Here is a 228649-nt window from a genome sequence, read left to right on the forward strand (position 1 = left end):
CAGCTCCGCGCCGCCGTCCGCCTTGACCTTGGCCTCGAACGCGTTCCCTCTGGTCAGCGCGAACTGGGACTGGCCGAAGCCGGAGGGGGCGCCCAGCGCGCCCGCGAGGGCGGCCTTGTCGACCCCCGCGCCGTCCAGGATCGCGCGGCGGTCGCAGCCGGGGTTGGCGGCGAGCGCCGCGAGGGCGCGGGCGTCGAGCGCCTTGGCCTGGACGTCGGGGCCGCGCAGCTCAGCGAGCCGCTGCCGGAGCCCCTTCGCCCGCGTCCGCGGGTGAGGCGTCCGGTTCGCCTCCCCCTGCTCCTCCTGCGATGTGTGACTCGCGCTGCCGTGGAATTCGCTCACCCGTCGAAGTCTGGCATCCACCACTGACAATCGAGGCACGTGTGCCCCTCGCTGCCCCGAGCGTCACGGCTGTCCGGGCCCGGAGCCGGTCGGCGCAGCGCGTCACGAACGGGGTGAGGAGCAGTCCGACGCCCATCACGGCGGCGCCCGCGACGGCGTCGAGGAAGTAGTGGTTGGCGGTGCCCATGACCACGACGGTGGTGAGCAGCGGGTAGGCGAGGGCGAGGGCCTTCGTGGCGCGGTTGCCGCCGAAGCGCCAGAGCACGATCCCGCACCACAGCGCCCAGCCGACGTGCAGGCTCGGCATCGCCGCGTACTGGTTGGTCATGCCGCCGAGGCCGCGCGGCGCGCTGGCCTCGCCGCCCCACCAGCCGTAGGAGCTGTACTGGGCCATGGTGTCGACGAAGCCGTGGCCGGCGGCGAGCAGCCGGGGCGGGCAGGTGGGCAGCAGGGTGAAGCCGATCAGACCGATGAAGGTGGACGTCATCAGCCAGGTGCGGGCGGCCCGGTAGCGCACCGCGCGGGAGCGGAAGAGCCAGATCAGGACGGCGGGCGTGACCAGGTAGTGCAGGGACGCGTACCAGAAGTCGGCCGGGACGCCGAGCCACGCCTCACGGGTGAAGAGGCGGTTGAGCGGGTGTTCGGCGTTGAGGTGCAGGGCCTTCTCGACGCGCAGGATCGCCAGGCCGTGGTCGACGGCGGTCTCCACGTTGCCGCGGGCGAGGAGCCGGCCCGCCGAGTAGCAGGCGTAGACCAGCAGGATCAGCGGCAGCTCGGTCCACCAGCGCAGTCGGGTCCGCGGCGCCTCGGTGCCCGGTATCTCGGTCGACGGCATCCGATCGCCCTCCCCCATTCGTTCTCGCGCGGCGCCCGGCGTTCGGGCTGGCCCACTTTACGGCGTCCGCGCCGGCCCCGGTGGGCGGCCCCGGCACCCCCGCCACTCAAAGACGCCGTCATCGCCCACCGGGTTGCCCTGTTCTGGCGTGCGCGATGATGGACGGGTTCCACCTGTTCTTTTCTCCCCAGGGCTCCCGGAGATTCCTCCGTGGCACCCCGAAAGGTTTCTTCATGGCACCGCGCATCCTGCTGGCCCGGCACGGACAGACCGAGTGGTCACTGTCCGGCAAGCACACCGGCAGGACCGACGTCCCTCTCCTCGAAGAGGGCCGGCGGGGCGCGAAGCTGCTCGGCGAACGCCTGCACCGCCCGCCGCTTGACGGGCTGGCCGGGGTGGAGGTGCGCACCAGTCCGCTGGTGCGCGCGCGGGAGACGTGCGAACTCGCCGGTTTCGGTGAGCGGGCCGGCACCTGGGACACCCTGATGGAGTGGGACTACGGCGCCTACGAGGGTCTGAAGCCGGCCGAGATCCAGGCGGTCAGGCCCGGCTGGCTGATCTGGCGCGACGGCGTGCCCGACGGCGAGAGCCCGGCCGAGGTGAGCGCGCGGGCCGACGAGGTGGTGGCCTGGGCGCGCGCCGAGGACCGGGACGTGCTCGTGTTCGCGCACGGGCACATCCTGCGCTCCATCGGCGCGCGCTGGCTGGGGCTGCCGCTGGACTTCGCGGCCCGGATCAGGCTGAACCCGACGTCGCTCTCCGTCCTGGGCTGGGCGTACGGCGAGCCGGCCCTGGAGAGCTGGAACGACACCGGCCACCTGCCGGGCTGACCCCGGCCGGCCTGTCCGGCAGACGGTGACCGGCCAGGTCCGTTCGGGGCCGTTCAGTCGCGGTGTCGCAGGGCCGTGTGTCTCTCCAGGAACTCCGAGACCCCGCTCGCCCTGCGGTGCGGGAGCAGCACCCGGGCGGTGCCGGCCAGCATCGTCTGGATGCGGGACGACTGCACCTGGTCCAGCAGGTCGAGGACGCGCAGCCCGGCGCCCGCGGACTCGTCCGGGCGGCCGCCTCTGGCCAGGCAGTCCGCGAGTTCCGCCGTGAAGAGGGCGAGGTTGCGGGTGAAGTGCGGGTCCTGGAGACGGGTCGCCCGGCGCGCGTGTCCCGCCCCGCGCGACCAGTCGCCCAGCGTCGACCAGCACTGCGCCTCCAGGCCCTCCAGCTCGGCCTCCCCGTAGAAGCTCATCCACTCGGGGTCGGCGTCCGAGTGGCCTCGTTCGTGGAGGGCGTGGGCGCGGGCCAGCGCCTGTTCGCAGGCGGTGCGGTCGGCGAGCCCGGCCCAGCCGCCCGCCTCGCGCAGCGCGAGCAGCGACATCAGCCGGGCGGAGCCCAGGGGGCGGGCGACGCGCTGGGCGGCCTGCGCGGCGCGTACCGCCTCACGGGGGCGGCCCGCGTCGCGGGCGAGGAACGCCGTGTTGCAGAAGGCGTGCGCCTCCAGGGCCTCGTCGCCGGTGACGCGGGCGGTCGCGAGCGCCTCCGCGTAGTGCGAGCGCGCGTCGTCGAACCGGCCCGAGTCGTGGGCCAGCCAGCCCACGGAGATGGCGAGTTCACCGGCGCCCGCGTGCAACCGGTCGGCGGTCGCCTGCCGGGTCGCGCCGGCGTCGAGCAGCGCGAACGCGGCGCGCAGCGGCTCGGCCGCGCGCCGGTAGAGGCCGTCGGCGCCGTGCCGGTCGTCCAGCAGCCGGATCCGGCGGACCGCTTCCTCCACGGCGCCCGCCTCGCCCGCGCCGGGGCGGCGGGCCCCGCGGGTGCCGGCCTCGGCCTCGTGGGCGAGCCCCAGCGGGCCCAGTGAGGCGGCGGCCACCGTGGCGCCTCCGCCGGTCATGAACGCGCGACGCAGCACGTCGCTCTCCTTGTGGTCCTGGTGACGCTCTGGGGGCGGGAACGGGTCGTGGGGGGCGGGTGGTCCTGCTGTGCGCGACGGGTCATACGGTTCATACGGATCGTTCGCCTCCTGTGTCTCATCCGTGCTGCGGGTGCGGCGCCCCCGCACCGAAGCGCGGGGCGAGAACCCCAGGTCGGTGAGGGTGCGGCCGGGAAACATGTGCAAGAACACTCGTTCGTACGCGTAGTTGGGGCAGCGGATCTCGCCCGCCTCGACCCTGCCGACGTAGCGCGCGTCGCAGCTGACCCGCTCGCCGATCTCGCGAGCGGCCCGGCGTACGGCGGCGGCGAACTCGGCCGGGGAGCGTCCGCCGCGCAGGTGCCGGAGAACGTGGTTCGGCCGCGGTGTCCTGTCGGTCTTGGACGGGGTCGTGGGCGACGACGCCATCTCCGGGTCCTCTCGTACGAACCGTCGAACCATGCCGGATTCCGGGCGACTTGACCGTTTTGCGCCGTGGCCACCCGGCACCCGGCGGGCACGAACGTACCCGCTGTAGCCGTCCCACCACGCAGTGTTTGGCCACAAACCGGATGTCTCCTCCGGGATCTGCCATGAACTGCCATCCTTTGTGGCTGACTTCGGCCGTAGCTGTTGACGCCTCCGCCGCGTTGAACGGGGTGGACCGGGAGCCACCCGACTCCCGACCCGCTCTCGTTCAAGGAGGGGTTCTGTGGTGGAGGCCGGGATGACGACCAGGACAGCCAGGACGACCAGCAGGAGCGTCGGCGCGCGTGCGCCGAGGACGGCGGCGGGACCCCCGCGGACGGCGGAGGGCGGCCCGCCCCCGGGTCCGGCGTCCGCCTGCGACCTGGTCACGGTGCCGACCCGGCAGGGGCTTGAGGCGGTGGACATCCTGCGCCGGGGCGCCGTCGCGGGCGCCGAGCGGGCGGGCGCCGCGGAGAACATGGGCCCGGTCCTGCACGACGACGGATGCGACACCCTCGGTTTCCTGGTGCCGCCCGGCACCGCCGCCGCCTGGGACGTCCCGGGCAGCGTCTGTACGGAGACGGGAGGCCGTGGCCCGAGCCCTGACCCGGCGCCCCCGGTCGCGGGCTCGGACTGGCTGCTGCCGCCCGGCGACACCGATCTCGCGACCGACCCCGCGGTGCTGCGCCGCGCCCTCGGCGAGGCGGCCCGCCTGATCGAGGCGGCCGACAACTGCCGCTGAGGCGCCCCGCGGGTGCCCCCGCCCGCGCCGACCGCCGGCCGGGGCGCCCCACCGCCCGCCGCCCCCGCCCGACGGCGCCGATAATGGCCGCATGGGAAAGTCCAGGAACGCCCGGCGCGGGCAGGCCGACGCGGCCGTCACCGAGGCCGTCGACGGCGGCATCGCCGAGCTGATACCCGACCGGGACCGCAGGCGGGCCTGGACGCTGCTGATCGACGGGGCGCCGCAGTCGCACGTCGACCTGGACGACCCCGGGCACCTGTCCTTCGAGTACCAGCGCCGCCTCGGCCATGTCATCGACCTGGTGGCGCCGCCCGGCCGCCCGATCCAGGCCGTGCACCTCGGCGGCGGCGCCCTCACCCTCGCCCGGTACGTCGCCGCGACCCGCCCCCGCTCCACCCAGCAGGTCGTCGAGCGGGACGCGGCCCTGGTGCAGCTGGTGCGGCGGGAGCTGCCGTGGGACGCGAACGCCCGGGTCCGGGTCAGGTCGACCGACGCCCGCGCCGGGCTCGCCAAGGTGCCGGACGGCTGGGCCGACCTCGTCGTCGCCGACGTCTTCAGCGGCGCCCGCACCCCCGCGCACCTCACCTCCACCGAGTTCCTCGACGACGTCCGCCGGGTGCTGCGCCCCGACGGCTTCTACACCGCGAACCTCGCCGACGGCCCGCCGCTCGCCCATCTGCGCGGCCAGATCGCCACGGCGGCGGCCCGTTTCACCGACCTCGCGCTGGTCGCCGACCCCACGGTGCTGCGCGGCAGACGGTTCGGCAACGCCGTCCTGGTGGCCTCCGACACCCCGCTCCCGGTCCCGGAGCTGACCCGCCGCGCCGCCTCGGACCCGCACCCGGGACGGGTCGAACACGGCCGCGCCCTGCGGGACTTCACCGGCGGCGCGCAGCCGGTCACGGACGCCGCCGCGGTCGCCTCCCCCGCGCCGCCCGCCTCGGCGTTCCGGTGAGCGGCCCGCGCGCCTGAGACCCGGGCCGCACCCGGAGGCGCGGGCCCGTCCCGCGCCGCGGGACGGGCGGCCCCGACCGCGACCGGGCCCTCTTGCGCGTCCGCGCGACAATGGACGGTGGCCCGCTCCGGTGCGGGTCACGCAGACGTACGAGGAGGAGACATGGCGGAGCCCACGCCGCGTCGGAACGAACCGCGGCTACGCCCCGCGCCCCTGCTCTTCGAGCCCGCGGAGGCGGCGGCCGACCCTGAGCACTTCTTCGACCTGGAGTCGATAGACGACCCGCGGGCGCTGCTGGCGCGGGCGACGGAGCTGGCGCAGGCCTTCCGCGCGGCGGCGGACCGGGCGGTGGAGTACCAGGCGACGGCGGCGGCGCAGCTTGCCGACCCGCGCCGGTTCGACCGGCTGACGCCCGCGGACATCGCCGAGCGGGCCGAGTGGACCGAGGACTACGCCCGGAAGATGGTCGAGTACGGGCGGGACCTGATGCGCGGGGGCGGCGAGGGCCGCGAGGACCGCGCGGCGGTCGACCCGCTCTGACCCGTCCGGCGCCGAACGCCCCGCGCCGGGCCGCCGTCCCGTCCTCCGGCCCCGCGGTGTCCCGGCGTCGCGGGGTCTCTCGGCCCGGCCTCTCCGCCCCGCCGGCCCCGCCGCGGCCCCTTGGAGCCCCGCGGCCCCGTCACCTGGAGGAGCGTCCCGTCTGGCATATGCCAGGCGGGCAAGATACCCGCTGGCACCCTTCCCTGTCCCGGTTTCCCGCAACCCTCGGGAACGGCACGCTCACAGCCGGTAGACGTAGACGTCATGAGCAGCACTCGGAACGACCCGCACACCGACCGCTTCGACGCCGCCGAGGTCACCTCGGACGGTGCCTTCTGGCTGGCCTCCGCAGGAACGTATCCGCGCAGCACGCTCGCCCTCTGGGAGGAGCGGCCCTGCGCCCCCGCCGTGCTCCCCTGCGGGCTCGCCTTCGACGTCGTCAGCGCGCCCGCCGTCTTCGGCCGCCGGATGGTCGACCGGCTGTGGGACGAGGGCCCCGGATCGGGCCCGGTGGCCGTCCTGCGCGGGCGGATGCTGATGTTCGCGGCCCCCGGCACCGCCCAGCGGCTGCCGTCGCTGCTGCGCTGGGAGGAGTGGGGCGTCCAGGACCGGGAGCGGCGGCGGGCCAGGACAGGGGAGATCCCGCCGCTGCTGTGCCACGGCAACGGGGACGCGGTGACCGTCCCGGCGCCGCTCGGCGCGAACCCCCCGGGTGACCAGCGGGAACCGCGCTGGCTCGTCGCCCCCGACACCCGTCACCCCTGGCTTCCCGGGCCCGAGATCCTGCTCTGGGCGGCCGTCCGGGCGGCCCGCGCGGCGGTGCGGATATCGATTTTTCCTCCCGCCGAACCGGGTGCTAAGGTCTACGACGTCAGCAGGCGCCGCTAGCTCAGTTGGTTAGAGCAGCTGACTCTTAATCAGCGGGTCCGGGGTTCGAGTCCCTGGCGGCGCACGACACACGGAGGCCGGACCGGCCCGCGGAGACGCGGGCCGGTCCGGCCTCCGTCGTGCGCGCGGCACGGGTCAGCCGTTGGTGATCTTCACGTTCCAGCCACCCGACGCCGTTCTGCTCTCGGCCGTGACGCGTACCCGGGTGTCCGGCACGGTGAAGCTCTCGCCGAGGGCGACCGGGGCGTCGGCCAGCGGCGGGTAGACGGAGTTCTCCCAGCACGCCTCGGAGTGCGGGTGGGCGTCGATCACCTGGACCGGGCCGCCGCCGGACTGCTCGTCGCCGCGCACCCGGTAGACGAGGATGCCGGAGCGGCAGGCGGCCTTGTCGTTGCCGACCTGGCCGCGCGCCTCGAAGGCGAGGGCGCTGTCGCGGCCGGTGCGCACGACGGCCAGTTTGGTGCCGCGGCCGAGCCCGAGGAGCGGGGAGCCGGCCGCGCCGACGACCGGATCGCCGGGGCCCTCGCTCAGCGGTTCGAGCGTCAGCCGGGTGGTTCCGCGCCCCGCCGCGCACACCACTTGGCGCGGTTCAAGCCATCCCAGCTTCCACTTGTGCCAGGCGAACAGATCGGGCGCGAGTCCGAACTGGCTGCCCATCAGGTCCCAGTCGCCGACATAGGTGTCCCAGTCGCCCCTGCCGTCGGCGGGACGGTGGTAGAGGTCGGGCAGATCGAAGACATGGCCGGTCTCGTGGGCCAGCACCAGCCGGTCGGGCGGGTGCCGTTCGAAGACCGTGACGACCCGTCGGACGTCGGTGCCGTCGGCGCGCAGCGGGGTGTTCAGGTTGACGACCTTGGTGGCGTCGGAGTCCACGCCGGGCGCGTCCGGGTCGGCCACGAAGTAGACGACGTCGTAGCGCGAGAAGTCGACGTCGGGATCGGCGGCGGCCAGCGCGTCCCGCAGGTAGGCGGCCCTGCGCTCGGCGTTCCAGTCCCGTCGCATGGCGTACGAGGTGGAGGGCCGCGGCATCCGGATCCAGTGGCCGAGCGGGTGCGGGCGGAGGGTGAACCTGCCGTAGGAGGCGCGTTCGAAGAAGCGGCTGGTCGCCGGGAAGTGGTCGGCGGTGATCTGCGCGGGCGTGGTGCGCGGGGCGGAGTCCGGGAACGACAGGAAGATCATCACGGCGTCGAGCGCGCGGGCCGGGCGGGGGTAGGCCGCGTTCCAGGTGTCGAGGCCCTCGGAGTGGTGGGCCTCGGTGCGGTGCAGGGCGCAGGGGGCCGCCGAGAGGGGTTCGGCGACCGAGTGACCGGTCACCAGGGAGGTCGCGGCGAGGGCGGAGAGGGTGGTGAACACGGCGGCGGTGCTGCGCAGTCGGGGCCTGGGGAACTGACGCGGCACGGAGACCTCCGGGAGCGGTTCACGGGTTACCGCACCCAGCCTCATGGAGATTGTCGTACTATGCCCTGTTTGTCTGCCCCAGATGAGTGATGGAGCCGAAAGACCGTCAGGAGCCGTTCAAGGAACGACAGGAGCGACACCCTGAATTGCTCACAGAACGTCACAAGCGATCGAGGGGTCTAAGAACCCGTCCAGGCGTGGGCAGAAACGATCTGCCGGAAGGAGGGATGCTCCTGGACACTGGACAGTGGCTGCACGGCCCTGGGGCCAGCCTCTATGATCGGCACACTTTCCTGACACATTCCTGCACGGACACAGATCGAGCGGCACTGCGGGAGCGAGCGGTGAGCGGAACGTCCGAAGGGCCGACGCCCGCGGCAGACCTCGACCGGTCCGCCGTCACAGAGAGTGACACCATCTATCGGTCCGTCTTCACGGCCGCCGCCCTCGCGATGGCGGTGGTGGACCGCGACGGCCTGGTCGTCCGGGCCAACGACGGCTTCGGCGCCCTCTTCTGCCAGGCGCCGGACGCGCTGGCCGGACGGGTCGCCGCCGACCTCGTCGACCTGGCCTCCGACCCCCGCACCTGGCAGGCGTACCACGAGGTGCTCGGCGGCCGGGAGGCCCGGCTGCGCTGCACCCGGCGGCTGAAGCGGCCCGACGGGCAGGCGGTCTGGGCGCAGATCACGGTCACCCCGCTGCCGGCCGAGTCGGGCGGCGTCCTGCTGTCGGTCACCGACGTCAGCGCCAGCCACGAACTCCAGGCCAGGCTGCGGCACTCGCAGATGCACGACCCGGTGACCCGGCTGCCCAACCGCACCCTGTTCTTCGAACGCCTGACCACCGCCCTGGACGCCGACTCCTACGGCGACGGCGGCACCGGCCGGATCGGCCTGTGCTACCTGGACCTGGACGGCTTCAAGGCGATCAACGACACGCTCGGCCACCGGGTCGGCGACCGGCTGCTTGCCGCCGTCGCCGAACGGCTGCGGCGGTGCGCCGAGGAGGCGGGGCACGCCAGGCCGGCCGCCCCGCTGGTGGCGCGGCTCGGCGGCGACGAGTTCGCGCTGCTGGTCGAGGACTCCACCGGCACCGAACAGCTGGCCGACCTCGCCGAGTCCGTGCTGAAGGCCGTCCAGGCGCCCTTCGACCTCGACGGGCGGCGGCTGTCCGTCTCGGCGTCGATCGGGGTCGTCGAACGGCTCGGGGCCGGGACCACCCCGACCGCCCTGATGCAGGCCGCCGACACCACCCTCTACTGGGCCAAGGCCGACGGCATGGCCCGCTGGACCCTCTTCGACCCCGAGCGCAACGCCCACCGGATGACCCGTCAGGCGCTCGCCTCCACCCTGCGCCCGGCCGTCGAGCGCGGTGAGTTCGTGCTCGAGTACCAGCCACTCGTGGGCATGGCGGACGGACGGGTGCGGGGCGTCGAGGCGCTGGTGCGCTGGCACCACCCGGAGTTCGGGGTACTGGCGCCGAATCGGTTCATCCAGCTCGCCGAGGAGGACGGCTCGATCGTGCAGCTGGGCCGCTGGGTGCTGCGCACCGCCTGCCGGCAGGCCAGGCTCTGGCAGCTGGAGCACCCGCGGGACCCGCTGTTCGTCAGCGTCAACGTCGCGGTCCGCCAGGTCTGGGACTCCGACCTGGTGGCGGACGTCGCCGAGACCCTCGCGGAGACCGGGCTCTCGCCCCGGCTGCTCCAGCTGGAGCTGACCGAGTCCGCGGTGATGGGCTCCGCGGGACGGCCGCTTGAGGCGTTGCAGGCCCTCAGCGACATGGGCGTGGGCATCGCCATCGACGACTTCGGCACCGGCTACTCCAACCTCGCCTACCTCAGCAGACTCCCGGTGTCCGTGCTCAAACTGGACGGCGCGTTCGTGCGCGGCTTCCAGTACGAGGGCGACAACGGCACCGCCGAGGCGGCCGCGGCGGCGGTCGCGCCGAACCCGGCCGACGAGGTCGTCGTCGAGGCCATGATCCAGCTCGCCCACCGGCTGGGTCTCACCGTCACCGCGGAGTGCGTGGAGACCTCCGCGCAGGCCGCGCGGCTGCGGCGGATCGGGTGCGACACCGGGCAGGGGTGGCTGTACTCCCGGCCGGTGCCGCCCGACCGCATCCCCGGGCTGCTGGGCCGGCGGGCCCGCGGCGGGGATCAGGTGGTCGGCAACCCGTAAGCGTCCGCGATCAGTTCGTAGGAGCGCAGCCTGATGTCACCGCCGTGCGCGTTGGCGGTGATCATCAGCTCGTCGGCGCCGGTCCGCTTGCGCAGGTCGTCGAGGCCGGTGCGGACCTCGTCGGCGGTGCCGTGGATGACGTTCGCGTTCCAGGACGTGACGAAGTCGGCCTCCGCCTGGCTGAACGCGTACGCCTCGGCCTCCGCCGGGGTGGGGACGAGACCGGGACGGCCGGTGCGCAGCCTGATCATGTTCAGCGCCGCCGCCTTCACCTGGCGGGCGGCCTCCCGCTCGTCGTCCGTGGCCAGCGCGGAGACGCCGATCAGCGCGTAGGGGGCGTCGAGGACGGCGCTCGGGCGGAACGACTCGCGGTACAGGTCGAGGGCCGGGACGGTGTTCTGCGCGGAGAAGTGGTGCGCGAACGCGAACGGCAGACCGAGCGTTCCGGCCAGCCTGGCGCTGAAGCCGGAGGAGCCGAGCAGCCAGACCGGCGGGCGGTTCGGGGACTGCACGCCACCGGGCGAGGTGGCCTGGACCGGCCCTGGCACCGCGTGGATCCTGCGGTAGGGGTGGCCGTCGGGGAAGTCGTCGTCGAGGAACCTGGTCAGCTCCATGAGCTGCTCGGGGAAGTCGTCGGCGCCCTCGTGCAGGCGGTCGGTGCGGCGCAGGGCGGCGGCGGTGGCGCCGTCGGTGCCGGGGGCGCGGCCGAGGCCCAGGTCGACGCGGCCGGGAGCCAGCGCCTCCAGGGTGCCGAACTGCTCCGCGATCACCAGGGGGGCGTGGTTGGGCAGCATGACGCCGCCCGAGCCCAGCCGGATGCGGCTGGTGTGGGCGGCGAGGTGGGCGAGGATCACGGCGGGGGACGACGAGGCGACGCCCGGCATGGAGTGGTGTTCGGCCACCCAGTAGCGGTGGAAGCCGCGGGACTCCGCGAGGCGGGAGATCGCCACGCTGGTGCGCAGGGCGTCGGTGGCGGTGCCGCCCGCCCCTACGGTGACCAGGTCCAGTACGGAGAGGGGGACGGGGGCGTCGCCCTGGGCGGTGCCTCGGATCACGGTGTGGCCTCCTGGAGTGTCGTCCTTCCCCGCGAGAACGGGAGGCACACTCCGTTTATTCCGGAGGGGCCGTACCGGTGGCGCCGGGTCCGGGTGCCGGGGCGCCGGGCGAGGTGCCGGGGGCGGTGCCCCCGGACCCCTCTCCGGCCCTGGACGGCCTTGTCCTCGAACGCCGGACGGGCCGCTCGGCCCCTTCCGGACCGGGAGACTACTGCCGTGTGAACAGCGTCCCAAGCTCCGGTGCGTTCACCCTGCGGTCGGTCAGGCGCAGGGCCTCCCTGACCGTCACCTGGTTCGCGGTGAGGACCGGCTTGCCGAGGGTCTTCTCCAGGGTCTGGAGGTGGGCCGCCGTGTGCAGGGCCGTGTCCGGGAGCAGGACCGCCTCCGCCGTCTCGTCGTCCGCCGCCGTGGCCAGCGCGAGCACCTCCTCCTCGCCCCAGGTGGCGACCTCCGCCGCGGTGATGATCCCGGCGCCCCTGGTCGACGTCACCTCGGCGCCCGAGGCGCGCAGGAAGGCCGCGAACAGCTCCGCCACGTCGTCGGGGTAGGTCGCGGCCACCGCGACCCGGCGCAGACCCAGTTCGCGGAGCGCGTTGGTGAAGGCGAAGGACGTCGAGGAGGCCGGCATGCCCGCCTCCCTGGCGAGGGCGCGGACCTGTTCGTGGGCGCCGTCCCAGCCGTACACGAAGCTGCCGCTCGTACAGGCCCAGACCACCGCCTCGGCGCCTGCCATGCGCAGCTCCCCGACGCCCGCCGCGAGGCGTTCGGGGGCGCCCATCCTCAGGAGCGCGTCGACGCGGTGGGCGTCCTCGCCGATGTCGGTGTGGATCACGTCGAGGCGGATGTCGGCGCCCAGGAGCTGTTCGATGCGCGGGTAGTCGTCCTCCGCCGAGTGACCGGGGTAGAGAAAACCGAGGGACGTCATGGTGAGCCTTCCTGCTGCTGTTCTTCGGGCGGCAGTACCGGGCCCGTCCGCGCCGCCGGATCGGTCAGCGCCTGATAGGGCCCCACCGCCCGGGTACCCAGTCGACGCAGCGCGGCCCACATCGTCACCTGGTTGGCCGAGATCACCGGTATCCGCAGCTCGGCCTCCAGCTGGGGGATGACGTCGTACGTCGGCAGGTTGGTGCAGCTGATGAAGAGGGCGTCGGCGGGGCCCCGCACGGCCCGCCTGGCCATGTCGGCGACCTCGCGGTAGGGCACCTTCCAGATGTGCCGGGTCAGCCCCATGAAGGCGCACCCGGTGACCGCGACGCCCGCTTCGGCCACGTACGCCTCGAGAGACCGGGTGACCGATTCCGTGTAGGGCGTCACCAGCGCCACCCGGCGGGCGCCGAGGAACTCCAGGGCTTCGAGGAGCGCGCCTGAGGTGGTGACCGACGGCAGCGCGCCGGCCCTGGTCATCTCCGCGCACATCGCGCGCTCCCCCGCGATCCCGCCGACGAAGCTGCCCGAGGTGCAGGCGTAGGCCACCACCTCGGGGGCGACGGCGGTCAGGGTGCGCACCGCGTCGTCGAGCGTCTCGTGCTCGCTGACCAGGCGGGCCAGATCGAGGCTGACCTCGACCGGCACGAACGGCGTCCTGGTCAGGTGCAGGGAGACGTCGTCCGGTACCCAGCGCCACAGTTCACGGTCGAGCGCGAAGTCGAAGGGGGCCACGACCCCGACACCGCGCTGCGGCCGGGGGCCACCGAGAAAGCTCACGTCCATACCAGGCACCGCCCTTGGGGAGGGAAACCCTCACGGGGAGAGAGGAGTCGGCGACGGTCCGTACCCGACGACCGTGTTGACGAAGGTAGGTTCGGGTGCGAGCGTGGTCAATCCGTCGCCGTCGACGCCTGTGTTAAGCCCGCGTTCCATCGACATCACCTGCCGCGTCCGCCCATGTCACGGCGGGTGCGCCGACCCCGCCGGCCGATCGTCATCGGAGAAAAATTTCCGTATGCGTGACCCAAGCGCCCCCGCCGCCCCGCTCCCCACGCTGCTCGTCCTCGACGCCGAACCGCTCCCCCGGCTCGGCCGGCTGACCGGGCGGGCGCGGATCGAGCACGCCGACGAGTCGTCCCTCGCGGACCGGCTCCCGCACGCCGATGTCCTGCTGGTGTGGGACTTCACCTCCCGGGCGGTGCGTTCCGCCTGGCCGGGCGAGGGCCCGAGGCCGCGCTGGGTGCACACCGCGAGCGCGGGCGTCGACCATCTGCTGTGTCCCGAACTCGCCGCGTCCGACACGGTGGTGACCAACGCGCGCGGGGTCTTCGACCAGCCCATCGCCGAGTACGTGGCGGCCCTGGTGCTCGCCATGGCGAAGGACCTGCCACGCTCCCTCGACCTCCAGCGGGAGCGGACCTGGCGGCACCGGGAGTCGCAGCGGGTGGCGGGCACCCGCGCCTGCGTCGTCGGGTCGGGGCCGATCGGGCGGGCCGTCGCCCGCACCCTGAAGGCGCTCGGCATCGCGGTGGCGGTCGTCGGCCGCACCCCGCACACCGGCATCCACGGCCCCGACGAACTGGACCGGCTGATCGCCCGCGCCGACTGGGTGATCGCGGCGGCGCCGCTGACCGAGCAGACCCGCGGCATGTTCGACGCCCGCAGGTTCGGCGTGATGCAGCCCTCCGCCCGGTTCGTGAACGTGGGACGCGGGGCGCTGGTCGTCGAGGACGCGCTCGCCGAGGCGCTCACCAAGCGGTGGATCGCGGGCGCGGCCCTGGACACCTTCGAGACCGAACCGCTGGGCGGGGACAGCCCGTTGTGGCGGCTGCCCGGACTGATCGTGTCCCCGCACATGAGCGGGGACGTGGTCGGCTGGCGGGACGAACTCGGCACGCAGTTCCTGGAGTTGTACGAACGCTGGGAGGCGGGCCGGGCGCTGGTGAACGTGGTGGACAAGGAACGCGGGTACGTACCCGGACGCTGAACCCCCGGACGCTGGAGTGCAGATGACCGACCTCACCGAGCTGACCGCGACCCGCCTTCTCGACGGCTACCGCAAGGGCGACTTCAGCCCCGAGGACGCCACCCGCGCGGCCCTCGACCGGGCGGAGCGCGTCCAGCCGGAGGTGAACGCGTTCGTGCGGCTGCTGCCCGACGAGGCGCTCGCACGGGCCAGGGACTCCGCCGAACGGTGGCGGCGCGGCGAGCCGACCGGAGTGCTCGACGGTGTGCCGGTCACCGTGAAGGACATCATCCTGCTGCGCGGCTCCCCCACCCTCAAGGGCTCGCGGACCGTCGTCCCCGGCGGCCGGCAGGACGAGGACGCGCCGTCGGTGGCGCGGCTGCGGGAGGCCGGCGCGGTCTTCATCGGCAAGACCACCACCCCCGAGTTCGGCTGGAAGGGCGTCACCGACTCACCGGCGCACGGCGTCACCCGCAACCCGCACGACCCGAGCCGCACCGCGGGCGGTTCGAGCGGGGGCGCGGCGGCGGCCGTGGCGCTGGGCGCGGGTCCGCTGGCGCTCGGCACGGACGGCGGGGGCAGTGTGCGCATCCCGGCCGCGTTCTGCGGGATCTTCGCGCTGAAGCCGACCTACGGCCGGGTGCCGCTGTACCCGGCGAGCGCCTTCGGGACGCTGGCGCACGTCGGCCCGATGACCAGGGACGCGGCCGACGCGGCGCTGATGCTGGACGTGATCGGGGTGCCCGACGCCCGCGACTGGTCGGCGCTCGACGGGGCGCCGGGGTCGTTCGCGGCGGCGCTCGGCGGCGGGGTGCGCGGGCTGCGGGTCGGGTACTCGCCCTCCCTCGGCGGGCAGGTGGCGGTGCGTCCCGCGGTGGCCGCCGCGGTCCGGCGGGCGGTGGAGCGGCTCGCGGGGCTCGGCGCGTACGTCGAGGAGGCCGACCCGGACTTCACCGACCCGGTGGACGCCTTCCACACCCTGTGGTTCTCCGGGGCGGCCCGGGTGACCGAGCGGCTCGGTCCGGCGCAGCGGGCACTGCTCGACCCGGGGCTGCGGGAGATCCGCGCGGCCGGCGCCCGGCTGTCGGCCCTCGACTATCTGGCGGCGGTGGACGTCCGGATGGAGCTGGGCCGCCGGATGGGCCGCTTCCACGAGCGGTACGACCTGCTGGTGACGCCGACCCTGCCGATCACCGCGTTCGAGGCGGGCGCGGAGGTGCCGAAGGGGTCAGGGCTGCGGCGCTGGACGGGGTGGACGCCGTTCACCTACCCGTTCAACCTGACCCAGCAGCCGGCCGCGACCGTCCCCGTCGGCACGGACGGGGACGGCCTTCCGGTGGGGCTGCAGATCGTGGCCGCGCGGCACCGGGACGCCCTGGTGCTGCGGGCGGCGCACGCCCTCTACGAGGCCGGGTTCACCGCCGGCGGAAGCTGAGGGTCTCGCCCGCGGCACCGGTGCGCCACATGTCGTTGCAGGCTTCGGCGAGTTCGGGCAGTCCCTCGACGATCTGGCCCCAGACGATGCCGGGCACCCAGCCGACGTCGCCGTTGATGAGCAGGTTGTTGCGCTCGTAGAACAGGGCCAGGTCGACGAGGGTGGTGCCGGCCTCGACCTCGCGGTCGTATCCGTAGGCCGTGGTGCCGAGTTCGGCGCCGGCGAAGGAGAAGTAGCAGAGGTCGCCGGGGATCGGGGTGACGGTCGGGTTCTCCAACGGCGGTTCGGCGTCGGCGAAGGGCGGGAACAGGGCGTAGATCTCGTTGCGCGCGTACTTGGCGTGGTAGACGTCGCCCGCCAGCGGCAGGGCGTCCCAGACGGCCGCGCAGGTGACGGGCGCCCGGTCGTCGAGGAGTTTCGCCGTGGCGGTGACCCCCCGGCTGACCAGGGAGACTTCGATATGACGGTCGGTCATGTGCCCTCCTTGCAGATGCGTACGTCCGAACGGTGGCGCCGTACGCGGTCCTTCACGGTCCCGTACCGGCCACTCGTCTCTTGCTGCCCACGCCGGGAGCGGCCACGCGTGACCCGGGCGCACCCGCGGGACGGGAGGCGCTTTGTGGCCGCAAATCATCGGCATGGGCACGCGCGGTCGGGGTAGGCGCGCGCCCATGGCTCCACGACAGGGGAACACCTCAGCAGGAACAGGCCACAGACCGCGCCGCCGCTCGCTGCTCGCCGGTCTGGCGGTGGGGGCGGCCGGCGCGCTCGGCGCCACGGCGGGCTGCGCCCGGGTCGATGTGACGGGCGCCCGCGACGGCGGGCGGTTGCTCGACGAGTTGCGGGAGCGCGGCACCGTCCGGATGGGCATAGCCAGCGAACCGCCGTACGCCTCCATCGACGACCAGGGCCAACTGACCGGCGAGGCACCGGCGGTGGCCGGGACGATATTCCGGCGGCTCGGCGTCAGGGACTTCGAGCCGGTGCCCGTCGAGTTCGGCGCGCTCGTCCCCGGACTGCTGTCGTTCCAGTTCGACGTGGTCGTCGCGGGCATGTTCATCAACAGGACCCGCTGTCAGGCGGTCCTCTTCTCCGACCCGGACTACGAGTCGAAGGACGCCTTCCTCGTCCCGAAGGGCAACCCGCACCGCGTCACCTCGTACAAGGACGTCGCCGACCAGAAGCTGCGGATGGCGACCGGGGTCGGCTACGCCGAGTACGACTTCGCCGTCGCCAACGGCGTGCGGGAGAGCCGGATCCAGACCTACGGCGACCAGATCGCCGGCATGGAGGCGCTGGAGGCCGGGCGGATCGACTGCTTCGCCGGGACCGCCGTCACCATGATCGAGGCGCTGCGCACCGGCAAGCACCCCAAGGTCGGGATGACCGAGCCGTTCACGCCCGAGGTGAACGGCAAACCCCAGCGCGACGGCGGCGGTTACGGCTTCCGGCTGGGCGAGACGGCGCTGCGGGACGCGTTCAACCGGGAGTTGCACGCGATGAAGCGCAGCGGTGAACTCCTGCGCATCGCGAAGCCCTTCGGCTTCACCGAGGACTTCATGACGGACCTCACGGCGAAGGAGCTCTGCGCCCGATGACCGGACCGTTGTGGGAACTCCTCTTCAAGGGCGCCTGGATCACCGTCCAGTTGACGCTCTACAGCGCCGCGCTCGCGGCCGCCCTCGCCTTCGGCATCGGCCTGGCCCGCACCTCGCGGCTGTGGATCGTGCGCTTCCTGTCCGGGGTCTACGTGGAGTTCTTCCGCGGCACCTCGGCGCTGGTGCTCATGTTCTGGCTGTTCTTCGCGCTGCCGCTGCTCGGCTGGCAGTTGGCCGGGCTGTGGGCCGGCACCCTGGCGCTCGGCCTCTGCTACGGCGCCTACGGCTCCGAAGTGGTGCGCGGGGCGCTCCAGTCGGTGCCCGCCGCGCAGCGCGAGGCGGCCGTGGCGCTGAGCTTCTCGCCCTGGCAGCGGCTGCGGAAGGTGATCCTGCCGCAGGCGGTGCCGGAGATGATGCCGACCTTCAACAACCTGCTGATCGAGCTGCTCAAGGGCACCGCGCTGGCCTCACTGCTGTCCATCGGCGAACTCACCTTCGAGGCCAAGCTGGCCCGGCTCTCGACCGGTGAGAGCGCCCAGGTCTACGGGATCATCCTGGTGATGTACTTCGTGATCGCGTTCGTGGTCACCCGGGTCATGCGGCTGCTCGAACGCCGCGCCAAGGCGTCGGTCGGCCGCGCCTCCCTCGCCGGGGGTGGCCGCTGATGAACGACTGGTCCTGGGAGTACGTCGGCGACATCATGCCGAAGCTTCTCGACGGGCTCTGGGTCACCGTCCAGGCGACGCTGCTCGGTTCGGTGGCGGCGTTCGCGCTCGGCCTGGTGTGGGCGATCGCGCTGCGCTCGCCGACCCGCTGGGTGACCTGGCCGGTGGGCGCGCTCGTCGAGTTCGTCCGCAACACCCCGCTGCTGGTGCAGCTGTTCTTCCTGTTCTTCGTGCTGCCGAGCTGGGGCTTGAGCTTCGGGCCGCTGACCACCGGCGTGATCGGGCTCGGGCTGCACTACTCGACGTACACGGCCGAGGTGTACCGGGCCGGCATCGACGCGGTGCCGCGCGGCCAGTGGGAGGCGGCCACCGCGCTGAGCCTGCCGCGCGGCCGCACCTGGGTCGCGGTGATCCTGCCGCAGGCGTTCCGCCGGGTGGTGCCCGCGCTCGGCAACTACGTGATCGCCATGTTCAAGGACACGCCGATGCTCTCCGCCATCACCGTCGGCGACATGCTGTTCCAGGCCAACAGCATCGGCGCGACCACCTTCGACTACATGGAGCCGATCACCGTCGTCGGCTTCCTGTTCCTCGCCATCTCCTACCCCACGTCCGTCCTCCTGCGAGTCCTGGAGCGTCGTCTTGTCCGCTGACAGCAGCCTCTCGAAAGAAACCGTCAACCCCGCGGTGGACGGCAGCGAGCTGATCCGCTTCGACGCGGTCACCAAGCGGTTCGGCGGCAACACGGTCCTCGACTCGCTCGACTTCACCGTCTCCTCCGGCAGGCACGTCACCCTGATCGGCCCCTCCGGGTCGGGCAAGACGACGATCCTGCGGCTGCTGATGACCCTGGCGAGGCCCGACGAGGGCACCATCCGGGTGGGCGGGGAGTGCCTCACGCACGAGGAGCGCGGCGGGAAGCTGGTGCCGGCCGGCGAGAAGCACGTCCGCGAGGTCCGCAAGAACATCGGGATGGTGTTCCAGCAGTTCAACCTCTTCCCCAACATGAAGGTGATGCGGAACATCACCGAGGCGCCGGTGCACGTCCTCGGGCTCTCCGCCGACGAGGCCGAGGAGCGGGCCCGCGGGCTGCTCGAACTGGTCGGGCTGACCGAGCACGCGGACAAGTTCCCGACCCAGCTCTCCGGCGGCCAGCAGCAGCGCGTGGCGATCGCCCGCGCGCTGGCGATGCGCCCGCAGGTGCTGCTCCTCGACGAGGTGACCTCGGCGCTCGACCCGGAGCTGGTCGCCGGGGTGCTCGACGTGCTGCGGGACATCGCGCACACCACGGACATCACGATGCTCTGCGTCACCCACGAGATGAGCTTCGCCCGGGACATATCCGACGACGTCCTGATGTTCGACGCGGGCCGGGTGATCGAGTCGGGTCCGCCGCAGAAGATCTTCAACGACCCGGACCAGGAGCGCACCCGGCAGTTCCTGAGCGCCGTCCTCTGACCGGCGCCGGGTGCCGGTATTACGCCAACCACCGGTCATTCCCGGCCGGTTGCCGGTTATCGTGAGAGGGACCGCCGTCCCGGCCGCGCCCCGCGGGCATGGCCGCCCAGCGACAGCAGGGGGAGACCGTGGCGCTGAGGAACGAGCCGACCGCGCCGTACCGCTCGGCCCAGGACGCCCTGCGCGTCCTGGAGGCGGTGGCGCGGCACACCACCGGGGTCACCGAGTCCGAGGTGGCCCGGCACACCGGCCTCGGCCAGGAGCGGGTGGTCGGCCTGGTGCGGATGCTGCGCCGGGAGGGCTATGTCGAGCAGGTCGCCGGCGGCGCGTACGTCACGGGCGCGGCCTTCGGCGGGCTGGGCGCGGCGCGGGGCGGGGGCGAGGCGGTGCGCGAGGACCTCCAGCGCACCCTGGACCGGCTGCGGGACTCGGTGGGCGCGGCCGTCTATCTGAGCCGGTACGTCGACGGCGAGGCGCGGATCACCCAGTACGCGGACGGCCCGACGACCCCCGCGGTCAACGAGTGGGTCGACTTCCGCTTCTGCGCGCACGCCACCGCCGTCGGCAAGAGCCTGCTCGGGCAGCTCGGCCCGGAGGCCAGGCGGGACCATCTCGCCCGGCACCGGCCGGCCCGGCTCACCTCGCGGACCATCACCAGTGACGCGCTGCTGCTGTCGCGGCTCGCGGACCGGCCGCCGACGGTGCCGCACCTCGACCTCCAGGAGTACGCGGTGGGCACGGTGTGCGCGGCCGTCCCGATCACGGCGGGTTCCTCGGTGGGGTCGCTGGGGCTCTCGCTGCCGGTGGAGGAGGTCCACCGGCTGCGGGAGGCGGCCCAGGCTCTGAACCGGGGCGCGGCCGGGCTGCTGCTCTCGCTGGCGATCAGGCCGTACTGACCCGGTCCCGCCGGGGCGCCGGGGTGGTCCGCAGCACCCTCGGGGACCGGGTATTATTTTTCTTGTCGCCGCCCGCCGAGTGCGGGAGGCGAGAGTCATGCGCCGCTAGCTCAGTTGGTTAGAGCAGCTGACTCTTAATCAGCGGGTCCGGGGTTCGAGTCCCTGGCGGCGCACCGGTGAAGGGCCCCTCGTGGTGACGAGGGGCCCTTCGGCGTCCTCGGGGGTCAGCGGCCGGTAGGCCCGCTCCCCCGGTGGCCGCCACCACACCGGGTCGGCGCAGCGGACGCCCTCGCGGCGCAGCAGGGCCCGGTGGATCTTGTTCGTGGCGGTCACCGGCATCCGCGGGACGACCCGCACGAACCGGGGCGCCATCTTGGTGCCGAGGTCGGGCTGGGCGTCCAGGAACGCGGCGAAGGCGTCCGGCGCGAACGCTCCGGCGACGGCCGCCATCACCTGGTCGCCGGTGACCGGGTCGGGGACCGCGTAGACGGCGACGGCGGTGGCGCCCGGGTAGCGGGCCAGGATGTTCTCGATCATGGCGGCGGCCAGGTTCTCGCTGTCGACGCGGAGCCGGTCGTCGGCGCGGCCCGCGAAGTAGAGGTAGCCGGCCGGGTCGCGGTAGAAAAGGTCGCCGGTCCAGTAGAGGCCGTCGCGGCGCCGCTCGGCGTCGGCCTCGGGGTTGCGCCAGTAGCCCTCGAAGGGGTTGGGGCCGCGGTTGACGAGTTCGCCGATCGCCAGATCGCCGTTGCGCAGCCGTCCCGCCGCGTCGAGGTCGGCGGGCGGGCACTCGGCGCCGGTGACCGGGTCGAGGACGGCGAGCCCCGGTCCCGCGGGGCCGACCGCGCCCGCCGGGGTGCCCGGCGCCCACCGCACGGCCGCGCCGCCCTCCGACGACCCGTACCCCTCGACCAGGCGCACCCCGAACCGCCGTTCGAAGGCCGCCGCGTCCACGGCGCCCGCCTCGGTGCCGAAGCCGAGCCGCAGCGGGTTGTCCCGGTCGTCGGGCCGCTCCTCGGTGGCCAGGACGTACTGGACGGCCCGCCCGACATAGGTGAAGTACGTCGCCCCGTGGGCCCGGACGTCGGTGAGGAACCGGCTCGCCGAGAAGCGCCTGCGCAGCGCCACGCCGGCGCCCGCCGCGAGGGCGGGCGCCCAGTCGGCGATCACCGCGTTGCCGTGGAACATCGGCATGCAGACGTAGTGGACGTCGTCGGCGCGCACCGCGAACTGGTCGGCGAGGGAGCGTCCGGCGGCGGCGAGACGGCCCTGTGAGCAGAGCGCGGCCTTGGGGGCGCCGGTGGAGCCCGAGGTGAAGTAGAGGAGCAGCCGGTCGCCCGGGGCGGCGCGGGAGGGGTCGGGCACGGCGTCGGCGTAGGGCGCGAGGAGGGCGTCGTACTCCTCGGTGCCGGTCACCAGGACGCGGACGCCGGGGAGTTCGAGGCCGGTCAGGAGCGGCAGCCGGGCCCGGTCGGTGATCAGGACCGGGCAGGCGGTGTGCAGGATGTCGCGGGCTAGTTCGGGGCCTCTGCGGGTGGGGTTGACCCCGGCGACGGCGGCCGCGGCGAGGGCGGCGGCGCTCAACCACAGGGGATATTCAGGGGTGTTGTCGAGCAGCACGCCGACATGGGGTTCGGCGCCGGGCGGCAGCAGGTCGTCGAGGAGCGCGGCGCGGGCGGCGGCGCCCGCGGCGACCTCGTGGTGGGTGAGGGTGCCGTCTTCCCAGCGCAGCCCCGGCCGGTGGTCGTGCCATTGACGGGCGACCAGTTCGGCGACCGTGCGTCCGGTGGACTCCATGGGCGCGCACGGTAGTTGACGGAGCGTCAGATGTGGAGGGCCGGAGCCGGACCTGTTCCGCCCAGGGGTGCGCCCGTACGCGCCGGAACTGAGCCTCCCGGCGCGCACGGGCCCGCACTCGGCGGATCTAGAAGGTGACGTCCGAGCAGGCGTAGAACGCGTTGGCCGTGTCGGCGATCGTCCACACCGCGAGGATGACGTGGTGGCCGCTCAGCCCGCTCGGCAGGGTGCCGCTGTGCGAGAGGGTGGAGGGCGGACGCTGGCCGTTGTACGGCACCGTCAGGAACGGGGTGGTGTTGAGGTCGGACCTGGCCAGGTTGTGGTTCTGGTTCCAGCCCGCCTTGGTGACGTAGTACTTGAAGTCGGTCGTGGCGTGCATGGCGGTGAACTGCCAGCGGAAGGTGTAGCTCTGGCCGCCCGTCACCTTGGTGGTGGGCCAGGCGCCGCCCGAGGGGGTCTTCGGGCTGTCGAGCTGCGCGAAGGGCGAGTTGTTGCCCGAGCACAGCTGGCCGTCGGCGGGCCCCGAGGCCGGGAAGCCCTTGGGGCCCTCGACGCTCTGCGGCTCCCACTGGATGTTGCCGCAGTTGGCGACGGTGCCGTTCTGGCAGAGCTTCTGCCTGCTGATCGGGAGGTCGGTGTAGCCGTGGCCGCTGGCACCGCCCGAGGAGAGCACGACGGCTCCCGCGGTGGCGAGGCCGACCACGGCCGCTGACATCTTGGTCCTTCTACGCATACTGCCGCTCCTGGGGAACGTGGGGGAGGTTCGGTGAGAGTGCAGGTCTAGACCAAGTCCCAGGTTATTGCCGACCGTTGACGCTGTCTATAACGAGGGCATGTCCATGCCGTTCACACCGGCTCCCGCGCCCCCCGCCGCTCTCGCAGCCCTCCCCGCACGCTCCGTACCGCCCGTGCCGCCCGTGCTATCCGTCCCCCTGTTCTCCCCGGCGCCCCCTCACGGCCCGTTCTCGCCCCGGCCCGCGCAGAACGCCACCGTCAGGTCCTTCACCAGCGCCTTGCGCTCGTAGTCGTCGAGATCCACCAGACCCCGCACGGTCAGCCGGGTCACGGTGTCCTCCACCGAGTCCACCACCGACGTCAGCACGCTCGCCCGGTGCTGCGCGTCCAGCGCGGCGATCCGCCGCCGGTTCATGGCCGCGGCGACCTCGGGCGCGTACTCCACCCGCACCGGATGCACCGCGAACACCTCCACCCCGACCGGCGCCACCTCCGCCGCCACCAGCCGGGTCAGCGCGTCCCCCGCCACCTCGACCACGCCCTTGCCGCTGCCCGGCACCGCCATCGGCACCCGCACGAGCCCCGCCTCCACGCACTCGCGCAGATAGCTCTCGTGGTCCTCGACACCCAGCACGGCCCGCGCGGTGTCCCGCACCCGCCACACCACCAGGACGACGACCCGCAGCGCGACCCCGCTGCGGTCGGTGGCCGGCATCGTCTCGCTGCGCCAGTGCCGCAGCCGCACGTCCACCCGGCGCCGCAGCAGCAGCGGGTTGACCCACATCAGGCCGGTCCTGCGCACGGTCCCCCGGTAGCGGCCGAACAGACCGAGCACCCAGGCCCGCCCGGTCCGCCCGCGGGCCAGCCCGCCGAACCCGAAGAGACCGAGCGCCCCCGACCCGGCGAACGCGGCCCACTGCGCGAGCCCGAGCCCCGCGCCCGCCCGCACCGGCAGCTCCAGCGCCTGCACGGCGAGCGGCGGCAGCACCCCGGCCCACCAGGAGGTGGCCACACAGCCCGCGACCCCGCAGGCGCCCGCGAGCACCCCGGCCGAGCCCGGCACCACCCTGGCCGGGCGTTCGGCCAGCTCCGGATCGACCCGGGCCGCCGGGCGCGGCTCGGGACGGGCCGGGCGGCGCAGCCGGGGCTGCTCACCCGTGCCCTGTCTGCGGCCCACCACGGCGGGCTTCAGGGGGACCGCGACCGGTTCGGTCTCGTCGCGGAAGAGGAGGTGGACGGGGATCTCGGTGGTGGACTCGTTCTGGATGAGCCGGGCGGGCCGCCCCGGCCCCTCCGACTCGGGCGTGTGTGACGTGGTCGTCGTACTCATGCGTGCTTCCAGCCTCCGCGCCAGATGCTTCACAACAGACAGTCGGTCAGGGGTCGTCGGGGTGGGGACGGTCGTGGGTGGCTCGGGGGCGGACGCCGGCCCGGCGGTCAGGAGAACAGCCGGCGCCAGGTCTCGGGGCCCGGGTAGCCGTCGGCCGCGCCGCCCCGCCAGCCGAGGGAGCGCTGGAACGCCTCGACGTTGCGGCGGTCGGCCTCGGTCCAGCGCGATCCGGGGCCGCTCGGGTAGTGGGCGCCGAACCCCTTCTGCACCAGCCGCGCGCCGAGCCTGGCGACGTGGGGGTTGTCGGCGCCCGGCCGGAACATGCCCCGGCCGGGATAGGCGGGGACGCCCTTGGCGGCCCCGGAGGGCGAGGGGGTCAGGGAGGGGGACGGGGTCGCCGAAGGGGTCGCGGGAAGGGTCGCTGGAGGGGTCGCTGGTGGGGTCGCCGAAGGGGTCGTCGCGGTGGGGGGCGTCGGCGCGGGGGTCGCCGGCGCGGGGGTCGCCGGCGTGCTCGGGGGCAGGGTCGAGGTGGCCGGCGGGGTCGGGGCCGCCGGCTGAGGCGGGAGCGGCGTCTGGGCCGGGGGCGTCACCTGGGTCGACGCCTGGGTCGGGGTCGGGGTCGGGGGCAGGCTCGGGACCGACAGGGTCGACGGGCCCGCGGGGCCCGACGCGACCGGCGGGATGTCCTTGCCCTTGCCGTTGACCAGCAGCGACCAGGTCGCCGGGCCCGGCAGCCCGTCGGCGTCGGCGCCCTTCCAGCCCTGGGCGCGCTGGAACGCCTGGGTCGCCCTGCGGTCCGCGTCCGACCAGCGGGGGCCGGGACCCGAGGTGTAGAAACGGCCACCGCCGCGCGCGACGAGCATCCGGCCCAGCTCGGTGACGTGCCGGTTGTTCGCGCCGGGGCCGAAGGACGACGCCCCGGGGAACGGCGTACCGGGCGCCGGGAGGCCCGGGGTGCCGGGCGCCGCGCCCGCCGAGTCCGCGGTGATCCCCTTCGAGCGGTAGGGGACATAGCGCTCCGAATTGCTCCAGTAGGCGTAAGGAGTGGACTGCTTGCGGGTACGCGGACGGGTCTGCTCATAGGCGGTGTAAGCGGTGTGCGTGTAGTCCGTCCACCCGCCGAAAAGGACGACGTGCGACCCCTTCTCCGGGTTCGACGGATTGTGGAACAGCAGAATGTCGCCGGGCTGGAGTTCCTCCTTTGGAATACGGACGCCGTACTGATCGAGGCTGCCCGTCCATTCGTTTCCCGGCAGGTTCCAGGCCATCGACACGAACCCCGAGCAGTCCTGCCGGTAACCGTCGGACCAGTAGGCGTCCATGCTGTAGGGAACCTGCGCGGCGACCCATTTCTTGGCCCGGTTGATGACCTCGGCCCGGGTGGTCGCCGGAGCCTTCACGGGGCCGTTCCCCTTGATCGGACGGCCGCCGGTGCCGTGCAGCGGCGCCCTGCTCCCCTGCGGGGTGTCCGGCTCGTCGGCCGCGGGCAGGCCCGGCCGGTGCGGCGCGTGCGGGGCGGCGACGGCGGGCACCGCGTGGCCGGCCCCGAGCAGCGCGGTGGCCGCCGTCGCGACGATCACGGCCCGGTGCGCGGCCGGGTTCCTGGCCCCCGGGGAATACGGCGCGACACGCCGCCAGTGAACGCATCCGGGGCAATCGCAATCGCTCGCGGGATCGAATTCCTCGAATACCGGAGTCTCCATGCGATTCCCCTCACACTCCCGATCGACAGTTCCGCGCCGGTGCACGTCGACCAGTTTCCCAACTGTCTTCCGGACGCGCATGTTGACGGTCCGAATGATGTACGCGCCCAGGTCACGGCGCCCGCCGGGGGAAGGCGCGGGGCGCCCGGCGGTCCTGAGCACCCTCGCGGGTCGGGTAGAGTTCTCACGTCAGCAGGCGCCGCTAGCTCAGTTGGTTAGAGCAGCTGACTCTTAATCAGCGGGTCCGGGGTTCGAGTCCCTGGCGGCGCACGACAACGAAGGCCCTTCGCAGCAGCGAGGGGCCTTTCGCGTGTCCGGGAACCCTGTCCCGGGACCCTGTCCGGAAGGCGCGGCCGTTCCCGTTTGGCCGGATACCCTCTGGCCATGTCAGCGCGTGAGCTCCAGGAGCGGATCAAGAAGCTGATCGTCGACGGCAGGCTGCCCTCGGGCGCCCCGCTGCCGACCGAGCCCGCGCTGATGGCGCACCTGGGCGTGAGCCGCAATTCGGTGCGCGAGGCGCTCAAGGCCCTCCAGGCGATGGGCATCGTGGAGATCCGGCACGGCTTCGGCACCTATGTCGGCGCCATGTCGCTGGCCCCGATGGTGGAGGGGCTCGCCTTCCGTACCGTCGCCGGGCACCACCGGGGCGAGGACAGCCTGCTCCAGCTGCTCGAACTGCGGGAGGCGCTGGAGACCGGGCTGATCTCCCGGCTGGCCGGCCGGCTGCCGGAACGGGACCTCGGTGAACTGGACGCGCTCGTCGCCCGTATGGAACGGCAGGCCGCGCACGGAGGCGACGGCCTCGCGGACACCGACCGCGCCTTTCACGCCACCCTCTACCGGGGGCTGGACAACGCCCTGCTCGGCGAGGTCCTCGAGGCGTTCTGGGAGGCGTTCCACCGGGTCCGCACCGATCTCGGCGGGGCGCCGCAGGACCCGGAGGTGACGTGCGGGCAGCACCAAGACATCCTCGACGCGGTCCGCTCGGGGGACTCCGTACAGGCGGAGGCGGCCATAAGGGAGCACTTCGGCAACATCCGCGCCCGGCTGACCGCACCCCGGCCAGACTCGTCACGCACACCGCACGGGGAACCGCGGAACCCGCCGGGGCCGGGAGGGATCTCACGGACCGCGGGGGCCGCGCGGACCGGTGCGGCAGGAGGGGGGACACGGAGTGCGCATGACCGGTGAACACCGCGTTTCGCGTCTTGCGATCACGCGGAGCGCCGTAGAACCCTGGTCGCAAGCCGCCGCCGGTGGGGGGCATTTGGCGGGCGGACGCCGGGTTGCCGTGGTCGCGGGGAGAGGGGGCCCTGTTCGCGACTCGGTGCCCAGGGAGGCATCATGCAACCGGAAGGTCGCGATCGCGTGTCCTTGGTGAGGACTCTGTGATGACCGCGGCCTGTCACTGATACGTACGTGAAGAGTCGAGGGGGACTCCACGCGGACGTGAGGAAACGACACGAACACGCGCTGACCTGCGTGTGGGGGGATGACTCATGACGTCGACGCCGACGGGCGCCGGACAGGACTTCGACCCGTCACAGACCACCCAGCTGAGAGTGCCGTCCCATCAGAACGGCCAGACCGGGACGTTCCGCCGAATAAAGAAGGCGCTGCCCAAATACGACTACGAGCACTACAGCCGGCTCGCGGGCCCCCTCACCCAGCCGGACCCGAACAAGCCGTACCGGGTGCAGTACCGCTCGCTGCTGTCGCAGGAGCCGCACCGGATCCGGGCCGCCCTCATGCTGGGCGCGGCGCCGCTGCTCTCGCTGATCCTGCTCGCGTGGCTGCTCCAGCCCGAGCACTGGACCGAACGCGACTACCCGGCCTTCTCCTGGCTGCCGGCGCTCGACATCGTGATGCTCGTCTCGATCGGCCTGATCGAGTTCTTCCGCTGCATGAACGTGCTCTCCAACGCGCACGCGACGCTGGTCGCCCGCGACCCGATCCCGGTGGTGCCCGAGACCGGCACCCGGGTGGCGTTCCTCACCTCCTTCGTGCCCGGCAAGGAGCCGCTGGAGATGGTGACCAAGACCCTGGAGGCCGCCGTCCGACTGCGCCACCGGGGCCTGATGCACGTCTGGCTGCTCGACGAGGGCGACGACGACGCGGTGAAGGCCGTCTGCGCCCGCCTCGGGGTGCACCACTTCTCCCGCAAGGGCGTCGCGAAGTGGAACCAGGCCAAGGGCCCGCACCGCGCCAAGACGAAGCACGGCAACTACAACGCCTGGCTCGACGCGCACGGCGACGCCTACGACTTCTTCGCCTCCGTCGACACCGACCATGTGCCGATGCCCAACTACCTGGAGCGGATGCTTGGTTTCTTCCGCGACCCGGACGTCGGTTTCGTCATCGGCCCGCAGGTGTACGGCAATTACGACACCTTCGTCACCAAGGCCGCCGAGTCGCAGCAGTTCCTCTTCCACGCGCTGATCCAGCGCGCGGGCAACCGCTACGGCTCCCCGATGTTCGTCGGCACGTCCAACGCCGTGCGGATCAAGGCGATCAAGCAGATCGGCGGGCTGTATGACTCGATCACCGAGGACATGGCGACCGGCTTCGAGATGCACCGCGCCACCAACCCGGCCACCGGCAGCAAGTGGCGCTCGGTGTACACCCCGGACGTGCTCGCGGTGGGCGAGGGCCCCAACGCCTGGACCGACTTCTTCACCCAGCAGCTGCGCTGGTCGCGCGGGACGTACGAGACGATCCTCAAGCAGTACTGGAAGGGCTGGTACTCGCTGCCGCCCGCCAAGCTGTTCAACTACACGATGATGATCATCTTCTACCCGATGTCGGCCCTCAACTGGATTCTGGCGGCGCTGAGCTGCGCGCTGTTCCTGGGTCTGGGCGCCTCGGGTGTGGACATCGACCCGACGGTCTGGCTGATGCTGTACGGCAACGCGTCCGCGCTCCAGATCGGCCTGTACGTGTGGAACCGCAGGCACAACGTCTCACCGCACGAGCCGGAGGGCTCGGGCGGTGTCGCGGGCATGGTGATGTCGGCGCTGTCGGCGCCGATCTACGCCCGCTCGCTGATGGACGCGGTGCTGCGCCGCAAGAGCTCGTTCGTGGTGACGCCCAAGGGCGACTCGGCGAGCCCCGACACCCTCTTCGGGACCTTCCGCATCCACCTGTTCTTCATCCTGGTCTTCGGCGGCTCGATCACCGCCGGCTTCGTCCTCGGCCACTCCCATCCGGCCATGGTCGTCTGGGCGGTCTTCGCCATGCTGATCACGGCGGCGCCGATCTTCGCCTGGCGGCACGGCATGAGGCAGGCGAGAAAACGGCCGCCCGTGCCGCCCGGGGCGCCCTCGGCGCCGTCGGCACCCGATCCGACGGCCACCAGGCCGCTGCCCGCGCAGCAGGGCGGCGCGCCGCGGCCCGGCTGGGCCGGCGGCGGGGGCGCCGGGGAGACGAACGAACAGACCATGCAGATCGCCCTTGGTGGACTTGGGGGACGTAAGGAATGAACGACCGTGCAGGCCGCCGCCGGGCCCGTCGACTCGCGATCGGCACGGCGGTGGTGCTCGCGCTGGCCGGGATGAACGGCCCGTGGCTCTACCGCTTCGGGACCGAGAAATACCACCAGTACAAGATCGACAAGCCGGAGTACAAGGCGGCCAACGGCCGTTGGCAGATCGTCGAGTTCCCTCAGCAGTACCGCCAGGACACCATCCACGCGGCGCTGCTGCGCACCGGCAAGGTGCTGATGATCGCCGGGTCGGGCAACAACCAGGAGAACTTCGACGCGAAGAAGTTCGACACCCGGATCTGGGACCCGGTCAAGGGCACCATCAAGAAGGTCCCGACCCCCGCCGACCTGTTCTGCACCGGCCACACCCAGCTCGCCGACGGCAATCTGCTGATCGCGGGCGGCACCAAGCGGTACGAGAAGCTGAAGGGTGACGTCACCAAGGCCGGCGGCCTGATGGTGGTGCACAACGAGAACCCGGACAAGCCGATCACGCTGCCCGCGGGCACCAAGTTCACCGGCAAGGAGAACGGCAGGACGTTCGTCTCCAAGGACCCGGTCCTGGTGCCGCGCGCCAAGAAGGTGTTCGACCCGGCCACCGGCGCGTTCCTGCGCAACGACCCGGGGCTCGGCCGGATCTACGTCGAGGCGCAGAAGCGCGGCACCAAGTACGAGACCGGCACCCAGGACAACTACCGGGTGCAGGGGCTGAGCGGCGCCGAGGCGCGCAACACGTACGGCATCGCGCAGAAGCTGGCGCTCGACAAGAAGGACTTCCAGGGCATCAGGGACGCCTACGAGTTCGATCCGGTCGCCGAGAAGTACATCAAGGTCGACCCGATGAACGAGGCCCGCTGGTACCCGACGCTCACCACCCTGAGCGACGGCAAGGTCCTCAGCGTCTCCGGCCTCGACGACATCGGCCAATTGGTGCCGGGCAAGAACGAGGTCTTCGACCCGAAGACCAAGAAGTGGACGTACACGGACACCGTCCGGCAGTTCCCGACCTACCCGGCGCTGTTCCTGATGGAGAACGGCAAGATCTTCTACTCGGGTTCGAACGCCGGGTACGGCCCGGACAACGTGGGGCGCGATCCCGGCATCTGGGACGTCGACAGCAACAAGTTCGAGAAGCTGTCCGGGCTGAGCGACGCCGACCGGCTGGAGACGTCGGGGACGGTGCTGCTGCCGCCCGCGCAGAACCAGACGTACATGGTGATCGGCGGCGGCGGGGTCGGCGAGTCCGCGCTCTCCAGCGCGAAGACCCGGCTGATCGACATGAAGGACGGCGACCCGGAGTTCGTGGACGGGCCGACGCTGGAGAAGGGCACCAGGTACCCGCAGTCGTCGGTGCTGCCCGACGACACCGTGCTGGTGTCGGGCGGCTCCCAGGACTACCGGGGGCGCGGCGACTCGAACATCCTCCAGGCGCGGCTCTACCACCCGGACACCAACACCTTCGACCGGGTCGCCGACCCGCTGGTGGGGCGCAACTACCACTCCGGTTCGATCCTGCTGCCCGACGGGCGGGTGATGTTCTTCGGGTCCGACCCGCTGTACGCGGACAAGGCGAACACCAAGCCGGGCAAGTTCGAGCAGCGGATCGAGATCTACACCCCACCGTACCTGTACCGGGACGCGCGGCCGACGCTGTCGGGGGGACCGCGGACCATCGCGCGCGGCGGATCGGGGACGTTCTCCTCGCCCCAGGCGTCCGAGGTCAAGAAGGTGCGGCTGATCAAGCCGAGCGCCTCCACGCATGTCACGGACGTGGACCAGCGGTCGATCGCGCTGGACTTCGAGGTCGCCGGCGACAAGATCACGGTGACCGTGCCGAAGAACAAGAACCTGGTGCAGTCCGGCTGGTACATGCTGTTCGTCGACGACGACCGGGGCACCCCCAGCGAGGCGCAGTGGGTGCGGGTGCCGTGACGCGATGACGCCGGGGGCGCGGGGTGACGGCGGCTCGCCGCACGCTCCCCCCGCGCCCGGCCGCTCGGGTCAGCGGGTGGCCTTCGCCAGTTTCAGGGCGTAGGCGGGCCACCAGGCGCCCGCCTTCGGGCCGCCCTTGCAGGTGCCGTCGGACTCGCCCGGCCGCTTGACCCACACATAGGCGTCCACCAGCGGGTCGCCGGTCCTGGTGGTCGGCGTCTCGCCCAGGGCGCGGCCGGGCGGGTTGCACCAGCGTTCGTCCGGACTGCCGCCGGTGTAGGGGCCGTTGCCGTTGCGGCTGGTGTCGACGACGAACGGCTTGTCGCCGACCTTCGCCGACAACTGCTTGCCGTACGTGAGGGATTGCTCCGTGGCGTAGTAGTTGGAGACGTTCACCGCGAAGCCGTCGGCGCCGGCCACGCCCGCCCAGCGCAGCGGCTCGAAGATCTGGTCGGGGTGGCCCCAGCCCGCGTTGCCCGCGTCCACGTAGACCTTGGTCGCCTTCAGGGCCCCCAGGGTGGCGACGGCGCCCTTGAGGAGGTCGTAGCGCTCCTCGTGGTACTCCTCGGGGGTGCAGCCGTCGACCAGGTGCAGCAGCGCGTCCGGCTCCAGGATCACCGTCGCGGGGCGGTCGCCGATGCCCTTGGCGACGCCGTCGATCCAGGTCCGGTAGGCGGCGCCGTCGGCCGCGCCGCCCTGGGAGTACTGGCCGCAGTCGCGGTGCGGGATGTTGTAGAGGACCAGCAGCGCGGTGCGGTCGGCCTTGGCGGCGGCCTCGGTGTAGCCGCGCGCCTCGCGCTCCGGGTTCTCCGGTCCTATCCACTCGCCGGTCGGCTGCTCGGCGATCTTGCGGATCTGCTCGGCCTCGGCTGTCCTGCCCGCCTTCTCGTAGGCGGCGACCTGCCGGGCCGCGTTGCCGTCCGGGTTGACCCAGAACGGGTCGGTCCCCTTGGGCTGTTGGCCGATCCGCGCACCGGCACCGTCCTGCTCGCCGCCGCCCCCCGAGGAGCAGCCCGCGAGCAACAGCGCCGCCCCCAGCACCGCCCCGGACGCCCGAACCCCGGCCCCCCTCTTGCCGTACATCCCACTCCCCCTCGGCACACCGTTCGAGGCTCAATCCTGGCACACGCCGGGTGGCGGGAACGAGATCACCGGACGCTTTTCGGGGCCGCGCGCGGCGGCGGGCCGCCGGACACCGACGGAAGGCGGCGGGTGGGCGTGGACCGGAGGGAAGGCGGGTGGTCGCGGGCGGGGGGCCGCGGACGGCGGGCGGCGGGCGGCCGTGGACGGGGCGGGACGGCGGGCGGTCGCGGACGGCGGGACGTCGGGCTGCCGGTCCAAGGGATTGCCGAGACACCCTGGGCTCGCGCGGACATCCGTTCTACAGTCTCCGGAACGGCCCCGGACCCCGGCCGGACACCCTGCTGGGTGCCCGAACCTCCCGCGCCGGTCGCCGGGTTACTCCCGCAGCCCGTGCGCGCGCGGTCGAGGGCCTGCCCGGTCGACGGCCCTGGGGGAGCCGCCGACCGGGCGGGCGAAGCGAGGGCCCAAGTCGCGCCCTTGGTCGCCGAGTTGCGGCGGGCACGCTCACGTGGGTCTCGTGGCGGTCGAGTTGACCGCCTCGCCCGGCTGTTCCTCGGCGCCGCCGGTCAGATAGGCCGAGACGATCACGTTCGCGGTGTAGCGGTTCCTCGTCCGGTCGAAGGGGCCGCCGCAGGTGATCAGCCGCAGTTCGGCGCGTCCCGGTTGGTGCGGGCCGAACGCCCGGTGGGCGTCGAAGCCGTCGCGGGGCTGGACTTGGACGTCGTCGACGGTGAACTCCGCGACCCGGCCGTCGTCGCGGAGCACCCGGATCGTCTCGCCGGGGTGCAGGACGCTCAGCCGGTAGAAGACCGCCGGACGGGTCTCGGTGTCGACGTGGCCGACCAGGAGCGCCGCCCCGGCCGCCCCGGGCGCGGTGCCTGCCGCGTACCAGCCGACGGCGTCGGCCCGGTCGTAGGGGGGCGGTTCGATCGCGCCGCCCGCGTCGAGGCCGCGGGCGGTCACCGGGGCCCGCACCCCGAGGTCGGGTATGTCCACCCGCAGGGGCCTGGCCGCCGCCCACGGCTCCTTCGCGGGCGGGAGCACCGCGCCGCCGGTGGCCTGCCGGGGGACGCCGAGGAGCGGGACGCCCGCCTCGCGCCCCCACAGCCAGAGCGCGAGCAGCAGGGCCGCCCAGGCGACCCCGCGCAGCGGGCGCCGCGCGCCGCGGCCACGGGCCCGGTCGGGCACGGTCAGTCCGCTCCGCGTCGGCGGCGGGCGCCGCGCAGGGCGACCGCGGCGGCCGCGACCCCGGCCAGCGCGAGCCCCGTCACCGCGTGCCCGATGCCGGGGCCCTCCTGCTCGGCGTCGTCGGCGAGGTGCGCGGTGCCGCCGCCGCCCGCGGGGACCGGCGCGACCGGCGAGGCGGGCGCGGCGGAGGCGGAGCCCCGCGCGACGACGGTGATCGCGCCGCGGATCTCGACGTCGGCGCAGCGGATCGACACGTCGTAGGAGCCGGGTGCGGCCGCGGTGTCGACGCGGGTGCCGCCCGCCAGGGCGCCCCGGTGCGGGGTCAGCTCGGCGTCACCGGCGAAGGCGGTCGAGGTGGCGGTGCCCGAGCCGCCGGGGCAGCCGGTGACCCGCAGCGCGACCTCGCCGCCCGGGGCGGGGGACGCGGGGGTCACCAGGACCCCGCGTCCGTCCGCCGCGTGCGCCACCGGGGTGACGGCGCAGGCGGCGAGGATTCCCGTACAGAGAGTCAGCCGAAGTGAGCCCATCGTGAAACCTCCAGTCCTCCGGAGACTTCCCGCGGCGCGACGGCCCCGCATCCGCTGCGGGGCCGGGCTGCTCCGAACGGGTGGAAAAAGGTTTCGGGCGGCTCAGATCAGGTCGACGAGGTCCGCGATCGAGTCGACGATCTGCGACGGGCGGTAGGGGAAGTCCTCGACCTGCTCGGGCCTGGTGAGCCCGGTCAGCACCAGGAAGGTCTGCATCCCGGCCTCCATGCCCGCGAGGACGTCGGTGTCCATGCGGTCGCCGATCATCGCGCTGCTCTCGGAGTGGGCGCCGATCGCGTTGAGCCCGGTGCGCATCATCAGCGGGTTGGGCTTGCCCGCGAAGTAGGGCTGCTTGCCGGTGGCCTTGGTGATCAGGGCGGCCACCGCGCCGGTCGCCGGGAGCGGGCCCTCGGTGGAGGGGCCCGTCTCGTCCGGGTTGGTGCAGATGAAGCGGGCGCCGTCGGCGATCAGCCGGACCGCCTTGGTCATCGCCTCGAAGGAGTAGGTGCGGGTCTCGCCGAGGACGACGTAGTCGGGTTCGTGGTCGGTGAGGACGTAGCCGATGTCGTGCAGGGCGGTGGTGAGCCCGGCCTCGCCGATCACGTAGGCGGTGCCGCCCGGCCGCTGGTCGCCGAGGAACTGGGCGGTGGCCATCGCCGACGTCCAGATGTTCTCCACCGGCACGTCCAGGCCCATGCGGCGCAGCCTGGCGTGCAGGTCGCGCGGGGTGTAGATGGAGTTGTTGGTGAGGACGAGGAAGGGCTTGGCGGACTCCCGCAGCCTCTTCAGGAAGGCGTCGGCGCCGGGGATCGGCACGCCCTCGTGGATGAGGACGCCGTCCATGTCGGTGAGCCACGACTCGATGGGCTTGCGGTCTGCCATGTTGTGCGTCTCCAGGCGGGCGTACGGACGGTAGGGGGCGCCGGAACCACGGCGTGCCGACGCCCCCAGCCTAATCAGACCTGGCTGATCTTGACCCCGTCGATCACCCAGTACCAGTTGTTGCCGCCGGTGTAGCGGAAGCGCACCCGGGCCCTGGTGGCGCCCGCCGGCACCTGGAGGGTCAGGGTCTCGGCGCGGGACGGCGCGTCGGCGGTGTACGTCTTCACGGTGACGGGTGCGCCGTCGTCGTAGGAGACGAGGACCTCGCCCTTCTGCGGGGACTCGTGGCGGTAGTGGGTGGTGTAGGCGAGGGTGGCGGCCCTGCCGCCGGTGACCGGGAAGGCGGGGCTGACGAGGGTGGAGTCGAAGGTGCCGGTGAGGCTCTTGTCGCTCCACTCGTCGCCGTCGGCGACCGCGAAGACGTTCCGGGCACGGACGTTGCACTCACGGTTCTGGTCGCGCTGGGACTGGGTCCAGAACTCGTCGGTGGTGAAGGACCAGCCGCGCCATTCGGTGACCCCACCGGTGCCCATCGCGGAGTTGTCGACGGACCAGCCGGCCGGCGGGGTGTGGGTGAAGCCGACGACGGAGGCGGGGATGCCGGTCTCGTCGACGCGGGTGCCCAACTGGCCGCGCAGCGCGTCGAAGTCGTCGGGCGCGGGCTGCTGGACCGGGCGGCCGTCCAGGTTCCAGGCGGGGTCGATCGCGATGCCGAGGTGGGCGAGCGCGGAGGCGGCGACGTCGGGCATCTTCACGTCGTGGCGGACCGAACCGGCGGACAGGGTGGGCCCGGTGGCGATCAGGAACGTCTGGCGCTCCTGGAGGGTGGAGCCGCCGTGGCCGCCCGCGTCGGTGTGTCCGTGATCGGCGGTGACCATGATCAGCCAGTCCTCGGCCGCGTACCTCGGGCGGCCCTTGACCGCCGCGACGATCTCCCCGACCTGCGCGTCCGCGGTGCGCACGGCGTCCAGGTACTGGGCGGAGGCGGCGCCGTGGCTGTGGCCCGCGTGGTCGATGTTGTCGAGGTGCACGAACATCGCGTCCGGGTCGGCGTCCCGCAGCCGGGCCACGGCGCGGGCGGTGGTGCCGGTGTCGTACTCGGCGGCCGGGGTGGAGACACGGGTGTCGACCTTCGTGGAGAACACGGTTTCCGTGATCGGCGCCCACGAGGAGACGGCGTAGGTGGAGAGAGCGGGCTTCGCGGTCTCGACGCGGGTCAGGAAGTCGGGGTACAGGTCGAAGCGGGCGCCGGTGAACGCGTTGTCCTTGACCTGGTGCCGGTCGGGCCAGACGCCGGTGATCAGCGTCGACCAGCCGGGTCCCGACAGGGTGGGCGCGAGCGGGTTGGCGTAGATGCTGCTGGGCGCGGTGAGACCGGCCGCCATCAGGGCGCCGAGGTGCGGGGCCGCGGCGTCCTTGACGCGGCTGAGCAGGGCGCCGTCCAGGCCGATGACCAGGACTTTGGGCGTCCTGGCAGCGGCGCGGGCGACGGTGGCGAGCGGCCCTGCCGACACGGCGAGGGCGGCGGCGGAGACGAGCAGGGAACGGCGGGACACACGGGACGACACGGGGACCTCCGGGAGGGTGGACGGGCGTGTGACGTGTGGGGGGTGCGTGCGGGTGGGGCTGTGGGGGGGGTGCGGGGTGTGCGTGAGGGGTGCGGGATGGTGCGTGAGGGGTGCGGGATGGTGCGTGCGGGGGCGTGAGGGGTGCGGTGGGGGGCTTGCGGGGGTGCGGTGGGGTGCTTGCGGGGGGGGGTGCGGGTGTCTGTCCGGGGCCTGGCCGTCAGCTGCCGGTGGCCGTCTTCCAGTCCGCGACGTACGTCGTGAGGTTCTCGGCGATGTCGTCCCAGTCCGGCTGGAAGATCCGCACGCCGTCCATCAGCGCGCGCAGCGCGACCGCGTCGGCGTCGGTGGCCTTGATGTCCTCGCGGGCGCTGAAGCCGCCGCCGACCGAGCTGACCTGGCGCTGGGCGCCCTCGGTGAGCAGGAAGTCGAGGAGTTCGCGGCCGTTGTCGCCGTGCGGTGCCTTGGTGACCAGGCCGGCCGCGTAGGGCAGCGCGAACGTGGTGGGCGCCGAACCGGGCCTGGCCGGGAACCAGATGCCGAGGTTCGGCATGGTCTTGGACTGGGCGTAGTTCATCTGCACGTCCCCGTTGGCGACGAGGAGTTCGCCCTTGTCGACCTTGGGCGCGAGCTTGCCGGTGGAGGCGGACGGGCCGACGTTGTTGGCCTGGAGCTTCTTCAGGTAGGCGAGGGCCGCGTCCTTGCCGCCGAAGTCGTGGATCGCCTTGACGAGGACGGCGGTCCCGTCGCCCGCGACGCCGGGGGTGGAGTACTGGAGCTTGTCGCGGTAGCCGCCGTCGAGGAGTTCGTCCCAGGTGACCGGCGTCTTCTTCAGGAGCTTCTTGTTGTGGACGAACCCGAAGTAGTTCTCGACCACGGAGGTCCAGGTGCCGTCGGCGGACTTGTCGGCGGCGGCGACCCGGTCGGAGCCCGCCGGGCGGTACGTCTGGAGGAGGCCCTTGCCGTCGGCCTGCTGGATGAACGGCGGGAGGGTGACGAGCACGTCGGCCTGCGGGTTGCCCTTCTCGCGGACGGCGCGCTGCACCATCTCGCCCGAACCGCCCTCGACGTAACTGACCTTGATGCCGGTCTTCTTGGTGAAGTCCGCGAAGACCCGGTCGTACCAGCCGTCGCCGTTCTCGCCCTTGAGGCCGTCGGCGCTGTAGACGGTGACGACCTTCTCGTCGGAGGCGGCGGAAGTGCCGCAGGCGGAGAGCAGCGGGGTGGCGAGCAGGCAGAGCGCGAGGGCGGGTCCGAGGCTGTTTCTGCGCATGACGGGATGAACTCCTTGCGGGGAAAGGTGGTTTCGGGAGGCCGGGTGGGTCAGCGGTAGGAGGCGCGGGTGCGGATCCTGGAGACCGCGGACAGGACGAGCAGGGTGGTGGCCATCAGGACCACGGCGACGGCGGAGCCGGTGAACAGCGCGCCCCGGTCGGTGGCCGCGTGGATCAGCACGGGCAACGGGGTCCAGTCGGGCGGGTAGAGCATCATCGTGGCGCTCAACTCGCCCATGGACAGGGCGAAGCAGAGTCCGGCGGCGGCGGTGAGCGAGGGCAGCAGGAGCGGCAGGGTGACCCGCCGCAGGACGTGGGCCGGGCGGGCGCCGAGGGAGGCGGCGGCCTGCGCGTAGGCGGGGTCGAGGCGGCCGAGCGCGGCCGACACGGACTGGTGGGCGAAGGCGGTGACCAGCACGGTGTGGGCGGCGACGACGATCCACCGGGTGCCGTTGAGGAGCACGGGCGGCTGGGAGAAGGCGACCAGCACGGCCAGTCCGACGACCACCGAGGGCACCGCGACCGGCAGCACGAACAGGGCGTCGAGGAACCGTCGTTGGCGTCTTCTCAGGGCGGCGCCCGCGAGCGCGGCCCAGGTGCCGGCGGTCAGCGCGAGCAGGCTCGCGGTGACGGCGGTGACGAGGCTGGTGGTGAGGGCCTGGAGGGCCTCGCCGCGGGTCGCCGTGCGGTAGTGGTCGAGGGTGGGGCCCGAGGGCAGGACGCCTGACCAGTGGGTGGCGAGGGAGGCGCCGAGGACGACGAGCAGCGGGAGGGCGAACAGCGGCACGAAGAGGGCGAGGAACAGCGCCCACACCGCCCACCTGGCCCGGCGGCTATGCACCAGCACGACGGTTCACCCCCCGGTAGAGGGCGTAGAGGCCCACGGAGATCAGGACGTTGACGACGGCGACCACGCAGGCGCCCGGGTAGTCGGACTCCAGGATCGCCTTGCTGTAGACGAGCATCGGCAGGGTCGTGACGCCTTTCGCGCCGGTGAACAGGACGATGCCGAACTCGTTGAGGCAGAGCACCAGGACGAGGCTGCCGCCGGAGGCGAGCGCGGGCAGCGCCTCCGGCAGGATCACCTGCCGCACGATGCGCGGGGCGCGTGCCCCGAGGCTGGCCGCGGCCTCCAGTTGGGCGGTGTCGAGCTGGGAGAACGCGGCGAGCAGGGGCCGCATCACGAACGGGGTGAAGTAGGTGATCTCGGCGAGCAGCACGCCCCAGGGCGTGGTGAGGAACCGGAAGGGTCCTTCGGTGGCGCCCGTGAGGTCCGTCCACAGCCCGCCCGCGATGCCGGTGGAGCCGTACACGAAGACCAGCGCGAGGGTGATGAGGAAGGACGGGAAGGAGAGGAAGACGTCGACGAAGCGGGCGACGGCCCTGGCCCCGGGGAACGGCACGAACGCGATGACCAGCGCGAGCAGGAACCCGAGGAGCAGGCAGCCCGCGGTGGCCGCGAGCGCCAGCCAGACGGTGGTCCCGAGCGCCTGCCGGAACGCCTGCGAGGCGAAGACGTCGGTGTAGGGCCGCAGGGAGGTGCCGCCGGTGTCGGGGTGGAAGGACTGCCGGACGACGAGGGCGAGGGGGTAGAGGAAGAAGAAGGAGAGCAGCGCGACCGGGGGCAGCGTCCACAGCAACGGGCCTGCGGAGCGCGGGAGTCGGCTCCTGGGGGGCCGGTCCCGCGGGAGGGGGCGCGGCTGGTGGCCGACGGTCGGCCGGGTGCGGGTCGTCTCAGCCATGTCCCACCCCGGCGGGCAGCAGCACCGCGTCCTCGGCGGCGAAGTGGACGGTGATCTCGGTGCCGTTGGCCGGTGTCCGGCGTGACTCCGGTACGTCGACGGTGAGTTCGTGGCCGCCGATGTCCAGCAGGAGGCGGTGGGTCGCGCCCCGCCACTGGATCTCGGTGACCGTGCCGGTCAGCCGGTTGGGTCCGTCGCCGAGGCCGATGAGATGCGGCCGGACGCACAGGGTGGCCCGCGCGCCGGGTGCCGCCGCCCCGGTGGCGACGGTCAACTCCGTCCCGGCGAAGGTGACGTTGCCGGCGCCGCAGGTCACCGGGAGCAGGTTGGCGTTGCCGACGAAGGACGCGGTGAACTCGTCGGCCGGTGTCCTGTACAGCTCGGCCGGGGTGCCGCAGGCCCGCAGCCTGGCCCGGTCCATCACCGCGATCCGGTCGGCGAGGGTCAGCGCCTCCAGTTGGTCGTGGGTCACGTACAGCATCGAGACGTCGGGCAACTCGCGGTGCAGTCGCGCGAGTTCGGCGAGCATCCCGGAGCGCAGCCGGGCGTCGAGCGCGGACAGCGGCTCGTCGAGCAGCAGCACACCCGGCCGGACGGCCAGCGCGCGGGCGATGGCGACGCGCTGCTGCTGGCCGCCGGAGAGTTCGCGCGGGTGGCGGCGGGCGAAGCCGGCCATGCCGGTCATCTCCAGGGCCTCGCCGACCCGGGCGCGGATCTCGGCGCGCGGTGTCCCGCGGGCCTTGAGGCCGAAGGCGACGTTCTCCTCGACCCGCAGGTGCGGGAAGAGGGCGTACTGCTGGACGACCATGCCGATGCCCCGGCGGTACGGCGGCAGGTCCGTGACGTCCCGCTCGCCGAGGAACACCCGCCCCGACTCCGGCCGTACGAACCCGGCGACCGCCCGCAGCGCGGTGGTCTTGCCCGAGCCGGACGGCCCGAGCAGCGCCATCACCTCGCCGGGCGCGACGGTGAGGTCGAGGGAGTCGAGGACGACGTCGCCGTCGTAGGCGACGGTGACGGAGTCGAAGCGGATGCCCATGTCAGCCCAGCTCTCCGAGGAGCGCGGGCAGGTCGGCGACCGAGTCGACGACGTGGGTGGCGCCCGCCGCGAGGAACGCGTCGTCGCCGTGCGCCCCGGTGCGCACCCCGGCGACCAGGCCCGCGCCCGCGCGGACCCCGCTGAGGATGTCGTACGAGGTGTCGCCGACGACCGCGACCTGGCGCACGTCGTCGGCGGCCCCGGTCCGCACCAGCGCTTCGAGGACCAGGTCGGGGTAGGGCCGGCCGCGGCCGCCGACGTCCGCGGGGCACAGGGTGAGCGGCACCAGGTCGCGCCAGCCGAGGGCGTCGAGCAGGGCGTCCTGGGTGACCCGGGCGAAGCCGGTGGTCAGGACGACGGTCCGGCCGCCCGCGAGGAGCGTCTCGATGGTCTCGCGGGCGCCGGGCACCGGGGCGGTCAGACCGGAGTCGACGAGTTCGCCGTAGGCCCTCTCGAAGGCGGAGTTGGCCTGTTGGGCCCGCTCCTCGCTGCCGAACAGGTGCCGGAACACGGAGATCTTGGACTCGCCCATGGTGGCGCGGACGTAGGCGAGGTGCTCGGTGTGCTGGGCCGATCCGGCGGCGACGCCGAGCGCGTCGGCCGCGGCGGCGAAGGCGCGCTCGACCAGGCCGCCGTCGGCGACGGTGGTGCCGGCCATGTCGAGCACGACGAGCCGGATGTCCGGTGATGTCACGGTGGGTTCCTTGCTCTCTGTCACGTTGCTCACCATCCAAGTGCGTCGGCGGTCGTCTCGGCGACGGCGGGCGAGCAGGTCATGCCGCGCCCGCCGGGCCCGGTGACCAACCACACGCCGTCGCGCACGAGTTGGCGGTGCACGACCCGCGAAGGGTCGGTGCACTGGGCGTACACCCCGGCCCAGCGCCGCCTGATCCTGGGCAGCGGCCGGCCGAGCAGGGACTCGACGACGCCCACGAGGTGGTCGTAGGGGTCTTCGAGGGTGTCGAAGGCGAACGGATGCTCGTACTCGTGGGTGTCGCCGATGGTCAGCGAGCCGTCGGCGCGCTGCACCATGAGCAGTTGCATCCGGTGTTCGGCGGCCGTCCGCGCCTGCGGCTGCCCGGCGCCGAGGGCGTCGAGGGCGGGCGAGGCATAGGCCGGGTAGTAGCGGAAGCTGTCCGCGTCGGCGACCGAGGTGGTGAGCGGCTCGCCCAGCGGCTCGGTCTGCATCATCTGCAACCGCACCCTGCGCACCGGCAGTTCGGGCCCAGCCAGCTCGCGGACGAGGCCGCCGAGCCAGGCTCCCGTGCACAGCACGACGACATCGGCGCGGTGGGTGTCGCCGTGGTCGTCGCGGACGGTGCCCGGCCCTGTCACCTCGCGGACCTCGCGGCCCGGCAGGAAGGTGTAGAGCGGGGACTTCGACAGCTCCTCGCGCAGGGCGAGCTGGGCGGTGCGCGGTTCGACGGCCGCGTCCCGCTCGCAGTACAGGGCGGCGGTGAACTCGCCGCGCAGGGCCGGGTTGAGGGCGCGGGCCTCGCCGGGCGTCAGCAGCTTGTACCCGCGGGCGGCGGCGTCGTCCCGGGCGACGGCGGCCTCGGCGACGGCGAGTTCGAGGGGGCCGCGCACCGGGGTCAGGGAGCCGTTGGCGCGGAACCCGAGTCCGGGTACCCGGCCTCCGATGTCCTCCCACAACTCCCTTGCGCGCAGGGCCGTTTCCAGCTCCGCGCCGCCCGCCCGGCCACTGACCCAGATCTGGCCGAAGTTGCGCAGCGAGGCGCCGCGCGCCTCCGCCTCGCGTTCGATCTGGACGACCTGATGGCCGCGTTCCACTGCGTGCCAGGCGTGCATGGTGCCCACCACGCCTGCTCCGACGACTGTCACTCTCACGACGGTCACGCTCCTCGCGCTGGGGGAACCGGAGGAATCCGGCTGTCGACGAAAGCCTGAACGACCCATCACGTTTGGGCTAGACCCGTTACCTTTTCGTGATACGAGTGGTCGTCCGGGTGTCTGTCGTCCTCGTCCGGGAGTCCGACGTCCTGACGCCCCTCGGCGCCCTGCCAGGTCTATGTCGTCCGGGGGTCCGTCGTCCTGACGCCCCCCGGCGCCCTGCCAGGTCAGCCGTCAGCCCTTCAGCCCTTCAGCCTTTCGGCCCTCCAGCCGGTCAGCCGTCCGCCGGTCAGCCGCGCAGCCGGGTGGTGAAGGAGAACCGGTCGCCCCGGTACAGCGACCGCACCCGCTCCAGCGGACGCCCCTCGGTGTCCCGCGAGACCCGGTGGATCAGCAGCATCGGCAGGGCCGGCGGGGTGCCGATGAGCAGCGCCTCACGCGGGGTGGCGAGCACGGTCTCGATGCGTTCGTCGGCGTCCCCGAAGCCGATGCCACGGTCGCGGAGGTAGGCGTAGAAGGACGAGTCGGGGTCGAAGCCGGAGCCGAGGTCGGGGACCCGGGCCACGGCGACGTAGGTGGATTCGAGGCCCACCCGCTCCTCGTCGGCGAGCAGCACCCGCTCCAGGTGCCAGACCGGCTCGCCGCGCTCCAGGCCGGTCTCGGCGGCGAGCGGCTCGGGGCAGGGGAACCGGTCGAGGGTGACGAGGCTGCGGCCGGGGGTACGGCCCTGGCGCCGAACCCCCTCGGTGTAGCTGGCCAGGGAGATCGGCTGCTCCAGCTTGGGGCCCGCGACGACCGTCCCGCGCCCCTGCCTGCGCAGCTTGCCTTCGAGCACCAGTTCGCGCAGCGCCTGCCTGACGGTCTCCCGCGCGACGCCGTACCGCTCGGACAGATCGCGCTCGGTGGGGATCAGGGCCCCCTCCCCCAGCTCGCCGACGAGATCGTCGATCCGGGCCTTGACGGCGTAGTACTTCGGAATGCGCCCGTGCTCCGGAATGCCGGAGCGGACGGGGGCGCCGGGGGCCTGGTCGTTCGGGTAGTCCACGCAGGGATCGTCGCAGACGGCGCCCGCCGCTCCCGAGGGCGGCCCGGCGCCCGGTCAGCGGCGCCCGCGGGCCACCAGCAGGGCGCCGCCGGTGACGAGCAGGACGGCGGCGAGCGCCAGAATCCCCCGGGCGCCGGTCAGCCCGGTGGCGGCGAGTTCGTCGGCGAGCGGCAGCCTCCGCCCACCGTCGGCGGAGCCGGCCGATGACGACGGGGTCGGGGACGAGGTCGGGGACAGCGACGGGGGCTGGGTTCCGGAGGGCCTGCCCGAGGGAGGCACGGCGCCGGACGCCGACGCCGACGCGGCGGGCGTCGACGACCGTCCCGGCGGCGGCGCGACGACGGGTCCTGAGGCGTCCGGGGAAGGGGCGGCGGAGGCGGCTCGGGAAGGGGCGGCGGTCGCGGCGGCGCTGGACCTCGGGGCGACGCCGGTGTCGGAGTCGGGGTCGGTGTCGGAGTCGGGGCCCTCCTCCACGCGGAAGGCGTAGTCGTTCGACCGCCCGACCCACTCGCCCTTGTTCCCGCGCCGCTGCACGACGGCCGCCTTGACGGTGACGTCGTTCGGCACGGCGTCCGCGGCGAACGCGAGCCGCACCGTCACGGAGACGGTCTTCTTCGGGCCGACGGTGAACCCGGGGAACCCGTCGTCGAAGGCGCCGACCAGTTCGTCCTCGTCGGTGGTCTCGAAGTGGACGGGGTGGGCGCGGCGGTCGGCGTCGTCGAACTCCAGCCGCGTCTGGTCGGGCCGCAGCTCGCGCCGCTCGTCGACGAGGACGACGACGGGATGGACGTCGCCGCAGCTGCGGTCGGTGGTGTTGGTGAGCTTCACCGACCAGGCCACGGGCCCGCCCCCGGCCCGGTAGGTGTCGGGCCCGCCCTCGATCCGGGTGGTGAGCGGGAAACGGGGCCCGTCGGCGCAGGGGGCGACGGCGGGGGCAGCGGGGACGGCGGGGGCAGCGGGAACGCCGGGGCCGGCCTGGGCGGGCGGCTCGGCGACGAGGAGAGGGGCGGCTGCGGCAAGGCAGAGGGCAAGGGACGAGCACAGTCGCATGAACACGGGATCTTGGCGGGCGGGGTCGCGGGAGGGGCGCCGACACTCCGAGGGGCGGGGAGAGTCCGCCCGATGAGAGTAATAACTGACTGTCGGATGATGTGGACGGAAGGAAGACGGTCTGGTCCGCCGCACGAAAGGGATCCCCGCCCGGTCCTCCGCAGGCGGGGACAACGGTCCGGTCCGCCGCACGAAGGGACAAGGGTCCCGTCCACCACACGCGGGACCGTCCGGTCCGCCGCACGCGGGGACAACCGTCCGGTCCACCGCACGAAGGGACAACGGTCCCGTCCGCCGCACGCGAGGACAACCGTCCGATCCACCGCACGCGGGGGCCGCGGCTCAGCCCCTCCGCACAGGGGCTGCGGCTACCCGCCCCCGCAGGAACCGCGGCTCAGCCCCCTCTCCGCGAACAGGGACCGCGGCTCAGCCCCCCCTCCGCGCACAGGCGCCGCGGCTCAGCCTCCCCCTCCGCGCACAGCGACAGCGGCTCAGCCCGTCGCCCTCAGCCCGTCCCCCTCGGCCCGTCCCCCTCGGCCCGCAGGAGCGGCGGCTCAGTCGTCCGCCCGGCCGAAGACCGGCGCGAGCACCAGTTGGGCCGCGCCATCCGCGACTCCGCCCGCCGCCACGCGGACCGGCAGCGGCGGCTCGCCCGTGCGGTGGGCGCGGGCGTCGAGCACCTCGGTCACACCCCGGAGGAAAGGTTCCGGCGCCTCGGTGACCGTGCGCCCGCCGATGAGCACCAGGTCGACGTCGAGCAGCGCGACGAGATTGGCCGCGCCGACGCCGAGAACGCGGCCCGCCTCCGGCAGGTCGCCGCGCGCCACCGCGGCCAGGCAGAGCGCCTCGACGCAGCCGCGGTCGCCGCACCCGCACAGCGGCCCGCCCCACTGCACGACCTGGTGGCCGAACTCCCCGGCGCCGGTCCTGGCCCCCCGGTGCACGGCCCCGCCGAGCACGAGACCGGCGCCGAGCCCGGTGCCGAAGTACAGGTAGGCGAAGGACGAGCCGCTGCCGCCCGCCGCGCCGCCGAGGGCGAGGCCGAGCGCGGCGGCGTTGGTGTCCTTGTCGACGACGACCGGCACCCCGAGCCGCCGCGCCAGCGCGTCCCGCAGCGGAAACCCGTCCCACTCGGGGAATCCCGTGACGCGATGCAGGACGCCACGGAGATGGTCGAGCGGCCCGGGAAGGGCGACACCGACCCCGAGGACGGAGACCCCGAGGGCGGAGACCCCGACGTCGGAGCCCGCGAGGGCGGAGACCCCGAGAGGCCCCGCGCCCCCGAGAGGCGCCGCGCCCCCGAGACCGCCCCGGTCACCGCCGTCACTTCTCGACGGCCCCTCCGCCGCCTCCAGGCTCGCCACCCCCGCCGTCACCTCGCGCACCACCAGCTCCACGACCCCCTCGGCCCCCACCCCGAAGTCCGCGGGCGCCCACCGCTGCGCCACCACGGTTCCCGCCAGGTCGACCAGGACCGTGCGCACCCCGTCCCGGTCGAGGTGGACGCCCACCGCGTGTCCCGCCTCCGGCACCAGGCGCAGCAGGGTGCGGGGCTTGCCGCCGGTGGAGGCACGGTGGCCCGCCTCCGCCGCGAGCCCCTCCTCCCGCAGCCGCGCCGTGATCTTGCTGACCGCCTGGGGGGTGAGCCCGGTCCGCTCGGCGAGTTCCAGCCGGCTGACGCCCCCGGCACCGGCGGCCCGCAGCAGATCGAGCACCAGCGCGGTGTTGTGACTGCGCACGGCGAGCAGATTGGCGCCCCCGGCCCCGGCCCCCTTCACCGCGGCCCACCCGGGCGAGCGCACTCCCCGGCAGCCACGCCCGCCCGCGCCTCCACGCCCGCCCGCGCCTCCACGCCCGCCCGCGCGCCGGTGCCCGCCGCCCGTCCCGCGCGCTCCCCCGCGCCCGTGATCACCGCCTTGATCGCCGCCATGATCGCCGCATTGATCACCACCGTGCCCGCCACCGCCGTCATTCCGCCATTCCGCCGTCGTCCCGTCGTGATCTCGTCGTCCCGTCGTGATCCCGTGATCGCGTGATCCCGTCATCCCGTCCACCCCGCCATTCTCCTCCGCCCTTGCACTTTGGCAACAGCGTTGCCAAAGTGGACGGCATGACTGGTAATCCCCCCGGCTCCCCCCTCCGCGTGGGCCTCGTCGGCTACGGTCTCGCGGGCTCCGTCTTCCACGCCCCGCTGATCGCCGCGACCGAGGGCCTCGTCCTGGACACGGTGGCCACCTCAAACCCCGAGCGGCAGCGGCAGGCCCGCGCCGAGTTCCCCGACGTCCGCGTGGCGCCGACCCCGGACGAACTGTTCGCCCGCGCCGCCGAGTTGGACCTGATCGTCATCGCGTCGCCCAACAAGACGCATGTGCCGTTCGCCATCGCCGCCCTGGAGGCCGGGGCGCCGGTGGTCGTGGACAAGCCGGTGGCCGGCACCGCGGCCGAGGCCCGCGAGCTGGCCGCCCTCGCCGAGGAACGCGGGCTGCTCCTGTCGGTCTTCCAGAACCGGCGCTGGGACAACGACTTCCTCACCCTCCGCAAGCTGATCGCGGACGGCGCTCTCGGCGACGTCTGGCGCTTCGAGTCGCGGTTCGAGCGCTGGCGTCCGCAACCCAAGGGCGGCTGGCGGGAGTCCGGGGACCCGGCGGAGATCGGAGGGCTGCTGTACGACCTCGGCAGCCATGTCGTCGACCAGGCCCTGGTCCTCTTCGGCCCGGCGACCCGGGTCTACGCGGAGGCGGACGTGCGCCGCTCGGGCGCGGAGACCGACGACGACTCCTTCATCGCGCTCACCCACGCGAGTGGCGTCCGCTCGCATCTGTACGTCTCGGCGACGACCGCGCAACTCGGCCCGCGCTTCAGGGTGTTGGGGTCGCGTGCCGGATACGTCAAGTACGGCCTCGACCCGCAGGAGGCGGAGCTGCGCGACGGCCGGCGCCCCGGCGGCCGGGCCGACTGGGGCACGGAGCCCGAGTCGATGTGGGGCCGCGTCGGCGCCGGCGAGTCCCCGCTGACCGGCGGCGGCACCCCCGAGCCGACGCTCCCCGGCGACTACCCCGCGTACTACGCGGCGGTGGCCAAGGCCCTCACCGAGGGCGGGCCCAACCCGGTGACCGCGGCGGAGGCGGCGGACGCCCTCGACGTCCTGGAGGCGGCCCGCCGTTCGGCCCGTGACGGAGTGGCGGTCGACCTGTGACGCACAGCGGCGGAGTCACCCCGAAGTTCCAGCCGGAGATCACACCCTCCGTCGCGGAACTGGAGGCGCAGGAACGGCGCCTGGTCTTCAGCCGGTTCACCCATGACGACGCGTGGGCGCTCGGCTCGCTCCTGGTGGAGCTGGCCCGGGAGCGCCAGGCGCCGGTGGCGATCGACATCCATCGGGCGGGGCAGCAGCTGTTCCATGCCGCGCTGCCGGGTTCGGTGCCCGACAACGACGTCTGGATCGCCCGCAAACGCCGGGTGGTGGAGCGCTATCAGAGCGCGTCGTACCTGGTAGGGAGCCGTTTCCGGGCGAAGGGGACGACGTTCGAGGAGTCCTCGCGGCTCGATCAGGACCGGTACGCGGCGCACGGCGGCTCGTTCCCGATCACCGTGGAGGGCGTGGGTGTGGTCGGGGCGGTGACGGTGAGCGGTCTGCCCCAGTTGGAGGACCACCGGTTCGTGGTGGCGGCGATCGAGGAGTTTCTCGGCGGGCGCTGAGCGCGTCGCCGTCTCGGCGGGAAGAGTCTGCGGCACCCTCCGGTTGGCACCGCTGTTGGCACACCGACCGGAGGGACAGCCAGGATGAGTGACGGCACGTTGAAGGAATCCGTCGGACGGTACGGCGTGTGGAGCGTGGGCCTGCGCTCCGAGGACCCGACCCGGCGCGGTGAACTAGCCGAGGTGGCGGCCGAGTTGCAGGATCTTGGGTTCGGCGCGGTGTGGCTGGGCGGCAACAGCGCGGCGCGGCACGCCGAGCCGCTGGTGGCGGCGACGTCGAAGCTGGTCGTCGGCACCAGCATCCAGAGCATCTGGCAGTACGACGCCGAGGAGTCCGCGGCGGCGTTCGCCGAGCTGGAGTCGGCGCACCCCGGCCGCTTCGTGCTGGGGCTCGGTGTGAGCCACGCGAAGCTGGCGGAGCAGTACCGGCGCCCGTACTCCGCGCTGGTCGGCTATCTCGACGCCCTGGACGCGGCCGGCGTCCCGGCGGACCGCCGTCTCCTCGCCGCGCTGGGCCCGAAGACGCTCGAACTCTCCCGCGACCGGGCGGCGGGCGCGATCCCGTACCTGGTCACCCCGGAGCACACGGCGTACGCGCGCGGGATTCTCGGCGTCCCCCCGCTGCTGGCACCGGAGTTGATGGTGGTCATGGAGCCCGACCCGGCGACGGCCCGCGCGCTGGCCCGCGAGGCCCTCGCCTCCTACCTCTCGCTGCCCAACTACACGAAGAACTTCCTCCGCCACGGCTTCACCGAGGACGACCTGGCGGACGGCGGCAGCGACCGGCTGATCGACAGGGTCTTCGCCTGGGGTGACGACAGCACGATCCGCGCCCGCGTCGCGGAGTTCCAGGAGGCGGGCGCGGACCATCTGGCCCTCCAGCTGATCGACGCGAACCCCCGGGACAGCCTCCCGAGGGCGGGGTGGCGCAGGCTGGCGGCGCTGCTGGGCTGAGGCGCGTCGGCCCGGGGTCCGGGCGGGCCCGTCGCGCCACCGTCCAACGGGCTTACGCCGAGGCGCCGTTCAGGTAAGCCGCCCTCGGGCTCCGTTCAAGGGCGGCGCCCCCGGGCCCCGTTCAGCGGGCCGCGTCGAGGATTCGTCCGGCGAGTTCCAGGGCCTGGTCGACCTCCTCGGCGATGTACATCAGCTCGACGAAGACGTGGTCGACGTCGGTCTCGTCGCCCGCGCGGACGACGGTGGCGACGATGTCGTCCAGCGAGGCCGTCGCCGTCGGGTTGATCCGCAGGACGACGTCGACGGCGCCCGGGTCGCGGCCGTACCCCTCAGCGAGGGCGCGGATGCGGGCCAGCGGCTCGTTGACGGAGGCCGGGTCGAACACCACGGCGCCGGGCACCGCGACCGGCAGCCAGCCGTCCGCCCGGCGGGCGATCCTGCGCAGCGCGGCCGGTGCCGCCCCGCCCAGATAGATCGGGGGCCGCGGCTTGCGGGCGGGCCTGAGGTCAGCATGGGTGGCCGGAACGGTCCAGTAACTCCCTTGGTAGGAGGCCGGGTCGGTGGTCCAGAGCGCTTCGAGCGCGTCGAGGCTCTCGTCCAGCCGGGCACCCCGCTTCTCCATGGGGAGGCCGACCGCCTGGTACTCCTCGGGCGACCAGCCGACGCCGAAGCCCGCGAGCAGCCGGCCGCCGCTGACCAGGTCGATGGTGGTGAGCGAACGCTCCAGCAGGGCCGGTGGGTACCAGGTGGCGTTGAGCACGTTGCTGCCGATGAGCGGCCGTTCGGTGACGGTGGCGGCGATGGTCATCAACGCGAAGGGATCGAGGCGGCGGTTGAAGCCCTCGGGGATGGTGTCGGTGCCCGCGTAGCCGACGATCGGCCGCACAGGCGCGAGCAGCCGGTCGCCGACCCAGAGACTGTCCGCTCCGAGGCTCTCGGCCTGCCGGGCGAACCCTGCCACCTGATCGGCCTGCCGGGCCATCGACCCGAACTGCGGAAGCGTGAAACCGATACGCATGAGACGTCTCCTCATGTGAGTCACTTCTGAGGAAGTTCAACGTTCAACTCCTCTTCTCCGAGCGTAAGTCCCCGCGGCCCACCGGGACCGCTCCGATCCAGCCACAGCGCCGCCGGTCACCCGCCTGACCAAAGGTCAGCACCGCGAGACGGCGGCGCCCGTCCGGCGAAACGGTGGTGATTCCTCCGGAAAAACGGTGGCGGTCCCTCCGGAAAAACGGTGGCGACCCCTCCACCGAATCAACACCCCGCCCGAACCGATCCGCTTTCTTGATCGAGAATTCCGCCGAAGCCGGGGTGTTGTGGAGGGTGTCCCTTTTCGATACGCTCACCAACCTCAACGGCCGTAAGTCCACTTGCTCCAGGGGGAAATGTGGATGCGTTCGTCCCGGTAATCCTCTCTGCGCGGGATTCTTGATGGGCGAGGCCGAGGAGATTTTAAGACCTCCAGGTCCCGACTTATCCGAGGCACCGCCCTCACCTCCTTTACGAAGACGGAATTTCTTTCTCTTCTGGACGGCGGGTGCCGTCGACGGTCTCGGAACGTGCGCTTCCGCTCTCTTTCTTCCGCTGATCCTGCTGGGCGCCGGATATCCGGCCGGACTCACCGGCCTCGTCGCGTCGACGGCACTGGTCAGCGGACTGGTGGTCGCACCGGTCGCGGGTGTCTTCGCCGACCGGTGGCCCCGCAAGCCGATGATGTGCGCCGCGGCCCTGGTCGCCGCGGGCGCCATGGGATCGGTGTTCGCGGCCGTGGCGCTCGGCCGGGTCGCCCTCGTCCACGTACTCGTCGCGGCCGTCGTCGAACAGGCCGCGGGCGCCACCTACGGAGCCGCCGCCTCCGGGACGATCCGACGGCTGGTGCCGCCCGCCGAGTACCCCCGCGCGATCGGATACCTCCAGGCCAGGGACCAGGCGGTGCAGATCGTCGGACCCACGCTCGGCGGCGTCCTGTACCAACTGGCCCGGTGGGTGCCCCTGCTCGCGGACGCGCTGTCGTTCCTGCTGGTCGCGGTGTTGAGCAGGGCGATCAGCGCGGACCTGACACCCCAACGGGAAGGCCCGCCCGCGTCGTTCACCCGCGACCTCGCCGAAGGACTGCGCTTCGTCCGTGCCGAACCGTTCCTGCGCTTCGTGGTGGTGTGGACCGCCGGGATCAACGCGCTGCTCGGCGCGCTCTACTTCCACGCCGTGTTCGCCTCGCACGCCCGGGGCGCCAGCCCCTCCTCGATCGGTCTCATCCTCACTCTGTCGGGCGTCGGCGGCCTCCTCGGCGCACTCGCCGCGCCGTGGCTCGTGGCCCGGGTCCCGGCCGCGTGGATCGTGACGGGCGCGTCCTGGGCCATGGTGCCGACCGCGGCCGGACTCGCGTACGCGTCCAGGACGTGGGCCTACGGGCTGCTGCTGAGCGCGGTGTCGCTGATCGTGCCGTCCGTGGTGGTCGTGCTGCAGAGCCGGGCGGTGCTGGTCACCCCTGACCGGCTGCTGGCCCGGATGGGCACGGTGCTCGGCACCGCCGGCGAGGGCGTCGCCGTCCTCGCGCCCGTCGCGGCGGGGGTCCTGGTGGCGGCCTACGGCGGGCGCGCGATGGCGCTCGGCTGCGCCGGCGCGTTCGCCGGCCTCGCCCTGTACGCCACCGCGCGGGCCGGACTCGTGGCCCGGGAGGCGTCATGACGGCGGCCAGGCCGACGACGGCCCCCCGCACCTACGGCGTGTACCGGCCGGTGCTGCCGGTGACCAGGCCCGGGCACCCGGAGCGGATGGTGTACACCGGCGACGCGGGCGGACGCTGCGAGATCTTCGTGTGGGACCGCTCCACCGACACCACCAGGCAGTTGACGGACCGGCCGCACGGCACCCTGCTGTGCGCCGTCGACGACGAGGCCGTCTGGTGGTTCGACGAGGACCCGGGCGGCATGGGCGGCTGGCGCACCCAGGACTTCGACGGCGGCCCCGACCGGCCCGCGCTGACCGGGGTGCCGTCCGGGCGGCCCGCGGGACTCGCGCTGGCCGCGGGCGGCACGGCCGCCGTCGCCATCCGCGGCCCCGAGGGACTCAGCGTCCACCTGGGACGACGCGGCGGCACCGGCAGGGCCGTGCTGCGCACGACGGAGTCCGGCACGCTCTGCGACCTCGCGCCGGACGGCGGGCTCCTGGCGCTGTCGGGACCCGCGCACTCCGCCCGCGCCGTGACCCTGCTGACCCCGGACGGCGCCACCGTCGCCGTCCTCTCCGGCACCAGGGAACGCACCTGGGCGCTCGGCTTCGCACCGGCGCACGCGCGGGCGGACGGAGCGACGGGACCGGCCGGCGGAGCGGAGCGGAGCGCCGGGCGGACGGCGATGTCCGACCGGACGCCGTTCCCCGCGCCGTTGCCCGCGCCGGTGCCGGCGCCCGGTACCTCGCCGCTGCTGGTCATGCGGGAGCGGGACGGCCGGTACCACCTGGGCACCTGGACCCTTGGGCGCGGACTGGAACTGCTGCCGTGGTGCTCGTTCGACACCGAGACGACCGCCCGCTGGTACCCGGGGTCAGATGGCGCCCGGGTGCTGCTCAGGCAGGACCGGCACGGCCGCAGCCGGCTGTTCACCGCCGACCTCGACCGCCGCGAGCTGACCCCGGTCCCCACCCCGGAGGGCAGCATCCTGGACGCCTCCCCCGCCGCCGACGGGGACGTGCACTTCATCTGGACGGACGCGGTGAACGTGCCGCGCGCGCTGTCCCTGTCGGGGAGACCGCTGCCCGGCCAGAGCGACTGGCGGCTGCCGCGCTTCGGCCACCGCCGGGACCTGTGGACGCCAGGGCCCGACGGCCCGGTGCACACGTTCGTCACCACGCCCGCCGACCGTCCCGCCCCGCACCCGCTGGTCCTGCTCGTCCACGGCGGCCCGGCCGACCACGACCGCGACGCCTACGACCCCATGGTGCAGGCCCTCGTCGGCTCGGGGTACGCCGTCGCCCGCGTCAACTACCGCGGTTCCACCGGGTACGGGCCGCGCTGGCGCTCCGCCTACTCCGAGGGCGTCGGCCACACCCAGGTCGCCGACCTGGTGCGGGCCCGCGCCGACCTGCTGGAACGCGGCATCGGGCGGCCGGGCGCGGTGGGCCTGTGCGGCACGTCGTGGGGCGGCTATCTGACGCTGCTGGCCCTGGGCACCCGCCCCGAGCTGTGGGACGTCGGCGTGGCCGTGAAGCCGCTCGCCGACTGCGTCACGGCGTTCCGGCACTCCACGCCCGCCCTCCAGGCGCTGGACACCGCGCTGTTCGGCGGCACCCCGGACGAGGTGCCCGACGCGTACGCGCACGCCTCGCCGTCCTCCTACGCGGCCGCCATCCGCGCCCCGCTGCTGGTCGTCGCCGCGCGACGGGACGCCAAGTGCCCGCCCGAGCAGGTCGAGGCGTACCTGGCGGTGCTGCGGGCGGGCGGTGTGGCCCACGAGCTGATGTGGCTGGAGTCGGGCCACGACGGCTACGACGGCGCCGACCACCTGGCCGTGATCAGACGGTCCCTCAGATTTCTCGGCCGCGGGCTGCCCCAGGCACCCGCGCCTGCCGAGCCGTCCCCGCACCGGGAGAGGAGGTGAACATCATGCAGAAGGACATCATCCACGGAGACCCGCTCGAGGGCGACGAGGAGAGCCGCAAGCCCGGCGTCGGCGTCGTCATCTACCTCCGCTCCGCGGAGGAGATGGAGGACGAGGAGACGAGCAACTAGGGTCTGTCGGTTGGATCAGGCGGCGCCGAGGCGCGGCGCCTTGTCGGCCGACCCGAGCGGGTCAGGACGCGTGCAGCTGCAAGGCGGAGGAGGGCGTCGACGCGGAGCGTCGGCAACCGACGACAACGCCGCAGATGTGCGTGGCCTGGCCCGCGACCGCCGCATGATCCAACCGACAGGCCCTGGCACGAGGGGGCCGGCCTCGCACCCAGCGCGACCGGCCCCGACCACCCTCTGCACCGCTCACACGCGAACCGATCACCTGAGAAGAGGCCGGCCATGCGCGTACTCCTGGTGAACATGCCCTGGGCCCCGATCGATCTTCCGTCGCTGGCACTCGGAATTCTCAAGCGCAGTGTCGACGAGCGTGTCCCGAACGGCACGGCGGACGTTCTGCACGCCAACATCGAATACGTGGACTGGATCACGAAGAACACCGAATTCACCCTGGAGGACTACTCCTACTACGCGCTCGGCTCCTATTTCCTGGGCTGTGGCGACTGGGTGTTCTCGTCCGCCCTCTACGACGATCCCGAGTGGCGGGTTCCGGAATTCACCGAGGCGATGCGGAACCGGGTGCGCGGGGCCCGGATGGAGATGACGAAGGCATTGCATACGACCGCGCCCGATTTCGTCCGGCACATCGCCGAGCGCATCGTCGAACTCGCCCCTGACGTGGTCGGTTTCACCTCGACGTTCCAGCAGAACACCGCGGCCCTCGCGGCAGCGAAACACGTGAAGCGCCTCGCCCCGCACATCGCGACGGCCATGGGCGGCGCCAACTGCGACGGCAAGCAGGGCGAGAGCGTGCACCGCAACTTCCCCTTCGTCGACTACGTCGTGCGCGGCGAGGGCGAGGTGTCGTTCCCCGCGCTGCTCAGCGCGCTGGACGCCGGCGAGCCGCTGTCCGGGGTTCCGGGGCTCTGCTGGCGCGACGCGGACGGCGTCTCGGTGGCCAACACCATGAGCACCAAGCCGCTGCCGCCCGCGTCGATCCTGCCGCCCGACTACTCCGGGTACTTCGAGCGGCTCGCCTCCTCCCACGCGCGGCACTGGGTCGAGCCGAAGCTGGTGGTCGAGGGCGCGCGGGGCTGCTGGTGGGGCGAGAAGCACCACTGCACCTTCTGCGGGCTGAACGGCTCGTTCATGCAGTTCCGCAGCAAGAGCCCGGACGTGTTCTACGAGGAGATCGTCGAACTGGCCCGCAGGCACCGGGTCCTGGACATGTATGTCGTCGACAACATCCTGGACATGGGGTACGTGCGGACGGTGCTGCCGCGCATCATCGACAGCGAGTTCGACCTGCGGATGCACATCGAGATCAAGTCGAACATGCGGCGGGGCCAGCTCCAGACCCTCGCCGACGCGGGGCTGATCTTCGTCCAGCCGGGCATCGAGAGCCTCAACAGCCGGGTGCTGACGCTGATGGACAAGGGCGTGACCGGCGGCCAGAACGTGCGGATGCTCCGCGACGCGGCCACCGTCGGCCTCTCGGTGGCCTGGAACTATCTGCACGGCTTCCCCGGTGAGTCCGCCGAGGACTACGACGACGTGGTGGCCCAACTGCCCGCGCTCGAGCACCTGAACCCGCCGGTAGGGGCGTCCTCGCGGATCGCGATCGAGCGGTTCAGCCCGTACTTCAACGACCCCGGGCTCGGCTTCTCCCAACTGCGCCCGGCCGAGCCGTACCGGCTCACCTACGACCTCCCCGAGCCCGAGATGTTCGACCTGGCGTACGTCTTCGACGTGCCGCCGCGCGGGATCGACGAGGACGTCGTCGGCCGTCTCGACGAGGGCATCGCCCGCTGGAAGCGGAACTACCCCGGCAGCCGGCTCACCCACTGCGACCTGGAGGACCGTATCGTCCTGGTCAGCGTCCGCCCGGCCTTCGACTGGACGCGGCTCGAACTGACCGACCCGCTCGAACTGGCCCTGTTCCGGCTGCTCGACCAGCCGCACACGGTGAAGGCGGCGGCCCGCAAACTCCGCGAGGAGCACCCCGTCGACGAGGAGGCCCTGCGGCGGGTGCTGACGCGGTGGCGGGCGCTCGGGCTGGTCTTCGAGGACAACGGGCAGTTCGTGCAGATCGCGCCGCCCGCGGTCAACGAGGAGTTCCTGCGGATCGACTTCATGCGGCACACCTCCGCCCGCGCCACCGAACTCGCCGCCACGTCCGCCTGACGCCCGCGAGGACGGCCGCCGGCCCGACAGAGAGACGACGATGACTCCAGTACGCACCGCCACCGCGCCCTTCACCGTGACCGCGGCGCGGGACTACGACCCCGAGGTGAGCGCGCTGCCCGGGATGTCGCTCGGCCGGTACGAGATCGACCTGACCGGCGGGGAGGCCGCCAGGCGACTCTTCGCCGCCGGGGCCAGGCACGTCACGCTGCCCCGCCCGGTCGACGTGACGGACCCCGCCGACGCGGCCTGGACGGTCCGGGCGCTGAGCTTCGTGGGCGACCTGACCAGCATGGCCATCGCGGTCGACTGGCAGATCCACACCGGCCCCGACCCCGACGCGTGGCGCCACTACAGCCATCTCCACCCGCCGACGGCCGTCCTCGGGACCACCGACCCGGCGGCGACGGCGCTGGCCTGGCGCACCGGCTACTACATCTGCAAGTGCGTGTTCCGGCACGGCCCCGGGTTCGTCCAGGTCCGCGACCGGCGCTACGGCGAACTGCGCCGCTTCACCATCGACGAGCCGGAGTACCACGAGGCCATCGAAGCCCTCACGGACGGCGCCCCCGCCGACACGGTCCCGGCCCCGGTCCTGGCCGACCTGATGGCAGAGACCCTGGCCCTGCGCTTCGGCGACCACGTGTGGTGGGCCCCGTACCGAGTCAGACGCTGGTCGGAGGCACCGCTGGTGATCTGAGGCGAGGGGGGCGCGACCGGACCGACTCACCTCAGTCTGCCGGTGACCGGGAACCGGCTCGGTTCAGTCTGACGGGGACGGAGGGAGGGAGGCCGGAAATCGGCTCAGTCCAGGCTGACGGGCTCCGGTGACCGGGGGTTGAGGACCCGCCCGAGGACGGAGGCGACCGCCCCGGACGTCGTCAACTCCTGCCTGTCGACGGCCTCGAAGAGCGCCGCCAACGCGAGATCCGTCGCGTCGGCGACCCCCTCGACGGTCCCGAGACCGCTCATCCCCTTGCCCGTGGGGCTCTTTCCCCGCCGGACGGAGACGACGACCCCGGACCGGCTGAGCGTGCCCCCGCGGTCCCAGCTCTCCGCGACGTACGTGTGGGCACGTTCCCGGCAGGTGAACCGCAGGGCGCGTGCGGTGTTCCGCAGCCCCCTGCCGTCGAAGGCGACCGGCACGGCTTCGCCTCCGACGGTGAGCCGGGCGTTGCGCAGGGTGGGCCGCGCGGGCCCCACCGTCAGGAAAAGGATCTCGGGAACCCCGTCCCCGTGGACCCGCACCTCGCTCTGCCTGCTCCCGGCCTTGACGGAACGCTGCCGCCGACGCACCTCGACGGTGACCTCACCGAACTCGCCGAGCACACCTCTCCACCCGTGCGTCCCCTTGGCACGGAACGGGCGCAGTTCGAAATGGTGGTCCGTCACGTCATGTCTCGCTCTCGTCCCCGGGGGCCTCTCAACTCCCGCTACGCGTCCTTCAGTTTCTGTCGCTGTCGGCCAAGGCCCGTGATCTCCAGTTCCACGACGTCGCCCGCGCGGAGGTAGGGCTTGGGGTCCGGGTGGCCCATGGCCACTCCCGCCGGGGTGCCGGTGTTGATGACGTCGCCGGGGTACAGGGTCATGAACTGGCTTACGTAGCACACCACTTCGCCGACCGGGAAGATCTGTTCGGCGGTGGTGCCGTGCTGCTTCAGGGTGCCGTTGACCCACAGTCTCAGGGTGAGGTCCTGGGGGTCGGCGATCTCGTCGGCGGTGACGAGCCAGGGGCCGAGCGGGTTGAACGTCTCGCAGTTCTTGCCCTTGTCCCAGGTGCCGCCCCGCTCGATCTGGAACTCCCGCTCGGACACGTCGTGGGCGACGGCGTACCCGGCGACGTGCGCGAGCCCGTCGGCCGCCGAGTCCAGGTAGCGGGCGGTCCTGCCGATGACGACGGCGAGTTCGACCTCCCAGTCGGTCTTCGTGGAGCGGCGCGGCACCAGGACGGTGTCGTCGGGGCCGATCACCGTGTCCGGTGCCTTGAAGAAGACGACCGGCTCGGCGGGCGGCTCGGCGCCCGTCTCGCGGGCGTGGTCGTGGTAGTTGAGCCCGATGCAGACGACCTTGCCGATCCGCCCGAGCGGCGGCCCGACGCGCAGCCCGGCCGCCTCGATCACCGGCAGGTCACCGGCCTCCGCCGCCGCGCGGACGCGGGCGAGTGCCGCGTCGTCGGCGAGTACCGTCCCGTCGATGTCGCCGACGACGCCGGTGAGGTCCCGCAGGACCCCGTCGGCGTCGAGCAGCGCGGGCCGCTCCGCTCCGGTCGTACCGACTCGCAGCAGCTTCATGTTGACCCTCTCCGTCGCAGGCCTCCGCCCGCCGACGGGTGCGGACGTCGGAGGACTGGTCGATCGTCCAAGGTCGGCGTCCGGACTGCAAGACCCGGTTCACGTACTGGACCCGCGGCCAGGGCCTCAGCGGTACAGCGCGGCCCGTTCGACGGCGCTCCACGTCGTGCTCGTGACCACGTACAGCGCGGCGGCCAGCGGCACGACGGCGACCGTGACGAGGGTGAAGAACGACATGAACGGCATCACCTTGGTGAGCGCGCCGAGCCCCGGCACCTGCTCCCCGTTCGAGGCGGCGGCCACCGGGTCGCTGGTCGCCATCAGCCGCTTGGTGCGCCGGTAGTTGAAGAACGCGACGCCCGCGACGAGCACGAACAGACCGCCGTAGACGAGTCCCGCGGGCCCGAACGCCCCGCCGCCGCCCAGCGCGTCGGCCCAGCGGTCGCCCAGGGGCGCGGCGAACAGCCGGTGGGACAGGAGCCCGTTCGTCTCGCCGCCGATCGTCGTGTTGGAGAACAGGTGGTAGAGGAGGAAGAACGCGGGCAGTTGGCACAGTCCGGGCAGCAGCCCCGACAGCGGTGACACCTTCTCCTCGGTGTGCAGTTCGAGCACCGCCTTCCGCAGCCGCTCGGGGTTGCCCGCGTGCTTCGCGCGCAGTGCGGCGATCTTCGGCTGGAGCGCGGTGCGGGCCCGCTGGCCGCGCGCGGCGGCCCGGGACAGCGGGTGCACGAGCAGCCGGACCAGCGCGGTGAACAGGACGATCGCGGCGGCCGCGGCGGTGGCGCCGAACAGGGGCTGGATCAGGTCGGCGAGATGCTCGACCAGGTGCGCGAAGGCAGCGAAAAAGGCAGCGAAGACGGACATGGGTGAGCCCTCCGGGGGTCTCGTCGTGCCGGAATGCCTGGGGCGCCATGGACACCTGGGGTACCTGGGGTATCTGAGGTACCTGGGGTACCTGAGAAACCTGGGGTACCTGAGTGCGGGATACCCGTGGTGTCCGGGACACCTGGGGTGCCCGTGGCGTCGGACGCGGGTGGACCGGCGTCCGGGCAGGAGCGGGCCAGGCAGTGGTGCGGGGAGCGGCGTGACGACGTGGCGCGCGGGGCCGGACGGAAGCCGGAGTCGCCTACGCGGGGGTCGCCCGGAGGGCGTGTCCGGGGGCTCGGGGGCGGGTGCGGCCCCGGGCGTCGGGGTCGCGTTGCGCGAGGAAGGCGGTGCGCCTGGCGCGGTCCCTGATGGCCGTGCGGACCCGGGTGGGCGGCACGGCGGGCACGGTACGCGCGCTGATCAGGGCGCAGACGGCGAGCGCGGAGCCGGCCGCGGCGGTCGCCGCGAGGGCGACGGTGGCGGTGAGGCTGCCGGCGTCGAGCACGGTGAGCTGGAGGGCGATCAGCAGGAGCAGCAGCAGCGCGACGGGACGCGCGGGCGCCTCGACTCTGCCGCGGACCATCCCCGCCCCTCTCCCCGCACCTGCGTGCGCGTCCGTCCGTCTCGGCGACGGTTCATTCGTCGCACTGTCGGTTATACCTGATCTCCGGCCTGATCGGTCTCCAGGGGCTCCAGGAGCCTGCGGGGCTTCAGGAACGCCCGGCTGACCGGATCGGCCGGGTCCTGATCGAGTCCCGGCCCCGGCTCCATGACGACGTCCTGGACGGGCACGACGGTTCCGCAGGCCGGGCATTCGCCGTAGGAGCCGAGTTCGGTGCCGCAGTCGGCGTGCCGGAAGTAGCGCAGCCGGGTGTCGGTGAGGTGCTCGCGCCCCCACAGGCCGAGCGAGCGCAGGGTGGGCCAGAGGGCGATGCCGCGCTCGGTGATCACGTACTCGTCGCGGGGCGGCGACTGCTGGTAGCGCCGCTTCTCCAGGATGCCCTCGGCGCAGAGGGCCTGGAGGCGGGCGGCGAGGACCGCGCGGGGGATGCCGAGGTGGACGAGGAAGTCGTTGTAGCGCCGGACGCCGTAGAGGGCGTCGCGGATCACCAGGAGCGTCCACCGCTCGCCGATGACCTCCAGCGCGCGGGCGATGGAGCACTGCTGGGTCACGTAGTCCTTGCCGAGTGCCATGCCGTCCACTGTAGCCATTTTCCCCGACCTTGGTTCAATCACCGAACCTACTGGTGCTACGGTGCCGACATGGCAAGGTTCAGTGAACGAACTCTCCAGCAATCGACCGCCGCGACGCCCGGAGGCGCCACCCGCGCCACCCGCGCCGACCTCGCGCCCACCACGGACGCCAGGGGCACCACGGGCACCCCAGGCACCCCAGGCACCCCAGGCACCCCAGGCACCCCACGGTCCGCGGCGTCGCCGCACGCCCGCGCCACCCTCGCCCTGACCAGCGCCGCCACCGCCGTCACGCTGATGACGTACACCGCGCCCCTGGTCACGCTCCCCGATACCGCCGCCGCCCTGCACACCCCGGTCTCCGCGCAGGCGTGGCTGCTGAACGGCACGCCGCTCGGCCTCGCCGCGCTGCTCCTGGTGGCCGGCAGCCTCGCCGACGACTACGGTCGCCGCCGGATCTTCCTGGCCGGCACCCTGACCCTGGGCATCACCACGGCGCTCGGCGCGCTGGCCTCCTCGACCTGGCTGTTCACGCTGGCCCGGATCGCGCAGGGCGCGGCGAGCGCGGCGATCCTGGCGAGCAGCCTCGGCCTGCTGGTGCACGCCTTCCCCACCCCGCGCGGCCGGCTGTACGCGACCGGCGTGTGGGGCGCCTTCGTGAGCGGCGGCATCGCGGTCGGCCCGCTGGTGGCGGGCGCCCTGCCGAACTGGCGGGCCGCGTACGCGGTGCTCGGCGCGGCGGCGCTCCTGGTGGCGGTGCTCGGGATACGCCCGCTGGTGGAGTCCCGCTCGCCGAGGGGCGGCCGTCCCGATGTGCTGGGCGCGCTGACCTTCGGGCTGGCGCTGGTCGCGCTGATAGCGGCGCTCACCCTGGGCCGGGACGGCTGGCTGCGCCCGCAGGTGGGGCTGCTTCTGCTGGCGTCGGTGGCGCTGCTGGCCGCGTTCGCCCAGGTGGAACGGCGGAGCGCGACTCCCATGATCGACCTGGGCCTGCTCAGGCACCGCCGTTTCCTGGCGTCGTCGGCGGGCGGTCTGTTCATGGGCCTCGCGGTGATCGGGCTGTTCAGCTTCCTGCCCGCGGTGTTCCAGCAGACGCTCGGGCTGTCCGTCCTCGACTCGGCGTGGCTGCTGCTGATCTGGTCCGGCCTGTCCTTCGCGGTGGCGCTCCAGGCGCGTCGGCTGGCGGGCCGGGTCTCGCCGCGCCACCAGCTGGCGGTCGGCTTCGTGCTGCACGCGGTCGGTGTCCTGACGATGCTCGGCGCGATCGACTCGGGCTCCTGGCAGCGCCTGCTGCCGGGACTGGTCCTGAGCGGGGTGGGCGGCGGCCTGCTCAACGCGGCGCTGCCGCTGCTGGCCGTCGAGTCGGTCCCGGGGGCCCGCGCCGCGATGGGTTCGGGCGCCCAGCAGACGCTCCGCTACATCGGCTCCTGCGCGGGCGTCGCGCTGACGATCGCGATCGTCACGTCGTCCGGGGGCGGCCTGGGACACGGGGCGAACATCGCGATGGTGGTGTCGATGGTCCTGTCGCTGCTGGCGGCGGGGGCGGTGGTGGGGCTGCGGGAGCGGGGATGACGGCGGGCACCGGCCGTCACCCCCGCTCCCGGACCGACCGCAGCTTCCCCCACACCACCAGCCGGTACCGGGAGGTGTACTCGGGGGTGCAGGTGGTGAGGGTGAGGTAGGCGGCGGGCTCGCTGTATCCGCGCCCCGGCCGCACGAGGGAGCGGGGAACGGGCCGTACGACGCCCGCGTCGCGGGCCGAGGTCTGCGCGAGGAGCTGGTCGACGGCGTACGTGTACGTCGCGTGCGCGGTCTCCACCTCGACCATGTCCTTCGGGCGCAGCCGGTCGAGGTACCGGAACGGCTCGCCGTGGGTGTTGCGGTGCCCGGCGAGGGCGAAGTTGCCTGTCTGGCCGGGCTGTTGGGTGCCGGGGTAGTGCCCGACGTACCCCTTGTCGAGGACGTCCGGCTTGCTGACGCCCTCGGCGACCGGGGCACGGAGGCGCAGCCGCGGGACGACGAGAACGGCGTAGGTCTGGGCCCGACGTGGCCCGCCGTCACGGCCTTTGGGGGACGACGGCGACGAGGTGCCCGCCGAGCCGCCGCGCGCGGCGCCGGCCGGGGGGACCGCCGTCCGGGACGGCACCGCACCGTCGGAGCCGCCCCCCGATCCGCTTCCGCCCGCGGCTCCCCCGGCGGCCCACTCCCGCTCCAGGGCCGCCACCTTCCGCTCGGCGCCTTGCCTGGCCTCCCGGTTGGTCCACCACAGCTGGTGGGCGACGAGGAGCAGCAGCACGACCCCGGTGGTGACGAGGACTTCGCCGCCCGTCCAGAGGGCGCGACGGCGTCGAGCGCGCCGTCGCCGGCTGCTGTGCTGCACGACCGGTACCCGCATCCGCCGCCGCGCCTCCCTCGACCTGAGCCGCCCGCACGATAGGCCGGGGACGCCCAACTCGCCAGACCCGCGCGCCCATTGCCCCGATCACGTCACTCGAACACGACGGACCGGCCGGTCGGCGCACCCCGTTCGACACTTCGTACATTGGTTTGAGAAAGGGCTGTCGCAACCCTCGACAACCTCACGCGGCACCCCCGATGCTTCGTCGTGGCATGCACGGGACAAGTCGCGACGCCGCTTCCGGGAACGGCCGTCGGGTCCCGTCGAGCGAATCGGAGACGCCATGATCCGACGCAGGACCCTGCTGGCCGCGGCCGGCGGCACGGTGCTGGGCAGCGCCCTGGCCACCGGCACCGCCCACGCGGACGCCACCGTCGCCGTCAACCCCAACACGTCGTACGGGAGTTGGGAGGGCTGGGGCACCTCGCTCGCCTGGTGGGCCAATGTGTTCGGCGCCCGCGACGACTTCGCCGACATCTTCTTCACCACCAGGTCGACGACGTACAACGGCACTTCGCTGCCAGGGCTCGGCCTCAACATCGCCCGCTACAACCTCGGCGGGTGCAGCTGGAACAGTGTGAACGGCGAGACCATGGTCGCCTCGGCGAACATCCCGGCGTTCAAGCAGATCGAGGGCTTCTGGCAGGACTGGAACAACGAGGACCCGACGTCCTCGGCCTGGAAGTGGACGGCGGACGCGAACCAGCGGGCGATGCTGGTGAAGGCGGCGGCGCGCGGCGCGACCACCGAGCTGTTCGCCAACTCCCCCATGTGGTGGATGTGTTCCAACCACAACCCGTCAGGCGCGCCGGGCGGCGGCAACAACCTCCAGTCCTGGAACTACCGCCAGCACGCCTCCCACCTGGCGGCCGTGGCGCTCTACGCCAAGAACAACTGGGGCGTGAACTTCGCGACCGTCGAAGCGTTCAACGAACCCAGCTCCAGCTGGTGGACGGCGACCGGCACCCAGGAGGGCTGCCATGTCGACGCGACCGTCCAGTCCGCGGTACTCCCCTATCTGCGCAGCGAGTTGAACACCCGGGGCCTGACCGGCACGAAGATCGCGGCGTCCGACGAGACCAGCTACGACCTGGCCCGCACCACCTGGAACTCCTTCTCGGCGACCACCAAGGGCTACGTCAACCGCGTCAACGTCCATGGCTACCAGGGTTCGAGCGGACGCCGCGACCTCCTCTACACGGACGTGGTGACCACCGCGGGCAAGGCCCTGTGGAACTCCGAGACCGGCGACAACGACGGCACCGGCTACACCCTCGCCTTCAACCTCCTCTACGACTTCCGCTGGCTGCACCCCACCGCCTGGGTCTACTGGCAGGTCATGGACCCGTCGTCGAACTGGGCGATGATCGCTTACGACGCGACCACGCTCGCGGCGGGCGCGGTGCAGCGGAAGTACTACACGATGGCCCAGTTCAGCCGGCACATCAGGCCGGGCATGAAGATCCTGGACACGGGCGTGAGCTACGCGGTGGCGGCCCATGACGCGTCGGCGAAACGCCTGGTGATCGTCGCCCTGAACACCTCGACGTCCGCCCAGACCCTGACCTTCGACCTGTCGTCCTTCACCACGGCGACCGGCGGCACGGGCGGCCTGGTCCCGCGCTGGAACACGGTCCCGTCCGGCGGCGACGCGTACAAGGCGTACGCGGACACGTACGTGAGCGCGAAGAAGGTGTCGGTGCCGTTCGCGGCACAGGCGGTGCAGACGTTGCAGATCGACGGGGTGACGATCTAGCGACGGCCCGGAGGGGGAAGCCCCCGGGCAGACCGGCCCCTTCCCCCGTTCCTCCGTGAGACGGGTCTCTCCCTCCCCCTGGCCTGCGGGGATCTCTTCTTTGTCACCCGTCGGCAGTACGGTGTCCTGCATGCGCCCCGACACGCCTGCCGAGAACGTCGACCACCACGCCGAAGCGGCACGCCTGGAGCGGACCGCCGGCCGCTACCCCGCGGACGCCGAGGCCCTGCTGCTCCAGGCCGCCGCCCACCTGGAGCTGGCCGCCGACCGCCCCGCCGCGACCGCGCTCTACGACCGGCTGCTCGCCTCACAGGACGACCTGGAGAACCCGTACCTGGTCCGCGCCCTGAAGGCCGCGAACCTCTGGGAGTACGGCCACGAGGCGGAGGCCCGCGCGATCATCGACGGCGTCCGCGCCGCCGCGCCCCGCGACCCGGCGCCGTGGGTGATCGTCGCGGAGGCCCTGGAGTCGCACGACGAGTTGGAGGCGGCGCAGGAGACGTTCACGGAGGGCGCCCGCCTGCTCGTCACGGACGGCCAGGAACCCCCGTACGCGACCCGGCCGCTCCTCTTCGGCCGGCACCGGGTGCGCAGGATGCTGGGCGCGGCGCACGACGCGTGGGACTCGGCGGCGGACACCCTGCACTCCTCGTCGGTCTCCCTGGACGAACTCCACGACCCGAAGCGCGTCTGGTCCCTCGGGTCGAGCAACCCGGCGGAGCTGGAGGCGGAGATCTCCCGCCTCCGCGCCGAACTGGACGCCCACCGCGAGGCCCTGTCCCGCCCGTTCCCGGTGGCGGTCCTGCACTGGCCGGCCGACGAACTGGCGGAACTCCTGGAGGCGTACCCGGCCCTCGCGTCGGAGTACCCGTCCCACGAGACCCACCTCGCGACCATAGAAACGTCCCTGCGCGAACTGTCCACGTCCGGCACGGCGAACCTGGGCATCGTCACGGCGACGGTCCCGTCCTACGAGGCCTTCGCGGCCTCGGAACTGTCGTCCCCGACCGACACGACCCTGCTCCCCCAGTACACGACAACCCTGGCAGCCCGAGGCCGAGCAACGACCTGGCCTCCGGAGGCGGGGGAGGGGTGTTGGTGCGGGTCGGGGGAGGCTTATGCGGGGTGTCATGGGGCCCAGAACCTCTGAGGACAACCGCCTGGTCGCCTTCCGTGGGCAGCGCCGCCAAAATTCCTGCCTAGATCGCAACGCCCCCTGATACAACGATCCCAGCGATCGCAACGGTGAGAGGGAACCTTCATGCGCCCGGAGCTGGCCGGCACTGCAACACCCGTCGTGGGTCTGTACGAGACTCTAATTACGCAGCGGCTCCAGCAACGAATGAAGGAACTAGAAGCTTCCGGCTGGAAGGCAATCGAGGGAGAGGTCAGCAAGGAATCGGCACCGCATGTCCTCGCCCGGCATGTTGGGGAGATCGTTCGACGCATCCTCCAAGACCTTCCCCTTGACGAACAGGTCGTGGCAGCCAACCAGATCTTGGCCTCTCTCGGCACGCTGGAAGGTGCCCGTGAGTGGATCGACGCGATCGTGGATGGCCCCCGACAGTTGCTCGCCGTCGCCCAGCCGGAGGCGCCAGGCGTCTACACCATCCGCCCTGCTACGCCGCTCTCCGAAAGCTCCCTGCTCACCAACGCTTCTGAAGACCCCAGTCTTGGCTTCGAGTTGCGCGCTGAACTAGCGACCGCTGACCGCATCGACCTACTGTGCGCATTCGTGAAGTGGTATGGCATTCGCGTCCTGGAGAGCTCTCTCCGTGAAGCAGCCGAGCGCGGTGTGCGCCTGCGCGTCATCACCACGACGTATATGGGCGCCACAGACCGTCATGCCCTGGACCGACTCGTCCGAGATTTCGGCGCAGAAGTGAAGGTCAACTACGAGACTCGTTCCACTCGCTTGCACGCCAAGGCTTGGCTGTTTCGCCGCAATAGTGGCTTCGACACCGCATACATAGGTAGTTCCAATCTGTCCAAGGCTGCACTCCTTGACGGACTGGAGTGGAACGTACGCCTATCGTCTGTTGCTACACCAGCGGTGTTGAACAAGTTCGAGGCCAGCTTCGAGTCGTACTGGAACGACATCGCCTTCGAGAGCTACGACCCGGATCGCGATGCCCGCAAGTTGGATGAGGCTCTCGGTGTGGCGGGCACCTCGTCATCCGACCAGGACTCCAAGATCAGCCTCTCTGGGCTTGAGGTTCGGCCCTACCCTCACCAGTCCGACATGCTGGAGCGTCTCCAAGTCGAGCGTGAGGTACGCGGTCACGATCACAACCTGCTGGTCGCCGCGACGGGGACGGGCAAGACAGTCATGGCGGCCCTTGACTACCGCAATCTGCATAAGCAGTGGGGCGGCAAGCGGTACCCGCGGTTGCTGTTTGTGGCTCACCGCAAGGAGATCCTTAAGCAGTCCTTGCGGAAGTACCGTGAAGTACTTGATGACGCGTCCTTCGGCGAACCACTGTTCAGCGGGGAACTCCCACGGGACTGGACACATGTCTTTGCTAGCGTCCAGTCGCTTACCGATCAGCGACTCGAGAAATTCGACGCGGACCACTTCGACATCATTGTCGTCGACGAGTTCCACCACGCCACTGCTGCAACCTATCGCCGTGTTCTTAACCACTTCAAGCCCAAGCAGCTTCTCGGCCTAACAGCTACTCCCGAGCGCGCCGACGGACTCAACGTGCAGGATGAGTTCTTCGGAGGCCGGATCGCCGCTGAGATGCGTCTGTGGGAGGCACTCGATAACGACCTGCTCTGCCCGTTCCACTACTTCGGCGTCCCGGACGGGACGGACCTCACTCGCCTCAACTGGCGCTCAGGAACGTACGATCAGAGCCAACTCGGCGAGTTGTACTCCGCCGACAACGCCCGAGCTCGGATCGTTCTGAAGCAAGTGCGGGACAAGGTGTCAAACCCGGAGAACATGCGGGCTCTCGGGTTCTGCGTCAGTAGGAAGCACGCCCACTTCATGGCTAAGTGCTTCCGAGACGCAGGCTTGAAAGCTGAGGCGTTGGACGGCGAGTCCACGGCAGAGACGCGTGATCGGATCCTGGCTGAGCTCAAATCAGGAGAGATCCAAGTTGTTTTCTCCGTCGACCTGTTCAACGAGGGCTTGGACATCCCCGACGTCGACACGTTGCTACTTCTCCGTCCGACGAGTAGCGCTACCGTCTTCCTTCAGCAGCTAGGCCGAGGGCTTCGTCGCACACCAGATAAGCCTGTACTCACGGTACTCGACTTCATTGGGCAGCACCGAGCTGAGTTCCGTTTCGAGGAGCAGTTCCGTGCAATGACGAACTTGTCGCGCAATCGGCTCCTTGAGCACGCCGAACACGACTTCCCTCTGCTGCCGTCTGGTTGCCAGATCATCCTTGAAGGCAAGTCCAAGGATCTCGTACTGGACAACATTCGCACCCAGATCAAGGCGAACATCCAGACCCTCGCCAAGGAAGTCAGGGCGTTCGACACAGCACTCCTCGACGACTACCTCAGGGAGAGCCGCCGCGAGATCAAGGAGCTGTACAAGTCAAGCAACTCATGGACCTCGACCCTGCGCCGAGCTGGGCTGACCGATCTACCCGAGCAGCCGGGTGAGGAAGATCTGCTGAAGCGCGTGCACGCGTTCCTGCACGTTGACGACCTCGAACGCGCTGAGGCATACACCCGCCTTCTGGACGATGACGCCCCGCCGTACGAGGACCTCAACCCGAGAGATAAAACGTACGCGCGCATGCTGTTCTTCAACCTCTGGGACAAGGCCGGCGGTTTCAACTCCTACGAGCAAGGTCTCGAATCGCTCCGCGAACATCGAGCCCTGCGTAGCGAACTACGGCAGGTCATCGCGCATGTGATGGGCCAGGCGGACCACTTGCCTATCCCTCTCGGGGATACGCACGCGCACATCCCCCTGAAAATCCACAGCGCGTACAACCGTTCCGAAATCCTGGCCGCGCTCGGGGTTGCTCGCCTCGGCGGACAGATGCCTGGTTCGTTCGCACAGGGAGTCCTGTGGGACGAGCCGAATAAGACAGACGCACTGCTCATCACCCTCGAAAAGAACGAGAAAGATTTCTCTCCCACCGTCAGGTACAAGGACTACGCCTTGAGTCCTTCGCTTTTCCATTGGGAGTCACAGAGTACGACCGCCGAAACCTCGCCCACAGGCTTGCGTTATCAGCAACACGCGCAACGCGGCAGCCACGTTCTTTTGTTTATGCGCCGCTACAAGGACACCGACATCGGCAAGGCCCAGCCCTGGATGCTGTTGGGTCCAGCAACCTATCTACGACACTCAGGCAACAAGCCGATGGCCATCACCTGGCAACTTCATCATGAACTGCCTGCGGACGTGTGGTCGTACTCTGCCATTGCCGGGACCTAGCATTAGCTGGATGGCTGACGAGGGTCGCGAATGATTTCTCCAGCTCTCTGGAGAAATCCAACATATGCCTGCGCCATCGTTTGCCGGGCCAGGTTGCAGCTAGTCCATCGGGCATTCAGGGTGTCCGGGCTCGCAGCCGCCACCTGCGTCAAAGCACCAACCGCGGCCATCGTCTCCCGCGTCAACACATAGGCCAAATCTCTTGCCTCACTTGGCCCCCACAACGCCAGTTTGCTGGTGCTGTTTTTGAGCGCGAGCATGCGCTCACCCAACTCGCGACCTGTCGCCTCATCGAGATGAGCACCATTCCTGACGACAGGTGCGATGCGGGTAAATATCTCATCAATGGCGTCATAAGCCTCAAGGAGGGAAGCGAAGGACTGGTGGCGCTGGCTGCGGACCCACTGCCAGTGCTCCGCTGCCGCCTGGCCGTGTACCTGCGCTAGCGCTGCCTCAACTGCCTTGCGCCCACCCGTTTCAGCTCCACGCTTGGCGTAGATACCGGCGACCACGGCACCGACGACCGCGGACGCGAAAGCGATAACGGCCGCAACGACCGCCCCCATTGCCTCACTCATCAGACCATCTTCGCCCGAACTCTCCCCGGCCACAATGCCGTCAGGGCGACTTGCGTCACCTGGCGCACCCTCATGAGCGTTGCGCCCGTTAACCTCGACACATGACGACAAGCACGTCCGGGTTCCAGCCCGGCGACATCCTCACACGCGCGGAGATCCACCCCGTCCTCGGCGGCAGCGGCTACGCAGGAATCTGCCCAGCGAAGGAGAAAAGGAACGTTCTCATCTTCTCTGACAGTAAGAGCGGGGAGCGTTACGGATACCGCGACGGATGGCTTGCCGAGGATGACGACCTGGGGCCCGTCTTCACCTATACCGGAACGGGAAAGAGGGGAAATCAGACCCTAACTGGAGGAAATGCCGCGATTTTGGAGCATGCCGAAAAAAACCGCACGTTGCATCTATTCGTCGCTGTGGGCAAGGTTCCGGGAACCGATACTCGAACGCACCGCTATATCGGAACGTTTAAAGTTGACGAGCGTAATCCATTTGACACCAGGGAAGCCAAAGACGAACTGAACCAAGACCGCAATGTCATCGTCTTTCGGCTACGTCCAGTCGGACCTTACGTTCGCGAAAATTCCGATATCCTTCAGCCGGCATCCCAATCTCGGCTCATGTTTAACCTCACCGCAGGCCGATTCGCTCGTGCGGTTCGACGCCAAAGGCGTCAACAGGCTCCGCGCGCTCACGACCTGCAAGAAGAGCGACGCGACGAACTTGCCGAGACCTTCGATGCGCGTGAATCCGCCGCCGGAAACACCCTCGGCCAGCTGGAGCTGGCCATGCGCGAATCGACAGATCGGCTCCTCTTTGACCTGTACAGCCAGACGAGCAACACGGTCTATGAGCCGACGAGTAGTGCAGCGAGTGAATCAATCAAGAACGCTCTCTCTCAACTCCTGCTCGCCCGGCATCACTTGAGAGATTTCCACCACGATCAGCCTCTGCACTTGATGGTTCTCACACCGACACTCCCCCGGGAAGATCTCCGCACGCTGCTCGCCGAGAACGGAATCGGTCTCGTATATCGCAACGACAGCGGAGACTTTTCCGAGATCGACGCGAACACGGCACCCTTCAGCAACACAGCTCGACCGTCGCGTTGCGTCGACTGCCCTTTGCCGGTCTGAATCAGTCGGAGTCCGAAGAAAGGTTCCGCCGGTCATGCCGGCCTGACCCGATCCTCAGAATCAACGCGTCGTACAGTGGAGCGTCCGCGAACGGCAGCACCTCGCCGAACCACTCGTATCCCCAAGCCTCGTAGAGTCCTCGGACTTTGGGATGTTCCCGCTCGACCAGCAGGGTGACGCGGTCTTCCAACCGGTCCCTCAGCAGCGCGTCGTGAATGCGGCGGGCCGCACCGGTTCCTCGAAGTCGCTCCACGACCATCAACTCGGAGAGCGCGAAGGTGCGAACTCCCGTCTCCGCGGTCGCGTCCGGTGGTACCGGCGTTCGAAGTCCGCGCCACCAGCGCGTGGTCGCCTGGAGTGCGCAACCGTATGCGTAACCGACAGCCGTGTCGTCGAGGTAGGCCACCACCGCCGCGAATCCGGGAACCTCGGTGTTCCAACCGAGCCGTTCGTCGAACCTCTCGACGCTGTGGAACTCCTCACTCAGACGAGCCGCGTAGATCTCCGCGTAGACATCGAGGAGTTGCGGTCGGACATCGCTCAGACCGGCCGCGTCTCGGCGTTCCAGCCGCATCCCTTCCATCGTCATGCCCCTGTCCGTCCAGTCTCTTCCAGGAAGTCGACAACTACGGGGACGTGCGTGTGTTGTTGGAGTCCTCTCCGTAGATCGGCGAGTTTCCCTCTCACCCGGCCGCTCCGGACTCGTTCCGCGAGGGTGACCGCTGTCCCCGCTTGCACGGCAGCATGCTCGATCTCGCCACCGTCGATGAGCGCCTGCGCGTACTGGACGGTGTAGTAGACCCGGTTGCGCTCGAAGCGCGGTTCGAGCATCTGAAGCGCCGAGAGGGTCAGTTGCTCGGCTCGGCGTTGCTGTCCGAGGGCAAGGTGTGCGGCGCCCGCGAGACCTGTCAATTCGGCGGGCGTGAGAAACGACAGCCAGGCCGCGGGACGGCCTTGGGTCCGCTCGTACGCCGACTCGGCGCGGGCGAGTGAGCGTTGCGCCCTGACACGGTCCCCGGCTCGGGCATGGCCGACCGCTTGGCGGCAGTGCAGCAACGCCATCAACCACGCGTCGTTCTTCGCTTGTCGAGTCTCCACAGCAGCGCAACCCATACGTAAGGCTTCTCTGTCGCGATGGAGGAGGCGGGCCTGCATCGCGAGGTTGGACCAGACCCGCGCCTGGAGCATGCTGTCCCCTGCGAGCGCACCTGCCTGGAGGGCTTCGCGGTACAGATGGGTTGCCGCTGTCTGGCGTCCGGCGTCGTAGGCGAACCATCCGGCGGAGGCCGCCAGATCCCCCATGGCCGCATACATGAGTTTCTCGACACGGTCCCCGAACGTGCACTGATTCAAGGCGCTTTGCACGTGGCGGAGAGCTTCAGTGGCGACATCGTGCAGAGCGCCGCCGCCCAGGGCGTGGTCGTACCTGTAGAGGTTCGCAACGATGGCCCGAACACGTTCGACGTCACTGGAGCCGAGGCGGCCCGCGGAGGGGATGAGTTCAAGGCCGAGGGCTGCGGCAAGACCGCCGGTGATGAAGTCACGGCGTGGCAGGCCATGGGCCCCGGGCACTGGCTTGATCCGTGTCGGGTGTGCGGGTACCCGGGATGTCTTGCGCGGGGTGAATCCCATCTCCTGCGCGGTGCGTCCGAAGATGTTTTGAAGCGGCACCAGATGGCGCGGCCAGGGCCATTGGACGTCGCCCGCGATCCAACGGCGCACATGCCGATCGGTGCAGTTGGCATGCGTGCCGAACATTTCCGCTGCCGCGCTGTTCACCGCGTCCGCGAGGTTCTCGTGGGTGTAGCCGAACTCGACCAACAGGGCTTCAAGTCTCGTGTTCCTCTTGGCTTTCACACGTACCCCTTCACCCGCCGCTCCGTAGGTCATGGTCCTCCCCGCGAGTGCCGCGTGGCAAAAGTGTCCGGTCGGCTGCGAGTGACTTCGCGAGATCTGCCCTGTGGCCCGGCCGACCGTTCCGGTTTCCTCTTGAGGGTGACCGAATCAATCACCCGAGGGGCTGAAGTGCTGACACCAGCGGACATGGACGGACTGATCTCCGACTGGCTCGCCCGCGCCCATCCGGTACCACGGCAGGCACACCTGGAGTGGTCGGAGCAGGGCGTGGCGTTGCTCCCGCTCGGCCGACTGTTCGCAGCGATTCGGCTGCCCGGGGAGTTGGTGTACGCGGCCGTCGGCAGTGCGGACACCGATCGAGTCGCCGCCGCCTTGAGGACTCGGCTCAAGGGACCCGTCATCCACGACCGCCGGGTGGCCGGAGTCACGTACTACAGCCTCATCAACTGGGGTGCCGGCGTGATCGCGTGCATGGAGCGGGCCGAGGACGCGCCCTGCCTGGGTGAAGGTACCTACCTCGGTGTTCCTCGCATCGACCGCCAGGAACCGCCGGGAACCTACTGGGTAGTGCCGCCTCGGTACGACGGTGACCTGTGCCGTCCGAAGGACGTGCGCTCCCTCGTCGCCGCCGGTCGCGCGGAGTTGGCGCGACCGGTCGCTGACTGAGCCCGTCCGCGGCTCTGGGCCGGGCCGACGAAGACCGGCCGGCCACTGGCACGGAAGCCGTCCGGGCGTTGGGCCTTCTGGAGTGGTGGCCGACCGTCCGGGCCACACCGCTCGTTAGTCTCAGAAGTCAGTCGCCCGAGGCCCAGGAGGTCCCCCATGCCCAAGATTCCCAGTGCCGTCGTCGCCGCCGGTGGGCTTGTCGGTGGGTATGGGGTTGCCCGGTGGAGCAAGAGGCGGGAGTGGGGTGGGGGTGTGCTCGCCGTCGCCGGGGGTGCTGCCGCCTGGCAGTGGCGGCAGCGGGCCGGTGGGAAGGCCGCCGGGGCGCTCGCGGCCGGGTACGTCGTCGCGTTCGGGGCCTCTCATCCCCTCGCCAAGAAGGTCGGCGCCTGGCCCGCCGTGCTCGGGGTCGCCGGGGCCGTCGCCCTCGCCTCCTGGGTCGTCGCCGATCGGCGCGGGTGACGGCGGGGCTGGTCCGGCGCTCCCCGGCCGGGGCCCGTCACCTTCTGTGCGACACCACGTTCACCACCCGTCCCGTCGGGTCCCGCACGAAGAAGCGGCGCACGCCCCACTCCTCGTCCCGCGGTCCGTGGACGATCTCCGCTCCCGCCGCGAGCAACCGGGCGTGGACCTCGTCCACGTCCGCCACCTCCACGCTCAGGTCCGGGTCAACCGGCGCCGTGCGGTCCCGCAGGGAGAAGGTGATCTGGGCGGTGGGGTTGGACGGTGACGCCAACGTCGTCACCCACCCCAGGTTCATCACCTCCTCCAGGCCGAGCGAGGCGTAGAAGTCGCTGCTCGCCCTCATCTCGTCCTCCGACTCGACCCTGATGTCCGGCACCACTCTGCGTACGGTCATCGCCCCAGTCTTCGGCATCGGCCCAGTTTTCTTTCGGCATGGGCCCAGTTTTCGGCATCGGCGCGGGTTCTCGCCGTCTCTCACGCGTGCACGCCTCACGGGACCTCAGCCGCCGGCCCCCTCTCCAGGCCACCGGCGCCACCGCGGCCGCCGTCGAGATCGCGGCCGCCGTCGCCACCGCGGCCGCCGTCGGGATCACGGCCGCCGTCGGGATCGCGACCGCCGCCACCCCCGCCTCGGCGGCCGGCGGCCTCGCGTACCCCCGTGCCGGCCTCACCCCGATCGCCGCCGAGTCCGCGCCCGAGGGCGGAGGCGGGAGCGGGAGCGAGGGCGGCGACCACGGCTGGCCCTCCGCCCCCCTTACGTCGTCGCCGACGCCTTCCCCGCCACCTCCGACAGCGGCCTCGCGACGTCCTCCAAGGAGCGGCGTTCCGCCTTCACCGCGAGGAACGCCGCCACCAGGCCGGCCGCGCACATCAGGCCCGCGCCGATCTGGAAGGCCAGCACCGTGTCGCCGACCACGCCCGACTCCGTGAGGTCGGCGAAGACCAGCGGGCCGCTGATGCCGCCGACCGCCGTGCCGAGGGCGTAGAAGAAGGCGATGGACATCGCCCTGGTCTCCATCGGGAAGATCTCCGACACCGTGAGGTAGGCGCTGGACGCGCCCGCCGACGCGAAGAACAGCACCACGCACCAACAGGCCGTCAGCGTCGTCGCGTTGAGGGAGCCCTGGTCGAAGAGCCAGGCCGTCCCGAACAGCAGCACGCCCGAGAGCAGGTACGTCGAGGAGATCATGATCCGGCGGCCCACCGAGTCGAACAGCTTGCCCAGCAGCAGCGGGCCGAAGAAGTTGCCCACCGCGATGACGGCGAAGTAGTAGCCGGTGTTGCCGGTCGGGACGTCGAAGAACGTGGTGAGGATGGCGCCGAAGCCGAAGGTGATCGCGTTGTAGAGGAACGCCTGTCCTATGAAGAGGGAGAAGCCGAGCACCGCGCGCTTGCGGTAGGTCGAGAAGACCGTGCGGGCGATCTCGCCGAAGCCGACGCTGCCCCGCTGGTGCATGGTGATCTCGGTCTCGGGGCGCGGCAGCGACTGCCCCGTCTCCGCCTCGACCTTGCGTTCGATGTCCGAGACGATCTCCTCCGCCTCCGCCTCCCTGCCGTGGATCAGCAGCCAGCGCGGGCTCTCCGGGACGTGCCTGCGGACCAGGAGGATCACCGAGGCGAGGACCGCGCCCAGGGCGAACGTCAGCCGCCAGCCGACGTCCTTCGGCAGGATCGACTCGTTCAGCGCGAGGATCGCCAGCAGCGAGCCGAGGACCGCGCCCGCCCAGAAGCTGCCGTTGATGGCGAGGTCGACGCGGCCCCGGTACTTCGCCGGGATCAGCTCGTCGATCGCCGAGTTGATGGCCGCGTACTCACCGCCGATGCCGAAGCCGGTCAGGAAGCGGAAGAGGAAGAACCACCAGCTGGAGAAGGAGACGGCGGTCAGCGCGGTGGCCGCGAGATAGACCGCCAGTGTGATCATGAACAGCTTCTTGCGGCCCCACTTGTCGGTGAGGCGGCCCCAGAAGAGGGCGCCGACGCAGGCGCCGGCCACGTACAGCGCGGCGGCGACGCCGGTGATCTGGCCCGAGCTGATCGGCAGTCCGCTGCCGGGCTCGGAGAGACGGCCCGCGATGTTGCCGACGACGGTGACCTCGAGGCCGTCGAGGATCCACACGGTGCCGAGGCCGATGACGATGGTCCAGTGCCAGCGCGACCACGGGAGACGGTCGAGGCGTGCCGGGATGTCGGTGGTGAGGGTGCGGCCTGACTCGGCCCGCGCTTCGGACATGGGCTCCCTCCTCTCTGAGCGGAACCAATGGTTCCGCCGACAGGACGGCCGACGGAACCAGCCGGCGGTGCGACGACACGCAGGGCGGCGCGCGCCGTTGGGGCACACGACCGCCGCACGCCCACGGCGCACGCGACCGACGCGCGCGCCCTGTGCCGAACCGCCGGACGGGACCCCTGCCGGATGCCCCCGAGCCGGAGGGCTACGCCCCCAGCGCCCGTGACACCGTGTAGATCAGCAGTCCCGCCAGTGATCCCACCACCGTGCCATTGATCCGGATGAACTGCAGGTCGCGGCCGATGTGCGCCTCGATCTTCCGGGTGGTGTGCTCGGCGTCCCAGCCCGCCACCGTGTCCGTGATCAGGGACGTGATCTCCCCGCGGTAGGTGGTGACGACGTACACCGCCGCGCCCTCCACCCAGCCGTCCACCTTGGCCTGGAGCTTGGCGTCCTGGGCCATCCGGGTGCCGAGCGAGAGCAGCGAGGCCCGCACCCGCAGGCGCAGCTCGCTGCGTTCGTCCTCGGCCGCCGAGACGATCATGGATCGTACGGCCGTCCAGGCGGACGCGATCAGGTCCTGGACCTCGCCGCGGCCCAGCACCTCGCCCTTGAGCCGCTCGACGCGCGCCCGGGTGTCCGTGTCGGACTGGAGGTCGGTGGCGAAGTCGGCGAGGAAGCGGTCGAGGGCGCCGCGCGCGGGGTGGCTGGGCATGTCGCGCATCTCGGTGACGAAGCGCAGCAGCTCCTTGTAGACGCGCTCGCCGACCCGCTTGTCGACGAACCGCGGTGTCCAGCCGGGCGCCCCGCCCTGGACGGCGTCCATGACCTGCTCGTCGTGGAGGACGAGCCAGTCGTGCGCGCGGGCGACGACCAGGTCGACGACGCGCCGGTGGCCGCCGTCGGCGACGACCCGGTCCAGCATCTTGCCGATGCCGGGCGCGATCTCCTGGGCGTCGGCCCTGCGGGTGATCGCCTCGCCGACCACGGCCTGGACGTCCGAGTCCCGCAGGACGGTCAGGGCGCCCCGCAGCGCCGCCGACAGCTCGGCCGTCACCCGGTCGGCGTGGTCGGGGTCGGCGAGCCAGGTGCCGAGTCGGCCGCCGATGCCGACGGCCCGCAGCCGCCCGCGCACGACGTCCTCGGAGAGGAAGTTCTCGCCGACGAACTCGCCCAGGGAGACGCCGAGCTGGTCCTTCTTGGTGGGGATGATCGCGGTGTGCGGGATCGGCAGGCCGAGCGGATGCCTGAAGAGGGCCGTGACGGCGAACCAGTCGGCCAGCGCGCCGACCATGCCGGCCTCGGCCGCCGCGGCGACATACCCGGCCCAGGGGCCCGCCCCGGAGTTCTGCGCCCACTTGGCGAGGACGTACACGACCGCGACGAACAGCAGCAGGCCGGACGCGGTGAGCTTCATGCGGCGCACCCCGCGCTGCTTCTCCTCGTCCGCCGCGCTGAACGTCGTCATCGTGCGGACGGCGGACGCGGACACGCCACCGTCACCATCGCCGTCGCCGTCGCCACCACCCTCACCGCCGCCGGGACCGCGCCCGCCACCCGCACCGCCGCCGTCGCCCTCACCGCTGCCACGGCCGTGCCCGCCGCCGTGGCCGTGTCCGGCGCGGTCGTCTTCCCCGGGTGCGGGGCGGGCCGTCCCGTCCCCGTCGTTCGTGCCGGTTCGTTCTGGTTCCGTACGTTCCATCCACTCCACCCGTTCGTGATCCCGTGCACACATTGTCCCTTCCTGACCGACTCCTGGAACGGAACAGGAGTTCCCGGCGTCATGCTGGAGGGGGAGCTCATCCGTGAACTCCGGTGGCCCAATGGGGGGTCCTGTTCTCTTACCCCTCATCCCATGACGCATCATGGGATGATCACATCGGAGCCTGGGGCTCCCGTTCGCTCGAGGAGACACGCACCGCATGACCAGGCGTCACGGTTATGCCCTGCTTTCCGCGATCATCGCGCTGGTCGTGGGCCTGTCGGCCGCCATATACGCAGGGGCAGCGGCCAAGGACGACGGTGGCGACACCGGCAGGAGCAGCCTCACCAGAGGCGGCAGGCCCCACAACTCCGCCGCACCCGCCTCCACCGGCACCTGGGTCGGCGCCTGGTCCGCGTCCCCGGCGGGCGCCGAACCCGGCACCGAGACCGAGGGCTACGCGGGACGCTCCCTCCGCAACGTCGTGCACACCGCCATCGGCGGCACCAGCGCCCGCGTCACCCTCTCCAACCTCTACGGCCAGTCGGCGCTGACCATCGGGCACGCCACCATCGCCGTGGCCGCCGGCTCCTCCACCGCCTCCGCCGCCCCGACCACCATGCGACGGCTGACCTTCGACGGCGCCACCGCGGTCGTCGTCCCGGCCGGACAGCAGGTGCTCAGCGACGCCGTGCGGATACTCGTCCCGCACGACAGCGACCTCCTCGTCACCACCTACTCCCCCACCCCCTCGGGCCCGGTCACCTACCACCCGCACGCCCGGCAGCTCTCCTACCTCGCCGAAGGCGACCTCACCGAGGACGTGACCGGCGCCGCGTACACCGAGCAGACCCCGTACTGGCGCTACCTGACCTCGCTCGACGTGCTCAGCAACGACTCCGACGGCACCGTGGTCGCCTTCGGCGACTCCCTCACCGACGGCATCACCTCCACCGTCAACACCAACCGGCGCTGGACCGACGTCCTCTCCGAGCGGCTGCGCACCGCCATCGAGTCCGGCCGCGACCTGCCCCGCTACAGCGTCGTCAACGAGGGCATCAGCGGCAACCAGATCCTCGCCGACGGCCTCGGCCGCCCCGCCGACAACCAGAACGGCCTCGGACGCTTCCCCCGCGACGTGCTCGGCCGCACCAACGTGAAGGTCGTCGTCATCGACCTCGGCGTCAACGACATCCTGCGCAACCCGCGGCTCGCCGACCCCGACAAGATCACCGGAGGGCTGCGCGCCCTGGTCGGGCAGGCGCACGCCCGGGGCATCAAGGTGATCGGCGCGACCCTCATGCCGTTCCAGGGCCACCGCGGCTACACCCCCGCCCGCGAGAGTGTCCGTCAGCAGGTCAACGCGGTCATCAGGGCGGGGAAGGTCTTCGACGAGGTCGTCGACTTCGACCGGGCGCTGCGCGACCCCTTCGACCCGCGCAGGCTGCGGCCCGAGTACGACTCCGGGGACCACCTCCACCCCAGCGACAAGGGCTACGCCCGGATGGCCAGCGCCTTCGACCTCAACAGCCTCAAGGGCTCGGCCCCGGCGGAGCTGTAGAGCGCGGCGACGAGGGGGAGAAACGGGGGCGGGGGCGGGGTGCTGTCGTCGCGCCCCCGCCCCCGCCCCCGCCTTCTCCGCCTACGTCGCTTCCCCGTCTTCTCCGTCTTCTCCGGCGACGTCGTTCAACGGTCCCCGAACCGCCGTCTGTCGCGCTCCTCGCGGCGCTCCCGGTGGCGTTCACGGCGCTCCTCGTGCCGTTCCCTGCGCTCCTCGTGGCGGTCGCGCAGCAGATCACGGCGGCCCTCGACCATGCGCCGGTGGGCGTCCGCGCGGGAGGACCCGGAGAGTTCGCGCGCCGCCGCCCTGCGGTCCAGCTTCTCCTGCCTGCGCTCCTCCTTCAGGCGCTGCCGCTCGGCCTTCGTCACCTTGCGCTCGATGCCCACCCCGCCCCAGAACGCGAACCCGGTGACGGTCACGCGCGGCGCCCCCGGGTCGCCCGGCACGCCCTCCTCGCGGCTGTCGAAGCCGCCCATGATGCCCACGCCCCGCACCACGACCGTGACGCCGGGCGGCACGATCACATTCAACCCGCCCATGATCGCGACGCAGTTGATCTGGACCTCGTGGTCCGCGAAGTTCGCCTCGCGCAGGTCGATCTCGCCGCCGCCCCAGAAGGCGAGGCAGTTGAACCGCTTCGGCATCGTCCAGCGGCCCCGGCGCTGGAAGCCCGACATCACCGCGACCGCCCACGACGAGGCATGCTCGCCCCCGACCACCCGGCTCGCCCAACTGCCTTCCGGCGCCTGGTCCTTGAGCAGCGAGACCGACGGATACGAGGGACCCGACGAGGCCCGCGGAAGCGGCGCGACCGGCACCCCGGGCACCGGCAGATCCCGGGTGAGCGGCGTCAACTCGCCGTAGGTGCGGGCCCGGTAGGTGGCCTCAAGGCGCTCCTCGAACTCCTCCATGTCGAGCCGGCCCTCCGCGAGGGCGTCCCGCAGGATCTCGGCGACCCGTTCACGGTCGGCGTCGGAAGCCCGGAGCTCCGGTACTTGGTCGTCGGTCATGCTCAGCAGCCTACGAGTTCCCCCGGCCGTCGGCTACGAGACCGGTTTCCTCCGGATCAGCCGCCCCACCGGCACCGCCCTCGTACATCCTGGCGATCACCGCCTCGATGTCGGGCTCCCGCACCGAGAGGTCCACCAGCGGGTACCGGGCGGCGATGTGCGCCACCAACGGCGCCGCCGACTCCGCCGCCGGGAACGCCAGCCACTGCCGCGGCCCCTCCACCCGCACCACCCGCGCGGGCGGCGCCTCGATCGGCGGCGTCTCGCGCTCCAGGTCGACGACCAGGGTCCGCTCGCTCTCCCCCACCTCGTGCAGCCCGGCCTGCGGCCCGTCGTACATCAGCCGCCCGTGGTCGATGACCATCACCCGGGAGCAGAGCTGCTCGATGTCCTGGAGGTCGTGGGTGGTCAGCAGCACCGTGGTGCCGCGCTCGGCGTTCAGATCGCGCAGGAAGCCCCGCACCCTGGCCTTGGAGATGACGTCGAGGCCGATCGTCGGCTCGTCCAGGTACAGCACCTCGGGGTCGTGCAGCAGCGCCGCCGCGATGTCGCCGCGCATCCGCTGCCCCAGCGAGAGCTGCCGGACGGGGGTCTCCAACAGCTCGGCCAGTTCGAGGAGTTCGACGCAGCGGTCGAGGTTCTCCCGGTACCGGGCGTCCGGGATGCGGTACATGCGGTGCATCAGCCGGTAGGAGTCGATCAGCGGGAGGTCCCACCAGAGGGTGGTGCGCTGGCCGAAGACCACGCCGATCCGGTGCGCGAGCCGCATCCGTTCCCGGGCGGGGTCGATGCCCGCGACCCGCAGCCGGCCGCCGCTGGGCGTCAGGATGCCGGTCAGCATCTTGATGGTCGTCGACTTCCCCGCGCCGTTCGGCCCGATGTAGCCGACCATCTCGCCGCGCGCCACCGTGAAGGAGATCGCGTCGACGGCCCGCACCTGGCGCAGCTCCCGCTTGAGGAAGCCGGTCCTGCGACGCACGTCGAAGACCTTCTCGACCCGGTCGAGTTCGATGAAGGCCCGGTCGCCGTCGCTGAAGTCCCTGCTGTCACTGTCCACTTGAGCGCTAACTCCCTGTACTCCGGTACGACCTCAGTCCCGCCCGCCACGCCAGCCCCGCCAGCGCCAGGCACGCCCCCGACACCAGCGGCGGCATGAACGCCACCCACCCCGGCAGCTCCAGCGGCAGCGGGCGCCCCAACAGATAGGCCGCCGGGACCCAGTTGACGAAGGCCAGCGGCAGCACGAACGTCACCCCCCGCACCAGCTCGCGCCCGAACACCGTCGGCGGGTACTGGAGCAGCGTCGTCCCGCCGTAGGTGAACGCGTTCTGCACCTCGGAGGCGTCCTGCGCCACGAACTGGAAGGCCGCGCCCGCCACGAACACCGCGCAGAAGATCCCCGCGCCGCTCACCAGCGCCACCGGCAGCAGCAGCGCCTTCAGCGGCGTCCAGGCGATGTCGACGGCGGTCAGCGCGTACCCCAGGACCAGCGCGCCCTGCATGACCCGCCCGAGCCTGCGCAGCGCGAACCGGTCGGCGGCGACCTGCGCGAGCACCGGCGCGGGCCGCACCAGCAGGGTGTCGAGGGTGCCGTCCCGCACCCGCTGCCCGAGCCGCTCCATCGAGCCGGTCACCAGGTCGGCGAGCCCGAACGCGACGCACGACATCCCGTACAGGAAGGCCACCTCGGGCAGCGGCCAGCCGCCGAGCACGTCGACCCGCGAGAACATCAGCAGGATCGTGACGAAATCGAGGCCGGTCGTCACGAAGTTGGTCGCCGCGGTCAGCACGAAGGACGTCCGGTACGCCATCGTCGAGCGGATCCACATCGCGATGATCAGGCCGTACGCCCGCAGCCCGACCGCCGCGCGGGCGCGCGTCCCACCGCGCGTCCCTGACCCGTCGGATTCGGCCGCGGCGCCGGGCCGCTCCACCGTCTCAGCCACCCTGCACGACCACCCTCCGGGTCGCCGCCGACTGCACGAGGCGCCCGAGCGCCAGCAGCGCCACCGCCCACGCGCCCTGGAAGGCGAAGGTGCTCCACAGCCCGGCCTCGCCGAGCAGCACGTCAGCGGGCCGCTGGAGCAGCGACGACCACGGCAGCACCCTGACGACGTCGCCGAGCGGCCCGGGGAACACGTTCAGCGGGAGCGTCATCCCGGAGGCGAACATCCCGGCGAGCAGGGTGATCTGCGACACACCCGTGCCGTCCAGGAGCCAGAACGTGGAGAGCGCCACCAGATAGCGGATCGCGAAGCTGACGACCATCCCGAGGACCACCGCCACCAGGAATCCGGCCCAGGTCGTCCACGCGCCGGGCAGCGCCATCGGGAACACCAGCGCGCCGAAGAGGAACGGCAGCACCCCCCGTCCGATCAGCTCGAACCCGGCCCGCCCCAGGTCGGAGGCGAGCCACCACAGCTGGAGGTCGGCCGGGCGGTACAGGTCGACCGCGATGTCCCCGGTCCTGATCCGCTCCATCAGCTCCGCCTCGACCCGGCTGCCGCCGATCGCGAGCGTCGAAAGGAGCGCCTGCCCCACCCACACATAGGTGATCGCCTGCGTCCTGTCGTACCCCCCGAGGTGGGGTTTCTCGTCCCAGAGGGCGATGTACGTGTACACCAGGATCAGCCCGAACACCGTGTTCGTGAACACCCCGGCGGCGGTGGCGACCCGGTAGGTCGCGTACCGTCTGAATCCGCCCGCCGCGACGGCCGTGTACAACCGTCCCGAGCCCATCCAGAAACCCTCCCAGGCCGCTTCGACACCGAAGCGCAGGAGCATAGTCCGCAGGTGGTGACGTACGCCACGGGTTTTTCGGACCGGAAGCGTGCCGGAATCAGGGAACGGAACGCTCGGTGCGAGAGTCTTCAGGAGGGGGCGCAGTGGCGTTACGAGGGCGTACGAGAACGTACGACGCGAATCAGGAGTCCGTGCACGCATGAGTGACGAGCAGCAGCCGGCCGAGGGCTGGGCACCGAGAGAGCCGCAGGCTGCCGAGGAGGGGGACGGGAAGAAGCCCAAGCGGCCCAAGCGCACCGGGTGGCGCCGGATCTTCCCGACCTGGCGCATGGTGCTGGCCACCGTGGTGCTCGGGGCACTCCTCCTGGTCGGCCTCTTCTTCCTGGGCTACTCGCTGGTGAAGATCCCGCCGGCCAACGCGCTTGCCATGAAGCAGAGCAACGTCTACCTGTACGCGGACGGTTCACAGCTCGCCCGTGACGGCGAGGTCAACCGGGAGAACGTGGGTCTGGCGCAGGTCTCCAAGAACGCCCAGCACGCCGTGCTCGCCGCCGAGGACCGGGACTTCTACACCGAGTCCGCGATCGACGTGAAGGCGATGCTGCGGGCGGGCTGGAACACCGCGTTGGGCAAGGGCAAGCAGTCCGGTTCGACCATCACCCAGCAGTACGTGAAGAACTACTACCTGGGGCAGGAGCAGACCGTCACCCGCAAGGTGAAGGAGTTCTTCATCTCCATCAAGCTGGACCGCACGGAGTCCAAGGACAAGATCCTCGAGGGCTACCTCAACACCAGCTACTTCGGCCGCAACGCGTACGGCGTGCAGGCCGCCGCCCAGGCGTACTACGGCATGGACGCCACCGACCTGGACCCGGCGCACGCCGCGTACCTGGCCGCGCTGGTGAACGCGCCGAGCGAGTACGACGTCGTCGCCCACCCGGAGAACAAGCCGGCGGCGCTGGCCCGCTGGAACTACGTCCTGGACGGCATGGTCAAGAAGGGCTGGCTGAGCGAGGCCAAGCGGACCGGGCTGAAGTTCCCGATGCCGAAGGAGCAGACGATCTCCACGGGCCTGTCGGGGCAGCGCGGCTACATCGTCGACGCGATCAAGGACTACCTCACCGAGAACAAGGTCGTCGACAAGGAGGAGCTGGAGGCGGGCGGCTACCGCATCACCACCACGCTGGACAAGGCCAAGCAGGACGCCTTCGTCGAGGCGGTCGACGACCAGGTGATGAAGAAGCTCGACAAGAAGGGCAACAAGGTCGACACCTACGTCCGCGCGGGCGGCGCCTCCGTCGACCCGAAGACCGGCAAGGTCGTCGCGATGTACGGCGGCGTCGACTACGTGCAGCAGTACACCAACGGCGCGACCCGCGGCGACTTCCAGGTCGGCTCCACCTTCAAGCCGTTCGTGTTCACCTCGGCCGTGCAGAACGACTCGCAGACCCAGAGCGGCCAGACGATCAGCCCGAACACCTACTACGACGGCACCAACAAGCGTCCCGTGCAGGGCTGGAACGGCGGCCCCTACGCCCCGGAGAACGAGGACGACGTCTCCTACGGCCGGATCACCGTGCGCACCGCCACCGACAAGTCCGTCAACTCGGTGTACGCGCAGATGGCCGCCGACGTCGGCCCCGCCAAGGTCAAGAAGACCGCGATCGACCTCGGCATCCCGGCCGACACCCCGGACCTCAGCCCCGGCCCGTCCATCGCGCTCGGCACCGCGACCGCCAGTGTCCTGGACATGGCGGAGTCGTACGCGACGCTCGCCAACCACGGCAAGCGCGGCACGTACACGATGATCGAGTCGATCACCCGGGACGGCAAGGACACCATCGAGCTGCCCGCCCGCGACGTCCACCAGGCCGTCAGCCGCGAGGCCGCCGACACCACCACCTCCATCCTGCGGAGCGTCGTCGAGAACGGCACGGCGAGCGCCGCGCAGGCCGCAGGCCGCCCCGCCGCGGGCAAGACCGGTACCGCGGAGGAGGACAAGGCCGCCTGGTTCGCCGGGTACACGCCCGACCTCGCGACCGTCGTCGCCGTCATGGGCCAGGACCCGGTGACCGCACAGCACCGGCCGCTGTACGGCGCGATGGGCCTGGCCCGCGTCAACGGCGGCGGGCCGCCCGCCGCGATCTGGGCGCAGTACACGAAGGCCGCGCTGAAGGGCAAGGCGGTGAAGGACTTCGACCTCCAGCTCCAGCAGGGCGCCGACCAGGTCGCGCCGCCGTCCGAGGAGCCCTCGGCCCCCGGCACCGGCGACAACGGCGGCAGCACCGACGGCGGCCAGGGCGACCAGGGCGGCACCGAGGGCCAGGGCGACGGCGGCGCGGCCACCGGCGGCGGCGCCACCACGGACGGCACCACCGGCTCCACCCCCGGCGGCGGCACCCCCACCGACGGCGGCACCGACACCACGGGCGGCGCCACCGGCACCGACACCGGCGGCACCACCGGCACGACCGGCACGACCGGCACCACGGGCGGGACCGGCGGGACCACCACGGGCGGCGACACCGGCGGGACGACGGGCGCCACCACCGGAGGCACCGGGGGCACCGGCACCACCGGCACCGCGGCGGGCCCGCTGAGCACGGCCTTCAGGGAAGAGGAATACCCCGGTCAGTGACCGGAGGTCGCCTTCAGCCCCACGACGGCGACCAGCAGCAGGCAGACGAAGAAGATCCGGGCGGCGGTCGCGGGCTCACCCAGCACCACCATGCCGAGCACCGCCGCCCCGGCCGCGCCGATGCCCACCCAGACGCCGTAGGCGGTGCCGATGGGCAGGGTGCGGGTGGCGTAGGACAGCAGCAGCATGCTGGCGACGATGCCCGCGCCGGTGAAGAGGCTGGGGACCAGCCGGGTGAAGCCGTCGGTGTACTTCATACCGATCGACCAGCCGACCTCGAGCAGACCGGCGACGACGAGCAGAACCCAGGCCATGACAGGCACCTCCGAGACGTGACGGGTACGGGGTGCGTCGTCTTTGCCATGGTGCAGCCCGGTACGGCGCGTCTCGTCGGGTACCGTCCACGCTAGCAAAGAACATGCGAGAAGGGCCGGTGACGACGGTCACCGGCCCTTCTCGCGGGTCGTCTCAGAGGTAGAGCCCGGTCGAGTCCTCGGACCCCTCGAACCGGTCGGCGGCCACGGCGTGCAGGTCGCGCTCGCGCATCAGCACGTACGGCACGCCCCGCACCTCGACCTCGGCCCGGTCCTCCGGGTCGTACAGGACCCGGTCGCCCGGCTCCACCGTGCGGACGTTCTGGCCGACGGCGACCACCTCGGCCCAGGCGAGCCGCCGGCCGACGGCCGCCGTCGCCGGGATCAGGATGCCGCCGCCTGACCGCCGTTCGCCCTCGCTGGCGTCCTGCCGGACGAGGACGCGGTCGTGCAGCATCCTGATGGGCAGCTTGTCGGGGTGGGTGCTGTGGTCGTCTCTGCTTGCGCTCACGCCCTGAACCTACCTGTCCTCGCCGCGTCCGTACGCCGCCGGGTCAGCCCTTGCGGCGCCGGGAGCCGAGGGCGAGCAGCCCCACGACACCGACGACCACGAGGGCCGCGGGGACGACACGTTCGAGCCGCGGCGCGCCCTCCTCGTCGACGAACTGGGCCCGCACCTGGCTCACCGCCCGGTTCACGCCGACGTAGGCGCGTCCGACCGTGTGATCGATGTTGCCGACGACCTTGGCCTTCGTGTCCCCGACGATCGTCTTGGGGTGCACGCGCACCCCGATCTCGTCGAGGGTCTCGGCCAGCACCTCGCGGCGGCGCTTGATGTCCGCCTCGATCTGCGCCGGGTTTCTGGTGTCCGACGTGTCCGCCACCGTTCGGCCTCCGAAGTCTTCTGTCGCTGCTCTCGGTTCTGGACAGTCTGTCAGTTCCTGCCGTCACCGCACGGTCAGGACCCCCGGTTACGCTGGCCCAATGAGCGAGCGACTCCAGACCGGGGACGTTGCCCCCGACTTCACCCTTCCCGACGCCGACGGCAACGAGGTGTCCCTGTCGGCCCACAAGGGCCGCAAGGTCATCGTCTACTTCTACCCCGCGGCCCTCACACCAGGCTGCACCAAGCAGGCCTGCGATTTCACCGACAACCTCGACCTGCTGGCGGGCGCCGGCTACGACGTCATCGGCATCAGCCCCGACAAGCCCGCGAAGCTGGCGAAGTTCCGCGAGCAGGAGTCCCTGAAGGTGACCCTCCTCGGCGACCCCGACAAGACGGTCCTCAAGTCCTACGGCGCCTTCGGCGAGAAGAAGCTGTACGGCAAGACGGTCGTCGGCGTCATCCGCTCCACGGTGGTGGTGGACGAGGAGGGCAAGGTGGAACGAGCCCTGTACAACGTGAAGGCGACCGGCCACGTGGCAAAGATCATCAAGGACCTGGGGATCTGAGCGACGTCAGCCCCCTCCCCCGACGGCCCGCCCCGGACGCCCCTCCGGCGCGGGCCGCGCGCGTGACCGAGGACGGAGGGGGCCGCTCGGCGCGAGGCTGGCGCGTGCACCAGGGAACGCCTGGAGAGGGCGGCGCGCGGGGCACGGACACTGCCAGAGGCGCTGGAACGGCTGGGGGCTGACCCCGGCAGCAGCACCCGCCGTCAGGAGGCGGTCCGTGCCCCGACGGTCACGCGGTCACCCGTACCTGGTGCCGGGGCGGCAGAAGGCGGTGAGCGGCTCCCGGTACGATGTCGGACGGCTGGCGGCGGTGGCGCAATGGCGACGCAGCAGACTTAGGATCTGTGGCCCTTGATCGGGCTTGAGGGTTCGAATCCCTTCCGCCGCACAGGAACGGCCTGCGTATCGTCCATCGATGCGCAGGCCGTCTCTCGTGCCGCGTCTCAGCCCACCAGTTCCCGCACCACGGGCACCAGTGCCCGGAACGCCTTGCCCCGGTGGCTGATCGCGTTCTTCTCCGCCGGGGTCAGTTCCGCGCAGGTGCGCGTCTCGCCCTCGGGCTGGAGGATCGGGTCGTAGCCGAAGCCGTTGGTGCCGGACGGCTCGGTGCGCAGGGCGCCGAGGAGGCGGCCCTCGACCACGCGTTCGGTGCCGTCCGGGAGGGCCAGCGCCGCCGCGCAGGCGAAGTGGGCCGCGCGGTGCTCGGCGGCGATGTCCGAGAGCTGGGCCAGGAGCAGGTCGAGGTTGGCCCGGTCGTCGCCGTGGCGTCCCGCCCAGCGGGCGGAGAAGATGCCGGGGGCGCCGTTGAGGACGTCGACGCAGAGCCCCGAGTCGTCGGCGACGGCGGGCAGGCCGGTGGCCTGGGCGAGGGCGTGGGCCTTGAGGAGGGCGTTCTCGGCGAAGGTCACGCCGGTCTCGCGGACGTCGGGGATCTCGGGGTAGGCGTCCGCGCCGACCAGGTCGTGCGGGAGCCCGGCCTCGGCGAGGATCGCCCTCAGCTCGGTGATCTTTCCGGCGTTACGGGTGGCGAGGATGAGGCGGCTGGTCATGGGGACCAGTATTCCGGTCCTCCTGGGCGGGACCGGACGGGGGCAGCGAAGGGTGCGGCTTCCTCTCCGTCCCTCACGGGCCTTCCCTCCCCCACGGGCCGTTTCCCTCCCTCACGGGCCGTTCGGCCCGGGTTCGGGGCCGAGGCTGAGTCCGGGTTCGGGACCGGGTCCGGTCCCAGGGCCGGACGGGTCGGGCACCGTCCCCGTCCCCGTCCGCCCGCCCGCCGCGCCTACGCCGTGCAGACCTTCGTCAGTTCGCCCGCCGCGTCCGTGACCGGGCTGACGTCCGGGGTGTTGTCGCCGTTCCGCACGGCCGTGCGGACGTTGTCCACCGCGTCGCCGAGGCTTTCGACCGCCTTGTTGACGTCGGCGTTGTCGGTCTTGTCGCCTATCTTGGCGAGGTCCTTGTCGATGGAGGCGAGGGACTCGTCGAGCTGGCCCGGGTCGTTCGACGCGTTCTCCACGGCCTGCTGGAGGCGGGTCACGCTGTCGGCGATGGTGTCGGCGGTCTGGACGCAGTCCAGGGCCTTGTCGACGGCGTCGCAGCCGGTGGTCACTCCCGCGGTCAGGGCGACGGCCGCCACGGCGGCGGCGGTGACGGCGAAACGACGACGGCGGCTCACGGCCATGGCGGTGTTCCCTCCCCTTTGTCCAGGCCCCCCTGGGCCCCCGTGATCTGGTCGGGCGCACGGTGGTGTGCCGTGCGCCCGCACTGGCGAAGACGCGGTGCCGGCCACGGGGGCTGCCCCCGCGGCCGGCCTTTCTTGGTGTTTCCTTTACTTTCCGAGGACGCCTTCGAGGGCGGCCCGCTGGGCGGCCGCGAGGTCGGCGCAGCCGACGACGGCGAGATCGAGCAGGGAGTTCAGCTCGTCGCGGGCGAACGGCTCGGCCTCGGCGGTGCCCTGGACCTCGACGAACCGCCCGTCGCCGGTGCAGACGACGTTCATGTCGGTGTCGGCCTTCACGTCCTCCTCGTAGCAGAGGTCGAGGAGCGGGACGCCGCCGACGATGCCGACGGAGACCGCGGAGACCGTGCCGACCAGGGGGCGCCTGCCGTGCTTGACGAGCTTGCGCTCCTGCGCCCAGGTGACGGCGTCGGCGAGTGCGACGTACGCGCCGGTGATGGCGGCGGTGCGGGTGCCGCCGTCGGCCTGGAGGACGTCGCAGTCGAGGACGATGGTGTTCTCGCCGAGCGCCTTGTAGTCGACGACGGCGCGCAGCGAGCGGCCGATGAGGCGGGAGATCTCGTGGGTGCGGCCGCCGATGCGGCCCTTCACGGACTCCCGGTCGCCGCGGGAGTTGGTGGCGCGGGGGAGCATGGAGTACTCGGCGGTGACCCAGCCCTCGCCGCTGCCCTTGCGCCAGCGGGGGACGCCTTCGGTGACGGTGGCGGTGCAGAAGACCTTGGTGTCGCCGAAGGAGACGAGGACGGAGCCCTCGGCGTGCTTGCTCCAGCCGCGTTCGATGGTGACAGGGCGGAGCTGTTCGGGCGTGCGGCCGTCGATTCGAGACATGGCGACGAGCCTATCCGCAGCAGCGGGAAGGGCCCCTCCCGGTGGGGAAAGGGGCCCTTCCGGGTGAGCGCGCGGCTGCGCGCGCCGCTCACATCATGTCTTCGATCTCCGCGGCGATCGGGTCGGCGTCGGTGCCGATGACGACCTGGATGGCGGTGCCCATCTTGACGACGCCGTGCGCGCCCGCGGCCTTGAGGGCGGCTTCGTCGACCTTGTTCGCGTCGTGGACCTCGGTGCGGAGACGGGTGATGCAGCCCTCGATCTCGTCGATGTTCTCGATGCCGCCGAGCCCGGCGACGATCTTCTCAGCCTTGGTGGCCATGTCTTTCTCCCTGATCCGAACCGCTTTTGTGGCAGTAACCCACAGTTGGCCCAACTTTGCGAGCGGTCATGTCGTAGGTGCCGAATGATGGCGATCACGACAGCGGAGCCGTCCGCCAACTGGTCTACACCAGAGGGTGGACGGCCGCCAAACGCGGAGCCCGGAGGGATGTCGATGACCGCCGACAGCACCGCAGCAGGGTCAGGCCGCAGCCGCTGGGGCGATGTCTTCCAGGGGCTTCAGAAGATGGGCCGCAGCCTCCAGCTGCCGATCGCGGTGCTGCCCGCGGCCGGCATCCTCAACCGGCTCGGCCAGCCGGACGTCTTCGGGGACGACGGGCTCGGCTGGACGAACGTGTCCAAGGTGATGGCGGGTGCGGGCGGCGCGCTGCTCGACGGTTCGCTGGGGCTGCCGCTGCTGTTCTGCGTGGGTGTGGCGATCGGGATGGCGAAGAAGGCGGACGGTTCGACGGCGCTGGCGGCGGTGGTCGGGTTCCTCGTCTACTACAACGTGCTGCACCAGTTCCCGAAGGACTGCCTGACCGGCGCGACGCCGGTGACCGGGATCGGCTGCCAGGCTCCGGACAACTCGGTGTCGGCGTTCACGTACCAGAATCCGGGGGTGTTCGGCGGGATCGTGCTGGGGCTGCTGGCCGCGTTCTTCTGGGCGCGCTACCACCGCACGCGGCTGGTGGACTGGCTGGGGTTCTTCAACGGGCGGCGGCTGGTGCCGATCATCATGGCGTTCGTGGCGATCGCGGTGGCGGCGGTGTGCCTGTGGGTCTGGCCGCCGATCGGCTACGCCCTTGAGGCCTTCTCGAACTGGCTCGACGACCTGGGTGCCTGGGGGGCGGGGGTGTTCGGGGTCGCGAACCGGGCGCTGCTCGTGATCGGGCTGCACCAGTTCCTGAACGTGCCCATCTGGTTCCAGTTCGGCAGTTACACCAAGCCGGACGGGACGGTGGTGCACGGGGACATCAACATGTTCCTCGCGGGCGACCCGGACGCCGGGCAGTTCACCTCGGGCTTCTTCCCGATCATGATGTTCGCGCTGCCCGCGGCGGCGCTGGCGATCACGCACTGCGCCCGCCCGGAGCGCCGCAAGGAGATCGGCGGGCTGATGCTGTCGGTGGCGCTGACGTCGTTCGTCACGGGGATCACCGAGCCGCTCGAGTACTCGTTCCTGTTCGTGGCGCCGGCGCTGTACGCGATCCACGCGGTGCTGACGGGGGTGTCGATGGCGGTGACGTGGGGGCTCGGGGTGCACGACGGTTTCAGTTTCTCGGCGGGTCTGATCGACTACGCGATCAACTGGAACCTGGCGACGAAACCGTGGGCGATCGTGCCGATCGGCCTGTGCTTCGCCGTCGTCTACTACGTGGTCTTCCGGTTCGCGATCACCCGGTTCGATCTGCGGACGCCGGGGCGGGAGCCGGAGGATGCCAGGGAGGACGTCACCAAGGCCTGACAACGGCCTTGCGCCACAGGGGTCTTCGGCCCTCCGACCACCGGTCGGGGGGCCGTCGTCATGGCCGGGAGTGGCCGGTGCGCGGCCACGGCGGGTAGCGCTCCGGTCGCAGATGTAGCGGGTTCCTTATCCTGCCTTCATCGTGCTACAACAGGTCTACACCACTAAGTGGTGTAGACCAGAGACGCCGCCGTCCCTCTCCCCCATGGGCTCCGGGCGGCGCCCTGCCCACTGGAGGAAGTTGTGACCACGGCCAGCGCCGCTCCCGCGGCCGGCGAGAAGAAGAAGGGCGCCGGCGCGATGGCTGTCCTCCAGCGCATCGGCCGCAGCCTGATGCTGCCGGTGGCCGTGCTGCCCGCCGCCGCGCTCCTGGTGCGCCTCGGCAACCCGGACATGCTGGGACGCCCCTCCTTCCCGACGTTCCTGACGAAGATCGCCTCGTTCATGGCCGCGGGCGGCAACGCGATCCTCGACAACATGGCGCTGCTCTTCGCCGTGGGCATCGCGATCGGCTTCGCCAAGAAGTCGGACGGCTCCACCGCCCTCGCGGCGGTCGTCGGCTACCTGGTCTTCAAGAACGTCCTGGCCACGTTCACCGACAAGAACCTGCCGCAGGTGGCGACCGCCGTCGACGGCAAGGTCGTCATGGTGGACGCCCCGGTGGACGCGAAGGTCCTCGGCGGTGTCGTGATGGGCATCGTGGTGGCGCTGCTGTACCAGCGCTTCCACCGCACCAAGCTGCCCGACTGGGCGGGCTTCTTCGGCGGCCGCCGGCTGGTGCCGATCCTGTCGGCCTTCGCGGGCCTGCTGATAGGCATCGTCTTCGGGTACATCTGGCCGGTGCTCGGCACGGGTCTGCACAACTTCGGTGAGTGGCTGGTCGGTTCGGGTGCCGTCGGCGCCGGCATCTTCGGTGTCGCCAACCGCGCGCTGATCCCGATCGGCATGCACCACCTGCTGAACTCGTTCCCGTGGTTCCAGGCGGGCGAGTACCACGGCAAGAGCGGTGACATCGGGCGCTTCCTGGCGGGCGACCCCACCGCGGGACAGTTCATGACCGGCTTCTTCCCGATCATGATGTTCGCCCTGCCCGCCGCGTGCCTGGCCATCGTGCACTGCGCCCGCCCGGAGCGCCGCAAGGTCGTCGGCGGCATGATGTTCTCGCTGGCGCTGACGTCCTTCGTGACCGGTGTCACCGAGCCCATCGAGTTCACGTTCATGTTCATCGCGCCGGTCCTGTACGCGATCCACGCGGTCCTCACCGGTGTCTCGATGGCGCTGACCTGGGCGCTGGGCATGAAGGACGGCTTCGGGTTCTCGGCGGGCGCGGTCGACTTCGGTCTGAACCTCGGCATCGCGAGCAACCCGTGGGGCCTGGTCCTGGTCGGCCTCTGCTTCGCGGTCGTCTACTACGTGATCTTCCGGTTCGCGATCACCCGGTTCAACCTGCCGACGCCGGGCCGCGAGTCCGACGAGGAGCTGGCCGAGCTGCAGAAGGCCGAGGCGAAGTAGCCGAGCCGGGCCACCGCACGGCGTCACACACGGAAGGGCTCCGCGACCCCAGGGTCGCGGAGCCCTTCCGTGTGCGCGGGCTCAGATCTCGTACGTCCTGCGGGGCACCGCCAGCTCCACGGGACCCTGGAACGCGGTCCGCGCGTCGGCGAGGTTGATCTGCGGGTCCGTCCACGGCGGGATGTGGGTGAGGACCAGCCGCCTGGCGCCCGCGCGGGCCGCCGACTCCCCCGCCTCGCGGCCGTTGAGGTGCAGGTCGGGGATGTCCTCCTTGCCGTGCGTGAAGGCCGCCTCGCAGAGGAACAGGTCGGTGTCCCGGGCCAGTTCGTCCAGGGCGGGGCTGACGCCGGTGTCGCCCGAGTACGTCAGGGACCGGCCGCCGTGCTCGACCCGGATGCCGTACGCCTCGACGGGGTGGGCCACGCGTTCCGTGTGCACCGTGAACGGGCCGATGTCGAAGGTGGACGGCTTGACCGTGTGGAAGTCGAAGACCTCGCTCATCGAGGAGGCCGAAGGGGTGTCGGCGTAGGCGGTGGTCAGCCGGTGCTCGGTGCCCTCGGGTCCGTAGACCGGGATCGGGTCGCAGCGGCCGCCGTCGTGCCGGTAGTAGCGCGCCACGAAGTAGGCGCACATGTCGATGCAGTGGTCGGCGTGCAGATGGCTGAGGAAGATCGCGTCGAGGTCGTAGAGACCGCAGTGGCGCTGCAACTCGCCCAGGGCGCCGTTGCCCATGTCGAGAAGCAGCCGGAAGCCGTCGGCCTCTAGGAGGTAGCTCGAACAGGCCGATTCCACGGACGGGAACGACCCCGAGCAGCCGACGACGGTGAGCTTCATAAAGCAGAAACCTCCGCTGGCGGGAAGACCCGGAAGATCCAAGAACCGGACGATCCGGAAGGTCGGGGATTGGGGCATCGGGGGTCGTGCGGTCCGTCGAGCGTAAGGCGCGAAACCCGCGGCGGCTCCTTCGCCAAGGGCTGTTGTGGGCGAACTCACCTGTGCTGTCACCGGTTCGGCTGGAAGCGGGGCGGTGGGGGCGCGCGGGTGGTTGCGCGCCGCCCCACGCACGCCGGTACGGTCGTCCGCATGACTACGTCCTGGTGGTTGGCGCTTGCCGCGGTCGTCCTGCTCGCCCTGATCGCCGCGCTCGTCGACGGCTGGGGGCGGGGGCGGCGGCCCGCGCGCGGACGGACCCGGCCGCCGGGCCGGCCGGAGCGGCGCGGCGCCGGCGAGCGGCCGAGGCCCGCCGAGATCTGGTGGGCGAACGTGCCGTTCGAGGACGGTCCCGGCGCCAAGGACCGGCCGTGCCTGGTCCTGGCGGTGCGCGGTGGCCGGGCGACCGTCGTGAAGATCACCAGCAAGCATCACGAGGAGCGGCCGGGGGTGCTCGCGCTGCCCGCGGGCACGGTGGGCGACGCGCGGGGCCGGGCGAGCTTCCTGGAGACGGACGAGCTGCGTCAGGTGCCGGTGCGGGAGTTCAGGCGGCGGGTGGGCGAGGTGGACCCGGCCCTGTGGGACCAGGTCCTGCGACTCACCCGCTGACCGTGTGCTCGGCGGTGCCGTGACGTCGCGGTGCCGCGGTGTCGCGACGCGGTGACGTCGCGGTGTCACGGCCCGCCGGTGCGGCTCAGGCCCAGAGCTGGCCCTGGAGGGTCGCGATGGCCTCCTCCGTCGTGGCCGCCGTGTAGACGCCCGTCGACAGGTACTTCCAGCCGCCGTCGGCGACCACGAACACGATGTCCGCGCTCTCGCCCGCCTTGACGGCCTTGTTCCCGACGCCGATCGCCGCGTGCAGGGCCGCGCCGGTGGAGACGCCCGCGAAGATGCCCTCCCGCTGGAGGAGTTCACGGGTGCGGGTGACCGCGTCGGCGGAGCCGACCGAGTAGCGGGTGGTGAGGACGGAGGCGTCGTACAGCTCGGGGACGAAGCCCTCGTCGAGGTTGCGCAGGCCGTAGACGAGGTCGTCGTAGCGCGGTTCGGCGGCGACGATCCTGACGTCCGGCTTCTGCTCGCGCAGATAGCGGCCGACACCCATCAGGGTGCCGGTGGTGCCGAGCCCGGCCACGAAGTGCGTGATCGACGGCAGGTCGGCGAGGATCTCGGGGCCGGTGCCCGCGTAGTGGGCGCCCGCGTTGTCGGGGTTGCCGTACTGGTAGAGCATCACCCAGTCGGGGTGCTCGGCGGCGAGTTCCTTGGCGATCCGGACGGCAGTGTTGGAGCCGCCCGCCGCCGGTGACGGGATGATCTCCGCGCCCCACATGCCCAGCAGGTCACGCCGTTCCTGCGAGGTGTTCTCGGGCATCACGCAGACCATCCGGTAGCCCTTGAGCCTGGCGGCCATGGCGAGGGAGATGCCGGTGTTGCCCGAGGTGGGCTCCAGGACGGTGCAGCCGGGGGTGAGCCGGCCGTCCTTCTCGGCCTGCTCGATCATGTGCAGGGCGGGGCGGTCCTTGACCGAGCCGGTCGGGTTGCGGTCCTCCAGCTTGGCCCAGATCCGGACCTCGGGGGACGGCGAGAGCCGCGGCAGCCGCACCAGGGGGGTGTTGCCGACCGCGGCCAGCGGGGAGTCGTACCGCATCGACGATCAGGCCGAGCCGCCGGCGACGGCCGGCAGGATCGTGACGGTGTCGCCGTCGGCGAGTTTGGTGTTGATGCCGTCGACGAAGCGGACGTCCTCGTCGTTCAGGTAGACGTTGACGAAGCGGCGCAGCTGGCCGTTCTCGACGATCCGGGCCTGGATGCCGGGGTGGGCGCTCTCCAGGGCCGTGAAGAGGTCGGCGAGGGTCTCGCCCTGGCCCTCCACCGCCTTCTGCCCGTCGGTGTACTGGCGGAGGATGGTGGGGATGCGGACCTCGATGGCCATGGTTGCGGCTCCTGTCGAAAGGATGGGAAGGGTGGGCGCACGGCGCTCCGCCGCGCCACTCGGGCCTGCGGCGGCGGGGTACGTCAACAGATGGCGCTGTTCAGCCTGCACAGATCGACGTGCAGCCGCGCCACGAGCAGGGCGCCCGGCGTCTTCTCGCTCACGTCGTTCAGAACCATGGGTTCATCGTATCGATTCCCGGCCGGGGCCCCGGAGTGTGATCTCACGCTTCGGACCGAATTCATCCACGGTACGAGATCAGTACGCCTCGACGACGGTGATCTCCTCCTCCGTCACCACGCCCTCCACGATCCGGTACGAACGGAACTGGAAGTCGCCGAACCCGTCGGTGTCCGCGGTGGAGACGATGACGTAGTGGGCCTGGGGCTCGTTGGCGTAGGAGATGTCGGTGCGGGAGGGGTACGCCTCGGTCGCGGTGTGCGAGTGGTAGACGACGATCGCCTCCTCGTCGCGGTCCCACATCTCGTCGTGGAGTCTCTTGTGCTCGGTGTCGTCGAACTTGTAGAAGGTCGGGGACCGTTCGGCGTTGAGCATCCGCACGTACCGCTCGGGGCGGTCGGAGCCTTCGGGGCCCGCGATGATCCCGCACGCCTCGTCGGGGTGGTCCTCGCGCGCGTGGGCGACGATCCGGTCGTACAGGGCCTGGGTGAGGGTCAGCATGCGGGCAAGGATAAGCAGACGGGCCGTCCCGTACCGAGGGGTGGTACGGGACGGCCCGGATGCCGGACGTCGGGGCGGGTCAGCCGACCTTCTGCGGCTGCTCCGGCTGCTCGGCGGGCGGGTCGCGGCGCTCGGTGACCGCCGGGTTGCGGCTCTTGAGGACCGTCCAGCCGATGCCGAGGGCGACGGCCCAGCCGGCCATCACGTAGAGGCAGACGCGGGCGTCGGCGTCGTAGGCGATCAGGCAGGTGACGAAGAGGAGGAAGGCGATGGCGATGTAGCTGCACACCGAGCCGCCGGGGGCCGGGAAGGACGAGGCGGGCAGCCGGCCCGCGACCACCGCGCGGCGGTACAGGACATGGCTGATCAGGATCATCAGCCAGGTCCAGATACCGGCCGCGGTGGCGACCGAGGTGACGTAGCCGAACGCCTTCTCCGGGACGACGTAGTTCAGGATCACGCCGATGCCCATGAAGAGGACGGAGACCGTGATACCGAAGGCGGGCGCCTTGGTGCCGGACAGCTTGCGGAAGCGGGCCGGGGCCTCGCCGTTGGCGGCGAGGTTGCGCAGCATCCGGCCGGTCGAGTACATGCCGGAGTTGCAGGAGGAGAGGGCCGCGGTGAGGACGACGAAGTTGACGATGCCGGCGCCGGCCGGGATGCCGATCTTCGCGAAGGCCTCGACGAACGGGCTGACGCCCGGCGCGAACTCCGTCCACTTCACGACGCAGAGGATGACGGTGAGGGCGCCGACGTAGAAGAGGGCGATGCGCCAGGGCAGCGTGTTGATGGCCTTGGGGAGGGTCTTCTCCGGGTTCTCCGACTCGCCCGCCGTGACGCCGACCAGTTCGACGGCGAGGTAGGCGAACATGACGCCCTGGAGGGTCATCAGGGACGAGCCGATGCCCTTGGGGAAGAACCCGTCGAACTCCCAGAGGTTGGAGACGGCGGCGGTGTCGCCGGCGCTGCTGAAGCCGAAGGTGAGGACGCCGAGGCCGATCACGATCATGCCGATCAGGGCGGTGACCTTGACCATGGAGAACCAGAACTCCAGCTCCCCGAAGACCTTCACGGAGATCAGGTTGACCCCGAAGAGGACCACGAGGAAGACCAGCGCGGTCACCCACTGCGGGACGGCGGGGAACCAGTAGTGGACGTAGATCGCGGCGGCCGTCAGTTCGGCCATGCCGGTGACGACCCACATCAGCCAGTAGGTCCAGCCGGTGAAGTAGCCGAAGAAGGGGCCGAGGAACTCACGGGAGTACTCGGCGAAGGAGCCCGAGACCGGGCGGTACAGCAGCAGTTCGCCGAGCGCCCGCATGATGAAGAAGATGATCGCGCCCGCGAGCGCGTACATGAGGATGAGGCTGGGGCCTGCCTTGGCGATGTTCGCCCCGGCGCCGAGGAAGAGACCGACGCCGATGGCGCCGCCGATCGCGATCATCTGGACCTGGCGGCTGCCGAGTCCCCGTTCGTACCCCTCTTCCTCGGGGGTGCGTTCCGTGTCGACCTGAGCGGAGGTCATGTCTGTGGTGCGCCTTTCTCCATTCCGACCCGTGGCCTCTCGTCGGCCCGTGATCGGATTCGATCCCCCCGGATTGATGGAGTTGAGCGGCCTCCTCCGAGCCCGCTCGTGCCTGGCCGACGGTCATCGGCTCGGTGGCGCACCCGGCCGGACATGGGTGGTGTCCGCCGGGCGATCGAGAAGATTTATCACGCTCGCAACAATGATCGACGGGAGCGGATGTGGCGCACACCACAGAGAGAAGCGGACAAAAAGCACCGCCGTGGACCATAGCGGTCGACGGCGGTGACGGGATCGTTATCCGGATTTGAGTGTCCTCTGAGCGAACCGACCGGAGCGGATTCCCTCAGTTTCCCCGGACTCCCCCGGCCCCCCGGATTCCCCCGGACTCCTCGGACGCACAGGACTCGACGGGTCCAGCCCGTGCCAGTGCGGCCGGATGGATCAGGGGTCAGGGATCAGGTGTCAGGGCAGCAGGGTGGCCACCAGGGTCTCCTGGAGCCCGCCGAGCCAGAGGTAGGCCATCACCATCGGCTTGCGCGGGTCCTCGTCGGGGAGTCCGTAGAGGGCGTCGGTGTCGTCCTCGGCGGTGATGTCGAGGCGGGCGCCGATCGCGAGACGCAGGTCGTTCAGGGCGGTCAGCCACTGCCGCGACTCCTGCGGGGTCAGCTTCAGGATCGCGCCGCCGTCACCCGCCGGGGTCAGCGAGTCGAGGCTGCGGATCACCGCGAGGGCGTTCTCCCGCTTGCCCGCCCGCAGGTCGTTCTCGGTGTAGCGGCGGAACTCGGCGGAGTGCGCGAGCCGCTCCTCGGCCTGCGCGGGCGAGTCGGGCGCGCGCTCGGGGTCGCCGTAGGCGTCGGGGAAGAGCCGGCGCAGCACCGGGTCCTCGGGCGGCTCGGTCGGGCCGTCGGCGAACAGCTCGGCGAGCGGGTCGTCGGGGGCGTCCTCGGCGGGCCCGGGGCCGATCAGTTCGAGGAGCTGGACGGCGAGCGAGCGGATGATGGAGATCTCGACGTCGTCGAGGGCCACGGCGGCGCCGCCGCCCGAGGTCGGTTCGAAGTGTCCTGGCATGGAGGCGGTCGCTACTCCCGGTCCTGCTGGCTGGTGCGGGTCATTTCCGGTCCTGCTGGAGCGTGGCCCACAGACCGTAGCCATGCATGGCCTGGACGTCCCGCTCCATCTCCTCGCGGCTGCCGCTGGAGACCACCGCCCGGCCCTTGTGGTGCACGTCGAGCATGAGCTTGGTGGCCTTGTCCTTGGAGTAGTGGAAGTACGTCTGGAAGACGTACGTCACATAGCTCATGAGGTTGACGGGGTCGTTGTGGACGATCGTGACCCAGGGGACGTCCGGCTCGGGGACGGCGAAGACCTCCTCCGCCGGCTCGGTCCGTTCGGTCTCTAGGGGAGCGGGTGACGTCACAGGGCCCATGCTGCCACGCATCCCGGAAATCGTCACACCGACGAAAAGGGAGTAGCATCCCCAGCCGTGCCCCCCGCACCGGGGGGAGACCGGCGAGTCATGGCTAGGAGAGTTGTCGTGGATGTAGCGGACCTTGGGCTGCCGGTGGACGTTCCCTCCACGGCCCTGTTCACGGACCAGTACGAGCTGACGATGCTCCAGGCGGCCCTGAAGGCGGGCACCGCCGAGCGGCGCAGCGTCTTCGAGGTCTTCACCCGGCGGCTGCCCGAGGGGCGGCGCTACGGCGTGCTCGCGGGCACCGGACGGGTCCTGGACGCCGTCGAGAACTTCCGTTTCGACCCGGACGTGCTCGGGTTCCTGCGCGAGCGGGACATCGTCGACGGGCCGACCCTCGAATGGCTCGCGTCCTACCGCTTCAGCGGTGACATCTGGGGCTATCCGGAGGGCGAGGTGTACTTCCCCGGCTCGCCCGTGCTGCGGGTGGAGGGCTCCTTCGCCGAGTGCGTGCTCCTGGAGACGGTGATCCTCTCCGTCCTCAACCACGACTCGGCGATCGCCGCGGCGGCCTCCCGGATGTCCTCGGCAGCGGGTGGCCGCCCGCTGATCGAGATGGGCGCCCGCCGCACCCACGAGCTGGCCGCGGTGGCCGCCGCGCGCGCCGCCTATGTCGGCGGCTTCGCCACCACCTCCGACCTGGCGGCCGGTTTCCGCTACGGCATCCCGACGGTGGGCACCTCGGCGCACGCCTTCACCCTGCTGCACGACCACGAGCGGGACGCCTTCCGCGCGCAGGTCGACTCGCTGGGCCGGGGCACCACGCTTCTGGTGGACACCTACGACGTCGCGGAGGCGGTCAGGACGGCGGTGGAGGTCGCCGGGCCGGACCTCGGCGCCGTCCGGATCGACTCGGGTGACCTGCTGCTGGTCGCGCACCGGGTGCGCCAGCAGCTCGACGCGATGGGCGCGACCGGCACCAGGATCGTCGTGACCTCGGACCTCGACGAGTACGCCATCGCGTCGCTCGCGGCGGCACCGGTGGACGCGTACGGGGTGGGCACCCAGCTGGTGACCGGCTCGGGGCACCCGACCTGCTCGATGGTCTACAAGCTGGTCGCGCGCGCCGAGTCCGCCGACCCGAAGGCGCCGCTGGTGCCGGTGGCGAAGAAGTCCACCGGCGGCAAGACGTCGATGGGCGGCCGCAAGTGGGCGGCGCGCCGCCTGGACGCGGACGGCGTCGCGGAGGCGGAGGTCGTCGGCACCGGTCAGGTACCCGCCGACCTCGCGGACCGCCAGCTCCTGGTCGAGCTGGTCAAGGGCGGCACGGTGGTGACCCGCGAGCCACTGGACACCGTCCGAGACCGCCACACGAGGGCCCGCGCGGGCCTGCCCCTGTCGGCGACGCAGCTCTCCCGAGGGGAGCCGGTCCTCCCGACGGAGTACGTGCAGGGCGACACGGGGGCTTGACGGGGCTTGACGGGGCTTTCGGGGCGGGGCGGGACGGGACGGGGACGGGGACGGGGGTCTGGCGGGGTACCGCGGGGGCGGGGCAGGGGCCTGGCGGGGCATCTCGGGTGCGGGACAGGGGCCTGGGGGGCCTCGGGTGCCGGACAGGGGCCTGGGGGGGGCACCTCGGGTGCGGGGCAGGGGCCTGGCGGGGCACCTCGGGTGCCGGACAGGAGCCTGGCGGGGCACCTCAGGCGACTGGCGGAGTACTTGCGGGCGAGGTCGGCAGTCGGCGGGGTGCTTCCGGGTGACGTCGGCAGCCAGCCGGGCGCCTCGGGCTGGCGCGGGCAACTGGCCGGTCCCTCCGGACGGGCACGGCGACCGACCGGGTCCTCTGGAGGGGCACAGGCAACCGACCGGACCCCGCCGGGCGGTGCGGGCAGTCGGCCCAGCGCCTCCGGGCGGCGATGGCCGTCGGCCCGGCACCTCCGGGCGGCGGCGATGGCCGTCGACGGGGTACGCGGGTGGGGTGGGCGGCCGGCGGTGTACCCGGGCGGCGCACGGGCAGCAGGAGTCCGTGCGCCGTGGCACCGCTTCGGCCGCGTCCCGTCCGCCCCCCTCCTCTCCCCTTCCGCCCCCTCCTCTCCCCTTCCGCCCCGTCCGCCCCCGCCCGCCTCCTGTCCGCGTGGCGTCCGCCCCCTCCCCTGCGGGCCGCCCAGTCAATAGGCTCATCACCTCATCCTCACGCGAAGGACACCGACCATGCGCCGCGCTCTGATCGTCGTGGACGTCCAGAACGACTTCTGCGAGGGAGGCAGCCTCGCCGTCTCGGGGGGCGCCGACGTCGCCGCCGCCGTCACCGAGCTGATCGGGCAGACGGCGGGCGCCGGCTACCGGCACGTGGTGGCCACCCGCGACCACCACATCGCGCCCGGCGGCCACTTCGCCGACAACCCCGACTACGTCAACTCCTGGCCCGCGCACTGCGTCGCCGGCACGGAGGGCGTGGGGTTCCACCCGAACTTCGCCCCCGCGGTCGCCTCCGGCGCGATCGACGCCGTCTTCGACAAGGGCGCGTACGCGGCCGCGTACAGCGGCTTCGAGGGCGCCGACGAGAACGGCGTCTCCCTCGCGGAGTGGCTGCGCGCGCGGGACGTCACGGAGGTCGACGTGGTGGGCATCGCCACGGACCACTGCGTCCGCGCGACGGCCCTGGACGCGGCCCGCGAGAAGTTCAGGACACGGGTGCTGCTCGACCTGACGGCGGGAGTGGCGAAGGAGACGACGGACCGTGCGGTGGAGGAGCTGCGGGCGGCGGGGGTGGAGCTGACGGGGAAGCCGGTGGTGTAGGCGCGGCGCGGGTTGACCTCCCCGCCGGTGGACCGGCGACGCCCGCCGGGCCGTCCACGCCTTCGCCGACTTCGTGCTCCCCTGGGGCCGCCGCGTGACCCCTCGGGCTTTACTTCCAGTAGCCGTACTGGTCGCCGAGGTCCGCGTTGACCTCGCCCGAGTAGACCTTCTTGCTGTAGCCGTTGCAGATCCAGCTCTGGCTGACGGTCCAGTCCTGGTCGTCGCGGTTGACGATCGAGCGGACCGTGCCCGAGGGGACGCTGTCGCAGGAGTGGATCTGCGGGTTCTGGTACGCCTCCATCTTTCCGCCGAAGTTGGCCTCCGGCCAGAAACACACCCACCCCGAGTAGCAGTCGTCGGGGCCGCTGGCGGCTGGTGCGGCCGAGGCCGGGGACGCGGCCGTCAGAGCCAGCGCCGCGGTCAGTCCGGCTGCCGCCGCCACGGTCCGGCGGGCGAGGAAGGAGACGCGCATGGAGCATCCTCTCGTCGGCCGACCGCGCACGGTGCGCGATCGGTCACTCCATGTATTCCGTGCCGATCGCACGCCACGCGCGCGGAACAAGCCATCCCCCGCCGCTCGGATCGTCGCGAGCCTGACCGACCAGAAGGGTCGGCATGCGACCGAGACCGTGCGACGCGCTCTGCCGGCTGGTGACCTCGGTGCCCGGCGTGCCCGCTCAGGTCCTGGGGGTGCCGTCCCAGCGCCACTCGGTGAGACGGCCGTGTCCGGGCAGTTCGGCGCGTCCGGTGGCCCAGAGCAGGGTCGGCCACGGCTCCGAGGTGGACGGCGCGTCCGGGAACAGCCGGGCCAGCACCCGCGCACAGAGATCGGCGGGCGGGCTCCACGCCACTCCCAGCCCCGCCGCCAGGTCGTACGTGTGTACGAGGGTCTCCACGATCCCCATCGCGGCGAAGCCCTCGGGGTCCGCGGCCCCGAACACATGGTGGGCGCGGGTCCGCGGCGGCGTCGTGCGCACCATGGCCACCAGCAGCGCGCCGCTCGCCTCCAGGACCTGCAACAGCCCGGCGGGCCCGGCCTCCCGGTTCGCGTGGATGACGTTCGACGGGCCACCGGGCCGCCGGCTCGCCCAGACGAACGGCACCTCGCCGTCCAGGGGCGGCACCCTGGGGCCCAGTTGCGCGGCATAGGCGAACAGGTCGTCGCTGAGGTGCTCGACGGTCTCCCAGCAGTCCCACTCCAGGGAGCCGGCCCTGCCGTCCCACGCGACCGGCGGCGCCTCTCGGAGTGCCTCCACCGCGAGCCGCACGGCGAGGTCGAGGTCGTCCGCGGTGACGGGGGGCCGGGTGGGGTCGCTATCGGCTGATCGGGGCATGACAGGACGGTAGCGTGCCCGTCCGTCGCCGCGATCCGGTGACGCCCGCCGCCCCCCTCACGCGCGTCGCGGCGATCCGCGTGGCGCCCGCCGCCCCTTCACGCTTCCTCCGCCCGGCCTGAGCACGCGGCGGCGGACCTCACTCGACTTCGTGCGTCGTTCCCGTCGGCGCTCCGGGCCGCTCAGGGGCCGACCGGGTCCGGCGTACGCGTTCTCGGCCTCTCCTCAGGCCGAGAACGCGCGGTGTGACCGTCTCAGATGGTCGGGGTGTCGTCGATGACCGGCTTGTGGATCTCGACGACCGGCTTCCAGCCCGCGGAGAACTCGATGAAGTCCGCGCGGGTGGGGTAGGTGTCGATCGCGCGACGGTCACGCTTGGGGCTGTCGCCCGCCTTGCGCCCCCGCTGGACCTGCTCCTCGAAGATGTCGACCTTCACGTCGGGAACCTCCTTGAGGCCCTGACGCCAGATCTGCACGACGTCGGCGCCGAACGCCTGCCGGGCCGCAGCGTAAAGGGCCGTGAGGGCCCCCTTGTCCCCACCGGGGACGAAAAGCGCCAGATCCAGGACGACACCGGCGGACTGGAGGACCTCGATGGTCTCCGAGCCGTTCTCGTCGGCCACGTAGATTCCGGCTTCATTCTCGTCGTCGGGAAGGCAGGAAACCTCTTCCCGGAATACGGTCCTGGCCGTGATCGAGCCACCCTCGAAATCCTGACCCGCCTTGGTCAGAAAAGCAGGGACGTAGCAGTCGGGAATCTTGAGTTCCGCGGTGTCGGCGGAAACGAAGAGCCTGTCCTTCACACCGAGCTTCGTCACCTCTTCCAGCGAGAGGCGGCGAGCGGCGATCTTCTCCGTGTTCACGATTTCCCTTTCAGGTTGCACTGTCCCTCCGAACAGTGACGCTACCACGAAACCCTGAGGTCAACTGCCCAGTAATCCCTGGGTAAATGACCCCCGACGACCCGCAGGGGAAGGCGCCGTAGCGAGTGCCGCTCGGCCGCGAACACGCATCCGCCGGGTAGTGTCCCCCGTCATGACGTCAGCGATCAACTGACGGTTGCATTTCGGTGCGTTGGGTAGCACGGGGGAACTAAGGAGAGTTTACGGCAGATATCACCCATATCACCTTCGGGAAGGTGGCGATGGGGCATATCGATGGCGTGGCCGGGAAGCGCTCGGCCCGCGAGGCGCGCATTCCACACGGACAACGAGCGTCGAGGAATTCTTCCAGGGGACACCTGTCTCCGAAGCGTCGGCAATCACATGCCGCGAATTCCCGGCTACCCTTTGCGATAGTTTCCGAACAGAGCGCGGTATTCCCGCGCTTCAGTCGGCCCGCCGGGGAACCTGCTCCAGCGCCGCGGAAGCAAGAGGGAGCCGGGGCGCGGCGGGAGGGGGACACCACCTCCACCACCGCGGGAGGGGCGCCGGGAGGCGCCCTGGGGCGGGGCGCGTCAGGCCCGGACCGTCCGGCCTCTCGGCAGGGCTCTGATCGGGTGCCACAGCTCCGTCATGGTGATGCCCTTCGCCACCGGCCCACCCGGTGCGCCCCGCCATATCAGGCCGTCCGGATGGTGCAGGACGGCCGTGATCTCGTCCGGCGTGGGCGGGGCCGCGTTGCCGCGGAGGTAGACCGAGCGGAGGCCGAGGTTGCGCAGCCGGGTCAGGGCGCGGGCCCGGTTGTGGGCGTGCACCAGGACCCGGACGCCGGTGCCGTCGGCGGTCGGGCTCGGCAGGTTCATCGCCACCACGACACTGCCGGTCGGCAGCTTGCAGAAACCTCCTGCGGCCATGCGGTCACACCCCCGTGTGCGTCGGTGTCAATAAGAAAGTCACAGGACGCACCTAAACACGATCGGCGGCGACCCGCCAAGGGGTTGCCGCCGATACGCGTCTGACCTGCTAAAACGTCGTTACTTGGAGGAAGGTCCAACCTTCAGCGTGATCGTCGAGCCGTCCAGGGGCTCGTTGACGATCTTGATGGAGGTGTTGGTGTCAGTGATCTTGACACCACCCAGCGGGTTGGACGGGTCGTAGTACGTCGAGCGGCCGTCGTCGAAGACCGGGACGCCGAGGCGGGCCTTGATCTTCGTCTTCACGTCCGCCTTGTGCAGCGTGATCGCGTCCGTCGGGTACCAGCTGAACGTGGAGTCGAAGGCCTGGACGCGGTTGCGCATCAGCGTGCCGTCGGACCACTTCAGCGCGGCCGGGTGCGCGTCGATCGGCAGGATCAGACCGGTGCCCGGGTGCTGGCTGGTGTTGTCGTCCGCCTGCGAGGTGTCCCACTTCCAGATCAACAGGCCGTTCTGGTAGGCGTAGTGCTCGACCCAGTCAGGACGGGCCGCCGAACCGAAGTTGTACGGGCCGGTCTTGAGGGTCTTGTCGTAGGACACGTACTGACGGTTCTCCGCGATGTAGTACTGCGGGTAGTCGTCCGTGATGGACGCGCCGATGCGCGAGAAGCCGTTGGCAGTCCAAGCGGGGTCGGCCGTCTCGGCGTTGTCGGAGAAGACGGTGGCGCCGTCGGCGGTCACGGTGATCTGGTCGGCCGTGAAGCCCTGGAGCGCGAGGCCGCCGTCGGTGGCGTAACGGAAGCGCAGCTGGACGTTCTTGCCCGCGTACGCGTCCAGCGGGAACGTCAGCTTCTGGTACGCGTCGACCGAGCCGGTGAGGGCCGGCTTGTCGCTGCCGTCACGCGGGATGGCGGTGCCGTCGGCCAGCTTGCCGTCCAGCGCCGTCCAGTTGGCGCCGCCGTCGGTGGAGACCTCGGTGTACAGGAAGTCGTAGTCCTGCTCGATGTCCCACCAGCCGTCGAGGGTGAGGCTCGCGGCGGACTTGCCGGTCAGGTCGACGGACCGGGTCAGGGTGTTCTTCAGGTCGTTGCCGCTGCCGCTCCACCACTGGGTGGCACCCTGGGCCGGGGTCACGATCTCGGTGGTGACGTTCTTGTCCGGCAGCGTCACCACGAGGGCCTGCGGGTTCTTGGTGTTGTACTCCGCGACGCCCAGCTTGTGGCTGGAGCGGGTGCCCGCCTTCGCGATGTCGTAGTCGAGCCAGCCCAGTTGGAGCTTGTCCCAGGCGTTCATGTCACCGGGCAGGTCGCCGATGGCCTCCTTGCCGGTGCCCAGCCAGGAACCGGACGACATCAACGTCCAGAAGCCGGTGGAGTTCTCGCCGCCGCCGGAGGTGTCGTACTCGTCCGGCAGGCCGAGGTCGTGGCCGTACTCGTGGGCGTAGACGCCGAGTCCGCCGTTCTCCGGCTGGATGGTGTAGTCGCCGACCCAGATGCCGGAGTCACCGATCTGGGTGCCGCCGAGCTTGTTGGCGTCGGGACCGGTGGAGCCGGCGTCCGTGCCGAACGCGTACCAGCGGTGCGCCCAGATGGCGTCCTCGCCCTGCGCGCCGCCGCCCGCGGACTCGTCCTCGCCGGCGTGCACGATCTGGAAGTGGTCGATGTAGCCGTCGGGCTCGTTGAAGTCGCCGTCGCCGTCGTAGTCGTAGCGGTCCCACTGGTCGTACCCGGCCAGCGTCGCCTTGATCTCGGCGCTCGTCCTGCCCTGGGCCTTCTGGTCGGCGACCCAGGCGTTGACGCCGTCCTGGACCGCGTACCAGGCGCCGGTCGGGGCGTCGTTGGAGCCGTAACGGGCCTCGTTGTAGGGGACCTTGACCCAGTCGGTCACCACACCGTCGACCGAGTAGCGGCCCGAGGACTGCTTCTCGTAGTACTTCTTGAGGGACTCGGTGTTCTTGCCGGTACCGAAGTAGAGGTCCTGGAAGTGGGCCTGGTTGTAATCGGCCTTCCAGTCCGTCGAGTTGTCCTTGCTCCGGTCCGGCGCGGCTATCTGGTTGTGCAGCGGGCCCGCGGTGCCGCCGTAGCGGCTGTCGACCTGGTCGCCGAACTCGACCAGGATCGTGAAGATCTTGTCGGTCTTCTCCCGGCCCAGCTCGACGTACTTGCTGCCGCCCTTGCGGTCCTTGCCCTTGAGCTGGACCACCTTGGAGCCGCCGCGGTTCTTGACCGACGCCTCGCCGGATATGACCTGCTTGAGCGCCTCCTCCCGCTGCGCCGACTGCGTCCGCGAGAGCGGCCCGTCGAAGTCGTGCTCCCTGGCCTTGGCGGGCTGCGGGTCGTGCTGGTCCGCAGCCACCGGTGCCGCGCCGCCCTCGGCGGCCTGCGCGACGGCGAACGTGGTGAACGTCGCCGACGCGGCCGCTATCGCGACGACCGTGGCCGCCGTTCTGAACGTCCAGGATCTGCTGGTCACTTGATGGCCTCCCCTGACGCGTCCGTCCGCGCGGATGGGGGTTCCCTGTCGGGGTAGGTCCGCGCGCGGTATACGCGTGTAGTCAAGTGACGCCATTTGACTACTGGTTTACGAGAAAAAACAGACCTTGACTTGGACAGATCAAGTGCATTATCGAGAGCCGAGGTTCGCATTGCGGACACATGACCGTAACGTGGCTTACATGTCGACCGTTCGAACGGGCGCGCGGACCGGTCCACTTGGTGGACGTCATGAACCCGTGCGCCCCCCGTGCACCGGTACGGCCGGTTAGGTCATGCTTACTGTTCGCCCCACTCGGGCATGCAGGCGATTAGAGTCGATCGGCGGACGCCCCGCTCCGGCGGACAGCCAGGTCAACACCCCCGTGACCCCCACCTCCGAGGACACGATTGCCATGCCTCGTCCGACTGCCGCACAGCTCGCCTACGGTTCGTGCACCGTGGTCCTCTCCACGGTCGCCATGCTGCTGCTGTCACAGACGAGTTCGGGGGTGGGCGTCGCCGTCATCGCGTTCGCCGCGCTCGCGCTCGGGCTGCTCGTCGCGATGACCGTCCCCGTGCCGGGACCCCGGGCCGCCGCCCGCCGGCCCGCCGAAGACCAGGCGCCCGCGCGGCAGCACGCCGAGAAGCCCGTGCCGGTACCGGTCACGGGCTCCTCGCGGCGACGCTGACCCGCGGTCGGCGGGCCCCGACGCGTCAGGCGGTGCTGACGACCACCGTCTTCGCCGCCTTGTCGTGCAGGCCCTGCTTGTAGGGCCGGTCGAAGAAGCTCCACCCGCCCGCGATCGCCGTCCAGATGCAGGCGCAGCAGAACGCGAACGGGATCCACAGCACCAGGGAGCGGATCAGCGTCGTCTGCACGGAGGGCGTGGCGCCGTTGTCCAGATTGGCGACCCGCATCTTCAGCCACTTCTTGCCGAGGGTCTGCCCGGTGCGGCTGATCATGACGGTGTCGTAGCCGGTGTAGAGCACGGCGGCGATCAGCGACTGCGCGAACGACCGCCCGAACGCGACGTTGTTGCCGCTCACGTTGTACTCGTGCACGCCGATCGGCCAGGTCACCAGCCAGACGACGATGCCCACCAGGATCAGGTCGATGATCCGGGCCAGGGTGCGCTTGCCGCTGTCGGCGAGCGGGGGCATGCCCGCCAGCGGATCACCGGGACCGCCACCGCCGTAGGGGTCGTTGCCGTAGGGGCCGTTGCCGTAGGAACCGCCGCCCCGCGGGCCGCCCCCGCCGAAACCGCCGCCCTGACTCCCCCCGAAACCGCCGCCCTGGCCGCCGCCGTAGGGGCCGCCCGCGCCCGGGGAGCCGCCGCCGTAGGGGCCGCCGCCCGGCGGGTCCCCGTACGGGTTGCCGCCGCCCTCGGGGCCCGGCCCGTACGGGTTGCCGCCCTGGGGCGCGCCGCCGCCCGGCGTGTCGCCGTGGGGCGGCGGCTGCTTCCTGAACGGGTCGTCTTCCGGGGTCCCGCCGGAGCCGGGGGGCGGTTCGGTGCTCATGGCCCGAGTCGACCGCGAACGCCCCCGCTCCGCATCCGGCGAGCGGCCGTCCGGAGTACCCGGGCCCAGGACCGGACCCCGGTCAGCCCGCCACGAACGTGTGCGCCGCCTTGTCGTGCCAGCACTGGTGCCACGGGCGGTCGAACAGGCACCACACGACGCCGACGACCCCGACGACCAGCAGCCCCGGCACGCTGTAGACGAGCCAGCGGCGCAGCGCGGCGCCGAACGCGGGCGGCTCGTGCCCCTCGATGTCCCGCACCTCGAGGCCGAACAGCCGCTTGCCCAGGGTGCGGCCCCACCGGGCGGTGGGCAGCGCTTCGTACACGACACCGAAGAGCAGCAGAACCGCCAGGACGACACCGAGGTACAGCGCGGTCGTGCCGTCGAGCAGCCAGACCGTGACGGTCTCGCCCGACAGCCGCGCCGCGTCGATCTTCTCGTCGACGTGGTCGACCGCGCGGGTGCCGAGCGGCACGGCGGCCGCCCCGGTGACGGCCGCGAGGACGACGGTGTCCACGAGGCGGGCCGCGAGACGCTTGCCGAGCGAGGCGGGGCGGGCCTCCGACTGGCGCCTGGCCGCCGCCTGGAACACGTCCTCCACCGGCGGCTTCCAGGGCAGCACGGGCTGCTCCCCGTCCTCCCCCGCGAGCCGGTGCACCTGCTGCGCCCAGGAGTGCTGGCCGCCACCTGGCCCGCTGGTCACGGGAGTTCCCGAGGCGGCGACGGGCCCGGGGGCGTCGGGCTGCGGCGGCACGGTGGGCGCGGGGGCTGCCTGAGGCTGCGCCTGCGCCTGCGCCGGGAGGGGCTGGGCCTGGGCCTGGGCCGCCGCCGCGCGGTCGGCCGCCGCCTTCCCCGCGCCGAAGCCGGGGCCCGCGGGTGCGCCGGGCTGCCCGCCCGTGCGCGGGGGCACCGCGCGGAACGTCATGGTGCCCTCGTCGGCGACGGGGGCCGCGGACCCGGCGGGTCCTGGCTCGGCCGCGCCGGGCCGACGGAAGACGAAGGTGCCGTCGGGGGTGGCTCCCGCGCCGACGGCGGGCGGGGTCCGGGCGTCCGGCTCGGCGGCCGGGGCGTCGGCGGGCAGACGCGGGTCGGCGCCGGACGGGGAGCCCCAGGAGACGCGCCGGTCCTGCTCGTTGCCGAACCCGGCCTGCCGGGCCCGGTCGGCGCCCCACGCGGCGGCCGGCTCGGGCCTGCTGCCGTGCTGGGCGTCCCCCGGGGACGGCTGCCGGGCGTCGGGGTCCTCGTCGAAGAAGTGCGGTCCTGTGGTCTCGACGGGCGAGGGGCCGGGGGCACCGCCTTGTCCGCTCCCGGGGGCCGGGCCGAAGCTCCCGGCGGGGGCGGAGGGGGAACCTGCGGGCGAACCGGGAGAGACAGGCGCGGCAGGGGCGGCGGGGACGGCGGGGACCGCAGGAACGGCGGGGGCAGCAGGGGCAGCGGGGGCGGCGTGAGGTGCTGGGGATGCTGAGGGTGCTGGGGGTGCGCCGAAGCCCGTGCCCGCGCCGGGCGCGTGGACGGGTCCCGCGACCGGCGGCAGCCCCGGGGCGGGGCTCTGCGGGCCGCCGGGTCCTGCCTGGCTCGGGACCGGCGGGCCGGACGGCTGCGGTCCGCCGGCGGGCGCGGCGCCCTGTCCCGCGGCCGGTTCCGGTGTCGTCCAGCCGGGCGCCCCGGCCGCGCCCGCGCCCCGCGCCGGTGCCTGTCCCGGCGTCGCCCAGCCCGGTGTCCCGCCGAGCGCCTGGCCCGGTGCGGGCGGGGCGGCCGGGTGGGCGTGGCCCGGGGGCGACTGCCCCGGATCGGGTCCCGGGTCCGCCGCGCCCGGCGTCTGCGCCGGGGTATCGGGGGCATGCGAGGGCCAGGGCTGCCCGGAGCCCGCGGGCGGCGTCAGCGGCCGGCCGTCGGTGGGGGCCGGGCGGCTGGTGCCGGGGACCCAGGAGGCGCCGTTCCAGTAGCGGACGTATCCAGGAATGGACGGGTCCGGGTAGTACCCCTCGCGGGGCCTGTCGTCACCGGGGGCCGGGGTTGGGGCGCTCATGTCCGTCGTCCCGTATCTGCTCGGGGGTCTGAAGGGGGGTCCACATCTATCAGACCGGTGCGTCCGACACCTCAGGTCCCGCCGTACCCGCCCCTTTCCGGGCAACGACGCGCACGGGATTCACACCTGCGGGAAAAAATCTTTCCGAACCCGCGTAATGCCCGCCGCCCGACGCGCTCTCTCCCGGCGTACGAGCCTCCACGAGAGGCCGGGAACCGCGTGAGAGACCTGGAGAGAGGACACCCCTCATGCACAGCACAGTGGTGGAACGCGAACTGGAGCTGAAGCTCATCCTGTCGCCGGAGCGGAGCATCCCGGTGCCGGCCCGCCTCGGCTACCGCACCGACGACCCCTACGCCGTCCATGTCACCTTCCACATCAACTCCGAGCACCCGGTGAGCTGGACGTTCTCCCGTGAGCTGCTGATCGAGGGGGTGTTCAGGCCGTGCGGGCACGGGGACGTGCGGATCTGGCCGACGAAGTCGGAGGGGCGCAGCGTCGTGCTGATGGCGCTCAGTTCGCCCGACGGGGACGCCCTGCTGGAGGCGCCCGCGCCCCAGGTGTCGGCGTGGCTGGAGCGGACGCTGCGGGTGGTGCCCCCGGGGTCTGAGGGCGAGCAGCTGGGGATCGACGACGCGCTCGATCAGCTGCTCGCCCGGTGACGAGGTCCCCGGACGGGACGTCAGAACACTTTGCCGGGGTTGAGGATGCCGAGCGGGTCGAAGACCTGCTTGATCTGGCGCTGGAGTTCGAGGCCGACCGGTCCGATCTCCCGCGCCAGCCACTCCTTCTTCAGGACGCCCACGCCGTGCTCGCCGGTGATGGTGCCGCCGAGCTGGAGGCCGAGCGCCATGATCTCGTCGAAGGACGCGCGGGCCCTGCGGGTCTCGTCGGGGTCGGCCGCGTCGAAGCAGACGGTGGGGTGGGTGTTGCCGTCGCCCGCGTGCGCGCAGACCCCGATGGTGAGGCGGTGCTTCTCGGCGATGCGCTCGATGCCGTCGAGGAGGTCGCCGAGGCGTGAGCGGGGCACGCACACGTCGTCGATCATCGTGGTGCCCTTGACCGCCTCCAGGGCGGGCAGGGCCGACCTGCGGGCCTGGAGGAGCAGTTCGGACTCGGCCTGGTCGTCGGCGGGCACCACCTCGGTGGCGCCGGCGGCCTCGCACAGGGCGCCGACGGCGGCGAGGTCGGCGGCCGGGTCGGGGGTGTCGAAGGCGGCCAGGAGGAGGGCCTCGGTGGTCTCCGGGAGGCCCATGTGCGTGAGGTCGTTGACGGCCTTGACCGTGGTGCGGTCCATCAGTTCGAGGAGCGAGGGGACATGGCCGCCCGCCATGATCCGGCAGACGGCGTCGCAGGCGGCCTTCGCGGAGGGGAACTCGGCGGCCAGCACGAGCTGCCGGGGCGGCTGCGGCTTCAGGGCGAGGACGGCGCGGACGACGACGCCGAGGGAGCCCTCGGAGCCGACGAACAGCCGGGTGAGGTCGTATCCGGCGACGCCCTTGGCGGTGCGGCGCCCGGTGGACATCAGCCGGCCGTCGGCGAGGACGACGTCGAGGCCGAGGACGTACTCGGCGGTGACGCCGTACTTGACGCAGCACAGGCCGCCGGAGGCGGTGCCGATGTTGCCGCCGATCGTGCACGTCTCCCAGCTGGAGGGGTCGGGCGGATAGGTGAGGCCGTGGGCGGCGACCGCGCGGGAGAGCGTCGCGTTGACGACGCCGGGTTCGACGACGGCGATCCGGTCGACCGGGTCGATCTCCAGGATGCGGTCCATCCGGACGAGGGAGAGGACGACGCAGCCGTCGGTGGCGTTGGCGGCTCCTGACAGCCCGGTGCGGGCGCCCTGCGGGACCACCGGGACCCGCAGCTCGGAGGCGACCCGCAGGACGTGCTGCACCTGCTCGACGGTGCGCGGCAGGACGACGACGGCGGGCGCCCCCGCCGGGCAGAAGCTCGCCATGTCGGTGGCGTAGGAGGCCGTGACGTCCGGGTCGGTGAGCACGGTCTCGGCGGGCAGACCGGTGAGCAGGCGGTCGACGAGGTTGCCGGTGTCTTCGTCACGGGGCGCTTCGATGCGGCTCATGATCACAGCGTCGCACCCGGGGCCATCGGTGTGAACCCCGTCGGCACCGACCGCAGCGTGACCGGACAGCTCGTCGTATTGACGCACAGTGAAGGGCATGGAGAACGAGCGGGATGTCCGGACATTGGACCGGCCGGGTGGCCTGGCCGGCGGGCCGCTGGGGAACCTGGCCGCGGGAGGCGAGCCGCCCGGGCGACGGCGGCGCGGCCGGTGGATCGCCGCCGGGGTCGTCGCGAGCCTGCTCGTGGGCTGCGGCGTCGTCCTGTGGCCCGCGCGCAGCGGGCCGAAGGAGCCGCCCGAACCCGCCCCCGGAACCCAGGCCCTGGCCGCCGTCGCCCTCGGCGTGCCCGCCTCGCTGCCCGACCTCGCTGTACTGATCGGGCAGCGGGAGGCCGAGGTCAAGGCCCGTCCGCAGGACGCCCACGCGTGGGCCGTCCTCGGCTCCGCGTACGTCGAACGGGGACGGCGGACCGCCGACGCGGCGAACTACCCGCGGGCCGAGCGGGCGCTGCGCGCCTCCCTGAAGGCGCGGCCCCGCGGCAACGCGGACGCGCTGGGCGGGCTCGCGGCGCTCGCCAACGCCCGACGGGACTTCCGGGCGGCGCGGACATGGGGCGAGGCCGCCCTGAAGGCCGACCCGAAGCGGTGGACGACATACCCGCTGCTGCTGGACGCCTACACCGGGCTCGGCGACTACAAGGCGACCGGGCGGACCCTGGACAAGCTGTCCGAACTGCGTTCAGGGCCGGCCGGGTTGGCGCGGATCGGCGCCGTGTACCGGGACCGCGGCTGGCGCGAGGACGCGGCTGCCTCCCTCGCCGACGCGGCGGCGGGCGCCGCCACCCCGGCCGAACAGGCGGCGTGGCTGGAGCGGGCCGGGCAGCTGTCCTGGGAGCGCGGCGAACGCGAGGAGGCGCTCAGCCACTTCGACGAGGCGGTACGGCTCGACCCCGACCAGCGGGCCGCGCAGGCCGGGCAGGGCCGGGCGCTGGCGGCCCTCGGCCGTACGACGGAGGCGCTGAACGCCTACCGGGTGGCGCTCGCCGGGCAGCCGAGCCCGCGCTACGCACTCGAACTGGGCGAGCTGTACGAGTCGTTGGGGCTGGTGCAGGCGGCGAAGGTGGAGTACGACCTGCTGCGGGCCCGGGTGCGGGCCGGGGCGGCGGGCGGGGTGGACGACGAGCTGGTGCTCGGCGTGTTCGAGTCCGACCACGGGGACCCGTGGGCCGCGCTGCGCAGGCTGCGGACCGAGTGGCGGCGCCAGCCCGGCATCGAGGTGGCCGACGCGCTCGGCTGGGCGCTGCACCGCACCGGCGACGACAAGGAGGCGCTGCGGTTCGCCACGGCCGCCACCGACAAGGCGCACGGCGGCGGGGTGCGCAGCGCGCTGTACGTGTACCACCGGGGCATCATCGAGCGGGAGGTGGAGCGGTACGGTCCGGCCCGCCGCCATCTCCAGGAGGCGCTGCGCATCAACCCGCACTTCTCGCCGCTGCGGGTGCCGCTGGCCCGGCAGGCGCTGGCCGCCCTGGGCGACGTCCCGGACGAGCCGGTGCCGACGGGCGCGTCCACGGTCCCGGCCGCGCCGCCCGCGTCCTGACGGTGATCGGCTGGGGCCTGGCGGTGATCGGCTGGGGCCTGGCGGCGGTCGGGGCTGGGGTCAGGGGGCTGCGGTCAGGGGCCCGTGGTCACGGGGTCTGCTTCTTGACGTACACGGAGAAGCGGCGGGCGCCCTCGTCCCCCGAGGCCAGGCCGAGGCAGAGCCACGGGGTCGGCAGTCTGCGGATCGCGACGCCCTCCGGTTCGCGGAAACTCAAGGAGTACCCGGCCTCCGTGCGGCTGCGCTGGAGCAGGGCGCCGGTGGTGGCGTCGAGCCGGGAGAGGTAGGTGTCGCCGTGCCCCGAGGGCGGGTTGGTGCGGGCGTTGTAGGCGGAGCCGGCGACCTGGTAGAGGAAGTCGCCGTGCAGCGCGTAGCCCTGGAAGGGGGCGCCCGCGACGGGGTGCGCGCCGGTCTGCGGGAAGTCGGCGAGCGGGTCGCCGTAGTCGCGGGCCACGAAGGCGTCGAGGTCCCAGATCCGGTAGCGGGGCACCCCGGCCGCGCGGTAGCGGACGGCTATCCGGCGCGAGGCCATGCAGACGGCCGGCTGGTTGTTGGTCGAGCCGGCGATCGGGTGTCTGATCGCCACGTCGGCACCGGTGCGGACGGCGCCCGCGGCGAAGTGGAAGCGGGTGACGCCCTGGCCGTAGCCGCCGTCGGCGTCCGCCTCGGTCCAGATCCAGACGGTGCCGTCGGGTTCGTTCTGCACCCCGACGCTGACGCCGTGCCCGAAGCCGCGCAGATACATGGCGCCCAGGCGCTTGCCCTGGTAGTCGAGCCTGTTCAGGCAAAGGTCGCCGGCCGCGTGGCCGGTGCGGGTGATCTGCAGGACGTACAGGTGCTTGTGCACCTCGTCGAAGGCGAACGACTGGAGCACCGTCGGCTCCAGCAGTGTGCCCTTCCGCCACAGCCAGCGCACGGCCGGTGCGGCGAGGTCGATGGGTTGGGCCACGGTCTGCTCCCGGCGGTAGCGCGGGCACCCGTGCGGTGCCCGCGCCTCCATCAGAGCGTCAAGTGGCCCTCAGTGCTTGCGGTTTGCCTCGGAAACCTCGGCAGCCACAGGCGTTTCACAGGTTTCCGCGTCGCTCCTGCTCGCGCTCGATCGCCTCGAAGAGGGCCTTGAAGTTGCCCTTCCCGAAGCCCAACGAGCCGTGCCGCTCGATGAGTTCGAAGAACACGGTCGGCCGGTCCTGGACCGGCTTGGTGAAGATCTGGAGCAGATAGCCGTCCTCGTCGCGGTCGGCGAGGATCTTCAGCTCGCGCAGGGTGTCCACCGGCACCCGGGTGTCGCCGACCCACTCGCCGAGGGTGTCGTAGTAGGAGTCCGGGGTGTCGAGGAACTGGACACCGGCCTCGCGCATGGTGCGGACGGTCTCGACGATGTCGTTCGTGTTGAGCGCGATGTGCTGGACGCCCGCGCCGCCGTAGAACTCCAGGTACTCGTCGATCTGGGACTTCTTCTTCGCGACGGCCGGCTCGTTGATCGGGAACTTGACCTTGAGCGTGCCGTCCGCGACGACCTTCGACATCAGGGCGCTGTACTCGGTGGCGATGTCGTCGCCCACGAACTCCTTCATGTTCGTGAAGCCCATGACGTTGTTGTAGAACGCGACCCACTCGTTCATCCGGCCGAGTTCGACGTTGCCCACACAGTGGTCGATGGCCTGGAAGGTGCGGCGGGCGGGCTGCGCGGCGATCGGGCTCGCGGCGGTGAAGCCGGGCAGGTAGGGGCCCGTGTAGCCGGTGCGCTCCACCAGCGTGTGGCGGGTCTCGCCGTAGGTGGCTATCGCGGCGAGGACGACCGTGCCGTGCTCGTCCTTCACCTCGTGCGGCTCGACCAGCGGGCGGGCGCCGCGCTCGACGGCGTGCGCGAAGGCGCGGCGGGCGTCCGGGACCTCCAGGGCGAGGTCGACGACACCGTCGCCGTGCTCGGCGACGTGCCGGGCGAGGAACTCGCCCCAGGGGGTGGCGGGCTTGATGACGGAGGTGAGGACGAAACGGGCCGAGCCGTTCTCCAGGACGTAGCTGGCGGTCTCGCGGCTGCCGTTCTCCGGTCCCGAGTACGCGACCAGCCGCATGCCGAAGGCGGTGGAGTAGTAGTGCGCCGCCTGCTTGGCGTTGCCGACGGCGAAGACGACCGCGTCCATTCCCTTGACCGGGAAGGGGTCGGCCTGCCGGGCGGTCGTCTCGGGAGTGTGCTGTGTGGTCTGCGTCATAGCGAAAGCGTGTGGCCGGTTCGCAAGGTGCGCAACAGTTCGCGTTTTCACTGGTCAATATGCTCGGCAGAATGGGGGTGGGGGCGACCTTTCTGTACAGGATGACCATCATCGGAGGGTGCTGTGACGATCGACCGGCTGGACGGACGCATCATCGTGCTGCTGGCGAGGGAGCCCCGGATCGGGGTGCTGGAGATGTCCCGGCGGCTCGGCGTGGCCCGGGGCACGGCGCAGGCGCGGCTCGACCGGCTTCAGTCGAACGGAGTCATCAGGGGATTCGGTCCGCAGGTCGACCCGGCGGCCCTCGGCTACCCGGTCACCGCCTTCGCCACCCTGGAGATCCGGCAGGGCCAAGGCCCCGACGTACGCGCCCACTTGGCGGGGGTGCCCGAGGTCCTCGAACTGCACACCACCACCGGCAGCGGCGACATGCTGTGCCGGCTGGTGGCCCGCTCCAACGCCGATCTCCAACGGGTCATCGACCGGGTTGTCGGTTTTGATGGGATCGTCCGGGCCGCCACCGCGATCGTGATGGAGAACCCCGTTCCGCTGCGGATCATCCCGCTGGTGGAACAGGCGGCCGAGGACGCCGACCGGACATGACCGGCTGGACATGACCGGCAGGGCCTGGCCATCAGGTTCTGACCGTTGGGGCCTGGCCATCAGGTTCTGACCGGCAGGGCTTGATTGGCAGGGCTTGACCGGCAGGGCTTGATTGGCAGGGCTTGACCGGCAGGGCTTGATCGTCAGACCTGACCGCAAGGACGTAGCCGCAACGACTCGGCCGACAGGGCTCGGCCGACCAGAGCCGGGGGTGAACGCGGGTGAACTTCTGGGACTACCTCGGCGCCCGGCACGAACAACTCCTCACGGACGCGTATCAACACGCCAGCGCCGTCTTCCAGTGCATGGTCGTGGCCACCCTGATCGGCGTCCTGATCGGCGTCCTCACCTACCGCAGCGACTGGGCAGGCAACCTCGCCACCACCGCCACCTCCACGATCCTGACCGTCCCCTCGCTCGCCATGATCGGCCTGCTCATCCCGATCGTCGGCCTCGGCGTACCGCCCACCGTGATCTCCCTGACCCTGTACGGGCTGCTGCCGATCGTGCGCAACGCGATCGTCGGACTCCGCGGCGTCGACCCGTCCCTGGTGGACGCCGCCCGCGGCATCGGCATGTCCCGGGTGATGCGGCTGCTGCGGGTCGAGCTGCCGCTCGCCTGGCCGCCGATCCTCACCGGCATCCGGGTCTCCACCCAGATGCTGATGGGCATCGCCGCCATCGCCGCCTACGCGTCCGGGCCCGGCCTCGGCAACGAGATCTTCCGCGGCATCGCCTCACTGGGCAGCAGGAACGCGCTCAACCAGGTACTCGCGGGCACCCTCGGCATCATCGTCCTGGCCCTGCTGTTCGACGCCGCGTACGTCCTGCTCGGACGGCTGACCATCTCCAGGGGGATCCGTGCCTGACGAGACACCCACCACCGGGGCGACCATCGAACTGGAGAACCTCACCAAGCGCTACCCCGGCAACCCGAGCCCCGCCGTCGACAACGTCAACATGGAGATCAAGGCGGGCGAGATCGTCATCTTCGTCGGCCCCTCGGGGTGCGGGAAGTCGACCACCCTCAAGATGATCAACCGGCTGATCGAGCCGACCGGCGGCCGGATCAGGATCGGCGGCGAGGACGTCACCGGCATCGACCCGGTGAAGCTGCGCCGCAAGGTCGGCTACGCCATCCAGTCGGCCGGCCTCTTCCCGCACATGACCGTCGCCCAGAACATCAGCCTGGTACCGCGGATGATCGGCTGGTCCTCCGCCAGGACCAAGGCCCGGGTGGAGGAACTCCTCGACCTGGTCGGGCTCGACCCCGGCGAGTTCCGGGGCCGCTACCCGCGCCAGCTCTCCGGCGGCCAGCAGCAGCGCGTCGGCGTGGCCCGAGCGCTCGCCGCCGACCCGCCCGTCCTGCTGATGGACGAGCCGTTCGGCGCCGTCGACCCGATCACCCGCGACCACCTCCAGGACGAACTGATCCGGCTCCAGCACGAGTTGCACAAGACCATCGTCTTCGTCACCCACGACTTCGACGAGGCCATCAAACTCGGCGACCGGATCGCCGTCCTGCGCGAGCACTCCCACATCGCCCAGTTCGACACCCCGGAGGCGATCCTCACCAACCCGGCCGACGACTTCGTCTCCGGGTTCGTCGGCGCGGGCGCCGCCCTCAAACGGCTCAACCTCACCCGGGTGCGGGACGTCGAGATCACCGACTACCCGACCGTCACCGTCGACGACCCGCTCCAGTCCATCTTCAACCGGCTGCGGGAGAGCGGCACCAACGAGATCCTGCTCCTCGACAAGCGCGGCCGCCCCTACAAGTGGCTGCGCCGCGGCGACCTCATGCGGGCCAGGGGCTCACTCGCCCGCGCCGGCACCCTCGTCCACGACACCGTGACCCGTGACGCCACCCTGCGCGACGCCCTCGAAGCCGTGCTCACCGACAACGCCGGACGGGTCGCGGTGACCGGACGGCGCGGCGAGTACACCGGCGTCGTCGACATGGAGACCCTCATGAACTCCGTGCACGAACTGCTCGACGCCGACCGCCTCGAAGCCATGGAGCACCAGCACGAGTTGGAGGAGGCCCGCACCGAGCGCACCCACGCCGAGCAGGAGGGCGGCGAAGAGGGGACCGAGCGATGAGCGGGCCCGCGCCGCGCCGGCCCTCCGGCGAACACGACGTCAAAGGGCTCGCCTTCCGCGACGAGGGCGAGGCCGAACAGGAGGCCCCGCCCCCCTCCCCCGCCCGGCCCGGGCGCCGGATCACCTGGCAGCGGCTGACCATCCTGCCCGCGTTCCTGATCGCGCTGCTGCTGGCGACCTGGCTCTGGTTCAAGCAGGCCGACCTGGACGCGATCTCCAGGAACGCTCTCTCCCACGGGCAGGTCTCCAAAGCCCTCTGGCAGCAGATCGAACTCGTCGCGATCTCCACGTTCTTCGTGCTGATCATCGCGATCCCGCTGGGCATCCTGCTGACCCGCCGGACGTTCCAGAAGGCCACCCCGGTCGCCACGGCCTTCGCCAACATGGGCCAGGCGACCCCCGCGATCGGGCTCCTCGCCCTGCTGGTGATCTGGCTCGGCACCGGCATGAGAGCCGCCCTGATCGGCATCATCATCTACGCCGTGCTGCCCGTGCTGTCGAACACCATCGCCGGCCTGCGCGCCAACGACCCCACCCTGCTGGAAGCCGCCCGCGGCATCGGCATGTCCCCGCTCGGCGTGCTGCGCCGGGTCGAACTCCCGCTGGCCGTACCGCTGATCCTGGCCGGCGTGCGCACCGCGCTGGTCCTCAACGTCGGCACCGCGACGCTCGCCACGTTCGGCGGGGGCGGCGGGCTCGGGGTACTGATCACCACCGGCATCACCAACCAGCGGATGCCGGTCCTGGTCCTCGGCTCGATCCTCACCGTGTCCCTCGCCCTGCTCGTCGACTGGCTCGCCTCCCTGGCCGAACTCCTGTTGCGGCCACGCGGGTTGGAGGTGGAGGCGTGAGCCGGGCGGGCGGTCGGCGAGTGGGCGGGCGGCGAGTCGGCGGGCGGCGGGTCGGCGGGATGCTGTGGGGCGGGCGTCCGTGGGCCTGGCGCGCGGTGTCGTTCTCCGTCTGCGGGGCCCTCGTCGCCGTCTCCGGCTGCGGGCTGACCAGCGGCTCACCCATGGTCGACGACGTCCAACCCGGCACCCTCGGGCAGGGGCAGCCCCTGAAGGGCGCCCACCTCACCGTCACCTCCAAGGAGTTCACCGAGCAACTGATCCTCGGCGCGATGATGGGCATCGCCTTCGAGGCGGCCGGCGCGGAGGTGCTGGACCGCACCGGCATCCAGGGGTCCATCGGCGCCCGCGAAGCCGTCAAGAGCGGCGAGGCGACCGGCATGTACGAGTACACCGGCACCGCCTGGATCACCTACCAGGGCAACAGCAAGCCCATCCCGAACCCGGACGCGCAGTGGCGGGCGGTACGGGCCGCGGACCTGCGGAACGGGCTGACCTGGCTCGCGCCGTCCGCCCTGAACAACACCTACGCCCTCGCCATGAACGAGGCCAACCACAAGAAGTACGGCACCGGCACCCTCTCCGAGGTGGCCGCGCTCGCCAAGAAGGACCCCGGCGCCGTCACCCTCTGCGTGGAGAGCGAGTTCGCCAACCGGGCCGACGGGCTGCCCGGCATGGAGAAGACGTACGGGATGAGCCTGCCCGCGAAGAACATCACCCAGATGGACACCGGGATCATCTACACCCAGGCCGCGAAGGGCAGTTGCACCTACGGCGAGGTCTTCACCACCGACGGGCGCATCAAGTCGATGCACCTGGTGGTGATGGCCGACGACAAGAAGTTCTTCCCCAACTACAACGCGGCCCCCGAGATCAACTCCAAGGCCCTGAAGGAGCATCCGGCGATCGCCGAAGTCCTCGCCCCTCTCACCAGGAAGCTCGACAACACCGTCGCGCAGACCCTGAACGCGAAGGTCGACGTCGACGGGCAGGACCCGCACGACGTGGCACTCGACTGGATGAAGCGGGAAGGGCTCGTGAAGGCGGGCTGAGCCGGGGCGTCGGGGCGGGGCGGGGCTCGGCGGGGGTGGGGCTCGGCCGGGGCGGGGCTCGGCGGGGGCGGGGCTCGGCGGGGGCGGGGCTCGGCGGGGGCGGGGCTCGGCGGGGGCGGGGTGCGGTCTCTTCGCTTCAGCAGGTCGGGACTGTGCCCTTGCCCTTCGACAGCGCCGTGAGTGCGCTCACCGCGCTCTTGAGCGTGGTCACCGGGACCAGCCGCAGCCCCTTGGGCAGCTCCGACCTGGCGTCCGCGCACTCCGCCCGCGGCACCAGGAACACGGTGGCACCGTCCCGGCGCGCGGCCATCGTCTTCAACGGCACCCCGCCGACCGCGCCGACCTTCCCGTCGTCGCCGATCGTGCCGGTGCCCGCGATGGTCCGGCCGCCGGTGAGGTCACCCTCGGAGCCGTCGCCGTTCAGCTTGTCGATGATGCCCAGGGTGAACATGAGGCCCGCGCTCGGGCCGCCGACGTCGGCCAGCTTCAGGGTGACCTTGACGTCCTTGTCCTGGAGGTGGAGGTAGTCGAGAGCGGCCCGGGTCGCCGCGTCCTGGGACTCCTTCATCTGCGCGGTGTTGTGCTGCTCGATCTCCTTGGTGCTGTCGCCGCTCGGGTACACCGCGTCGTGCGGCATCACCGCCCGGTCGGTCGAGAACCACGCGTCGACCACCTGACCGAGCGAGATCCTCGTGTCCGGGTTGGTCGCCTCGATCGTCGTCATCCGCAGCTGGCCGGTGGTCGTCCGGGTCTTCGCACCCTCGATGGTGATCACTTCGGTGCCCTTGTTCTTGCCGAGCACGTCCGCCGTGATGCCGGGCTGCGCCAGCGCGAACGGCAACGGCGCGAACACCGCGGTGGCCAGCAGCGCCACGACGGGCAGAGCACAGACGGCGAGGGCCCAGGGGCGCGTGAGACGAGAGAGCACGGGATCAATCTAACGTGACGGGGGGCGCGGGGCGGTTGCGTGGTGGGGGGTGGGGGGCGGGGGTGGTTGTGCGGTGGGGGGCGGGTGCGGGTGCGGGGGGGCGGGGGCTCCCGGTGGGGTCGGGGTCGCGGGGGTGCGGCGAATCCGCCGCTTGATGGGCCCTTTGGTCGCTCTGTGCTGTTGAACTGGGGTGGTGACCGGGTACGCGGCGGATTGCGCCGCACCCCCGCGACCCACTCCCGGCCGGTGGGCGGGGCTCAGCGCAGGGCCTCTGCCACCTCGCGGGCCGCGTCCATCACTCGGGGGCCCACCCGCTCCGGTACGGCGTCGGCGAGCATCACCACGCCGACGCTGCCCTCCACTCCGGTGACGCCGAGCAGCGGGGCGGCGGCGCCGCTCGCGCCGGCCTCCAGTTCACCGTGGGTGAGGGTGTAGCCCGGGTCGCCCGGTGGCTGGGAGCGCGCGGCGAGGATCGCCCGGCCCGCGGCACCCCGGTCCAGGGGGTGGCGGAACCCGGCCCGATACGCCACGTGGTAGTCGGTCCAGGTCGGCTCGACGACGGCCACGGCCAGCGCGTCGGAGCCGTCGACCAGGGTGAGGTGGGCGGTCGCCCCTATGTCCTCGGCCAGTGAGCGGAGGGCGGGCAGCGCGGCCTCTCTGACCAGGGGATGGACCTGTCGGCCCAGGCGCAGCACACCGAGCCCTACCCGGGCCCGGCCGCCTAGGTCGCGGCGGACGAGCGTGTGCTGTTCCAGCGTGGCGAGCAACCGGTAGACCACGGTCCGGTTGACGCCCAGTCGATGCGAAAGCTCGGTGACGGTCAGCCCGTGGTCGGTGTCGGCCAGCAGCTTGAGGACGCGCAGTCCCCGGTCGAGCGTCTGAGAGGTCTCCGCGGTCACGACGCCCACTCCTCCAAGTGGTGAGGTCGGCGTCCCCCGGAGCGGCGATTGCGCCGCCGAGTCCCGTCGGCGACGCGCTTCAGAGGCCGCCGATCGGCCGGCGGCCCGGCCTGGTGGCGGGCCGCGTCGCTTCACGGCTGCGCTCCGCGGCGGCGCTGCCACGGGGCGTGTGCGTAGCGGGACAGTAGCGAAGCGGGTTCGCTCAGCGGAAGGCTCCGTCCAGAATCCGGTCACTGGCCGGTACGGACCACCATGATTTGCCCCGATATCGACTGACGCCGTCTTCAAGGGTGTGGTGGGTCGCGGCGGGCTACCTCATCCGGGTCGCCCACTCCTGCACCTTCGCCACCCGTTGGCGCAACTGGCCCGCCGTCGCCTCCGCGCTGGGCGGTCCCCCGCACACCCGCCGCAGCTCCGTGTGGATCACTCCGTGCGGCTTGCCGCTCTGGTGCACGTACGCGCTGACCATCGTGTTGAGCTGCTTGCGCAACTCCATCATCTCCTTGTGGGAGACGACGGGCCGCCGCTCGGCGGGCAGTTCGAGAAGGTCCGCCTCGTCGTCCGGCTTCTTGCGGCTGTGCGCGATCTGCCGCGCCTGCCGCTTCTGGAGCAGCATCTGCACCTGGTCAGGCTCCAACAGGCCGGGAATGCCGAGGTAGTCCTGCTCCTCCTCGCTGCCCGGGTGCGCCTGCATGCCGAACTCGGCGCCGTCGTAGAGGACCCGGTCGAAGACGGCCTCGGACTCCAGCGCCTCGAAGGAGAACTGCTCCTGCTCGCCGGTGTCCTCGTCCTGCTCCTTGTTCGCCTCCTCCATCTCCTTCTCGGACTCGGCGTACGGGTCCTCCTCGCCGTCCTTCTTGGGCTTGTCGAGGGCGTGGTCGCGCTCGACCTCCATCTCGTTGGCGAAGGTGAGCAGGTCGGGGACGGTCGGCAGGAACACCGACGCCGTCTCGCCGCGCCGTCTCGACCGCACGAAACGGCCCACGGCCTGGGCGAAGAAGAGGGGCGTGGAGATCGTCGTCGCGTAGACCCCGACGGCCAGCCGGGGCACGTCGACGCCCTCGGACACCATGCGGACGGCGACCATCCAGCGGTCGGTCGAGGCGCTGAAGTCGTCGATGCGCCGGGAGGCTCCGGTGTCGTCGGACAGGACGACGGTGGCCTTGGTGCCGGTGATCTCGCGGATGAGCTTGGCGTAGGCGCGCGCGGAGTCCTGGTCGGTGGCGATGACGAGGGCGCCGGCGTCCGGGATGCCCTTCCTGACCTCGGTCAGCCGCTGGTCGGCGGCGCGCAGCACGCTGGGCATCCACTCGCCGCGCGCGTCGAGCGCGGTCCGCCAGGCCTGGCTGACGGCGTCCTTGGTCATCGGCTCGCCGAGCCGGGCGGCGATCTCGTCGCCCGCCTTGGTGCGCCAGCGCATGTTGCCGCTGTAGGAGAGGAAGATGACCGGCCGGACGACGCCGTCCGAGAGCGCGGATCCGTAGCCGTACGTGTAGTCGGCGGCGGAGCGCCGGATGCCGGCGTTGTCCTCCTCGTACGTCACGAAGGGGATCGGGTTGGTGTCGGAGCGGAACGGCGTGCCGGTGAGCGCGAGCCGCCGGGTGGCCGGCTCGAACGCCTCGAGGCAGGCCTCGCCCCAGGACTTGGAGTCACCGGCGTGGTGGATCTCGTCGAGGATCACCAGGGTCTTGCGCTGCTCGCTGCGGTTGCGGTGCAGCATGGGCCGGACGCCGACACCGGCGTAGGTGACGGCGATCCCGTCGTAGTCCTTGCCGAGCGGGCCCGCGCTGTACTCGGGGTCGAGCTTGATCCCTATGCGCGCGGCGGCCTCGGCCCACTGCTTCTTCAGGTGCTCGGTCGGCGCGACCACGGTCACCTGCTGCACGACGTGGTGGTGCAGCAGCCAGGAGGCGAGGGTGAGCGCGAAGGTCGTCTTGCCCGCGCCCGGGGTCGCCACCGCGAGGAAGTCCCGTGGCTGCTCCTGGATGTACTTCTCCATCGCGCCCTGCTGCCAGGCGCGCAGCTTGCTGGCGGTACCCCACGGGGCGCGGCCGGGGAAGGCCGGGGAGAGGTGGTGGGAGTGGGAGGAGGAAGCGGCGGTGGTAGTCACGGTCTCCGTAGCAAGGGGGTCGGGCGGTCCGCGAACCGGGCGGCCGGTTCACGCACGTCTACGTATGACAACCGGGCCACCCTACCGGCGCCCCGCCCCCGCCCACGCGCGGACAAGCCAGGGAGGCGGGCGGTTGGGACTCACGTCACAGCCGCCCGGGAACCGCCCCGCGAGCGGCCCGCCCCGGGGCACACCGTGGTGACCTGGGCGGATGCCGCCGCGCGCTACGGCTGTGCGGTGCGCGCGGGATCGGTGACCCGGGTGGCGACCCAGGCGCCGGCCAGGGCCACGGCCGCCATCGGGAGGAAGACGGCGGCGAAGGCGGCCGGGTGGGAGCCGGTGCCGGTCGCCGTGGTGGCGGTGTGCGCCACCGTGCCGCCGCCGAGCGCGGCGAAGGCCGCGCCGCCCGCCGCGAGGAGGACGACGTTGGAGAGGCCGTCGGAGATCTGGAGGGCGGCGGAGTTGGCGCCGGCCTGCTCGGGGGCGGAGAGCCGCAGCATCATGACGCTGCTGGAGGCGATGACCAGGCCCATGCCGAGGCAGCCGAAGGCCCAGGCGACGGCGACGATCCAGACCGGCACGGCCGGGATGAGCACGCTCGGCGCGGCGGCGACCGCCGCGGCGACCAGCACCATCCCGCCGGTCATCAGCCGCACCCGGTACGGCTGCATCCGGGTCCGCGCCTGCACCCAGGAGCCGAGCGCCCAGGTGACGCCGCCCGCGGCCAGCGAGAACCCGGCGAGCGTCGGCGACAGCCCCCGCTGGGTGACGAGCATCAGCGGGACGAAGGACTCCGCGGCGATGAACGACCCGGCGGCGACCCCGCGCAGCAGCACGACGGACGGCAGTCCGCGGGCCGCCCGGTAGGTGCCGCGCGGGAGCAGGCCGAGGACGGCGGGCACGAGCAGGGCGACGCCCGCGATGCCGGGGACGACGGAGATCCAGCTCAGTTCCTGGGCCGCGTACTGGAGGAGTCCGGCGCCGAGGGAGATGCCGAGGGCGAGCCGGATGCGCCGCCGGTCGAGGGCGGGGTCGGCCGGCCCTGCGGGGGCGGGGGACGCGGCGAGCCGGCGCATCTGCGGCAGCGCGAGGCCCATCGGCAGCAGCACCAGCACGGGTATCCCGAGGAACACCCAGCGCCAGCCGAGGTGTTCGGTCACCGCGCCGGAGGCGAGCGGTCCGACGATGGACGGCACCACCCAGGCGGCGGCGAACGCCGCCATGATCGAGGGCCGCAGCCGCTCCGGGTAGGCCCGTCCGACGACGACGTACAGGGCGACGATGACGAGCCCGCCGCCCAGTCCCTGCACGGCCCGCCCGAGGATGAACAGCCACATGGCCTGGGCGGTCCCGGCGACGACGAGCCCGGCGCCGAACGCCCCGATGCCACCGGCCAGGGCGCCGACGGGGCCGCGCCGGTCGGACCACTGTCCGGCGAGGACCATGCCGAAGAGGCTGGTGGTGAAGTACCCGGAGAAGGCGAAGGCGTAGAGCGAGATCCCGTCCAGCTCGCGGGCCGCTACGGGCATTGCGGTGCCTACGGCGGTCGCTTCGAAGGCGATGAGCAGCACCACGGAGACGATCCCGATGCTGAGGGCCCGATAGGTCCGCCCCAGCACCCCCTGCTCCCCTTGCCCCTCTTGCTTCTCCGCGGTTCCCGCGATTCCGCCCCCGACCACGCTGTCCTGCGACTCAACGACACCCATGGCCGCCAGGGTAAGCGCCGAATCGCACTTTCACCCCTGGCGGAAGACGGTCTCGTCCTGAGCCATTGGTCGTACGACCGCGACCCCGTTTCATGAACGCGGTATGGCAGTCCCGTTGCGTCCCCGCCCGCTCCCTTGCCCCGCCCCCCACCCCTCCGTAACGTCGTCCTCACGAACACGGCCGTGTGCCCGAGTGGCTTAGGGACTCGCCTGCAAAGCGAGGCACGTGGGTTCAATTCCCGCCACGGCCTCAAAGGAGCCCCCTGGTACCCACCAGGGGGCTCCGCCGCGCCCCGGCCTCGGCGGGCGCTCAGACAGCGACCGCCCGCACGATCAACGTCCCGATATGACCGACCGCGGGCGCGGGCAGCACACCGGCCACGGCATCGGCGAAGCCGGCCGCGAGGAGGTGGCTCCGCCAGGTCTCGGGAGGGTGGCTGTAGCGGTAGGTATATCTGGCGGGGCCCGCGAAGCCGCCCTTGTACATGCCCTGCCGGCCGTAGGCCCCGGGGATGGCCGGGGGCTGCGAGAACACGAACACTCCTCCGGGGTTCAGCCTCGGCAGGACGAGGGGGAAGAGAAGTTCCGGGTCGCTGAACCAGGCCGCACCGAAGACGGAGTAGACGGCGTCGTAGGTGCGGGTGTCCGTGCCGAGCCACTCCAGCGCTTCGGCGCACTCGAACACGATCCCGAGGTCCGCCCACCGTTCGCTCGCCGCGGCCACCATGACCGGGGAGAGGTCGATGCCCCGCGCCCGCACCCCGCGCCCGGCGAGATGGGCCAGCGCCCGCCCTGTGCCACAGCCGATCTCCAGCACGCTTGCGGGCTCCCCGAGAAGCTCGACCCCTGGCCCGTGTCCCTGGTACTGCGTCCACCGAAACGCCGGAACGAACTCCGCACCGCCGCCCTTCCACACCGACTCGGCGTAACTGTCCCAGACGGCACGCTCATGATCGAAGTTGTGCACGGACGCCAACGGGGCTCCTCGGAGGTGAGTTGTGCGGTGCGCGGGTGCCCCGCCCCCGCTGGAGGGGCAGGACACCCGGGCGATGCGGTCAGTGGCTGTCGGGCACCTTGTCGTCGCAGGGTCCGCAGTCGGCGGCGTCGACCTCCCAGAGTTCGATGTCGACAGCGAACCCCGCCCGCCCGATGAGGTCGGCCGTGCGCATCACCGTTCCGTCGCGACGCCGCTCGACGAGGGGCGCGTGATGCTTGTACCGACCGCCGTTGTACAGATCGCAGAACGCGAAGTAGACCGGGGTGTCCAGGATGATCTGGTGAATGCCGAGGTCGACCGTGAAGCCGGGCCCCATGTCGGCGCCTGGGTTCTCCACGGCCGTGACGAGATAGGCGACGGCCTGGCCGAGGACGCGCTCCGCGAGGCTTCGAACGGCGACGCTGTCCCGCAGCAGCAGCCGGACCTCCCGCTCCCACAAGTCGACGCCCTCGGACCCCGGAGCCTCGAAGATGTTGTAGCGCCGTTCTTTGACATGTGGCCGGACGGCGTTCAGCAACGTCCGCGGATCGCGGTACTTGGTGGTGCCCGGGACTTCGAGTAAGACGGTCATGCCGCTGGTGTCCTTCCAGGAGGTCGGATTTCCATGTGCAGCACGATGGTGGCGAGCAACACCGAGCAGGTCGAGGGTTATTCGCGTTGTCGGGTAAAGAGAGAGGACCACTCGCTCAGCAGTTCCCGACAGTCGTCGCCGACCACCGCACGACGTTCGTACGCCATGAAATCGCCGAGATAGGCGGTCACATCGCGATGGTCGTAGAGCATCAGGGAGCCTGTGCCGGTCTCCACCGTGACCAGGCGCCGATCGTAGACGGTGAAGGTGTTGAGGGACTTCTCGGGCATGTACCCGCCGAGCGGGATCACGCCGATCCGCACATTCGGCAGACGGGAGACCGACACCAGCCTGTCGAGTTGCATGGCCATGCCCGCGGGAGGGAGCAGGGACCATCTCACCGCCTGTTCCGTGAGCACGAAGGTGAACGACTTCGAGGTGTCATAGAGAACCTGCTGCCGTTCCAGCTTCTTCGCAAAGGTCTTGGACTGGTCCCCGGGAACATCAGCGATACTGGCACGCACGTATTCGGGGGTGGCCAGCAGACCGGTGACCATGGACAGGAGAAAGAACCGGAACTCCGTGGATATCGCTTCGAGCCGCGCCAGTTCGTTCTGCTTCTTGTCCAAACCTCTGCGGCGCGAGCGCCAATGATCGTGCCATTCCGTGTTGGCGGTCCTCACCAACGCCATGATCTCGACAGCCCGGGGGCCCTGCGCCCCGAGGGCACGCAGGATCAGCTCGACGTCGAGGAGCTGGGGAGTGAGCTTTCCGCTCTCGATGTTGCTGACCTTGGTCTGGGACATGTTGCAGCGCCGAGCGAGCCAGGTCTGCGTCCGCCCGGACCGCCTACGCTGGTCCCTCAAGGCTTCCGCGAGGTCGGACCTGGACCGCCCCAGGTTCTCGGGTTCAAGCGTCAAGACCCTTCACGTACTCCTCGAAGGGCACCGCTTCCGCCAGCGCCAGGCTCTGGCAGTCGAGATATCTGCCCACGTCCCCGTCTTGGACCTCCCGGCTGATCTGCCTGCCGTCCGCGTCGTAGTTCATGAGGACGACTTCGCTCCGGTCGAAAATCCAGAAGTCCTGGAATTCCGCCAGCGGGTTCTCCCTGTCCGTCACGTCCAGGATCCGAATGTCCTCCCCTGCCCGTGCGTGCGGCGCGTAGTACCGAGCGAACTCGAAGCGGAGGTAGTCCGAAAGCGGGCGGCTCACGATGTGCACGCGCCCCTGTGACCGCCCCTGCTCCGCCTGTCGACGCAACCGGTCCGTGTAGGTGTTGGAGACAGTCCGGGGATCGACGCGGACACCACGCCGGAATTCCGCGAAGGGTTCTTCCTCCTGCGGCATGAGGTACTGCGGCAAGGTCTCGAGCCGCCAAGCCTCTGTCTTGAAGTCACGGAACCTCGCTCTCCACGCCTCACCAGCCAAGAGCACGGAATGCCTCCCTCAGTACCGCCTCCGGGATCTCCACCAGGCTCTCCCCGTCGGGCGGCTGGAAAGAATCCGACGTGTCACCTTGGACGATGAACGATCCACTGGCGGTGCGGTAGATGGTGGGGCAGTCGTCCTCGCCGCAGGTGCCACCGCCGTTTCCGTTGCCGTTGCCGTTTCCGGTCAGACGGGTCAATTCCTGTTGGGCCACGCCGAACCCCCTTGGTTTCGTCCCCGGTCGGGGCTCCGGCAACGACCGTACGAGGGCAGGTCGCGGCCGTCCATCCGGCAACGCGCATATTCGCGTTGTCGGGTAAAACGGCGTCGTCGTCGGCCGGGGCCTTGGAGCCACGCGAGGTCGAGCACCCGCTCAGCCGCCCTCCCCCCGCACCCTCAACGGCTCCGTCGCGCGGATTCGGAGGGGTGGGCCCTCGTCCAAGGTGAGGAGGATCATGACTCTCGTGGACGGGTCCGGTTCGCTCTGTGTCGACTGGACCGACCTCCACTCCCCCCACATCCGTACCCACTGCCCCGGTCGCACCAGGGCCGCCGCGATCTCCCTCGTCCCGGGCTCGGTCAGGAGGGTCGGGGACTTCAGTTCCGCCCATACCGTCTTGCCGATCCCGGCCCCGTGTTCCTCGTAGCCCCAGCGGTCGGCCAGCGCCTCCACCAGGAGCAGACCCCGGCCGCCGGTCTCGTCGGTGTCGGGGGTCCGCGCCTCGGGACGGCCCCCACCCGTGTCGCTGACCTCCAGGCGCAGCAGGCCCTCGGCCGGCGCCCGCGCGATCCGCACCCCGACCTGGTGTCCTCGTGGCACCGGCACCTTCAGCGCGTTGGTCAGCAGCTCCGACAGCACCAACTCGGCCGACTCGCCGACCTCTTGGTCGACCTCCCAGCCACCCAGCACCGCGAGGAGCGCGGCGCGGGCCCTCGGGACGCTCCGACGGGACCGGGGGAGGCGGAACGTGACGTCGACCGAGGCTGAACTTGCTTCCATGACGCTCCCTGAAGGCCGGTTCCCGGTCGGCACCCACTGGAGCGGCGCATGCGCCGGAAGGATGCCCGTGCTCATGGCCAGCAGAATGGGGGCGCACCGCATCAAACTGCAACGTTGCTGAATGAAATGGTGTCAATTTTCCATCGTTCGAGTTACTCCTCGCTCGTCGAGTCCGCTGCTCTGCTTAACGTGTCGGCATGCCCGCGAAGACCTCCGCCCCGAATCCCTCGACCGTTCTCGGTCGCCAACTCGGTGACGCGTTGCGCCGGTTGCGGGAGGCGTCCGGACTGACCACCACGCAGGCAGCGGACGCCCTCGACTGCACCAAGGGGAAGATCAGCCGGATCGAGAACGGGCGGGTGGCGGTCCGCCTCCCCGATCTGACCGCGATGCTCCACACCTACCGGGCGACGGACGCCGAACTCCACGACCGGCTGACCTCCTTGGCGCGCAAGGCCAACCGCCGCCGCAGGCAGGGCTGGTGGAACCGGTACGGATCGGTCCTGCCCGACACCTACCGCGACTACATCGCGCTGGAAGCCATGGCCGGGGAGATCCGCACCTTCCAGGCCCAGCTCGTTCCCGGTCTGCTGCAGACCCCCGAGTACATCCGTGCCGTCACGGCTGCCTCACGTCAGTGGCAGACCGAAGACGAGATCGAGAAGTTCGTCCAGGTCCGTCTCGCCCGGCAGGAACGGCTCACCGGTGATGCGCCGTTGCGTCTGCGGGCCGTGCTGTCGGAGGCCGTTCTCCTTCAGCAGGTCGGCGGGCCCCGGGCGATGCGCGCGCAGTTGGAACACGTCATCGCTCTCTCCGAGCGTCCGAATGTGACCGTGCAGATCCTTCCGTTCTCGCACGGCGCCCACGCGAGTATGTTCGGTCCGTACGTGGTGCTGCGGTTCCCCGGGGAGGCGGCGCTCGACGTGGTGCTGGCGGACAACCCGACCGGCTCCGTGTGGCTGGAGCGGGAGGCTGAGGTCGGTCGTTACCAGGAGGTGTTCGACATCGCCTGCGCCTCCGCGCTCTCCCCTGTGGAGTCCCGCGCGCTCATCCACCACCGGGCCAAGGAGCACCGAGCATGAACCACGCCCCCCGCACCGCGCCTGACCTCTCGGAAGCGACCTGGCGCGGCAGCACCTACAGCGGCGGCAACAACGAGTGCGTGGAGATGGCCGACGGGATATCCACCGCCGTTCCTGTCCGCGACAGCAAGCGTCCCCTCGGTCCCGTGGTCGCCTTCGGACCCCGCGCCTGGCGGGAGTTCCTGTCCTCGCTCGGGCGGTGACTCAGAGCACGCCGCCCGCCTCGTCCTGGAATGCCTCCGTCCAGTAGTGCCAGTCCGTCGGGGGCAGGGACACCGCCGTCGGGTCTATCGCGGCGAGCGTCTGGAGCATCGTCGTCGCCAGTTGGTCGTACGCCTCCGTCGACAGCTCGTGGGACAGGTCCGCGTCTATCGCCTTCTCCCGGTGCAGGAGCCAGAGGGTGAAGGCGAGGGTGGAGACGTCCGTGTTCAGGGGGGTGAGGGTGGCCTCGGGCTCGCTCCAGTTCAGGACCGCGCCCGTCGCGCCGTCCACCACCAGGCTGTTCCCCTCGACGAGGTGGCCCAGGCGGATCAGGCGGGCCGCGTGGGCGGGGAGTTCGGCGCTGTCGTCGTCGGCGTAGTGCTCGGGGAGCGTCGGCAGCGGGACGTCCGTGTCCAGGTGGAAGAGCAGGCCGTCCTCCGGCAGGCCCGTCTCCCGCAGGAAGCGGCGGGTCGGCCCGTGGGTGAGCGTCGGCGGGAAGTCGAGTTCCTCGAAGCGCCACACCGCGCCCTGCCCGAACTCCTTGTCGAGAAGGCGGCCGGGCAGTTCCAGCGCAAGGCCCGACTCCGCTCCCGGGGCCGGGACCAGGGACAGCGGGCGGATCAGCGCTGTCATCTTCCAGAACGGTGACAGCTCTCCCTCCGCGTCCTCCTCGAACAGCGCGAGCAGCTTGCGGGACGCCTCAGCCGCCGTCTTCTGCCCGTGCCGGCCGGCGAAGGAGGCGAACCTCCCGCGCAGCCCGGCCAGTTCGTCCGCGGCGGTGGCGAACGAGACCAGGGTGCGCAGGGACGGCGCGAGCGGGGCCGGGTCCATCAGGTCGGGGCGGTCGGGCAGGAAGCATGTCGTCGCAACCTCGCCCGTGACGCCGTCGAGGAGGATCGACTCGGCGTCCATGGTGCCGGGCGCGCGCAGGGCGCCTATGACGAGCTGGTCCCTCAGCTCGGGGGAGAGCGCGTCGGCCCCGGTGCCGCCGGTGGTGTCGGCCACCGTGCGCAGGCCGGTGCCGAGCAGGCCGTCGAAGGTGAACAGGCCGTTGTCACCCGGCAGTCCTGGGCCGGTCAGCCAGCCCCGGGTCGCCGCGTGGGTGATGTAGGGATCGAGTTGGTCCTCGGTCAGAGTGATCGCCGGTACGGCGATGTCCGTCGTGCTCATCTTTCCGTTCCCCCGGAGTCTTCCCGCGCTCTGTCCCCTCGCGGGGCATCGATGGACGGGCGGGACCGTCCGCCGTCTCCCACCGTTCAGAACCCTACGCCCCACCACTGACAACGCCCCCGCACCCGCACTGACCTGCAACGATCCCCACAGAGGAGGGAGGCCGACGGGCAGGCGGGAGCCGGGTGGGTAAGGGCGGTGGCTCCTCGCGGGTTCCGGCCTGCCGGCTGACCAGTTGGACGGCCGGACGGACGGGCGGCCGGGCGGCCGTCCGGCGGGACAGCCGTCGGCCTGTCGGTCCGTCGGCCTGTCGGCGGACTGGTCAAGCGGCCGGCTGGCCGACCGTCGGACCGGCCTGCGGACCGGTGTGCGGGCGGACCGTTGTGCGAGTCGGTCGCCCGTCCGCCCGCCCCCCGCCCGTTCCCGGAGAAGGTCCCTCACCAAGGACGCCGGACGGGCCTGAAACGTTCCCCGCCCGTCAGAACCGACCCAGCTCCCGCACCGGTGTCGTCCCGCCCTCGGAGCGCCCGCAGCACCCGGGGCGCCCGCAGCACCCGGATCGCCCGCGGCATCCGAAACTTCCACGGCATCCGGAGCACCCACAGCCCCCGGAGCCACCGGAGCCGCCGCAGCCCCCAGAGCCACCGCAGCCCTCGACGCCGGTCACTGCTGGTTCGTCACCACCGCCGCCTGGGGGCGGATCGGGAGGCGGTTGACCGGGCGGCCGGTCGCCGCGCGGACCGCGGACGCGATGGCCGCCGGGGACGTCACCACCGGCACCGCGCTGACCGCCTTCGCGCCGAACGGCGCGACCACGTCCCGTTCCTCGACCAGCTTCACGATCCGGATGTCGGGGGTGTCGAGGGCCGTCGGCAGGCAGTAGCCGGTGAGGTCGGGGTGGCGGACGATCCCGCGCGCGGTGCGCAGGTTCTCGGTGAGCGCGATGCCCACGCCCTGGGTGACCGCGCCCTCGATCCTGGCCACCAGTTGCGCCGGGTTGAGGACCCGGCCGACGTCCTGGGCGAGCGCCAGCTCCACCACGCGGACCGAGCCGAGCTCGATGTCGACGTCGACGACCGCGCGGATCGCGCAGAACGCCATGCCGACGAACGCGTCGCCCTGTCCCGAGCCGTCCAGCGGCTCGGTGGGATGCGGGCGGCACTGGGCGGTGGCCCAGAGTTCCTTGCCGTCCATGGCCTCGGCGACGGTCGTCGAGAGGACGCCGTCGTACGAGGTGATCTTGCCGTCGGTGATCTGGAGCAGCTCCGTCGACATGCCGAACTTGTGTGCGAGCGGCTGGAGGAGCTGGGTGCGGACCATCTTCGCCGCGCGCTCCACCGCCCCGCCGGAGACCCAGGTGTGCCGGCCGCGGCTGCCGGGGCCAGCGGGCGGCTGGTCGGTGTCGACGGGCGCCACGTGCACCTCGTCGATGCCCAGCGTCTCCTGGACGATCTGCCGGGCCAGGGTGGTGAATCCCTGGCCGGTCTCGACGGCCGCGCACAGCACGGTGGCGACGCCGTCGTGGACCTTCACGGTGGCCGTGGAGACCTCGTCGGCGCCCTCGGCGCCCAGCATGTGCACCATGCCGAGGCCGTAGCCGACGCCCCGGCGCACCGCGCCGGGTTCGCCCGCGCCCTCGGGTCCGCCGGGCAGCAGCCACTCGTCCTCGGGGGTGTCCTTGGGCAGCGGCGGCAGCGGGAACTCCCGCACCGCTTGGAGGAGTTCGGCGACCGGCGCCGGGCAGGTCACGGTCTGCCCGGTGGGCAGGACGTCGCCGGTGGCGAGCGCGTTGCGCAGCCGGAGTTCGGCCGGGTCGACGCCGAGCCGCTTGGCCAGTTTGTCCATCTGCGCCTCATAGGCGGCGCACACCTGCATGGCGCCCTCGCCGCGCACATGGCCCGAGGGCGGGTTGTTGGTGCGGACCGCCCAGCCCTCGATGAACGCGTTCGGGACGACGTAGGGGCCGCACGCGAAGCCCACGGCGGCGGCCAGCGCCTCGCCCGAGGTGTCGGCGTAGGCACCCGCGTCGAGCAGGATCTGCGCCTCGACCTTGATCAGCCTGCCGTCGGCGTCGGCGTGGTGCCGGTAGCGCAGCAGGGTGGGGTGGCGGTGGACGTGCCCGAGGAACGACTCCTCGCGCGTGGCGGTGAGTTTGACCGGGCAGCCGGTCTTCAGGGCGAGCAGGCCGAGCGGGAGCTGGAAGCCCTGGTCCTCGCGGTCGGCGGTGGCGCCGGGCACCCCGGTGACGACGATCTTGACGCGGTCCTGTTCCAGGCCGAAGCAGGCGGCGGCGGTGTCGCGGTCGGTGTGCGGGTCGGTGGAGGCCAGGTACAGCTCGACGCCGCCGTCCGGGCGGGGCACGGCGAGACCGGCCTCGGCGCCGATGGGGGCGGGGTCCTGGCGGCCGATGCGGTAGAGGCCCTCGACGACGACCTCGCCGGCCGCGTCCGGGTCGCCGTGGCGCAGCGGGATGTGCCGGATGAGGTTGCCGTCGGGGTGCAGCGGCTCGGCCTCGAAGGCTTGTTCGGGGTCGGTGACCGGGTCGAGGACCTCGTACTCGACGGTCACGGCGGCCGCGGCCATCCGCGCGGTGTCGGGGTGGTCGGCGGCGACGGCGGCGATCGGCTCGCCGTGGTGGCGGACCACGTCGGAGGCGAAGACCGGGCGGTCGGCGGTGCCGCGGCCGTGCCGGGCGGTGCCGGGGACGTCCTCGTGGGTGATGACGGCGCGGACGCCGGGCATCTCCCGCGCGTGGGTGGTGTCGATGGAGACGATGCGCGCGTGCGCGTGCGGGGAGCGCAGGACGGCGGCCCACAGCAGGCCCTCGGCCCACAGGTCGGCCGCGTACGGGAAGGTGCCCTCGGTCTTCGCGCGCGCGTCGGCGGCCGGGAGGGAGGCGCCGAGGCCGTGCGGGATCGGCTCGGGGGCCGGTGCTGCCTCCGCGGCGGTGGTCGCGGTGGCGGCTTCGTTGGTCACGGCTGGCCTCCGTCCTGTCCGTACGCCTGGTCATGCGTCGAGGGGTCGAACGCCGACGGGTTGACCCCGCCGGAGCCGGGTCCCGCCTGATGGGGGATACGGGGTTCGTCGCCGTCGTGCTCGGTCTGCGGCTCGGCGGAGTGCGCCTCGCGTTCGGCGACGACCTCGTTGACGGCGTTCAGGACGCCCCGGTAGCCGGAGCAGCGGCACAGGTTGCCGCACAGGGCCTGCCGGGTCTCCAGTTCGGTGGGGGCCGGGTTGCCCTCCAGGAGGTCGTGCACGGTCATCGCCATGCCGGGCACGCAGAAGCCGCACTGCACGGCGCCGCAGCGGGCGAGGGCGCGCTGCACGTCGGAGGGGCGGCCGTCCTCGGCGAGCCCTTCGACGGTGCGCACCTCGGAGCCGGCCGCGGTGACGGCGGGGACCAGGCAGGAGGCGACGAGACGGCCGTCGACCTGGACGTTGCACGCCCCGCACTCGCCCTGTGAGCAGCCGTCCTTGGCGCCGGCCAGGCCGAGCCGTTCGCGCAGCACGTAGAGCAGCGACTCGCCGATCCAGGCGTCGGTGACGGGCCGTTCGACGCCGTTGACGCGCAGCACGTAGGAGGCGAGGGGGTGTTCGTCGCCGGTGGGCGGCGGCGGGTCGTCGGAGGGGGTGGCCGCGGGCTCGTCGGGGGCGGCGGGGTCGGTGGCGTCCGGGGTGGGGGACGCGTCCGGCTCCGCGGGCCCTTCGGCGGCCTCAGCGGGCCGCTGGACGGCCTCGGAGGCATCGCCGGACTCATCGGCCGCCGCAGCCTCTCCCGGCCCCTCAGCGGCGGCTGGGGCGGCCGGGGCGGGTTCGGTGGCCCCCGGCGCCGGCACAAGCCCGGACGCGAGTCCCGACGCGGGCTCCGCCTCGGGGTGGCGCGCGGGGTGTCCGGCGTCGGCGGCCCGGTCGTCGGTCCGTCCGTCGGCCTGCCCGCGCGCCTGCCCGTCGCCGGGGAACTCCCCGGCGTGCGGCGGGACATCGTGCTCCGGCGCGTGCGGTCGGCCGTCGGGGGCGACGGCGGGATCCGGCGCCACGGGCGCGTGCGCGTCGACGACGGGCACGCCGTGCGCCGGGGTCCCGAGCACCGGGGTCCCGTGCCTCAGGGGATCCGGAACGCCATGGTCCTGGCCGCCGTGATCCGGAACGCCATGGTCCGGAACGCCGTGGTCCCGCCCGTCTTGGCCCGGCACGCCCTGGCCCGGTACGCCGTGCATCGGCGTTCCGTGCGCGGGAGTTCCGTGGTTTTGGGTCCCGTGGTCCGGGGTCCCGTACGGCGGTGTCCCGTGAACCGACGTCCCCTGGGCGGGCGTTCCCTGGGCCGGGATTCCGGGCGCGGGGGTTCCGTACACGGGCGTTCCGTGCAGCTGGGTCCCGTGCGCCGGTGTCCCGTGCGCCTGGCCCGTGTGTCCGAGGCCGTGTCCCTGGTCAGGCCGGTGTCCCTGGTCGGGTCCGTGGCCGTTCCCGTGTTCGTGCCCGTTGCCCGGCACCCCCGGGTCCTGTCCCCACGGCTGTCCCTGGGGTCCCAGCGGTCCCGCGGGGCCCGAGAGTCCCGTCGGGTCGTGCGGTCCCAGCGGTCCCGCGGGCTCCGGCCGCTCCGTCGCCCAGGGTGCGGACGCGCCGCCCGGGAGGGTCGCCGGAGGGGTGCCGCCGCCCCACTGCTGGACCAGCGACGACGTCGTGAACTCGCCCGACTCGTCCGGCAGGTCGCCGCCCGCGAGCGGGATCGACCACTGTCCCGAGCCGTCCTGGTGCACGGCGCCCGGGTCCTGCGTCTCGGGCACCTGGTGGCCGTCGTAGGTCCACTGCTGGGCGGCGCCCGGCCGGTAGGTGAAACGGTCGTCGCCGCCTTCGTGGGGCGTCTGGTTCGGGTCGGGCCACTGGCCGCCCTCGGGCGTTCCCCACTCGCCCTGCGCCTGGTCGGGCGTGGCGGTGATGCGCGGCGGCACGTATCCGTGGCCCGGCGCGGCGAGCGGACTGTCGGCGGACGCCAGGAGCGCGTCGATGCCGCCCTCGGGGAGTTTCACGAAGGCGGTGGCGCCGTCGTCGTAGTCGCCCTGCGGCAGCGGGTCCCAACGGCCGCCGCTGCGGGGCGCGCCCTCTCCGTGCTGGTCGTCGGTCACGACAGCGCCCTCCCCAGTGCTCGTCGGGCCAGTGCGGCGACGGTCCGCCGCAGGTGCAGTACGGCCGGCGGGAGCTGCGGTACGGAGCCGTCGGGCTCGGGGGCCGGGTCGGGGATGCAGGCGGCGGCGACGTACTCGCCGAACGCGCTGAGCGCCTCCGGCACGATCGTGCGGCCGTTGTCCCAGTCGATGAGGCGGGCGACCCAGTGCTCGGCGTCCAGCGGCCGCAGCGGCATCGGGGCGATGGCGCCGACGGCGCACCGCACTCCGCGCCGCGCGGGGTCGAGGACGAGGGCGACGGAGGCGGCGGCGCGGCCCGGCCCGGTCCTGCCGGTGGCCTTGAGGAAGACCTGCGGGGCGTGCAGCAGCGGTACCCGCACGAAGCCGATGAGTTCGCCGCCGCGCAGCATGTCGACGCCGGCCAGCAGGTGCGAGACGGGGATCTCGCGGCGGGCGCCGTCCCGTCCCGCGATGATCAGTGTGGCCTCCAGGGCGGCGAGCACCGGCAGCGCGTCCCCGGTGGGGGCGGCGGAGGCGATGTTGCCGCCCAGGGTGCCCGCGTTGCGGATCTGGGGCGGTCCCGCGGCGCGGGCTGCGGCGGCGAGCGCGGGGATGAGCGCGGCGAAGTCGGGGCGGCCCATGCGCGCGTGCGTGAGGCCGGCGCCGAGGAGCGCGTGGCCGTCCTGGTACTGCCAGCCGCGGATCTCGCTGATCCGGCCGAGGCCGACCAGCGCGGCGGGCCTGAGCTGCCCGGAGTTGACGGCGGCCATCAGGTCGGTGCCGCCCGCGACGGGCACGGCGGCCGGCACGGCGGCGAGCGCCGCCACGGCCTCGTCCAGTGTCGTGGGCAGCGTGACGGCCTGCGCCGCCTGCGGTGCGTGCGTGGTCAAACCGGCTACCCCTTCCGCTGCCCCACCTGGTCCCACCTGTGCTGCCGTACGGTACGTGCTGACAGGGCGGACGTGGCAACTCTGGCACATCTTCGCAGGGCACGAGGACAGGGGTCCGCTAGGCGGCATTCGCCCGCCTCACCAGGGAGATGGTCCGGTTTCGCACGGCATCACCGAGGAGAGCGAATTGCCACTCTTCGGTGATGCTTGCGGGTGTTTATCCCCCTGGTGCGGGGAATTCCGCTACCGGTTGGGCGGAGTTCCGTCGATCGGGCGGCCCAGCACTCCGGGGCGCCGCTGCCACGGGGTGGGTCCGGTGGGCGGCCGGTATCCGACCCCAAGGGCGTCAAGTCGCCGGTAGTGGGCGGCCATCCGCCCCTCGAAGCCGGCGAAGTCACGGTCGGCCGGTTCCGGCAGGGTGCTCCAGGCCACTTCGGCGAAGGCGGCCAGCCTCGGGAACGCCTGGTAGTCCACGCGCGCGGGGTTCTCCATCACCTCGGTCCACAGGTTGGCCTGGGTGCCGAGGACGTGCCGGGCCTCCTCGGGGGTCAACTGCGGGGGAACCGGCTCGAAACGGTAGACGTCCTCCAGGGTGCGCACGTAGCCGATGGGCACCGGCTCGTCGGCGCCCGCGTCCTGCCGGTGGTCCAGGTAGACGTGCTGTTCCGGGCACATGACGACGTCGTGTCCCGCGCGGGCGGCGGCGATGCCGCCCGCGTAGCCGCGCCAGGAGGAGACGGCGGCGCCGGGCGCGAGGCCGCCCTCCAGGATCTCGTCCCAGCCGATGAGCCGGCGTCCGCGGGCGGCGAGCCAGGTGTCGAAGTGCCGTACGAACCAGGACTGGAGGCCGTTCTCGTCGCCGACGCCGAGTTCGGCGATGCGCGCCTGTGCGGCCGGTGACCGCTTCCACTGGTCCTTGGGGCATTCGTCGCCGCCGATGTGCACGAACTCGGACGGGAACAGACCGAGCAGTTCCTCGAACACGCCTTCGTAGAAGCGGAGGGTGTTGTCAGTGGGGGCGAGTACGTTCGAAGAGATCCCCCAACTGTCCCAGACCGCGAGGGAGGCGGTGTCGATGACGTCCGTGTTGCCGAGTTCCGGGTACGCGGCGATGGCGGCCTGCGAGTGTCCCGGTACGTCGATTTCCGGGACGACGGCGATATGCCGTTCGGCCGCGTAGGCGACGATCTCGCGGATGTCGTCCTGGGTGTAGAAGCCACCGTGCGGCTTCTCCTCCCAGAGCGGTGAGGCGCGGTGGCCGAATTTGGTGCGGGACCGCCAGGAGCCGGTCGCGGTCAGCTCCGGGTAGCGCTCGATCTCGACGCGCCAGCCCTGGTCGTCCGTCAGGTGGAAGTGGAAGACGTTCAGTTTGTGCGCGGCCATCAGGTCGAGATACCGCAGCACGCCGTCCTTGGGCGTGAAGTGCCGTGCCACGTCCAGCATCAGGCCGCGCCAGCGGAGCCGGGGCGCGTCCTCGACGGTCAGCGCGGGCAGCGGCGGGGGCCCGTCGCCGGTCACGGGGGCGCGCCGGAAGGCGTGCGGGCCGAGGAGTTGACGCAGCGTCTGGGCGCCCCAGAAGACGCCTGCCGGGTCGCCGCCGCGGATCTCGACGCCGTCCAGGGCGTGCACGGTGAGCCGGTAGCCCTCCGCCGGGAGGGCGTCGTCGATCAGGAGCCGGACGGCTCCGGGGGTGTCGGCGGGGCCCGGTGGCAGGGTGAGTGCGAAGGCGGCGCCCAGGGTGGCGCGCAGCCACCGTTCGGTGGTGCCGGTGCCGGGTCCGGCCCACAGGGTGGTGGCGGCGTCCAGGGTGAGTCCGTCGGCGGAGGGCGCCTCGACGCTGCGGGGCGCGGGGATCAGATGGGCGGTCGGTGAGGTCACGTCAGTCCTTGACCGCTCCGCCCAGTCCTGAGACCAGGCGTCGCTGTACGAGTACGAAGAAGACCAGGACGGGGATCGTCATCACGGTGGACGCGGCCATCACGCCGCCCCAGTCCGGCTCGTCCGGCTTGAAGAAGACCAGCAGGGCCATCGGCAGCGTCGATTGGGAGGTGTCGCTGATGATGAAGGACTTGGCGAACAGGAAGTCGTTCCAGGCCGAGATGAAGGAGAACACGCTCGTCGCGACCAGGCCGGGCAGGACGAGCGGGAAAAGGATCTGCCAGAGAAAGCGGGCGCGGCTCGCGCCGTCGATGTAGGCGGCTTCCTCCAGCGCCTCCGGCACCGCTTTCACGAATCCGCGCAGCATCCAGATCGCGAACGGCAGCGAGAAGGCGAGGTGGGGCAGGATCAGGGCGCCCAGGGTGTTGAGTTGGCCCATGTCCCGCATGAGGAAGAACAGCGGGATGGTGAGCGCCTCGACGGGCACCATCTGGGCGACGAGAAACATGATGAGGAGGGTGGTCCTGAAGCGGAACCGGAATCGGGTGACGGCGGTCGCGGCGAGGAACGCGATGAGCGCGGAGGCGATGACGACACTGCCCGCGACGATCACGCTGTTGAGGAAGTACCGGCCGAATTCCTGTTGTTCGAAGACGCGCCGGAAGGAGTCGAGGGTGGGGGCGGTCGTCCACGGCCTGGGCTCGCTCGACTCGATCTCGTCGGCCGGTTTGAAGGCGCCGAGCACCATCCAGTAGAGCGGGAAGGCGACGACGACGGCGATGAGGAGCGCCGACGCCTCGGCCGCGAGCCGCCAGGGGCGCCGGACGAGCGGGTTTGCGGTGGTCACAGTTCCTCCCCCTGCCGGCGCAGCAGCCGCAGGTAGACGAGGGTCACGGCGAGCAGGATGAGCAGCATCACGACGCCGATCGCCGAGCCGAGGCTGTACTGCGAGGAGGCGAAGGCCTGTTGGTAGGCGTACACGTTCAGGACGAGGTTCTGTCCGGCGATGCCGCCGCCGCCCGTCATGACGTAGATCTGGGTGAAGACCTTGAAGTCCCAGATCACCGACTGGATGGTGACGACGGTCAGGATGGGCCGCAGCATCGGCGCGAGCACCGAGCGCCAGATCCGCCACTGGGAGGCGCCGTCGAGGGAGGCGGCCTCCAGCACTTCGGCGGGCACCGAGCGGATGCCGGCGTAGACGGTGACCATCACGAACGGGAAGGAGCACCAGACCACTTCGAGCAGGACCAGGAAGAAGGCGCTGAAGCGGCCGTAGGTCCAGGAGTGGTCGCCGAGCCCGAGGAGCCGGTTGACGGGGCCGAAGTCGGGGTCGAAGAGGAACAGCCAGACGGTGGAGCCGGTGACGGCGGGGGTGGCCCACGCGCCGAGCGCGGCGAGCATCAGGGCGAGCCTGGGCAGCGCGCGCACCCGGGTGAGGAGCACGGCGAGGGCGCAGCCGACGGCGAGGGTCGACAGGACGCAGGCGGCGGCGAAGACGACGGTGGCGCCGAGCACCTGCCAGAACTGCTCGTCGGCGAGGAGCCGGCGGTAGTTGCCGAGCCCTTCGAAGGTGGCCGGTTGTCCGCCGCTCACCTGGGCCTGGGTGTAGTGGAAGAGCGAGATCAGGCCGAGTTGGTAGATCGGGTAGACGAGCAGGGCGCCGAGGACGACGAGGGCGGGGGCGAGATACAGCCAGGGGATGCCGCCCGCCCGGCCGCGCGGTCCTGGTCCGGTGCGTCGGGGCGGGCGGGGTGTGGCGCGTGACCGGCCGTCCGCGGGCCGCGTCCGCCCGCGGACCGCGGCCACGGGGGTGTCGGTGGTCATGGGCGTCACCCGGCGGAGCCGAAGGCGTCGTTCATCTTCTTGGCGGCGTCGGCGGAGGCCTTCTCGACGTCCTTCTTGCCGCTGATGACCTCCTGGAACATGGTCGGCAGTACCAGCGAGGAGTCGATCTGCGACCAGGCGGGTGAGGCGGGGACGAACTTGGTGCCGGCGGCGAGGGTGTCGACGAACGGCTTGACGTAGGGCTGCTTGGCGGCGATCTTGTCGCGGACGTCGGTGAACGTCGGCAGGAAGCCCATCGCGTCGAACATCTCGCTCTGGGTCTTCTTCGCGGCGAGTTGTTCCATCAGGGCGACCGCGAGGGTGCGGTGGGAGGTGCTCTTGAGGACGCCGATGTTGTTGCCGCCCGCGAAGGCGGGGGCGACGGAGCCGGGGGCGACGCCGGGCAGCGGCACGACCGCGTACTTGCCCTTGACCTTGCCCGCCTCGACGGCGGCGTGGCTGAAGTCGCCGCCGATCGCCATGCCCGCCTTGCCCGCGGCGAACGCGGTGACGGTGTCGTTGCCGCCCATTCCCGCGCACTTGGCGGCGGGGCAGTTGTCGTCGCTGAAGAGGCCGGTGTAGGCCTTGATGCCCTTCCGGGCGTCCTCGCTGTCGATCGCGGAGGCGTAGGAGCCGCCCTTGCCGGTGGCGAGTTCACCGCCGTTGGCCCAGACGAACGGCATGGCGCCGTAGGTGTAGGCGCCGCCGACCACGAGTCCGTAGAGGTCCGGCTTCGCGGCACGGATCTTGCGTGCGGTGGAGGCGAGTTCGGCCATGGACTTGGGGGCCTTGACGCCGAGTTCGTCGAAGATGTCGGTGCGGTAGTAGAGGGCGCGGACGCCGACGTAGTAGGGGACGCCGTAGACCTTGCCGTCGACGGTGACCGACTGTTTGGCGGTGGGGTCGCTGTCCTTGGCCTCGCTCCAGTCGGCGAAGTCGGCGGAGACGTCGAGGAGTCCGCCGTCCTGGACGTATCCGGCGGTGTCGGTGTTGCCGTACTCCATGACGTCGGGGGCCGACGCGGGGTCGTTGAAGGCGGCCTTGACGCGCTGGGCGCGGGTCTCGACCGGAATGTACTCGATGGCGACCTTCGTCCCCTTGTGCGCCTTCTCGAAGTCGGCGACGACGGAGTCGACGACCTTCTCCTTCGGCTTGTTGCCGACCTCCTGGAACAGCCACACCCGCAGGGTGCCGCTCTGGTCGTCCTTGCCGGACGAGGAGTCGGATGAGGTCTGCGGGGCACATGCGGTGGCGGTGAGGGCGGCGGCGACCAGGGAGGTCAGCAGCGCGGCGCGTCGGGGGGCGAACGTCATGGAGCAGGTCCTCCGAGAGTGCGTTGCAAGGCATGCAATGGGTGTTTCGCTCTGCACAACACCCGGAGGCTATGGAGTAGATGAACGCGCCCACAAGAGGTCTCAACCACTTCGTGACATGCGAGAGGCCCCCGGGCGCGCACCGGCGCACCACAGGGGCCTCAGGAAGCTCGGACGGTACGGGCTACTTGTCGCCCTTGCCCTTGCCCTCGTCGCCGCCACCGCTCATGGACTCGTAGATCTCCTTGCACATGGGGCAGACGGGGTACTTCTTCGGGTCGCGGCCCGGCACCCACACCTTGCCGCACAGCGCCACGACGGGCGTGCCGTCGAGGGCGCTCGCCATGATCTTGTCCTTCTGGACGTAGTGGGCGAAGCGCTCGTGGTCGCCGTCGCCGTGGGACACCTGCGGCGTCGGCTCTACGAGGGTCCCCGTACCAGTCCCGCGCTCGGGCTCAAGAGTGCTCATAGGAGCCAAGGGTACTGAAGGGCGCACCCGTCAGTTGAGCGAAGGGTCGTCGGGATACGTGGCCACCATCGCCAGCTCGTTGCGCTGCCGCCGCAGCACCTCGCGCCAGAGCCGCTCGGGGGCCGGCGAGGAGACGTCGCCCGGCTCCGACTCGACGACGTACCAGGCGCCGTCGCCCAGCTCGGACTCCAGCTGCCCCGGGCCCCAGCCCGCGTACCCGGCGAAGATCCGCAGGCTGCCGAGGGCCTTGGCGAGCAGTTCGGGCGGGGCCTCCAGGTCGACCAGGCCGATCGCGCCGTGCACCCGGCGCCAGCCGAGCGGCGCGCCACGCCCGGACGACCCGCCCGGGATGACGGCGACCCCGAGCGCGGAGTCGAGGGAGACCGGGCCGCCCTGGAAGACGACGCCGGGCTCGCCCGCGAGGTCGGCCCAGCCCTCCAGGATGTCGCCGACGTCCACCGGGGTGGGCCGGTTGAGGACGACACCGAGGGAGCCCTCCTCGTCGTGGTCGAGAAGGAGCACCACCGCGCGGTCGAAGTTCGGGTCCGCCAGGGCGGGCGTGGCCACGAGCAGCCGCCCTGTGAGCGAGGACACCTCGGTCATGGCAGACATGATCCCGCATCTTCGCTCCGCGTGGGGAGGCAATGGGCGTCGGGGAGTGAATGCAGCTCAGGGCGCAAGGACGCGTCACGGGCGCACGGGCCCCGCGGTGACGCGGTGTGTCCGGACGAGGGCTGTTCGTGTTGTGACGGAGCCGGGACGGCGCGGTGCGGTCCGTGGGCTTACAGAAGGGGGGTGGGCGGCGATTACCCTTTCCCTTCTGGCCCTGCCCCACTTATCGGAACGCGAGATACATGACCGTCAACGGCTCTGATGACGTCCTGCTTGTCCACGGCGGAACCCCGCTGGAGGGCGAGATCCGGGTCCGCGGTGCGAAGAACCTCGTACCGAAGGCCATGGTCGCGGCCCTGCTCGGCAGCGGGCCGAGCCGGCTGCGCAACGTTCCGGACATCCGTGACGTGCGGGTCGTACGCGGCCTGCTGCAACTGCACGGGGTGACGGTCCGTCCGGGTGAGGAGCCGGGCGAGCTGGTGATGGACCCGACGCACGTGGAGAGCGCCAACGTCGCGGACATCGACGCCCACGCGGGCTCCAGCCGGATCCCGATCCTGTTCTGCGGTCCGCTGCTGCACCGTCTCGGCCACGCCTTCATCCCCGGGCTCGGCGGCTGCGACATCGGCGGCCGGCCGATCGACTTCCACTTCGACGTGCTGCGGCAGTTCGGCGCGCGGATCGAGAAGCGCGAGGACGGGCAGTACCTGGAGGCGCCGACCCGGCTGCGCGGCACGAAGATCCGGCTGCCCTACCCGTCGGTCGGCGCGACCGAGCAGGTGCTGCTGACGGCGGTGCTCGCCGAAGGCGTGACGGAACTCTCGAACGCGGCCGTCGAGCCGGAGATCGAGGACCTGATCTGCGTGCTCCAGAAGATGGGGTCCATCATCGCGATGGACACCGACCGCACGATCCGCATCACCGGTGTGGACAGCCTCGGCGGCTACGACCACAGCGCCCTGCCTGACCGCCTGGAGGCCGCCTCCTGGGCGTCCGCGGCGCTCGCGACCGAGGGTGACATCTTCGTCAGGGGCGCGCAGCAGCGGTCGATGATGACGTTCCTGAACACCTACCGCAAGGTGGGCGGGGCGTTCGACATCAACGACAAGGGCATCCGCTTCTGGCACCCCGGCGGACAGTTGAAGTCGATCGCGCTGGAGACGGACGTCCACCCGGGCTTCCAGACCGACTGGCAGCAGCCGCTGGTGGTGGCGCTCACGCAGGCCACCGGTCTCTCCATCGTCCACGAGACGGTCTACGAGTCCCGGCTCGGCTTCACCTCGGCGCTGAACCAGATGGGCGCCCACATCCAGCTGTACCGCGAGTGCCTGGGCGGTTCCGACTGCCGTTTCGGCCAGCGCAACTTCCTGCACTCCGCGGTCGTGTCGGGCCCCACCCGGCTCCAGGGCGCCGATCTGGTCATCCCCGACCTGCGCGGCGGCTTCTCGTACCTGATCGCCGCTCTCGCGGCCCAGGGCACGTCCCGGGTGCACGGCATCGACCTGATCAACCGCGGCTACGAGAACTTCATGGAGAAGCTCGTCGAGCTGGGGGCGAAGGTGGAGCTGCCCGGCAAGGCGCTCGGCTGACGAGCTTGCCCCGGCCGCCGCGGCGGCCGGGGCAAGGTTTCGGCCAGACAGGAACGCGTTGGGGCGGCGCCCGTGAACCGGGCGCCGCCCCATTGGCGTTCTACGCGCCGCGCACCGTCCCGCGGTGCGCGGACGGCAAGATCACTTGCCCTTGGCGGCTTCCTTGAGCTTCGAGCCCGCGGAGACCTTGACGCTGTAGCCGGCCGGGATCTGGATCGGGTCGCCGGTCTGCGGGTTGCGCGCGGTGCGAGCGGCACGGTGGGTGCGCTCGAAGGTCAGGAAGCCGGGGATGGTCACCTTCTCGTCGCCCTTGGCGACGATCTCGCCGACGGTCTCGGCGAACGCGGCCAGAACGGCGTCGGCGTCCTTGCGGGTCACCTCGGCACGGTCGGCCAGCGCGGCCACCAGCTCACTGCGGTTCATGTTGTTACTCCCGTGTTCTTCTTGCCGTTGACGCGTGCCACGCGGCGGAGCCGCATGTATAGGCGCTGTGAAAGCCGATGCGCTCGCGCCCAGGGACGCATCCTGCCCCTACCTGCTGCGGGAAAGCCAATCCGGCACTCGTAGGAGTCGTGAGAGCACCCTAGGGGAGTCACCTCGAAGGCCTGCGCGCGCCCGCCACCCTAGAGGGCGCTCGTCGGGGCAGGGTTCCGCGACGCGCCGTGCAGGGGCCATGGGTGGTGATGCTCACAGCCCTTGCACACTACGCCGCGCCTCTGACAACCGCTTCCTGCGGCTGCCTACTGGGCGACGCCCGCCGCCTTGGCCGCGTCCCGCACGGCGCCCGCGACGGCTCCCGCGACCTTGTCGTTGAAGACGCTCGGGATGATGTAGTTGGCGTTCAGCTCGTCCTCGGTGACGACGTCCGAGAGGGCGTTCGCCGCGGCCAGCATCATGTCCGTGTTGACGGTGCGGGACTGGGCGTCGAGCAGGCCGCGGAAGACTCCCGGGAAGACCAGCACGTTGTTGATCTGGTTGGGGAAGTCGGAGCGTCCGGTGGCCACCACCGCGGCCGTCTCGCGGGCCACCGCGGGGTCGACCTCGGGGTCCGGGTTCGCGAGCGCGAACACGATGGCGCCGTCGGCCATGGCGGCCACATCGGCGCCGTCCAGCACGTTCGGGGCGGAGACGCCGATGAAGACGTCGGCTCCGCGAACGGCTTCCTTGAGGGTGCCCGTGAGGTTCTCGGGGTTGGTGTTGTCGGCGATCCAGCGCAGCGGCGACTCGGCGGCGGCGTCCCGCAGGTCCTCGCGGCCGGAGTGCACGACCCCGTGGATGTCGGCGACGACGGCGTTCTTCACGCCCGCGGCCAGCAGCAGCTTGAGGATGGCCGTGCCGGCGGCGCCCGCGCCCGACATGACGACCTGGATGTTCTCGATCGCCTTGTCGGTGACGCGCAGCGCGTTCCTGAGGGCGGCGAGAACCACGATCGCGGTGCCGTGCTGGTCGTCGTGGAAGACGGGGATGTCGAGGGCCTCGCGCAGCCGTGCCTCGATCTCGAAGCAGCGGGGGGCGGAGATGTCCTCCAGGTTGATGCCCGCGAAGCCGGGGGCGATGGCCTTGACGATGGCGACGATCTCGTCGGTGTCCTGGGTGTCGAGGCACAGCGGCCAGGCGTCGATGCCGGCGAACCGCTTGAACAGGGCCGCCTTGCCCTCCATGACCGGCAGCGCGGCCTTGGGGCCGATGTTGCCGAGGCCGAGCACCGCGGAGCCGTCCGTCACGACCGCAACGGAGTTGCGCTTGATGGTGAGGCGGCGGGCGTCCTCGGGGTTCTCGGCGATCGCCATGCAGACGCGCGCCACACCCGGGGTGTAGATCATCGAGAGGTCGTCACGGTTGCGGATGGGGTGCTTGGACTGCATCTCGATCTTGCCGCCGAGGTGCATGAGGAACGTACGGTCGGAGACCTTGCCGAGGGTCACCCCCTCGATGCCGCGCAGTTCCTCGACGATCTCGTCCGCGTGGTTGGTCGAGGTCGCCGCGATGGTGACGTCGATCCGGAGCTTCTCGTGACCGGAGGCGGTGACGTCGAGGCCGGTCACCGAGCCTCCGGAGGACTCCACGGCCGTGGTGAGCTGCGAGACGGCGGTTCCGCTCGCGGGCACCTCCAGCCGGACCGTCATCGAGTAGGAGACGCTGGGCGCCGTAGCCATGGCCGACTTCCTCTTTCACCGTGTAACCGTGTCGCTCTGTATGCCGTCCGATCGTCGCACCTACCCCTGAGTACGTGGTAGCCGCCCTGGGTTGCGGACGTTTTGTTCATAGCCAGGGGCGCGATTTCGGAAAACAGCTTCCACCATACGAGATTTGGCGGGGCGGCGAAAGGTTTGACCACAGCCGGGGGGATGAACCTCGCGGAGGGGAATTGCCGTACGGGGATCGTTTGTTACCGTGGACGTGACACCGGCTCGATCCAAGCCCCCGGGCCCAACCTTCGTCGCTACGAGCGACCACTTGCCGCGAGGCGAGCATGGCGGGCCGGTGTCATAGCGTGAGGCCGAGGCCCGCACCGTGTTCGACGGTGCGGGCCTCGGCCGTGTCACTCCCCCGCCGCTCAGTCCCGCAGCAGGTCGGGCACCCCGTCGGCGTCCGGGTCGTCCCGTTCGCCCGAGACGATGGTCAGCTGCTGGGTGGCCCGGGTCAGCGCCACGTACAGCACCCGCAGGCCGGCCGGGGACTCGTCGGCGATCTCCGCGGGCGAGACGACGACCGTCGCGTCGTACTCCAGGCCCTTGGCCTCCAGGCTGCCGAGCGCCACCACCCGGTCGCCGAGCCCGGCCACCCAGCGGGCGGCCTCCTCGCGCCGGTTCATGGCGACGACGACGCCGACCGTGCCGTCGACCTGGCCGAGCAGCCGGGCCGCCTCCGCCCGCACGGTCTCGGCCAGGGTGGTGTCGCCGAGGCCGGTGAACCGGGGGCGCACGCCGGTGGAGCGGACCGCGCGCGGGGATGCGGCGCCGGGCATCGCGAGGGCCAGCACCCTGGCCGCCAGCTCGGCGATCTCGGAGGGGTTGCGGTAGTTGACGGTGAGCTGGAAACGGCGGCGCGGACGGCTGCCGAGCGCCTCGTCACGGGCCTCGGCCGCCTCGTCGACGTCGGACCAGGACGACTGGGCCGGGTCGCCGACCACCGTCCAGGTGGCGTGCCGGCCGCGGCGGCCGATCATCCGCCACTGCATCGGGGTGACGTCCTGTGCCTCGTCGACGATGACGTGGGCGTACTCGGTGCGCTCCTGCGCGAGCCGCTCGGCCCGCTCGCGCTGCGACTCCTCGCGGACCGGCATCAGCTCATCGAGGCCGGTCAGCTGGTCGAGCGGGTCGAGGTCGCGTCTCCTGCGGGGGCGGGCCGGCACGCCGAGGATCGCCTCCAGCTCGTCGAGCAGGGCGATGTCGTGCACGGAACGGCCGTCGCGGCGCAGCGAGCGGGCCACCCGGCGGATCTCGCCCGGGTTGAGGATCCGCCGGGCCCAGCGGCCGAGGCGGCGCTCGTCGGACATCGCCGTGAGGACGCCCACCGGGGTCAGCTCGGGCCACCAGGCGTCCAGGAACGCGATGAAGCTGTCCTCGCCCGTGACGTCCTCGTCGAAGGAGGAGCGCAGCTCGGCGGCGAGTTCCGGGTCGGTGTGCCGGGAGCCGCCGCCCGACTGCTCCCAGAGGGCGTCCAGGAGCAGCTTGCGGGCGCGCGGGCGCAGCAGGTTGACGGGGGCGGTGCCGCTGAGGGCGCTCTGGCGGACCCGGTCGAGTTCGGCGGCCTCCAGCTCCAGCCTGCGGCCGAAGGCGACGACCCTGAGCCTGGCCGGGGCGTCGCCCCGCTCCAGGGCGCCGCGGGCCGCCTTGCGCAGCACCTTGAGCATCCGGGAGGAGCCCTTGGCGCGGGCCGTGGCCGGGGTGTCGTAGAGGGTGGCCGTGACGCCGTCGACGAGGGAGCCGATGGCGCGGATCGCGACCTGGCCCTCCTCGCCGAGGGAGGGCAGCACGCCCTCGGTGTACGCCACCAGGAGCGGCGTCGGGGAGACGATGAGGATGCCGCCCGCGTACCGGCGCCTGTCCTGGTAGAGCAGGTAGGCGGCGCGGTGCAGGGCGACGGCGGTTTTGCCGGTTCCCGGGCCGCCCTCGACGTAGGTGACGGAGCCCGCGGGGGCGCGGATGACGAGGTCCTGCTCGGCCTGGATGGAGGCGACGATGTCGCGCATGGTGTGGCCGCGGGCCTGGCCGAGCGCGGCCATCAGGGCGCCGTCGCCGATGACGGGCAGTTCGGCGCCGTCGAGGAACGCCTTCAGCTGCGGGCGCATCAGGTCGTCCTCGACGCCCAGGACCCGGCGGCCCTTGGAGCGGATGACCCGGCGCCGCACCACCCGGCCGGGGTCGACCGGGGTGGAGCGGTAGAAGGGCGCGGCGGCCGGCGCCCGCCAGTCGATGACCAGCGGCGCGTACTCGGAGTCGAGGACCCCGATGCGGCCGATGTGCAGGGTCTCGGCGATGTCGGCGGTCTGGTCGTCGCGGACGGCCCCGTCGGCGGGTTCGACGGCGGTGTAGGCGCCGTCGGGGCCCTTCTTGCCGTCCTTGCCGAGCAGCAGGTCGATCCGTCCGAAGAGGAAGTCCTCGAACTCGTTGTTGAGCCGGTTGAGATGGATGCCGGCCCGGAACACCTGGGCGTCCCGTTCGGCCAGCGCCCCGGGGGTGCCGACCTGGCCGCGCTGGGCCGCGTCGTTCATCAGGAACTCGGCCTCGTGGATCTTCTCCTCGAGGCGCCGGTACACCCGGTCGAGGTGTTCCTGTTCGACGCCGATCTCCTGGTCACGGACCGAGTCCCGGACCGAGCCCTGGACGGGGTCCTGGACGGGGTCCTTGACCGGTCCGACCATGGACGACTGAGCCTGAGCGGCCACCGGGCCCCCTTCTGACGTGCTGGGCAGCCGTCAACCGTACGCGAAGGGGGCCCCGGAAGCGAGATGCGCGTGCCGACGGCGCTACGCGTCGACCTGCACCAGCTTCTTCCCGGTGAACGTCATGACCTCGAAGTGGTCGATCTCGCTCGGGGTGAAGGCGGCGCCGCCCTGGACGTAGAGCGGGTTGCGGGCCTCGGCGCGGGTGGCGTTCTTGATGCCGTAGCCCCAGTTCGGCACGGACCAGGTGGAGACGGTCTCGCGCTCGCCGTTCTTGCCGACGGCGATCAAGGAGCACTTGAGCGGGCCCTTGACGTTGCCGAGCTGGAGGACCGCGTGGGTGCCCCAGGCCTTCTCCTCGGTGGCGACGGTCGCGGTGACGTGGGTCGTCGCGTCCGTGGCCGAGTTCTTGTCCGTCATGGTGCTGAACAGCGTCTGCGCGGGCGGCGCGGTGGCCTCGTTCGCGCGGGAGCCGTCGGAGCCGCCGGTCGCCGCGTAGACGGCGAGCGGGCCGCCGACGATCAGGACAATGGACGCGGCGAGCCCGAAGAGGCTGCGGCGGCTTCTGACCTTGCGCCGTTCGTCGACCTCCACCACGAGCTTCTCGGCCAGCCGGGGGCTCGGCCTCGCGGACAGCGACTCGCCGATCGCCGGGGTCCCGGCACCGGGCAGGTCCGCGAGCGCGGCCAGCATCGGTTCCATCCCGGCCAGTTCGTCGAGCTGCTGCGCGCACCACTCGCAGCCGGCGAGGTGCGCCTCGAAGGCGGTGGCCTCCGCGTCGTCGAGAATCCCGAGCGCGTAGGCGCCGACGGTCTCGTGTTCGTTCGGGCCCGGGGATTCCTGCATGGCACCTGACATACCCGTACCACCCGTGCCGAATCCCGCGCTTCCCCCGTACCCGCTCATCACGCCGTCACCCCCCGCTCCTCCAGTGCGAGCTTCATCGACCGCAGGGCATAGAAGACCCGTGACCGCACCGTGCCGCTGGGTATCCCCAGGGTCTCGGCGGCCTCGTTGACGGTACGCCCCTTGAAGTACGTCTCGACGAGCACCTCCCGGTGGGCCGGGGTCAGGTCGTCGAGCGCGTCCGACAGCGTCATCAGCCACAGCGCCTTGTCGATCTCGTCCTCCGCGGGGATGACCTCCAGCGGCGACGGATCGACCTCCTGCGGCCGGGCCTGCCGGCTGCGGTGACCGTCGATGACGATGCGGCGCGCGACCGTCACCAGCCAGGGGCGTACCGATCCGGTCGCTCGATTGAGCTGGCCGGCGTTCTTCCAGGCACGGATGAGCGTTTCCTGCACGACGTCCTCTGCTCGCTGCCGGTCTCCGGCGACCAGCCGAAGGACATACGCGAGGAGAGGTCCGGCGTGCTCCCGGTACAGGGCACGCATCAGCTCCTCATCTGGCTCCGAGGGCTGGGACATGCGATGTCGGGCCCTCGATCCACGTTCATTGGCCACGACGGAATCCTTGCGCACGCCCACCTCCGATGTCCGGGGGTTCCCCCAGTCGGTCGCTCGCCGAGAGGTACGCGGGTGACGCGCGTCATGTTCAACGCGGGACGACAGTTTCCTTCGGGGTGTCATGACGAGGGGGACATGAGCGCACATTCCCACCGCGCTTTCTTTACATTTCCACCACACCGAAGAGAACGCGGGGGATGCCCGGGAGACGGCGAGGACAAACGGAGTGTTGCCGAAATCACTTCGCCAACTCCGGGCGCCCCAGGGCACTTAAGCCGTCAACCGGACATCTACGCGCGAGTGAGCGCCGCCCTGCGTCGGTGCCTGGCCACCCTTTCGCGGTTTCCGCAGACCTCGCTCGAACACCAGCGCCTTCTGCGCCCCCGGGACGAATCCACATAAACGATCGGGCAGTTGTCCCCCGCGCATTGGCGGAGCCCGGCCCGCGCGACCGGATCGGTGAGCAGCTCGACGGCGTCCCGCGCGATGGCGCCGAGCAGCGCGGCGCACTCCGGCGGCGCCGCCAACTCCCGTACCAGCGCGCCGTCCTCGGCCAGCACGGCGCGGGGCGCGGGCGGCGCGGCACGGGCGGCCTCGTTGACCCGGGCGAGGGCGCCCTCGCAGCCGGACCGGGGTTCGGCGCCCAGCCCGCGGCGCACCAACTGGCCGACCCGCTCGCGCAGTTCACGGAAGGCGGGCGGCCAGGAGGAGTCGACGTGGGCCAGCGAGGTGCCCGGCGGGACCAGGCCGGCGCCCGCGATCCAGGCCCGCAGCACCGGGACCGAGTCGAACCGTTCCTCCGGGTGGTCGGTCGCCAGGAGGTCGAGACAGACCCGCCCGGCGTCGAACCGCAGCTCGTGGGAGGCCGTGGCCGTTCCCAGTGCCATGTGCCCTTCACCGCCTAGGAGTTGCCCCGTGTCCCGTCCTCGCGTCCCCCTTACAGTGCCTTCCCTCCCCCGCGCCCGGAACCCCTCGTACCGGCGTGGTCCGCGCCACGGTGTCCGCGGTGGCCCGCCGGGACGCTCGCCGCGCTCAGCCGCCAGCGGGCGCCGGTTCGGGCGCCGGGTCGAGCGCCAGCCGGTACCCGCGCTTCACCACCGTCCGGATCAGCTCAGGGGCGCCGAGCGCCGTCCGCAGCCGGGCCACCGCGCTCTCCACGGCGTGCTCGTCGCGCCCCGATCCCGGTAGCGCGCGCAGCAGTTCGGACCGCGCCACCACCCAGCCGGGCCGCCTGGCCAGGGCCCGCAGCAGGGACATCCCGGCCGGTGGCACGGGTCTGAGGTCGTCGTCGACGAGCACCGCGTGCCCCCGGATCTGCACCCGGCGACCGGCGACCGGCAACACCGGCTTACGGGCCGGGAGTTGCGCGCCGAGCACCTGGACCAGCGGGCCGAGCCTGAACCGTTCGGGTTCGACGGTGTCGACGCCCCTGGCCCGCAACGGCCCAGCGGTGACCGGCCCGACGCAGACCGGCAGGACGTCCTCGCGCAGGGCGCCGAGGAGTTCGGGCAGCAGTCCGCGCCGCTCCGCCCGCTCCAGCAGGGACACGGCGGCGGGCGCGCTGGTGAAGGTGAGCGCGTCGAGGCCGCGGGAGACGGTGGCGTCGAGGAGCCGGTCGAGCGGCCCGATGTCCGCGGGCGGCAGCCACCGGTACACCGGCACCCCGACCGCCTCGGCCCCGCCGGCCCGCAGCGCCGCCATCAGGTCGGGCAGCGGCTCCCCGTGCAGCTGGACGGCGATCCGGCGGCCCTCGACGCCCTCCGCGAGCAGCCGGTCGAGCACCTCGGCCAGGGACTCGCCCGGCGGCGACCACGCCTCGGTCAGCCCGGCGGCCCGGATCGCGCCCTTCACCTTGGGCCCGCGGGCCAGCACCTCGGCGCCGCGCAGCCGGTCGAGGAGCGGCTCGCCGAGTCCCCACCCGTCGGCGGCCCCGAGCCACCCCCTGAAGCCGATCGCGGTGGTGGCGACGACGGTGTCGGGGGGCCGCTCGACGAGGTCCTCGGTGGCGGCGCGCAGGTCGCTGTCGTCGGCGAGCGGCACGATGCGCAGGGCGGGCGCGTGCAGAACGGCGGCCCCCCGGCGCCCCAGCAGGGCGGCCAGCTCATCGGCCCGACGCGCGGCGGTGACCCCGACGGTGAAGCCGGCGAGGGGGGCGGGGGGTGCGGCGGGGGCGTGGGGGTCTTGGGGTTTGTGAGGGCCCTGGTGTCCCTGTGGACCCTGAGGTTCGTCGGGGCTGTGTGGGTCTTGAGGTTCGTGGGGGCCCTGGGGCTGCTGTCCTTCGTCCATCACTCTCGTTCCGCGCGGTGGGGGGCACGGTCCTGCGCCTGTGTGCCGCTGGAGCCTGCCAACGGCGCGTGACGGGCTCGGTTCGGCCCGATGTCGCCGGTGTTACGTCACACCGGCGCGCGACCCGGCCACCGCCGTACGCGGACGGTCTGCGCGGTACGCACCGGGGCGCCGCTCACCGAAGGTATACGGCCCGCGGCGAGGGGGCGGGCGCGGGCAGCGGCCTCGACACATGGCCGCGGAAACCGCCCGTTGCCGCGTCAGCCGCCCGTGGCCGCGGAAACCGCACAGCGGTCGGGCCCCGGATCGGTGGTCGATCCGGGGCCCGGGAGTCAGCTTCTGCGGCGTCCCGCGCCGCGTCTGACGCCGTTGGGCCACAGCCGTGGTGAGCGCTTCGCCGCGAGGTCCTCGATCCAGCCGAGGGCCAGCACGGTCAGCCCGATCAGCGGCCAGACCAGCACGAACATCCAGAGGTTGTAGGTGAGGTCGAGGGCCGCCGAGGCGCGGGCGTTCTCCATGAACGGCAGGTCGTAGGCGAGGTCGATGATCGGGACCGTGGCCATGATGAGGAAGTTGTGCCACAGGTAGATCGTGACCGCGCGGTTGTTGGAGAGGGTGACCAGCTTGTCCCAGCGGGCCAGCTTGCCGGGCAGTTCCTGCCAGGACGGCGAGTACTGGAGCAGGATCACCACGAAACCGAAGGACCAGGCGGCCTGGGCGAGCGGGATGTCATTGAGGTCCCAGCCGTCGGGGCCGAGGTGGCCGGAGGCCCACCACAGGCCGAACGCCATCAGCAACGCCGAGAGGGAGACGGCGAGATAGCGCGGGATCTTCTTCAACAGGCCGTCGTTGTGGGCGAATCCGAGGACCCAGCAGCCGCCGTAGACCGCGAAGTCGGTGACCGCGTTGCCGGTCTCGCCGGGGATGGTGACGAGTCCGGTGCCGACGACCGCCGTCAGCGCGAGCGGCGCGAGGACGGTCGCCCACGGCACCCGGCGGAACGCCCACAGCAGCAGCGGCGAGGCCACCACGAACCACAGGTAGGCCCGCAGGTACCAGAGCGGCCCCGCCGCCTGGACGGCCCAGGTGTCCTCCAGGAGGCCGGACTTGGAGCCGATGTGCCACGGGTAGGGCGGGGCGCCGACCGGGACGAGGTAGTTGAGGAGTTCGACGATGCTCCAGGTGCCGCCGCCGAGGTCGGGGTCCTTGGTGGGGTTCCAGCCGCCCGCGAACATCATCGCGAGCGCCACCACGCCGAAGGCCCACATCGGCGGCAGCAGACGGCGCACCCGGCCCCGGATCACACCGAGGGCGGGCCGCTTCAGCGAGCGCGCCATCAGCGAACCGGCGAGCGCGAACATCACGCCCATGGACGGGAAGAGGACCGTCAGCCAGGCCCAGCCGAACAGGTGGTAGACGACCACGCGGACCAGGGCGATGGAGCGCAGCAGGTCGAGATAGCGGTCCCGGCCCGGCTTCTTCGGGGCGGGCGCGGGCGGCTGCGCGTCGTCGGGCCGGGCACCGGTCCCGGGCCCGGCGGCGTCCAGGGGCCCGGTCGCGGACTCCGGGTCGGTGGGGCGCTGCCGCGGTATCTCGTACGACGGCTGTCCCGTCGTGTATCCGTGGGTCATGCCACGGGCCTCCGATCACTGCTGCTGGTGTGGGTCCGCTGGCGCGGCACCGGGCCGCCGGGCGCCTCGACCGCGCCGGTGCGGCGCAGCTTCTGCCAGCGCAGCCGGCCGCCGGTGAGCGCCGTGATCCAGGACTGGAGCAGCACGACGTACATGAGCTGGCGGTAGAGGATCTGCTGAAGGGGCAGCGAGATCAGGTGGGTCATGCGTTCCCGGTCGAGGCGGAACGCGTAGGCGGCGCAGACGAATTGGAGGGCGAGGACGCCGAGCCAGGCGATGATCGTCTTCTCGGTCTGGCCGAAGACGACGCCGTAGAGCAGGAAGACGTCGATGAGCGGCGCGAGCAGCGGGGCGACGACCATGAAGAGGGAGACCAGGGGCAGACCGATCCGGCCGAAGCGGCCCGAGGGGCCCTTGTCCAGGACAGCGCCGCGGTGCTTCCAGATGGCCTGCATGGTGCCGTAGGACCAGCGGTAGCGCTGGGACCACAGCTGCTGCACGGACTCAGGTGCCTCGGTCCAGGCGCGCGCCTGCTCGGCGTAGACGACGCGCCAGCCGTCGCGGTGCATGGCCATGGTGATGTCGGTGTCCTCGGCGAGGGTGTCCTCGCTCATGCCGCCGACCCGTTCGAGCGCCGTCCTGCGGAACGCGCCGACGGCGCCCGGGATGGTGGGCATGCAGCGCAGCATGTCGTACATGCGCCGGTCGAGGTTGAAGCCCATCACGTACTCGATGTGCTGCCAGGCGCCGATCATCGAGTCGCGGTTGCCGACCTTGGCGTTGCCCGCGACGGCGCCGACCCGCGGGTCGCCGAAGGGCTGGACGAGTTCACGGACGGTGGCCGGTTCGAAGACGGTGTCGCCGTCCATCATGACGATGATGTCGTGCCGGGCGTTGGCGAGGCCGCGGTTGAGGGCGGCGGGCTTGCCCGCGTTGAGCTGCCGGATCACCCGGACGTTGGGCAGGCCCATGGCCTCGACGATCCGCGCGGTGCCGTCGCTCGATCCGTCGTCGATGACGATGACCTCGACGGGGTGCTCGCTGGCCATCAGTGAACGGACCGTGTTCTCGATGCACTTGGCCTCGTTGTACGCGGGCACCAGGACGCTCACCGGTTCGGTGACGGCGGGTCCCCAGCGGAAGCCCTTCCTGCGGACCCGGCGGGCGTGCGCGGCGGAGAGCACCAGCATCAGCACGAACCGGCCGATGACCAGGGTGCCGACGACGGCGAGCAGCACGACGAGGACGCCGGTGATGCTGTCGGAGGCGGAGACCAGGAAGATCCACGCCTTGCCCTCCCAGAGGGAGGCGCCGGTGACCTTGGAGTGGGCGCTGGGCGCGTCCAGGGCCTCGGTGAGGTTGCCGAAGGTGTAGCCCTGCTTCTGGAGCGTGGGCAGGAAGGTGTCAAGGGCCTGCACGGTCTGGTGGCGGTCGCCGCCGGAGTCGTGCATGAGGACGATGGCGCCCTTGCCGTGGTGCGGGGTGGCGCGGCGGATGATCTCGGCGACGCCCGGCTTCTTCCAGTCCTCGCTGTCGGTGTTGTTGACGACCGTGATGTAGCCGCGCGAGCCGATGTACTGGGTGACCGGCCAGGACTTGTCGTCCATGGCGTCGGCGAAGGAGGAGTAGGGGGGCCGGAACAGGGAGGTGCGGATGCCGGCCGCGCCGGTGAGGGCGAGCTGGTTGGTGGACAGCTCCCAGTCGATGCGCTTCTTCGACTGGTAGGAGAGGTCGGGGTGGTTGAAGGTGTGCAGGCCGATCTCGTGGCCCTCGTCGACCATCCGTCTGACCAGTTCGGGGTAGCGGGAGGCCATGGTGCCGGTGACGAAGAAGACGGCGTGGGCGTGGTGTTCCTTCAGGACGTCGAGGACCTTCGGGGTCCACTCCGGGTCGGGGCCGTCGTCGAAGGTGAGGACGAGCCGGTGGTCCGGGATGCGCAGGCTGGCGGTGCGGCCGCTGCGGGTGTCGATGACCGGTCCGCCGTCCAGGATCTTCTCGGGCACCTTGTCGGTGGACGCCTCGGGCTGGATGCGGTGGTCGGCGAGGATCTCGCTGTGCACGTAGCCGCGGAGCATGAGCATCGCCATCAGGGCGACGAGCACCAGGCAGGGCAGCAGCAGGCGCATGGGCACACGGCGGCGGGAGCCGTCACGGGCTCCTTGCGGGGCCTTGTGACGGCGGGAGCGGGAGGCCATCAGAGGGTGTACTCCGGAGGTTCGGGAGGCGCTGCGAGGGAGAGGACGCGGTGTCCGTCGCCCTCGGCGACGGGGCTCGGGTCGCTGGGGCCGTTGGCCACGGGGCCGCCGGAGTCCGCGGGCTCACTGGGGTCGGGCGAGGTGGTGGCGGTGGGGGTGGGCGACGTGGTCGTCGGCTCCTCCACCGGCTGCGAGGGCACGGGGTCGCCCGCGCCGCCGCCGGGTGTGACGGTCGTCCTGGTGGCCGTCGGTTCGAGGCCGCCCGAGGCGCCGGGGACGACGGCGGTGCCCGCGGTGGTTGTGCCGTCGGCCGTGCCGGAGCCGGCCGTCGGCGGGATCACGCCGTCGGTGGCGGTCGGGGAGGCGTCGGGCGAGGCGTCCGGGGCGCCGGACGGGCCGGCCGATCCGGTGGGCGCGGGCGAGGTGTCGACCTTGCTCGCGGGCCGGTCGTCGTTCTGGCCCGGCACCGGCAGCCAGGGCGCGTCGGAGCTGCCGGACATCAGGGTGACGACGATGACGACGGCGTAGACCGCGCAGGCGAGGCCGATGGCCATGCCGAGGCGCCGGAAGCGGCGGCTGCGGCGGCCGGACTCGTCGACGAAGACGGGCCGGTCGGAGCTGTCGGGACCGCCGGGCGGCGCTCCGGCCGCCTGCCGCAGCCGCATGTCCTGGCGCAGGTCGACGGCGTCCAGTTGGACGGTCACCTCGTGCGGGTCATGGGTGTGCGCGGGGTCGGCCGACGCGCCCCAGGGGTCGCGCAGGTCGCCGGTCGGCATCGCCGTGGTCCCGTGGCCGGTACCGGTCGGTGCCGCGGTGGCCCCGAATCCGGTTCCGGCCGGTATCGCGGCCGTCCGGGCGGTCGGCACGGCCGTCGTTCCGGTTGCCGGGAATCTCCGGGTCTCTCCACTGATGAACGGGTCGGCCGGGTTCTCCGCTATGGGTCCGGGCCATTCCGGTTGGGCGTCTTCTCGCCAATTGTTCACACGTACGCACATCCCCCCACGGGACAGTTCGGGAAGCGCACGCGACTCGAGCACCCGTCGGTCGAACCGCGCCCCCACCCGGTCCGAGCGCCCCCTTTACCACACCGTGCTCAGGCGAAGAATGTAGCGCATGCGGGGGTTCTGTGGTTGCGCGGTGTCATTTGTGCGGTCCGATGATCTCTAGATCGATGGCCGGAATCCATCCCTCGACGGGGCGCCGCAGCCACCCCTCCGCCTCCGCCAGCTCGGCCGCGGCCCGGCGCAGCGCCGTGAGACCCCGATGCACCAGCCCCTTTCTCCACACCAGTGACACGAGTGACCACGGGACGGGATCGATCAAGGGCCGCACCACGGTCCTGGGCATGGCCGGAAAATCCTCTACCGCGAGGACCGGAGTCTGTGTCTTGGCCATGATCCGCTGGAACTCCTCGTCCCCGACGGCCAGCGGAAGGGGCGGTGCGACGGCGATCCCGCGTCCCTCGAAGAGGTGATGGGCGAGGTCGGTCCACTCCGGCGTGCGCGGATTGCCCGCCCCGGCGTACACCGTCTCGCCCGCCAGCTCGGCCAGCGGCACCGCGTCGGCGCCGGCCAGCCGGTGGTCGTCGGGCAGCACGATCGCCATCGGCTCGAACCGCACGGGCTGCCCGTCGAGGCGGTCCCGCAGCGCGGGGCCGAGGCCGGCGAACCGTCCGAACGAGGCGTCCAGGCGCCCGGCGACCAGTTCGGCGGCGGCACCGGTCAGGCCGCTCTCGTAGCGGGCCATCAGCTCGCAGTCGGCGGCGAGTTCACGGGCCCGGTGCAGCACCCGGCGGCCGGTGACCAGGCCGGGCGAGTTCAAGTCGACGAGCAGCGGCCGGGGTTCGTCGAACGCGGCGAGCAGCGCGTCCTGCGCGGCCAGCGTCGCACGGGCGAGGGGCAGCAGCCGGTCCCCGTCGGCCGTCAGGGTGACCTGCCGGGTGGTGCGCACGAACAGCTCGGCGCCCAGCTCCCGTTCGAGCCGCCGCACGTCCCGGCTGAGCGCCTGCTGCGCGAGGTGCAGCCGGGCGGCGGCCCGCGTGAAGTGCAGCTCCTCGGCGACGGCGACGAAGACGCGCAGCAGCCGAGGGTCGAGGTGGGAGGGGCGGGAGGCCATCGGGCGAACCTACCCCGGCGGCCCGTCCGGCGTCCCGGCCCGGCGCCGATCCACAACCGGGGTGCGTGAATCGGCGCCGGACAGGTGTTGGACCACGCGAACGCCCCCGCGCCACGGTGGTGCCCATGCCACGTCCCGACGCCCCCGGTTCCTCTTCCCTTGCCGCTGCCGCTGTCGATGCCGCCGTCGCTACCCGTGCCGCCGGCTCTGCCTCTGCCGGCGTCTCTACCCGTGCCGCCGGCTCTGCCTCTGTCCCTGCCGATACCTCTGCCGATGGCTCTGCCTCCGTCCCTGCCGATGCCTCTGCCTCTGCCTCTGCCTCTGCCTCCGCCGCCACCTCCGCCTCTGCCCCTCCCCCGGCCTCCGCCCCTGCCGCCACCTCCGCCTCCGCCCCTGCCGCAGGCTCCGTCTCCGCCCCTGCCTCCGCCGCCGCCCCCTCCGCCGCCGTCCCCTCCCCCGCCGCCGGCTCCCGCGCCGTCGGCTGCCCCGGCGCTCTCCACCCGCGCCCCGGACCCCGCACCCTCCTGCACACCGTCACCGCCGACTCCCTCGTCGTCGTCGACCTCGGGCCGCGTACGCGTCGGCCGCTGCGCCCGGCCCGGTCGCCCGGTCCCTACCGGCGGCTGTTCGCCGTGCCCGGCGCCCGTGCCTTCACCGCCGCGAACCTGGTCGCCCGGCTGCCGATGGGCATGTTCAGCGTGAGCGCGGTCGTGATGATCGCCGGGACGCGCGGCTCGTACGCCCTGGCCGGGGCCGTCACCGCGACCGGCCTCGCGGCGACGGCGGTCGTCGCGCCCTGGATCGCCCGGCTGGTCGACCGGCACGGCCAGGCCAGGATCGCCGTCCCGGCGACGGTGTGCGCGGTGCTGGGCTCGCTGTCGCTGCTGCTGTGCGTACGCGTCGGCGCCCCCGACTGGACCCTGTTCGCCTCCTACGCGGCCACCGCCACCACCCCCAACACCGGTGGCATGTCCCGCGCCCGCTGGGCCCTGCTGCTCGACGGCGACGAACGCGCGCTGCACAGCGCGCAGGCCTTCGAGCAGGCCGCCGACGAACTCTGCTTCATGCTGGGCCCGGTCCTCGCGGCCCTGCTGTGCGGCACGTTCTTCCCGGAGGCGGGCACGCTGGTCGCGGCGGTGCTGCTGCTCACCGGGGTGCTGGCCTTCGCCGCGCAGCGCGCCACCGAGCCGCCCGCGCACGGACGGGTGCGGGGCGGCTCCCCGCTCCGCTCCCCCGGCATACCGCCACTGCTCGCCGTCTGCCTGGCGCTCGGCGTGGTGTTCGGGGCGATGGAGGTGGTGACGATCGCCTTCGCGGACGACCGCGGCCACCGGTCGGCGGCGGGCGCGGTGTTGGCGCTCCAGGCGGCCGGATCGTGCGCGGCGGGGCTGGTGTTCGGGGCGGTGCGCCCGGCCGGACCCGCCGCCGCCCGGCTGCCGTGGTGCGTGGCGGCGATGGCGGCCCTGCTGCCGCTGCCGCTGCTCGCGGCGTCGCTGACCGGCTCGCTCGGATGGCTGGCGCTCGCGCTGCTGGCCGCGGGGACCGCGACCGCGCCGGTGATGGTCACCACCATGACGCTGGTGCGTGAGCGCACCCCGCCTGGCCGCCTCAACGAGGGCATGACCCTGGCGGTGACCGGCCTGCTCGGCGGTATCGCCTGCGGCTCGGCGGCCGGCGGCTGGACGGCCGAACACCTGGGCCCCGCCTCCGGTTTCGCCCTCCCGGCGGCAGCGGCGGCGCTGGCCCTCGCGGTGTCCCTCGCGCACCGCCCGCCCCGGCGGCGCCGTCGCTGAATCCCGTCAGGACCATTGACGCGCCCCGTGCCCGCACCTACGGTCCCCCGTCGAAGCGCTTCGACGTCACGCATCGAATCGATTCGACGGACCCGCGTGACGCCCGCCACCCCTCCCATCCGCATTCCCCTGGAGGACATGGATGTTGACGGCACGAAGGCGTACGGCACGGCGGCTGACCACGCTCACGGCGGCGGCGCTCTGCGGCGCCCTGCTGCTGAGCGCGTGCGGCGGCTCGGACAGCGGGTCGGGCGACGCCAAGACGCTCAGGCTCTGGCACTACGAGGGCCCCGACAGCGCGATGGGCGTGGCCTGGAACGCGGCGATCAAGGAGTTCGAGGCCCAACACCCGGGCGTGCAGGTGAAGTTCGAGGAGAAGGGGTTCGAGCAGATCCAGAAGACCGCGCCCATGGTCCTGAACTCCTCCGACGCCCCCGACCTGATGGAGTACAACAAGGGCAACGCGACCGCGGGCCAGCTCTCCAAGCAGGGCCTGCTGACCGATCTGGGCGCCGAGGTGACCGCGCGCGGCTGGGACAAGAAGCTCAGCGCGGCCGTCGCCACGACCAGCAGGTACGACGCGAACGGCGTGATGGGCTCGGGCAAGTGGTACGGGGTGCCCGACTACGCCGAGTACACGATGGTGTTCTACAACAAGGACCTCTTCGCCAAGTACGGGATCGCCCGGCCGAAGACGTTCGACGAACTGACCGCCGCCATGGACGCGTTCGTGAAGAAGGGCGTCACCCCGCTCGCCAACGCGGGCGCCGAGTACGTCGCCCAGCAGTACCTGTACCAGCTGGCCCTGTCGAAGGCCGACCGGTCCTGGGTCGACTCCTACCAGCTCTACCAGGGGAAGACCGACTTCCACGACCCGGCCTGGACGTACGCGGCCGACACCTTCGCCGACTGGGTCAGGAAGGGGTACATCAGCAAGAAGTCGACCGGCACCAAGGCCGAGGACGCGGGCGTCTCCTGGATCCAGGGCAAGGCACCGATCCTGTTCTCCGGCAGCTGGTGGTACGGCCGCTTCCAGAGCGAGGCGAAGTTCGACTGGGACAGCGGCCTGTGGCCGGGGTCGGAGCTGACCCTCGGCTCGGGCGGCAACCTCTGGGTGGTGCCGAAGAACGCGAAGAACAAGGAACTCGCCTACGACTTCATCGACATCACCCTGTCGAAGAAGATCCAGAACCTGCTCGGCGACAAGGGCGGGGTCCCGGTCGCGGCCGACGCCTCCGCCGTCACCGACCCCCGCGCCAAGGCGCTGATCGAGAACTTCAACGCGCTCTCCGACAGGGACGGTCTGGCCTTCTACCCGGACTGGCCGGTCAACGGCTTCTACGACGTCCTCGTCTCCGAGACCCAGAAGCTGATGACGGGCGCCGAGAAACCGGACGGCTACCTCAGCGCCCTCCAGAAGGCGTACGACAAGGGCGTACCGCAGCGATGACGGTCACCGTCGAGGAGGGCACGCGGGCCGCGGGCCGCAGCCGGCCGGACGGCCCGCGCCGCCCCCGCCCGCGCGAGTCGTACGCGCTGTTCCTGCTGCCCGGGGTGCTCGCCTTCCTGGCCGTCGTCATCGTGCCGTTCCTGATGAACACCGGGGTGAGCTTCACCGAGTGGCAGGGCATCGGCACCCCGAAGTGGACCGGCCTCGCCAACTACCGTGAGCTGCTGGACGATGCGGAGTTCTGGGCGTCGTTCCGGCACAGCCTGTTCATGGTGGTCGCGATGGCCGCCGTCCCGACCGCGATCGGACTCGTGCTGGCCGCGGCCCTGTTCGACTACGTCGCCAAGCACCTCGGTGCCCGCGTCGCCGCCGTCCTGCGGGCCTGCTTCTATCTGCCGCAGGTGCTGCCGATCGCGGTCGCCGGCATCGTCTGGAGCTGGATCCTCGCCCCCGACAACGGCTCCCTGAACGCCCTGCTGAAGGCGGTCGGCCTCGGCTCCTGGCAGCAGGACTGGCTCGGCGACCCGGATCTCGCCCTGTACAGCGTGATGGCCGTGATGGTGTGGGTGCAGATCGGCTTCCCGCTGGTGGTGTTCATGGCGGGCCTGCAACGCGTCGACCCGCAGCTGTACGAGGCCGCCGAACTGGACGGCGCCGGCTGGTGGCGCCGGTTCTGGCACATCACGCTGCCGCAGATCCGCCCGGAGACCTCTGTCGTCCTCACCTGGTGCACGATCGCCGCGCTCAAGGTGTTCGGCGCGGTGTACGTGCTGACCAAGGGCGGTCCCGGCGGCGCCACCGACGTCCCGTCGTACTTCTCCTTCTCGACGTTCTTCGAGAAGACGCAGGTCGGCTACGGCGCCGCGATCTCCACCGTGCTCACCGTGCTGATCCTGGCCCTCTCCCTGGTCGGCCTGCGGTTGCAGACCCGCGCCGAGGACACCGCGGAAGGAGTCCGCGCATGACCGTCGCGCTGCGCCGCTACCCGGTGCTCGCCGCCCTCTGCCTCGCGGCCCTCTTCATGGTCGTGCCGTTCCTGATCGTCGCCGTCAACGCGGTCAAGTCGCCCGCCGAGTACGCGGCGAACGGCCCGCTCAGCCTGCCCGACGGCCTCTACCTGGACGGCATCGAGGACTTCTGGAACCGGGTCGACTACGGGCGGAAACTGCTCAACTCCGTGCTGATCAGCGGCTCGGTGGCGGTCCTCGCCGCCGTCCTGTCGCTGCTGAACGCGTACGCGATCGGCATCGGCCGGATCAGGGGCCGCGCCTGGGTGCTCGCCTTCTTCGTGCTGGCGAACATGCTCCCACAGGAGGCGCTGGTCTACCCCGTCTACTACCTGAGCAAGCAGACCGGTCTCTACGACACCCGGCTCAGCGTCATCATCGTCTTCACGGTGGTCCAGGCCGCCTTCGGGACGTATCTGCTCTCCTCGGTGCTCGGCCGGTTCCCGCGCGAGATCATCGAGGCGGCCCGGATCGACGGCGCGAGCCGGTGGCAGATCCTGTGGCGGATCGTGGTCCCGGTCAGCCGCCCGACCCTCGGGGTGCTGCTGGTGTTCTTCTTCATCTGGACCTGGAACGAGTTCCTGCTGCCGCTGGTCATGCTGATCTCCAACGACAACCAGACCGTCTCGGTCGCCCTCGGCGTCCTCCAGGGGCAGCGGCTGATGGACGCCACGATGACCAACGCGGCCGCCCTGCTCGGTGTCCTGCCCGCGCTCGTGTTCTTCCTCGTCTTCCAGCGCACGCTCACCCGCGGCATCGCGGTGGGCGCCGTCAAGTAAGGACCCCCCACGTGAAGTTCAGCGACGGCTACTGGCTGCTGCGCGAGGGCGTCACCGCGGCCCACCCGGCCGAGGTCCTCGATGTCCACGCCACCGACCGCACCCTGGAGATCCACGCGCCGACCCAGCCCATCAGGCACCGCGGCGACCTGCTGAAGGGGCCGGTCATGACGATCGGCGCGCACACCCCGATGCCCGACGTCATCGGCGTCACCCTCACCCACTTCGCGGGCGAGGACCCGCCAGGGCCCGAATTCGACCTGCGGCAGCAGGAGTTCACCCCGGACATCGCCTACGACGACGAGCACGCGACCCTCACCTCGGGGGCGCTGTCGGTCCGCTTCGCGCGCACCGGACCCTGGCAGGTCGACTTCCTCGCGCACGGCCGCACCCTCACCGACAGCGGCCGCAAGGGCATGGGGATCATGCGGGACGCCACCGGCACCCACCATCTGCGCGACCAACTCGGCCTGGGCGTGGGCACCTCCGTGTACGGCCTCGGGGAGAGGTTCGGTCCGCTCGTCAAGAACGGCCAGGTGGTGGACATCTGGAACGCCGACGGCGGCACCGCCACCGAACAGGCCTACAAGAACGTCCCGTTCTACCTGACGGACGCCGGCTACGGCGTCTTCGTCGACCACCCGGGCAAGGTGTCCTTCGAGGTCGGCTCGGAGACGGTGTCCCGGGTCCAGTTCAGCGTGCCGGGCCAGCGGCTGACGTACTACGTCATCTACGGGCCCACCCCCAAGGACATCCTCCGCAAGTACACCGCCCTCACCGGCCGGCCCGCCCTGCCGCCCGCCTGGTCGTTCGGGCTGTGGCTGTCGACGTCGTTCACCACGTCCTACGACGAGAAGACCGTGACGTCCTTCATCGACGGCATGCGGGAACGCGAACTCCCGCTCTCCGTCTTCCACTTCGACTGCTTCTGGATGCGCGAGTTCCAGTGGTGCGACTTCACCTGGGACCCGCGCGTCTTCCCCGACCCGGAAGGCATGCTGGCCCGCCTCAAGGAGCGCGGACTGCGCGTCTGCGTGTGGATCAACCCGTACATCGCGCAGCGCTCCCCGCTGTTCGCCGAGGGCAAGGCGCTCGGCCATCTGCTGCGCCGTCCGGACGGCGGCGTCTGGCAGTGGGACCTGTGGCAGCCCGGCATGGCCCTGGTCGACTTCACCAGCCCCGCCGCCCGCGACTGGTACGCGGCCAAACTCCAGGCCCTGCTCGACCAGGGCGTCGACTGCTTCAAGACCGACTTCGGCGAGCGGGTCCCCCTCGACGTGGCCTGGTCCGACGGCTCCGACCCGGAACGGATGCACAACCACTACGCCTACCTCTACAACCAGACCGTCTTCGAGGTGCTGCGCCGGAACCGCGGTGACGGCGACGCCGTCGTCTTCGCCCGCTCCGCGACCGTCGGCGGCCAGCGGTTCCCGGTGCACTGGGGCGGCGACTGCGAGGCCAGCTACCCGTCGATGGCCGAGTCGCTGCGCGGCGGACTCTCCCTCGGCCTCTCCGGCTTCGGCTACTGGAGCCACGACATCGGCGGCTTCGAGGGCACCCCCACGCCCGCCCTGTTCAAACGCTGGCTCGCCTTCGGCCTGCTCTCCTCGCACAGCAGGCTGCACGGCTCGTCCTCGTACCGGGTGCCCTGGCTCTTCGACGAGGAGTCGGTGGACGTCCTGCGCCGCTTCACCCGCCTCAAGCTCAGCCTGATGCCCTACCTGTACGAGGCCGCCCGCACCGCGCACACCGAGGGCGTCCCCATGATGCGGGCGATGGTCCTCGAGTTCCCCGACGACCCCGGCTGCGCCCACCTGGAACGCCAGTTCATGCTCGGCCCCGACCTGCTGGTCGCGCCGGTCTTCGACGACGAGGGAGACGTCTCCTACTACGTGCCCGAGGGCACCTGGACCCACCTGCTGACCGGCGGGACGGTGACCGGGCCGCGCTGGACCCGTGAACGGCACGGGTTCGACAGCGTGCCGCTGCTGGTGCGCCCCGGCGCGGTGATCCCGGTCGGCGCGGTGGACGACCGGCCCGACTACGACCACGCCGACGACGTCACCCTGCGCGCGTTCGGCCTCGCCCGCGGCGCCCAGGTGACGGTGGCGGTGGGCGCCGTCACCTTCACCGTCGCCCGGGAGGGCGACACCCTGCGGGCGAGCTGCGCCGACCCCGCCGCGCCCTGGGGCCTGGCCGCAGGGGACCGGGAGGTCAGGGCGGCGGCCGGGACCGGGTTCCTCACCCTGGAGCTGTCCTGATGGTGAAGATCACCGACGTGGCCCGGCACGCCGGGGTCTCCCCCAGCACCGTGTCCTACGCGCTCAGCGGCAAACGCCCCATCTCCGAGGAGACCAGGCGCCGGGTCGAGGACTCCATCCGCGAGCTGGGCTACCGTCCGCACGCCGGCGCCCGCGCCCTGGCGAGCAGCCGCTCCAACGTGCTGGCGCTGGTCGCGCCGTTACGCACCGGCATCCACGTCCCGGTCGTCATGCAGTTCGCGGTCTCCGTGGTGACCACCGCCCGCCGCCACGACCACGATGTGCTGCTGCTCACCCAGGAGGAGGGCGAGGACGGGCTGCGCCGGGTCGCGGACACCGCGCTGGTGGACGCCCTGATCGTGATGGACGTCCAACTCCACGACCCCCGGCTGCCGTTGCTGCGCGACCTGGACCGGCCCTCGGTGCTGATCGGGTTCCCGGCCGAGCCTGACGGCCTGACCTGCGTCGACCTCGACTTCCGGGCGGCGGGCGAGCGGTGCGTGGAGCATCTGGCGCGGCTCGGGCACCGGACGGTGGCGCTGGTCGGATCACCGCCCGAGGTCTATGTGCGGCGGACGGCGTTCGCGCAGCGGGTGGTGCAGGGGTTCACCGGGGCCGCCGACCGGGCGGGCATGGCGTCGTCGGTGCACCCCTGTGAGGCGTCCCCCGCCGCCGCCCGCCGGGCCGCGGAACGGCTGCTGCGCGAGCAGCCCGCGCTGACCGGGGTGGTCGTGCACAACGAGGCCGTCCTCGAACCGCTGATCGACGCCTTCGAGCAGCTCGGGCTGCGGGTGCCGGGCGATCTGTCGGTGACGGCGATCTGCCCGGACGAGCTGGCCGCGTCCCTGCGGGTACCGGTCACGTCGGTGGCGCTGCCCTCGGCGGAGCTGGGGGAACGGGCGGTGGGGCTGCTGATGCGGAAACTGGACGCCGGCGGCGAGCCGGTGCCGGGGGCTACCCTGCTGCCGCCGCGGCTGACCGAGCGGGCCAGCACGGCACCACGGGCGGCGCCCGGCGCGTGAGAGGAGACGACGAGGGCCCGGTGGTCTGGTGACCACCGGGCCCTCAACATGGGGTTTGTGGAGATGGCGGGAATCGAACCCGCGTCCAACGGTGCAAAATCAGGGCTTCTCCGTGTGCAGTTCGCTGCGATTTTCTCGGCCCCGGTGATCACGCGAACAAGTCGCCGACGGGCCCAGTCACTGTTTGATTTCCCATTCGACCCCGTGACCGGGCCGAATGGTTTAGTTCCCTAGATTATGCCAGGGTCCGGGTCGGGAACATCCCCGGGCTGACACCCATTTAGGGTCCTTCAGTCACTGCTTATCAGGCAGCGAGGGCGAAGGACTGGGAATCGCGCTTGGAATTGGCGATTATTGGTTGCGACATATGGTTAACGAGATCATTGCCGCTTCCTCGACACGCTTCCCCTGCTTCAACAGCCGCTGTCGAAACCGATCATCCCCATGTTGTTTTTTCAATCCCCCGGGGAGACCCTCCGAAGAGGTCCTCCGAGGAGGGGTGCGCACCCGCCGTGGGGTGCAGTGCCATCGTACGTGACCAACACGGACGCGTGCCACCGTATTCCCGCGCGCTACTCGCCCCGCTGCTTCCGCTTGGCCGCGGCGATGGCGCGGTCCGACTCCCGGCGGTCCTGCTTCTCCCGCAGGGTCTGCCGCTTGTCGTACTCCTTCTTGCCCCGGGCGAGCGCGATCTCGGCCTTCGCCCGGCCGTCCTTGAAGTACAGGGCGAGGGGCACGATCGTGTGACCCGTCTCCTCCGACTTCGACGCCAGCTTGTCGATCTCCTCGCGGTGCAGCAGCAGCTTCCGCTTGCGCCGCACGGTGTGGTTGGTCCAGGTGCCCTGGCTGTACTCGGGGATGTGGGCGTTGTGCAGCCACGCCTCGCCGCCGTCGATCTGGACGAAGCCGTCCGCCAGCGACGCGCGTCCCTGGCGCAGCGACTTCACCTCGGTGCCGGTGAGCACGAGCCCGGCCTCGTAGGTGTCGATGATCGCGTAGTCGTGCCGCGCCTTCTTGTTCTGCGCGACCATCTTGCGCTTGCCGTCCCTGGGCCTGCCGGACGCTCCCTGGCTGCCCTGCTTCTGCTGGGACTCTTTCGGTACGTACATTGCCTTGGCCATAGTGCTGCCCATTTTCGCACTACACGGGGGGTGCCAGGGAAGTCGTTTAACGGGCGGGGCTAGCGTCCGAGGCCGCCGAGCACCGTGCGGGCCCGTTCCACGGCGTCCCGGTCCGCGTCCAGGTCGGGGGTGATGCCGCGGCCGTCGACGCCGCGCCCGGAGGGGGTGCGGTAGTGGCCGACGGTCAGTTCGGCGACCGAGCCGCCGGGCAGCCGGCTCGGCATCTGCACCGAGCCCTTGCCGAAGGTGCGGGAGCCCACGACGACGGCCCGGCCGCGGTCCTGGAGGGCGCCGGTGAGGAGTTCGGCCGCGCTCATCGTGCCGCCGTCGACGAGCACCACCAGCGGGCTCGCCGTGTCGCCGCCGGACGCGGCGTGCAGGGCGCGCTGCTCGCCGTCCACGTCGTAGGTGGCGACGAGGCCGCCGTCGAGGAAGGCGGAGGCGGCGGTGACGGCCTCGGAGACCAGGCCGCCGGAGTTGCCGCGCAGGTCGAGGATGACGCCGTCGCCCGCCGCGGCCTGCCGGGCGGCGGCCGCGATGGTGTCACCCGACCCCTTGGTGAACGCGGACACCGTGATCACCGTGGCCTCGCCCTCGGCGCGGCGCACGGTCACCGAGTCGGTGGACAGCTCCGCCCTGCGCAGGGTGCGGCTCCAGTCGCGCGCGCCGCGGGCCAGGCCGAGCCGCACCTCGGTGCCCGCCTCCGCGTCGGTGGCGTCGCCGCGCAGCAGCGAGACGACCTCGGTGACCGGACGGCCGTCGACCTTCTCGCCGTCGACAGTGCGCAGCCGGTCGCCCTGGTGGATGCCGGCCGCGGCGGCGGGCGACCCGGACTGCACCCGGGTCACCTGGATCCTGCCGTCCCGCTCGCGCCGCGCGGACAGGCCGACGCCGGTGTATCGGCCGTCGAGCGCGTCCTCGAACTCCTCGTACTCGCCCGGGGAGTAGACCGCGCCCCAGCGGTCGCCGCTGCGGCTGACGGCGCGTTCGGCGGCCTCCATAGGCGACTTGCCCGCGGCCATCGCCTCGGCGGCGGCCCGCGCCACGTCCTCGTGCCGGACCGGGCGCGGACCTGAGCCGTCCGCGCCGACGGCCGAGGCGGGTTCGGGCTCCGCGGCGGGGAGCGAGCCGGTCGCCGCGCCTGCCACCAGGACGCTCGCGAACACCATGGTCAGGGCGGCCCCGCGGCGGACGCGGCGAGGCTGACAGAGGGGTTCCTGGCCTGACATGCCGGTGAGTCTAGGACAAGCGGAAGGGCCGCACGGTCGGTTGACCGCACGGCCCTCTTGGCATGTGTCACACCTTCAAGTACTTGCGCAGCGCGAAGAACGCGGCCAGCGCGGGCATCAGCAGACTGGTCGCGAGGATGAGCGGCAGCTTCGTCAGGACGGCGTCCCAGCCGATGAAGTTGATCAGGTTCAGCTTCTCGGACAGGGCCAGGCCGTGGTCGATGATGAAGTACCGGGCCAGCACCAGGAATCCGCAGGCGACGGTGCCGCCGATGAGTCCGGCGACCGCGGCCTCCGCGATGAACGGCGCCTGGATGTAGAAGCCGGACGCGCCGACCAGGCGCATGATGCCGGTCTCGCGGCGGCGGCTGAACGCGGAGACGCGCACGGTGTTGACGATCAGCATCAGGGCGACCACCAGCATCAGCGCCATCACCGCGCGGGCCGCCCAGTTCATGCCGTTGAGGAGGCCGAACAGGTTGTCCAGGATGCCCTTCTGGTCCTGCACCGACTGCACGCCGTCCCTGCCGTCGAAGGCGGTCGCGATGACCTGGTACTTCTCCGGGTCCTTCAACTTGATCCGGTACGACTCCTGCATCTGGTCCGGCGTGAGGGAGCTGGCCAGCGGCGAGTCGCCGAACTGCTGCTTGTAGTGCTTGTACGCGTCGTCCTGGGACTCGTAGGTGACCTTCTGGATGACGGTCGTCATCTTCTCCAGGTCGCCGAGGATCGACTTCTTCTGGTCGTCGGTGACCGCGCCCTTGGCGCAGTTGGGGTCCGACTCGGCGTCGCTCTTGTTGCAGAGGAAGACCGAGACGTTGACCTTGTCGTACCAGTAGCCCTTCATGGTGGTGACCTGGTCGCTCATCAGCAGCGAACCGCCGAACAGGGCCAGGGACAGGGCGACGGAGACGATGACGGCGAAGGTCATCGTCAAGTTGCGGCGGAGACCGACACCGATCTCCGACAGAACGAACTGGGCGCGCATGGCGTCGGGTTATGCCTTTCCGTGGACGGTCGCGGTCAGTGCTGGTAGCCGTAGACGCCGCGGGCCTGGTCGCGGACGAGGCGTCCCTTCTCCAGCTCGATGACGCGCTTGCGCATCTGGTCCACGATGTTCTGGTCGTGCGTGGCCATCACCACGGTGGTGCCGGTCCTGTTGATGCGGTCGAGCAGCTTCATGATGCCGACCGAGGTCTGCGGGTCGAGGTTGCCGGTGGGCTCGTCCGCGATCAGCAGCTTGGGCCGGTTGACGAAGGCGCGCGCGATGGCCACGCGCTGCTGCTCACCGCCGGACAGCTCACCCGGTCTGCGGTCCTCCTTGCCGCCGAGCCCGACGAGGTCGAGCACCTGCGGCACGGACTTGCGGATCTCGCCCTTCGACTTGCCGATGACCTCCTGCGCGAAGGCCACGTTCTCGGCGACCGTCTTGTTGGGCAGCAGGCGGAAGTCCTGGAAGACGGTGCCCAACTGGCGGCGCATCTGCGGCACCTTCCAGTTGGAGAGCCGCGCGAGGTCTTTGCCCAGCACGTGCACCTGGCCGTGACTGCACCGCTCCTCGCGGAGGATGAGCCGCAGGAAGGTGGACTTGCCGGAGCCTGAGGAGCCGACGAGGAAGACGAACTCGCCTTTCTCGACTTCCAGGGAGACGTCCCTGAGTGCGGGGTGGGTCTGCTTGGGGTAGACCTTGGAGACGTTGTCGAATCGGATCACGGGTGCACCACGGGTCGCCGGGGGTAGATGAGCGTGACCATACGCGAACCGGGTGTGCGAGCGCAGGCGCCGGTCGGGGTTGCGTAGGAGTTGTGCGGTTTGTGCCCACCCGCGTCCACCGCCGGGCCGGGCGGTGGAGGGCGACCCCGCGCACCGCGCGGAGGAACCTGGCACAGTGGAGGGGGAACGTTCTTCGCCCGGGGGACGTTCTGATACGTGGAACCGTCGCAAGGAGGGCGAGCGCATGACGTACGACCGGCTGGTGTGCGCGAACTGCGCGGCCCCCGTCAGTGAGGGCCGGTGCCCGGTGTGCCGGGCCAACCGCGAGCGGCTGCAGCACGAGAACTTCTTCGCCGGGCTGAACCCGGCGGCCCTGATCGCCCTGCTCGCGGTGCTGATCGCGGCGGTGGCCCTGCTGGCCCACCAGACCGCCTAGCGGGCGGGCCGCGGGGCCCGGGGGGCCCATGGAGTACGCCGGAGGGCCCGGAGCGTGGATTCGCTCCGGGCCCTCCGTCGCGCTGTGTGGCGTCGCGCTCACTCAGGGTGTGCGCGTTCGCCCGGGGTCAGGCGGCGGCGCCACCGCGGCCGGCCGCCAGGCGCGGCAGGATGCGGAAGCCGATGCCACCGGCGATCATCGTGGCGGCACCGATGACCAGGAAGGTGGTCTGCGCGGCGCCGGTCTCGGCCAGCTCGTCGCCGCCGCCCTGGGCGGAGGTGGCGGAGCGGGTGTCGGTGAGGGCGGAGGTGCCCTCTTCCTGGGCGGAGGTGCCGGAGCCGCCGTTGGGGTCGTTCTGGTTGCCGCCCGTGCCGTTGCCGTTGCCGGCACCGCCGCCGTGGGTCGGGGCGGTGGTGGGCTTCTCGGAGGGGCCGGAGGTGGGCTCCTGCGTGGGCTGGGTGGGCTGCTCGGTCGGCTGCGTCGGCTGCTCGGTGGGCTGCGTCGGCTGCTCCGTCGGCTCCTCGGTGGGCTCCTCGGTCGGTTCGTCCGTGGGCAGGACGGTCTCGGTGGGCGTCGGCGTCGGGGTGACGCAGATGTCCAGGATGTCGCAGTCGTCGGCGGCGGCGACGCCGGCGGCGGTCACCGAGGCTCCGACAGCGATCACGGCACCCGCGGCGATCCGCGCGACACGGATCCGCGTCTTCTTCGTCATGTGGTTGCTACCCCCAGTAGCTGATCGTCGATGAGGCGGCGCTCGGGGTGGTGATCGACGAGAGCGGACGGCAACAGCCGGATGAGAGCCCCCGGTTCACATGCGCCCCGCAGACACGCATGCCACGCTTCACCCAACCCACTTTTCACCACAACGTCAAGGCTGTCCCGTTCGCAAATGTCCCTCTAGGCGACCTTTGCAGGGTGTTGGCTTCTGTGAGTGTGATGTAAAACCCGGACATCCGGCGCGGGACGGGAGACACGAAAGGCAACTGCCGTCCGGTGGACGGCAGTTGCCTTGTCGACAAACTTACTTCTCCTGCTGCTTGCGCCAGCGAATCCCGGCTTCGAGGAAGCCGTCGATCTCGCCGTTGAAGACGGCCTCGGGGTTGCCGACCTCGAAGTCGGTGCGCAGGTCCTTGACCATCTGGTACGGGTGCAGCACGTACGAACGCATCTGGTTGCCCCAGGAGTTGCCGCCGTCGCCCTTGAGGGCGTCCATCCGGGCCTGCTCCTCCTGGCGGCGCCGCTCCAGGAGCTTGGCCTGGAGGACGTTCATCGCGGTGGCCTTGTTCTGGATCTGCGAGCGCTCGTTCTGGCAGGAGACCACGATGCCGGTGGGGATGTGGGTCAGCCGCACCGCGGAGTCGGTGGTGTTGACGCCCTGGCCGCCGGGGCCCGAGGAGCGGTACACGTCCACCCGCAGCTCCGACTCGTCGATCTCGACGTGGTCGGTCTGCTCGACCACCGGCAGCACCTCGACGCCCGCGAAGGACGTCTGGCGGCGGCCCTGGTTGTCGAAGGGCGAGATGCGCACCAGGCGGTGGGTGCCCTGCTCGACCGAGAGGGTGCCGTAGGCGTACGGCACCTGCACGGCGAAGGTGGTGGACTTGATGCCCGCCTCCTCCGCGTACGACGTCTCGTAGATCTCGGTCTTGTAGCCGCGCTGCTCGGCCCAGCGCAGGTACATCCGCTGGAGCTTCTCGGCGAAGTCGGCGGCGTCGACGCCGCCCGCCTCGGCACGGATGTTGACGAGCGCCTCGCGGGAGTCGTACTCACCGCTGAGCAGCGTCCTGACCTCCATCTCGTCCAGCGCCTTCTTGACGGCGATCAGCTCGGAGTCGGCCTCGGCGCGGGTGTCCGGGTCGTCCTCCTCCTCGGCCATCTCGAACAGCACGGAGAGATCGTCGATCCGGCCGCGCAGCGCCTCGGCCTTCCTGACCTCGGCCTGGAGGTGGCTCAGCTTGCTGGTGATCTTCTGCGCCTCGTCCGGGTTGTCCCACAGGGACGGCGCGGCCGCCTGCTCCTCGAGCACGGCGATGTCGGCCCTCAGCCTGTCGAGGTCCAGGACGGCCTCGATCGACTCCATGGTCGAGGAGAGGGACTTGAGTTCTTCAGATACATCGACGACTGCCACGCGTCCAGCGTAACGGCTGTGGCAACCGGCGAGGCTCCCCGGCGCCGGTCCCGCTCCGCGGACGGCGCCCGCGGCGGCGGGCCGGGCCACCGGGCCCGGGGCCGCCGCCCCCCGGCCCTCCCCCGGCGCCGCGGGGCGTGACGGCCGGGTCAGGGGGTGGTGCGCGCCGGGTCGGGGGCCCGGTCAGGGGTCGTGGGGGCCGGGTCAGGGGCGCCTGGTCAGGAGTGGTGGGGGCCGGGTCAAGGGTGGTGCGCGCCGGGTCAAGGGTGGTGCGCGCCGGGTCAAGGGTGGTGCGCGCCGGGTCAGGGGGCACGGTCAGGGCTGGTGCGCGCCGGGTCAGGGGCGCCCGGTCAGGGATGGTGGCGGCCGGGTCAGGGGCTGGTGGGGGCCGGGTCAGGGGCGCCCGGTCAGGGATGGTGGCGCCCCGGTCAGGGGCTGGTGGGTGCCGAGTTCTTCGTGTCCTGGGGCGGGGAGCCCGCGTCGTCGCCGCCGGTGGCCCACCAGGTGCCCGCGCCCACCGCCGCGATCAGGGCGAGGGCGCCCGCGCTCAGGGCGATGCGCCGGCGGCGGGCCTGGGCGCGGTGGCGGGCCGAGCCGGGGCGGCGGGCGCCGGGCGCGCGGGGCACCCGGGCGGTGCCGTGCGCGCCGCCCGCCAGTTCGTCGGCGGCCGGGACGCGCATCGACGTGTGGGTGTCGCGGTTGGAGTCGGCGGGCTTGGCGCCGGGGACCAGCGGGACCGCGCCCCGGCGGCGGGCCGGGCGGTCCGACGCGGCGGGTGCCGCGTTCTCGGCGCCCCGGGAGTCGGGCTGGTCCGCCGGTTCGGCCGGGCCGGCCGGTCCGGACGGCTCGGAGTCGGGCTCGTCGACGTCGAGCGGGGGCATGCCGGCGAGCATCGGCAGCAGCTCGCGCAGCCTGACGCCCAGCTCGGAGGCGCGCAGCCGGGAGGCGGGGGCCTTGGCGAGGCACTGGACCATCAGCTGCCACAGCTCGTCGGGGATGCCGGGCAGCGGCGCGACGCTCTCGGTGACATGGCGGCGCAGGACCGCCCCGGGGTGGCCGCCGCCGAACGGCGTGAAGCCGGCGAGCAGCTCGTAGAGGACCGTGGCCAGGGCGTAGATGTCGACGGCCGCGCGCGGGGGCAGCCCCTCGACGATCTCGGGGGCCAGGTAGTCGGGGGTGCCGATGATCTTCGTGGCGCGGGTGCGGCGCGGGGAGTCGATCAGCTTCGCGACGCCGAAGTCGGTCAGCAGCGCGGGGTGCGAGCCGCCGGGTCCGAGCGGGCCCTGCATGTCCAGCAGGACGTTCTCCGGTTTGACGTCCCGGTGCACGACCCCGGCCGCGTGCGCGGCGGCGAGCGCGTCGGCGACGTCCGCGACGATCGCCACCGCGGCCTCGGGCGCCATCCGCCGGTCGCGGTCGAGGCGGGTGCGCAGGTCGGTGCCGCGGACCAGGTCCATGACGAGCGCGAGGTCGTTGCCGTCGACCACCAGGTCACGGACCGAGACGACGTTCGGGTGGTCGAGGACGAGGAGGGCGGTGCGCTCCTGCACGAAACGGCCGACCAGCTCCTGGTCGGACGCGAGGTCCTCACGCAGGAGCTTCACGGCCACGGGTCCTTCCGGTCCCTCGCCGAGCCACACCGTGCCGGCGCTGCCCCGTCCCAGGATCTGGTTCGCGGTGTACCGGCTGCCGATCTTCCGTGCCAAGACTGCTCCTACCGACGCGTGTTGCCGCTCAAACTACGCGTCCGAGGAGCCAACCTTCACCGCGGAGACGGAAATCACCCACCTGGTGTCGACAAATCCCCAACGTCAGTTGCCCGGCGTGTTGCCGTTGCTCAGGTCGCCGATCCAGCCGGTCACCGTGGTGAACCAGTCGCTCAGCTGTTCCCAGTAGCCCTTGCCGGTGCCGATCCACTCCTGGAGCGGGCTCAGCTCCCAGACAAGCCAGCCCGCCACGAACAGGATGACCAGCGTGAACAGGCATCCCTTGAGGCAGCCGAGGCCGGGGATCTTCATCGGGTTGGCGCTGCGCTGCCTGGGCTCGCGCGGCTCGCGGGCGGGCTGCCGCGGGGTGGGCGGCGGGGTGTAGCGCTGCGGCTGCGGCTCCTGGCGCGGCGGGGCGTACTGCTGGCGCCGCCCGCGCTCCTGCCGGGGCTGCTGCTGCGGCTGCTGTTGCTGCTGCTGGTCCTGCGGGTAGCCGTAGCCGGGCTGCTGCTGCGGGCGCTGCACCTGCCGCTGCGGGCGGCGGCGCAGCGGGTCCTCGTTCGGGTCGAGGTACTGGACCTGGGTCTGTTCGTTGCGGTCGCGGGCCGCGCGGAGCTGGTTCTGCCAGGGGTGCGGCTGCTCGGGCTGCCCGCCGGGCTGCCCGCCGGGCTGTCCTGGCGGCACCGGCGGCAGCACGGCGGTGGGGTCGGCGGCGCCGGCCTGCCCGGGGCCGCCGGTGTGCGGCAGCACGCTGGTCGCCGCGCTCGGGTCGTAGGCCCCGGCGTGGTGCGGCAGCACCTGCGTCGGGTCGGCGGAGCCGGGCACCCCGGCTCCCGGCCCGCCCGAACCGGGCACCGAGGCGGGGTCCTGGTCGGGTCCGAGGAGCGAGCCGACGGCGTCGGCCGCGGCGATCTGCGCGGAGCCGGCGTGCACGCCGATGCCCTCGGCGACGACCCGCAGGGCGTGCGCGAGGTTCTCGGCACTGGGGCGTTCGTCGGGGTTCTTGCGCAGGCAGCGCTCGATGACCGTCCACAGCGGGTCGGGGACCGTGGAGGGGCGGCGCGGTTCGGCGCTCAGGTGCTGGTGCAGGACTTCGAGTGCGGAGCCGCCGCCGAACGGGGGGCGGCCGGTGACCAGCTCGTACATCAGGATGCCGGCGCCGTAGATGTCGACGGCGGAGGTCTGCGGGCGGCCCTCGGCGGACTCCGGCGCCACGTACGCGGGCGTGCCGACGAATTCGTGGGTGCGGGTGAGGCCCGGGGAGTCGGCGAGGCGCGCGATGCCGAAGTCGGTGAGCATCGGGTGCATCTGGTCGCCGTACTGCCGCAGCAGCACATTGGCCGGTTTCAGATCACGGTGGACCACGCCGTCGGCGTGGCTCGCGGCGAGCGCGTCGGCGACCTGGGCGGTGAGCAGGGCCGCGCCGACCGGGCTGAAGGGGCCGTTCTCGCGCAGGTAGCGGTGCAGGTCGGGGCCGTCGACGAGGTCCATGACGAGGGCGAGGAGATCGCCCTCGACGACGAGGTCGCGGACCCGGACGATGTTCGGGTGGGTCAGCCGCAGCAGCACCGAGCGCTCGCGCAGGAACCGCATCACGATGTCGGGGTCGCTCGCCAGCTCCTCCTTGAGGACCTTGATCGCGACGGTCTCGCCGGGCTGGCCGGGCACGGCCGCCTCGGCACCCGCGGTCTCACGCTGGCGGGCTCGCCAGACGGTGCCCGTGGCGCCGCGTCCGAGCGGCTCCTCGAGCAGGTACTTGCTGCCAACCGGCCGCACGTCATGCGCTCCCTGCTGCTTGTCGCTGCTTGCCTGGGTTCCGACCCACTGTAGTGCCGGGCGGACCGGCACCGGCTCTCATCCTTCCCTGCGCCCTGCGCCCTGCGCCCTGCGTCCCGCGCACCGGCCGTCGCGGTCATCGCCACCGTCGCGGTCATCACCGCCGTCGCCGGCGGCGTCGTCGTGCGTGGTGGTCGTTGTCGTGCAGGTTCGGTCGTTCGTGGTCGAAGGAAAGACGCGCGACCCGGTCCTTCCGGTTGCCCTCCCTGGACGTGACCGATCTCAAGCGGTCGAGAGTGAACTACGGATCAGGCACTTTTGAGGGCAGAGCCGACCAATCAAGATCACTTCTGGCGGGACCGTGGGCGCATTGTCAGTGGCAGGTGCGAGGATGCCTGCAGTACTGGCCGACGTGCTCGTGTGGGGTGGGGGGAAAGTCCGCGCCCGCGCGCAGAAGGGATCGCTGACGGCGATGCAGATCCGGCTGACCGTCGTGGACCCGCTGGGCCCGCCCGACCGGGCGCGGGACCGCGCCGCGAGCTGCGACGTGCTGGTCACGGCCCCCGCCGGAACGGCCCTCTCGGCGGTGGCCTCGGCGCTCGCGTCGGCGGTCGCGGGCGACGGCGCGCTGTCCGAGCGCGGCCGTGAGCCGGGCGGCCCCGTGGTGCTGTACGCGGGCGCGCAGCGCCTCGACGACCGCCGGTGCACGCTGGGCGAGCCGCCGCTGATCGACGGCACGGTGCTCGCGCTCGGCGCCCCCGCCGAACCCGAACCGCACCCCGAGCTGGACGACGCGCCGACCCAGCTGCACGTCACCGCGGGGCCCGACGCGGGCGGGGTCCACCTGCTGCACGGCGGCGAGATCAGGATCGGCCGCTCCGCCGACGCCGACGTCCCGCTGGACGACCCGGACGTCTCCCGGCTGCACTGCGCGGTGACCCTCGCGCCCGACGGCCGGGTCTCCGTCGCCGACCTGGGCTCGACCAACGGCACCCTGCTCGACGGCGTCCGGGTCACCGGCCGCCCGGTCCGCTTCGCGCCGGGCGCGCTGCTGCGGATCGGCGAGTCGGCGCTGCGGCTGACCCCGGCGGGCGGCCCGGGGGCGCGGGTGCCGACGGCACCGGACGGCGAGGGGCACGTGCGCGTGTCCCGCCCCGAGGGCGGTGCCCCCGCCCGCACCGACCCGGGCCGCCTCCCGCACGCGCGCGTGGGCGACGGCGCGCAGCAGATCTCGATGGTCCCCGGCCAGGCCGGCGCACCCCGCATCGAGACGCGCCCGCCGTACGGCGCGGGCGACCCGCACGCGGGGCGCGGGGGCGCGACGGCGTCCGACCCGCGCGACCCGCGCACCCCGGACGCCGGGCACCTGACCGGCGGCCGGGACACCCCGGGCGCCGAAGGCCACGGGCGACCGGCAGGACACGGCACGGAGAGCGCCGTCGGCCGGCGGGCACCGGACGCTTCCGGGCACGGGAGCGCACCCGGGTACGGCACCGCCCCGGCGGACCCCCGTACCGACGGTGCCCACGGCGCCCCAGCCTCTCCGTACGGCACCGGCGAGCGCGGGTCGTCGCGCGCGGGGGGCCCCGGCCGGAACGCGCCCGCCCCCGACCCCCGGGGCGACACCCCGCCCTACGGCACGGGCCACGGCGGTCACGGGACGCCCCGTGACCGCGCGGGCGACCCGCACGCTCCGTACGACTCGCACGCTCCGTACGACCCGCACGACCCGCACGCTCCGTACGGCGATCCCCGCGGCGACGCCGGCGACGGCCGGGAGGCCCGCCGCGCGGGCGCCGCACCCGGCGGTCCCGGCACCGACCACGGCACGGGCACACCCCGCTACGGCGCCTCCCCCGACGCCACGGGCGGCCACCGTGCCGAGGAGTACGGCACCGACGCCCCCCGGGGACAGGCCGGCGCCCGCGGCTCCTCCGGAACCGACGACGGCCGGGACAGCCGGGACAGCCGCCGCGGGAACGTACCCCCGCACCGCGCCGACGCGGACCGCGCCGCCGCGCGCGACCGCGCGGCGTCCGGCGCCGCCGGACGCCGCAAGGGCGGCCTCTCGGCCTGGGCCAGGCGCCTCACCGGCACCCGCGCGGAGCACGATCCCTACGAATACGACGAACGCGAGGAACGCGACGACCGCGACGGACACAGCGGACGCAGCGGACACGGTGGGTATGACGGCTACGACGGTCGTCCCGCGTCCGGTGGCCGCGACGACCGCGGCGGCCGGCCCGCCAGGTCACCCGGCCAGGAACCCCCCGTCGCGGGCGCCGTCGGCGACGCGTCGCCGGAGACCTGGCCGGACGCCGCCAGCCTGCTGCTGACCGCGCTCGGCCCGGGACCCCGGCTGTGGGAGCGCGCCCCCGGGCACCCCGAGGCGCTCACCGTGCGGCTGGGGACCGCCGACCGGACCGCCCCGGACGGCACCGGGCCGCTGTCCGCCGTGCCGGTGACCGCCGATCTGCGGGAGGCCGGGGCTCTCGGTCTGGCCGGGCCGCGCACCCGGCTGGCCGGTCTCGCCCGCGCCGTGCTGGCGCAGCTGGCCGCGCTGCACGCGCCCGAGTCCCTGGAGATCGTGCTGATCAGCGCCGACCGCGCGCGCACGGTCGCGGAGCGGACGGCGGAGTGGTCGTGGCTGGGCTGGCTGCCGCATCTGCGTCCCGGGCACGGGCAGGACTGCCGGCTGCTGCTGGCCTACGACCGGGAGCAGGCCGCGGCCCGCGCCGACGAACTGCTGCGCCGCCTGGAGGACCGTCCGGCCGGGTCGAACCCGCCGTACGGCGGCCCGTACACGGTCCTGGTCGTGGACGGCGACGTCGGCGACCACGCGGTCGGTGACGCGGTGGCGCGGCTGGCCCTGGAGGGTCCGCGGGCCGGCGTCCACGTGGTGTGTCTGGCGGAGACGGAGGCGGCGGCGCCCGACGCGCCGGTGACGGAGGCGTACGAGGCGGCGTGCGCGGTGGCGCCGGCGTTCCGGGAGTGCGGCGCGGTCGCGCTGCTGAGCGGCGACGTGGCGACGGCGCTGCGGCTGGTGCGGGTGGCCCGCGCCGCGCGGGAACCGGTCCCCACCCCGGTCGGTCCGGGCACGATCGCCGCGGTGGACGCGGTGTCGGCCGCCTGGTCGGAGCGGTTCGCCCGCGCGCTGGCCCCGCTGCGGCAGGACGGCACGGCGGGCGGCGCGGCCCAGCCGCGGGTGTCGCTGCCGCTGCCCCAGGCGGCGCGGCTGCTGGACGAGTTGGGCCTGGCCCGTGCCACCCCGGCGTCGCTGATGGCGCGCTGGGCGGACGCGGCCGACGACCCGGAGTCGCTGGGCGGCCGGGCCTCGGCGGTGCTCGGCGCGGGTCCGCGCGGCCCGGTCACCGCGGACCTCGCGGCCGACGGCCCGCACCTGCTGATCGAGGGCCCGGCGGGCAGCGGGCGCACCGAGCTGCTGCGCGCGCTGGTCGCCTCGCTGGCGGCGGCCGAGCGCCCCGACCGGCTGAGCGTCGTCCTGGTGGACGGCCGGGACGGCGTGGGCGCGGCGAGCGGCCACGGCGACGGCCTGCGGGTGTGCACGGACGTCCCGCATGTGACGACCCATCTGACGGCCAACGACCCGGTGCGGATGCGGGAGTTCGCGCAGTCGCTGAGCGCGGAGCTGAAGCGCAGGGCGGAGCTGGTGGGGCGCGGCGGGTTCGCCGACCGGCACGCGGGCCGTGCGGTGCCCGGCCGGCTGGTGGCCCCCAGGGACGCGTCGGCGGGCGCCGCCGACCTGGACTCGGCGCCGAGCGCGACGATCCGGCTGCGTCCGGCGGCCCACCGTCAACAGCGGCAGCAGCCGCCGTCGTTGCCGCGACTGGTCGTGGTGGTCGACGATCTGGACGCGCTGGTGTCCCCCGCGCTCGGCTCGCCTGGCCGTCCGGCCGCGGGCTCGGTGATGCGGGCGCTGGAGGCGGTGGCCAGGGAGGGCGAGCGGCTCGGGGTGCACCTGGTGGCGGCGACGGGCCCCGGGGGGCGGACGGCGGAGACGGAGCCTTCGCGGCTCGCGACGCTCCGCGTGCTGCTCGACGCCCCCGGTGCGGGTCCTGACGCGCCGGCGCCGGGTCGGGGCCGGCTGGTCCTGCCCGACGGCGCGTCGACGCCGTTCCAGGGCGGCCGGGTGACGGGCCGCATCCCGCGGACGGCGACGCTGCGCCCCACGGTCGTCGCGCTGGACTGGCCGCGGATGGGCGACCCGCCGACCCGGCGTCCGGTGCGGGAGCTGGGCAACGGCCCCACCGACCTGGCGCTGCTGGCGAGCGCCCTGGAGCGGGCGGCGAAGCAGGTGGCGGCGACCGAGGTCCCGTCGCTGCTGTAGCCGGCCGTGCGGCGCCCCGGGCGTGGCCCCAGGCGCCGCACGTTTCACTTCTCCGGTACCCGGAGTCACGACGTGGTCACGATCGCGCACTTGACAGCGACCACGGTCTTGCCGCCCTTCCCGTCCCCGTGGACCATGCGCACGGGACAGCGCTCGAACGTTCGTCGAAGGCTCGAAGAACGGGGCATACATGCGCAGTACGGGCAGCAAGATCCGGACACACAGGACAGCCGCCGCCACCGCCGTCGTCCTGGCGGCGGCCGTCGCCCTCGGGGGCTGCGGCGGCAGCGACGACGGGAACAGCCCGGGGCCGGGCGGGAGTTCGGGCTCGACCGGTGCCAAGGGCAGCGTCGAGCTGCCGAACCTGAAGGGGCGGACGCTGGAGGTCGCGGCGGTCTGGACGGGACCCGAGCAGGACAACTTCACCAAGGTGCTGGACGAGTTCACCCGGCGCACCGGCGCCAAGGTCGACTTCGTGCCGACCGGCAACAACACCTCGACGTTCCTCGGTACGAGGATCGAGGGCGGCAAGCCACCGGACGTCGCGTTCCTGCCGCAGGTGGGGGTGTTGCACCAGTTCGCGGAGAAGGGCTGGCTGAAGCCGCTCGGGGCAGACGCGCAGGCGCAGTTGACGAAGAACTTCTCGAAGGGCTGGCAGCAGCTCGGCTCGTGGAAGGGCAAGCGGTACGGCGTCTACGCGAAGGCCGCGAACAAGTCGCTGATCTGGTACAACGCCAAGGCGTTCGAGGCGGCGGGGATCAGCGGGCCGCCGGCGACCTGGAAGGACTTCCTGAGCACAGCGCAGACTCTGTCGGACTCCGGTTCGCCCGCCGTGTCGGTCGGCGGCGCGGACGGCTGGACGCTCACCGACTGGTTCGAGAACGTCTATCTGTCGCAGGCGGGCCCGGAGAAGTACGACCGGCTGGCCGCGCACACGATCAAGTGGACGGACCCGTCGGTCACCGTCGCGCTGACCACGCTGGCGCAGCTGTGGGGCAAGGACGATCTGCTCGCGGGCGGCCGGAAGGGCGCGCTGAACACGGAGTTCCCGAAGTCGGTGACCCAGGTGTTCTCCGGTGCCGCGCCGGCCGCGATGGTCTACGAGGGCGACTTCGTGACGGCGAACATCAACGCCGACACCAAGGCGAAGCTGGGCACGGACGCCAAGGTGTTCCCGTTCCCCGCGGTCGGGGCGCGCTCGCCCGTGGTCAGCGGCGGTGACGTCGCGGTGGCGCTGAAGGGCGGCGAGGGCGCGCAGGCGCTGCTGACGTTCCTGGCGTCGACGGACGCGGCCCAGATCTGGGCGGCGCAGGGCGGGTTCATCTCGCCGAACAAGGCGATGGACCCGGGCACCTACAAGGACGAGGTGACCAGGACCATCGCGAAGGCGCTGGTGTCGGCCGGGGACGCCTTCCGCTTCGACATGTCCGACCAGGCTCCGGCGGCGTTCGGCGGCACGCAGGGCATCGGCGAGTGGAAGGACCTCCAGGACTTCCTGCGCGACCCGAAGGACGTGGCGGGCACGCAGAAGAAGCTGGAGGCCGACGCGGCCAAGGCGTACGGCTCCGGCTGATGGCGTCGGTGGCGCACCCGGAGGGTGCCGGCCTGCCGCCGGCGCCCGCCGCGCACCCGCGCGGGAGTGTGACCGGGACGCGGCGGCGGTGGGCGGTGCTGTTCCTGCTGCCCGCGCTGGTGCTGCTCGGCGCGCTCGTGGTCTACCCGATCGGGTACTCGCTCTGGCGCAGCCTCTACGACGCCGACGGCTCGGGGTTCGTGGGGCTCGGCAACTACGTCGACGTCTTCAGCGACCGGTCGACCCTGACCGCCGTCCGCAACACCGCGATCTGGATGGCGGTGGCGCCCGCGGTGGTCACCGCGCTCGGTCTGGTCTTCGCGGTGCTGACCGAACGGGTGCGCTGGGGAACGGCGTTCAAGCTGATCGTCTTCATGCCGATGGCGATCTCGATGCTGGCCGCGGGGATCATCTTCCGGCTGGTGTACGAGCAGGACCCGAGCCAGGGCGCGGCGAACGCGGTCGCCAAGTCGATCCACGACACGTTCGTGTCGTCGTCGGTGTATCCGAACGCCCGGCCGAACGTGGCGGCGAGCGATCTGCGGGCGTCGGGCGGCGGGTCGTTCACGACGGCGGGCCCGGTGCGGGCGGGCACCCCGGCGCTGCTGCCGCTGGTGGGCATCGCGCCCGACCGGCTGCCCGGGAGTCCGCGGGACGCTCGGGCGGCGGCGGGTCCCGGGGTCACCGGCACGGTCTGGCTGGACTTCAGGCGGGGCGGCGGCGGCACCAAGGGGCGGGTCGACCCGGGTGAGAAGGCGCTGAAGGGCGTCACGGTGGAGGCGGTGCGAGACGGCCGGACGGTCGCCTCGGCGACCACCGCGGCGGACGGCACCTTCACGCTGCCCGCGGCGGCGGACGGCGCCAGGCTGCGGCTGCCCGGTGCGAACTTCGCGGCGCCGTACAACGGCATCGACTGGCTGGGTCCGACGCTGGTCACCCCGGCGATCATCGGCAGCTATGTGTGGATGTGGGCGGGGTTCGCGATGGTGCTGATCGCGGCCGGGCTCGCGGGTGTCGACCGGAATCTGCTGGAGGCGGCCCGGGTGGACGGGGCGAACGAGTGGCAGGTGTTCCGCCGGGTCACCGTGCCGCTGCTCGCGCCGGTCCTGATGGTCGTCCTGGTCACCCTGATGATCAATGTGATGAAGGTGTTCGACCTCGTGTACATCATCGCGCCGCAGCCGAGCCAGGACGACGCGAACGTGCTGGCGCTCCAGCTGTTCCTGTCGTCGTTCGGCGGTGGCGGCAACTACGGTGTGGGCAGCGCGATCGGCGTGATCCTGCTGGTGCTCGTGCTGCCGGTGATGTACGTCAACATCCGCCGTCTGCGAAGGGAGCGCCGGCTGTGACCGCACTCGGCACGACCGTACGGGCCCGGCGTTCCCTCGCGTCCCGGGTGGCGGGCGGGGCGGCGGGCGGGGCGCTGCGGGTCTTCCTGGTCCTGGTCGCCGTGTTCTGGCTGGTGCCGACCTTCGGGCTGCTGGTGTCGTCGTTCCGTGATCCGACGGACATCGCGACGTCCGGCTGGTGGAAGGTGTTCACCGCGCCGGGCCAACTCACCGCCAGGAGCTACGAGTCGCTGCTGGAGAAGGACGCGGTCACGCACGCCCTGTTCAACACGGTGTGGATCACGGTGCCCGCGACGCTGCTGGTGGTGGTGTTCGGGGCGATGGCCGGATACGCCTTCGCGTGGATGGAGTTCCGGGGCCGCGACTGGTGGTTCCTGCTGGTGGTCGCGTTGCTCGTGGTGCCGGTGCAGGTGGCGCTGATCCCGCTCTCCGACCTGTTCGGGAAGATCGGGATCTTCGGCGACATCATCGGCGTGGTCCTCTTCCACGTCGGCTTCGGACTGCCGTTCGCGATCTTCCTGTTGCGGAACTTCTTCGCGGAGATCCCGCGTGAACTCCTGGAGGCCGCGCGGCTCGACGGGGCGGGTGAGGTCCGGCTGTTCCTCACCGTCGTCCTGCCGCTCGCCGCTCCGGCGCTGGCCTCGCTCGGCATCTTCCAGTTCCTGTGGGTGTGGAACGACATGCTGGTGGCGCTGGTGTTCTCGGACTCCGGGTCGCAGCCGCTGACGGTCGCGCTCCAGCAGCAGGTACGGCAGTTCGGCAGCAACATCGAGATCCTGGCGCCCGGCGCGTTCCTCTCGATGGTGGTGCCGCTGGCCGTGTTCTTCGCGTTCCAGCGGCAGTTCGTGTCGGGCGTGATGGCGGGCGCCGTCAAGTAGCCGCCGCACCAGCGCGATCGGGGGGCGGGGCGCCGGCGTGACGCCCCGCGCTCCGGCTCCTGGTCCCCCGTATGCCGTACGGGGCGTAACCAAGTCACTCCTTTGGCCGTTCCCGGGCAAGGTCCGGTCGACGACCGGACCTGTCGTCCGCGCCGACCCATGGATGTGCCTTGCCCAGGTTCAGTGTCATCGTCCCCGCGTACAAGGTCCAGGCATATCTGCACGCGTGCCTGGACTCCGTGCTGTCGCAGTCGTACCGCGACCTGGAGGTCATCGCGGTCGACGACTGCTCCCCCGACGGCGGCGGCGCGGTCATCGAGGAGTTCGCGGCGCGCGACGCGCGGGTGCGGGCGGTGCGCCTCACCGAGAACCAGGGGCTCGGCCGGGCCCGCAACGCGGGCATGGCGCAGGCGAGCGGCGACTACCTGATCTTCCTCGACGGCGACGACACGCTCGCCCCGCACGCGCTGCGCGCCATCGCCGACCGGCTGAAGGCGACCGGCGATCCCGATGTGCTGGTCTACGACTACGCGCGGCTGTACTGGTCGGGCGAGACCGTCCGCAACAAGGCGGCGGCGCAGCTCACCGAGGCGGGTCCCGCGCCGTTCCGGCTGGCGGACCGGCCGGGGCTGCTGCGGCTGCTGATGGTGGCGTGGAACAAGGCGTACCGGCGGGAGTTCGTGCGGCGGGAGCGGTTCACCTTCCCGCCCGGCCTCTACGAGGACACCCCGTGGACCTACCCGGTCCTGATGACGGCGGAGTCGGTGGCGACCCTCGACCGGGTGTGCGTGCACTACCGGCAGCGCCGGGCGGGCAACATCCTGGGCACCGTCGACCGGGCCCACTTCGATGTCTTCGACCAGTACGACCGGGTCTTCGCGTTCGTCGAGACCCGTCCCGAACTGGCCTCCTGGCGGCCGGTGTTGTTCCAGCGGATGGTCGACCACCTGCTCACCGTGTACACCCGCAGGGACCGGCTGCCGCGTGCGGCGCGCGCCGAGTTCCTGCGCAAGGCCCGTACCCACTACCGCCGTTACCGGGTCCCCGGGGTCCGCCTGTCGCTGTACCCGCGGTTGCGGCACGCGCTGGTCAGGCACGGCCTGCACCGCACCTTCCGGACCCTCCAGCAGGCGGCCCGGGTGTTCCGGCGACTGCGCGCGGCGGGCGTCAAGTCGTCGCGTGCGCTGCGTACTTCGGCGCTGCGGCTGCACTACCGGGTGCAGCGCCTGCTGCCGGTGCGCGCCGACCGGGCCGTGTTCCTGGCCGACGGCGGGCACGGCCACGGCTGTCACCCCGGGGCCCTTGAGGAGGCGTTCCGCGGCCACGCCCCGCACATCCGCACGACGTGGGTGGCCCGCCCCGAGCACCACCACACGGTCCCGCCGGCCACCGCCCGGGTGGCGCCCGGCGGCGCCGCCTACTGGACGGCGCTGGCCCGCGCCCGGTACCTGGTCGGCAACGGCCACTTCGACGCCCGGCTGGTCAAGCGGCGCGGCCAGGTCCTGGTGCAGACCCGGCGCGGCACCCCGCTCACCCACACGGGCCTCGACCTCCAGGAACGCCCCGCGGCGGGCCGTGGCACGGACTTCGGGGCGCTCCTCGCGGACGTCGACCGCTGGGACTACCTGGTGTCGGGCAACCGGCACTCCACCCTGGTCTGGGAGCGGGTCCACCCCGGCGGGTACACCACCCTGGAGTACGGCAGCCCGCGCAACGACGTGTTCCAGCACGCGACGTCGGCGGACGTGGCGCTGCTGCGGGCCTCGCTCGGCGTCCCCAAGGACTCGGTCGCGATCCTGTACGCGCCGGCCCACCGCGACTACCGGCGCACCCAGTGCCCGCCGCTCGACCTGGAGCGGGTCGCGCTGCGGCTCGGGCCGCGCTTCACGCTGCTGGTCCTCGCCCCCGCGGGGCTCGGCGGTCAGCTCGGCCCGGCCGGGCCCCGGGTCATCGACGTGAGCGGCCACTCCCGGGTGTCGGACCTCTGTCTCGCGTCGGACGCGCTGGTCACCGACTACGCGTCGCTGATGGTCGACTACGCGGCCCTCGACCGTCCGATCGTGCTGCACACCGAGGACGAGGAGGCGTTCGAGGCGGCCCGCGGCACCTACGTCGACCTGCGGTCCTGCCCGCCGGGAGCGCTCGCCCGCAGCGAGGACGACCTGATCGACCTCTTCACCTCCGGGCAGTGGCGCGACGCGCGCTCCGGCCGGCTGCGGGCCGCGTTCCGCGAGCGGTTCTGCCCGTACGACGACGGGCGGGCCGCCGAGCGGGTGGTGCGCCGGGTCGTCCTCGGCGAGTCGGCGCTCCCGCCGGTGGTGCCGCAGGCCGAGCGCCGTCCGGTGCCGTCGGCCGCGGCGGACCGCGCGCACCGGCCGCAGGCCACCGTGCCGGCCCCGACCGGCGTGCCGGCCGTGCCCGAACGCCACTGAACGCCGTTGTCGTCCAAGGGAGTCCAGATGCCCTCACGTCCGTCGCGGCCGACCCCGAGCCGCCCGCCGGTCCGGCGCCCCGGCGGCAGACCGGGGCGGGCGCGGGCCGGCTGACGGCTGCCGCGCACCCTCCGGCGGCGAAGGGCCCCTGAGAGCCGGGTCCTTCGACAGAATTCGAGAGAAAGAGCAGAATGCCCCGCTTCAGCATCATCGTCCCGTCCCACGGGGTGGCCGGCCGGCTGCCGACGGCGCTCGACTCGGTCCTCGCGCAGTCCTTCGGCGACTTCGAGCTGATCCCGGTCTGCGACGCGCCCGACGCGCCGGCCGCCGAGGCCGTCGCCGGGTACGCCGCGCGGGACTCCCGGGTGACCCCGGTGCACTCGCCCCCGACCGCCGGTCTCGCCGGGGCGCGCAACACCGGGACGCGGGCGGCGACCGGCGCCTATCTGCTGTTCCTCGACGGCGACGACACCCTGGTGCCCGGCGCGCTCGCGGCCCTGGACGCGCGGCTGCGCGAGACCGCGGACGGCGGCGACGTGGACGTCCTGCACTTCGAGCACGAGCGGACCCCGTGGTGGGAGGGCGAGGCGGGCAACCCGGCCGCGCTGCTGCTGCCGAGGACCCCGAAGGGCGCCTTCGCCCCCGCCGAGGTGCCGCGGCTGACCGGCGTGCAGCTCCCGGCGTGGAGCGCCGCCTACCGCCGCGCCTTCCTCACCGAGCACGGACTCGGCTTCGCCGAGGGCCACTTCACGGACGTCTCGTTCGGCGCTCTGGTCATGCTGTCGGCGGCGCGGGCGGCGGTGCTGCGCGCGGTCCTGGTCAGGCACCTGGTGCGCAGGCAGGGCGGCCGGCTCAGCCTCCCCGACGCCCCCCACTTCGAACTCCTCGACCAGGCCCAGCTGTTGCTGACCAGAGCGGCCGAACTCGGGCTTCCGGCCGCGCGGTCGGGCCCGCTGTTCGAGCAGGTGCTCGCGCTGGTGCTGAAGACGGCCGCCCACCCGCGGCGGCTCGGCCCACGGCGGCGGGCCTTCTTCCGCCGGGCCAGCGCCCTGTACCGCGCCCACCGCCCCGCCGGGTACCGCACCCCGGGCGGCAGCGTCGGCGTCCAGCACAGGCTGCTCGCGACCGGCTCCTACGCGGCGTTCAGGGCGCTGCGCGGCGCCAACCGCGCCGTGTCCGGCACCCTGGAGCGGCTGCCGCGCCCGCGCGGACTGCGCACCCGGCTGCGGTACGCCCGCGCGCTGCGCCGCCCGCTGGACGAGCGGCTCGCCGTGTACTGCGCCTACTGGGGCCGCGGTTACGCGTGCAACCCGGCCGCGATCCACGCCAAGGCCGCCGAACTCGCCCCGGACATGCGGTCGGTGTTCCTGGTGGAGCCGGAGGCGGTGGCCTCGATGCCGCCCGGCGTGGAGTACGCGGTGATCGGCTCGCACCGCGCCTGGGAGGTGCTGGCCCGCGCCAAGTACCTGGTGAACAACGCCAACTTCGCGGAAGGCGTCGTCAAACGGCCCGGCAGCGTGCACGTGCAGACGCAGCACGGGACGCCGCTGAAGAGGATGGGCGTCGACCAGTCGACGTACCCGGTGGTGGCCGCCGCCACCGGCAGCTTCACCAAGCTGCTCGGCCGGGTGGACCGCTGGGACTACAACCTCTCCTCCAACCGGCACTCGAGCGAGGTCTGGGAACGCGCCTTCCCCGGCTCCTGGCAGCACCTGGAGTACGGCTACCCGCGCAACGACGTCTACTACACGGCGACCGCCGACGACGTGGCCCGCGTCCGCCGCGAACTCGGCGTGCCCGAGGGGAAGACGGCGGTGCTGTACGCGCCGACCCACCGCGACCACCACACCGGCTTCGAGCCGGGCCTCGACCTGGAGGCGTTCTGCCGGGCGGCCGGTGAGGACGTGGTCGTGCTGCTGCGCGCCCACTACTTCTACGACCTGGGCGCCGCCCGCTCCACCGGCCGGGTCATCGACGTCACCGCGCACCGCTCCTCCGAGGACGTGTGCCTGGCCGCCGACGCGCTGATCACCGACTACTCGTCGATCATGTTCGACTACGCCAACCTGGACCGGCCGATCGTCGTGTACGCCGACGACTGGGAGGTCTACCAGGAGACCAGGGGCGTCTACTTCGACCTGCTGGCCGCGCCGCCAGGGCCGGTCGCCCGCACCCCCGAGGAGCTGGCCCGCGTCTTCCGCGACGGCTCCTGGGCGGGCCGGGACGCGGCGGCGGCGCGGGCCGGATTCCGGTCCAGGTTCTGCCAGTTCGACGACGGGCGGGCCGCCGAACGGGTCGTGCGCCGGGTCCTGCTCGGCGAGCCGCCCGAGGCGATCCCACCGATCACCCCGCTCGCCGAGCGCGTCCCGGCCCCCGCCGCCACCCTTGTAAGGAGCTGACCCCGCAGTGCCCCGCTTCAGCATCATCCTGCCCGTCTTCAAGGTGCAGGGCTTTCTGCGCGAGTGCCTCGACTCGGTCCTGCGCCAGTCGTACCGGGACATCGAGGTCATCGCCGTCGACGACTGCTCCCCCGACGGCTGCGGCGCCATCCTCGACGAGTACGCCGCCCTCGATCCGCGGCTGCGCGTGCTGCACCTGCCGGAGAACGTCGGCCTCGGCCGGGCCCGCAACGCCGGGATGCCGCACGCCCGCGGCGACTTCCTGTTCTTCCTCGACAGCGACGACACCCTCACCCCCGGCGCGCTGCGCGCGATGGCCGACCGGCTCGACGAGACCGGCGACCCCGACGTGCTGGTCTTCGACTACGCGCGCACCTACTGGTGGGGCGGCACCCGCCGCAACGTCCTCGCGCAGGTCCTCGCCGACGCCGCGGGTGCCACCTTCACGGTCGCCGAACGCCCGGAGATCCTCGACCTGTTGATGGTGGTGTGGAACAAGGTGTACCGGCGGGAGTTCGTGACCGGGCACGGCTTCGCCTTCCCGCCCGGCTACTACGAGGACACCCCGTGGACGTTCCCGGTGCTGCTCAGCGCGGAACGGATCGCGACCCTGGACCGGATCTGCCTCGACTACCGCCAGCGCCGCCAGGGCAACATCCTGTCCACCACGAGCCGCAAGCACTTCGACATCCACGACCAGTACGCCCGGGTCTTCGACTTCGTCGACTCCCGCCCCCAGCTCGCGAGTTGGCTGCCGTATCTGCACGCCAAGATGGGCGAGCACTGTCTCGACATCCTCTCCAAGCCGGACCGGCTGCCGCCCGCCGACAAGGCCGAGTTCTTCCGCCGCACCGCCGAGATGTTCCGCGCCCGCCGCCCGGCCGGTGCGGTCGTCCCGCCCGAACTGCGGGTGCTCCAGGGGAGTTACCCGCTGTACGCGGCCCGGATGCGGGCCGACCGCGGGGTGCGGGAGCTGCGCCGCCGCTCCCAGCGGCCGCGCCGGGCGGCGGCCGCCCGGCTGACCCGCGCCGCCTCGGCGGTCACCGCCCGCCGCTCCCTCGACCGGGAGCTGGTGGTGTACTCGGCGTTCTCGCACCGGGGCGTGCTCGGCGACCCGGGCGCGATCTACCTCAAGTCCCGTGAGATCGCGCCGAGGTTGCGCGGGGTGTGGGTGGCGCGCGACGAGGAGACGGCGGCGCTGCTGCCGCCGGACGTCGAACGGGTCGTCCTGGACACCCCGGAGTACCGGCGGGTCACCGCACGGGCCGGTTTCTTCGTCAACAACGTCAACTGGCCGGGCACGCTGGTCAAACGGCCCGGCAGCGTGCACATCCACACCCATCAGGGCACCCCGCTCAAGTACATGGCGGCCGACCTGCTGGCCAAGCCGGGCGCCCGGCTCGGGGTGGACGTGCCGCAGATGCTGCGCCGCGCCGACCGCTGGGACCACAGCCTGGTCGCCAACCTCCACTCGGAGCTGGTCTGGGAGCGGGCCTACCCCTGCCACTTCACGTCGGCCCGCACCGGCAGCCCGCGCAACGACGTCCTGGTCGCCGCGGATCCCGAGCGGATCGCGGCGGCCCGCGCCCGGCTGGGCGTCCCGGACGGCCACACGGCGGTGCTGTACGCGCCGACCCGCCGCGAGTACCGGCGCGGCGGCCATGTCGAGCGGCTCGACCTGGCCAGGTTCGCCGAGGACCTGGGCCCCGGGCACACCCTGCTGGTGCGGCTGCACCCGTCGCTCGCCACCGGGCCGGCACGCGGCCTCGGCCTGTCCGAGCTGCACCGGCGGGGCGTCCTGGTGGACGCCACCGACGAGCCGCACGTCGAGGACGTGATGCTCGCCGCCGATCTGCTGGTCACCGACTACTCGGCCCTGATGTTCGACTACGCCCTCCTCGACCGGCCGATCGTGCTGCACGCCGACGACTGGGACGCGTACACCGCGAGCCGGGGCGTCTACTTCGACGTCACCGCGGAGCCGCCGGGCCATGTGGCGCGGTCCTACCGGGAGTTGGCGTGGCTGCTGGCCTCCGGGAGCTGGCGGGACGAGGAGTCGGCGCGGCTGCGGGCGCGGTTCAGGGACCGGTTCGGCGGGTTCGACGACGGGCGGGCGGCCGAGCGGGTGGTGCGGACGCTGCTGCTGGGCGAGGACCTCAAGAGCGACGCGAGCGACATGGGCGACGCGGGCCACACGGGCACCGCGAGCGGCGAGGGCGGCGACGGAGAGGGGGCCTCGGCGTCCCGGGTGCCGTCGCCGCACTCCGCCCCCGACGACCTGCTCGCCTCCTCGTGAGGCCGCGCACCTGGGTCCTGGTCCTGGCCGCCGCCTTCGCCGTGCTCCAGCTCGCGAACGTCACCGGCCGGGACACCCCCGACACCAAGAACTACCTGTCGTACGCGCTGCGGCTGCGCGGCGACGACCTGCGGACGGCGACCGCCGCCACCGTCGACTACGTGTGCGCGGGCGCGGGGTCGATCGCGCACCGCAACCAGTTGGTGGACGTGGTGCGCTTCCACGCCCCCGATCCGGCGCCCCGGGTGAGCGCCGAGTGCCGGGCCGACCAGTGGGGCAGCGTGGAGCGGCGGCTGGAGACCGGGGACACCGGCGGGTACACGGTGCCGTTCTCGTCGCCCCGCTTCCAGCGGATCTTCGAGGCGCGGCCCGGGTACCCGCTGTTCCTGGTGCCGTTCCTCACCCTGTTCGGGGTGACCTGGGGGCTGTGGGTGGCGGGGGTCGTCGTGACGGTCGCGGGCGGTGTCCTCACCTATCTGATCCTGCGCGCCCTGAACCTGCCGGTGCCGCTGGCGCTGACCGGGCAGGCGCTGTTCTGTCTGCTGCCGTGCGGGACGACCGCGATGCGCCCGATGAGCGAGGGGCTGCTGCTGACGCTGACCCTGGCCGCGCTGTGGGGCTGCGCGCTGGTGCTGCGCGGCACCCGGACGCGGGCGGGGTGCGCGCTGGTCGCCGGCGCGCTGCCGGCGCTGTTCGCGGTGAAGCACTCGCAGTCGCTGTTCCTCGGCCTCTGCCTGGCGGCGGCGGGCACCACGGTCGCGGTGGCGCGCCGGCGGCGCGGCAGGGGGCCGGGGCGCGGGGTGCTCGCGGTGGCCGGGATCGGGCTCGGCGCGGCTCTCGGCACGCTGCTGCTGGCGCGGCTGCTGGGCTATCCGTCCGAGTCGGAGAGTCTCCAGGATCTGCTGACCGGGCACTTCGGGCGTCCTGACCGGCCCCGGCCGTGGGCGGAGTTCCTCCATCTCCAGCTGAACTTCTGGGTGGAGTGGCTGCGCAGGCAGGCGTGGGAGCCGGTGTTCGTCGCGACGCTCGCGGCCGGCGCGTGGGGTGCCGTGCGGCGGCCCGCGTTCGGGGCGTTCCTGCTGGCGGGCGCCTTCACCGGCGTGCTCACCCAGGCCGCGCACCCGGACATCGGCATCTGGGGCGACCGGCTGATCGTGCTGGCGTGGCTGCTGCCGGTGATCGGGGTGCCGTTGCTCCTCGAACCGATGGTGCGGACCCGGGTGCGGGTCCCGGAGCAGGGCCACGGAGAACGGGCGGCTCACTCGATGAGGTGAAAGGCAGCCTGAGTGTTCACCCGACAAGGTGATCTACTGCCATGCCGTTGACGTGCTCGGGAACATACGACAAATGCTCCGAGCACCCCTTTCGACCCCGTGAGCGCCGGTCTCACCGTCCGGCGGCCCACGCGTGGCGCGACGGCGCTGCGCGGCGGCCGGATCTGGCGTCCGACGCCGTACCAGGTCTTCGGCTTCCTGTTCTGGCTGGTGATGTCGCTGGCGTACTGGAGGGTGCCGCTGTGCTGCGACGCCGGCCAGCACGCGGCCGTCGTCGAACGCCTCAAGGCGTCCCTCCTCGACCCGCGCCACCCGATGGCCGACCTGCCGGGCGCGGGCAGCCCTTACTACTCGCCGTACGCGCTCGCGCAAGGCGTCCTCGCCCGGCTGACCGGGCTGGCCGGCTGGGAGGTGCTGCGGCTCGCGGGCCCGCTGAACCTGGTGGTCCTGCTGACCGGGCTCGGCCGGCTGGTGCGGGCGCTGACGCCCCGCCCGTGGGCGCCGGTCCTCGCGCTGGCCGCGATGACGCTGCTGTGGGGCACCGAACGGGCCTGGTGGAGCGGGTACCTCGGCCTGATGTCGATGACCGGCAACCTCGGCTACCCGTCCACGTTCGCGATCGGCCTGGCGTTCTGGGCGTGGGCGCTGACCGGGGCGCGGGCCCGCAACACCGGCCGGGTGCGCTACGTCGGCCCGAGCGGACTGCCGAACCTGGCCGGGTACGCCGGGCTCGGCGCGCTGTACGGGCTGATCCTGCTGGTCCACCCGATCACGTCGGTCGCGGCGGTGCTGGGCGCGGTGGCGTTCGTCGCGGGCTGGCAGCGCGGCTGGAGCCCCGAGGTGCTGGGCCGCTGGGCGCTGACCGGCACGGTGGCGCTGCTGGTCGCGGCGGCGTGGCCGTACTTCGACGTGTTCGCGCTGGCGGGCGACCCCAGCGTGGACGCCATGCACCGGCGGCTCTACGACGGGCTCGGCGGCCACTTCTGGCTGGCGGCGCTCGGCCTGCCGGCCCTGTGGCTGCGGGCCCGCCGCACCGCCCGCGCGGACCGGGCGGGGGGCGACCGGGGACAGGTCCGGCCCCGCGAGGCCGGATCAGGGCGTCTCCCACCGGGGCGGGGCCGGGTCGCGCGGATCGGGCCCGCGCGGATCTGGGCCTGGGTCAGGGATCCGCTGGTGCTGCTGTTCCTGCTGGACTGTCTGGTCGTCGCCTACGGCTGGGCCAGCGGCCACTACACCTACGGGCGGATCCTGGGGCTCACGCTGGTGCCCGCGCAGTTCGCGCTGGCCGTGGAGCTGGCCGCGCCGCGCCCCTGGCCGGCCAGGCGCAGGGTGCTCGGGTGGCTCGCGGCGGCGGGCGCGTGCGCCGGGTTCCTGACCGTGCAGGCCGGGGCCGTGGTGCCGCGCTCCCTCGACCCGGTGGGGTTCGAGCAGCCGCCGCGCTGGCCGACGTACGGCTGGGCCGCGCGGCACATCAAGCCGGGCGAGACGGTGATCGCCGACGGCTACTACTCCGTGCACGCGCTCGCCGGGTACGGCGCCGACCTCGCCGCGCCGGCCTGGCCCGACGCCTCCCTCGACGAGCGGGAGCGGCTGCGGCGGGTCGCCGACGTCCGCGCCTACCTCGCCCAGGACTCGACCCGCGCCCGGCGGGCCGCCGTCGTACGCCGCTACCACGTGCGCTGGCTGCTGCTGACGCGCTGGCACACGGTGCCCGAGGAGGCGGTGGTGGTGGCGTGGAGCCGGCGGACCGGTGAGGTGCTGGCGCGGGTCGGGCCGTACGAGCGGGCGACTACTCGATGACGAGGTCGACCTCGATGTTGCCGCGGGTGGCGTTGGAGTAGGGGCAGACCTGGTGGGCGGTCTCGACCAGCTTGCGGCCGGTGGCCTCGTCCACGGTGTCCGGCAGCTCGACGCGGAGGGTGACCTTGAGGCCGAAGCCCTCGCCCTGCTTGCCGATGCCGACCTCAGCGGTCACGGCCGCGTCGGTGACGTCGACCTTGGCCTGCCGGCCGACGAGGCCGAGGGCGCTGCCGAAGCAGGCGGCGTAACCGGCGGCGAACAGCTGCTCGGGGTTGGTGCCCTGGCCGCTGCCGCCCATCTCGACCGGCGGCGCCAGCTGGAGGTCGATCTTGCCGTCGGAGGAGACGGCACGACCGTCACGGCCGTGGGTGGCGGTGGCGACGGCGGTGTAGAGCGCGTCCATGGAGAACCATCCCTCTCAAGTCGGAGCCGGCGGCCCCTGGCGGTGCCGCCTCACAGGAGAAGTAGAGCACACAATTAAATTGTGCACAACCAAATCGCTCACCGGCAGCTATCCTGGCGTCATGACCACGCCGCCCACCGCCGACTGGCTCCGCCTCGACCAGCAGATCTGCTTCTCCCTGAACGCCGCGTCGCGCGCCTTCGGCGGCCTCTACCGGGTGCTCCTCAAGGACCTCGGACTCACCTATCCCCAGTACCTGGTGATGCTGGTGCTGTGGGAGGACGGCGAGCTGCCGGTCAAGGAGCTGGGCGCCCGGCTGCGCCTCGACTCCGGCACCCTCTCCCCGCTGCTCAAGCGCCTGGAGACGGCGGGACTCGTCCGCCGCGAGCGCAGCGCCCGCGACGAACGCTCGGTGCGGGTGCGCCCCACCGAGGACGGCACGGCCCTGCGCGAACGCGCCCTCGAGGTGCCCCGCCGGATCGCCGCCGCGACCGGCTTCGACGTCGACGAGATCCGCGCCCTGCGCACCCGCCTCGACGACCTCACGACGGCCCTGGACGCGGCGGCCCGGCAGGCCGGACCGGCGGACCCGGCGGACCAGCGGCCGTGACCGCGGGACCGCGCGCCGCCGGCTCGCGGCGGACGTACAGACGCAGGCTCGCCCCACCGCGCACCGGGGCCTGACCCCGCCCCGCCGGGCTGAACTCGCGCCTCAGCAGGGCGAGTTTGGCCCGCTCGACGGGATCGGCCGGAAGCGGCCCGGGGCGCAGCGCGTACGGCTCGGCGACGACCCAGAGCCGGTGCGCCCCGGCGAGCCTGCGCCGCAGTTCGACGGCGCCCACCTCACGCCCGTACAGCGTCCCCGACCGGGCCCCCGACTCCCGCAACGCCACGTCCCGGGCCGCCGCGAACCCCGCCGGGTAGGCGAGCGCCGACCGCCGCCCGATCGCGGGCAGGAACAACACCGGCTCACCCGGCCGCAGTTGACGGGCGGCCGCCCAGGAGAGGGCGGCGAGATCGTCGGGACGCTGAGCGGCGGCCCGCCCGGCCCGGTGCGGGACGAGGGCGTACCCGACGAGCAGGAGAACGGGGACGACGACGAGACCGAGAGCGACGACACCGGCGAGCGCGGGGGCACGGGCGTCGGCTCGGCGGTCGGCCCATGTCCCGAGGAAGGTGAGGGAATCGGCTGGGCGATCGGCACGGGTGCCGGGGAAGGTGAGGGAACCGGCTGGGCGGTCGGCACGGGTGCCGGGGCGGGCCCTGCGGTCGGCCCAGCTCCCGAGGAAGGTGAAGGCGCCGGTCAGAGGCTCTGCCCAGGTCCGCGGGCGGACGCGCCGGCGGGCCCGGTCGTCGGGCGCGCGGTCGGGTCGGGTCCGAGGGGCCGGGGCCGGGCGGGCCCGCAGCGGGAGGGCGCGCCCCGCCGCCGGGCGGGCCCGTCGTCGCAGGGCGTGCGTCACCGCCCCGGCGAGCGTCGCGAGACCTCCCGCCGTCAGCAGCGGCAGCCCCGCGAGCGCGTACAGCACGTACCGGTCGTCGTACATCGGCCGCAGCCGCGAGACGGCGATCAGCAGCGCCGGGGGCGTGAGGACGAGCGGGAGCGCGACGCCGGTCAGTGCGCGCGGGCCCGCGCACGCCCCGAGGAGCGCCAGCGCCACGCACGCCCAGAACACCACCCCGGTCGGCACCGGCACGAACGCCCGCAGCAGCCGCTCCGCGCTCCCCCACCCCGGGGTGCGCAACCACGCCACCTGGTCCGCCTGGGCCCGGGAGACCAGCGCCAGAGGGAGCGTGACGATCCCGACCGCGCCGACGGCGCACGCCCAACGCCCCCACACTCCCCGTCGCACCCGCGCGCACGCCAGTGAGACGGCGTGCGCGCACACCGCGAGCGCCGCCAGTTCGTGCAGCAGACAGCTGACGGCGAGCACCGCCGCGTACGCCCACCAGGGCCCGTCCCCGTCGACCGCGCGCACCAGCAGCAGCGTCGCCGCCAGCACCCCCGCCGAGACCAGCGCGTACGAGCGGCCCTCCTGCGCGTAGTAGCCGACCATCGGGGTCGCGGCGTACAGCAGGCCCGCCGCGCAGCCGGCCCACGCGCCCGCGAGCCGGGCGCCGAGCGCGCCGACCAGGCCGGCCGCAGCCGCGGCCCCGCACACCGAGGGCAGCCGCAGCGCGATCTCGTCCGCGCGGACGGCGAGCACGGCGTGCATCAGCAGGTAGTACAGGCCGTGCACCGCGTCCACGCCGTGCAGCAGCCGCCAGATCTGCGGGACCGTGCGCCGCGCGACCTGGAAGGTGACGCCCTCGTCGCGCCACATGCCGCCCCGGTCGAGACCGCACGCCCCGATCGCGGACATGACGGCGGCGGGGAGGCCCACGGCCGTCGCCCGCGCCCACCGGCTCTCGCTGTCCACGCCCCCGAGTCTCTGCTGTCGGCGCGCTCTTACCGAAGATTGACGGCGTATCGGCACGCCCGAGGCATTCGCCCGGCTTACGATCCGCCGTGATGAACGCCGCCCCCAAAGCCGTCACGACCCCTCTCGCCCGCGCCCTGCGCGCCGTCACCGCCCCCTTCACGCCCGCCCTGCGCGCCCTCACCACCCTCGCCACGACCGTGTCGCACACCCTGCGCCGAGTCCTCGGACCGCACCGGCTCGCCGTCCTCGCCGCTCTCTGGGTGGCCGGCCGGGCGGCGATGCTGTGGCTGCTCGTCGTCGCCGGGCGGCCCGCGCTGGGGTGGGGCGGGGTCGGGCGGGAGGTGTGGCGGCTCTACCACCACTGGTACGGCGTCCTCGCGCACGGTGCCTTCCCCGCGCACGACCCGCTGTGGCAGTACCCGCCGGGCGCCGGCCCGGTCCTGCTGGCGCCCGCGCTGCTGCCGGGCCTGACGTACTTCCAGGCGTTCGTCGTCCTCACGCTCGCCGCCGACGCGGCCGTCACGGCGGCGCTGGCCCGCGCGGGCACCCGCCCCGGCCGCTCGCTGCGCGGCGCCGCCTACTGGACCTGCGGGCTGCCGCTCCTCCTGCATCTCCCGCTCGCCCGCTACGACGTGCAGGTCACCGCGCTCGCCGTCATCGCCCTGTTGACGGCGACGCGCTCCCCGCGCGCGTACGGCGCGTTCGCGGCGCTCGGCGCCCTGGTGAAGGTGTGGCCGGTGCTGGTGCTGCTCGGTGTGGCGCGGGGGCGGGACACCCGGTCGGCGTGGACCTGGGCCGCGGCCACCGGCGCGACCGCCCTCGCGGTGCTGGCCGCCCTGTTCGCGCACCCGCTCGCGTTCCTGCGCCAACAGGGCGGCCGGGGTGTGCAGATCGAGTCGCTGGGCGGCACCGTGCTCGGTCTCGCGACCCACGCGGGGTGGCCCGGCACGGTGCGCTACCGGTACGGGGCGATGGAGTTCACCGGCCCGTACGTGGGCACGGTCGCGCGGCTCTCCCTGCTGCTCACCGGGCTCGCCCTCGCGCTGATGCTGCTGTGGCGGCTGCGGGCCGGGCACCGCACCCCGGCGACGCCCGCCGACGCCGCGCTCAGCGCCGTCCTGCTGTTCACCGTGACCAGCCGGGTGATCAGCCCGCAGTACCTGATCTGGCTGCTGGGCCTGGCCGCCGTCTGCCTGACCTCACGGCACACCGCGCAGCGCCCGGTGGCCGTGCTGGTGCTGGCCGCCGCCGCGGTCAGCGCCGTCGTCTACCCGGTCCTGTACGACCAGGTGACGGCCTGCACCTGGACCGGGTGCGCCCTGATGGTCGTCCGCAACGGGCTGCTCACGGCGGCGGCCGTCCGGTCCTGCACACGGGTGTGGCGGGCGACCCGGCTCGACACCGCGCCTCCCGCGCCCCGGGGCGTGCGCGGGGCCGTCGTTCCCGCCCCCGCGTCCGGCCCGCGCCTGCTTCACTGAGAGGCCAACCGACGAGGGGACGGCCGCACATGACCTGGCTGATCACCGGCGGCGCCGGTTACATCGGGGCGCACGTCGTCCGCGCGCTGGCCGCGGCGGGCGAGCAGACCGTGGTGTACGACGACCTGTCGACCGGCAGCGCCGCCCGGGTGCCCGACGGGGTGCCGCTGGTCACCGGCTCCACGCTGGACGGCGAACGGATCGCGCGGGCGCTGGCCGACCACGAGGTCACCGGCGTCGTGCACCTGGCGGCGAAGAAGCAGGCCGGTGAGTCGGTGGCGCGGCCGCTGCGCTACTACCGGGAGAACGTCGAGGGGCTGCGGGTCCTGCTGGACGCGGTGACGGCGGCGGACGTCGCGTCGTTCGTGTTCTCGTCGTCCGCGGCCGTCTACGGCATGCCGGACGTCGAACTGGTGACGGAGGACACCCCGTGCCTGCCGATGTCGCCCTACGGCGAGACCAAGCTGGCCGGCGAGTGGCTGGTGCGCGCCACCGGCCGGGCGACGGGCCTGGCCACGGCGTCCCTGCGCTACTTCAACGTGGCGGGCGCGGCCTCCCCCGACCTCGCCGACCCCGGTGTCTCCAACCTGATCCCGATGGTCTTCGAGAGGCTCACCGAGCACGCCCCGCCGCGCGTCTTCGGCGCCGACTACGACACCCCCGACGGCACCTGCGTCCGCGACTACATCCACGTCGCCGACCTGGCCGAGGCCCATGTCGCGGCGGCGCAGGTGCTGCGCTCCCGCCCCGGCCGCGACCTGACCCTCAACATCGGCCGGGGCGAGGGGGTCTCGGTGCGCGAGATGATCGACCGCGTCACCGCCGTCACCGGCCACGACCTCGCCCCGGTGACCGCCCCGCGCCGCCCCGGCGACCCGGCGCGCGTGGTGGCGTCGGCCGACCGGGCGCTGACCGAACTCCCGTGGAAACCGCGGCACGACGTCCAGGACATGATCAGGTCGGCGTGGGAGGGCTGGCTGCGCCTGCACCCGGAGGCCGCCGCCCGTCCCTAGCCCCGCGCCTACTGGTTGTTGAGGTACGCCAGCACGGCCAGCACCCGGCGGTGGCCGCTGTCGCTCTGCGGCAGGCCGAGCTTCAGGAACACGTTGCCGATGTGCTTGTGCACGGCGCGTTCGGTGACGACGAGCGTCCGCGCGATCGTCGCGTTGTCGTGGCCCTCGGCCATCAGCCCGAGCACCTCGCGCTCCCGCGGGGTCAGCGCGTCCAGCGGCGAGTCCTTGCGGCGGGTGAGGAGTTCGGTGACGACCTCGGGGTCGAGGGCGGTGCCCCCGGCCGCGACCCGCTCCAGCGCGTCGAGGAACTCGTCGACCCGCCCGACCCGGTCCTTGAGGAGGTAGCCGAGCCCGCCCGCGCCCCCGGCGAGCAGTTCACCGGCGTACGACTCCTCGACGTACTGGGAGAGCACCAGCACCGGCAGCCCGGGGATCAGCTCGCGCGCCTCGATCGCCGCGCGCAGCCCCTCGTCGCGGAATCCCGGCGGCATCCGGACGTCGAGGACGGCCGCGTCCGGGCGGTGGTCGAGCAGGGCGGGCAGCACCTCGGGCCCGGTGCCTGCGACCGCCACCACCTCGTGCCCCGCGGACGTCAGCAGCAGGACGAGGCCCTCCCGGAGCAGGGCGTTGTCCTCGGCGATCACGACTCTCACGGCAGTTCCGCCTCGGCTCGGGTCACCGTGCGGCGACGCTCAGCGGGCAGCCTACCGACCGCGCCCGCGGCGTCTCAGGGCGCCTCGCGTCCGCGTCCGCGACGGCCGCCGTCAGCCGCTGCTCCCTCATGCGCCTCGCGCACCTCACCCGGACCACCCGTCCCGCGCGCGGCTCACAGCGCCTTCAGCGCCGCGGCGGTGGCGCGGGCCAGCGCGGGCAGGTACGCCTTGGGGAGCTTGGGGCTGCGGATGACGACGGCGCGCCAGTACAGCGGCCCCGAGATCAGGTCGAGGGCGAGGTCCTGGTCGATGTCCCGGCCGACCTCGCCGCGCTCGGCCGCCGCGCCCATGATCGCGCTGGCGACGCCGTCCTGGCCCTCCCGCAGCGCCTTCCGCATCGCCTCGGCGATCTCCGGGTTGCGGGCGGCCTCGGCCTGGAGGTCGGGGATGATCTGCGAGGCCACCGGGTGGCGCAGGGCGCGGGACGTCACCTCGTACAGCAGCCGCAGGTCGCCCTCGAGGGAGCCGGTGTCGGGGGCGGGCAGGCCCTGCACGGCGACGGCCGACACCAGGTCGAGCACCAGGTGCAGCTTGGAGCGCCACCGCCGGTACACCGCGGTCTTGCCGACCCCGGCCCGCCGGGCGATGCCCTCGATCGACATCCGCGCGTAGCCGACGGCCGCGAGTTCCTCGAAGACGGCGGCCCTGATGGCCTCCGTCACGTCCTCACGGAGCACGGCCGCCCCGGCGGGGGCGCGGCGCCGCGGACGCGTCTGGGGCTCGTCGGCGTTCGTCGTCATGCCGACCAGCATAGGGCGTTACGACGAAACGGTTGCGTTGCGACGTCGATGCGGCCTACTCTCACGTTGCGACGATACGGTCCCGTCCCGACGTAAGAAAACGTGAAGAGAAGCGTAAGGAAACACCGGGTGACGCCCCCGCAGGACCACGGCCGCAGGCCCCGCCGCGGCCGGCCCCACGTCCCCACCCGCCCCGCCCTCCCCCTCTCCCACCCCCCAATTCCCCGATCCCCCGGTCCCTCCCCCTTCGAGCGAAAGCAGCGGATGTGAGCCAGGCACTCGACACACCGCCCCCGACGCCGGCCCCGCCAGGCGACGACCTCGCGGCGCTCGCCGCCCGCCACGGCCTCACGGTCAGCGGCGCCCGCCCCACCCTGTCGGAGTACGTCCGCCAGCTCTGGGCCAGGCGCCACTTCATCGGCGCCTTCTCCACCGCCAAGCTCACCTCCCAGTACAGCCAGGCCAAGCTCGGCCAGGTGTGGCAGGTCATGACGCCGCTGCTGAACGCGGCCGTGTACTACTTCATCTTCGGCATCCTGCTCGGCACCAAGAAGGGCGTGCCCGACTACATCCCGTTCCTGGTCACGGGCGTGTTCATCTGGACGTTCACGCAGAGCTCGATCCTGGCCGGCACCCGCGCCATCTCAGGCAACCTCGGCCTGGTCAGGGCGCTGCACTTCCCGCGGGCCGCGCTGCCGATCTCGTTCTGCCTCCAGCAGCTCCAGCAGCTGCTGTTCTCGATGTGCGCCCTGGTGGTGATCCTGCTCTGCTTCGGCGTGCCGGTCTCCCTCTCCTGGCTGCTCGCGGTGCCCGCGCTGGTCCTCCAGTTCACGTTCAACGCCGGAGTGGCGATGGTCGTGGCGCGGATGGGCGCGAAGACACCGGACATCGCGCAGCTCATGCCGTTCCTGCTGCGCACCTGGATGTACGTGTCCGGGGTGATGTGGAGCATCGACAAGCTCACGGAGAAGGACCACCTGCCGCATATCGTGACCCTCGCGCTGGAGACCAATCCGGCGGCCGTCTACATCGACCTCATGCGCTACGCGCTGATCGACAGCTTCCACGCGAGTCAGCTCCCGCCGCACGTGTGGCCGGCGGCGACCGCGTGGGCGCTGATCGCCGGAGTCGGCGGGTTCATCTACTTCTGGAAGTCCGAGGAGACGTACGGCCGTGGCTGAGAACACTTCCGAGCTGGTCCCCACCGTCGTCGCCGACGGCGTCGACATCGTCTACCGCGTCAACGGCACCGGCGCCGGACGCGGCTCCGCGACCGCGGCCCTCAACCGCATCCTGCGCCGCGGCAAGGCCGAGAAGGCGGCCGGCGTGCGCCGGGTGCACGCCGTGCGGAACGTGTCGTTCGTCGCCCACCGGGGCGAGGCGATCGGCCTGATCGGCACCAACGGCTCCGGCAAGTCGACGCTGCTCAAGGCGGTCGCGGGCCTGCTGCCGGTGGAGAACGGCCGGATCTACACCGACGGCCAGCCCTCCCTGCTCGGCGTCAACGCGGCCCTGATGAGCGACCTCACCGGCGAACGCAACGTCTACCTCGGCGGCCTCGCCATGGGCATGTCCCGCGAGCAGATCAAGGAGCGCTACGACGACATCGTCGACTTCTCCGGGATCAACGAGAAGGGCGACTTCATCACCCTGCCGATGCGCACCTACTCCTCCGGCATGGCGGCCCGCCTGCGGTTCTCCATCGCCGCCGCCAAGGACCACGACGTGCTGCTCATCGACGAGGCGCTCGCCACCGGCGACCGCAAGTTCCAGAAGCGCTCCGAGGACCGCATCCGCGAGCTGCGCAAGCACGCCGGGACGGTGTTCCTGGTCAGCCACAACAACAAGTCGATCCGCGACACCTGCGACCGGGTGCTGTGGCTGGAGCGCGGCGAGCTGCGCATGGACGGCCCGACGGACGACGTCCTCAAGGAGTACGAGGCCTTCACCGGCGACAAGGGCGACACCAAGCCCAAGGCGAAGCCGAAGGCAGCCGCCGCGCCGAAGACCCCGGCGGCGGCCTCCGTCTGAGCGTCAGCCGAGGGCGCCCGCGTCGTGCACGACCTCGCCGCCGATCACCGTGGCGCCCACGGTCAGGGTGTCGATCCGCCCGGGGTCGACACCCAGCAGGTCGTCCGAGAGGACCGCGAAGTCGGCCAGCATGCCGCGGGCGAGGCGGCCCTTGCGGTCCTCGGCGTGCTCGGCGTAGGCCGACCCCACGGTGTAGGCGTACAGGGCCTGCTCGGGGGTGACCGCCTCGGCGGGGGCCAGCGGGACCCCGGCCGCGGTGCGGCGGTTGACCATGTCGTGGATGCCGAGCAGCGGACTGCCGTGCGCCACCGGGGCGTCGCTGCTGCCGGGCAGGACGGCGCCGGCGTCCAGCAGGCTGCGCATCCGGTAGCAGTGCTCGGCGCGCTCGGGGCCGAGCGCGGTGATCATGCCGTCGCCGATCTCGGAGACGAAGCGCCCCTGCGGCACCGGGATCACCTGGTTGGCGACCAGCCGGCGCACCTGCTGGTCGGAGGCGACGGCGAAGTGCTCGATGCGGTGGCGGGCGTCCCGGCGCGGATGGGCCGCCTGCGCGGCCTCGAAGGCGTCCAGGACGACGTCGACGGCGGCGTCCCCGATGGCGTGGGCGGCGATCTGCCAGCCGCACCGGTGCGCCTCGGTGATGGTGCGGCGCAGCCACTCCTCGTCGAACTGGAGGAAGCCGACGTTGTCGGGTTCGTCCTGGTAGCCGCAGCACATGTGGGCCGAGCGGCCGATCAGGGAGCCGTCCGTGGCGATCTTGGTGGCGCCGATCTTCAGCCGGTCGTCGCCGAACCCGCTGCGCAGCCCCAGGTCGAGCCCGAACCAGGTGGCGCCGTCACCGACGGGCCCCAGGTCGTGCAGAACGGTCATGTAGGGCATCACCGTGGTGCGGATCCTCAGCGCGCCCTCCCGCACGGCCCGGTGGAAGGCGTGCAGGTCGGCGGGGCCGTGCCCGACGTGTTCGGCGGCGGCGATGCCCGGCTCGGTGAGGCTGGTGATGCCCTCGGTCACGCCCTGGTCGTTGCCCGCCGCGATGGCCGCGACGATCGCGTCCGCGGGGGTGGGCCGGAACGCCCTGGTCACCAGGTGCTGGGCGGTCTCCTGGAGCAGGCCGACCGCCCTGCCGTCCGCCGCCCGCTCGACGTGGCCGCCGTCGAGGTCGGGCACGCCGAACCGGTCGGTGAAACCGGCGCGGGTGAAGGCGGCGGTGTTGGCCACGCCCATGTGGCAGGAGACGTGTTCCAGCCACACCGGACGCCCCTGTGCCGCCTCGTCGAGGGCCTCGGCCGTCGGATGGGCGCCGATCTTGTTCTGGTCGTAGCCCGCGCCGAAGATCCACTCGTCGGGCCCGAGACCGGCCGCCCGCTCCCGCACCGCCGCGTACAGGGCGTCGAGGGTGGGGACGGTCCTGGCGTGCAGGTCGAGCTGGAGGAGCCGGCGACCGCGCATGCTCAGGTGCTGGTGGGCGTCGTTGAAGCCGGGCACCGCCGGGGCGCCCCGCAGGTCGTGGACCCGGTCGGCGGTGCAGCCGGCGACGTCGTCGTCCAGGCCGGCGATCCGGCCCCCGATGACCCCGAGGGTGTGGGCGGTGGGCCGGTCCGGGTCGAGGGTGGTGAAGCGGCCGTTGGTGAACAGGGCGTCCAAGCGCATGACTGGTTCCTAGCGAAGAGGGTTCGTGCGGGTGGCCGGATCACGCCACGGCGGGCCGGCCCTCCGGCTCCCGGACGCCGGTCGGCGCCTCGTCGTCCGGCTGGGGGCGGCGCCTGGCCAGGGCCAGCACGCTGACCGTCGTCAGCAGCAGGAGCACGACGTAGTAGCCGACCACCGGCCAGTGCCCGCCGCCCCGGGTGAGCAGCCACTGGGCGAGCAGCGGGGTGGAGCCGCCGATGACGGTGCTGCACAGCTGGTAGGCCATGGAGACGCCGGTGTAGCGGACCCTGACGGGGAACGCCTGGGAGAGGAAGCCGGCCAGCAGCGCGTAGTAGCTGCACCCGGTGAGCACGCCGAGCGCGAGGCCCACGCCGATCAGGGCGCTGTCGCGGGTGGCGATCAGCAGGAACATCGGCACCGCGACGACGATGTTGGCGACCAGGGCGCCCGCCATCAGCCGGACGGTCCCCACCCGCTGGGCCAGCAGCGCCGCGAGCGGCTGCCACAGGAACTGCAGGACGGCGAGGACGAGCAGGATGTCGAGCATGGTCTGCCGGTGCACGCCCAGGTCGCTGGTGGCCCAGGAGAGCACGAAGGTGTTGGTGAAGTAGGCGGACGAGATGCCCATCGCGCTGGCGCCCACGCCGAGCAGGACCAGCGGCCACGAGGTGCGGAACAGCTCGACCACGGGGATCTTCGGGGCGGCCTCCTCGTGCTTCCTGGCCTCCTCGAAGTCGGTGGACTCGGAGACCTTCAGCCGGATGACCAGGCCGATGACGACCAGCACGGCGGAGAGCAGGAACGGCACGCGCCAGCCCCACGACAGGAAGGCGTCGTCGGGCAGATGGCCCACGGCGATGAAGACCAGGGAGGCCAGCACGGCGCCTGCGGGCGAGCCCTGCTGGACCCACATGCCGGCCAGTCCGCGGCGCTTGTGCTCGGTGTTCTCGGTGGCCATGAGCACCGCGCCGCCCCATTCGCCGCCGACCGCGATGCCCTGCACGGCGCGCAGCAGCACCAGCAGGACGGGCGCGGCGACGCCGATGCTCGCGTGGGTGGGCAGCACACCGATGAGCGTGGTGGCCGACCCCATCAGAACCAGCGTGGTGACGAGGACGTTCTTGCGCCCCACCCGGTCGCCGATGTGGCCGAAGATCAGTCCGCCCACCGGGCGGGCCAGGAAGCCGACCCAGAAGGTGGCGAAGGCGGCGAGGGTGCCGGCGGCCGGGCTGGCGGTGGGGAAGAACAGCTTGCCGAACACCAGGGCGGTGGCGGTGCCGTAGATGTAGAAGTCGTACCACTCGACGGCGGTCCCGATGAAGGACGCGGTGGTGGCACGTCTGGCTCTGCGGCCAGGGGTGGACATGGCGTGGGGCATGGCTGACTCCGGGGATGAGCGGCGGTGCCGACGGATTCGACCTGCGCGGAAGGAGGCCGCGTGAGGACCTGCGATGACCGCGACGCTGCGGGTGCCCGTTCGAACGGTGTTGTCCGGTCCGCCTCAGTTTCGTAGCTCACCGGCCATACGGTCCAGTACCTTCTGAGCTGCGCGGCCATACCCTCAAGGCATGGCGCCCTGGTGGGCGGGCGCGGCGACACGACGGAGGCACGATGGAACTGCGGGTGCTGCGCTACTTCCTCGCGGTGGTCGACACCGGCTCGATGACGGCGGCCGCCGCGCGCGTCCATGTGGCGCAGCCCTCCGTCTCCCGGCAACTACGCTCCCTCGAACGCGAGTTGGGCACCGAGCTGCTGCGCCGCACCAGCACGGGGGTGCGGCTCACTGCGGCCGGACGCCGCTTCGTGCCCGTCGCCAGGGACCTCACGCTGCGCGCCGCCCGGGGCACCGAGCTGCTCCAGGCGCTCTCCGGGCAGAGCCCGTTGCAGTTCCGGGTGGCCTGCCCCAACTCCACCATCACGCACCTGGTGGCCCCGTTCGTCGCCGAGGTCGGCGGGCCGTTCGCCGACGCCAGGGGCTGTGAGCCCGACCAGGTGTACGAGCGACTGCGGGCCGGTGACGTCGACATCGGCATCTCCACCAGCCCGCCGCCCGGCGGCATGGCCGCGCTGCGGCTCGGCGGGCGCCGGATCAGCGCCCAACTGCCCGCCTCCCACCCGCTGGCCCGGGAGGACGGCGGTGATCTGGAGCTGGCGAGCCTGCTCGACCACCCGGTCATCGTCAGCGGCCGGACCAGCGCCGTGCGGCGGGCCCTCGACACGGCCCTGTACGAGCAGGGCACACCGCTGCGGCCGGCCTTCGAACCGCAGTCCGAGGCGATGGCGCAGGCCCTGGCCGCCGCGGGCCACGGCGTCTGCGTCGTCCTCGACCACCCGCAGTTCGACCTGTGCGCCCGCCCGCTGACCTGCCGGGGCGGCGCGCTGGCCGTCTCCCTGTACGCCGGCTGGGACCCCGACCACTACGCGCACGCCGAGATCGACGCGGCGATGCGGGACCTGTCGCGCTGGCTCATGGCCAACGACGGCGGCAGAAAACCCGGCAGCCGCCCCGCCCCACCCACGACGGACCCCGCACCGGCGCCAGCACCAGCACCAGCACCAGCACCAGCACCGGATCAGACCTAGGCCCGGACCCAGGTTCCGGTCGCTGCTGCGCAGGCGGACGGCCGGCGCGGACGGCGAAGGCGCCCGGGACCATGACGGTCCCGGGCGCCTTCGCCTGCGGTCAGCCTCGGGTCAGGGCCTACGAGTGGGTCCTGAGCAGGGTGCGCATGGTACGCATCGCCACCGACAGGTTGGCGAGGTCGAACGCCTCCGAGCCCTGGATCTCCTCCAGGGTGGTGCGCGCCCGGCTGAGGATCGCCGCGTTCTTCTCCTCCCAGGCGGTGAAGCGCTGCTCGGGCGTCGAGGTGCCGTTGCCCGCGGCCAGGACGTCCGCGGTCAGCGCCGAGTGGGCCGCGTAGAGGTCCTCGCGGATCGACGCGCGGGCCATGGACTGCCAGCGGTCCGCGCGGGGCAGCTCGATGATGCGGTCCATGAGCTGGGAGATGTGCAGCCGGTCGGCGAGGTCGTAGTAGACCTCGGCGACCTGCATCGGCTCCTTGCCGGTGCGGTCGGCCACCGAGACGATGTCCAGCGCCGGGAACACCGAGGAGAACCCGGCGACCCCGGTGGCCAGCTCCTCGGGGACCCCGGCGGCGGTCAGCTCGTCGTGGATGCGCTGCCACCACTCGGCGTCGGCGCCGCGCAGCAGCTTCGGCAGCTCCTGCCAGACCTGCTCGACGCGGTCCGCGAAGAACTCCACCGTCTCGGCGATCTGCAGCGGCTGCGGCCGGTTGTTGAGCAGCCACCGCGTGCCGCGCTCCACCAGCCGGCGCGAGTGCAGCCTGATCCGGGTCTGGACGGCGGCCTCGACGGTGTTGTCGAGCCCCTCCACCGCGTCCCACACCGGCGAGGAGCGGAAGATCGCGCGGGCCGCGGTCTGCGCCCTGACGATCTCCTCGAGAGAGGCGCCGGTCTCCTCCCGCAGCCGGTGCAGATACGTTGTTCCGCCGGTGTTGACGGTGTCGTTGACCAGCACGGTCGTGACGATCTCGCGGCGCAGCGGGTGCCCGTCGACGTGCTCGGCGAACTTCTCCCGCACGTCGGTCGGGAAGTACGCGTACAGCAGGCCGCGCAGGTAGTCGTCGTCGGGCAGCGAGGTGTGCAGCAGCTCGTCGGCGACGGTGATCTTCGTGTAGGCCAGCAGGACGGCCGTCTCGGGGCTGGTCAGGCCCTGGCCCTGGGAGAGCCGCTCGCGGATCTGGCGGTCCGTGGGCAGGAACTCGAGGGCCCGGTCCAGATGGCCCTCGCGCACCAGGTGGCGGATGAACCGCTGCTGGGCGTGGAGCATGTCCTTGGACTGGGCGAGCGCGTTGGCGATCGCGGTGTTCTGCGCGTAGTTGTTGCGCAGCACGAGACGGCCGACCTCGTCGGTCATCCCCGCGAGCACCTTGTTGCGCTGCTTGACGGTCATGTCGCCGTCGTTGACCAGGCTGTTGAGCAGGATCTTGATGTTCACCTCGTGGTCGGAGGTGTCCACGCCCGCGCTGTTGTCGATGGCGTCCGTGTTGATCCGGCCGCCGGTGAGCGCGAACTCGATCCGGCCGAGCTGGGTCAGGCCCAGGTTGCCGCCCTCACCGACGACCTTGACGCGCAGGTCGGCGCCGTCCACCCGGATCGGGTCGTTGGCCTTGTCGCCGACGTCCGCGTGGGACTCCGTCGACGCCTTGACGTAGGTGCCGATACCGCCGTTCCACAGCAGGTCGACCCGGGCCTTGAGGATCGCCTTCATCAGGTCGGCCGGGGTCATCTTGGTGACGCCCGACTCGATGCCGAGCGCCTCGCGGATGTGCCCGTTGACCGTGATGGCCTTGGCGGTGCGGGGGAAGACGCCGCCGCCCGTGGAGAGCAGGCTCGTGTCGTAGTCGGCCCAGGAGCTGCGCGGCAGCTCGAAGACGCGGCGGCGCTCGGCGTAGGAGGTGGCCGCGTCCGGGGTCGGGTCGATGAAGATGTGCCGGTGGTCGAAGGCGGCGACCAGCCGGATGTGCTCGGACAGCAGCATGCCGTTGCCGAACACGTCACCGGACATGTCACCGATGCCGACGACCGTGAAGTCCTCGCTCTGGGTGTCCACGGCCAGCTCGCGGAAGTGCCGCTTGACGGACTCCCAGGCGCCGCGCGCGGTGATGCCCATGCCCTTGTGGTCGTAGCCGGCCGAGCCGCCGGAGGCGAAGGCGTCCCCGAGCCAGAAGTTGTACGTCCCGGCGACCCCGTTGGCGATGTCGGAGAAGGTCGCGGTGCCCTTGTCGGCGGCGACGACGAGGTAGGTGTCGTCCTCGTCGTGGCGGACCACGTCGGCCGGCGGCACGACCTCGCCCGCCACCATGTTGTCGGTGATGTCGAGCAGCGCCGAGATGAACGTCTTGTAGCTGGCGATGCCCTCGGCGAGCCACGCGTCGCGGTCCACGGCCGGGTCGGGCAGCTGCTTGGCGACGAAGCCGCCCTTGGCGCCGACCGGCACGATGACGGTGTTCTTCACCATCTGCGCCTTGACCAGGCCGAGGATCTCGGTGCGGAAGTCCTCCCGCCGGTCCGACCAGCGCAGACCACCGCGCGCGACCTTCCCGAACCGCAGGTGCACGCCCTCGACGCGCGGCGAGTACACCCAGATCTCGTACGCCGGACGCGGCGCCGGCAGGTCCGGGATGGCCTGCGGGTCGAACTTCATGGAGACGTACGCGTGCGGCGTGCCGTCCGCTGCCTCCTGGAAGAAGTTGGTGCGCAGGGTCGCCTTGATGACGGTCAGGAACGAGCGCAGGATGCGGTCCTCGTCGAGCGAGGCCACCTGGTCGAGGGCCGCGTCGACCTCTTCGAGGAGCGCGTCGACGATCTCGTGCCCGGCCCGCTGCCGCTCCGGCGCCATCCGCGCCTCGAACAGCGAGACCAGCAGCCGGGTGGTGTGGACGTTGTTGCGGAGGGTGTCCTCCATGTAGTCCTGGCTGAACGGCGAACCGGCCTGGCGCAGGTACTTGGCGTAGGCGCGCAGCACCATCGCCTGCCGCCAGGACAGGCCGGTGCTCAGCACCAGCGCGTTGAAGCCGTCGTTCTCCGCCCGTCCCGTCCAGGTGGCGGCGAACGCCTCCTGGAACCGCTCGCGGCCGTCCTCGCCCAGGTAGTCGCCGTTGCCGACGAGCGACTTGGGCATGCGCAGGCCGAAGTCGTAGATCCAGGCGATGGAGCGGTCGGCGCAGCGCAGCTCGTACGGCCGCTCGTCGACGACCTCGACGCCGAGCCTGCTGAGGACCGGCAGCACCGCGGAGAGGGAGACCGCGTCACCCTTGCGGTAGATCTTGAACCGGCGCTCCTCCGGCGCGGCCCCGACCGGCTCGTAGAGGCTGAGCGCGAACGCGTTCTCCTCGTCGAGCGCCTCGATGTGCAGCAGGTCGGCGACGGCCGCGCGCGGGGTGTGGTCGGCCTTGTAGCCCTCGGGGAAGGCGTTGCCGTAGTGGCGCAGCAGCTCGGCGGCGCGCTCCTCGCCCGACTCGGCGTTCAGCGCCTCGGCGAACGCGTCGGCCCAGGAGCGGGCGGCCTCGGCGAGCCTGACCTCGAGCCGCTCCTTGTCGCTGTCCGACAGCTCGGGCAGCTCGGTGCCCTGCGGCACCCGCACCACGAAGTGCAGCCGGGACAGGATCGACTCGGTGTTCCAGGCGGTGAAGTCGACGTTGGTGCCGCCCAGCTCCTCCTTGAGGATGTCGATGATCCGCAGCCGGACGCCGGTGGTGTAGCGGTCGCGGGGCAGGTAGATGAGGGCCGAGTAGTAGCGCCCGTACTCGTCCTGGCGCAGGTACAGCCGCAGCCTGCGGCGCTCCTGGAGGTAGAGCACCGAGGTGACGATCGACTGCAGCTCGTCGGCGGGCGTCTGGAACAGCTCGTCGCGCGGGTACGTCTCCAGGATCTGGAGCAGGTCGCGGCCGTCGTGGCTGTTGGGCGAGAAGCCGGCCCGCTGGAGCACCTCGGCGACCTTGCGGCGGATGACCGGAACCCGGCGCACGGACTCGGTGTAGGCGGCGGACGAGAACAGCCCGAGGAACCGGCGCTCGCCGACGACGTTGCCCTCGGCGTCGAACTTCTTGACGCCGATGTAGTCCAGGTACGAGGGGCGGTGGACGGTGGCGCGGCTGTTGGCCTTGGTCAGCACCAGCAGCTTGTGCTCGCGGGCCTTGGCGCGCGCGTCGGCGGGCAGCCGCTCGAACGACGGGCTGACCGGGTGGCCCTCGTCCTCCGAGTGGTGCGGGTCGGAGCGCAGGATGCCGAGGCCGGTGCCGGGCACCGCGCTCAGCGAGTCGTCGTCGCGCAGCTCGTACTCGCGGAAGCCGAGGAAGGTGAAGTGGTCGGCGGCCAGCCAGCGCAGCAGCTCGCGGGCCTCGTCGACGTCCTGGTCGCGCAGGTCGGTGGCGACGGGCTCGGCGGGCAGCTCGTCGGCGATGCGCAGCGCGCTGTCGCGCATCTTCTCCCAGTCCTCGACGGCCTCCCGGACGTCGGACAGGACGCGCAGCAGATCGGCGGTGATCTGCTTGAGGTCGCCGCGGTCGGTCTCCCGGTCGATCTCGACGTGGATCCAGGACTCGGTGTGGCCGTCGTGCGGGAGCTTCGCGCCCGGCTGGGCGGGCAGCACCTCGATCAGCTTGCCGGTGACGTCGCGGCGGACGGTGACCTGCGGGTGGATGACGACGTGGATGCCGCGGCCCTGGCGGGTCAGCTCGTTGGTGACGGAGTCGACGAGGAAGGGCATGTCGTCGGTGACGACCTCGACCACGGAGTGGCTGCACGTCCAGCCGTTCTCCTCGACGGTCGGGGTGTGCACGCGCACGTTGGCGGTGCCCTGGGGTCGGTTCTCGGCCAGTCGGTAGTGGGAGTAGGCGGCCCCGAAGACGTCGACCGGGTCGCGGTCGCCGAGGTCCTCCGGTGCGGTGTGCAGGTAGTAGCGCTGGAGGAACGCGAGCACGGATTCACGGTCCGGGGTGTCCGGTGCGGAGGTGCTCTTGTCCGTCTTCCCGGTCGGTAGGTGCCCACCGACCGGGCTGTTCTCAGCTACCCGAGCGGCCCTCTCCAGCAGCTCGGCCTTGGCTTCGTCCAGCTTGGTCTGCATTGTCCTCTGGCTCCTGTCGCGCGCCGTTGCGTGACGTAGAAGGAAGTTCGGTCTCTTCCTTTGCGGCTCGACGCCACGGCCCGGGGTGTCCGGTCCGTTCCGACGCTATGCCGCAGGGTGAGATGAGCGGGGGCTTATCAGCCATATCCGACGCGTCCGGTGGGTGTGACACTGATCTCTGCCGTGACGTCGGAGGTGTGCGCGGCACCCGGGAAGCTCTCGCACTCCCGTCCCGCCCGCGAAGATCAGCGACCGCCGCCCGGTCACGGATGTCCTCCGTGCTCGCCGGGCGCAGGGCGGGGGCGACAGTGCCCCCGCGAACTATCGCGCTGATCACGCCACCCAGGCTATCGCTCCGCCGGGGGGCTCCGTCATGAGCCGTATGTGTACAAAACAGGGGGTGGAACTTTGACGTTCTGCACAGGGGCGGAAGGGGGTGGGGCGGCGTATCGGAGTACGCCGGGACACCGGCGCGGGACGGCGAGCGGGAGGGCGAGCGGGAGCCGGGGTCAGGTGGGGTACCGGTGGGGTCACCGGGGCCGGGGTCGCCTGAGACGCCGGGGTGGGGCGGGGTGCCGGGTTTCGGTGGGGTGCCGGTGTCCCCTGGGGCGCCGGGGTCCGGTGCCCTGCCGGGGGCCGGCCCGGCTCCGCCTTCCGGTGGGACGGCGTGTTCCGGCCGCGCGCCCTCTTGGCAAGCCGCCCCCGCGGGGGCACGTTGCCGACATGACAGCCAACATCCTGATCGTCACCGGTGACGCGGCGGAGTCGCTCGAGGTGCTGTATCCGTACCAGCGCCTCCGTGAAGAGGGCTACGAGGTCCATATCGCTGCTCCTTCCCGCAAGAAGCTCCGCTTCGTCGTCCACGATTTCGAACCCGGCTTCGACACGTACACCGAGAAGCCCGGCTACACCTGGCCCGCCGACCTCGCCTTCTCCGAGGTCGACCCCGACCGGTACGCGGCCCTCGTCATCCCCGGCGGCCGCGCCCCCGAGTACCTGCGCAACGACCCCGAGCTGCGCGCGATCCTCACCTCGTTCCTCGACGCGGACAAGCCGGTGGCCCAGATCTGCCACGGCCCCCTGATCACGGCGGCGGCCGACGGGCTGCGCGGCCGCCGGGTGACCGCGTATCCGGCGCTGGAACCGGACATGCGCTCCGCGGGCGCCACCTTCCAGGACTCCGAGGCGGTCGTCGACGGCACCCTGGTCTCGTCCCGCGCCTGGCCCGACCACTCCGCGTGGATGCGGGAGTTCCTCAAGGTGCTGCGGGCCAAGGCACCGGCTGCCTGACCCGCCGCCACGTCCGGCCGGCGCCGCGGAGGACGACACCCACCGACGTGCCGCCCTCCGCCCGGCCGGACGTCACGCGGTCACGCGGTCACGCGGTCACGCGGTCACGCGGTCACGCGGTCACGCGGCAAGTCTCTCCGCCTCCGCGACGGCCTCCCCCAGGGTGTCCACCACGGGCACGCCGACCTCTTCGAGGCGGGCCCTGCCGTGCGAACCGCCGGTGTACAGCACGGCCCGCGCCCCCACGTGCAGCGCGGCGACGGCGTCGTCCGCGGCGTCCCCGATCACCACCGTGCGGGCCGGGTCCACACCGGCGAGCGCGCCGAGGTGGCGCACCATGTGCTCGGTCTTGCTGCCGCCGGACGGCCCGGTCCGCCCGTCGACCCGCAGGAAGTGCGCCTCTATCCCGAACCCGCGTACCAGCGGCACGAGTTCGTCATGGCCGTACATGCTCAGGATGGACTGGCTGCGCCCCGCCGACCGCCACCCCGCGAGCAGCTCGGCCGCGCCCGCGGTGAGCCCGCACCCGACCCGGTGCTCGGTGTAGTACCGCTGGAAGGTCGCGTCCATGACCTCCCACTCGGCGTCCGTGGGCAGCCGCCCGAGCAGCCGCTCGTAGAACTTCGGCACCGGCACGCAGTACAGCGCCCGGTACTGCTCCATGGTGATCGGCCTCAGCCCCAGCTCGCCGAAGGCCGCGTTCGTCGCCCCGATGATCGCGTCGTTGTCGTGGAACAGCGTGCCGTTCCAGTCCCACACGATGTGGGCCCCTGTCTGCATCCCCATGCCAAGAACGTACCCGCCGCCACTGACAATCGCCGCTGCCGCAGGTCAGGACCGGTTTCGTCGGGGCCGGCCGGTCAGCCGCCGAGCCCGATCAGGTCCGGGATCTCCTGCGTCGCGAACCACAGCAGCTCGTGGTCCTCGGCCCCGTCCACCGTGAACTGCGCGTCGTCGTCCCCGCCGTCCGCCGCGGCCAGCGCCCCGGCCGCCGCGCTCACGTCGGCCTCCGCGTCCCCGGCGTCGACGTGCACGGACGACGCCTTCGCGAGCGCCGCGGACCCGCTCACCCGCACCTCGCCGAGCGCCGCCGGGTCGAGCCCGCGGTCGGGGTCGGCGACCGCCGTGCCGTCGGGCACGTCGACGGCGACCACGACCCGTCGCCTGACCGCCCCGGGGTCGGCGGCCAGCAGTCGCAGGGAGCCCAGCGCGGCCCGGTTGAGCGCCGCGTACTCCAGCTCCTCGATGTCGTCGGAGAGGTACCACTCGCGCAGCGCGGGCGTGACGGCGTACGCGAGGAACGGCCCGGCCGCCAGCTCGCCCGTCTTGTACGCCTCGGCGAGACCGGGGAGGGTCAGGGGGACGTAGACGCGCATGCTCGCCGCTCTCTTCGGGGGTCGGTCGGCTCCTCCGGGGGTCCACGGAGGGTTCTTCAGGATACGTGCGGGTGTCTCCTTTCGGGTTCCCGCCCACCCCCGCGAAACGTCCACCCGGGCACCCGTGACTCACCCGGTCCGCCCCCGTGTTCCCGGGCCCGTGCGACCCCCCGGCCACTCGGACGGATGAACGTCAGCACCCGCGCGACCCGGCACCGGACGTCCTTGCCAGCGGCTCTCACAGCCCGTACAAGATCCCCGACACTAAGTTACTTCCTGGTAGACCGGCGTCCGCGCCATGGACCAAGGAACGGGGATCCCTATGCACAAGGTGATGACCAGGGCCCAACAGCGCACCAGCAGCCGCCCGCCGACCCGCGGCGACTCCCGCCGCCCGTCCGGCACCCCGCCCCGCACCCCCGGCGGCCCACGCCGCCGCACGGCCCCCGCGGGCGACGGCCCCCCGCGGTCCCCCGGCACGCCCCGCCCCACCGCCACCGGCCCGACGGACAACCGGCCCCGCACCACCCCGACCCCCGGCGCACCCGCCCGCCGCGCCCCCGGGCTCCCGCTCGCCGGGCCCCCGGCCGTCGCGCACCCGCCGGCCGAGCCCCCGCGCACCGCGCGCCCGGTCGCCGAGCCGCTGCCCACCGTCCCCGCGCAGTCGCGCCGCCGGGTCCCCGCGCTCCCGCAGCCGACCCCCACCGACCTCTTCGCCGACCGGCTCCTCGCCGTCCTCAGCGGCCGGCGCCCGGTCCACTGGATGCTGCGGCACACCGCGGGCCGCGCCTACGACGACCTGACCCTGCTCGCCGAACGCGCCCCGCTGCGCACCCGCGGCCCGCTGCCCGTGGTCCGCGACATCGGCTACTACGTGCCGCGCCCCGGCGCCATCGAGGCGTTCGCCCGCATCGGCGCGGGCGGCCGGCTGCGCGCCCTCGCGTTCCGGCTGGAGCGGGGTGCGGACCTGCGCTGGCGCTGCACCGCCGTGGAGACGGGCGAGCGGCGCCCCGCCACGGCCTGAGCACGGGCGTACGCCGCCCCTCCACGGCCTGAGCACGGGCGTACGCCGAAGGGCCGGACACCCGAGGGTGTCCGGCCCTTCCGGAACCGCTACGGCGCCCCAGGCGCCGTCATGGCCTCGCTCGCCGCCGCGCCTGATGCTGCCGCCGCGAGGCCGCCGTCACTTCTTGCGACGGCGGCTGCCCCGGGACTGCTTGCGGCGCTCCGCGCGCGTGAGGCCGTCGGCCTCCGAGCGCACGACGTCGTCGTCACCGACGAGCTCGCCCTCGATGGTGCCGCCCTCTCCGTCCACGGTCGGCGCGGAGAAGTGCAGGTTGCGCCGCTGCGGGGCGTCCAGGCCCTTGGCGCGGATCTCCGGCCGGGCGCCCGCCTGGGCCGGCACCGCGTCCTGCGGGGCCTCCGCCTCGGGACGCGCGTCCTCGACCGGGACCTCCTCGACCTGCTGCTCGACCTGGACCTCCAGGTTGAACAGGTAGCCGACGGACTCCTCCTTGATGCCCTCCATCATGGCGGTGAACATGTCGAAGCCCTCGCGCTGGTACTCGACCAGGGGGTCCTTCTGCGCCATCGCGCGCAGGCCGATGCCCTCCTGGAGGTAGTCCATCTCGTAGAGGTGCTCGCGCCACTTGCGGTCAAGGACCGACAGCACGACCCGGCGCTCCAGCTCCCGCATGATCTCGGAGCCGAGCTGCGCCTCACGCGACTCGTACTGCTCGCGGATGTCGTCCTTGATGGACTCGGAGATGAACTCGGCGGTGAGACCGGCCCGGTCGCCCGCCGCCTCCTCCAGCTCATCGACGGTGATCTTCACCGGGTAGAGCTGCTTGAAGGCGCCCCACAGCCGCTCCAGGTCCCAGTCCTCGGGGAAGCCCTCGGCGGTCTCCGCGCCGATGTACGCGTCGATCGTGTCGTTCATGAAGTGCTGGACCTGCTCCTCCAGGTCCTCGCCCTCCAGCACCCGCCGCCGCTCGCCGTAGATGACCTCGCGCTGCCGGTTGAGGACCTCGTCGTACTTGAGGACGTTCTTGCGGGTCTCGAAGTTCTGCTGCTCGACCTGCGACTGGGCGGACGCGATCGCGCGCGTGACCATCTTGTTCTCGATCGGCACGTCGTCGGGGACGTTCGCCATCGACATCACGCGCTCGACCATCTGGGCCTTGAACAGGCGCATCAGGTCGTCGCCGAGGGAGAGGTAGAACCGGGACTCGCCGGGGTCGCCCTGCCGGCCGGAACGACCGCGGAGCTGGTTGTCGATGCGGCGCGACTCGTGCCGCTCGGTGCCCAGGACGTAGAGCCCGCCGAGGTCCTTGACCTCCTCGAACTCGGTCCGCACCGCCTGCTCGGCGTTCTTCAGGGCGGCCGGCAGCGCCTGCGCCCACTCCTCGATGTGCTCCTCGGGGTCGAGGCCGCGCTGCCGCAGCTCCGCCTCCGCGAGGTCCTCGGGGTTGCCGCCGAGCTTGATGTCGGTACCGCGGCCGGCCATGTTGGTGGCGACGGTCACGGCGCCCTTGCGGCCCGCCTGGGCGACGATCGTCGCCTCCCGGTCGTGCTGCTTGGCGTTGAGCACCTCGTGCTGCACACCGCGCTTGGAGAGCTGCTGCGAGAGGTACTCGGACTTCTCGACCGACGTCGTACCGACGAGGATCGGCTGGCCCTTCTCGTGCTTCTCGACGATGTCGTCGACGACCGCCTCGAACTTCGCGATCTCGGTGCGGTAGATCAGGTCGGACTGGTCCTTGCGGACCATCGGCCGGTTGGTCGGGATGGGCACGACGCCGAGCTTGTAGATCTGGTGGAACTCGGCGGCCTCGGTCATGGCCGTACCGGTCATGCCGCAGAGGCCGGGCATCTCCTTGCCCTGGTGGTTGTGGCGCTTGTAGAGGCGGAAGAAGTTCTGGAGGGTGATCGTGGCGAGCGTCTGGTTCTCGTCCTTGATGTCCACCCCTTCCTTCGCCTCGATCGCCTGGTGCATGCCCTCGTTGTAGCGGCGGCCGGCGAGGATACGGCCGGTGTGCTCGTCGACGATCATGACCTCGCCGTCGATGACGACGTAGTCCTTGTCCTTCTTGAAGAGTTCCTTGGCCTTGATGGCGTTGTTCAGGTAGCCGACCAGGGGGGTGTTCACCGACTCGTAGAGGTTGTCGATGCCCAGCCAGTCCTCGACCTTGGCGACGCCGGACTCGTGGATCGCGACCGTGCGCTTCTTCTCGTCGACGTCGTAGTCGCCGGTCTCCTCGACGCCCTTGAGGGGGTTGCCCGCCTCGCCCTTCTTCAGGCGCGTGACGAGCTTGGCGAAGTCGCCGTACCACTTGGTGGCCTGGTCGGCCGGTCCCGAGATGATCAGCGGCGTCCTGGCCTCGTCGACCAGGATGGAGTCGACCTCGTCGACGATGGCGAAGTTGTGGCCGCGCTGGACCAGTTCGTCCTTGGCCCACGCCATGTTGTCGCGCAGGTAGTCGAAGCCGAACTCGTTGTTCGTGCCGTACGTGATGTCGCACTCGTACTGCTCGCGGCGCTGCGCCGGGGTCATGTTGGCCAGGATGCAGCCGACCTCGAGGCCCAGGAACTTGTGGACGCGGCCCATCATCTCGGAGTCGCGCTCGGCCAGGTAGTCGTTGACCGTGATGAGGTGGACGCCTTCGCCCGACAGCGCGTTCAGGTACGCGGGCAGGGTGCCGACCAGGGTCTTGCCCTCACCGGTCTTCATCTCGGCGACATAGCCGAGGTGCAGCGCGGCGCCGCCCATCAGCTGCACGTCGTAGTGACGCTGGCCGAGGACGCGCTTGGCGGCCTCGCGCACGGTGGCGAAGGCCTCGGGGAGCAGGTCGTCCAGGCTCTCCCCGTCGGCGTAACGCTGCTTGTACTCATCGGTGAGGGCCCGCAGCTCGGCGTCGGAGAGGTCGACAAAGTCCTCTTCGATGGAGTTGACCTGGTCCGCAATGCGGTGCAGCTTGCGCAGGATCTTGCCTTCGCCTGCACGCATGATCTTCGAGAGGACGGACACGGGGGTTGGTCTCCTTGCCGGTCGGGCCTGGGACGGTCGGTTTCCATGGGGCTTACTGAGCAACGGCCATCGTATGCGAGGACCCCGCCGGGCCGGGAGGCCTGCCGCGACCACGACCGTGCCCTGTTTCGCACGGCGATCTCACATCGCGCGTACACCGCTTAGAGGGAACAACGGCCCAGGCCCTCGGATGGTGCCGCGTCCGGTCCACGATGTGCGCGAATTGTGATCACTCGCTCACACACGGCAAAAAGATGGCGGTCTCGTGCATCCCGGCAGCAGAATCGGCCGATGGAACCCGTGACGCTCACGACGCCCCGTCTCCTTCTGCGCACGGTCGGTCCGCGGGACACCGACGCGGTGTACGCGGCGGCCCAGGACACCGACATCCTGCGCTGGACCACCCTTCCCTCGCCCTATCTCCCCGAGCACGCGCGCAGCTTCACCGAGGAGATCGTCCCCGAAGGGTGGGCGAACGGCTCCACGTTCACCTTCGGCCTCTTCCTCCCCCAGGGAGAGCTGGCGGGCATGCTCGGCCTGAGCATGCGCTCCCTCAGCTCGGCGGAGATCGGCTACTGGGCCGCCAAGGAGCACCGCGGCCGGGGCTTCGTCACCGAGGCCGTGCGCGCCGTGACCCGCTGGGCCTTCGTCGACCTCGCGGTCGACCGCGTGGAGTGGCGCGCGGAGATCGGCAACGCCCCCTCGCGCGCGGTGGCGGAACGCGCGGGCTTCCGTCTGGAGGGCGTCCTGCGGTCGGGCCTGGTGCACCAGGGCGTGCGGCGCGACTGCTGGGTGGGTTCCCTGCTCCCGTCGGACCTGGAGCTGCCGTCGACCGCGCCGTACCTGCCGACGCCCACCCGGCACTCCTGACCACGGGACCGGCCAACGCGCGTCCACACGCACCCGCGCGCGCATCTCGTCGCCGACCATCGCGTCGCCCGCTCCTCGCGTCCGGCCGGTCCTCGTGGTCGGCCGGTCCTTGTGCCGGGCCTTGTCGTCGGCCGGTCCTCGTGGAAGATCAGCCGACGGCCCACGGACCCGCAGCTCAGGCCGTGTTGTCAGTGCCACCCACTATCGTGCGGACCATGACGACTCCGCGCCCCAGCACCACTCTCTCGGCCGACGAGGCTCGGCGCATCGCCCTGCGCGCCCAGGGTTTCGTCGGCACACCCGACCGCCGGGGCGGGGTCCGCGGCGTCCTGCGTCATCTCGGCGCCGTCCAGTTGGACACGATCTCGGTCCTGGCCCGCTCCCACGAGCTGATCCCGTACGCGCGCCTGGGCGCGGTCGGCCGCGCGACGGTCGAGGACGCCTACTGGAAGGACACCCACGCCTTCGAGTACTGGTCGCACGCCGCGTGCATCCTGCCGATCGAGGAGTGGCCGCACTTCGCCTTCCGCCGCCGCGCCTACCGTGGCCGCCCGCACTGGAGCCACGACCTGCCGGACGGCACCTACGACCAGGTCATCAAGCAGCTGCGCACCGAAGGCCCGCTCACTGCGACGGAGTTGGGCGGCGCCAAGCGCACCAGCGAGTGGTGGGACTGGTCGGGCACCAAGATCGCCGTGGAGCGGGCCCTGATGTACGGCGAGGTGGTGTGTGTGGAGCGGCGCGGCTGGAAGCGGGTCTACGACCTCGCCGAGCGCGCGATCCCGGGCGAGCTGCTCCACGACGAGCTGGACGACAGGGAGTGCCTGCGCCGCCTGGTCGCCCTCGCCGGCCAGTCGCTCGGCGTCGGCACGCGCGCGGACATCGCCGACTACCACCGGCTCAAGGCGGACCAGGTGGAGTCGGTGATCGCCGACTCCGGTCTGGTGCCGGTCACGGTCGAGGGCTGGGCCAAGCCCGCCTGGGCCGACCCCGAGGCGCTGGCGACACCGGTGCGGGGCCGTCACCGCACCACCCTGCTGTCACCGTTCGACTCCCTGGTGTGGGAGCGGGCGCGCACGGAGCGGATCTTCGGCTTCATACACCGCCTGGAGGCCTACGTCCCCAAGCCGAAGCGGGTGCACGGCTACTTCGCGATGCCGGTGCTGTCCGGCGGCCGTCTGGTGGGCCGGGTGGACCCGGCGCGCGAGGGCACCACCCTGGTGGCCAGGCAGGTCACGCTGGACGGCCCGAAGGCGGTCCCTGGCGTGGCGCAGGCACTGGTGGAGGCGGCGGGCTGGGTGGGCTGCCCGGAGGTCCGGGTGGAACGGGTCGACGCGCCCGAGCTGCGCGAGCCGCTCGCCCGCGAGGTGGCGCGACTGCTGGGCTGAGGCCGGGCCGCCCGGCGGATCGCCGTGCCGGTCGCGTCCGGCACGGCTGATCAGACCGCCCGTCGCACACGGTCGGCCGCTCGGCGAATCCGGCGGGTCCGGCGGATCCGGTGAATGGTGAATCCGGCGGATCCGCTGGGGCGGTCCCTACCGGATCTCCAGGATCTTCTCCCGCATCGCGTAGACCACGGCCTCCATCCTGGAGTGCAGCTGAAGCTTCTCCAGGATGTTGCGCACGTGGTTCTTCACGGTGTTCTCGGAGATGAACAACTCCTTGGCGATATCCCGGTTGTTCATTCCGGTGGCCACCAGCTTGAGCACTTCCAGCTCACGGTCGGTGAGCCGCGGGGCGGGGACGAGCCTGCGCTCGTCGGTGCGCTGGATCATCGACTTGAACTCGGTGAGGAGTTTCGACGCCATGGACGGGCTGATCTGCGACTGGCCGTCGGCGACCGCGCGGATGGCGGTGGCGACCTCGTCGGTGGAGATCTCCTTGAGGAGATATCCGGTCGCGCCCGCCTTGATCGCCTCGTAGAGGTCGGCTTCCTCGTCGCTGATCGTCAGCATGATGATCTTCGCGCTGGGTGCCACCTCCTTGATGGAGGTGCACGCCTCGATGCCACCGCGCTTGGGCATCCGGACGTCCATCAGCACGATGTCGGGCAGCAGGTCGGCGGCCTTGTCGACGGCCTCCGCGCCGTCCCCCGCCTCGCCGACGACCTGGATGTCCTCCTCGGCCGCGAGCACGATCTCCAGGCCCCGGCGGAACAGCGCGTGGTCGTCGACGACCAGCACTCTGATCGGCTCCTTGCGTGGAGTGCCCGTGTCGGGGCCCATCCCGACGACGCCGCCGTCGGCATCCTCGTCCCGCATCGGTCCGAAGCTGTCCGCCATCGTTCCTCCCCCTGAAGGCCGTGGCCCGTCGAGCGCCATCGCCAACCCAAGGCAACGGCCCACCGGTTGAGCCGTTGCGGCCATGATTCCATGCCTGGACGGCAACCCGGTGACAGTGCGGGGCGCGAAGTGGTCGCACGCCGGTGCCCCTGGGGGCGCACACGCGCTCCAGGGGCACCGGCTCAGCTGTCAGCCGGGCGGGTCAGCCGCCCAGCGTGCCCCCTGCGGCGGGGGGTTCTGCCTGCGCGACCATCGGATCGGTGCTCAGGTGGATGACGCCGTAGTCGTAGGCGTGCCGCCGGTAGACGACGCTCGGTTCCTTGGTCTCGGAGTCGACGAACAAGTAGAAGTCGTGGCCGACCAGTTCCATCTCGTAGAGGGCCTGGTCGAGAGACATCGGTGACGCGACGTGGGTCTTCTCGCGGACGATGAGGGGCCCGTCGCCCTTCACCTCGAGCGAGCCGATCTTCCTGGTGGGGACGCCGTCCGGCTCGTCGTCGTGGACGGGGTCGCCGTTGATGTCGAGCGTGGCCGCGTCCGGGACGTGGTCGGCGACCTCGGCCGCCGGGATCCGGCGCGCGCCACGGCGCGAGAACCTCTTGTCGTGCTGCTTGCGCAGCCGGGCGTCCAGCTTCTCGGCAGCCAGGTCGAGTGCCGCGTACGGGTCATTGGCCGCCGCCTCCGCCCGGATCACCGGACCGCGGGAGCGGAGCGTGATCTCCACTCGGTCGCATCGGTCGGCCTGTCGGGGGTTGGGCTCCTTGGACACCTCGACGTCGAGGCTGATCACCTTGCCGTCGAGCTTCTGGATCTTCTCCAGCTTCAGCTTCTCGGCCACGTGCTTGCGGAACCGCTCGGGCACCTCGGTCTTGCGGCCCTTGACGACGATGTCCACGCAGAACTCCGTTCCCGGATAGCTCCGCTTCAGTGGCGGAGCGTCTCCCTTTCGCACCAAGCTCCGGTTTCACCGGAACCTCGGACTGGGTGACTTCCACCTCCTCCCCCGCGGGAAAGATCTCTGTCCCGCCGGCTCGGGTGATGGGCGAAAAAACCGCGACACGGCGTTCGGACAGATGAGGTACGGGCCAGCGCCTTTTCCTCACAACCGAACATATCTCGCCCGGAGGTATGTCGTCACCCTCTACTGAGCCGTACCTCCGTTCAGGTGAATTGGCCCTCTCATTACCTGCAACGATGCAAGATCTCGATCAGTTCCGGTTTATTTCGAAAGAGTCCGGTGCTGCCGCGACCACTGCCGCGCAGACCACTGTTCCGGCACCGCCCTTACCCCGCATCTCCGGCCCGGCGCCCGTCCGCAGGGCCTCTCCGTCGTCTCGTCCAGTCGTTCGTTCTCCTCTGCCTTCCCGGCTCTCGGCGTCGTACACGGCCCATTCGGTCAGCACCTCCGTTCGCGCTGTCGCCCGCGCCACCGCGCGCGCCGCCTCGGTGAGCGAGGCGCCCGTCGTCATGAGGTCGTCGAC

197 protein-coding genes, 5 tRNA genes and 1 other RNA gene (2 of these 203 cut by a window edge) are annotated in these 228649 nt (G+C 72.0%); 82 read left to right on the plus strand and 121 right to left on the minus strand.

Annotated features, from left to right (window positions below; translation table 11 throughout):
• Together DDJ31_RS14540 and DDJ31_RS14545 are read right to left on the minus strand one after the other, a co-directional pair.
• Positions 1-228: the beginning of a hypothetical protein gene (locus DDJ31_RS14540; protein ID WP_127182791.1), read on the minus strand. The gene continues 948 nt to the left of window position 1, outside the view; the window shows 228 of its 1176 coding nt (coding positions 1-228); the start codon lies at positions 226-228; its stop codon lies beyond the left edge, outside the window.
• 1 nt (position 229) lies between these two features.
• Positions 230-1177 (minus strand): phosphatase PAP2 family protein, encoded by a 948-nt coding sequence (locus DDJ31_RS14545; protein WP_127179862.1) that lies wholly within the window; start codon positions 1175-1177, stop codon positions 230-232.
• 233 nt (positions 1178-1410) lie between these two features.
• Between DDJ31_RS14545 and DDJ31_RS14550 the strand changes: the two genes are divergently transcribed.
• On the plus strand, positions 1411-2007 hold the full coding sequence (locus DDJ31_RS14550) for a histidine phosphatase family protein (protein ID WP_127179861.1): 597 nt from the start codon (positions 1411-1413) through the stop codon (positions 2005-2007).
• A 53-nt stretch (positions 2008-2060) separates the two neighbouring features.
• On the opposite strand, the gene DDJ31_RS14555 is transcribed toward DDJ31_RS14550, so the two are convergent.
• Complete coding sequence (locus tag DDJ31_RS14555; protein ID WP_127179860.1) at positions 2061-3503, minus strand: hypothetical protein; 1443 nt, start codon at positions 3501-3503, stop codon at positions 2061-2063.
• Positions 3504-3801: 298 nt separating this feature from the next.
• Between DDJ31_RS14555 and DDJ31_RS14560 the strand changes: the two genes are divergently transcribed.
• The 5 genes from DDJ31_RS14560 to DDJ31_RS14580 all read left to right on the plus strand — a co-directional run bounded on the left by DDJ31_RS14560 (position 3802) and on the right by DDJ31_RS14580 (position 6734).
• A complete protein-coding gene (locus tag DDJ31_RS14560) occupies positions 3802-4284 on the plus strand; it encodes a hypothetical protein (protein ID WP_240678201.1) in 483 nt (160 codons plus the stop codon).
• A 91-nt stretch (positions 4285-4375) separates the two neighbouring features.
• On the plus strand, positions 4376-5242 hold the full coding sequence (locus tag DDJ31_RS14565) for a spermidine synthase (RefSeq protein ID WP_127179859.1): 867 nt from the start codon (positions 4376-4378) through the stop codon (positions 5240-5242).
• Positions 5243-5404: 162 nt separating this feature from the next.
• A complete protein-coding gene (locus DDJ31_RS14570) occupies positions 5405-5782 on the plus strand; it encodes a hypothetical protein (RefSeq protein WP_127179858.1) in 378 nt (125 codons plus the stop codon).
• A gap of 264 nt (positions 5783-6046) precedes the next feature.
• Positions 6047-6670 (plus strand): hypothetical protein, encoded by a 624-nt coding sequence (locus DDJ31_RS14575; protein WP_127179857.1) that lies wholly within the window; start codon positions 6047-6049, stop codon positions 6668-6670.
• A tRNA-Lys gene (locus DDJ31_RS14580) sits at positions 6661-6734 on the plus strand. The genes DDJ31_RS14575 and DDJ31_RS14580 overlap by 10 nt, the downstream gene beginning before the upstream one ends.
• A gap of 71 nt (positions 6735-6805) precedes the next feature.
• Here the strand turns inward: DDJ31_RS14580 and DDJ31_RS14585 are convergent.
• Positions 6806-8113, minus strand: coding sequence for a M6 family metalloprotease domain-containing protein (locus DDJ31_RS14585; protein WP_127179856.1), 1308 nt, complete (start codon positions 8111-8113; stop codon positions 6806-6808).
• Between the two features lie 299 nt (positions 8114-8412).
• On the opposite strand from DDJ31_RS14585, the gene DDJ31_RS14590 reads away from it, so the two are divergent.
• Positions 8413-10245, plus strand: a complete 1833-nt coding sequence (locus tag DDJ31_RS14590) for a putative bifunctional diguanylate cyclase/phosphodiesterase (protein ID WP_127179855.1) — start codon at positions 8413-8415, stop codon at positions 10243-10245.
• Here DDJ31_RS14590 and DDJ31_RS14595 read toward each other — a convergent pair.
• The 3 genes from DDJ31_RS14595 to DDJ31_RS14605 all read right to left on the minus strand — a co-directional run bounded on the left by DDJ31_RS14595 (position 10224) and on the right by DDJ31_RS14605 (position 13010).
• Entirely contained in the window at positions 10224-11348 is a 1125-nt protein-coding gene (locus DDJ31_RS14595) for an LLM class flavin-dependent oxidoreductase (protein WP_431028054.1), read from the minus strand. The two genes, DDJ31_RS14590 and DDJ31_RS14595, sit on opposite strands and share 22 nt — an antisense overlap.
• A gap of 160 nt (positions 11349-11508) precedes the next feature.
• Positions 11509-12225, minus strand: coding sequence for a maleate cis-trans isomerase family protein (locus tag DDJ31_RS14600; RefSeq protein WP_127179853.1), 717 nt, complete (start codon positions 12223-12225; stop codon positions 11509-11511).
• The gene (locus DDJ31_RS14605; protein ID WP_127179852.1) at positions 12222-13010 is read right to left on the minus strand and encodes a maleate cis-trans isomerase family protein; all 789 of its coding nucleotides are present in this window, start codon (positions 13008-13010) and stop codon (positions 12222-12224) included. The genes DDJ31_RS14600 and DDJ31_RS14605 overlap by 4 nt, the downstream gene beginning before the upstream one ends.
• Before the next feature lie 232 nt (positions 13011-13242).
• Here DDJ31_RS14605 and DDJ31_RS14610 point away from each other — a divergent pair, with 232 nt between their 5' ends.
• Together DDJ31_RS14610 and DDJ31_RS14615 are read left to right on the plus strand one after the other, a co-directional pair.
• Positions 13243-14214: a D-2-hydroxyacid dehydrogenase gene (locus DDJ31_RS14610; protein ID WP_127179851.1), complete on the plus strand. Its 972-nt coding sequence runs from the start codon at positions 13243-13245 to the stop codon at positions 14212-14214.
• A gap of 22 nt (positions 14215-14236) precedes the next feature.
• Positions 14237-15628 (plus strand): amidase, encoded by a 1392-nt coding sequence (locus DDJ31_RS14615; protein ID WP_127179850.1) that lies wholly within the window; start codon positions 14237-14239, stop codon positions 15626-15628.
• On the opposite strand, the gene DDJ31_RS14620 is transcribed toward DDJ31_RS14615, so the two are convergent.
• The gene (locus tag DDJ31_RS14620) at positions 15609-16103 is read right to left on the minus strand and encodes a DUF3830 family protein (protein WP_127179849.1); all 495 of its coding nucleotides are present in this window, start codon (positions 16101-16103) and stop codon (positions 15609-15611) included. The two genes, DDJ31_RS14615 and DDJ31_RS14620, sit on opposite strands and share 20 nt — an antisense overlap.
• A gap of 196 nt (positions 16104-16299) precedes the next feature.
• On the opposite strand from DDJ31_RS14620, the gene ehuB reads away from it, so the two are divergent.
• From ehuB to DDJ31_RS14650, 6 genes are all read left to right on the plus strand, one after another.
• A complete protein-coding gene (ehuB, locus tag DDJ31_RS14625; RefSeq protein WP_127179848.1) occupies positions 16300-17226 on the plus strand; it encodes an ectoine/hydroxyectoine ABC transporter substrate-binding protein EhuB in 927 nt (308 codons plus the stop codon).
• Positions 17223-17891 carry an ectoine/hydroxyectoine ABC transporter permease subunit EhuC gene (ehuC, locus tag DDJ31_RS14630; RefSeq protein ID WP_127179847.1) on the plus strand — a complete coding sequence of 223 codons (669 nt, stop codon included), beginning with the start codon at positions 17223-17225 and terminating at the stop codon, positions 17889-17891. The genes ehuB and ehuC overlap by 4 nt, the downstream gene beginning before the upstream one ends.
• On the plus strand, positions 17891-18544 hold the full coding sequence (ehuD, locus tag DDJ31_RS14635; protein ID WP_127179846.1) for an ectoine/hydroxyectoine ABC transporter permease subunit EhuD: 654 nt from the start codon (positions 17891-17893) through the stop codon (positions 18542-18544). The genes ehuC and ehuD overlap by 1 nt, the downstream gene beginning before the upstream one ends.
• 34 nt (positions 18545-18578) lie before the next feature.
• The gene (gene ehuA / locus DDJ31_RS14640; protein ID WP_127182789.1) at positions 18579-19349 is read left to right on the plus strand and encodes an ectoine/hydroxyectoine ABC transporter ATP-binding protein EhuA; all 771 of its coding nucleotides are present in this window, start codon (positions 18579-18581) and stop codon (positions 19347-19349) included.
• Between the two features lie 128 nt (positions 19350-19477).
• Complete coding sequence (locus DDJ31_RS14645; RefSeq protein ID WP_127182788.1) at positions 19478-20245, plus strand: IclR family transcriptional regulator; 768 nt, start codon at positions 19478-19480, stop codon at positions 20243-20245.
• Positions 20246-20344: 99 nt separating this feature from the next.
• Positions 20345-20418 (plus strand) — tRNA-Lys (locus DDJ31_RS14650).
• Here the strand turns inward: DDJ31_RS14650 and DDJ31_RS14655 are convergent.
• The 4 genes from DDJ31_RS14655 to DDJ31_RS14670 form a co-directional block, all read right to left on the minus strand.
• The gene (locus DDJ31_RS14655; protein WP_127179845.1) at positions 20384-22039 is read right to left on the minus strand and encodes an AMP-binding protein; all 1656 of its coding nucleotides are present in this window, start codon (positions 22037-22039) and stop codon (positions 20384-20386) included. The two genes, DDJ31_RS14650 and DDJ31_RS14655, sit on opposite strands and share 35 nt — an antisense overlap.
• 127 nt (positions 22040-22166) lie before the next feature.
• Positions 22167-22772 (minus strand): lytic polysaccharide monooxygenase auxiliary activity family 9 protein, encoded by a 606-nt coding sequence (locus DDJ31_RS14660; RefSeq protein WP_127179844.1) that lies wholly within the window; start codon positions 22770-22772, stop codon positions 22167-22169.
• Positions 22773-22991: 219 nt separating this feature from the next.
• Positions 22992-24104: an SPFH domain-containing protein gene (locus DDJ31_RS14665; protein ID WP_127179843.1), complete on the minus strand. Its 1113-nt coding sequence runs from the start codon at positions 24102-24104 to the stop codon at positions 22992-22994.
• Between the two features lie 107 nt (positions 24105-24211).
• Positions 24212-25684: a peptidoglycan-binding protein gene (locus DDJ31_RS14670; protein ID WP_431028048.1), complete on the minus strand. Its 1473-nt coding sequence runs from the start codon at positions 25682-25684 to the stop codon at positions 24212-24214.
• A 319-nt stretch (positions 25685-26003) separates the two neighbouring features.
• On the opposite strand from DDJ31_RS14670, the gene DDJ31_RS14675 reads away from it, so the two are divergent.
• The 4 genes from DDJ31_RS14675 (at position 26004) to DDJ31_RS14690 (ending at position 31220) form a co-directional block, all read left to right on the plus strand.
• A tRNA-Lys gene (locus tag DDJ31_RS14675) sits at positions 26004-26077 on the plus strand.
• 114 nt (positions 26078-26191) lie between these two features.
• Positions 26192-26998 (plus strand): FadR/GntR family transcriptional regulator, encoded by an 807-nt coding sequence (locus DDJ31_RS14680; protein ID WP_127179841.1) that lies wholly within the window; start codon positions 26192-26194, stop codon positions 26996-26998.
• Between the two features lie 308 nt (positions 26999-27306).
• Complete coding sequence (locus DDJ31_RS14685) at positions 27307-29286, plus strand: glycosyltransferase family 2 protein (RefSeq protein ID WP_127179840.1); 1980 nt, start codon at positions 27307-27309, stop codon at positions 29284-29286.
• Complete coding sequence (locus DDJ31_RS14690) at positions 29283-31220, plus strand: kelch motif-containing protein (protein WP_127179839.1); 1938 nt, start codon at positions 29283-29285, stop codon at positions 31218-31220. Before DDJ31_RS14685 ends, DDJ31_RS14690 begins: the two co-directional genes overlap by 4 nt.
• Positions 31221-31289: 69 nt before the next feature.
• Here the strand turns inward: DDJ31_RS14690 and DDJ31_RS14695 are convergent, their stop codons facing one another.
• From DDJ31_RS14695 to DDJ31_RS14760, 14 genes are all read right to left on the minus strand, one after another.
• Positions 31290-32303 carry a glycoside hydrolase family 6 protein gene (locus tag DDJ31_RS14695; RefSeq protein WP_127179838.1) on the minus strand — a complete coding sequence of 338 codons (1014 nt, stop codon included), beginning with the start codon at positions 32301-32303 and terminating at the stop codon, positions 31290-31292.
• 504 nt (positions 32304-32807) lie between these two features.
• Positions 32808-33491 carry a class F sortase gene (locus DDJ31_RS14700; protein ID WP_127179836.1) on the minus strand — a complete coding sequence of 228 codons (684 nt, stop codon included), beginning with the start codon at positions 33489-33491 and terminating at the stop codon, positions 32808-32810.
• A gap of 2 nt (positions 33492-33493) precedes the next feature.
• A complete protein-coding gene (locus DDJ31_RS14705) occupies positions 33494-34018 on the minus strand; it encodes a hypothetical protein (protein WP_127179835.1) in 525 nt (174 codons plus the stop codon).
• A 102-nt stretch (positions 34019-34120) separates the two neighbouring features.
• Positions 34121-34900 (minus strand): HAD-IIA family hydrolase, encoded by a 780-nt coding sequence (locus DDJ31_RS14710; protein ID WP_127179834.1) that lies wholly within the window; start codon positions 34898-34900, stop codon positions 34121-34123.
• 74 nt (positions 34901-34974) lie between these two features.
• Positions 34975-36468: an alkaline phosphatase family protein gene (locus DDJ31_RS14715; RefSeq protein ID WP_171480827.1), complete on the minus strand. Its 1494-nt coding sequence runs from the start codon at positions 36466-36468 to the stop codon at positions 34975-34977.
• Between the two features lie 217 nt (positions 36469-36685).
• Positions 36686-37738, minus strand: a complete 1053-nt coding sequence (locus DDJ31_RS14720; protein ID WP_127179833.1) for a 2-aminoethylphosphonate ABC transporter substrate-binding protein — start codon at positions 37736-37738, stop codon at positions 36686-36688.
• Between the two features lie 50 nt (positions 37739-37788).
• Entirely contained in the window at positions 37789-38586 is a 798-nt protein-coding gene (locus DDJ31_RS14725) for an ABC transporter permease (protein ID WP_171480828.1), read from the minus strand.
• Positions 38573-39481 (minus strand): 2-aminoethylphosphonate ABC transporter permease subunit, encoded by a 909-nt coding sequence (locus DDJ31_RS14730; protein WP_127179832.1) that lies wholly within the window; start codon positions 39479-39481, stop codon positions 38573-38575. The genes DDJ31_RS14725 and DDJ31_RS14730 overlap by 14 nt, the downstream gene beginning before the upstream one ends.
• Positions 39474-40520, minus strand: a complete 1047-nt coding sequence (locus DDJ31_RS14735) for an ABC transporter ATP-binding protein (protein ID WP_127179831.1) — start codon at positions 40518-40520, stop codon at positions 39474-39476. Before DDJ31_RS14735 ends, DDJ31_RS14730 begins: the two co-directional genes overlap by 8 nt.
• A 1-nt stretch (position 40521) precedes the next feature.
• Positions 40522-41250: a phosphonatase-like hydrolase gene (locus DDJ31_RS14740; RefSeq protein WP_127179830.1), complete on the minus strand. Its 729-nt coding sequence runs from the start codon at positions 41248-41250 to the stop codon at positions 40522-40524.
• Complete coding sequence (locus DDJ31_RS14745) at positions 41244-42368, minus strand: TIGR03364 family FAD-dependent oxidoreductase (protein ID WP_127179829.1); 1125 nt, start codon at positions 42366-42368, stop codon at positions 41244-41246. The genes DDJ31_RS14740 and DDJ31_RS14745 overlap by 7 nt, the downstream gene beginning before the upstream one ends.
• Before the next feature lie 292 nt (positions 42369-42660).
• Positions 42661-43416: a GntR family transcriptional regulator gene (locus tag DDJ31_RS14750; RefSeq protein WP_127179828.1), complete on the minus strand. Its 756-nt coding sequence runs from the start codon at positions 43414-43416 to the stop codon at positions 42661-42663.
• 54 nt (positions 43417-43470) lie between these two features.
• Positions 43471-44466, minus strand: a complete 996-nt coding sequence (locus DDJ31_RS39860; protein WP_346656284.1) for a hypothetical protein — start codon at positions 44464-44466, stop codon at positions 43471-43473.
• Positions 44467-45020: 554 nt separating this feature from the next.
• Entirely contained in the window at positions 45021-46268 is a 1248-nt protein-coding gene (locus DDJ31_RS14760; protein WP_240678200.1) for an ROK family transcriptional regulator, read from the minus strand.
• Positions 46269-46370: 102 nt separating this feature from the next.
• Here DDJ31_RS14760 and DDJ31_RS39655 point away from each other — a divergent pair, with 102 nt between their 5' ends.
• The 4 genes from DDJ31_RS39655 to DDJ31_RS14775 all read left to right on the plus strand — a co-directional run bounded on the left by DDJ31_RS39655 (position 46371) and on the right by DDJ31_RS14775 (position 49119).
• Positions 46371-46502, plus strand: coding sequence for a hypothetical protein (locus DDJ31_RS39655; RefSeq protein ID WP_276319312.1), 132 nt, complete (start codon positions 46371-46373; stop codon positions 46500-46502).
• Between the two features lie 74 nt (positions 46503-46576).
• Positions 46577-47662 carry a Gfo/Idh/MocA family protein gene (locus DDJ31_RS14765; RefSeq protein ID WP_127179825.1) on the plus strand — a complete coding sequence of 362 codons (1086 nt, stop codon included), beginning with the start codon at positions 46577-46579 and terminating at the stop codon, positions 47660-47662.
• On the plus strand, positions 47659-48165 hold the full coding sequence (locus DDJ31_RS14770) for a heme-degrading domain-containing protein (RefSeq protein WP_127179824.1): 507 nt from the start codon (positions 47659-47661) through the stop codon (positions 48163-48165). The genes DDJ31_RS14765 and DDJ31_RS14770 overlap by 4 nt, the downstream gene beginning before the upstream one ends.
• A gap of 84 nt (positions 48166-48249) precedes the next feature.
• Positions 48250-49119, plus strand: coding sequence for an LLM class F420-dependent oxidoreductase (locus DDJ31_RS14775; protein WP_127179823.1), 870 nt, complete (start codon positions 48250-48252; stop codon positions 49117-49119).
• A gap of 121 nt (positions 49120-49240) precedes the next feature.
• Here DDJ31_RS14775 and DDJ31_RS14780 read toward each other — a convergent pair whose 3' ends face one another.
• Entirely contained in the window at positions 49241-50137 is an 897-nt protein-coding gene (locus tag DDJ31_RS14780; protein WP_127179822.1) for a TIGR03619 family F420-dependent LLM class oxidoreductase, read from the minus strand.
• A 416-nt stretch (positions 50138-50553) separates the two neighbouring features.
• Here DDJ31_RS14780 and DDJ31_RS14785 point away from each other — a divergent pair, with 416 nt between their 5' ends.
• From DDJ31_RS14785 to DDJ31_RS14800, 5 genes are all read left to right on the plus strand, one after another.
• The gene (locus DDJ31_RS14785) at positions 50554-51810 is read left to right on the plus strand and encodes an MFS transporter (RefSeq protein ID WP_127179821.1); all 1257 of its coding nucleotides are present in this window, start codon (positions 50554-50556) and stop codon (positions 51808-51810) included.
• Positions 51807-53720 carry an alpha/beta hydrolase family protein gene (locus tag DDJ31_RS14790; RefSeq protein ID WP_127179820.1) on the plus strand — a complete coding sequence of 638 codons (1914 nt, stop codon included), beginning with the start codon at positions 51807-51809 and terminating at the stop codon, positions 53718-53720. The genes DDJ31_RS14785 and DDJ31_RS14790 overlap by 4 nt, the downstream gene beginning before the upstream one ends.
• Positions 53721-53725: 5 nt before the next feature.
• Positions 53726-53851: a hypothetical protein gene (locus DDJ31_RS39660; RefSeq protein ID WP_276319311.1), complete on the plus strand. Its 126-nt coding sequence runs from the start codon at positions 53726-53728 to the stop codon at positions 53849-53851.
• 279 nt (positions 53852-54130) lie between these two features.
• Complete coding sequence (locus tag DDJ31_RS14795) at positions 54131-56032, plus strand: RiPP maturation radical SAM C-methyltransferase (RefSeq protein ID WP_127179819.1); 1902 nt, start codon at positions 54131-54133, stop codon at positions 56030-56032.
• 40 nt (positions 56033-56072) lie between these two features.
• Positions 56073-56732 (plus strand): DUF5825 family protein, encoded by a 660-nt coding sequence (locus DDJ31_RS14800; protein WP_127179818.1) that lies wholly within the window; start codon positions 56073-56075, stop codon positions 56730-56732.
• A 104-nt stretch (positions 56733-56836) separates the two neighbouring features.
• Here the strand turns inward: DDJ31_RS14800 and DDJ31_RS14805 are convergent, their stop codons facing one another.
• The 5 genes from DDJ31_RS14805 to DDJ31_RS14825 all read right to left on the minus strand — a co-directional run bounded on the left by DDJ31_RS14805 (position 56837) and on the right by DDJ31_RS14825 (position 60384).
• Complete coding sequence (locus DDJ31_RS14805; RefSeq protein WP_127179817.1) at positions 56837-57424, minus strand: hypothetical protein; 588 nt, start codon at positions 57422-57424, stop codon at positions 56837-56839.
• A 41-nt stretch (positions 57425-57465) separates the two neighbouring features.
• Positions 57466-58323: a fumarylacetoacetate hydrolase family protein gene (locus tag DDJ31_RS14810; protein WP_127179816.1), complete on the minus strand. Its 858-nt coding sequence runs from the start codon at positions 58321-58323 to the stop codon at positions 57466-57468.
• Between the two features lie 126 nt (positions 58324-58449).
• A complete protein-coding gene (locus DDJ31_RS14815; protein ID WP_127179815.1) occupies positions 58450-59187 on the minus strand; it encodes a YidC/Oxa1 family membrane protein insertase in 738 nt (245 codons plus the stop codon).
• A gap of 262 nt (positions 59188-59449) precedes the next feature.
• The gene (locus DDJ31_RS14820; protein WP_127179814.1) at positions 59450-59773 is read right to left on the minus strand and encodes a DUF6412 domain-containing protein; all 324 of its coding nucleotides are present in this window, start codon (positions 59771-59773) and stop codon (positions 59450-59452) included.
• 71 nt (positions 59774-59844) lie between these two features.
• Positions 59845-60384, minus strand: coding sequence for a winged helix-turn-helix transcriptional regulator (locus DDJ31_RS14825; RefSeq protein WP_164784964.1), 540 nt, complete (start codon positions 60382-60384; stop codon positions 59845-59847).
• Positions 60385-60453: 69 nt separating this feature from the next.
• Here DDJ31_RS14825 and DDJ31_RS14830 point away from each other — a divergent pair, with 69 nt between their 5' ends.
• Positions 60454-61956: an MFS transporter gene (locus DDJ31_RS14830; RefSeq protein WP_127179812.1), complete on the plus strand. Its 1503-nt coding sequence runs from the start codon at positions 60454-60456 to the stop codon at positions 61954-61956.
• A gap of 16 nt (positions 61957-61972) precedes the next feature.
• On the opposite strand, the gene DDJ31_RS14835 is transcribed toward DDJ31_RS14830, so the two are convergent.
• Positions 61973-62779, minus strand: coding sequence for a class E sortase (locus DDJ31_RS14835; RefSeq protein ID WP_127179811.1), 807 nt, complete (start codon positions 62777-62779; stop codon positions 61973-61975).
• Positions 62780-63065: 286 nt separating this feature from the next.
• Between DDJ31_RS14835 and DDJ31_RS14840 the strand changes: the two genes are divergently transcribed.
• From DDJ31_RS14840 to DDJ31_RS14850, 3 genes are all read left to right on the plus strand, one after another.
• Positions 63066-64538, plus strand: coding sequence for a beta-1,6-galactanase (locus tag DDJ31_RS14840; RefSeq protein ID WP_127179810.1), 1473 nt, complete (start codon positions 63066-63068; stop codon positions 64536-64538).
• Between the two features lie 130 nt (positions 64539-64668).
• On the plus strand, positions 64669-65688 hold the full coding sequence (locus tag DDJ31_RS14845) for an SEC-C domain-containing protein (protein WP_127179809.1): 1020 nt from the start codon (positions 64669-64671) through the stop codon (positions 65686-65688).
• Positions 65689-65799: 111 nt separating this feature from the next.
• The gene (locus DDJ31_RS14850; protein ID WP_127179808.1) at positions 65800-68943 is read left to right on the plus strand and encodes a DUF3427 domain-containing protein; all 3144 of its coding nucleotides are present in this window, start codon (positions 65800-65802) and stop codon (positions 68941-68943) included.
• 2 nt (positions 68944-68945) lie between these two features.
• Here the strand turns inward: DDJ31_RS14850 and DDJ31_RS14855 are convergent, their stop codons facing one another.
• Positions 68946-69521, minus strand: coding sequence for a hypothetical protein (locus tag DDJ31_RS14855; protein WP_127179807.1), 576 nt, complete (start codon positions 69519-69521; stop codon positions 68946-68948).
• Between the two features lie 101 nt (positions 69522-69622).
• Here DDJ31_RS14855 and DDJ31_RS14860 point away from each other — a divergent pair, with 101 nt between their 5' ends.
• On the plus strand, positions 69623-70654 hold the full coding sequence (locus DDJ31_RS14860) for a hypothetical protein (RefSeq protein WP_127179806.1): 1032 nt from the start codon (positions 69623-69625) through the stop codon (positions 70652-70654).
• Between the two features lies 1 nt (position 70655).
• On the opposite strand, the gene DDJ31_RS14865 is transcribed toward DDJ31_RS14860, so the two are convergent.
• Positions 70656-71243, minus strand: a complete 588-nt coding sequence (locus tag DDJ31_RS14865; RefSeq protein WP_127179805.1) for a GNAT family N-acetyltransferase — start codon at positions 71241-71243, stop codon at positions 70656-70658.
• Positions 71240-72544 carry a hypothetical protein gene (locus DDJ31_RS14870; protein ID WP_164784963.1) on the minus strand — a complete coding sequence of 435 codons (1305 nt, stop codon included), beginning with the start codon at positions 72542-72544 and terminating at the stop codon, positions 71240-71242. Before DDJ31_RS14870 ends, DDJ31_RS14865 begins: the two co-directional genes overlap by 4 nt.
• Before the next feature lie 135 nt (positions 72545-72679).
• Between DDJ31_RS14870 and DDJ31_RS14875 the strand changes: the two genes are divergently transcribed.
• Together DDJ31_RS14875 and DDJ31_RS14880 are read left to right on the plus strand one after the other, a co-directional pair.
• Positions 72680-73177: a hypothetical protein gene (locus DDJ31_RS14875; protein WP_240678199.1), complete on the plus strand. Its 498-nt coding sequence runs from the start codon at positions 72680-72682 to the stop codon at positions 73175-73177.
• A 156-nt stretch (positions 73178-73333) separates the two neighbouring features.
• Positions 73334-73636: a hypothetical protein gene (locus DDJ31_RS14880; protein WP_127179802.1), complete on the plus strand. Its 303-nt coding sequence runs from the start codon at positions 73334-73336 to the stop codon at positions 73634-73636.
• 37 nt (positions 73637-73673) lie between these two features.
• On the opposite strand, the gene DDJ31_RS14885 is transcribed toward DDJ31_RS14880, so the two are convergent.
• The 3 genes from DDJ31_RS14885 to DDJ31_RS14895 all read right to left on the minus strand — a co-directional run bounded on the left by DDJ31_RS14885 (position 73674) and on the right by DDJ31_RS14895 (position 77568).
• The gene (locus DDJ31_RS14885) at positions 73674-74033 is read right to left on the minus strand and encodes a VOC family protein (protein WP_127179801.1); all 360 of its coding nucleotides are present in this window, start codon (positions 74031-74033) and stop codon (positions 73674-73676) included.
• A gap of 360 nt (positions 74034-74393) precedes the next feature.
• Positions 74394-75869 carry an MFS transporter gene (locus DDJ31_RS14890; protein ID WP_127179800.1) on the minus strand — a complete coding sequence of 492 codons (1476 nt, stop codon included), beginning with the start codon at positions 75867-75869 and terminating at the stop codon, positions 74394-74396.
• A 202-nt stretch (positions 75870-76071) separates the two neighbouring features.
• The gene (locus DDJ31_RS14895; RefSeq protein WP_240678198.1) at positions 76072-77568 is read right to left on the minus strand and encodes a DUF445 domain-containing protein; all 1497 of its coding nucleotides are present in this window, start codon (positions 77566-77568) and stop codon (positions 76072-76074) included.
• A 220-nt stretch (positions 77569-77788) separates the two neighbouring features.
• Between DDJ31_RS14895 and DDJ31_RS14900 the strand changes: the two genes are divergently transcribed.
• Positions 77789-79129 (plus strand): SGNH/GDSL hydrolase family protein, encoded by a 1341-nt coding sequence (locus DDJ31_RS14900; protein ID WP_127179799.1) that lies wholly within the window; start codon positions 77789-77791, stop codon positions 79127-79129.
• Positions 79130-79254: 125 nt separating this feature from the next.
• Here DDJ31_RS14900 and DDJ31_RS14905 read toward each other — a convergent pair whose 3' ends face one another.
• Genes DDJ31_RS14905 through DDJ31_RS14920 form a run of 4 tightly spaced genes read right to left on the minus strand, consistent with a single transcriptional unit; the run spans position 79255 to position 82878 of the window.
• On the minus strand, positions 79255-80139 hold the full coding sequence (locus DDJ31_RS14905; RefSeq protein ID WP_127179798.1) for a DUF1707 SHOCT-like domain-containing protein: 885 nt from the start codon (positions 80137-80139) through the stop codon (positions 79255-79257).
• A 10-nt stretch (positions 80140-80149) separates the two neighbouring features.
• The gene (locus DDJ31_RS14910; RefSeq protein ID WP_171480829.1) at positions 80150-81196 is read right to left on the minus strand and encodes an ABC transporter ATP-binding protein; all 1047 of its coding nucleotides are present in this window, start codon (positions 81194-81196) and stop codon (positions 80150-80152) included.
• 7 nt (positions 81197-81203) lie between these two features.
• Entirely contained in the window at positions 81204-82085 is an 882-nt protein-coding gene (locus tag DDJ31_RS14915) for an ABC transporter permease (protein WP_431028027.1), read from the minus strand.
• Entirely contained in the window at positions 82078-82878 is an 801-nt protein-coding gene (locus DDJ31_RS14920; protein WP_127182783.1) for an ABC transporter permease, read from the minus strand. The genes DDJ31_RS14915 and DDJ31_RS14920 overlap by 8 nt, the downstream gene beginning before the upstream one ends.
• A gap of 202 nt (positions 82879-83080) precedes the next feature.
• Here DDJ31_RS14920 and DDJ31_RS14925 point away from each other — a divergent pair, with 202 nt between their 5' ends.
• On the plus strand, positions 83081-85519 hold the full coding sequence (locus DDJ31_RS14925) for a transglycosylase domain-containing protein (RefSeq protein WP_127179797.1): 2439 nt from the start codon (positions 83081-83083) through the stop codon (positions 85517-85519).
• Here the strand turns inward: DDJ31_RS14925 and sugE are convergent.
• From sugE to DDJ31_RS14940, 3 genes are all read right to left on the minus strand, one after another.
• Positions 85513-85833, minus strand: a complete 321-nt coding sequence (sugE, locus tag DDJ31_RS14930) for a quaternary ammonium compound efflux SMR transporter SugE (RefSeq protein WP_127179796.1) — start codon at positions 85831-85833, stop codon at positions 85513-85515. The genes DDJ31_RS14925 and sugE overlap by 7 nt on opposite strands.
• 154 nt (positions 85834-85987) lie before the next feature.
• Positions 85988-86290, minus strand: a complete 303-nt coding sequence (locus DDJ31_RS14935) for a GroES family chaperonin (RefSeq protein WP_431029219.1) — start codon at positions 86288-86290, stop codon at positions 85988-85990.
• Between the two features lie 97 nt (positions 86291-86387).
• Positions 86388-86717: a DUF3618 domain-containing protein gene (locus DDJ31_RS14940; protein WP_127179794.1), complete on the minus strand. Its 330-nt coding sequence runs from the start codon at positions 86715-86717 to the stop codon at positions 86388-86390.
• Between the two features lie 100 nt (positions 86718-86817).
• Here DDJ31_RS14940 and bcp point away from each other — a divergent pair, with 100 nt between their 5' ends.
• On the plus strand, positions 86818-87285 hold the full coding sequence (gene bcp / locus DDJ31_RS14945) for a thioredoxin-dependent thiol peroxidase (RefSeq protein ID WP_127179793.1): 468 nt from the start codon (positions 86818-86820) through the stop codon (positions 87283-87285).
• A gap of 304 nt (positions 87286-87589) precedes the next feature.
• Positions 87590-87673, plus strand: a tRNA-Leu gene (locus tag DDJ31_RS14950).
• A 55-nt stretch (positions 87674-87728) separates the two neighbouring features.
• Here the strand turns inward: DDJ31_RS14950 and rdgB are convergent.
• The 4 genes from rdgB to DDJ31_RS14970 all read right to left on the minus strand — a co-directional run bounded on the left by rdgB (position 87729) and on the right by DDJ31_RS14970 (position 90185).
• Complete coding sequence (rdgB, locus tag DDJ31_RS14955) at positions 87729-88334, minus strand: RdgB/HAM1 family non-canonical purine NTP pyrophosphatase (RefSeq protein WP_127179792.1); 606 nt, start codon at positions 88332-88334, stop codon at positions 87729-87731.
• 230 nt (positions 88335-88564) lie between these two features.
• Positions 88565-88963, minus strand: coding sequence for a hypothetical protein (locus DDJ31_RS14960; RefSeq protein WP_127179791.1), 399 nt, complete (start codon positions 88961-88963; stop codon positions 88565-88567).
• A 147-nt stretch (positions 88964-89110) separates the two neighbouring features.
• Positions 89111-89848: a ribonuclease PH gene (rph, locus tag DDJ31_RS14965; protein ID WP_127179790.1), complete on the minus strand. Its 738-nt coding sequence runs from the start codon at positions 89846-89848 to the stop codon at positions 89111-89113.
• A gap of 88 nt (positions 89849-89936) precedes the next feature.
• Positions 89937-90185 (minus strand): PTS glucose/sucrose transporter subunit IIB, encoded by a 249-nt coding sequence (locus DDJ31_RS14970; protein WP_276319335.1) that lies wholly within the window; start codon positions 90183-90185, stop codon positions 89937-89939.
• 159 nt (positions 90186-90344) lie between these two features.
• On the opposite strand from DDJ31_RS14970, the gene DDJ31_RS14975 reads away from it, so the two are divergent.
• Both DDJ31_RS14975 and DDJ31_RS14980 read left to right on the plus strand, forming a co-directional pair.
• Positions 90345-91637 carry a PTS transporter subunit EIIC gene (locus tag DDJ31_RS14975; protein WP_127179788.1) on the plus strand — a complete coding sequence of 431 codons (1293 nt, stop codon included), beginning with the start codon at positions 90345-90347 and terminating at the stop codon, positions 91635-91637.
• A gap of 243 nt (positions 91638-91880) precedes the next feature.
• On the plus strand, positions 91881-93149 hold the full coding sequence (locus DDJ31_RS14980; RefSeq protein ID WP_127179787.1) for a PTS transporter subunit EIIC: 1269 nt from the start codon (positions 91881-91883) through the stop codon (positions 93147-93149).
• Positions 93150-93230: 81 nt separating this feature from the next.
• Here the strand turns inward: DDJ31_RS14980 and DDJ31_RS14985 are convergent, their stop codons facing one another.
• Entirely contained in the window at positions 93231-93983 is a 753-nt protein-coding gene (locus DDJ31_RS14985) for an MBL fold metallo-hydrolase (RefSeq protein ID WP_127179786.1), read from the minus strand.
• A 249-nt stretch (positions 93984-94232) separates the two neighbouring features.
• On the opposite strand from DDJ31_RS14985, the gene DDJ31_RS14990 reads away from it, so the two are divergent.
• Positions 94233-94688, plus strand: a complete 456-nt coding sequence (locus DDJ31_RS14990; protein WP_127179785.1) for a type II toxin-antitoxin system PemK/MazF family toxin — start codon at positions 94233-94235, stop codon at positions 94686-94688.
• An 85-nt stretch (positions 94689-94773) separates the two neighbouring features.
• Here DDJ31_RS14990 and DDJ31_RS14995 read toward each other — a convergent pair whose 3' ends face one another.
• The 7 genes from DDJ31_RS14995 to clpS all read right to left on the minus strand — a co-directional run bounded on the left by DDJ31_RS14995 (position 94774) and on the right by clpS (position 99644).
• Positions 94774-95724, minus strand: a complete 951-nt coding sequence (locus DDJ31_RS14995) for a PLP-dependent cysteine synthase family protein (RefSeq protein WP_127179784.1) — start codon at positions 95722-95724, stop codon at positions 94774-94776.
• A gap of 6 nt (positions 95725-95730) precedes the next feature.
• The gene (locus DDJ31_RS15000; protein WP_127179783.1) at positions 95731-96009 is read right to left on the minus strand and encodes a MoaD/ThiS family protein; all 279 of its coding nucleotides are present in this window, start codon (positions 96007-96009) and stop codon (positions 95731-95733) included.
• Positions 96010-96092: 83 nt separating this feature from the next.
• A complete protein-coding gene (locus tag DDJ31_RS39865) occupies positions 96093-96188 on the minus strand; it encodes a putative leader peptide (protein WP_311636697.1) in 96 nt (31 codons plus the stop codon).
• Positions 96189-96267: 79 nt separating this feature from the next.
• Positions 96268-96690: a Mov34/MPN/PAD-1 family protein gene (locus DDJ31_RS15005; RefSeq protein WP_127179781.1), complete on the minus strand. Its 423-nt coding sequence runs from the start codon at positions 96688-96690 to the stop codon at positions 96268-96270.
• Positions 96691-96769: 79 nt separating this feature from the next.
• Positions 96770-98215 (minus strand): amino acid permease, encoded by a 1446-nt coding sequence (locus tag DDJ31_RS15010; RefSeq protein WP_127179780.1) that lies wholly within the window; start codon positions 98213-98215, stop codon positions 96770-96772.
• A gap of 465 nt (positions 98216-98680) precedes the next feature.
• Positions 98681-99286, minus strand: a complete 606-nt coding sequence (locus tag DDJ31_RS15015; protein WP_127179779.1) for a DUF2017 domain-containing protein — start codon at positions 99284-99286, stop codon at positions 98681-98683.
• 40 nt (positions 99287-99326) lie between these two features.
• A complete protein-coding gene (gene clpS / locus DDJ31_RS15020) occupies positions 99327-99644 on the minus strand; it encodes an ATP-dependent Clp protease adapter ClpS (RefSeq protein ID WP_127182781.1) in 318 nt (105 codons plus the stop codon).
• A gap of 108 nt (positions 99645-99752) precedes the next feature.
• On the opposite strand from clpS, the gene DDJ31_RS15025 reads away from it, so the two are divergent.
• A complete protein-coding gene (locus DDJ31_RS15025; protein WP_127179778.1) occupies positions 99753-101099 on the plus strand; it encodes a nicotinate phosphoribosyltransferase in 1347 nt (448 codons plus the stop codon).
• 741 nt (positions 101100-101840) lie between these two features.
• Positions 101841-102428: a nicotinamidase gene (locus DDJ31_RS15030; protein WP_127179777.1), complete on the plus strand. Its 588-nt coding sequence runs from the start codon at positions 101841-101843 to the stop codon at positions 102426-102428.
• Positions 102429-102537: 109 nt separating this feature from the next.
• On the opposite strand, the gene DDJ31_RS15035 is transcribed toward DDJ31_RS15030, so the two are convergent.
• The 5 genes from DDJ31_RS15035 to DDJ31_RS15055 form a co-directional block, all read right to left on the minus strand.
• Complete coding sequence (locus DDJ31_RS15035) at positions 102538-102900, minus strand: peptidase inhibitor family I36 protein (RefSeq protein ID WP_127179776.1); 363 nt, start codon at positions 102898-102900, stop codon at positions 102538-102540.
• A gap of 205 nt (positions 102901-103105) precedes the next feature.
• Positions 103106-103762 carry a maleylpyruvate isomerase N-terminal domain-containing protein gene (locus tag DDJ31_RS15040; RefSeq protein ID WP_127179775.1) on the minus strand — a complete coding sequence of 219 codons (657 nt, stop codon included), beginning with the start codon at positions 103760-103762 and terminating at the stop codon, positions 103106-103108.
• Positions 103763-104016: 254 nt separating this feature from the next.
• Positions 104017-104625, minus strand: coding sequence for a hypothetical protein (locus DDJ31_RS15045; protein WP_127179774.1), 609 nt, complete (start codon positions 104623-104625; stop codon positions 104017-104019).
• A 593-nt stretch (positions 104626-105218) separates the two neighbouring features.
• Entirely contained in the window at positions 105219-105557 is a 339-nt protein-coding gene (locus DDJ31_RS15050; RefSeq protein ID WP_127179773.1) for a hypothetical protein, read from the minus strand.
• A 120-nt stretch (positions 105558-105677) separates the two neighbouring features.
• A complete protein-coding gene (locus DDJ31_RS15055; protein ID WP_127179772.1) occupies positions 105678-108029 on the minus strand; it encodes an immune inhibitor A domain-containing protein in 2352 nt (783 codons plus the stop codon).
• A 415-nt stretch (positions 108030-108444) separates the two neighbouring features.
• On the opposite strand from DDJ31_RS15055, the gene DDJ31_RS15060 reads away from it, so the two are divergent.
• Complete coding sequence (locus tag DDJ31_RS15060) at positions 108445-108720, plus strand: hypothetical protein (protein WP_127179771.1); 276 nt, start codon at positions 108445-108447, stop codon at positions 108718-108720.
• A 25-nt stretch (positions 108721-108745) separates the two neighbouring features.
• Here the strand turns inward: DDJ31_RS15060 and DDJ31_RS15065 are convergent, their stop codons facing one another.
• Positions 108746-109549 (minus strand): RDD family protein, encoded by an 804-nt coding sequence (locus DDJ31_RS15065; RefSeq protein WP_127179770.1) that lies wholly within the window; start codon positions 109547-109549, stop codon positions 108746-108748.
• An 82-nt stretch (positions 109550-109631) separates the two neighbouring features.
• The gene (locus tag DDJ31_RS15070) at positions 109632-111086 is read right to left on the minus strand and encodes an RDD family protein (RefSeq protein WP_127182780.1); all 1455 of its coding nucleotides are present in this window, start codon (positions 111084-111086) and stop codon (positions 109632-109634) included.
• Positions 111087-111829: 743 nt separating this feature from the next.
• Between DDJ31_RS15070 and DDJ31_RS15080 the strand changes: the two genes are divergently transcribed.
• Positions 111830-112243, plus strand: coding sequence for an SsgA family sporulation/cell division regulator (locus DDJ31_RS15080; protein WP_127179769.1), 414 nt, complete (start codon positions 111830-111832; stop codon positions 112241-112243).
• Between the two features lie 20 nt (positions 112244-112263).
• On the opposite strand, the gene DDJ31_RS15085 is transcribed toward DDJ31_RS15080, so the two are convergent.
• Positions 112264-113670, minus strand: coding sequence for an FAD-binding oxidoreductase (locus DDJ31_RS15085; RefSeq protein ID WP_127179768.1), 1407 nt, complete (start codon positions 113668-113670; stop codon positions 112264-112266).
• Between the two features lie 91 nt (positions 113671-113761).
• Here DDJ31_RS15085 and DDJ31_RS15090 point away from each other — a divergent pair, with 91 nt between their 5' ends.
• Positions 113762-115264 carry a tetratricopeptide repeat protein gene (locus DDJ31_RS15090; protein WP_127179767.1) on the plus strand — a complete coding sequence of 501 codons (1503 nt, stop codon included), beginning with the start codon at positions 113762-113764 and terminating at the stop codon, positions 115262-115264.
• 88 nt (positions 115265-115352) lie between these two features.
• Here DDJ31_RS15090 and DDJ31_RS15095 read toward each other — a convergent pair whose 3' ends face one another.
• Together DDJ31_RS15095 and hppD are read right to left on the minus strand one after the other, a co-directional pair.
• The gene (locus tag DDJ31_RS15095; RefSeq protein WP_127179766.1) at positions 115353-116213 is read right to left on the minus strand and encodes a phage baseplate protein; all 861 of its coding nucleotides are present in this window, start codon (positions 116211-116213) and stop codon (positions 115353-115355) included.
• Positions 116214-116328: 115 nt separating this feature from the next.
• Positions 116329-117477: a 4-hydroxyphenylpyruvate dioxygenase gene (gene hppD / locus DDJ31_RS15100; RefSeq protein WP_127179765.1), complete on the minus strand. Its 1149-nt coding sequence runs from the start codon at positions 117475-117477 to the stop codon at positions 116329-116331.
• Between the two features lie 123 nt (positions 117478-117600).
• Here hppD and DDJ31_RS15105 point away from each other — a divergent pair, with 123 nt between their 5' ends.
• The 5 genes from DDJ31_RS15105 (at position 117601) to DDJ31_RS15125 (ending at position 122083) form a co-directional block, all read left to right on the plus strand.
• Positions 117601-118080: an Lrp/AsnC family transcriptional regulator gene (locus DDJ31_RS15105; RefSeq protein ID WP_127179764.1), complete on the plus strand. Its 480-nt coding sequence runs from the start codon at positions 117601-117603 to the stop codon at positions 118078-118080.
• Between the two features lie 221 nt (positions 118081-118301).
• Positions 118302-118949: an ABC transporter permease gene (locus DDJ31_RS15110; protein WP_127179763.1), complete on the plus strand. Its 648-nt coding sequence runs from the start codon at positions 118302-118304 to the stop codon at positions 118947-118949.
• A complete protein-coding gene (locus DDJ31_RS15115) occupies positions 118942-120183 on the plus strand; it encodes a betaine/proline/choline family ABC transporter ATP-binding protein (RefSeq protein WP_127179762.1) in 1242 nt (413 codons plus the stop codon). Before DDJ31_RS15110 ends, DDJ31_RS15115 begins: the two co-directional genes overlap by 8 nt.
• Entirely contained in the window at positions 120180-121034 is an 855-nt protein-coding gene (locus tag DDJ31_RS15120; RefSeq protein ID WP_127179761.1) for an ABC transporter permease, read from the plus strand. The genes DDJ31_RS15115 and DDJ31_RS15120 overlap by 4 nt, the downstream gene beginning before the upstream one ends.
• 161 nt (positions 121035-121195) lie before the next feature.
• Positions 121196-122083 (plus strand): glycine betaine ABC transporter substrate-binding protein, encoded by an 888-nt coding sequence (locus DDJ31_RS15125; RefSeq protein WP_240678430.1) that lies wholly within the window; start codon positions 121196-121198, stop codon positions 122081-122083.
• 136 nt (positions 122084-122219) lie between these two features.
• Here the strand turns inward: DDJ31_RS15125 and DDJ31_RS15130 are convergent, their stop codons facing one another.
• The 4 genes from DDJ31_RS15130 to DDJ31_RS15145 form a co-directional block, all read right to left on the minus strand.
• On the minus strand, positions 122220-123011 hold the full coding sequence (locus DDJ31_RS15130) for a YlbL family protein (RefSeq protein WP_127179760.1): 792 nt from the start codon (positions 123009-123011) through the stop codon (positions 122220-122222).
• Between the two features lie 257 nt (positions 123012-123268).
• Positions 123269-123910, minus strand: a complete 642-nt coding sequence (locus DDJ31_RS15135; protein WP_127179759.1) for an IclR family transcriptional regulator — start codon at positions 123908-123910, stop codon at positions 123269-123271.
• Between the two features lie 310 nt (positions 123911-124220).
• On the minus strand, positions 124221-126020 hold the full coding sequence (locus tag DDJ31_RS15140) for a DEAD/DEAH box helicase (protein WP_127179758.1): 1800 nt from the start codon (positions 126018-126020) through the stop codon (positions 124221-124223).
• A gap of 224 nt (positions 126021-126244) precedes the next feature.
• Positions 126245-127726, minus strand: a complete 1482-nt coding sequence (locus DDJ31_RS15145; RefSeq protein ID WP_127179757.1) for an MFS transporter — start codon at positions 127724-127726, stop codon at positions 126245-126247.
• 179 nt (positions 127727-127905) lie between these two features.
• Here DDJ31_RS15145 and DDJ31_RS15150 point away from each other — a divergent pair.
• Positions 127906-127977 (plus strand) — tRNA-Cys (locus DDJ31_RS15150).
• Positions 127978-128036: 59 nt separating this feature from the next.
• On the opposite strand, the gene DDJ31_RS15155 is transcribed toward DDJ31_RS15150, so the two are convergent.
• The 6 genes from DDJ31_RS15155 to DDJ31_RS15180 form a co-directional block, all read right to left on the minus strand.
• The gene (locus DDJ31_RS15155) at positions 128037-128702 is read right to left on the minus strand and encodes a class I SAM-dependent methyltransferase (RefSeq protein ID WP_127179756.1); all 666 of its coding nucleotides are present in this window, start codon (positions 128700-128702) and stop codon (positions 128037-128039) included.
• 79 nt (positions 128703-128781) lie between these two features.
• Positions 128782-129294, minus strand: coding sequence for a hypothetical protein (locus DDJ31_RS15160; RefSeq protein WP_127179755.1), 513 nt, complete (start codon positions 129292-129294; stop codon positions 128782-128784).
• A gap of 77 nt (positions 129295-129371) precedes the next feature.
• Entirely contained in the window at positions 129372-130214 is an 843-nt protein-coding gene (locus tag DDJ31_RS15165; protein WP_127179754.1) for a helix-turn-helix domain-containing protein, read from the minus strand.
• Positions 130204-130728, minus strand: coding sequence for a DUF6879 family protein (locus DDJ31_RS15170; RefSeq protein WP_127179753.1), 525 nt, complete (start codon positions 130726-130728; stop codon positions 130204-130206). The genes DDJ31_RS15165 and DDJ31_RS15170 overlap by 11 nt, the downstream gene beginning before the upstream one ends.
• A complete protein-coding gene (locus DDJ31_RS15175; protein ID WP_127179752.1) occupies positions 130712-130936 on the minus strand; it encodes a hypothetical protein in 225 nt (74 codons plus the stop codon). The genes DDJ31_RS15170 and DDJ31_RS15175 overlap by 17 nt, the downstream gene beginning before the upstream one ends.
• Before the next feature lie 159 nt (positions 130937-131095).
• Complete coding sequence (locus DDJ31_RS15180) at positions 131096-131722, minus strand: ATP-binding protein (RefSeq protein ID WP_127179751.1); 627 nt, start codon at positions 131720-131722, stop codon at positions 131096-131098.
• A 197-nt stretch (positions 131723-131919) separates the two neighbouring features.
• Here DDJ31_RS15180 and DDJ31_RS15185 point away from each other — a divergent pair, with 197 nt between their 5' ends.
• Both DDJ31_RS15185 and DDJ31_RS15190 read left to right on the plus strand, forming a co-directional pair.
• Positions 131920-132804 carry a helix-turn-helix domain-containing protein gene (locus tag DDJ31_RS15185; protein WP_127179750.1) on the plus strand — a complete coding sequence of 295 codons (885 nt, stop codon included), beginning with the start codon at positions 131920-131922 and terminating at the stop codon, positions 132802-132804.
• Positions 132801-133007, plus strand: coding sequence for a DUF397 domain-containing protein (locus DDJ31_RS15190; protein WP_127179749.1), 207 nt, complete (start codon positions 132801-132803; stop codon positions 133005-133007). Before DDJ31_RS15185 ends, DDJ31_RS15190 begins: the two co-directional genes overlap by 4 nt.
• Position 133008: 1 nt before the next feature.
• Here DDJ31_RS15190 and DDJ31_RS15195 read toward each other — a convergent pair whose 3' ends face one another.
• The 10 genes from DDJ31_RS15195 to DDJ31_RS15240 all read right to left on the minus strand — a co-directional run bounded on the left by DDJ31_RS15195 (position 133009) and on the right by DDJ31_RS15240 (position 146278).
• Positions 133009-134175 carry an SUKH-4 family immunity protein gene (locus DDJ31_RS15195; RefSeq protein ID WP_127179748.1) on the minus strand — a complete coding sequence of 389 codons (1167 nt, stop codon included), beginning with the start codon at positions 134173-134175 and terminating at the stop codon, positions 133009-133011.
• Between the two features lie 663 nt (positions 134176-134838).
• Positions 134839-137151, minus strand: coding sequence for a xanthine dehydrogenase family protein molybdopterin-binding subunit (locus tag DDJ31_RS15200; RefSeq protein ID WP_127179747.1), 2313 nt, complete (start codon positions 137149-137151; stop codon positions 134839-134841).
• Complete coding sequence (locus tag DDJ31_RS15205; RefSeq protein WP_127179746.1) at positions 137148-139298, minus strand: 2Fe-2S iron-sulfur cluster-binding protein; 2151 nt, start codon at positions 139296-139298, stop codon at positions 137148-137150. Before DDJ31_RS15205 ends, DDJ31_RS15200 begins: the two co-directional genes overlap by 4 nt.
• On the minus strand, positions 139295-140188 hold the full coding sequence (locus tag DDJ31_RS15210) for an FAD binding domain-containing protein (RefSeq protein ID WP_127179745.1): 894 nt from the start codon (positions 140186-140188) through the stop codon (positions 139295-139297). Before DDJ31_RS15210 ends, DDJ31_RS15205 begins: the two co-directional genes overlap by 4 nt.
• Before the next feature lie 243 nt (positions 140189-140431).
• A complete protein-coding gene (locus DDJ31_RS15215) occupies positions 140432-142066 on the minus strand; it encodes a beta-N-acetylhexosaminidase (RefSeq protein WP_127179744.1) in 1635 nt (544 codons plus the stop codon).
• Position 142067: 1 nt separating this feature from the next.
• On the minus strand, positions 142068-142913 hold the full coding sequence (locus tag DDJ31_RS15220) for a carbohydrate ABC transporter permease (RefSeq protein ID WP_127179743.1): 846 nt from the start codon (positions 142911-142913) through the stop codon (positions 142068-142070).
• Entirely contained in the window at positions 142910-143893 is a 984-nt protein-coding gene (locus tag DDJ31_RS15225) for a carbohydrate ABC transporter permease (RefSeq protein ID WP_127179742.1), read from the minus strand. Before DDJ31_RS15225 ends, DDJ31_RS15220 begins: the two co-directional genes overlap by 4 nt.
• Before the next feature lie 5 nt (positions 143894-143898).
• Complete coding sequence (locus tag DDJ31_RS15230) at positions 143899-145206, minus strand: extracellular solute-binding protein (RefSeq protein ID WP_127179741.1); 1308 nt, start codon at positions 145204-145206, stop codon at positions 143899-143901.
• 184 nt (positions 145207-145390) lie between these two features.
• Positions 145391-145675, minus strand: coding sequence for a DUF3039 domain-containing protein (locus tag DDJ31_RS15235; protein WP_093824921.1), 285 nt, complete (start codon positions 145673-145675; stop codon positions 145391-145393).
• 30 nt (positions 145676-145705) lie between these two features.
• Complete coding sequence (locus tag DDJ31_RS15240; RefSeq protein ID WP_164784962.1) at positions 145706-146278, minus strand: YqgE/AlgH family protein; 573 nt, start codon at positions 146276-146278, stop codon at positions 145706-145708.
• Positions 146279-146529: 251 nt separating this feature from the next.
• On the opposite strand from DDJ31_RS15240, the gene murA reads away from it, so the two are divergent.
• A complete protein-coding gene (murA, locus tag DDJ31_RS15245) occupies positions 146530-147876 on the plus strand; it encodes a UDP-N-acetylglucosamine 1-carboxyvinyltransferase (protein ID WP_127179739.1) in 1347 nt (448 codons plus the stop codon).
• 141 nt (positions 147877-148017) lie between these two features.
• Here murA and DDJ31_RS15250 read toward each other — a convergent pair whose 3' ends face one another.
• The 11 genes from DDJ31_RS15250 to DDJ31_RS15300 all read right to left on the minus strand — a co-directional run bounded on the left by DDJ31_RS15250 (position 148018) and on the right by DDJ31_RS15300 (position 162457).
• On the minus strand, positions 148018-148299 hold the full coding sequence (locus DDJ31_RS15250) for an HU family DNA-binding protein (protein WP_007382399.1): 282 nt from the start codon (positions 148297-148299) through the stop codon (positions 148018-148020).
• Between the two features lie 317 nt (positions 148300-148616).
• On the minus strand, positions 148617-150032 hold the full coding sequence (locus tag DDJ31_RS15255; RefSeq protein ID WP_127179738.1) for an NAD-dependent malic enzyme: 1416 nt from the start codon (positions 150030-150032) through the stop codon (positions 148617-148619).
• A 401-nt stretch (positions 150033-150433) separates the two neighbouring features.
• Complete coding sequence (locus DDJ31_RS15260; protein ID WP_127182778.1) at positions 150434-152743, minus strand: HelD family protein; 2310 nt, start codon at positions 152741-152743, stop codon at positions 150434-150436.
• A 105-nt stretch (positions 152744-152848) separates the two neighbouring features.
• Positions 152849-153610 carry an anti-sigma factor family protein gene (locus tag DDJ31_RS15265; protein WP_164784961.1) on the minus strand — a complete coding sequence of 254 codons (762 nt, stop codon included), beginning with the start codon at positions 153608-153610 and terminating at the stop codon, positions 152849-152851.
• A 59-nt stretch (positions 153611-153669) separates the two neighbouring features.
• The gene (locus DDJ31_RS15270; RefSeq protein ID WP_010039908.1) at positions 153670-154191 is read right to left on the minus strand and encodes a sigma-70 family RNA polymerase sigma factor; all 522 of its coding nucleotides are present in this window, start codon (positions 154189-154191) and stop codon (positions 153670-153672) included.
• 329 nt (positions 154192-154520) lie between these two features.
• On the minus strand, positions 154521-155117 hold the full coding sequence (locus tag DDJ31_RS15275) for a CGNR zinc finger domain-containing protein (protein ID WP_127179736.1): 597 nt from the start codon (positions 155115-155117) through the stop codon (positions 154521-154523).
• 145 nt (positions 155118-155262) lie between these two features.
• Entirely contained in the window at positions 155263-156516 is a 1254-nt protein-coding gene (locus tag DDJ31_RS15280; protein ID WP_127179735.1) for a uroporphyrinogen-III synthase, read from the minus strand.
• Positions 156517-156848: 332 nt separating this feature from the next.
• Positions 156849-158147 (minus strand): acyltransferase family protein, encoded by a 1299-nt coding sequence (locus DDJ31_RS15285; RefSeq protein ID WP_127179734.1) that lies wholly within the window; start codon positions 158145-158147, stop codon positions 156849-156851.
• Positions 158144-160342, minus strand: coding sequence for a glycosyltransferase (locus tag DDJ31_RS15290; protein WP_127179733.1), 2199 nt, complete (start codon positions 160340-160342; stop codon positions 158144-158146). Before DDJ31_RS15290 ends, DDJ31_RS15285 begins: the two co-directional genes overlap by 4 nt.
• Positions 160342-161208 carry a hypothetical protein gene (locus DDJ31_RS15295; RefSeq protein WP_127179732.1) on the minus strand — a complete coding sequence of 289 codons (867 nt, stop codon included), beginning with the start codon at positions 161206-161208 and terminating at the stop codon, positions 160342-160344. Before DDJ31_RS15295 ends, DDJ31_RS15290 begins: the two co-directional genes overlap by 1 nt.
• Before the next feature lie 274 nt (positions 161209-161482).
• Positions 161483-162457, minus strand: coding sequence for a LysR family transcriptional regulator (locus DDJ31_RS15300; protein ID WP_127179731.1), 975 nt, complete (start codon positions 162455-162457; stop codon positions 161483-161485).
• Between the two features lie 524 nt (positions 162458-162981).
• Here DDJ31_RS15300 and DDJ31_RS15305 point away from each other — a divergent pair.
• The 6 genes from DDJ31_RS15305 to DDJ31_RS15330 all read left to right on the plus strand — a co-directional run bounded on the left by DDJ31_RS15305 (position 162982) and on the right by DDJ31_RS15330 (position 170769).
• The gene (locus DDJ31_RS15305; protein ID WP_127182777.1) at positions 162982-164250 is read left to right on the plus strand and encodes an MFS transporter; all 1269 of its coding nucleotides are present in this window, start codon (positions 162982-162984) and stop codon (positions 164248-164250) included.
• Positions 164251-164392: 142 nt separating this feature from the next.
• A complete protein-coding gene (locus tag DDJ31_RS15310; protein ID WP_127179730.1) occupies positions 164393-165700 on the plus strand; it encodes an extracellular solute-binding protein in 1308 nt (435 codons plus the stop codon).
• Positions 165697-166665 (plus strand): carbohydrate ABC transporter permease, encoded by a 969-nt coding sequence (locus tag DDJ31_RS15315; RefSeq protein ID WP_127179729.1) that lies wholly within the window; start codon positions 165697-165699, stop codon positions 166663-166665. The genes DDJ31_RS15310 and DDJ31_RS15315 overlap by 4 nt, the downstream gene beginning before the upstream one ends.
• Entirely contained in the window at positions 166662-167486 is an 825-nt protein-coding gene (locus DDJ31_RS15320) for a carbohydrate ABC transporter permease (RefSeq protein ID WP_127179728.1), read from the plus strand. Before DDJ31_RS15315 ends, DDJ31_RS15320 begins: the two co-directional genes overlap by 4 nt.
• An 11-nt stretch (positions 167487-167497) precedes the next feature.
• Positions 167498-169747 carry an alpha-xylosidase gene (yicI, locus tag DDJ31_RS15325; protein WP_127179727.1) on the plus strand — a complete coding sequence of 750 codons (2250 nt, stop codon included), beginning with the start codon at positions 167498-167500 and terminating at the stop codon, positions 169745-169747.
• Positions 169747-170769 (plus strand): LacI family DNA-binding transcriptional regulator, encoded by a 1023-nt coding sequence (locus DDJ31_RS15330; protein WP_127179726.1) that lies wholly within the window; start codon positions 169747-169749, stop codon positions 170767-170769. Before yicI ends, DDJ31_RS15330 begins: the two co-directional genes overlap by 1 nt.
• Positions 170770-170824: 55 nt before the next feature.
• Here the strand turns inward: DDJ31_RS15330 and ssrA are convergent.
• The 5 genes from ssrA to ftsE all read right to left on the minus strand — a co-directional run bounded on the left by ssrA (position 170825) and on the right by ftsE (position 174832).
• Positions 170825-171213, minus strand: a transfer-messenger RNA (tmRNA) gene (gene ssrA / locus DDJ31_RS15335).
• A 128-nt stretch (positions 171214-171341) separates the two neighbouring features.
• Positions 171342-171878, minus strand: a complete 537-nt coding sequence (gene smpB, locus DDJ31_RS15340; protein ID WP_171480830.1) for an SsrA-binding protein SmpB — start codon at positions 171876-171878, stop codon at positions 171342-171344.
• A 71-nt stretch (positions 171879-171949) separates the two neighbouring features.
• The gene (locus DDJ31_RS15345) at positions 171950-173119 is read right to left on the minus strand and encodes a S41 family peptidase (RefSeq protein ID WP_127179724.1); all 1170 of its coding nucleotides are present in this window, start codon (positions 173117-173119) and stop codon (positions 171950-171952) included.
• 67 nt (positions 173120-173186) lie between these two features.
• Complete coding sequence (ftsX, locus tag DDJ31_RS15350; RefSeq protein ID WP_127179723.1) at positions 173187-174107, minus strand: permease-like cell division protein FtsX; 921 nt, start codon at positions 174105-174107, stop codon at positions 173187-173189.
• A 35-nt stretch (positions 174108-174142) separates the two neighbouring features.
• Positions 174143-174832 carry a cell division ATP-binding protein FtsE gene (ftsE, locus tag DDJ31_RS15355; RefSeq protein ID WP_059203505.1) on the minus strand — a complete coding sequence of 230 codons (690 nt, stop codon included), beginning with the start codon at positions 174830-174832 and terminating at the stop codon, positions 174143-174145.
• Between the two features lie 244 nt (positions 174833-175076).
• On the opposite strand from ftsE, the gene DDJ31_RS15360 reads away from it, so the two are divergent.
• Positions 175077-175268 (plus strand): hypothetical protein, encoded by a 192-nt coding sequence (locus DDJ31_RS15360; protein WP_093824555.1) that lies wholly within the window; start codon positions 175077-175079, stop codon positions 175266-175268.
• 127 nt (positions 175269-175395) lie between these two features.
• On the opposite strand, the gene DDJ31_RS15365 is transcribed toward DDJ31_RS15360, so the two are convergent.
• From DDJ31_RS15365 to DDJ31_RS15380, 4 genes are all read right to left on the minus strand, one after another.
• On the minus strand, positions 175396-175980 hold the full coding sequence (locus DDJ31_RS15365; protein ID WP_127179722.1) for a hypothetical protein: 585 nt from the start codon (positions 175978-175980) through the stop codon (positions 175396-175398).
• A gap of 309 nt (positions 175981-176289) precedes the next feature.
• Positions 176290-177396 carry a peptide chain release factor 2 gene (gene prfB, locus DDJ31_RS15370; protein ID WP_127179721.1) on the minus strand — a complete coding sequence of 369 codons (1107 nt, stop codon included), beginning with the start codon at positions 177394-177396 and terminating at the stop codon, positions 176290-176292.
• A 428-nt stretch (positions 177397-177824) separates the two neighbouring features.
• Positions 177825-179102 (minus strand): serine/threonine-protein kinase, encoded by a 1278-nt coding sequence (locus DDJ31_RS15375; RefSeq protein ID WP_127179720.1) that lies wholly within the window; start codon positions 179100-179102, stop codon positions 177825-177827.
• A 105-nt stretch (positions 179103-179207) separates the two neighbouring features.
• A complete protein-coding gene (locus tag DDJ31_RS15380; protein WP_127179719.1) occupies positions 179208-180878 on the minus strand; it encodes a serine/threonine-protein kinase in 1671 nt (556 codons plus the stop codon).
• A 472-nt stretch (positions 180879-181350) separates the two neighbouring features.
• On the opposite strand from DDJ31_RS15380, the gene DDJ31_RS15385 reads away from it, so the two are divergent.
• From DDJ31_RS15385 to DDJ31_RS39155, 9 genes are all read left to right on the plus strand, one after another.
• Positions 181351-185226, plus strand: a complete 3876-nt coding sequence (locus DDJ31_RS15385) for an FHA domain-containing protein (protein ID WP_127182776.1) — start codon at positions 181351-181353, stop codon at positions 185224-185226.
• A gap of 190 nt (positions 185227-185416) precedes the next feature.
• Positions 185417-186799 carry an ABC transporter substrate-binding protein gene (locus DDJ31_RS15390; RefSeq protein WP_127179718.1) on the plus strand — a complete coding sequence of 461 codons (1383 nt, stop codon included), beginning with the start codon at positions 185417-185419 and terminating at the stop codon, positions 186797-186799.
• Positions 186799-188148 carry a carbohydrate ABC transporter permease gene (locus tag DDJ31_RS15395; protein ID WP_127179717.1) on the plus strand — a complete coding sequence of 450 codons (1350 nt, stop codon included), beginning with the start codon at positions 186799-186801 and terminating at the stop codon, positions 188146-188148. Before DDJ31_RS15390 ends, DDJ31_RS15395 begins: the two co-directional genes overlap by 1 nt.
• Positions 188145-189026, plus strand: coding sequence for a carbohydrate ABC transporter permease (locus DDJ31_RS15400; protein WP_127179716.1), 882 nt, complete (start codon positions 188145-188147; stop codon positions 189024-189026). The genes DDJ31_RS15395 and DDJ31_RS15400 overlap by 4 nt, the downstream gene beginning before the upstream one ends.
• Positions 189027-189196: 170 nt before the next feature.
• Positions 189197-191458: a bifunctional glycosyltransferase/CDP-glycerol:glycerophosphate glycerophosphotransferase gene (locus DDJ31_RS15405; RefSeq protein WP_127179715.1), complete on the plus strand. Its 2262-nt coding sequence runs from the start codon at positions 189197-189199 to the stop codon at positions 191456-191458.
• Positions 191459-191649: 191 nt separating this feature from the next.
• Positions 191650-193857, plus strand: a complete 2208-nt coding sequence (locus tag DDJ31_RS15410; RefSeq protein WP_127179714.1) for a bifunctional glycosyltransferase family 2 protein/CDP-glycerol:glycerophosphate glycerophosphotransferase — start codon at positions 191650-191652, stop codon at positions 193855-193857.
• A 7-nt stretch (positions 193858-193864) separates the two neighbouring features.
• Entirely contained in the window at positions 193865-196153 is a 2289-nt protein-coding gene (locus DDJ31_RS15415) for a bifunctional glycosyltransferase/CDP-glycerol:glycerophosphate glycerophosphotransferase (protein WP_127179713.1), read from the plus strand.
• The gene (locus DDJ31_RS15420) at positions 196150-197427 is read left to right on the plus strand and encodes a hypothetical protein (protein ID WP_127179712.1); all 1278 of its coding nucleotides are present in this window, start codon (positions 196150-196152) and stop codon (positions 197425-197427) included. The genes DDJ31_RS15415 and DDJ31_RS15420 overlap by 4 nt, the downstream gene beginning before the upstream one ends.
• A gap of 99 nt (positions 197428-197526) precedes the next feature.
• Positions 197527-199227, plus strand: a complete 1701-nt coding sequence (locus DDJ31_RS39155) for a hypothetical protein (RefSeq protein ID WP_240678197.1) — start codon at positions 197527-197529, stop codon at positions 199225-199227.
• Here the strand turns inward: DDJ31_RS39155 and DDJ31_RS15435 are convergent.
• Entirely contained in the window at positions 199217-199630 is a 414-nt protein-coding gene (locus DDJ31_RS15435) for an organic hydroperoxide resistance protein (protein ID WP_127179711.1), read from the minus strand. The two genes, DDJ31_RS39155 and DDJ31_RS15435, sit on opposite strands and share 11 nt — an antisense overlap.
• A gap of 121 nt (positions 199631-199751) precedes the next feature.
• Here DDJ31_RS15435 and DDJ31_RS15440 point away from each other — a divergent pair, with 121 nt between their 5' ends.
• A complete protein-coding gene (locus DDJ31_RS15440) occupies positions 199752-200240 on the plus strand; it encodes a MarR family winged helix-turn-helix transcriptional regulator (RefSeq protein ID WP_127179710.1) in 489 nt (162 codons plus the stop codon).
• Here the strand turns inward: DDJ31_RS15440 and DDJ31_RS39160 are convergent.
• The gene (locus DDJ31_RS39160) at positions 200173-202047 is read right to left on the minus strand and encodes a glycosyltransferase family 39 protein (protein WP_346656283.1); all 1875 of its coding nucleotides are present in this window, start codon (positions 202045-202047) and stop codon (positions 200173-200175) included. The two genes, DDJ31_RS15440 and DDJ31_RS39160, sit on opposite strands and share 68 nt — an antisense overlap.
• Before the next feature lie 281 nt (positions 202048-202328).
• Here DDJ31_RS39160 and DDJ31_RS15450 point away from each other — a divergent pair, with 281 nt between their 5' ends.
• Positions 202329-203528, plus strand: a complete 1200-nt coding sequence (locus DDJ31_RS15450) for a glycosyltransferase 87 family protein (protein WP_240678427.1) — start codon at positions 202329-202331, stop codon at positions 203526-203528.
• Positions 203529-203557: 29 nt separating this feature from the next.
• A complete protein-coding gene (gene galE / locus DDJ31_RS15455; RefSeq protein ID WP_127179708.1) occupies positions 203558-204541 on the plus strand; it encodes a UDP-glucose 4-epimerase GalE in 984 nt (327 codons plus the stop codon).
• A gap of 8 nt (positions 204542-204549) precedes the next feature.
• On the opposite strand, the gene DDJ31_RS15460 is transcribed toward galE, so the two are convergent.
• Positions 204550-205194 (minus strand): response regulator transcription factor, encoded by a 645-nt coding sequence (locus DDJ31_RS15460; protein WP_127179707.1) that lies wholly within the window; start codon positions 205192-205194, stop codon positions 204550-204552.
• Positions 205195-205367: 173 nt separating this feature from the next.
• Positions 205368-205994 carry a TetR/AcrR family transcriptional regulator gene (locus DDJ31_RS15465; RefSeq protein WP_127179706.1) on the minus strand — a complete coding sequence of 209 codons (627 nt, stop codon included), beginning with the start codon at positions 205992-205994 and terminating at the stop codon, positions 205368-205370.
• A gap of 266 nt (positions 205995-206260) precedes the next feature.
• Here DDJ31_RS15465 and DDJ31_RS15470 point away from each other — a divergent pair, with 266 nt between their 5' ends.
• Both DDJ31_RS15470 and DDJ31_RS15475 read left to right on the plus strand, forming a co-directional pair.
• On the plus strand, positions 206261-207175 hold the full coding sequence (locus tag DDJ31_RS15470; RefSeq protein WP_127179705.1) for an ABC transporter permease: 915 nt from the start codon (positions 206261-206263) through the stop codon (positions 207173-207175).
• Complete coding sequence (locus tag DDJ31_RS15475) at positions 207168-208025, plus strand: ABC transporter ATP-binding protein (protein WP_127179704.1); 858 nt, start codon at positions 207168-207170, stop codon at positions 208023-208025. The genes DDJ31_RS15470 and DDJ31_RS15475 overlap by 8 nt, the downstream gene beginning before the upstream one ends.
• A gap of 3 nt (positions 208026-208028) precedes the next feature.
• Here the strand turns inward: DDJ31_RS15475 and DDJ31_RS15480 are convergent, their stop codons facing one another.
• Together DDJ31_RS15480 and DDJ31_RS15485 are read right to left on the minus strand one after the other, a co-directional pair.
• A complete protein-coding gene (locus DDJ31_RS15480; RefSeq protein ID WP_127179703.1) occupies positions 208029-209675 on the minus strand; it encodes an amidohydrolase in 1647 nt (548 codons plus the stop codon).
• A 40-nt stretch (positions 209676-209715) separates the two neighbouring features.
• On the minus strand, positions 209716-211053 hold the full coding sequence (locus DDJ31_RS15485) for an MFS transporter (RefSeq protein ID WP_206280688.1): 1338 nt from the start codon (positions 211051-211053) through the stop codon (positions 209716-209718).
• A 233-nt stretch (positions 211054-211286) separates the two neighbouring features.
• Between DDJ31_RS15485 and DDJ31_RS15490 the strand changes: the two genes are divergently transcribed.
• A complete protein-coding gene (locus tag DDJ31_RS15490; protein WP_127179702.1) occupies positions 211287-212258 on the plus strand; it encodes a LysR family transcriptional regulator in 972 nt (323 codons plus the stop codon).
• 118 nt (positions 212259-212376) lie between these two features.
• Here DDJ31_RS15490 and DDJ31_RS15495 read toward each other — a convergent pair whose 3' ends face one another.
• The gene (locus DDJ31_RS15495; RefSeq protein WP_127179701.1) at positions 212377-217323 is read right to left on the minus strand and encodes an NAD-glutamate dehydrogenase; all 4947 of its coding nucleotides are present in this window, start codon (positions 217321-217323) and stop codon (positions 212377-212379) included.
• 723 nt (positions 217324-218046) lie between these two features.
• On the opposite strand from DDJ31_RS15495, the gene DDJ31_RS15500 reads away from it, so the two are divergent.
• Positions 218047-218613 carry a DJ-1/PfpI family protein gene (locus DDJ31_RS15500; protein ID WP_127179700.1) on the plus strand — a complete coding sequence of 189 codons (567 nt, stop codon included), beginning with the start codon at positions 218047-218049 and terminating at the stop codon, positions 218611-218613.
• A 120-nt stretch (positions 218614-218733) separates the two neighbouring features.
• Here the strand turns inward: DDJ31_RS15500 and DDJ31_RS15505 are convergent, their stop codons facing one another.
• The gene (locus DDJ31_RS15505) at positions 218734-219399 is read right to left on the minus strand and encodes an HAD family hydrolase (protein WP_127179699.1); all 666 of its coding nucleotides are present in this window, start codon (positions 219397-219399) and stop codon (positions 218734-218736) included.
• A 74-nt stretch (positions 219400-219473) separates the two neighbouring features.
• Entirely contained in the window at positions 219474-219989 is a 516-nt protein-coding gene (locus DDJ31_RS15510) for a DUF6912 family protein (protein ID WP_127179698.1), read from the minus strand.
• A gap of 322 nt (positions 219990-220311) precedes the next feature.
• Here DDJ31_RS15510 and DDJ31_RS15515 point away from each other — a divergent pair, with 322 nt between their 5' ends.
• Positions 220312-221013 (plus strand): Rv3235 family protein, encoded by a 702-nt coding sequence (locus DDJ31_RS15515; RefSeq protein ID WP_127179697.1) that lies wholly within the window; start codon positions 220312-220314, stop codon positions 221011-221013.
• A gap of 159 nt (positions 221014-221172) precedes the next feature.
• Here the strand turns inward: DDJ31_RS15515 and secA are convergent, their stop codons facing one another.
• Complete coding sequence (secA, locus tag DDJ31_RS15520) at positions 221173-224016, minus strand: preprotein translocase subunit SecA (RefSeq protein WP_127179696.1); 2844 nt, start codon at positions 224014-224016, stop codon at positions 221173-221175.
• 291 nt (positions 224017-224307) lie between these two features.
• Between secA and DDJ31_RS15525 the strand changes: the two genes are divergently transcribed.
• Both DDJ31_RS15525 and DDJ31_RS15530 read left to right on the plus strand, forming a co-directional pair.
• Complete coding sequence (locus DDJ31_RS15525) at positions 224308-224886, plus strand: GNAT family N-acetyltransferase (protein WP_127179695.1); 579 nt, start codon at positions 224308-224310, stop codon at positions 224884-224886.
• Positions 224887-225101: 215 nt separating this feature from the next.
• Positions 225102-226274 (plus strand): winged helix-turn-helix domain-containing protein, encoded by a 1173-nt coding sequence (locus DDJ31_RS15530; protein ID WP_127179694.1) that lies wholly within the window; start codon positions 225102-225104, stop codon positions 226272-226274.
• A gap of 147 nt (positions 226275-226421) precedes the next feature.
• On the opposite strand, the gene DDJ31_RS15535 is transcribed toward DDJ31_RS15530, so the two are convergent.
• From DDJ31_RS15535 to DDJ31_RS15545, 3 genes are all read right to left on the minus strand, one after another.
• A complete protein-coding gene (locus tag DDJ31_RS15535) occupies positions 226422-227168 on the minus strand; it encodes a response regulator (RefSeq protein ID WP_127179693.1) in 747 nt (248 codons plus the stop codon).
• Positions 227169-227370: 202 nt separating this feature from the next.
• Positions 227371-228063 carry a ribosome hibernation-promoting factor, HPF/YfiA family gene (gene hpf, locus DDJ31_RS15540; protein ID WP_240678196.1) on the minus strand — a complete coding sequence of 231 codons (693 nt, stop codon included), beginning with the start codon at positions 228061-228063 and terminating at the stop codon, positions 227371-227373.
• Positions 228064-228376: 313 nt separating this feature from the next.
• A protein-coding gene (locus tag DDJ31_RS15545) for a ComF family protein (protein ID WP_127179692.1) crosses the window boundary here: on the minus strand, positions 228377-228649 show its 3' end. It continues 597 nt past the right edge of the window; the window shows 273 of its 870 coding nt (coding positions 598-870); the start codon falls outside the window, past its right edge; the stop codon is at positions 228377-228379.

This window comes from Streptomyces griseoviridis (assembly GCF_005222485.1).
Taxonomy (GTDB): Bacteria; Actinomycetota; Actinomycetes; order Streptomycetales; family Streptomycetaceae; genus Streptomyces; species Streptomyces hintoniae.

Excerpts from the sequence above, each read along its gene's own strand:
- DDJ31_RS14545 (WP_127179862.1), bottom strand. The coding sequence starts at position 1,177 with ATGCCGTCGACCGAGATACCGGGCACCGAGGCGCCGCGGACCCGACTG.
- DDJ31_RS14550 (WP_127179861.1), top strand. The coding sequence starts at position 1,411 with ATGGCACCGCGCATCCTGCTGGCCCGGCACGGACAGACCGAGTGGTCA.
- DDJ31_RS14555 (WP_127179860.1), bottom strand. The coding sequence starts at position 3,503 with ATGGCGTCGTCGCCCACGACCCCGTCCAAGACCGACAGGACACCGCGG.
- DDJ31_RS14560 (WP_240678201.1), top strand. The coding sequence starts at position 3,802 with ATGACGACCAGGACAGCCAGGACGACCAGCAGGAGCGTCGGCGCGCGT.
- DDJ31_RS14565 (WP_127179859.1), top strand. The coding sequence starts at position 4,376 with ATGGGAAAGTCCAGGAACGCCCGGCGCGGGCAGGCCGACGCGGCCGTC.
- DDJ31_RS14570 (WP_127179858.1), top strand. The coding sequence starts at position 5,405 with ATGGCGGAGCCCACGCCGCGTCGGAACGAACCGCGGCTACGCCCCGCG.
- DDJ31_RS14575 (WP_127179857.1), top strand. The coding sequence starts at position 6,047 with ATGAGCAGCACTCGGAACGACCCGCACACCGACCGCTTCGACGCCGCC.
- DDJ31_RS14585 (WP_127179856.1), bottom strand. The coding sequence starts at position 8,113 with ATGAGGCTGGGTGCGGTAACCCGTGAACCGCTCCCGGAGGTCTCCGTG.
- DDJ31_RS14600 (WP_127179853.1), bottom strand. The coding sequence starts at position 12,225 with ATGACGTCCCTCGGTTTTCTCTACCCCGGTCACTCGGCGGAGGACGAC.
- DDJ31_RS14605 (WP_127179852.1), bottom strand. The coding sequence starts at position 13,010 with ATGGACGTGAGCTTTCTCGGTGGCCCCCGGCCGCAGCGCGGTGTCGGG.
- DDJ31_RS14610 (WP_127179851.1), top strand. The coding sequence starts at position 13,243 with ATGCGTGACCCAAGCGCCCCCGCCGCCCCGCTCCCCACGCTGCTCGTC.
- DDJ31_RS14615 (WP_127179850.1), top strand. The coding sequence starts at position 14,237 with ATGACCGACCTCACCGAGCTGACCGCGACCCGCCTTCTCGACGGCTAC.
- DDJ31_RS14620 (WP_127179849.1), bottom strand. The coding sequence starts at position 16,103 with ATGACCGACCGTCATATCGAAGTCTCCCTGGTCAGCCGGGGGGTCACC.
- ehuB (WP_127179848.1), top strand. The coding sequence starts at position 16,300 with ATGGCTCCACGACAGGGGAACACCTCAGCAGGAACAGGCCACAGACCG.
- ehuC (WP_127179847.1), top strand. The coding sequence starts at position 17,223 with ATGACCGGACCGTTGTGGGAACTCCTCTTCAAGGGCGCCTGGATCACC.
- ehuD (WP_127179846.1), top strand. The coding sequence starts at position 17,891 with ATGAACGACTGGTCCTGGGAGTACGTCGGCGACATCATGCCGAAGCTT.
- DDJ31_RS14655 (WP_127179845.1), bottom strand. The coding sequence starts at position 22,039 with ATGGAGTCCACCGGACGCACGGTCGCCGAACTGGTCGCCCGTCAATGG.
- DDJ31_RS14660 (WP_127179844.1), bottom strand. The coding sequence starts at position 22,772 with ATGCGTAGAAGGACCAAGATGTCAGCGGCCGTGGTCGGCCTCGCCACC.
- DDJ31_RS14665 (WP_127179843.1), bottom strand. The coding sequence starts at position 24,104 with ATGAGTACGACGACCACGTCACACACGCCCGAGTCGGAGGGGCCGGGG.
- DDJ31_RS14680 (WP_127179841.1), top strand. The coding sequence starts at position 26,192 with ATGTCAGCGCGTGAGCTCCAGGAGCGGATCAAGAAGCTGATCGTCGAC.
- DDJ31_RS14685 (WP_127179840.1), top strand. The coding sequence starts at position 27,307 with ATGACGTCGACGCCGACGGGCGCCGGACAGGACTTCGACCCGTCACAG.
- DDJ31_RS14690 (WP_127179839.1), top strand. The coding sequence starts at position 29,283 with ATGAACGACCGTGCAGGCCGCCGCCGGGCCCGTCGACTCGCGATCGGC.
- DDJ31_RS14695 (WP_127179838.1), bottom strand. The coding sequence starts at position 32,303 with ATGTACGGCAAGAGGGGGGCCGGGGTTCGGGCGTCCGGGGCGGTGCTG.
- DDJ31_RS14705 (WP_127179835.1), bottom strand. The coding sequence starts at position 34,018 with ATGGGCTCACTTCGGCTGACTCTCTGTACGGGAATCCTCGCCGCCTGC.
- DDJ31_RS14710 (WP_127179834.1), bottom strand. The coding sequence starts at position 34,900 with ATGGCAGACCGCAAGCCCATCGAGTCGTGGCTCACCGACATGGACGGC.
- DDJ31_RS14720 (WP_127179833.1), bottom strand. The coding sequence starts at position 37,738 with ATGCGCAGAAACAGCCTCGGACCCGCCCTCGCGCTCTGCCTGCTCGCC.
- DDJ31_RS14730 (WP_127179832.1), bottom strand. The coding sequence starts at position 39,481 with ATGGCTGAGACGACCCGCACCCGGCCGACCGTCGGCCACCAGCCGCGC.
- DDJ31_RS14735 (WP_127179831.1), bottom strand. The coding sequence starts at position 40,520 with ATGGGCATCCGCTTCGACTCCGTCACCGTCGCCTACGACGGCGACGTC.
- DDJ31_RS14740 (WP_127179830.1), bottom strand. The coding sequence starts at position 41,250 with ATGGTGAGCAACGTGACAGAGAGCAAGGAACCCACCGTGACATCACCG.
- DDJ31_RS39860 (WP_346656284.1), bottom strand. The coding sequence starts at position 44,466 with ATGCGACTGTGCTCGTCCCTTGCCCTCTGCCTTGCCGCAGCCGCCCCT.
- DDJ31_RS14765 (WP_127179825.1), top strand. The coding sequence starts at position 46,577 with ATGACTGGTAATCCCCCCGGCTCCCCCCTCCGCGTGGGCCTCGTCGGC.
- DDJ31_RS14775 (WP_127179823.1), top strand. The coding sequence starts at position 48,250 with ATGAGTGACGGCACGTTGAAGGAATCCGTCGGACGGTACGGCGTGTGG.
- DDJ31_RS14780 (WP_127179822.1), bottom strand. The coding sequence starts at position 50,137 with ATGCGTATCGGTTTCACGCTTCCGCAGTTCGGGTCGATGGCCCGGCAG.
- DDJ31_RS14785 (WP_127179821.1), top strand. The coding sequence starts at position 50,554 with ATGGGCGAGGCCGAGGAGATTTTAAGACCTCCAGGTCCCGACTTATCC.
- DDJ31_RS14790 (WP_127179820.1), top strand. The coding sequence starts at position 51,807 with ATGACGGCGGCCAGGCCGACGACGGCCCCCCGCACCTACGGCGTGTAC.
- DDJ31_RS39660 (WP_276319311.1), top strand. The coding sequence starts at position 53,726 with ATGCAGAAGGACATCATCCACGGAGACCCGCTCGAGGGCGACGAGGAG.
- DDJ31_RS14795 (WP_127179819.1), top strand. The coding sequence starts at position 54,131 with ATGCGCGTACTCCTGGTGAACATGCCCTGGGCCCCGATCGATCTTCCG.
- DDJ31_RS14800 (WP_127179818.1), top strand. The coding sequence starts at position 56,073 with ATGACTCCAGTACGCACCGCCACCGCGCCCTTCACCGTGACCGCGGCG.
- DDJ31_RS14810 (WP_127179816.1), bottom strand. The coding sequence starts at position 58,323 with ATGAAGCTGCTGCGAGTCGGTACGACCGGAGCGGAGCGGCCCGCGCTG.
- DDJ31_RS14815 (WP_127179815.1), bottom strand. The coding sequence starts at position 59,187 with ATGTCCGTCTTCGCTGCCTTTTTCGCTGCCTTCGCGCACCTGGTCGAG.
- DDJ31_RS14820 (WP_127179814.1), bottom strand. The coding sequence starts at position 59,773 with ATGGTCCGCGGCAGAGTCGAGGCGCCCGCGCGTCCCGTCGCGCTGCTG.
- DDJ31_RS14825 (WP_164784964.1), bottom strand. The coding sequence starts at position 60,384 with ATGGCACTCGGCAAGGACTACGTGACCCAGCAGTGCTCCATCGCCCGC.
- DDJ31_RS14830 (WP_127179812.1), top strand. The coding sequence starts at position 60,454 with ATGGCAAGGTTCAGTGAACGAACTCTCCAGCAATCGACCGCCGCGACG.
- DDJ31_RS14835 (WP_127179811.1), bottom strand. The coding sequence starts at position 62,779 with ATGCGGGTACCGGTCGTGCAGCACAGCAGCCGGCGACGGCGCGCTCGA.
- DDJ31_RS14840 (WP_127179810.1), top strand. The coding sequence starts at position 63,066 with ATGATCCGACGCAGGACCCTGCTGGCCGCGGCCGGCGGCACGGTGCTG.
- DDJ31_RS14845 (WP_127179809.1), top strand. The coding sequence starts at position 64,669 with ATGCGCCCCGACACGCCTGCCGAGAACGTCGACCACCACGCCGAAGCG.
- DDJ31_RS14850 (WP_127179808.1), top strand. The coding sequence starts at position 65,800 with ATGCGCCCGGAGCTGGCCGGCACTGCAACACCCGTCGTGGGTCTGTAC.
- DDJ31_RS14855 (WP_127179807.1), bottom strand. The coding sequence starts at position 69,521 with ATGAGTGAGGCAATGGGGGCGGTCGTTGCGGCCGTTATCGCTTTCGCG.
- DDJ31_RS14860 (WP_127179806.1), top strand. The coding sequence starts at position 69,623 with ATGACGACAAGCACGTCCGGGTTCCAGCCCGGCGACATCCTCACACGC.
- DDJ31_RS14865 (WP_127179805.1), bottom strand. The coding sequence starts at position 71,243 with ATGACGATGGAAGGGATGCGGCTGGAACGCCGAGACGCGGCCGGTCTG.
- DDJ31_RS14870 (WP_164784963.1), bottom strand. The coding sequence starts at position 72,544 with ATGACCTACGGAGCGGCGGGTGAAGGGGTACGTGTGAAAGCCAAGAGG.
- DDJ31_RS14880 (WP_127179802.1), top strand. The coding sequence starts at position 73,334 with ATGCCCAAGATTCCCAGTGCCGTCGTCGCCGCCGGTGGGCTTGTCGGT.
- DDJ31_RS14885 (WP_127179801.1), bottom strand. The coding sequence starts at position 74,033 with ATGACCGTACGCAGAGTGGTGCCGGACATCAGGGTCGAGTCGGAGGAC.
- DDJ31_RS14890 (WP_127179800.1), bottom strand. The coding sequence starts at position 75,869 with ATGTCCGAAGCGCGGGCCGAGTCAGGCCGCACCCTCACCACCGACATC.
- DDJ31_RS14895 (WP_240678198.1), bottom strand. The coding sequence starts at position 77,568 with ATGGAACGTACGGAACCAGAACGAACCGGCACGAACGACGGGGACGGG.
- DDJ31_RS14900 (WP_127179799.1), top strand. The coding sequence starts at position 77,789 with ATGACCAGGCGTCACGGTTATGCCCTGCTTTCCGCGATCATCGCGCTG.
- DDJ31_RS14905 (WP_127179798.1), bottom strand. The coding sequence starts at position 80,139 with ATGACCGACGACCAAGTACCGGAGCTCCGGGCTTCCGACGCCGACCGT.
- DDJ31_RS14920 (WP_127182783.1), bottom strand. The coding sequence starts at position 82,878 with ATGGGCTCGGGACGGTTGTACACGGCCGTCGCGGCGGGCGGATTCAGA.
- DDJ31_RS14925 (WP_127179797.1), top strand. The coding sequence starts at position 83,081 with ATGAGTGACGAGCAGCAGCCGGCCGAGGGCTGGGCACCGAGAGAGCCG.
- sugE (WP_127179796.1), bottom strand. The coding sequence starts at position 85,833 with ATGGCCTGGGTTCTGCTCGTCGTCGCCGGTCTGCTCGAGGTCGGCTGG.
- DDJ31_RS14935 (WP_431029219.1), bottom strand. The coding sequence starts at position 86,290 with ATGCTGCACGACCGCGTCCTCGTCCGGCAGGACGCCAGCGAGGGCGAA.
- bcp (WP_127179793.1), top strand. The coding sequence starts at position 86,818 with ATGAGCGAGCGACTCCAGACCGGGGACGTTGCCCCCGACTTCACCCTT.
- rdgB (WP_127179792.1), bottom strand. The coding sequence starts at position 88,334 with ATGACCAGCCGCCTCATCCTCGCCACCCGTAACGCCGGAAAGATCACC.
- DDJ31_RS14960 (WP_127179791.1), bottom strand. The coding sequence starts at position 88,963 with ATGGCCGTGAGCCGCCGTCGTCGTTTCGCCGTCACCGCCGCCGCCGTG.
- rph (WP_127179790.1), bottom strand. The coding sequence starts at position 89,848 with ATGTCTCGAATCGACGGCCGCACGCCCGAACAGCTCCGCCCTGTCACC.
- DDJ31_RS14975 (WP_127179788.1), top strand. The coding sequence starts at position 90,345 with ATGACCGCCGACAGCACCGCAGCAGGGTCAGGCCGCAGCCGCTGGGGC.
- DDJ31_RS14985 (WP_127179786.1), bottom strand. The coding sequence starts at position 93,983 with ATGAAGCTCACCGTCGTCGGCTGCTCGGGGTCGTTCCCGTCCGTGGAA.
- DDJ31_RS14990 (WP_127179785.1), top strand. The coding sequence starts at position 94,233 with ATGACTACGTCCTGGTGGTTGGCGCTTGCCGCGGTCGTCCTGCTCGCC.
- DDJ31_RS14995 (WP_127179784.1), bottom strand. The coding sequence starts at position 95,724 with ATGCGGTACGACTCCCCGCTGGCCGCGGTCGGCAACACCCCCCTGGTG.
- DDJ31_RS15000 (WP_127179783.1), bottom strand. The coding sequence starts at position 96,009 with ATGGCCATCGAGGTCCGCATCCCCACCATCCTCCGCCAGTACACCGAC.
- DDJ31_RS39865 (WP_311636697.1), bottom strand. The coding sequence starts at position 96,188 with ATGGTTCTGAACGACGTGAGCGAGAAGACGCCGGGCGCCCTGCTCGTG.
- DDJ31_RS15005 (WP_127179781.1), bottom strand. The coding sequence starts at position 96,690 with ATGCTGACCCTCACCCAGGCCCTGTACGACCGGATCGTCGCCCACGCG.
- DDJ31_RS15010 (WP_127179780.1), bottom strand. The coding sequence starts at position 98,215 with ATGACCTCCGCTCAGGTCGACACGGAACGCACCCCCGAGGAAGAGGGG.
- DDJ31_RS15015 (WP_127179779.1), bottom strand. The coding sequence starts at position 99,286 with ATGCCAGGACACTTCGAACCGACCTCGGGCGGCGGCGCCGCCGTGGCC.
- clpS (WP_127182781.1), bottom strand. The coding sequence starts at position 99,644 with ATGGGCCCTGTGACGTCACCCGCTCCCCTAGAGACCGAACGGACCGAG.
- DDJ31_RS15030 (WP_127179777.1), top strand. The coding sequence starts at position 101,841 with ATGCGCCGCGCTCTGATCGTCGTGGACGTCCAGAACGACTTCTGCGAG.
- DDJ31_RS15035 (WP_127179776.1), bottom strand. The coding sequence starts at position 102,900 with ATGCGCGTCTCCTTCCTCGCCCGCCGGACCGTGGCGGCGGCAGCCGGA.
- DDJ31_RS15040 (WP_127179775.1), bottom strand. The coding sequence starts at position 103,762 with ATGCCCCGATCAGCCGATAGCGACCCCACCCGGCCCCCCGTCACCGCG.
- DDJ31_RS15050 (WP_127179773.1), bottom strand. The coding sequence starts at position 105,557 with ATGGCCGCAGGAGGTTTCTGCAAGCTGCCGACCGGCAGTGTCGTGGTG.
- DDJ31_RS15060 (WP_127179771.1), top strand. The coding sequence starts at position 108,445 with ATGCCTCGTCCGACTGCCGCACAGCTCGCCTACGGTTCGTGCACCGTG.
- DDJ31_RS15065 (WP_127179770.1), bottom strand. The coding sequence starts at position 109,549 with ATGAGCACCGAACCGCCCCCCGGCTCCGGCGGGACCCCGGAAGACGAC.
- DDJ31_RS15080 (WP_127179769.1), top strand. The coding sequence starts at position 111,830 with ATGCACAGCACAGTGGTGGAACGCGAACTGGAGCTGAAGCTCATCCTG.
- DDJ31_RS15090 (WP_127179767.1), top strand. The coding sequence starts at position 113,762 with ATGGAGAACGAGCGGGATGTCCGGACATTGGACCGGCCGGGTGGCCTG.
- hppD (WP_127179765.1), bottom strand. The coding sequence starts at position 117,477 with ATGACGCAGACCACACAGCACACTCCCGAGACGACCGCCCGGCAGGCC.
- DDJ31_RS15120 (WP_127179761.1), top strand. The coding sequence starts at position 120,180 with ATGAGCGGGCCCGCGCCGCGCCGGCCCTCCGGCGAACACGACGTCAAA.
- DDJ31_RS15125 (WP_240678430.1), top strand. The coding sequence starts at position 121,196 with ATGGTCGACGACGTCCAACCCGGCACCCTCGGGCAGGGGCAGCCCCTG.
- DDJ31_RS15145 (WP_127179757.1), bottom strand. The coding sequence starts at position 127,726 with ATGGGTGTCGTTGAGTCGCAGGACAGCGTGGTCGGGGGCGGAATCGCG.
- DDJ31_RS15160 (WP_127179755.1), bottom strand. The coding sequence starts at position 129,294 with ATGACCGTCTTACTCGAAGTCCCGGGCACCACCAAGTACCGCGATCCG.
- DDJ31_RS15180 (WP_127179751.1), bottom strand. The coding sequence starts at position 131,722 with ATGGAAGCAAGTTCAGCCTCGGTCGACGTCACGTTCCGCCTCCCCCGG.
- DDJ31_RS15185 (WP_127179750.1), top strand. The coding sequence starts at position 131,920 with ATGCCCGCGAAGACCTCCGCCCCGAATCCCTCGACCGTTCTCGGTCGC.
- DDJ31_RS15190 (WP_127179749.1), top strand. The coding sequence starts at position 132,801 with ATGAACCACGCCCCCCGCACCGCGCCTGACCTCTCGGAAGCGACCTGG.
- DDJ31_RS15195 (WP_127179748.1), bottom strand. The coding sequence starts at position 134,175 with ATGAGCACGACGGACATCGCCGTACCGGCGATCACTCTGACCGAGGAC.
- DDJ31_RS15225 (WP_127179742.1), bottom strand. The coding sequence starts at position 143,893 with ATGACCACCGACACCCCCGTGGCCGCGGTCCGCGGGCGGACGCGGCCC.
- DDJ31_RS15230 (WP_127179741.1), bottom strand. The coding sequence starts at position 145,206 with ATGACGTTCGCCCCCCGACGCGCCGCGCTGCTGACCTCCCTGGTCGCC.
- DDJ31_RS15235 (WP_093824921.1), bottom strand. The coding sequence starts at position 145,675 with ATGAGCACTCTTGAGCCCGAGCGCGGGACTGGTACGGGGACCCTCGTA.
- DDJ31_RS15240 (WP_164784962.1), bottom strand. The coding sequence starts at position 146,278 with ATGACCGAGGTGTCCTCGCTCACAGGGCGGCTGCTCGTGGCCACGCCC.
- murA (WP_127179739.1), top strand. The coding sequence starts at position 146,530 with ATGACCGTCAACGGCTCTGATGACGTCCTGCTTGTCCACGGCGGAACC.
- DDJ31_RS15250 (WP_007382399.1), bottom strand. The coding sequence starts at position 148,299 with ATGAACCGCAGTGAGCTGGTGGCCGCGCTGGCCGACCGTGCCGAGGTG.
- DDJ31_RS15255 (WP_127179738.1), bottom strand. The coding sequence starts at position 150,032 with ATGGCTACGGCGCCCAGCGTCTCCTACTCGATGACGGTCCGGCTGGAG.
- DDJ31_RS15260 (WP_127182778.1), bottom strand. The coding sequence starts at position 152,743 with ATGGTCGGACCGGTCAAGGACCCCGTCCAGGACCCCGTCCAGGGCTCG.
- DDJ31_RS15265 (WP_164784961.1), bottom strand. The coding sequence starts at position 153,610 with ATGCAGGAATCCCCGGGCCCGAACGAACACGAGACCGTCGGCGCCTAC.
- DDJ31_RS15270 (WP_010039908.1), bottom strand. The coding sequence starts at position 154,191 with ATGTCCCAGCCCTCGGAGCCAGATGAGGAGCTGATGCGTGCCCTGTAC.
- DDJ31_RS15275 (WP_127179736.1), bottom strand. The coding sequence starts at position 155,117 with ATGGCACTGGGAACGGCCACGGCCTCCCACGAGCTGCGGTTCGACGCC.
- DDJ31_RS15280 (WP_127179735.1), bottom strand. The coding sequence starts at position 156,516 with ATGGACGAAGGACAGCAGCCCCAGGGCCCCCACGAACCTCAAGACCCA.
- DDJ31_RS15285 (WP_127179734.1), bottom strand. The coding sequence starts at position 158,147 with ATGACCCACGGATACACGACGGGACAGCCGTCGTACGAGATACCGCGG.
- DDJ31_RS15290 (WP_127179733.1), bottom strand. The coding sequence starts at position 160,342 with ATGGCCTCCCGCTCCCGCCGTCACAAGGCCCCGCAAGGAGCCCGTGAC.
- DDJ31_RS15300 (WP_127179731.1), bottom strand. The coding sequence starts at position 162,457 with ATGGCCTCCCGCCCCTCCCACCTCGACCCTCGGCTGCTGCGCGTCTTC.
- DDJ31_RS15310 (WP_127179730.1), top strand. The coding sequence starts at position 164,393 with ATGTTGACGGCACGAAGGCGTACGGCACGGCGGCTGACCACGCTCACG.
- DDJ31_RS15315 (WP_127179729.1), top strand. The coding sequence starts at position 165,697 with ATGACGGTCACCGTCGAGGAGGGCACGCGGGCCGCGGGCCGCAGCCGG.
- DDJ31_RS15320 (WP_127179728.1), top strand. The coding sequence starts at position 166,662 with ATGACCGTCGCGCTGCGCCGCTACCCGGTGCTCGCCGCCCTCTGCCTC.
- DDJ31_RS15330 (WP_127179726.1), top strand. The coding sequence starts at position 169,747 with ATGGTGAAGATCACCGACGTGGCCCGGCACGCCGGGGTCTCCCCCAGC.
- smpB (WP_171480830.1), bottom strand. The coding sequence starts at position 171,878 with ATGTACGTACCGAAAGAGTCCCAGCAGAAGCAGGGCAGCCAGGGAGCG.
- DDJ31_RS15345 (WP_127179724.1), bottom strand. The coding sequence starts at position 173,119 with ATGTCAGGCCAGGAACCCCTCTGTCAGCCTCGCCGCGTCCGCCGCGGG.
- ftsX (WP_127179723.1), bottom strand. The coding sequence starts at position 174,107 with ATGCGCGCCCAGTTCGTTCTGTCGGAGATCGGTGTCGGTCTCCGCCGC.
- DDJ31_RS15360 (WP_093824555.1), top strand. The coding sequence starts at position 175,077 with ATGACGTACGACCGGCTGGTGTGCGCGAACTGCGCGGCCCCCGTCAGT.
- DDJ31_RS15365 (WP_127179722.1), bottom strand. The coding sequence starts at position 175,980 with ATGACGAAGAAGACGCGGATCCGTGTCGCGCGGATCGCCGCGGGTGCC.
- DDJ31_RS15385 (WP_127182776.1), top strand. The coding sequence starts at position 181,351 with ATGCAGATCCGGCTGACCGTCGTGGACCCGCTGGGCCCGCCCGACCGG.
- DDJ31_RS15390 (WP_127179718.1), top strand. The coding sequence starts at position 185,417 with ATGCGCAGTACGGGCAGCAAGATCCGGACACACAGGACAGCCGCCGCC.
- DDJ31_RS15395 (WP_127179717.1), top strand. The coding sequence starts at position 186,799 with ATGGCGTCGGTGGCGCACCCGGAGGGTGCCGGCCTGCCGCCGGCGCCC.
- DDJ31_RS15410 (WP_127179714.1), top strand. The coding sequence starts at position 191,650 with ATGCCCCGCTTCAGCATCATCGTCCCGTCCCACGGGGTGGCCGGCCGG.
- DDJ31_RS15435 (WP_127179711.1), bottom strand. The coding sequence starts at position 199,630 with ATGGACGCGCTCTACACCGCCGTCGCCACCGCCACCCACGGCCGTGAC.
- DDJ31_RS15440 (WP_127179710.1), top strand. The coding sequence starts at position 199,752 with ATGACCACGCCGCCCACCGCCGACTGGCTCCGCCTCGACCAGCAGATC.
- DDJ31_RS15450 (WP_240678427.1), top strand. The coding sequence starts at position 202,329 with ATGCTGTGGCTGCTCGTCGTCGCCGGGCGGCCCGCGCTGGGGTGGGGC.
- galE (WP_127179708.1), top strand. The coding sequence starts at position 203,558 with ATGACCTGGCTGATCACCGGCGGCGCCGGTTACATCGGGGCGCACGTC.
- DDJ31_RS15465 (WP_127179706.1), bottom strand. The coding sequence starts at position 205,994 with ATGACGACGAACGCCGACGAGCCCCAGACGCGTCCGCGGCGCCGCGCC.
- DDJ31_RS15480 (WP_127179703.1), bottom strand. The coding sequence starts at position 209,675 with ATGCGCTTGGACGCCCTGTTCACCAACGGCCGCTTCACCACCCTCGAC.
- DDJ31_RS15485 (WP_206280688.1), bottom strand. The coding sequence starts at position 211,053 with ATGCCCCACGCCATGTCCACCCCTGGCCGCAGAGCCAGACGTGCCACC.
- DDJ31_RS15490 (WP_127179702.1), top strand. The coding sequence starts at position 211,287 with ATGGAACTGCGGGTGCTGCGCTACTTCCTCGCGGTGGTCGACACCGGC.
- DDJ31_RS15495 (WP_127179701.1), bottom strand. The coding sequence starts at position 217,323 with ATGCAGACCAAGCTGGACGAAGCCAAGGCCGAGCTGCTGGAGAGGGCC.
- DDJ31_RS15500 (WP_127179700.1), top strand. The coding sequence starts at position 218,047 with ATGACAGCCAACATCCTGATCGTCACCGGTGACGCGGCGGAGTCGCTC.
- DDJ31_RS15505 (WP_127179699.1), bottom strand. The coding sequence starts at position 219,399 with ATGGGGATGCAGACAGGGGCCCACATCGTGTGGGACTGGAACGGCACG.
- DDJ31_RS15510 (WP_127179698.1), bottom strand. The coding sequence starts at position 219,989 with ATGCGCGTCTACGTCCCCCTGACCCTCCCCGGTCTCGCCGAGGCGTAC.
- DDJ31_RS15515 (WP_127179697.1), top strand. The coding sequence starts at position 220,312 with ATGCACAAGGTGATGACCAGGGCCCAACAGCGCACCAGCAGCCGCCCG.
- DDJ31_RS15525 (WP_127179695.1), top strand. The coding sequence starts at position 224,308 with ATGGAACCCGTGACGCTCACGACGCCCCGTCTCCTTCTGCGCACGGTC.
- DDJ31_RS15530 (WP_127179694.1), top strand. The coding sequence starts at position 225,102 with ATGACGACTCCGCGCCCCAGCACCACTCTCTCGGCCGACGAGGCTCGG.
- DDJ31_RS15535 (WP_127179693.1), bottom strand. The coding sequence starts at position 227,168 with ATGGCGGACAGCTTCGGACCGATGCGGGACGAGGATGCCGACGGCGGC.